Below are 227,973 nucleotides of genomic sequence, written 5' to 3'. Positions count from 1 at the left end.
AGCTGGCCGAGATTCGGTTGGCGGAGGATCCGGCGGTCCTCACCGATCCGATCAGCGAGCGTCCAACGGAGTTGACCTCGCATCTCGGTGGACGGTTCGCTGAGCTCAAAGTGCTTGCCGCGCACATCGATAGCGCGACCTTCGATCCGGCGCGAACGCATGACCTTCCCGGCTTGCGTCAGGACATGGCCGATCTGATGGCGCATCTCGGTCTGCGCGAGGATGCGGTCCCCGAAGCGATAGCGGCTCGTTCGCCGCACCCGGATCCTTCGGATCCATGGGGTTTGCTGGCCGCACATGATCCGGCCCTGGCGCACCGGCTCGCGCTGGGGTTCGGTGCCGACGGGCTGTTGTCGGAACGCCCGGTGTTCAACCGCGACCTGACAGCACCGGCCTTCGAGGAAGCCAGTGCCGCGCATCTGGATCGGATGGCGGGCGCGCTCACCGGCGATTTCGCTCCCGATGTCGTTCGGGCCGAATCCATGGCGTTGCAAGGTCGGATGCGAGAAGAGCTGGCGCGCCGAGTCTTCGATCCGATCTTCACCGATCCGGGTGCGGGCGAGGCCCGCCGCACGGTGCGGACCGGGCAACTGCTGCGCGCACTCGATCCGATCAACGAGGCGATCAACCGTCCGGGGCTGCACGGTGTGGAGCGGGCCGAGGCCGTGCATCGTGCCATCGATAGATTCCGCGACGCGATGCCCGAGGAGTTCCGCAACGCCCTGGGCCCTGCGGGTTTCGAACGAATGCGGCGCGCGGCCGATAGCCTGGCGATCGGTGCGGACCATATCTCGGGAGTGCTGGACCACGGTCGCGGCGAGATGTCGGTGGGTACGGAGCGGATGTCGCTCGGCGACTTCCTGCACAGCATCGACCGGGCCAACCGTGGTGCCTCCGAACACGGTGTGAACCTCGAATACACGGTGGTCGTGCACAATCCGGTCGAGGGGCGGTCCGTGGTGGAGGTGCTGCCGCGTCCACAGCCACAGCATCGGTTGCCGTTGGAGCAGAACAGGTTCGGCGAGGACAATTATCGGATTCCGTTGCAGCCCAGGCCGACAGCGCCCGCTGCGCAGCTGGGTGGGCACACCATTGACGTCGGTGTCGGTCGCAGCGCGTTCGCGGTGGAGATGACACCTTCGGCGGATCGTGCCGGTGGTGGTTTGATCATCAAGACCGAGTTGGCCGCCGATTTCGCGGTGGCCGGTCAGCGACGTCGTAATCTCGGCATCCTGGACCCCGGTCCGCTGACCGAACCCGGCACGGTCACCGTCTTCGGCGATTTGCTGTTCCACGGCGATGCGCTAGGGGAAGGCGGCAACGGTGCGGTGGCGCGGATCTTCGTCAACAATGTCAGCGCGCATTTCGAGCCCGAGGTATACGACGCGCTCGCACAACGCCTTCCGGCGGCCCTGGCTCCGGGCGGTCGAATCGAGCTGCAGTGGGATATGAAGCCGGAGAAGGCCGTCGACCTCGGCGGCAGGCCCGGTGATCGCGGTCATATTCGCGGTGACCACCTGTGGGATGCGATTGCGCGGCTGCCCGAGGATGTGGCGAGCCGGTTCCGTGTGGTGGAGGTGCGGGAGTTCCCGCATCCCGGAAACGAGAACTACGACTACACGATCGACGCCGGCGCCAGTAACAAGCTGGATGCGAACAAGATGGCGCAGTTCGTGCCGCCGCGCCCCGATCACCGCATGGTGATCGCCTATGAGCCGCACCAGACCGCACCGGTCGAAAGCGAGCACGGCACCGCAGGCAATGTCGGCGAATTCCGCGGCGACGCCCGGCCCGAGGTCAGCCTGACTCGCGCGGCGCTGCTGGACGAGGTGGGTAGGAACGTCCAGCTCATCACGCCCGAGGGCATCTCGTGGAATCCGGAGCAAGAACACTTTGTGGTGCGGGGCAAGGAGATACATCTCGACGTGGCACCGCTGCCCGCCGGTGTCGTCGCCGAATTCCACACCCGGCCCGATAGTTCCTATCAGCTGCGGGTCTCCTCGGGAGCGCTCACCGAGGACGCGGCACGGGCGGTTGGGCACGAGCTGGCCGAGATCGAACTGGTGGAACGTCCGGAGGTCCTTACCGATCCGGTCAGCGAGCGTCCGACGGGGTTTACCTCGCATCTGGGCGGCCGCTTCGCCGAGTTGAAAGTGCTCGCCGCGCATATCGATCGGGCCACCTTTGATCCGGCTCGGGCCGATGAGCTGCCACGGCTGCGCCGAGATCTGGCGGATCTGCTGAACCATCTAGGCATGAGTGAGCGCCCACCCGCGGAAACCAGCCCCGGCGATCCCTGGACGTTGCTGCGCGGACACGATGACGTGCTCGCGCACCGGCTCGAGCTCGGTCTCGGTGCGGATGGATTGCTCTCGGAGCGTCCGCGGTTCGACCGAACCCTGACCGAGGCCGACTTCGACGCCGCCCGCGCCGCGCATCTGGATCGACTGGAGCAGCAGCTCACCGGCGCCCATGCGCCGGAGGTGGTGCGGGTGGAAGCGATGGCGCTGGACGGCCGGATGCGCGAGGAACAGGTGCGGCGGATCTTCGACCCGATCTTCGCCGACCCGGGCTCGGCCGAAATCCGCAGAACCGTGCCGACGGGCCAGCTGTTCAAGGCTCTGGATCCGGTCAACGCGCAGATCAATCGGCCGGGTGCGAGCGGCCCCGCCGTGCACCGGGCGATCGAGGAATTCCGCGCCGCCATGCCCGAGGCTTTCCGAGAGGCCATGGGCGATGGGGGATTCGACCGCATGCACCGGGCCGCCGATGGCCTGACCTCGGGGCCGGATCGGATCACCGGAGTCTTGGACCATGCCCGAGGTGCGGTGCTGGTCGGTGGTGATCGATTGTCGTTCAGCGAATTTCTGCAGGGCATCGACCGGGCCAATCGCGGTGCGGTCGAGGACAGCCTGAACCTGGAATATACGGTGGTCGTCCACGATCCGGTGGACGGTCACTCCGCCGTCGAGGTATTGCCGCGCCCGCGCCCGCACCATCGATTGCCGCTGTCGGAACTGGTGTTCGGCGCGGACAACCACACGATCACCGTGCAGCCGCGGCCGTCGCTGCCCGCAGCCGTGGCCGGTGCGCACACCATCGATGTCGGTGTCGGCCGCAGTGCCTTCGGGGTCGAGATGACACCGGTGGCCGATCGTTCCGGTGGCGGTCTGGTCATCAAGACCGAACTCGCAGATGACTTTGTTATCAAGGGCCAGCGTCGCCGCGACCTCGGCATCCTGGATCCGGGACCGTTGGCGACGCCCGGCACCGTGATGGTCTTCGGCGACATGCTCTTTCACGGTGACGCGCTGGGCGTTGGCGAAACCGGGGCCGTGGCGCGGATCTATATCAACAACGTCAGCGCCAAGCTCCAGCCGGACGACTATCGAGCGTTGGCCGCTCGGTTACCCGCGGTGCTGGCGCCCGGCGGCCGCATCGAGGTGCAGTGGGATATGAAGCCGGAGGCCGACGGCGGTGAGCCCGGAAATCGCAACCACATCCTCGGCAGCGACCTGTGGACGGCGATCAAGGACTTGCCCGGTGGCCAGGGTGCGCATTTCACGGTGGTGGAGAAAAAGGAGTGGCCGCATCCGGGGAACGATGACTACTACTACTCCATCGACGCGGGTTCCAAGAATCACGTGGACCGCCACAGCCTCGCCAAGTTCAACCCGCCGCAGCCAGACCATCGCATGGTGATCGTCTACGACCCGGCTGGCAGGGGATACGGTCGAGCAGACCCATCGGACACGGCAGGCATAGGTGTTGAGGTAAGGAGGCGGTGATGGGCGAGATCGCGGGAGCACGAGAACAGCTCGACGAGGCGGCGAAATGGCTGGGTACGCAGATCCGCACGCTGGCCCGGCACCTCACGCCCGGGCACGACCCGGATGTGTACCTGCCATCCGACCCGGTGATCGTCGACTGGCACGAACCGCTGAAGTACCAGTACCGGATGATCGGCCGGGTAGACCGGGCCGCCGAACACTACGACCCGACGGTGGTCACCAGGGCAGCGGAACTGCTCGGCGGTGCGGGCTGGGCCATCGACGTCGAGGTCGCGGAGTCGGCGACCGGCGGGCGGCTGACCACCGTTGTCGCGTCCCAGGACGGATACCGGCTGACGGTGCGCATCGAAGAGGGTTATGGCACCGTCGTGTACTCCGGTGAGACGCCGGCGATGGCCCTGTTCACGCCGGAACCATTCGTGCGCCCCGCCCCGGTGCTGACTCCGGAGACGGTGCGGCGCGGCTACCTGCTCTGCTACGAATGCGACGGCTTCGGGTGGTGCCCGGTCTGCGAGGGCCGCGGCTGGACCTTGGACGCCGACGGTCGGGAGCGGTGCGTGGAGTGTCTCGGAGCCAAGTACTGCCCGGTCTGCCGCGGTGCGGGGGAACTGGAGGCGCGGCGGCTGCAGGATTGGCAGCGCGACCAGTATCCCGAACTCCACGACCGGTCCTAGCCATATCGCCGAAACGAAAGGATAACCGTGCCAACGCTGTTACCGCTGGCCCGCACCAATGCCGAGGCGCACCTGTACCTCGAGCTGCAGCCGTGCCCGAACTGCGGTGAGCCGCGCTGCGAATTCCGCAGTTCGGTGGTCAGCCTGGACGGTGTGCTGGCCAGTCGCTACACCGGCGAATGTCCGCGCTGCGGCCGCGAGCGCAGCTACGAATTCCGGCTGCCCGAACAGATTCTGCTGCCGCCCGCGTCGACTGTCCGCTTCGGCGGTGACGAACCCTCCGAACTCATCGATCCCGGCATCTGGCTCTGGTACGCCGACGATCTGGGTCGGCGTGTCCCGACCGATGTCTCGGGATTCGATGCGGGGCAACGCAGGTCGGCCAAGCACACGGTGGCTACCGCACTGGCCGCGGTCGAGGAGGTGCTGAAGTTCATCCCGTCGGACGCGGACCAGGTGCCCGCCGACGCCTTCACCTCACCCGAGGGGCGATCGGTGCGCGCCCAGGAGCCGGGCCGATTCCAGCGCGAACGTCTAGAGGCCATTCGCGACTACTACGCCACGGAGTTCACCAGATGGTAGCTCGAAGTGAAGGCTGCCAAGTCTTTACGGTCCCTTAAGGAGTTCGCGCCTCGGAGCGCCACGTAAGCCGAAGCACGCGAGGATGATTCATGATGAGGACACCGACCGTTCACACCCGTCATGAAATGATCGGTGTCGTGCATGCGTGGATGAGGGGCGAGGCCACGGGGGCGAGCATCGCGCGTCGAGGCAGCGCCGAGCGGGACAGGAGTTGACCGATGGCACCAACTGATGACAAGCCCAACGCGTGGCAGCTCTCCGGGGACGACATCGGCAAGGATTCGCAGCACCTGACGGTGAAGCAGCAGAGTCTGCAGACGCTGGCGGGGTACGCCATCGATCTGTACGAGGTCTTCAACACCATCGAGGGTTGGACCCACTTTGTGGAGAATGTCGACGGGTTCGGAAATCTGCCGTCCGGCATCGCATTACAGGGCAAGTTCCAACGTGCGGGTCGCGATCTGAAGGATCGCGCCAAGAGCCACCAGACCATGCTCGAGGATCTGGCGCAGCAGTTCATCACCGCGGGCAAGCTGTACACCGCTGCCGAAGAGGCGAACACCTCCGGATTCGATCGGCTACGGAATGCGCGCTCCGCCCAGCGGCACGGCAGTTGGAGCCTGCCCGCCGCCGGAGCGACGAAGATCCCGGAATGGGGCGGGAAGACCGGACGAACCGATAAGTACGGTGGGCCACCCGCCGATCTGAAGGCTTATGCCAGCGAAAAAGACGGCCGCGACAAGACACCGGTTCGCGCGGAGCCGTCCAGCATCCTGGACTATCCGACCGCTTACAGCTGGCACCAATCCTTGATCGACGGCATGGGGAAAACCGCGGATGCGTCCGGTTACTGGCAGTCGATGGCGAACCAACTCGTGGCACCGGCCACGGAGCTCGGCAACCAGATGACCACGATGCAGACCTCCGGAAGTTGGAACAGCGACGCTGCGGTCAAGGCGGCAGGTGCGGTCCAGGCCTATGTGTCCGGCGTGCAGAACATGATCGACGGCATGCAGACGATCGCAGGAAATCTCTTGGACACCTCGGGTTGGCTGTGGGCGGCGCAGGCGAATACGCCCAATATTCCGCCGGATCAGGTCGGCACCCAGTACGGGCGGGAACAGGTCCAGCAGGCCAAGCGCATCTTCCGGGACTGGTACGTACCCGGTCTCGACGCATCCAGCAATGCGATTCCGCTGATGGTGCAGCCGGTGAGCCCGGTGGTACAGCCGGTAGCGCCGCCACCGCCGGAGAAGAAGCAGGATACCGGCGGCGGTGGTGGCGGCGGGGGTGGCACCGGTGGTGGTGGCACCGGTGGTGGCACCGGCGGTGGATCCTCGGCCGCTCAATCGCGGGCAGCCCAGCAGGCGCTCGCCGCGCAGCGCCAGGCAAGTGAACAGGCCCAGAAGACGGCTGCCGACCAGCAACGACAGCTCGAGGCGCAGCGCCAGCAGGCGCAGCAGGAGGCCGCGCAGCGCCAGGCCCAACAGGAACAGCAAGCCGCGCAACAGCGCGCTCAGCAAGCTGCGCAGCAGGCGGCCGATCAAGCGAAACAGGCTGCGGAGCAAGGTTTGCAGGGTGCCAAGCAAGCGATGGATCAGGCATCGCAGGCCGCCCAGCAAGCAGCCGCCTCGGCGGCCAAGGACATGCAGTCGGCCGGACTGGCCGGTCTGCCGTCCGGGCTGTCGTCGGCGTTGGGCAAGGATGCGCTCAAGGCGGGCGGCGGCGGTGCCGGCGGGGGCAGGGGCGGCGGTCTCGGTGGCGGTGCGGGCAGCGGTGCCGGCGCGAGTCTTTCACCCAACAGCCTGCAGAATTCGAAGCTGTTCCCGCGTGCGGTCGCCGATGCGGCCGGGGTCGCGGCGGCGAGCCGGGCCGGCCTTGCCACCGCGGGCCAGCCGGGCTCGCCCGGCGGTATGGGCCCCGCGGGTCACGGCGCCGGTCAAGGACAGGGCAAGGAGCACAAGCGCGCCTCCTACCTCGACTCGGTCGAGCACATCGAGGAGGCGCTCGGCGACGCGCCGGTCGTCGTCAAACCTGTTGTCGAGCAATGAGTCGCACCTGGAAATTCACCGACCTCGAATTCATCGTCCAGTGGGAGGCGCTGAAGCAGGACTATTTGCCGGAACCATTCGTGTACACCTGTCGTACCTGGGTGAACGAGGATTATGTCCAGGAAGAGCAGGATGCGCTGGCAGGACTGCGACGCTCCGGGGATCGGTCGTTCGATGATGTGCTCGACGTTCTCGCCTTCCCGGACCTGCGCATTATCGCCGAGGGCTACGACCCGGCGGATCCGTGGAACCGGGAGGTTCCGGTTCGGCTGCACGGTGTCCGTCGCGGTGACCGCGGCTATGTCTTCTCCGAGGTCTCCGGCGAAACATACTGGCATTCAGGTGGTTTCACGATCGTCGAATGCGATGCGGTCGATCTGGCCGGCGTGATCGTGCGAGCGCTGCCGAAGGTCGAGCCGGGGACTCGCGCCGCCGTGGTGCTGTCCACCCAGGATGAGGGCGACGGCCTGGACTACTCGCTCGGCCGGTCCGCGGTGCACGATTCCTTCGACGATTCGATCGCCGACCGCTCCGCGGAGTTCTTGGCGTTGCCGACATCCTGCACCGGGACGATCGATGTGATCCAGGGGCGTTCGCGCTTCGGACCGCGCGGGATCACTCGACATCGGCTGCAGTGGCGCGACATTCGCGATGACGGCCGCTATGCGATCGATGACCGGACACCTCCGGTCGCGAGGGGCATCGACGCGAAACACCTCACGGTGCTGATCAATACGCGGGTCGCGGAGGTGGTCCGTGCGATCAAGGACGAGCGGGTCTGACCCGCACCGGCTTCGGTGATTCGGAGGTACACCGTGAATGATCAGCAGCAGGAACCGGTCGAATGGACCGCGACCTCCCGCAGCGGCGCGATTTCGGTACGCACCACCGAACAGGGTCTGCCACTTGGCATTTCGATCGAGCCCGCCGAGTTGAAGCGGGATCCGCAGGGTTTGGCTGCGGAGGTGCTGCGGCTGTGCAAGCAGGCGGCGAACCGGGCCGGGATGGCGCGCAGGGCGGAGTTGGCGGCGGCCGGAGTGCCCGCGGATATGTTGGCGCTGACCGGTTTGCCGACCGCGGAAGACGTGGCGCGCCAAGAGTTCGCCGAGGAGCAGGAGTACGAGACCGAGCCCGACAGTTGGTTGCGCGAGGTGTAGTCCCTGTTGTGCGAGAGGAGCTTTCGACATGTACGAGACCATGGACGAACTGATGGCCAGCGTGCAGCGGCGGCTGTACCGGATTCGGGATCTGACCGACGATATCGCGGGTGTGCGCGGCCGGGAGAGCGCGCAGGACGGCTCCATCACCGTCGAGGTCGATGGCAACGGAGCGCTGCTGGATCTGCAGTTCTCCCAAGCTGTTTCGACGATGACGCCAGCCGAGTTCGAGTCGACCTTGGTGGCGACCGCGGCCGCCGCGGTGCGCCGCGCCTTCGAACGCCGTAGCGAACTGGTCACCACGTTCAACGAGGAAGTTGCCGACTAGACACCCGACGTTCATTCGGTCCCCGTAGAACTTTTGTCAAGAACCTTAAGTTTGTGCAAATTTGCTTTCGGGCCTTGCACTCTGATTGATAGGTTCTATGAGTTGGTCAATTGCATTACTGGATCGGGGAATACGATGAGCGATGTCGTAGCAACACCTGATGCGATTCGCGCGTACGGGGACGCGGCGGTAGCGATGGCAACCGGGGTGGCAACCGCAGGAGCGTTCGATCAGGTGGCAACCGTCGCGGCGGCCGCGCCGGTCTTCGGCTTGATCGGCCAGGACTTTCTGATGGCCTTCGCGTACGCGCAGGCCAATCACGTGAGTTCGGTGTTCGAATTGGCCGGCGTGCACGCGGGTACCGCGCTGACCGCACACCAGGGCGCCGCGGCGTACGAGGCCGCCGAAGCGGCATCCGGCACCGAATTCGGCGCTGCTGGCGTCTGATAATGAACGCGCCGCTAGAACCATCGATCGTCGACCTGCTGCGCGGCAGTGCCCTTGCGCCGCTGGTGGATCGCCCGGTCAACGACATTTTGAAGGATATGGGCCTCGGGCCACTGCCCGACCTGTCCGGCCTGCCACCGCTGCCCCAAATGCCACCGTTGCCGGTGCTCGATCTGGCCGCGCTGGCCCGGCCGCTCACCGATATGGCAAGCGGTTTCGGCACGGGAGCGCTCGGCGCGAGCGCGGGCGGTGGACCCGATCCGACCAAGGTGCTCTCCGATACCGCCCAGGCCGCGCAGACCGCGATCCAACTCGGCACCCAGGCACTGCAGACCGTGATGTCGCTGTGGCAGGGATTGGCCGCCATGCAGGCGGCGAACAAGGCCGGGCAGGCCGCGGACAACGGCGCGGAACTGGCCACCCAGAGCGCACAGGAGAAGGCGACGCTGGTCGGCGGCGCGACCTCGGTGGCAACCGGCGGTGCATTGCTCGCGGCCGTCATCGCCAAATACATGGCCACGGTCACCGCGGCCTCGCCGTGGCTGGCCACCGGTGGCGGCCAAGCGTTCATCGCGGCCGCGACGGTGGAGGCGATCACCGAGGGCGTCGCGGTGGTGACCAAGACGCGGATCGAAATGACCGCGCATTCGGCGAATATGACCGCGGCGGGCAAGAAGGTCAAGGTCACCAACGCCCCCAAGGGCGTCGACTCGATGCAGCAGGTGATGCAGATGCTCACCCCGCTGATGACCATGGCGCAGACCGGCGCGCAGACGCTCACCCAGGTGGCGACCCAGAGCGCGACACAGGCCCAGAAATTGCAGGCCGACACCATCGCGAAACAAGAGCAGGAACGCGAGGCCAAGGAGCGGGAAGAGGCCGAGCGCACCGGCGGTGGCGGCGGCGCGGGCGGTGGCGGTGGCGCCGGTGTCGGTGGTATCGGCGCGGCACCGATTTCCACGCCACTGAGTCCCTGGACCGGTCCGCGCACCGCCGGACTCAGCGGTGTCGCCGGTTTCGGTGCCTCCGGAAGTGGTTCCACCGCAGTCGAACCCGCCGCCGCGGTGCGCGGTGCGACGGGCGCTCCCGGCAGTCCCGGCATGATGCCCTACGGCGCGGCCGGTGCGGCCGGTGCGCGCGGGGCCGGGGATGCGGGCGGCGATATGCCGAGCTTCCTGGTCAACGCCGAACACGGCGAAGAGGTCGTCGGTCCGATCGAAGGGGTCTCGCTGCCGGTGGTCGGCGCGGCCGAACAAATTTCGGAGCCACCACCCGATAAGGAACTCACCCTCTAACGGTTCAGGAGGTTGCCATGGCAAGCGGCGGTACGGATTTCGATGGTGTGCTGTTCGATCCGGCGGCGGCCCGCGACGCAGCCGCCCGGCTGGACGGACTGGCGGCCCGTTTGGAGGCGGAGTTGCGAGAGGGCTCGCCCGCGCTGACGGTGCCGCCGGCCGGTGCCGACGAGGTGTCGGTGCGCGCGGCGCAGACGCTGAGCGATGTCGCGGACTCCTACGGCCAGAGCGCGGCCGCCGGAATCGTGGAACTGCGCAAGTTGGCCGCGACACTGCGCTCGCAGGCCACCCAATTCGGGCGCGCCGAGAACGACAGCGTCGGCGACTTCGGCATCCCCGGCGCGGCCTGAGACAACATCGAAAACGACACGGAGCAACAATGATCGAACCACCGCAGCCCGGTTTCACCGGTGTGGTCTGGGACGCGCGCGAGCCCGATCGGCTGGCACGTGAACTGTCCACCGGTCCCGGCGCGGTACCGATGGCCGAGGCCGGTGTCGCGTGGACCCGGTTGGCCGCCGGTTTCGGTACGGCGGTTGCCGAATACGACATGATCGTCGCGTCGATGCGCGGCGCGTGGCAGTCCAGCACGAGTGGTCCGGTGTTGGATCGGATCTCGATGCTGCGCGACTGGCTCGCCGATGCCGCGACGGCCGCTGGCAATAACGCCGTGCGCGCCGAAACCCAGGCCGCCGCCTATGAATTGGCCCGGCTGACCATGCCGCACAGCGCCGAGATCGCGGCCATCCAGGCCGTACAGCGCATGCTCGAATCGATCGGTGGCGCACTCGGTGCACCGATCAAGGCGGTGGCGGCCGATGCCGATACCGACGCCGATATGGCCAAGGCGGCCGCCTCGCGCGTGATGCAGACCTATGAGGCGGCCACCGAACCGCTTGCGGCACCGTGGAGTCAGCAGGAACCGCCGGTGATCGCAACCCCGGCGGCACTGGCGGCGGAGGAGGCGACCGCGACGGTATCCGCGGGGTCGGCCATGTCCGGCATGCCCGCAATGCCCGCGGTCACGCCCGGCATGTTCATGCCGGGCGGGGTCGGTGCCATCGCGGCATCCGCGAAACTGCAGCCCTATCGCGCACCGGTATTCACCGAAGCCCCCCAACCGGTGGAAGTGACGACACCGCAACCGGTTTCGACAGCCACCCCCGCGAGTTCCAGTGCACTGCCCATGGTTCCGGGTGCGATGGGGGCGGCCGGGTCGGGTGACGACGAGGAGTACGCACCGCGCGCGAGTGTGGTGACCGGCGACGCCATCGGCGCCGACCTCGGTATCGTCTCCGCCCCGGCCGTACTCGGCGCGCCGGAAGCGCCCGCCGCGGCGCCCGGTCGGACGGTCTCGGGAGGTGCCCAATGACCACCATGACCAACGACGGCCTGCTCATGGTCGCCGAACGGCTCGGTGTGCAAACCCTGCCGCTGGTGCTTTCGGTTGGGCCGCAACAGGATTCGTTCGATGAATGGGCCGAGGCGCAGCACCGCGCGCGGACCGAACTGGTCGGCGCCGGTGTACTCGATACCGAGGGCGATGTCGAACCCGAACTGGCCGAGGCCATGTTCACGCTGGCCCAGCCCGATCGAGAGCTGGTGGCCCGGATCTACCGCACCGCGCCCGACGCGACGCCGGCGGTGACCCGAATCTGCCTGGCGCGCCGCGGCGAACACCATGCCGTGGCAGTGCGCACCGGTGACGTCTTCGATGTGCGCAGCGTATGGGCGGACGGATCGGGCGGGGCGCTGATGCGGCCGCTACTCGACGCGCTCGGCCCCGCGACGCCCGCTGAGGTGGTCAATTTCAGTGCGCCGTCGAGCGAACTGAGCGAGCGGCTCGCGGCGGCGCTGACCTCTGCGGACTACGCGGACGCGGTCTACGCCCTCGGTGTCGCCGATCGTGACGCCACCGCCTATGGGCTGGCCTTCGCCGCCTGCCACAGCTTCGCCGAGATCGTGGCCTACGCCCATCTCGACGGCACCACCACCCGGCCGCCCGGTGCGGTCGCGGTCTATGACACCGGACGCGGTCGCATTGTGGCCGCGCCCGGTATTGCTGCGGATCAGCAGGTCTGGTCCACGGTGACACCGGGCACCGATCACCGTATCGCGCAAGCGATTTCGGCATTGATCGAATCTCTGCCCGGGGGAAGGTGGCTTCCGCAGTAAACCTTCCGGCGATGTCACCCGACATCGTTTCCGGGCATTGGAATCACTACAGGAGAGGGTGTCCACGATGAGTGGTGAAGGTGTACACGTAGACGAGGCGACCGCGAAGAAGGCCGAGGAGTTCATGGCCGCGGCGGTCGACAACATGCAGCGCACGCTGAAGAAGATCGACGACGAGGTCGCCGCGGCGACCCACTGGGAAGGCGATGCGAAGGCGGCGTTCGTCGCGGCCTCCACCAACTGGGCCCAGCACTCCCAGGAGCTGCACAAGAAGCTCAACGCCATCACCGAGCAGGTCGGTCACGGTACCCAGCAGTACATCCAGATGGAGCAGGCGAACCAAGAGGGGTTCCAGCACATCAGCCTGTAATCGACTGCGCCACAAGAACAATCAGTCTTCGAATCGGAGGAACTCATCATGTCGACGATGGCATACGCCAAGGGCCCGATGATGGCCCTGTTCAACGACCTGGTCACGCTGCACGGCGACCTGGTCAAGTACGGCAGCGATATGGAGGACGCGGGCGGCGTGCTCAAGGTGGCGTGGGAGGGCAACGTGGCCCACGCCAGCTTCAAGACGGTCTACGACGCCTGGCACAACGAGTACGGCGACACGCTCACCTCGCTCAACAATGTCGCCGCGGCCGTGGAGAACTCGCTGCAGCGCGCGCTGGGCACCGACGGCAAGATCGGTGACGGCTTCGGGGCCTGAGTCCACTCGATAGGGCCGTAGCGATCGCTTGTGGGTCGCTCGAAAGGTCAGCTATCCGGCCGGTCCGCCAGCGCTGCGCTCGCGGACCGGCCGGATTCGGTTCGGGTCACCGTGGGTGCGGGGTTACCGCGCCGCGGTGAGGGATTCGCCGATGTAGCGCATTTCGTCGGGGGTGGTGACCATATTGACCGTCGCACTCGCCGTCGAGGTTCGTACCGTGATCAGGTTGGGAGCCGAAATATCCTGTACCAGAACGATATCGGCATCGAACTGGCCATCGGGCTGCTCGGGCGCCCGGACGTGCACGATGGTCGCGCCACCGGTCAACGCGGTCGGTGCGATGCCGTCGAACACCACGACGGTCGCGCTGGGCATGGGTCTGCCGCCCGGCTGCGGTGGCACGCTGTGCTGTCCCGCACCGGCGAACCGCGGTGCGAGCGAAAGCGAATGCGGTGCACCGACATTCGCGACCATGGACTGCCAGGCCTCGGGCCGGTCGGTGTGCACGATGGTGTGTGCGCCGAGGGCGATCGCGCGCAGGATCACCTGCTGAGCCAGATCCAGCCGTCCGATGACCTCGAGATGCCGGGTGCCGTCACCGATCAGCGGCACCGCGATGCCCTGACCGGCATTGTCGGCGCCGATCAGCTGACCGCATCCGGCGGTCGGTACCGCGATACCGTCGAGCGCGGCGAGTGGGCCGCGGTAGTCGCCCCCGCTATCGCCGTCGCGGCGGGCGGTGCGGGCGGGCAGGCTGTCCAGCAGGGCGCGGAACTGTTCACCCGGCAGGGTGCGCAGTCCGGGCACCGGCGGCTCGCCCGGTTCGGCAACGGTATCGAAGCGGACCAGCGCACCCAGTGTGATCGGCGGGGAGGTGGACTCGCGCCCATCGCCGGGTCGGCGCGCACCGGGCCGCAGGCGCACGGTCACCGTGGTGGTCAGGCTCGGGGTGGCCCAGATATCGGCGAAGCCGCGCGATCCGATGAGCTCCGGGCCGATCTCGTAGCTGGTGAGGTGAATGCCCTCGTGCACCAGCGACTTCGGGGTTTCGGCGAAGGCGTCCAAGGCGATGCCGCGGGTGAGTTGGCGCACCGCGCTGTTCATTTCGGTGGCGGTCAGCACCGATACCGAGATATCGCGGGCGGCCAGTCGATTGGCCACCCGGCGGGTCGCGATGATCGCGGTGCGCAGCGCGCCGGCGCCGCCACCGCCGCGATTGCCGACGGCATCGGCGTTGGCGAGCGGATCCAGCCGCAGCACCAGCCAGACCGTGCGATGCGCGATGGCGGGCAGCGGGCCGAGGATGCGGTCGTAGAGCTGGGCCACCGCGCCGCCGCCCGCGGTCCGCGCGCCGGTGCTGATCACATCGATGGAGGCCAGGCTGATATCGAATTGACTGAGGCAGCGCCCGATTTCGGTGAGCGCAAGCACCTGGTCGGTGGACAGCGAGCCGCGCCGCAGCAGGGTGAGCGCATCCGGCGGCGGGTCGATGCGCAGCATGGTGAGCAGCAGGTCGCCATCCCAGCGCACGCCGTAACTGCCGCCCTCGGGCAGCGGTACGTCGAAGGCGGCCTGGCCGGTATCGGCGGGGCCGGGCCGGGTGCGCCGCCACCGGAATGCGATGGCCCGCGCCAGCATTCCGGCGATATTGCGTGGCTCACGTCGCCGCACCGGTACCGCGCCGACAATGAGGACAATCGCGCCGACGGCAATGACGGCCGCGGTCGGCGCATGGCAGGCGGCGGTGATCCAGGCCGCGGTCGCGGCGAACAGTGCGAGCGGAATCATGAGTCGCAAAGGGATTTGGCGCAGCAGCCAGAATTCCGGATCACGCAGCGTTGTGTGCGTTGTGTTCACGGAGTTTTCGTTTCCGGTTTCTTTACGGTTCTTCGCTCCGGAGTCGGTATCGCGTTTGTTCACAGCCCCGTCCACGATTATCGGACCAGTATTGCGATAACACTACCGCGCTACGTGTTTGTTCGTTGGAGCAGTGGCGGTTTGCTGAATTGTCGCTGGATTGACATGGGCGCGCCGAACGATACTGTAAATATCCTGTTCCTTCCGTAGTCCGATGGAGACCATGTGCCTGCTCAGCTGACCACCAAGGCTCAGGTCAACGGCTACCGTTTTCTGCTGCGACGGCTCGATCACGCACTGGTTCGCCGCGATATCCGGATGCTGCACGATCCCATGCGATCTCAGCTGCGTTCGATGCTCGTCGGCGCGGTGTTCGGCCTGCTCGTGGTGGCCGGAGCGACCATCTTGGCGTTCCTGCGCCCACAGGGCGCGATCGGCGACGCGAATATCGTGATCGGCAAGGACAGCGGTGCCCTGTATGTGGTGGTGGCCGAATCCGAGGACAACAAGGACGATAAGCGCCTGCATCCGGTGCTCAACCTGGCCTCGGCCCGGCTGATCAGCGGGAGCAACGAATCACCCAAATCGGTGAAGGACGCCAAGCTTTCGTCGCTGCCGCGCGGTCCGTTGCTCGGCATTCCCGGCGCGCCCGCGGCACTGCCCGGTTCGCAGCAGGGCGGACGTTCGGACTGGTCGCTGTGCGAGACGGTGCAGCTCTCGGTCACCGGCAGCGCGGCCGCGGCCACCGGCGTCGAAACCACGATTTTCGCGGGCAAACCCCAACTGGACGAACGTGTTCGGGCGCTCGGCCCCTCGGACGCACTGCTGGTGCGGCGCAATGACAAGACCTATCTGATCTACGACGGCAAACGCGCGGAGGTCGACCCCGCCAACTCGGTGTTGACCCGTTCGCTGAATCTGGCCGGACTCAAGCCACGGCCCGTCGGCACCGGCATGCTCGATGCCGCGATCGCGGTTCCGCCGCTGGCCGTGCCGGATATTCCGCAGGCCGGACAGCCCGGTCCGGCAAAGCTTTCCGATGTGCCGGTCGGCGGTGTCATCGCCGTCGGCGGTATGGGCCGCAACGATCAGTCCCAGCTGTACCTGGTGCTCGCCGACGGCGTGCAGCCGATCACCGATTTCGCCGCACAGGTCGTTCGCACCGCGAATTCCCAGAGCATGCGCGAGATCAAGGTGGAGCCGCCGGATGTGCTGACGAATATGCCGGTGCTGCACCGACTCGCCCTCGACCACTTCCCGATGAACACCCCGAAGATCCTGTCCGCCGAGGATGCCCCGGTCACCTGTCTGAGCTGGGCGAAGGGACGCGCGTCCGGTGGCGATGCGAACGAAAGTCCCACCGACCGTGCGGTGGTCGGTCTGCTCGCGGGCAACCGCGTGCCGCTGTCCGGTTCGGCCGAGCCGGTGACCCTGGCAACCTCGGATGGGACCGGCGATCGGGTCGATTCCGCCTATATCGCACCGGCTTCGGGTGAGTTCGTGCAGGTAACCGGAACGGAACCGGGCAGTCTGCGCCGCGGCGGCCTGTTCTATGTGGCGGACAACGGAATCCGCTACGGCATCCCGGACGTCGCGACCGCGAAGGTGCTCGGCCTGAGCGATGAGCCCCGGCTGGCCCCCTGGTCGATCATCGGCCAACTGGTGCCGGGCCCGACGCTGTCCAAGAACGACGCGCTGGTCAAGCACGACATCCTGCCCGTCGGAAACTGATCGCGGCCCCGACATTGCAGGTCACGGCCGGAAATGCCGGGCCAGCTCCTAGACCCCGAGCGAGGCGAGCACACTGCCGAGGGCCGCCTGCATATCCGGCGCCTCGATCCGCATCAGCACCGTCTCGTCCACCGCGCTCAGATCCAGCGAATCGTCATTGGCCAGCCGGAACTCGCGTTCCTCCTCGGCGGATTCGATGATGTTGCGCACGAAGCGACCGTTGCCCGCGAGATCGATGCCACGGCGCGGCTGACCGCTCTGATCGACGCGCTCGGCCTCGTACAGCCGCCCGCACGCCTCGATCAGCAATTCCATTGCCCCGTCGGACAACTCCGAATCCCGCGAGCGCGCGATGAGGCTGCCGATCTGGCCGAGTTCGGTCGGGGTGTAGGACGGGAACTGCAGGCGTTTGGCGAATCGGGAGGCCAGACCGTCGTTCGCGGCGAGCAGCCGGTCGATCTCACCGTCATAGCCCGCGATGATCACCACCAGCCGGTCACGGTCGTTCTCCATGCGGGCCAGCAGGGTGTCCACCGCCTCGCGGCCGAAGGCGTCGCCGCCCTGTAGGCCGGTCTGGATCAGCGTGTACGCCTCGTCGATGAACAGCACACCGTCCATGGCGGTATCGATCAGCTTGTCGGTCTTGATGGCGGTGCCGCCGAGATTCTGGCTGACGAAGTCGACTCGCTTGGCCTCGACGACCTTATCGGTCTTGAGAAGTCCGACACCACAATAGATTTTGGCTACCACCCGGGCGATGGTGGTCTTACCGGTGCCGGGTGGTCCGGTGAACGCCAGGTGGTTGCCGCGGGCCATGCTCGCCATGCCCTTCTCGGCCCGGATCTTGGCCAGCTGTGCGGTCGCCTGCAGCTTCGCCACCTGCGTTTTCACCGATTCGAGGCCGATCTGCTTATCCAATTCGGCGCGCGCCTCGGCCAAGATCTTCTTCGCGCGGTCCTCGGCATCGGCGCTCTGCATCGCCTCGACCGAGGGCGCCGACGCCGGATCCCAGCGGTTGGTGCGCGCATCGATGGATTCCTTGCTGGTCACCGTGAGCCGGTAGGTGCGATCGCGCATCGCGGCGGTATTCGCGGCGAAATCCGGTGCCTGCGAATACACCTTCTCGAACAGGGCCTGCGCCTCGGCCTCCTTACCGGTCTCGCGCAGGCACAGGCCGCGGCAGAACATGGCGGTCGTGCGCGCCGCCGGGATCGGCCCCGCCTCGGCCTGCTCCATGCGCCGGATGGCCTCGCCGAACAGACCGAGCTGGGCGCAGGCCGAACCGACCATCACATGTGCGCCCGCCGCCAGATACGGATCGTCCCACTCGGCGGATCCGGTGAGTACGGCCATCACATCCGGCCAGCGCTGAGTGTTGAAATGCAGTACGCCACGGATATACGCGCAGATCCGATCGTCGATTTCGCGATCGGTATCGGAGAGCATCGCGGCGCGGTGCGTGGCGAGTTCGTCGAGCACGCGCTCGGCCTCGTCGTACTCCTGCTCCGAGATCAACTGTGCCGCTTGGGCCAGCCAGATCTCGGTATAGCTGGCCAGGGGATAGTCGATGTACAACCCGGCGAGGAAGCGTCCGGCCAGTGCCCGCTGTGGCAGTCCGAGCCGGCGCTGCTCGCGGTAAAGCGTTGTCGCACTGTTCTTGTGCAAGTTGTAGAGCACCTCGGTGGTGACCTCACCCGCCGCGGCCCGGCCCAGCCAGGCGTCGCACATGGTCGGATCCCACTCGGTGGCGCGCTGGAACGCCAGTTTCGCGTACTCGAGATCGCGAGCCGATTCCTGTCCGTCGATGGTCAGGCCCAGCGACAGGATTCCGGCGTCGAAGGCCCGTTGTGCTTGGCGGTTGCCGGTCATTGCTGTCAAACCCCGAAGTCTTGGTTGGAGCTATCTATTTTGGTACGCGATTGGCCGCGTTCATCTTCCGACCAGCTTAGCGATCGCGTCGGCTCGGCTCGTCCGATACATTATGTTTGCTACCGATAGGTTGCAAACATGTGTGACAACCAGATGCCACACAGGAGCGTTCGTGCGAGAGTGGAACCGAGAGTTGGTTCGACAAGTAGGGGACTGGGCGCAAGTGTTCGGATCGTTCGGTAAAGAGCTGGGGTCGGCGCGCAATTGACCGAGCCGATGAGTGGCGGCACTCGCGCCGCCGAACCAGAACTGTGCCGAGTCTCGGTGATCGGTGGAAATACCCAGCTCGATGTCGGGCTGCCGGCGACGGTGCCGATCGCCACATTTATCGGTGATCTGGTCGCCCTGATCGAATCCCGCAATCCCGATGTGGTGGAGAGCGACGACGGCGGCACCCCGCTGCATACCGAACACTGGACGCTGGCCCGCCTGGGCCGTGACGCCATCGCGCCGAGCCGCAGCCTCACCGAGGCCGAGGTGTACGACGGTGAGCTGCTGGTGCTGCGCTCGGTCACCGCGAAGGAATCGCCCGCGCTCTTCGACGATGTCATCGATGCCGTATCCCGGCTCACCGCGGCCGATTTCCGCGGCTGGTCGCCGAATGCGGCACGCTGGACCGGTCTGGTCGCCGCGGTATCGGCGGTGCTGCTCGCGGTGCTGCTGCTCGGCGCCGGGCGCGCGCACGGCGGTGGTCTCGCCGCGCCGTTCCTCGCGACCGGCGTCGCCATTGTCGCCGCGGTCGCCGCGGCGATCGCCGCGCGCAGGTACGCCGACCAATTGACCGCCACCTGGTTGTCGTTGTGCGCATTGCTGTTGTTCTTCGGTGGCGCAGCGCTTTTCGTGCCCGGCGAACTCGGCAGTCCACATCTGCTGCTCGGCTGCTCGGTCACGCTGGTGGCCGCGGCGGTGATCTACCGCGCCACCGCGACCGGTGCCGCGCTGGCATCGGCCGCGGTGACCGTCGCGCTCTTCGGCGGTATCGCCGCGCTGTGCCGGATGGTCTGGGACTTCGAATTGCCGAAGATCTCCGCCGCGATCCTGGTGGTGGCGATCACCTTGATCTCCGCGGTGCCGCGGCTGGCCGCGGTGCTGGCCCGGCTGCCGATTCCGCCGGTGCCGACCGCGGGCGGTGCGATCGATCCGGCCGATCACGAACCGCGCCCCACCATCGAGGGCATCGGCGCGATCGGCGCCACCGCGCTGCCCTCGGCGGCCGGCCTCGGTGAGCGCGCCAGGGCCGCCAATCAGTACCAGACCGGCATGCTCATCGCCTGTGCCATCGCCGCGGCGGTCGGTGCGCTCGGCGCCGCCGATCCGCTGGGATCCGCACGCTGGCAAGGGATTACCCTCGCGGTCATCGCCGCGGTGATCGTGAGTCTGCGCGGCCGCTCCTTCGCCGACCTGGTGCAGGCCGGCGCGCTGATCGCGGGCGGAGCCGTCATCGTCATCGGCCTGATCACCGGCCTGGCCCTCGGCGATTCGGATCTGCTGTTGTTGGCGGGTGTACTGCTGCTGGCCCTGGCCGCCGCGGTGGTGGTGTTCGGCGTGATCGGCCCGCACCTCGAGGTGACGCCGGTGACCCGGCGGGCCATGGAGATCATCGAATATCTGCTGATCGTCGCGGTGATCCCGCTGGTGCTGTGGATCATGGGCGTGTATTCGATGGCCAGAAACCTATGACGGCTCGGGCGAGCACGCCCGGCTGGCGGCGCAGGACCGGAATCACCTGCGCCGCCGCAGTTCTCGGCGCGGCGGTCCTCGGCTCATTCGCACCCGCTGGCGCGATCCCACCGCCGACGATCGATGCGGGTGCGCTCGGACCGGCACAGGCGCTCAGCGGGCGGCCCGCGCCCTTGGAGCCGACCGAGCAGAAGGTCGTCTGCGCCGAACTGTCGCTCATCGGTGGCGCCCCGGCGGAGCCGCCGCTGCCGCAGCGCGTGCTCGATCTGCCAGCGGCCTGGCAGTTCAGTCGCGGTGCCGGACAGAAGGTCGCGGTCATCGATACCGGTGTGAATCGGCATCCGCGCCTGCCCGCGCTACAGGCCGGTGGCGACTACGTCTCCGATTCCGACGGCACCGCCGACTGTGACGGTCACGGCACCCTGGTCGCTGGCATCATCGCCGCACGGCCGAGCCCCGATGACGCTTTCGTCGGCGTCGCACCCGATGCCGAGATCCTCAGCATCCGCCAGCTGAGCACGCACTATGAGCGCAAGGATCGGGCGGGCGGCGATCAGCCGCCCGATGCCATGGTGCGCTCCGGCTACGGCAGTGTGCTGGCGCTGGCCGCCGCGGTGGTCCGCGCCGTCGATATGGGCGCGACCGTCATCAATATCTCCGAAGTCTCGTGCAGCGCAGTGGGAACCGATACCGCCGACGTTCCGCTCGGCGCCGCGGTGAAGTACGCCTACGACCACAATGTGGTGGTGGTCGCGGCGGCGGGCAATGTGGAGAACGGCGGCGCGTGCGAGAAGCAGAACGATGGTTCGGGCTGGAACAGCGTGCAGACCATCGCGAGTCCGGCCTGGTTCCAGCCCTACGTGCTGACGGTCGCCTCCATCGATCCGAACGGCTCGCCCTCGGCACTGTCCCTGCACGGTCCGTGGGTCGGCGCGGCCGCCATCGGACGCAATATCGTCTCGCTCGACAATAAGCCGGGCGGCACCGGACTGGTCAATGGCGCGATCACCCAGGAGGGCACCGGATCCATTCAAGGCACCAGCTTCGCCGCACCCTATGTCGCCGGGCTGGCCGCACTGGTTCGGTCCCGATTCCCGGAGCTCACCGCCGGACAGGTGATCGAGCGGATCACCCGCACCGCGCACGCGCCCGGTCCGGGCCGCGACGATCGGGTCGGACACGGCCTGATCGATCCGCTGGCCGCGCTCACCGCGCAGCTGCCGGATAAGCCGATCGGCGTCGGCGCGGACACCCCACGTGTCATGGCGGCCCCGGTACATCCGGCCGGACCCGATCCACTGCCGCGTCGCGTCGCGGTCATCGGCTCGGTCACCTGCCTGATCGTGCTGGGACTCGGTGCGGCCCTGTCGATTCCGTTCCGGCGCTCGCGTGGCTCCGCCGACCTCGACTCCGAAACAGAGCTGTAGAGGACCCATGGTTACCGAAGGTTTCGTGCGCCGCCCCCGCATCGCCCCGCCGCGTGCGCCGGGCGGCGAGGTGGCATTGAATTCGCCGCCGGAGATCCAGCGGGCACTACCCGGACCGCTGATCATGAAGGTAATGCCGGTGATCATGGTGTTCGCCGTCGCCGGCATGATCGCGATGATGGTGATGATGGGTCGCAACCTGCTCGCCAACCCGTTCATGCTGATGTTCCCGATGATGATGCTCATGTCGATGGGCGGCATGATGCTCGGCATGCGGGGCAACGGCCCCAAGGGCGCCGGCGAGCTCAACGAGGAACGTAAGGACTACTTCCGATATCTGGACCAGATGCGCAAGGATGTCCGCCGCACCGGTACCAAGCAGCTGGAGTCGCTGTCCTGGAGTCATCCGGAACCGATCGATCTGCCGTCGGTGATCGGCACCCGCAGGATGTGGGAACGTCGCCCGAACGATCCGGACTTCGGACATGTGCGGGTCGGGGTCGGCAGCCACCGATTGGCGACGAAGCTGGCCCGCCCGGAGACCGGACCGCTGGAGGATCTGGAGCCGGTCTCCACCGTGGCGCTGCGCCGTTTCGTGCGTACCCATTCGGTGGTGCACCAGCTGCCGACCGCGGTATCGCTGCGCGCCTTCCCGGCCATCAATCTCGGTGGCGATACCGCGGCGGCCCGGATGCTCGCGCGCTCGATGCTGATGGAGCTCACCGCATTTCACGGACCCGACCACGTCGCGGTGGCCATCGTCTGCGCCGATCCCGACGGTCCGGCCTGGGCATGGGCGAAATGGCTGCCGCACCTGCAACATCCGATCGTCCGCGACGGCATGGGCTCGGCCAGGATGATGTACGGATCGCTGGCCGAACTAGAGACCGCACTCGCCTCGGAACTGCTCGAGCGCGGCCGGTTCATGCGCAATCCGCAACCGACACAGGGCCGGTTGCATCTGGTGGTCATCATCGATGACGGCTACGTCAACGGCACCGAGCGGTTGATCAGCGAATCCGGCCTGGACTCGGTCACCGTGCTCGATCTGACCGCCCCGGAGAACGGCCTCGCCGCCCGGCGCGGACTGCAACTGGTGGTCGGTGACGGTGAGGTGAGCGCGAAAAGTGCTGCGGGCACCGAGAAATTCGCCGCCACCGATGTGGTGAGTGCGGCCGAGGCCGAGGCCTTCGCCCGCAGCCTGGCCCGGTTCCGGATCGCGACGGCCGCACAGATCGTCAGCCTCGGTGACGACACCAGGACCGATCCCGGTTTGATGGCGCTGCTCAAGATTCCGGATGCCGCGCAGATCGAACCGTCGAAGGTGTGGCGTCCGCGCACCGCCCGCGAGCGGCTGCGCGTGCCGATCGGCGTCACCCCGGACGGCACCCCGGTCGAAATCGATATCAAGGAATCCGCCGAGAGCGGTATGGGTCCGCACGGATTGTGCATCGGCGCAACGGGTTCGGGTAAATCCGAATTCCTGCGCACGCTGGTGCTCTCGATGGTGACCACGCACTCACCGGACGCGCTGAACCTGGTGCTCGTCGACTTCAAGGGTGGCGCCACCTTCCTCGGCCTGGACTCCCTGCCGCACGTCGCCGCGGTCATCACCAACCTCGAGGAAGAACTCTCGATGGTGGACCGCATGAAGGACGCGCTGGCCGGTGAGATGAACCGCCGCCAGGAATTGCTGCGCGCCGCGGGCAATTTCGCCAATGTCACCGATTACGAGAAGGCGCGCGCGGCGGGTGTCGCACTGGACCCGTTGCCCGCACTGTTCGTCATCGTCGACGAGTTCTCCGAATTGCTCTCGCAGAAGCCGGATTTCGCGGATCTGTTCGTCATGATCGGGCGCCTCGGCCGCTCACTGCACGTGCACCTGCTGCTGGCCTCGCAGCGACTGGAGGAGAACAAGCTGCGCGGTCTCGACTCGCACCTGTCCTACCGGATCGGTCTGCGCACCTTCTCGGCCAACGAATCCCGCGCGGTGCTCGGCATCACCGATGCCTATCACCTGCCCGGCATCCCCGGCTCCGGCTATCTCAAGAGCGATGCCGATGATCCGCTGCGGTTCAACGCGACCTATGTGTCCGGCCCGTATGTCTCGCCGAGCGGTAGCAGGCAGGTGGACGGCCGGGTGGTCGGCGGTCAGTCGCCGACGGTGTTCACGGCCGCGCCGGTCGAGGTCAAGGAGCGACCGCAGCCGGTGCGCATGGAGCTGCCCGATCTGCCACCGCCGCCGGGAGCCGAGCCGGAGGAGGAACCGCAGAGCGGGGGCGTCCCCGAGACGCTGCTCGAGGTGGTCGTGAAACGCCTCACCGGACATGGCCGTCCGGCGCACGAGGTGTGGTTGCCGCCGCTGGACGAGTCGCCGACGGTGGATATGCTGCTGCCCGATCCGGATTGGCGTTCCCCGGTCAACCGGCACGGTCAGCTGTGGATGCCGATCGGCATCATCGATAAGCCCTACGAACAGCGCCGTGACGTGCTGACCATCCAATTGGCAGGTGCGCAGGGCAATGTCGCGGTCGTCGGCGGTCCGCAGTCCGGCAAGTCCACGGCCATCCGCACCATCGTCATGGCCGCAGCCGCGACCCACAGCCCCGAACAGGTGCAGTTCTACTGCCTCGATTTCGGTGGTGGCAGTCTCGCCGGTCTGTCCGGTCTGCCGCATGTCGGCTCGGTCGCCGGCCGTCTCGACGGCGATCGGGTGCGGCGTACCGTCGCCGAGCTGACCACCCTGATGCGCCAGCGCGAGGAGCGTTTCGCCGCACTCGGTATCGAGTCCATGGTCGAGTTCCGCCGCCGCAAGTACTCCCAGATGGAGGCCAGGCTCATCAACGGGACCCAGGCCGATCCGAACGATCCGCTGGCCGCGGACCAGTTCGGCGATGTCTTCCTGGTCATCGACGGCTGGCAGGCCATGCGCGAGGAGTTCGACGCGGTCGAACCGCAGATCACCGCCATTGCGGCACAGGGGCTCTCCTATGGCATCCACCTGATCATCGGCGCCGCCCGCTGGGGCGAGATCCGCCCCAATGTGAAGGACCAGATCGGCACCAGGGTGGAGCTGCGCCTCGGCGATCCGACGGACTCCGAAATGGGCAGGCGCACCGCGGCGCTGGTCCCGGTCGGCCGTCCAGGCCGCGGTCTGACCCCCGATGAACTGCATATGCTCATCGCGCTGCCCAGGCTGGATTCCGATTCCGATCCGCAGACCCTGGCCGAGGGCGCGGCCCAGGCCAGAGACCAGATGCAGCAGCTCTACCCCGGCCGACGGGCCCCCGAGGTGCGCATGCTGCCGCAGCAGATCGGCCGCGAGGAGGTCGTGGCGATCGCGCGCCGACACGAGGTCGAACTCGGGCCGACCAAGATCCTCGTCGGACTCGGCGAGAACGAATTGGACCCGTTCGTCCTGGATTTCGGCCAGGAACCACACTTCATGGCCTTCGCCGATGTGGAATGCGGCAAGACGACGCTGCTGCGCAATATCGCCATGGGCATTACCGAGAACGCGACCCCGGAGCAGGCGAAGATCATTCTCATCGACTACCGCCGCAGCCTGCTCGGCGTGGTCGATGAGGCCCATCTCGGCGGCTACTCCACCTCATCGCAGACCTGCGGCCCGATGGTCAACGAACTCGCCAGATATATGTCCAAGCGCATCCCCGGCTCCGATATCACCCCGCAGCAGCTGCGCGAACGCAGTTGGTGGACCGGACCGGAGATCTACCTGCTCGTCGACGATTACGACATGATCACCGCGGGCATCAATCCGCTGCTCCCGCTGCTGGAATACCTGCCGCAAGCTCGCGATATCGGTCTGCACGTGGTCGTCACCCGGCGCACCGGCGGGGTCTCGCGCGCGCTCTACGACAATGTGCTCGGCGGTATGAAGAACCTTTCCGTCGACGCGCTGATCATGAGCGGCCCCAAGGACGAGGGCAAGCTGATCGGCGATGTCCGCCCGATGAAACTGCCGCCCGGCCGCGGCATTCTGGTGTCGCGCAACCGAGGTCAGGAGATGGTGCAGATCGCCTATCTGCCGCCGCTGTGAGCCTCGAACCCGGGCAGCGGCTCCGGTATCCGCGTCAGCACGGGTGTCATCGGCTCGAATGTCCAGCTGTCGGAGCGGCGTTGGAACAGGGCCTGGGACGGGCCGGATGAGACCGGTCCCGCGATCCTGACCAGGTGGAAGCCTTCTCGGCGGTAGTAGTCGTGCAGATCGGTATTGGTGGTCCAGGCATCGAGCCGGACCCAGTGGCGCTGTTGCTCGCGCGCGAGCGATGCCGCGTGGGCCAGTAGTCGGTGGCCGATGCGCTGACCGGCGAAGCGCAGGTCGACGATCATGTAGTGCACGACCACCGCGTCGGCCAGTTCCCACGGTGACCAGAGCCCCGGGTCGGCTTGGTCGTTGACGGTGATCGTCCCGGCCGGTTCACCGTCCACCTCGGCGATCCAGGTTTCCCCCGCGTCCAGCGACCGGCCGACCGCACTGGCGAAGATCTCGATCGGCCGGCCGCGACTGGCCACGGTCCACTGATCGGAGCCACGGGCGGTCAGCCAGGCGGTGCGCTGAATCCGCAGGCGGCAGATCGAGCCGAGATCACTGAGGGATGCCCGGCGGATCACGGTAGTCATGACAACACCGTATTCATGGCGAAACGTTTTTCATGGCAAGGCGATACCCGGCCCGTAGGAGATGCCGAGGGTGTGTCGGATGAGGCCGATGCCCGCGTCGTCGCCCAATTCGTAGGCGAGCCGGTTGCGGGTCGCGATCGAGCGGTGCCGTGTGGCCCGGGTGATGCGCTCGTGGTTGGCGCCGATGCGCAGGTGATCCAGCAGGATGGTGCCGGTCGCGACGCCGAGCACGATCGCCTCTTCCGCGCTGGCCGGGCGGGCGACGAGCGTGTCGCGATGTGCGGTTTCGGCTTGTCCGCGGTCCGCGAGTCTGCGTGTCGTGCCCTCCGGAATATCGTGCGGCGAATCGATGCCGGTCGCCTCCGCCAAGTCCCGTGGATAGAAGCTCACCTCCCACGACCACGGCTCGTTATCGAGATACTGGACAACCGTCCTGGCCAATACCCAGGAGTCCTCCGGCACACCGAGCCAGTGCGCCACCTCCGGACTCGCCGGTTCCATCTTGGCGCTGAATTCCTTGGTCGGCTCGCGGCGTGCCGCGCGGGCGATCTCTTCGAAGATGTCATGGGGCGACTGCGGTCGATCCGGGCGAATATGGTCGGTGAGCACCGATTCCAGCACTTCCTGGTTTCGCACGATGGTGCCGCGGGAAGTGGCTGTGTAGACCAGATTCTCGGCGACGAGCACCTGAATGGCATTGCGCGCGGTGGTGATCGAAACCTGCATTTGATCGGCCAGCTCGGTATAGCTGGGCAACCGATCACCCGGATTCCACTTGCCTGCGCGGATCTCCTCACGGAGGAGGTCTGCGATCCGGTGATACGTCGGACCGTCCGCCATCTTGCTCCTCGGTCAGTCGTGCAGGTAACGAAGTGTACTCTTCGTGACTCCCTACGGCCGGGTAACGCTTGACAGGTGCCTTCAGAGGTTTATTGTAATGAACGTCCTGATCCAGCAGGTGTTGTGCGGCGATGACGGCGAGGCAACGTGGCAGGTTCGGATTCATCTACGGTTGTGATGGCTCTTCCCGGCACATCGCGGTGTGTCGATTCGACGGTGCAGTCCCTGACTCCCGGACTGCTGCCGACCTCGGATCTACTCGTTCGCGCGTGCCGCGGTCACCGAGTTGTCGGTGGCCCGCTCCTCTGGTTCGCCCGTGACCTCGCGGTGCTGCACGAGAGACGACTCGTCGGCCGCGGTGGTTCGGTGTCGACCGACCAGGCGACGATTCTCGAAATCGAGCGTCGCAGAGTCGAATTGGTCATGGCCATCGACGATTGGGTGGCGCGCAGTGTGCCGCAGCATCGGCTCGGCGCGACGCTACACACCGAAACCGTCGGCTCGGTCATCGACCGGATCGCGGAATCGTCGGTGCGCGCCCACCACGCGTTGATGACACTGGACGCCCACGACGACCAGTTGCACAGCGCGTGGCACCATCTCGCCGAATTGGCCGATGCCTATGACGATTTGGTGCGCGACATACTCGCGGGCCGGCGGCGACTCCCGGAGTGGTGACGACCCGGGTTGACGAGGGGCCGTGGCAGTTCCCGATGGACCGGCCACGGCCCCTTGCCGATTCGGTGTGCCGTGCATCGACAGCTCAGCGGCGTCGGGTGTGCGGGGACAGGCACCACCGCCCGCTCTCGGCCTGACGGACCAAGTCACCGTAGGCGATTGCCAGTTCGGCCAGTCGCGTCCATGCCACACGCATGTGTTCCCCGGACAGCTCCTCGGTCATCAGCAGGTGGAACGCGCGATCGGCGGTGGCCGCGATGCGATCGATGGTGTCGCCGAGTTTGGTGTCGAGGAGATCGGCGGATCGGCCCGGCAGGTGCTCGAACGCCCAGGCATTGATATTGGCGACCAGTTCGATTCGCAGACAGTCGATTACCGCGGTGGACTGCGGACGCTCGCGCCGGATGCGATGCAATCGGACCAGATCGCGCGACCACTGACACACATGTCCGCGCACCTGCTGACCGCTCATCGCGCACAGTAATTCGCCGGTGCTCGGCAGTGCGGCGCCCGCGGTCGTGTGGACCAGTGTCGGGCGGCTACGGAATATCGGGTTACCGCAGTGCGCGGGGGCGTTCACAGCGGTGCGGTGAGCTCGAGGTGGATACCGTCGGGATCGCTGAACGATAGGATCGCGATACCGAATGCCTCGAGCCGGATGATCTCCCCGTGTTCGATTCCGGCCTCGGACAACCGGGTTTCGGTACGCGTCAGATCGTCCACCGATGTCACGTTGAAGCTGAGATGGTCGAGTCCGACGCGCTCGGAGTCGAACCGGTCGGTAGGTGCGGCCACCGGACGCAGCCCGAAAAGCATTCCATTCGTCTGGAAGACGACGCCGCCGTAGAGCTGGGTGGGATCGGTGCGCACCTGCGGATCGTCGGGGCTGCCCGGTGATTCCGCGGCGATATGGAAGCCGAGCACATCCCGGTAGAACGCCTTGGACCGCTCGAGATCGGTCACGGTCAGGCGGACGTGGTGGATGCCGTAGGTTTCGACGAGCGTCATGGGAACTCCGCGGGGCAGGACGGATAAGTATTACGAGACTAGGGCGCTTGTTCCGCGGATCCGAGTGTCGGAAACGACATATTCAGTACTGTTTGCGACATGGATGTTGCGGTCTTCGTACAGGACGGCGTTGCCGATCTCGGACTCACCGCCGTGTTGGAGACCTTCGCCACCGCGAATGGGCTACGCGGTGAACTGGACACGGCGCCCGAACCCTGGCGGGTGCACATGGTGTCCGACGGCGGGCAGGTGCGCACGGCGCACGGTTTTCTCGCCCAGACGACACCGATGACCGAATTGCCCGATGACATCGGTCTGATGGTCGTGCCCGCCTCGCGCGTGCTGGATGCGGACGGGCTGATCGGACTGGTCTCCGCGTCCGCGAATCGGCCGGTGCTGCAACTGATGACGCGCGCCTACGAATCCGGCGCACACCTCGCCGCGGCATGCACCGGCACCTTCTACTTGGCCGAGGCGGGCGTGCTGGACGGTGCGGTGGCGACAACGAGCTGGTGGCTCGGACCGGCCTTTCGACGCCGATATCCGCGCATCGACCTGGACGAGAGCCGGATCCTGTGCCGCGCGGACCGGCTCACGACCGCGGCGGCCACACTGTCCCATATCGACCTCGCCCTGTCATTGATCGCCGCGCAGAGTCCGACTCTGGCCGAATTGACCTCCAGATACCTGGTGGTCGGCGATCGGCGCAATCAGCTCGACAGCGCGATCCCCGAGGTCGTCGCCCGCAACAACTCCCTGGTCGCCGCCTTCGAGCGCTGGGTTCGCGACCACATCGCCGAACAGTTCCTGATCGCCGACGCGGCACAGTGCCTCGGCGTCACCGAACGCACCCTGCAACGCGCCACCCAGGCCGAAATCGGCATGTCACCACGAGATTTCGTGCACGAGGTGCGGCTGGAACGAGCCACCAAACTACTGCGCACCACAACCCTGACCATCGAGGCGATCGCCGTCAAGGTCGGCTACCTGAACGCGGGCACCCTACGCGGCCTCTTCCGTCGCCGTCGCGGCCGATCCATCGCCGAGGTGCGCGCGTCTCGATTGTCCTGGTGAAGTGCACGCAGCAGGTCAGCCACCGTATCTGCGGTGGTCTATGGCGAATTCGTCGGCTACGGTCGCGGCGAGTTCGACGTAGGCGCGCTTGGTGGTTTTGTGCAGGCGGTGCAGATCGATTTCGGCGCCCTCGGACAGGTGCGAGTCGTACGGGATGATGTGCACGGCGCGGCAGCGTGACAGGAAGTATTCGCGCAGCTGCTGGATGCCGACATTCGGTGAACCCTCACGCGGCAGGTTGATCACCACGACCGCATTGCGGACCAAGTGGTCATGGCCGTGCAGGGACAGCCAGTCGAGCGTCGCCGCGGCACTGCGCGCGCCGTCGATCGCGGCCGAGGAGATCAGCACCAGCGAATGCGCCAGGTCGAGCACACCGCCCATGGCCGAATGCATCAGTCCGGTACCGCAGTCGGTCAGGATGATGTTGTAGAACCGCTGCAGGATGCGGGCGACCGCGCGGTACTCCTCGTCGTTGAATGCCTCCGATGCCGCCGGATCCCGTTCGCTGGCAAGCACTTCCAATCGGCTGGTGCCCTGCGAGGTATGTCTGCGCACATCCGAATAGCGCTGGATCGCGGGATCGAGCAGGAGATCACGCACGGTCGAGCGGGTCTGCAACGGCACCCGCTGCGACAGTGTGCCGAAGTCCGGATTGGCGTCGACCGCGATCACCCGGTCACCCCGGATGGAGGCGAAGATCGACCCGAGACCCATTGTCGTCGTGGTCTTTCCGACACCGCCCTTGAGTGAGAGCACCGCGATCCGATAGTCACCGCGCACCGGCTGCCTGATCCGCGCGACCAATTCCTGCAGCCGCAACTCCTCCGCGGACAACCCGGGATTGATCGCACCGCCCGAGACATGGTGCACGGCCTTGCGCCACCCACTATTCGGCGACTTCTTGGCCCGCCGCAACGGCACATCATCGAGCGAGGGCTGCGGTCCATGCGGATGCTGCGCGCCCTGCTGATATGGCTGTGACATTCCGCCCGGCTGCCCATACCCCGGCACGGCAGGCGGCTGGCCGTATCCGGCCTGTTGCCCGCCAACAGGTGGTTGGCCGTATCCGGCCTGTCGACCTCCCGCGGGCGGCTGGCCGTATCCGGCGTGCGAATCCCCAGCAGGCGGCTGGCCGTAATCGGCGTGCGAATCCCCAGCGGGCGGCTGGCCGTATCCGGCGTGCGAATCCCCAGCAGGCGGCTGGCCGTAATCGGCGTGCGAATCCCCAATGGGCGGCTGACCGTAACCGGGCTGTGCGTCCCCGGCGGGTGATTGGCGATAGCCGTCCTGCGGATTCCCAACGGGCGCTTGCTGTCCCATCGGCGATGGCGCATAACCCCGACCCTGCTGCCATTGGTCGGCAGGCGGCTCACCGGTCGGCGACTGCTGCCCCAACCCACCACGGGCCGCCGGATGCTGCCACTGCTCGCCCTCGGGCGCCCGCCCGATCGATGGCTGCGCATACCCGGGCCCACCCTGCCAGGGCGCGCCCCCCGGCGGTTGTTGCCCCATCGGCTGCTGATACCCGGTCCCATTGCGCCACGGATCATTCGGCTGATCGCCGCCCGGCGCGTGCTGACCCGGCTGAACAAATCCGGCCGCATCGCCATGCTGTGCATCCGCACCTACCGCGGATTGCCTCGCATCGACGGCATCGCGACCTTGTTCGCCGGACCCATACGGACCCAACGGTTCGCCCGGCCCATCGGTCGGATGCCCGGCATCATCGGCCTCGGCTCCGCCCGCGGCACCAGCATCGATCTCCGACGGCAATCGATGACGCCCACCAGCGGCCATCGATCCACCCGCGGTCCCGGGCACGGGGTGCGCGGCCCAACCAGGCGCGGCCAACCCGCGATCCCGCTTCGCCTGCCCCGAATCCAGCTGTGCGGCAGCGCCATGCGGCCCGGCGACATCGGTCCCAGATCCCTGTGCCCCCGTCCGCCCGAATTCATCGGCCTGCGATCCCGCCGATCCAGGGCCGAGATGTGTGGCCCGATCCGGCCCCGCCGATCCGCGATCCCATTGCTCCGGTACGCCACCGATGCCAGGCGCCCCGTGGAAATCGGTCGCCTGCGGTGTGAACGGCGGCTGGGTGAACTCGCCGCCGGGTCCCTGTGGTGCCGAGGCGGGTCCGTGAAGGTCGCTGCCGGGTGCCTGCGGTATGGCAGGCGGGCGGGTGAAGTCGCCGCTGGGTGCGTGTGGTGTGGACGCGGGTCCGTGGAAGTCGCTGCCGGGTGCCTGCGGTATGGCAGGCGGGCGGGTGAAGTCGCTGCCGGGTGCGTGTGGTGTGGACGCGGGTCCGTGGAAGTCGCTGCCGGGTGCCTGCGGTATCGAAGGCGGGCGGGTGAAGTCGCTGCCGGGTGCGTGTGGTGTGGACGCGGGTCCGTGGAAGTCGTCGCCGGGTGCCTGCGGTATGGCAGGCGGGCGGGTGAAGTCGCTGCCGGGTGCGTGCGGTGCGGAGGCCGGGTTGCGGAAGTCGGTGGTGCGTGTCTGTCCGGTGATCGGGGCCGAATCGCGGGCGCGATCACCCGGTGTCGGTCCGTACTCCGAGGAGGCGGGAGCCGGGGTCGTGGATCGACCTGTGCGCCGGGTCGGATCGACGGTCGCTGGATCGAATATCGGTGTCGCACCATGCGCTTGCGCGCTATCGTCCGTCGCGGCCGACGCCTCAGCAGCGGTGCCATTCGCGGCATGCTCCATGCCGGTGACCTGCGGCAGGTCCGGACGCCCTACTCGGTCTGCCGCATTTGCCGTCCCCTCGGACGCCGAGCCGATACCTGCTGCAGCAGATCCGGTCGACGAATCCGCGTCCGTACTCTGCTGCGCATCGAATTCCCCTGGCGGCGGCGGCAGTTCGGGCCGCTGCCCGACCCGCGCAGCCGCCTGCTCGGGAGCGGACCGGCCCTCCGTCGGCCGCTGCGGCGCGAGCCACGGCGGCGGCTCATCGCCACCACGCGACACCGGCGCATCAGATTCGTCGTGCCGCGACGGCGAGCCATCCGATGGATGCGAGCCCGCCGGGTGCGCTTCGTCATGCCGCGACGGCGGACCGTCTATGTGCCGGTCGGCCGCTGGGCGCGGGTCATCGAGTCGCGATGGCGGGCCGTCGGTTCCGCGCGCAGCGGGCGAATGCGGCTCTGCGAGTCGCGCTGGCGGAGCGAGCCGGTCACTGTCCGAATGCTGTTCGGCAGTAGGCATCGACTCCGATTGCGCAGGAGCCGCCGAGGTCCGCGATCCCATACCGACGGCTTCGTCCCCCGGCTGCTCGGTGCGCGGGGTCTCGAGCCACGGCGGAGGCCCATCGACATCCTCGGTCGCCGACATCGCAGGCTCACCAGTCGTTGGCACACCGGAGCGTTCGCCGGTTGTCGGCATACCGGGGCGCTGGCCCGTTGTCGGCGTCGCGGGGTGTTCACCGGTCGTCGGGAAGCCCGGGTGTTCGCCGGTGGGCCGCATTGCAGGGCGTTCGTCGGTCGTCGGGTGTTCGCCGGTTGTTGGCATGCCGGGGTGCCCGCCGGTTGTTGGCGTGCCGGGGTGTTCGCCCGTTGTCGGCACGCCGGGATGCCCGCCCGTTGTCGGCGGTGCGGGGTGTTCACCGGTCGTCGGGAAGCCCGGGTGTTCGCCGGTTGTCGGCATGCCGGGGTGTTCGCCAGTTGTTGGCACGCCCGGGTGTTCGCCGGTTGTCGGCATGCCGGGGTGTTCGCCAGTTGTTGGCACGCCCGGGTGTTCGCCGGTTGTTGGCACGCTGGGGTGTTCGCCCGTTGTTGGCGTCGCGGGGTGTTCACCAGTCGTCGGGAAGCCCAGGTGTTCACCGGTGGGCCGCATTGCAGGGCGTTCGCCGGTCGTCGGGTGTTCGCCGGTTGTCGGCATACCGGGGTGTTCGCCTGTTGTCGGTGTCGCGGGGTGTTCACCGGTCGTCGGGAAGCCCGGGTGTTCGCCGGTGGGCCGCATTGCAGGGCGTTCGCCGGTCGTCGGGTGTTCGCCGGTTGTTGGCGTGCCGGGGTGTTCGACGGTTGTTGGCGTGCCGGGGTGCTCGCTGATAGACGGTGTGCTGGGGCCGTCGCCGGTGGTCGGTTCCCCAGGGTGTGCACCGGTCGGTGCAGACGGGATGGCAGGCGAATGTGGTTGCGCGGGGGCCTGATTCGGTGATGGCGGCAGGTCGGGGCGCGGCGACTGGTAGCGGACCGTCGCCTCGACGGACGCGGGCGGCTCGGTGGCAGCAGTCGATTGGCCAGCGCCCGGCTGCTGGGCAGCCTCAGATGGTTGGGCGGGCGGTTGTGCTGCGCCCGACTGTTGGGGCGCGCCTGGGTGATCCGGCGCGCCTGGGTGCTGCCAGCTACCTCGGTGCTGGGTAGCGCCTGGGTGATCCGGCGCGCCTGGCTGCTGGGTAGATCCGAGTTGTTGGGCAGCGGGCGGCTGTGCAGCACCCGGCTGTTGGGTGACACCTGGGTGCTGCGAGGCACCTGAGTGTTGGGCGGCGCCAGGCTGTTCGGGGCCGCCTGGCTGTTGGGTCGCGCCCGGCTGATGGGTGGCCGCGGGATGCTGCGGGGTTACCAGCGGTTGGGAAAGGGATGTCGGGGGCCTGCCGCTGCCGAGGGGATCGAAGCCAGCGGAGGGTTGGCGCGGGTTGCGGGTCGGCAGTGGGTGGCCGCTTTGCCATGCGTTGGCCGGGTGCGACGAACCGTGCGCAGGGGCATCCGGATGTGCCAGTGGACCGGAGTCGTGACGCGAATCGGGCTGTGGTGGGCGCGGTTCGCCGAACTCGGGGCCGTGCGCCGCAGGGCCACCGTGCGGCTCGGCTCCGTGCAAGCCGCCCGGTCCTCGCTGCTGCTCGGGCCCACGGTGGGCGTCGGGTCCGAGATAGGCATCCGATCCGCGCTGTTGCTCAGGTCCCCGATAGGCCTGCGGTCCACGGAAGGCGTCCGGTCCGCTGTGCTGGTCGGGTCCTCGGAAGGTTTCGGGTCCGCTGTTTTGGTCTGGTCCTCGGAAGGTTTCGGGTCCGCTGTTTTGGTCGGGTCCTCGGAAGGTTTCGGGTCCGCTGTTTTGGTCGGGTCCTCGGAAGGTTTCGGGTCCGCTGTGCTGGTCGGGTCCTCGGAAGGTTTCGGGTCCGCTGTGCTGGTCGGGTCCTCGGAAGGTTTCGGGTCCGCTGTTTTGGTCGGGTCCTCGGAAGGTTTCGGGTCCGCTGTTTTGGTCGGGTCCTCGGAAGGTTTCGGGTCCGCTGTGCTGGTCGGGTCCTCGGAAGGTTTCGGGTCCGCTGTGCTGGTCGGGTCCTCGGAAGGTTTCGGGTCCGCTGTGCTGGTCGGGTCCTCGGAAGGTTTCGGGTCCGCTGTGCTGGTCGGGTCCTCGGAAGGTTTCGGGTCCGCTGTGCTGGTCGGGTCCTCGGAAGGTTTCGGGTCCGCTGTGCTGGTCGGGTCCCCGGAAGGCGTCGGGTCCGTTCTGCTGCTCAGGTCCGCGGAAGCCGTCCGGCCCGCGCTGCGCATTCGGCGCGCTGTGCAATTCGAAACCCGGCCCGGCCAACTCACGTGGCGACGGACTGCGGCGCTGCGGGTCGGGCTGATCCTCGGACTGTTCGTCCTTACCCTTGCGCCGACCGAAGCGGCGCTTGTCCCGGCGCCCCGCCTCGGGCCGCTCGGTCTCGGGAGCGCGCTTGGAACGCCCACGCCGAGAGGGCGCTTCGTCGATGAGGTCGTCGTGTGGCAGGTTCTGAACGGGCGCTTCGTAGCCGCCGGTGACATCACTTTCGGAGAGCCACGGAGGCAGCATGGGGAGGCCGTCATTATTACGGCTCACACGTCCCCCTTTGGATCTGCTCGACCTATACCTGGGCTGTGGTCAGTTTACGCGACGACTCTCGCCCATCATGGGTGGGGAGTCGGCCGAATGGCCGGTTTCTGAACACCCCATCGGCGGGTTCCGTTGGCCCCCTGCGCACCTCGTCGGCAACGCGTCGCGAAATAATTGCGAAGTAAAAGTAGCTACGCGACACCCCACTTGTCCGGTGTATTGCGGCACAAGAGTTTCGCGGTGGCGGCCGCGCTGACCTACCACGCCAGCACACATCTCGGCTAACCAGCCGATTCACAGTTCGCCATCCCGTCGCGAACCCGCCGCCGCTTCCCCACCGTGCACGTCGACTTCGAGCGGCGCTACCGCGATCGCGGCTGATGGAACGCGCCGCGCACAAATCCGGTGATCGCCCCGGCGGGCCTGTGCGCAGTCCTCGGCCTGAGCTTCGCCACCAGCGTCCTTACTCATCTCGACGATCTCCGGCGGCCTCTGCTCCTCTCGCGAGCAACGTCATCGCCGACGCAATGCATACCTGTGTGCCGGAGCAGTCTTGACCTATTACCCGCGGAACTTCCCAACTACACAGTCCTGTTCGGATCTACCTTGCGCTGTTCGGGGATAGTCCGCGCGGGTTGTTGCGGAGTTCGGATTATCGAATCTGGGGTGTGCGGGAGAATGCCGTTCGTGCCTGAGCTCCGGGTGGGTGTCCTCGTTTCGCACAACGGTTCCAACCTGCATGAGGTGCACATGGCCGCTCTGGAGCCGGGTGCTCGATTCGAGGTTGTGGCTGTGATCAGTAACAACAGCGGTTCGCGCGGGTTGGCCTACGCGAAGGAGAACCGAATCCCGACGCGGCACCTGTCGGGGCGCACGCATCCCGATCCCGATGAGCTCGACGAGGCCATCAGGGCGACGCTGGAGCAGGAGTCGGTGGACCTGGTGGGGACTGCTGGCCACATGAGGAAGCGCGGGGCCGCGCACGCGTGGGCAGTTTGCGTCTCGGATCATCAATGTCCACCCGGCCCTATTGCCGCGCCACGGCGGTAGCGGCAGGTTCGGTGCGCACGTCCACTGCTCGGTGCTGGCTGCTGGTGACAGGGTGAGCGGAGCGTCGATTCATCTGGTCGACGGCGAATACGACACCGGTGAGGTCATTGCGCAGTTGGAGGTCCCGGTGTTGCCCGGAGACACCGTCGAGGTGCTGAGTCGTCGGGTGCTCGAGGCGGAGCACCGGCTTTTGCCGATGGTTGTGCAGCAGATCGCTACTGGGCAGCGGCCCCAGCCGAACATTGGATGCGAGTACGCTGGCCGGAGTCCGCAGTCCGACGGCGGATAGGGGAGGGCGGTTCGTCGTCGCGCTGTGCACGATCGGTTGCTGTTCCGCATCGATGACGAGGGCGCGGACGGACAGCTCCGATGTGTCCGCACCGCCGTGCTGGTCACCCGATTACGCAGGCGGCGACCCGATGATCCGCGCCGGCCGACACGCGCAAGCTGCGGATAATAGGCGGTCCAGACCGCGTTGACCAGGGCGAATTGGTCTGCCCGCGAATAAACCGGTAAGCTTGGTCGGCGGTGCACCTACGCGCCGACTGTCTGCATGCCGCCGGTCCGGTCAACTGACCGGTTACATGCAAACAGATACAAGGCAATCAAACCAGGTTTGAGCGTAAACCGGGATCGCGGAGGACATGGCGAAGAAGGACGGGGCCATCGAGGTCGAGGGTCGAGTTGTCGAGCCGCTGCCCAATGCGATGTTCCGGATCGAGCTCGAGAACGGGCACAAGGTTCTCGCGCACATCAGCGGGAAGATGCGGCAGCACTACATTCGCATCCTCCCCGAGGACCGTGTGGTCGTCGAGCTCTCGCCCTACGACCTGTCGCGCGGCCGCATCGTTTACCGCTACAAGTGATCGCGTGCGGTCCTCGGCTGGCGAGGACGGCGTGACCATCGAGCCGCCAGGCTCACCACAAGGCTTCCCCAGTCTTCCGACTGGGGAAAAACTGTGTTCACACCTGTGTGAACCGAACAAGATTGGACGGACGTGAAGGTTCAGCCGAGCGTCAAGAAGATCTGCGAGAAGTGCAAGGTGATCCGCCGTCACGGTCGGGTCATGGTGATCTGCGAGAACCTGCGCCACAAGCAGCGCCAGGGCTGATTTTCGCCGCACCAGCCGGGCACCGATCACTGATCGGCTTGGCCAACTGAAAGAAGAACTCCCAGCTCCAGCCGCACACTGCGGAATTCGGGCCGCACGGTTCCTCGGAATCGCAGAGCCCGAGGTGTGCGAGCCAACCACCGGTACGGAGGCCGGTGCCCCAGCAGACGAGGGGACGGACAGGGAGCAGACCTCCGCAACGATTAAGGAACCTGCCACATGGCACGTCTCATGGGCGTTGATCTTCCGCGCGAAAAGCGCATGGAGATCGCGCTGACCTACATCTACGGCATCGGCCGTACCCGCGCCAAGGAGATCCTCGACGCGACGGGCGTCAGCCCCGACCTGCGCTCGAAGGATCTCAGCGACGAGCAGGTCACGCAGCTGCGTGACTACATCGAGGGTTCGGCCCTCAAGGTCGAGGGTGACCTGCGCCGCGAGGTGCAGGCCGACATTCGGCGCAAGATCGAGATCGGCTGCTACCAGGGTCTGCGCCACCGTCGTGGCCTGCCCGTGCGTGGCCAGCGCACCAAGACCAACGCGCGCACCCGCAAGGGCCCGAAGCGCACCGTCGCCGGCAAGAAGAAGTAGGGGATAAAGGATGCCTCCGAAGAGTCGGGCCTCCGGCCCCAAGAAGACCCAGAAGTCGCGTCGTCGGGAAAAGAAGAACGTCCCGCACGGCCACGCGCACATCAAGAGCACGTTCAACAACACCATCGTGTCGATCACCGACCCGTCCGGCAACGTCATCTCGTGGGCGTCCTCGGGCCACGTCGGCTTCAAGGGTTCGCGCAAGTCGACCCCGTTCGCCGCGCAGCTCGCCGCCGAGAACGCGGCCCGCAAGGCGCAGGAGAACGGCGTCAAGAAGGTCGACGTGTTCGTCAAGGGCCCGGGTTCGGGCCGCGAGACCGCGATCCGTTCGCTGCAGGCCGCTGGCCTGGAAGTCGGCACGATCTCCGATGTCACCCCGCAGCCGCACAACGGCTGCCGTCCGCCCAAGCGGCGTCGCGTCTAGCGGGAAAGGAATAACGAAAAATGGCTCGTTACACAGGCCCTATCACCCGCAAGTCGCGTCGTCTGCGGGTCGACCTCGTCGGAGGCGACCAGGCGTTCGAGCGTCGTCCGTACCCGCCCGGCCAGCACGGCCGCGCGCGGATCAAGGAGAGCGAGTACCTGCTCCAGCTGCAGGAGAAGCAGAAGGCGCGTTTCTCCTACGGCGTCATGGAGAAGCAGTTCCGCCGGTACTACGAAGAGGCCAACCGCCTCAAGGGCAAGACCGGTGACAACCTGCTCCGTCTGCTCGAGACCCGGCTCGACAACGTCGTGTACCGCGCCGGTCTGGCGCGCACCCGTCGGCAGGCTCGCCAGCTGGTCAGCCACGGCCACTTCCTGGTGAACAACCGGGCCGTGAACGTCCCCAGCTTCCAGGTGACCCAGTACGACATCATCGATGTCAAGGAGAAGTCGCTCGGCACGCTGCCGTTCCAGGTCGCGCGGGAGACCGTCGGCGACCGCCCGGTTCCGGGCTGGCTGCAGGTGCTCCCCGGTCGTCTGCGGATCCTGGTGCACCAGCTCCCGGAGCGCGCTCAGATCGATGTACCGCTGCAGGAACAGCTGATCGTCGAGTACTACTCGAAGTAACAGCTTTCGTGCTGGTGGGTGACCGCCTGAACCAGGTGGTCACCCACAACCCCCAAAACGTGGGCATCAAATAGTGGGTGCCCGTACAGGAGGATGATCCTAATGCTGATTTCACAGCGTCCGACGCTGACCGAAGAGGTCGTCGCCGAGAACCGTTCGAAGTTCACCATCGAACCGCTCGAGCCGGGCTTTGGTTACACCCTCGGCAACTCGCTGCGGCGTACCCTGCTGTCCTCGATCCCGGGGGCCGCGGTCACGAGCATCCGTATCGACGGCGTCCTGCACGAGTTCACCACCGTTCCCGGTGTGAAGGAGGATGTCACCGACATCATCCTGAACCTCAAGGGTCTGGTCGTGTCCTCGGAGGAGGACGAGCCGGTCACGATGTACGTGCGCAAGCAGGGCCCGGGCACCGTCACCGCCGGTGACATCGTGCCGCCCGCCGGAGTCGTCGTGCACAACCCGGATATGCACATCGCCACCCTGAACGACAAGGGCAAGCTGGAGATCGAGCTCGTCGTCGAGCGCGGTCGCGGTTACGTCCCGGCGGTGCAGAACAAGGCGTCCGGCGCGGAAATCGGCCGGATCCCGGTGGATTCGATCTACTCGCCGGTGCTCAAGGTGACCTACAAGGTCGAGGCCACCCGTGTCGAGCAGCGCACCGACTTCGACCGTCTGATCCTGGACGTGGAGACCAAGAACTCCATCAGCGCCAGGGACGCGCTCGCCTCGGCGGGTAAGACCCTGGTCGAGCTCTTCGGCCTGGCCCGTGAGCTCAACGTCGAAGCCGAAGGCATCGAGATCGGCCCGTCCCCGGCCGAGGCGGATCACATCGCCTCGTTCGGCCTGCCGATCGAGGATCTGGACCTCACCGTCCGGTCCTACAACTGCCTCAAGCGCGAGGGTGTGCACACGGTCGGCGAGCTGGTCGCCCGCACCGAGTCGGACCTGCTGGACATCCGCAACTTCGGCCAGAAGTCCATCGACGAGGTCAAGGTCAAGCTGCACGCGCTCGGCCTCTCGCTCAAGGACAGCCCGGCGTCGTTCGATCCTTCGTCCGTGGTGGGTTATGACGCGAGCACCGGAACGTGGAGCGACAGCGGCACGTTCAGTGACACCGATGGCGGCGAGCAGGACTACGCCGAGACCGAACAGCTCTAGGCCGTCGGGGTAGGCACCCCGGCTCGGCCTCACACAAGGAGAACAAACAATGCCCAAGCCCAAGAAGGGTGCCCGCTTCGGCGGGTCGGCGTCGCACCAGAAGGCGATCTTCGCCAATCTGGCCACGGCGCTCTTCGAGCACGGTCGTATCACGACCACCGAGGCCAAGGCCAAGGCGCTGCGCCCCTACGCCGAGAAGCTGGTCACCAAGGCGAAGGGCGGCACCCTGGCCGACCGTCGCGAGGTGCTCAAGGTGATCCGGAACAAGGACGTCGTCCACGAGCTCTTCGCCTCGATCGGGCCGTCGTTCGAGGGCCGCGAGGGTGGCTACACCCGCATCACCAAGACGCTGCCCCGCAAGGGTGACAACGCGCCGATGGCGGTCATCGAGCTGGTCCGGGAGAAGACCGTGACCAACGAGGCCGACCGCGCTCGCCGCGTTGCCGCGTCCAAGAAGGCCGAGGCGCCCGTCGCCGAGACCGTTGTCGAGGACAAGGCCGACGAGGCCGTCGCCGAGACCGCCGAGGCCGAGGCCCCGGCTGCCGAAGAGGCCGCTGAGGACAAGAAGGACGCCTGACGTTCGCTCGCAAGTCCGGAATGAGCCCGCCGCCCCCCAGTGGGTCGGCGGGCTCATTCGCATCCGTCCGAGATCACCGCGCTGGCATCGGGAATGGTTCCGGCCGGAGCGCCACCGGCGTTCGTATCGATTAGGAGATCGCCTGTGAGCGAGGAGGATTCGGTGGATTCGACCGTGTCGCACGAGCCTGCACCTGTGGCTTCGCCGGACGCGGCGGCCGATGCGCGGCCGGAGTCCGATGCCGGCTCGGTCCGGGTGCGGCTCGATATCAGTTACGACGGTACCGATTTCCTCGGCTGGGCGCGCCAGCCCGGTCTGCGCACCGTGCAGGGCGTGCTCGAGGAAGCGCTGAGCAAGGTGTTGCGCGAGCCGATCCAATTGACCGTCGCGGGCCGCACCGATGCCGGGGTGCACGCCGAGGGCCAGGTCGCGCATTTCGATACCGGCGCCGAACCCGATGCGGCCAAGCTGCTCCATCGCATGGCGCGATTTCTTCCGAAAGATGTGCGGATCACCGACATTCGCCTCGCCCCACCCGAATTCGACGCACGTTTCTCGGCGATCCGCCGCCACTATGCGTACCGGCTGACCACGGCACCCTATGGGGCCGAACCACTGCAAGCCCGCAGCGTCGTCGCCTGCCGCCACGACGTGGATCTGGAAGCCATGCGCGCGGCCTCGCAAAAGTTATTGGGCCTGCACAATTTCGCCGCCTTCTGCCGCCGCCGCGATGGTGCGACCACCGTTCGCGAACTCCAGCGCTTCGACTGGGAGCGCGACGGTGACCTGCTCACCGCCCACGTCAGCGCGGATGCTTTCTGCTGGTCCATGGTGCGCAGCCTGGTCGGCGCGGTGCTCGCGGTGGGGGAGGGCCGCCGCACTCCCGACTGGGTCGGCGGTTTGTTGAACGAGACCGAACGCTCCAGCTCGGTGACCGTGGCCCCCGCACATGGCCTCAGCCTCATCGGCGTCGACTATCCAGACGATTCCGACTTGGCCGCCCGCAACGCCCAAACCCGCGAAATGCGTTCGGTGCCAACCGTGGACGACGCCTGCTGCGGCGGCTGAACCCCATCTGGTCCCCGCCCAGATCAACTCGGGTCGCCGCGGCGGCGATCCAGTGCGGCCGTGATCAGGGCTCGCGCCTGGTCACCCACCAGCGCTTGCCTCGCGAGCACTTCGAACGCTCGGCCATAGATCGCGATCTCTCGCGGCTGCGCGATGGTCAACTCGGCGGATACACCCTCGACCAAAACCATTCGGTCGTCGTACATTACGAAGTTCGTCGACGGGGCCGGACAATACGCGTTCAACGGGACGACGCCGAAGGCCACGCGAGGCAACCCCATTGCCGCCAGTAGCCGGTCGAGTTGGCCGATCATTACGCTGTCATTGGCTGCATCGGTCAGCAGCGCTTGTTCACCGATGAGAATGTGGAAGCGGTGGTCACCTTTGTATAGAACTTGTTGACGTTCAAGCCTCTTGGCGACGCCGAGATCCAAATCATCGGGTATCCGATAGAAGTCGATAGCCTGCCGCAGAATTTCCTCGGCGTATTCCGCGGTTTGCAGCAGACCTGGGATGACGTATGGCTGGTAGACGCGGGTAATCCTGGTTCGCCCGGCAAGCTTCACCAAGGCGTCCTGCCCGCGCTTTGTTCCAGTGCTGAGGACGCGTCGCCACTCTACATAGGCACTGTCGATATGGCGAAGGGTGGCCAAGAGGTCGGGAAGTTGATCGGTCGCGTCGAGATGTTCGCAGTAGACCCGAATGTCGGCTTCGGACGGTGGACGCCTACCGTATTCGAGCTTGGATATCTTGGACTCGTGCCAGCTCGCCAGCTCTGCGAGTTTGCGCCCGGAAACCCCGGCGGCGCGGCGCATCTCCCTGAGCCGCTGGCCGAGCGCTTCCCTCGCCTCCTGGATGCTGCTGGTCACTGCTGGTGAATGGATACCTGGTCGACGTAGTCGGCGTATGGCGTTGCCAGATCCCAGAGACGGCTCTTCACGTCGCGGCAGTAAGCAGCGATGTGCGGATCGCTGGTCAGTGCCATGCCCACAGCCTTCCCGTCGTCGTCGACCAGGTTATATGCCACGAGTTCACCGTCGAACAGCCACCAATCATCAGGCGGTACAGCACCGGCGAGGTGGCGTGGTAGGTATCGGATATCCTCGCCGGCGGCGACGTTGTGCGCGGCTACGACCATGCCCCAACGCTGATAGTCCGTGTGTGGCACGGTCACTACCCGGACGCGGCTGAGCACGACACCTCGACCGGTGATTTCCCGCGCTTCGACGTCCCAGTCGTGGAACCAGGCGTAGTCGTCGGGCTCATTGTCGAGAAAACGCCGAAACGGACCGGATTCCATCGGGACCGCGTAATCATCCCTGACTTCGAGATGGAACGCCTCCTGCCGACATTCACGAAAGAGGTTGTCCCGCTGCTCGTCTCGAAGCATCAGCACCGTAGAGTGTCCTCTCTGTCCGAGGCACTTCGATCGCCGTCTCGTCGCTTTCCAGGTCCAGCTGATCGAGAGTCTCCGTATCGGTGATCGGTCGACCTGTGAGTGCGAAGGTCCCGCGCCCGGTGTCGGTGAGCGTGGCCCCGATCAACGTATCGCGCTCGGTGAAACCGAGCAGCAGGTGCGGGATTTCAACCGTGTCGGACCGATTGGTCTGCCAACCCGCGACGACGTAGCTGCCCTGATCGGTGGCGTACAGCGTCGGGCAGTCCTTCACTTGCGAGCCGCCCTTGCCGAGAAAGGTCAGATGCATAGCTTGCCCCCCCTTATGTTGCGATCTGCGCTGGTGGCCCCGCGCTGGCTCAATCCTCCCGCACTGTGCCGAGTTCCAATGCGAAATGGCCGAATATGGCCAAGTTTGGGCAAGTTCATGGAGCCTCACCGCGGTGGACTCCTACCGTCCAGGTAGGCGCTTAGGACCGGTGCAGCCGTCCTGGTCCCGAGCCGCTGACCATCGACGACGGAGGGTGAGATGGCGCTTACTGAACCGCAGGCAAAAGTGTTGGCCGCGTTGGCGAAACTAGAACCGAGCCGAGCGCTGACCGTTCGCGAACTATCCAGTTATGCGGGTCGTGGGGAAGCGGCCACGCGCGTGGCGTTGCGGGATCTGGTGGAGTCCGGACTCGCCCATGGTTCCCGCACGGTCCCGGTCGGGTGGCGGATCACCGATCGAGGGCGGTCGCTGCTCGATGCGCGGCAATATCGTGAATTGCTGGCGCGCGACGGTGCTGTCGCCACGAACATGAACGGGGCGGGCCGGTGAGGGCAACACCAACCGCGATCGGTTACCTGCGCAAGGACATCTCAGGCGTCTCCCAAGACTGGGATGAGATTCAAGTGCGCCGTGAGGCGCTGTTATCCATATTGGAGGTGCGATGACTCCGAAGTGATTGTGTCGCAGCATGATCGCTGTAGCTGAGGGCAGTCTGATCCGGGAGACGCCGGGGAGGATGGGAGCAGCCCTGACAACGCCGGGAGGTGTCAGCACTGCCGAATGGTGCCGGTCCGGCAAGCGTGGGACAAAGGTGGACGCAAGGAACCAGTGTGTTAAGCCCCTCAAGCGTCCCGTCAGCTCGAAACTCGGTGGATCTGGGCTGAATTGCGGTGCGCACCGTCGCTGGCGAATCGTTTGCGGCGGGAACTCCTGTGGCCGGCGTTTGGGTGTCGGCAGGGAGGTCACGGTGAAGGTCTGCGGCGTAGCCGTGACGATGCCGCAGGGGCATAGCTGGCCACCTCCTGTCCCGAATGGATAGCAGTGAACACGGGAACCACCCCGTTACGCCCGTGAACGGTCACGGCCAGTGATCGGTTACGGGCAGGCTCGTCGTCGGCAGAGGGAGCGTGGGTGGGGCGGAGGGGTCGTAGTAGTCCGAGGCCGGGAAAGCCGGTCACATGGCGAAGGACCCCAGTGGATGTCGCGGTGAGGAGCCGTAATGGACGGAGGCACTTGTGAATACGGGTGAGTCGTGGCCGGACTTCGACGAAGCCTGGTCTCGGGTACGTCGGATGCAGTCCAAGCTGCACTGGTGGTCGACCCGTGAGGCGGGTCGGCTGTTCGATGACCTGCACAACCTTGTGTATGACCCTGCGTTTCTGGTGCATGCCTGGGAAAGGGTTCACGGCAACAAGGGTGGACGAACAGCGGGTGTCGACGGGGTAGTTCCCCGCTCGATCCCGAAGGAGTCGATCGTATTGCTGTCGCAGCTGCGGACCTCGCTGAAGGAACGGACATTTCATCCGAACCTGGTGCGGGAGAAGCTGATCCCGAAACCGGGCAGTCCCACCAAGAAGCGCAGGCTGGGGATACCGACAACAGCGGACCGGATAGTACAGGCGTCGCTGAAGTTGGTGCTCGAGCCGATCTTCGAAGCCGATTTCCAGCCCAGCTCCTACGGGTTCCGGCCGAGAAGACGTGCTCAGGACGCGATCGCCGAGATTCACATGCTCGGCACCCATGGCTATCAGTGGGTGTTCGAGGCCGATATCGAGGCATGCTTCGACCGGATCGACCACACCGCTCTAGTGGATCGAATGCGTCACCGGATCGCGGACAAACGCGTTGTGGCCCTGGTCAAGTCTTTCCTCAAAGCGGGAATCCTGTCCGAGGACGGAATCGACCGGGACCCCCAGATGGGAACACCGCAGGGCGGGATCCTCTCGCCGCTGCTGGCCAATATCGCACTCTCGGTCCTCGACGACCACTTTCAACATAAGTGGGACGCCGCTGGCGGTGGAGTGCGATATCCAGAATCGCGGCGGGCGGCCCTGCGCAGGAAAGGATTCGCGACATACCGTCTCGTCCGTTACGCCGACTTATGCCGACGTCGGCATAAGTCGGCTTATGGGGACCGGTGGGTTATGCCGACCGTGGCGTGAGGGTGCTGGATAGGCGAGGTGGTGGGGCTGGTTGGTCGGCATAACCCGGCCCTTGTGATCGGGTCAGAGGTTGTCGAGGAATTCGAGCAGGGTGTCGGTGGCGTGGTAGCGGCCGGGGCTGGTGTTGGGTGGTGTGAGGCGGGCGAGGGCTTTCTCCTTGATGGTCATGTCGGCGTGCAGGTAGGTGTGGGTGGATCCGGGGTCTTCGTGGCCGAGCCAAAGCGCGATGACTGAGGTGTCGACCCCGGCGTGCAGCAGCGCCATGGCCGCGGAATGTCGCAGGGTGTGCGGGGTGACGGTCTTGCTGGTCAGGCTTGGGCAGCGGGCTGTGGCGCGGCGGGTGTGTTTGGTGACCAGCTTGGCTACTGCATCTCGCGAAAGCGGTCGGCCCTCGCGGGTGGTGAACAGCGGATCGGTGGGTGCGCCGTGGTGGTCGGCGAGCCAATCGTGCAGGGCGGCGATGGTGTGGCGGGTCAGCGGGGTGGCGCGGTCCTTGCGGCCTTTGCCATGGCAGCGGACATGAGCACCGTGGTTGAGGTGAATGTCGTTGCGTGTCAACCCGATCAGTTCGGAAACGCGTAGCCCGGTCTGGCAGGCCAGCACCAGCAAGGCGTGATCGCGGCGCCCGAGCGAGGTGTTGCGGTCGGGTGCGGCGATCAGGGCGTCGATCTCGTCGGTGGTGAGGTAGCAGAGGATGGGCCGGTCACGACGTTTGGGTGGGATGGCCAGCACTCGGGCGATGTCGGCGGCGTGTTCGGGCGCGTGCAAGGCGGCGTAACGGAATAGCGACCGGATCGCGGCCAGCCGTGTGTTGCGGGTCGCGGTGCTGTTGGACCGCTCCGTTTCGAGATGGGTCAGGAAAGCGGTGACCAGCGTGGCATCGAGCTGGCCCAGGTCCAGGCCGCTGGGTGCGGTTGCTGTTGCGCGGGAAGCGAATTGCAGCAACAGCCGCCATGCGTCGCGGTAGGCGGCGATGGTGTTTGGTCCGGCGCGGCGCTGCCGCAGGAGTTTGTCGGTGAAAAATGCTTGCAGGATCGGAGCCAGCGCGGTCATCACCGTTCATCCCCAACGGTTTCCAGGCGTTGCGCGGCCAGGGTGAGTAGTTCGGGTATCTGCTGCTGATACCAATAGGTCGATTTCGGGTCGACGTGGCCGAGCCAGGTCGACAGGATCGGCAACCGTGCTTGAACGTCGCCGCCGGCGCGGTAGAAACCGATCATCGTGGCGACGGTGAACGTGTGTCTCAGGTCGTGCAGCCGGGGCCGTCGCCCTCCGGGTGGCGCCGTGATGCCGGCTGCGTCGATCAGGCCGGTGAAGGTGCTGGGGATATTGTCGGCATCCAGGCGAGTGCCACGGGTGGACACGAAAAAGCAGGGGCCGGACCGGTTCGGGCACCACCGCTCGCGCTGCTGTCGGTAGTCCCGCAAAGCAATGACGGTGGAGTCGTGCAGGAACAGGCGCCGGGACTTGCCGAACTTGGAATCCAGGATCACCAATGCCGCTCGATCGAGGTCGACGTGTTCGTCGTCGAGGCGGCAGGCTTCGCGTTTGCGCATGCCGGTCACCGCGAGCAGGCCGATCAGTGTCTGCCAGGTCGCCGCGCGCAGCGGTGGCCGCAACTGCCCGGCGGCGTCGATGAGGGCTGCGATCTCAGCGGGTGAATACAGATACGGTGCAATCCGGCATTTGTGGTGCGGCAGAGCATCTTCGGGTGGGACCTCGCTGTCTGGGTCGAGGGTCTGGTAGTGGCGGGCGAAGATCCGCACCGTCATCAACCGGCGTGCCAGGTAGGCGTCGTGGCAGCTGCCGCTGCCGGTCGTGGTCGCCCATTCCAGCGCCAGCTCGCTGGTGATGCGATCACTTCCGGCCGACTCGCAGTAGCCGATGAACGACATCAATTGCACCGCTTGAGTTGTCAGCTTGAACCCCAGCGCCCGTCGCATGGCTAGATAGTCCTCGGCGGCTCGGCGCAACACGCTCATGACCGCACCTGGATCGGCCAGGGCTGCGCCAGCGGGCGCAGCGCATTCTCGTCGACCTTCGCGTAAATCGCCGTGGACAGGTCACTTCGGTGCCGCAGAACCTGCCCGACTTCCGGCAGCGACGCTCCCGCCCGGAGCATGTCGCTGGCCAGCGAATGACGCAGACGGTGCGCACCCACCCGCGCCATGCCCGCGTGCGCGCAGGCACGACCCATGATCGCCCGCACCGCCGCCGCGTTCAACGGCCGATAGGGTCTGCGGATCGTGCAAAACACCGTCGCCACCGCGCAGGCCGGTCGGCCGTCGGTCAGATACGCCACGATCGCCTCACCGACATCGACCGGCAAAGGCAGCCGGTCGATCCGGTTGCCCTTGCCACGGATGGTGACTTCTCCACTGCGCCAGTCGATATCGTCCAACTCCAAACCGGCGGCCTCGACCCCACGCAACCCCAACCGGGCCAGCATCGTCAAGATTGCGCGATCGCGTCGGCCCACCACCGTCGCCCGGTCACATCCGTCCAGCAACCGCGCCACCACCGGCGCGTCCAGACCGCGCGGCAGCGACGCCAACCGCCAGCCCGCCACCCCCGGAACCGCGCCCACCAGCGGCGCCGGGATCCGTCCGGACACGTGCAGGAACCGCAGCAGAGCGCGCAGCGAGGTCACCATCGCCTTCGCCGACCAGGTGTTGCAGTCGCGGCAATAATCGACCATAAATGTGGTGATCCGACCCGAATCCAGCTGCCGCACAGCAGCATCCACTGGCCCAGGCAAACCGGCCAGGAACTTACCCGCCTGAGTCCCATAACAACGGACCGACTCCCGCGACAGCCCCCGGTCCACCGCCAGCCACGAACGGAACTCCGCTACCAGCACATCCACCGACATCTCGGCACCCATGTGATCTCTCCCGTCTCGAGTGGTTGTCCTCCTCCAACCACTCGAAACCCGCCACCATCACGATCACAAGGCCCAGATTATGCCGACCAACCAGCCCCACCACCTCGCCTATCCAGCACCCTCACGCCACGGTCGGCATAACCCACCGGTCCCCATAAGCCGACGACTTCGTGGTCCTGATAAACGGGACAGAGCACCACGCCCACGAGATCAGGACCGAGGTCGCCGAGCTACTACGGCCGATGGGATTATCGCTGTCACCGGAGAAAACCCGTGTCGTGCACATGGATTCGGGGTTCGACTTCCTTGGCTGGCGCATCCAGCGCCGGAAGAAGGCGGGCACGAACCGCACGATGATCTACACATACCCCTCGAAGAAGTCGCTGCACTCGATCGTCGGGAAGGTCAGATTCATCACCCGCAGGCAAGGGTCACCCTACAAGACGCTCGAGGCGCTCCTCCAACACCTGAACACTGTCGTTCGGGGCTGGTGTCTCTATTTCCGACACGGGGTCTCCAAAGCCACCTTCAGCTACCTGGCCTACTACACGTGGTGGGCCGTGGCCCGATGGCTCAAGAAACGACACCCGCGCCTGGGTTGGCGAAAGATCAAACGCCGGTTCCTCACCGAGAAACCGGATCAACGCCCAGAAGAGAATGGGACCGTGCTCTATAACCCCAGCGATATCGCCATCGAGCGATACCGATACCGGGGCAACACGATTCCGACACCGTGGAGTGCCCGCGCCGAGCAACTCGAACAAGCAGCCACACCAGCATGATGTCCATGGAGAGCCGGATGCGGGGAAACTCGCACGTCCGGTTCGGAGGGCGGTCCTGGGAAACGGACCCGAGGCAACCCGGGCACCGCGCCCAGGGCCGACCCTACATACGCAGACGCGCAAGGCGACTCGGCTACGACCTCGCCAAGACCGTGACATTCGACGCCAAGGTCGATGACCCTGTCGGCCGCTTGGCGAACATTGTTCGGACGCTTGATGTGGAGGCGGTGGTCGCACCGAGCCTGTCGCACTTCGGCGACACGGTTCCGCATGTGCTCCTGCGGGTATCCGAGTTGAACACGGTGAACCCCGAGGCCACCTACACCCGACTGGATGAGGTGTTGCACGCCGAAGGGGCGTGATCCCGCGCGTAGCGACGACGCTCGAAGGGAGGTGACGACATGGTGGATGTATTGGGTCCTGGGCCGGACGGTGCGGCATGCGACAACTGGAACCAAGCCCTGAACTGCGACGACGACGGCCAGGACGACTGATAAGCATGCGCCGTGACACTCTGGTTCACGAAATGTGTTCGGTGCCAGAGGCTACCGAGGTGGTTCCGGCTGGGCGCGTAATGTGGCGCTCCCGCACCGCGATTCGGCGGGCGCACTGCGGTGCGGAAGCATGACCACCCGATCAGCCGGCCGAACCCGCCTCGATCGTCCGCGGTTGGCTGGCACCGGAGATTTCGATGCGGCGCGGCTTGGCCTTCTCGGCGATCGGAAGCGTCACCGAGAGCACGCCGTTGTTATAGGTCGCGCTGATGTTGTCGGCATCGACATTGTCGCCGAGGCTGAGTTGGCGCATATACGTACCGGCGAAGCGCTCGGACGCAATCCATTGGACGCCTTCTTCACTGGGCAGGCTGCGCTGCGCGCGCAGGGTGAGGGTGCCATTGTCGACGCTCACATCCACCGAGCCGGGGTCGACGCCGGGCAGGTCGGCATTGAGTACGTAATGGTCGCCTGCCTTGAACAGATCCATCGGCATGAATCGCGGCGCACGAGATGTCCCGACGGATTCGCCGAGCAGTTGGCGGGCGACGGTGTCGATGTCATGGAATGGATCGAACCGGAGCACAGCAATCACCTCCATTTCACTAGCGGCGACGCCTGCCACGGCGGCAAGCGCCGGAAGCTGTGCACTACCCAAGTTAGCACTCTCAAATGGAGAGTGCTAACAGGTTAACGGCGATTATTCTCCCTGCGTGGCGTGCGGACGTCGCGTCGGAATAGGAACGGCCGCAGGTTGGTTGGCTCGGGGCATGACTATCGAAGGTCTCGGACGGTTCGGTATTTGGCGCGGTTATCTGGGGTTCACCCCGCAGGACGCGCGTGAGCTGGAGGAGCTCGGCTACGGCACGCTGTGGCTCGGTTCGTCCCCGCCCGCGGAGCTGCCGGAGATCGAGTCGCTGCTCGACGCGACCGAGTCGATCACCGTGGCGACCAGCATCGTGAACATCTGGACGGCGCCCGCGAAGCAGGTCGCGGAGTCGTTCCACCGCATCGATGCGCGGTTCCCCGGGCGGTTCCTGCTCGGCCTGGGCGCGGGTCATCCCGAGCACACCGGCGAGTACCGCAAGCCCTATGACGCGCTGGTCGAATATTTCGACGAGTTGGATGCCGCCGGCGTGCCCAAGGAGCGTCGCGCACTGGCGGCGCTGGGTCCGCGGGTGCTGAAGCTGGCGGCGGACCGGACCGCTGGCGCGCTGCCCTACCTGGTCACCACCGAGCACACCGCACGCGCTCGCGCCGTGCTCGGCCCGGATGCGCTGCTGGCGACCGAACACAAGGTGGTCCTGGACGAGGATCCAGTGCGGGCCCGCGCCACCGCCCGCCCACGCGTCGAGTTCTATCTCGACCTGCAGAACTACGTCGCCAACCTGCGCAGGCTCGGCTTCACCGACGAGGACGTGACCAAGCCGGGCAGCGACCGCCTGTACGACGGTCTGGTGGCACACGGCGGCCCCGAGGCAGTGGTCGACCAGCTCACCGCGCATCTGACCGCGGGCGCCGATCACGTCGTGATCCAAGTCCTCGACAACGAGCCCGCCGTGCTGCGCACGCTGGCTCCATTGCTGGCGAAGCATTCCTGAGACCCAGGGGGCGATCGGCCTAAGTTACTGGCCGATCGCCCTAAGGGAACGTTAGAAACCGGCTCCTCCGGTTACGTGCGCGCTGTGACTGCGCACACACTGGTCTCCGACCGACGCAAGGCCGCGTCGAAGAAGGAGATCTTGTGACTACGACACAGCCCGTGGGCGAGCGCCGAGTGGTCGCCAACGTATTGCGCGGTTCCATCGGCAATCTGGTCGAGTGGTACGACTGGTATGTCTACGCCGCGTTCAGCGTGTACTTCGCGAAATCGTTCTTCCCGAAGGGTGATTCCACCGCGCAATTGCTGTCCACCGCAGCGGTTTTCGCGGTCGGCTTCCTCATGCGGCCACTCGGCGGCTGGGCACTCGGACGCTACGCGGACAAGTTCGGACGTCGCTCGGCGCTGACGCTGTCGGTGACCGTGATGGCCGCGGGTTCGCTGCTGATCGCCGTGACGCCCGGATACCAGACGATCGGGATCGCGGCACCGGTGCTGCTGTTGCTCGCCCGCCTGGTGCAGGGCCTTTCGGTCGGCGGCGAATACGCGACGAGCGCAACGTATCTGTCCGAGGTGGCCTCCACAGGTAAGCGCGGGTTCTACTCCAGCTTCCAGTACGTCACGCTGGTCGCCGGTCAGCTGGTCGCGCTCGGCGTGCAGATCATCCTGCAGCAGTTCCTGAACAACGCCCAGATGAACAACTGGGGCTGGCGCATTCCGTTCGTCATCGGTGCGGCGGCCGCGCTCATCGTGATGTGGCTGCGGCGCAGCATGGACGAATCCGAGCACTTCGAGGCCGAGGTCGAGGCCGAGCGGGTGCCGCAGCAGGAACTCGCGGCTCAGCAGCCCGCGCGCGGTTCGCTGCGGATGCTGTTGCAGTACCCCAGGGAGTGCCTGCTGGTGATCGGTCTGACGCTCGGCGGCACCGTGGCGTTCTACACCTACACCACGTACATGCAGAAGTTCATGATCAATACCGCCGGCATCTCCAAGTCGACCGTCTCGTGGATCAACTTCATCGCGCTGCTGGTGTTCGTGGTGCTGCAGCCGCTGGCCGGAGCGCTCTCCGACCGCATCGGGCGGCGCAAGCTGCTGATCTTCTTCGGCATTGCCGGCACATTGCTGACCGTGCCGATCATGACCGTGCTCGCGCACACCAAGAATCCGATCGCGGCGTGGGCGCTGATGATGGGCGCGCTGGTCATCATCACCGGCTACACCTCGATCAACGCGATCGTGAAGGCCGAACTGTTCCCGACCAAGATCCGCGCGCTCGGCGTCGGCCTGCCCTACGCGCTGACCGTCGCGATCTTCGGCGGCACCGCGGAGACCATCGCGCTGTCGCTGAAGCAGGCCCATCACGAATCGCTGTACTTCTGGTACGTCGCCGGGTGCATCGGAATCTCGCTGCTCACCTACTGGTTCATGCGGGAGACCTCGAGCGGGTCCGCCATCGATGCCGATGCCGCCGCCGATATCTCGCTGACCAAAACGGATGCGCCGGCCGCCGAGCCCGACCGTGACCTCGCAACCGTGCGACCCTGATCGCCCATCCGCACACGCCGATCATCCGCTGTGGGAGGATCGGCGTGTGCGGCTTGCGGTGGTCGAAGATGATGACGGCGTCGGCGACGCGCTGGTCGAAGCCCTCAACGCCCGCGGTTATCAGGCCGAACGCAAGCGCCGCGGCGCGGATCTGCTCACCGCCCACCGCGGGTACGACGCGGTCATCCTGGACCTCGGACTGCCCGACGGCGATGGTCTGCAGGTGCTGCGCCAATTGCGTGAGGTGAGTTCGGTGCCGGTGCTGATCCTGACCGCGCGCAGCGATGAACGCTCGATTGTGCGCGGGCTGCGCGGCGGTGCCGACGACTATCTGGTGAAGCCACCGCGGATCGCGGAATTGATGGCCCGGCTGGAGAATGTCGTGCGGCGCGCGGCCGCCGGATCGCAACCGGAGCGGGCCGAGGTGGTCACCGGGGATGTGCGGGTCGACCTCGCGGCCCGGGTGGTCGAGGTCGCCGGTCGGCCGATCGCATTGACCCAGAAGGAATTCGAGTTGGTCGAGGCGTTGGTGGAGCGGCCCGGTGCCGCCGTCAGCCGCCAGCAACTGATGGATCGGATCTGGGGCGATGCGTTCGTCGCGGTATCGCGTTCGCTGGACGTGCACATGACCGGACTGCGTGCGAAATTGGACCGACCTGGGCTGATCACCACCATTCGCGGCTACGGTTACCGCTGGGGTCAGTGATCACATCGACCCGCGAGTTCAGGTAAGAGAAGCGGAGCCAGTATGCGCAGACGATTACTCGTCGCGCTGACGGTATTCGCGGCGATCGCGGTATTCGCCTTCGCGGTACCGCTGTCGCTGACCTTCGCGACCAGCCGCACTCAGGAATTCGTGGCCGATCGCTCCGGCGATGCCGACCGGTTCGCCGCCCTCGCCGATGCTGCCGTCGCAGAGGGAGATAGTCGGGCCCTGGCCGATGAGGTCGGCCGCTATCACGATCTGTATGCGGAAAATGTGCTGGTCGTCGATGCCCGCGGCGCCCGGACGGTGAATGCGGGGGTGGATGTGGCCTCGGCTCCGGTGGTTGCCGCGGTCGCCGCCGCCCGCCGCAACCAGCGGCCGCAGCCGGTGAACCGACTGACACCGTGGAGTGGGCCGACGGTGCTGATCGCTCGGCCCGTCGGCACCGGGGTGCAGGTCAACGGTGCGGTGGTGATCGAGGCCTCCACCGCGCGTGCCCGCCGCGATATCGCCCGTGCGTGGGCGGTGATCACGGTCGGGGCGGTGCTGATGATGGTGGTGTTCACGATGCTGGCGCTGAGCCTGGGTCGCTGGGTGCTGCGCCCGCTGGCGGCGCTGTCACAGGCAGTCGCCGAATTGACCGCGACCCTGCCCAAGCCGCGCGCCCAGGCCGCCGCGCACGTGTCCATCGCCCGGCATCACGGCGGGCCGCCGGAGATGCGCGCGGTCGCGGAATCCTTCGATGCCATGGCGCTCGCCGTCGCCGATTCGGCGGATGCGCAACGTCAGCTGGTCGCCGATACCGCACATGCCATGCGAAATCCGCTTGCCGCCTTGACGATTCGTCTCGATTCCCTGGAGCATGCGATCCCGCAGAGCGCGGTGGCGACCTTCCGCAGTGCGGGTGCCGAGGTCGAGCGGCTGACCGCGCTGCTCGACGGCCTGCTGAGTTTGGCGGTCGCCGAGACGCCCGCCGCCTTCGAGGCAGCGCGTACCTCGACCGGTACGGAAAACCACTGCGACGCGGTACAGGTGGTCGCGGACCGGGTCGACGCCTGGTACTCCGCATACGAGAACGCCGGACAGGAATTGTGTGCGGCACCCATGGTGCGAGAGGCCGATACCGCGGTCTCCGCCGATGTCCTCGCCCAGATTCTCGATGTGCCGCTGAGCAATTCGTGCAGCTACGCCGGATCCGGCGCGCAGACCGTCATGGTGGTCGATGCCGAGCCGGGCTGGGTGACGGTGACCGTGCGCGACGATGGCGCCGGTGTCGAACCCGTGGAGATCGACAAACTGACCACCCGCTTCTTCCGTGGCTCCGGCGCCGCCTCCCGCGGTTCCGGTCTTGGCCTCCCGATTGCCGCGGCACTGGCCCAGGCGCGCGGCGGCACGCTGAGCGTGCGGCCGGTCGAACCGCGCGGACTCGCCATCGAAATCCGCCTGCCGCAGGCGGTGCGGGCGTGATCACGCGGCGGACGTTCTTGGCGCTGACCGCCGCCGGTATCGCGGCCGGTGCCGTCGGGTGCGGCGGGGACGTGGCAACGGTGCGGCTGGCCTCCGGTGAGGTCGGCGGCTTCTATCACGCGTTCGCGCGGCTGCTCGCGGCCGTCGCCGCGGAGGCGGGGACGGTGCGGATCGAGCCGGTGACGACAACCGGATCGCAGGAGAATCTGGCGCTGCTGACCAGTGGACGGGTGGATGCCGCACTGGCACTCGCCGATTCGGTACAGGGTGAGCGTGAGCCGGTCGTGGCGCTGGGCCGGGTGTACGAGAACTATCTGCAACTGGCCGTGCGGTCCGAAGGCGCGATCCAGCGGGTCACCGATCTGCGGGGCACCCGGATCAACCTCGGCGCCGCGGGATCCGGCGCCGCGGTCACCGGGGAGCGGCTGCTGTGGGCCGCGGGCGTGAATCCCGGTGCGGACGTGGACATTTCGCATCGACCGTTACGCGATGCGGTGGCGGGCGTGGAATCCGGTGAGCTGGATGCGTTGCTGTGGGCCGGTGGCGTCCCCACCGATGCGCTCGACGTACCGGAACGGCTGCGGCTCATCGAACTCGGTGAGCTGGCGGCGCCGATGCGGGAACGGTTCGGGCATCTGTACGACCTGGTCGAGATCCCCGCCGACGCCTATGACGGCGGCGCGGCGATCCGGACGATCGGTGTCGCGAATCTGCTGCTCGCCGCCCCGACCATGTCGGACGCCGCGGCCGGGGCGATCGTCGAACTGCTGGTCTCCCGGGCGGATGGGCTGGTACCGGCCGAGGCGGCGGGCACCCAGTTCCTGGATACCCGCTCACTCATCGGAACCGATTCCGTTCCTTTGCATCCGGGTGCGGCCGCGGTCTACCGACGACGGCACGGCTGAACACCGGTCAGGAACGGACCAGGCGCGCGATGGCGTCGGTGGCCTCTTTGATCTTGGCGTCGGCCTCCGGGCCGCCGGTGACCGCCGCGTCCACCACACAGTGGCTGATGTGGTCCTCCAGCAGACCCATGGCCACGGCCTGCAGTGCCTTTGTCATCGCGGAGACCTGGGTGAGGATGTCGATGCAGTACTTCTCCTCCTCGACCATGCGCTGCAGGCCGCGGGCCTGGCCCTCGATCCGGCGCAGGCGCTTGAGGTAGTCGTCTTTGGCGGTGATGTAGCCGTGCGAGGCATGGTCGTGCGCGGCGTGGTCGTGGGTGGTCGTGCCTTCGGCCGCGGTGTCCCGGCCCGGCGCGGGCGTGGTGTCATTGTGCGACGGGGTGGGTGTCACCGACTGTCTCCTCGCTGCTCGCCGGATCTCCGGCCGGACCTGGATTAATACCCCCCTAGGGTACAGTGCGGTGGGGGAATTGTCAGGTCGGTGTGCGCTCGGTCGGGTCGGTCGGTGACGTCCGGGTCCGGGAAGGCTGGTGCGCAGGCGATCATGGACGAAGGTCCAGTTAGTCGGATATGGACCCGTCTGGTCTAGCGACGAGGTCTGGCGAGAGAATCGGTGCATGAGTTTGGATGTTCGGCCCGCGCTCGCCGTGATCGGCGGTAGTGGCTTCTACGATTTCTTCGATAGCGAGGCGACCACCGTCGAGGTCGATACGCCCTACGGCAAGCCGAGCGCGCCCATCGCGGTCGGCGAGGTGGAGGGTCGTCCGGTGGCCTTCCTGCCCCGGCACGGCAAGCAGCACGAATTCGCGCCGCACACGCTGCCGTACCGGGCCAATATGTGGGCGCTGCGCTCGATCGGGGTGCGGCGGATCTTCGCGCCGTGCGCGGTCGGCAGCCTGCGCGCGGACTGGGGGCCGGGCACCGTCGCGGTGCCGGATCAGCTGGTCGACCGGACCTCCGGCCGCCCGCAGACCTACTTCGACGGCGGTGGTGTGCACGTCTCCTTCGCCGACCCGTATTGCGACGAACTGCGTTCCGCGGCAACGAAATCCGCGACCGATGCGCTGCCGATGAAACCCACGGGGACCATGGTCGTGGTGCAGGGGCCGCGGTTCTCCACCCGGGCCGAGAGCCGCTGGTTCGCCGCGCAGGGCTGGGAACTGGTCAATATGACCGGGCATCCCGAGGCGGTGCTCGCCCGTGAACTCGAAATGTGCTATGCCGCAGTCGCTTTGGTTACCGACCTGGATGCAGGTCTGGAGGAGGGCGACGGTGTACACGCGGTCGACGTCTTCGCCGAATTCAAGAAGAACCTCGGCCCGTTCAAGGAGCTGATCCGGCGTTCGGTTTCGGCGGTCACCGGAACCGACACCTGCGAGCGCTGCCGTGTCCACGCGGGAGTGTCGCTGCCGTTCGAACTACCGTGAGCATTGGTACCAGCTGTACCGAGTGACCGACAGGTACGGAAATACCCTTGGACAGATTGGGTTCGGAATCGAACGTGGGGTGTGGATGCGATGAGAGTGCTGGTCACCGGGGCAGCCGGGTTCATCGGGGCGCGGTTGCGGCGGGCGTTGGCCGCGGCCGGGCACGAGGTGGTCGGGATCGATGTGCTGTACGAAGCGGTGCACGGGCCGGATGCGCAAGTGCCGGAAGGGGTTTCGCGGGTTGATGTACGCGATGCCGATGCGCTGGAACCATTGCTGCGCGGTATCGATACGGTATGTCATCTCGCGGCGGTCACCTCCGCGCCCGAATCGGCGGTGTTCGCCGCGCACAATGATCTGGGCACCGCGGTACTGCTCGATGTGATGGGGCGGGCGAAGGTTCGCCACCTGGTGCTGGCCTCGTCCACTGTGGTGTACGGCGAGGGGCGCTATCGCGGAATGAACAGCGGGCCGTTCTATCCGGGGCTGCGGCGGCGGGCCGATCTGGATCGCGGCATGTTCGACCACCTGTCCCCGCGCACCGGGGAACTGCTCACCTGGGAGCCGGTCACCGAGGATGCGCCGCTGCGCCCGCGCGGGTTCTACGGGGCGAGCAAGATGGCGCAGGAAAACTATGCGCTCGCTTGGGGTTTGGCGACCGGTGCCGCCGTTACGGCGCTTCGGTACCACGGCGGCTACGGCGCGGGCACACATGCGGGGTTCATCGGAAAGTTCCTTGCCGCACTCGATCAGGGACGTCCGCCACTGGTGGACGAGGACGGCGGACAGGTCCGCGACGTCGTACACGTAGACGACATCGTGACCGCGACCGTAGCCGCCGTCGACCGCCGCCTCCCCGGCTTCGTGCCCTTGAACATCGCCTCCGGCCACCCGATCACCATGTGGGAGATCGCCTCGATCATGGCCAGGTCCCGCGGCGGCCCCGACCCGGTGGTAACCGGCCGCTACCTCCTGGCCGATGCCCGCCACATCGCCGCCGACCCCGAACGAGCCAGGCGCGCACTGGGTTTCACCGCCCAAATCCCACCCACTCAAGGCCTGGCCGACCTCGCCGCCCCCGCAGTGGAAACCACCACACCCCGCCCGGAATCCGCACCGCTCCATGTGCGGGTCACCCCGAACCCGCCTGGGCCACAACGTCCCGAGCCACATCCCGCCGCCCCGATCACGAAGGCCGCGGACCCGCACCCGAACCCACCCGCCCCGAACGCCAATGCTGCGGTCCCGCGCCCGAATGCGCCTGCATCGATCGCGAATGTCGTGGAGTCGCGCCGAAACGTGCCGCTCCCGAACCCGGAGGTCGCTGAGCCGCGCCCGAGTGCGCCTGCCGCGAACGCGAGCGTTGCGGTCCCGCGCCCGAATGCGCCTGCATCGATCGCGAATGTCGTGGAGTCGGGCCGAAACGTGCCGATCCCGAACCCGGACGTCGCTGAGCCGCACCCGAGTGCGCCCGTCACGACCGCGAGCGTTGCGGTCCCGCGCCCGAATGCGCCTGCACTGGATGTGAACGCCGTCGTCCCGCGCTCGAGCGAGCCCGCCCCGAACGTGAAAACCGCTGCGCCCAATCCGGAGTCAGCGACACCCGAGCCGCCTCACCGAACATGAACGCTGTCGCCCCACCTCCGGAACAGGCTGCCCCGAGACCGGAGACTGCCACGCCGACGCCGCAGGCGGGTGAGTCGGCGCTCCCTGGTCGAACGCCCGCAGTGAAGCCGGAGGCCACAGCGTCCTAGGCGGCGGGAATCCAGTGCAACGGCGCCGAGTGGTCCGTGGGTGTCGCACGCGGTGGGGCGGTGTTGCGGGCAGTCGATGTCAGAGGGCTGGCAGCGCCCGGGTGGCGTTGCCAGTCGGGGGCAATGCCACCGGAGGCATTGATTTGGTGGTGATCAGTCTGGAGTTCGCGGCCTGGGGCGGATCGTTCTCTATGGAGTGCGGTTGTGATCAGGCGTGCCCGGGATTTTCCACGATTTCCAGTTGCACCAGGACGAACTCGGGGGAGCCAGGGGCGCTGCTGGGGAGGGGGGAGATTTCGAGGTCGGCGATGATCCAGTCGTTGGTTTCGCTCGCCAGGCGGACGTTGCGGAGTTGTTCGTGGGGTGCGCCGGAGAGCATTGTGTTGCGGGCGGCGATGATTCGGGCCCGGTCCGCCGGATGTGGAACGGTGCGTTCGTCGGTGCTCGCCCAGCGCATTGCGGGGACGGGTTCGGTGACCCAGCGGATCAGTCGGATCTGGGCGGTGTCCATGATCGCGAGGTAGCGGTTGGGTTGGGCGCGGCGCAGCATGTCGAGGGCGATCGCCTCGAAGGACTTTCGTTGTGGCGCAACGCTGTCGGTAACGTCGACGGCCAACCCGAGCCAGCGGTGCCGGTCCGCGACGGTATCCGCATTGCGGGCCGCCACCAGTAGTGAACGTGGGCCGACCTTCGACCGCACGGTGGCCGTGCCGAGCCAGCGGGAATCCGGTTCGGATCGCGCGACGGTGGCGACGAGATCCAGTGCGCCGTCGAATCGTTCGACCATCTCGAAGGATTCGGCGCCCACCCAACGGGTGCGGTCGATATCGAAATGCGGCCCGAGGCCTTGTGGCAGCGCGTCCATGCTGCGGGTGCGCGCATCGACCAAGAGCGGCGCGACCCCCGGCCGCGGCGGCGGATCACCAGGGCCGACCCACACATGGATCGCGTGGACCCGCTCATCCGGCCCGAGGATCGGCACGGCCCGCAGACGCCGCCCCGACCACGCCTGCCGAGACAGCGGCAGCACCTGATCCACCACCGATCCGCTCGCATGCGCGGCGACGACCAGCGGCTGCAGCCGCGCGGGCACCGCCCGGTGAAAGGACTTCCATTGGCGCGGCGCCGTCCCGACCGCGAGCACCGACCAGCCCTCGGCGCGCCCGAGCGTTTCGATCAGCAGCCAGCGCTCAGTGATCACTTCGTCCCCCTCCCGCCCTCGAACTTACGACACCGTCACCGCCGATAGCCAATGCATATCGTGCCCGATCAGATGGAAGCCAAAACGTAAGCGGTCCCTTATGTTTGCCAGCCGCCTCATTCGTCGGTGCTACCAGTCGTCAGCTGTGCCGGTCGATTCGGCAGTGCAACACGGGTGCCGGTCGATTCGGCAGTGCAACACGGGTGCCGGTCGATTCGGCAGTGCAACACGGGTGCCGGTCGATTCGGCAGTGCAACACGGGTGCCGGTCGCGCCGGAATCGAAGCCGCCCGACTCACCCCCGCCTGATGCCGAGTTCACCGCCGGGCAGGAAATCTCGCGGTGCGCAATATCGTTGGCGTGCACGGGATCGGCTGGGCTTCGACTCGAAGTCAGCCCGCGCGCCTGCGCGACATCTTCAGGCAAGTACTGGCATGCCCTGCCGGTTTCCGGAGGTTGGGTGGTGGTTCGGCTACTGTGCCGGGGTTGTGAAGGCGTCGGCATGGGCGCGTGCCCACTGTTCGAAGGTGCGTGGTTCCCGGCCGGTTACCTCTCGCACGGTGGGATATATCTGGGATTCGTCCAGTGTGCCGTCGACGAAGAAGCTCCAGAATGCGTCGACGTATTTCTGCGGCATGGTCGCTTCGAGTTCGGCGCGCGTCTGCTCGTTGGTCAAACCCTCGCAGACCAGCGGCCGGTCGAGCACCTCGGCGAGTACCGCGACCTGGTCGGCGGGCACCAAGGCTCGGGCACCGGTCAGCTCCAGGATCCGGCCCGCGAGTTCGCCCCCGGTCAGGGCGAGCGCCGCGACGGCGGCGATATCGGCGGGATCGATGGCAGCGACAGGGACGTCGGGGAACTGGGCGCGGATCACCTCACCCTGTGCCAGCTGGGGCAACCAACGCAGCGCATTCGACATGAACGAGCGTGGGCGCAGGAACGTCCAGGTCAGACCGGATTCGCGCACATCGCGCTCGGCTTGCGTCATATACGCGGAGACTGCATTGTGCATATCCTCCAGCGCCGCCGAACCACCCGAGAGCAGGACAATGTGCTGTACGCCCGCCTTTTTCGCGCGAGCGAGCAGATCGGGGGTGTCCGCGTAACCCGGCAGCAGGAACATTCTGGTGACCCCGTCCAGCGCCTCGGTCAGGCTCTCCGGCCGATTCAGATCGCCCGTCACCGCCTCGACACCGGTGGGCAGCTGCGCGCGAGCGGGTTCGCGGACCAGCGCGCGCACGGCAGTGCCGGAATTGCTCAGCGCCGCAACCAGTTCCGTGCCGATATTGCCCGTTGCGCCGGTTACCAGGATCATGTTCGCTCCTCCAGTGTCGCACTGCGTTCGGTCGACGAATCGCTCGTCCCATCATGCGAAATCGCCGCAGCGGCGTCTCCCCATCCCAGGTAAACCTGGCGTAACGGTCGGCCGGTGTCGCCCCAATCGAGATCGCGGTGCCCGCTTCGACCGTACCGGCGGTGCGTGGCGTTAGGCTCGCGCAGTGGAAACTCCGCTACGGCTAGAGGTCATCGTGGCCAGCACGCGCCCGGAGCGATTCGCTCCGGTGGTCGCCGACTGGTTTTTGCGCACGGTCCGGGCGAGTCCCGAATTCGATACCGGCGTCATCGATCTCATGACCACCCCGCTGCCGACGGATCTGGTCGCAAACGCAGAGGTGGCGGCCTACCGTCAGCGCTTGGCTGCCGCCGACGCCTTCGTCGCGATCACCTCCGAGTACAACCACGGCTATCCGGCTTCCCTGAAGACCGCCTTCGACAACGCGAAACACGAATGGCGCGCCAAGCCCATCGGATTCGTCTCCTACGGTGGCCTCTCCGGCGGCCTGCGCGCCGTCGAACAACTGCGCCAGGTGGTCGCTGAAATCCACATGGTCTCTATCCGCGAAACCGTCAGCTTCCACCAGGCCAAGAAGCAATTCGACAGCGCAGGCAACACCCAGGACGGCGCCGCCATCGACGCCGCCGACCGTCTCATCCGTCAACTCGCCTGGTGGGCAAGAACTCTCCGCGAAGCCCGCACCACCAACCCCTACCCGGGCTGACACCGCACACCCCTTTGCGCTGTCATAGCGAAGTCCTGGTCTAGGGCGAAAGACCCGAGCTGACCTATCCATCGCCTATCTGGGTGTCCGCCACACGCTTCGAACCCAAAAGTCGCAGTTCGAATCGAGCCATCGCGCCGAAATCGCGGGGACACGCTTACCTGCTCGGACCCCTGTGCTCGAGCTGCCTACCGCTGCTGTTGCGCAACCGAGGGGGCTACTGCGGGCTGCCTGCCATTGCGCGGCGGCCGCGCGGGTGGCCGATGTAGGTGGCCTCGCGTGGAATGGAGACGAGCGTCAGGTCGACCTGGGCAGTGCCCGTTCGCAGTACGACGTGGTTGCCGATGGCGCCGGGCTGGTGGATCGACAGGTCCGGGCGGGTGGCGGGCCAGCCCATCGGGTCGCCGGTTACGTAGATCGTCGTGACACCGGCGTGCGGCGCGGGAGCCAGCACACCATCGACCACGGTCGCGGTGAATCCGGCATCGGACTGATGCGTTTCGACCGCGAGCTGCAGCCGTTCGGGATTCCCGATGGTGGTCACCAGGTTCTCCCAGGCGTGCGCCCGATCGGTGCGGATCAGGATGCGCTCGCCGACCGCCAGCGCGCGGAACACCAACTGCTGAGCCAGATACAGCTCACCGGCCAGGTAGACCGTCGAGATGCCGGTACCGACGATGCGGACCGCGACACCCTGCCCCTCATCATCGGAGCCGATGAGCTGACCGCAGCCCGAGGACGGCAGGTGCAGCGCGCTGATGACGTCGATCGGGTACTCGGTCACCGGAACGGCATCGTCGAGATCCGGAACGGCCAGCGGCAGATGCGCGAGCAGCCCGTCGCGGTGTCGCCCGTTCATCGAGATCAGACCCTTGAGCTTGGTGCGCTCCGGCAGCTCCCGTGCGGTCAACCGCCAGGCCGCGCCGATGCTCACCGATTCGGCCGAACTACCGGGACGCAGCCGCACCGCGACGGTGGTGCCGCGCGACGGCGCGACCCACAGTTGCGAGAGCAGATCCGAGCCGAGCCGCTTCGGATCCACGGCGCTGCCGATATTCACGCTGTTGCCGATCTCGGCGTAGCGCCAGCGGTGGGTGAGCGTGCGCGGATCGAAACCCTGCGTGATCTGCAGGACCGCCTTGCGGATCTCCGGTGCGGTCAGGATGCGGGCACTGCAGTCGGCATCCTCGAGGGTGCGCATAATGCGTTGCGTCGCAATGGTTACCGCGCGCGAGGCACCCTCGGCGCCACCACCGCGCCGGGCCGCGGCCTCCGGGCAGGCGATCGCATCGAAACTGATCGCGAGCCAGACATTGCGGTGCGCGGTGGCGGGCAGCGGGCCGAGCAGCGACTCGTAGATCTTGCCCGCTGGCGTGCCGGAGCGGCTGCGGTGGCCGTGGCTGATGATGTCGATGCCGCTGAGCAGAATGTCGTGCTGGTTCAGGCATTTGGCCAATTCCGGCAGCGGCAGCAGGTGCGAGGCGTGCACGGTGGTGCGGGCGATCCGGGTCAGTCCGCCCTTGGGGGCCAGCACCTCGACCACCGTGACGACCCGGGTGCCGTCCCAGTACAGCCCGAGCGAGCGCCCGTCGGGGCCGCGGAAGTCGACGGTGTCACCGATCTGGTAATCGCCGTGGGTCAGGTAGCGCCACCAGGTGGCGATCCAATCCAGGATGGTGCGTTTCGCGATCGGGATCATCGGCAGCCCTCCCACGACCACCGCGACGCCCAACGCGGGCCAGCCGCCCAGTCCGGCGAACAAGGCGAGCAATCCGGCCGCGAGTCCGATCACCTGCGCGATCAGCAGGTTCCGCAGCGAGATGCGCCCGAGCAGCGGGCGTGGTCCCGCCCCGGCTTGTTCGGCCATCGTCATCCCCCAAGTACCCGGTATCGGCCGTTTAGCATCGGCCGAGCTGAACAATAGTCCTCGGGAACTGTACTGTGTTCGGCGAACACGAGCATTGTTCGGGGAGGGAAACATGCCTTCAAAACCCACTACACGCTGGCAGGTGAGCGGTTACCGCTTCCTGGTCCGCCGGATGGAACACGCACTGGTCCGTCGGGACGTGCGAATGTTGCACGATCCGATGCGCTCTCAGTCCCGCGCCTACGCGGCCGGACTCATCATGGCGATCGTGGTCCTGGCCGGCTGCGGCGTGCTCGCCCTGCTGCGTCCGCAGGACAAGATCGGCAGCAATAAGATCCTGATCGGCAAGGAATCCGGTGCCGTCTACGTGGTGATCAACGATGTGGTGCATCCGACGCTGAACCTCGCATCGGCCCGGCTGGCCGCGGGTTCGCCGGAAAAGGCCGTCATCGTCAAGGAATCCGAGATCGGCAAGAAGGCGCGCGGACAGCTGATCGGCATCCCCGGCGCACCCTCCTCGCTGCGCTTCGACAAGGACGGCAAGGGCCGGACCTGGACCGTGTGCGACCAGCTGAAGGTGGATGGCAGCAGGGATCTCACCACCTCGGTGCTCGCCGGGAGTCTCTCGCTCGGCGAGAAGGCTTCGGTCATGGGTAGGGATCGGGCGCTGCTGGTGCAGGGCAAGGACTCGGCGTATCTGGTCTACGAGGGCAAGCGCGCCCGCGTCGACCTCAAGGAGCGCGCCGTCACCGACGCGTTGAAGATCACCGGCGCTACCGCCCGGCCGATCGGCGAGGGGCTGCTCAATACGATTCCCGAAGTGCTGCCGATCATTCCGCCCAAGATCGATAATCCTGGCGGCTCGGTGACCTACTCGATCGGCAACCACCGGATCGGTGACGTCGTGCACGTGCCCGCGCAGCCCAATACGGAATACGTTGTGCTGCAAGACGGTTTGCAGCAGATCTCGCCGGTGGCCGCCGAGATCATCCGCAACCGGAACCGCTCGACGTCCGGCAACGATGTAGTCGATCAGATCGACAAGACCTACGCGGCAGTGTCGAACGCACTGCCGGTCGACACGTATCCGCAGGCTGTGCCGTCCATCGTCGACTACAAGGACCAGCCGATCAGCTGCCTGTCCTGGAAACCGCTGGCCGCTGCCGCGGACAACAAGGACGGCGGCAATCGCGCCGAACTGACCGTGCTCACCGGTGTGGCCCTGCCGATTCCGGATAAAGCCAAAGTCGTACCGTTGGCTCAAGCGGACGGTACCGGCCCCAACGCCGACTCGGTCTACATCCCGCCGGGCACCGGCGCCTTCGTCCAGACCACCGGTATCGAACCCGACAGCCGCCGCAAGGACAGCAAGTTCTACATCGCCGACACCGGTGTCCGCTACGGCATCAAGGACTCCGATGCGGAAAAGGCGCTCGGCATGGATTCGGATTCGGGCACCAAGGCTGAACCTGCACCGTGGCCGATCGTCGGCCTCCTTGCGGCCGGTCCGAGCCTGTCCCGCGCGGACGCCATGGTCGCCCACGACGGCGTCTCCGCGGACCCTTCACCGTCGAAATCACCTGTCGCCTCGGCGAATTGAGTGATTGGTTCGCGCCACCTCGCGCCCCCGCGCCGCGGCAATCGCCTGTCGCCTCGATCAGCTCTCGAGGATCAAGTGCTGGCCCATGAGCCGTCGTCGGCCTGCTCACCTCTGGTCCGCGCCTCAGCCGCCAAGGCGCGGTGGTCGCTCACGACGGCGTCGCCCTGGATGCATTGCTCGCGAAAGACCTTGTGAGAAGCCAGGATTGAATAATTGCAGGCATGTTCCGGTAGTGTCCAAGTCTGCCGAGAAGGAATTCTTTCCCGCAGACAAGAAGGGGGATTCACGTGGTGAAGCCTTCCGCGGACAAGGAGATGATTCATATGATGAAGCGCACCGCGTATGGCCTTGCGATCAGTGCCCTGGTCACCGGCGCATTAGCTATGTCTGCACCGTTGGCGCAAGCGGACGACGTCAATGCCGGTTATCTGTGTGATGAACCGGGGGCAGAGGCCGATGCCATTGTCACTGTCAACGATGGTGGCCAGGTCAAGGATAAGAAGGCACGGCTCGTCTGTGACCCGCTCAACGACCACGAGTACGTATGGAAGATCCTGCGTTTCTACGAGTGAATTCCTGTTCACGCGATCAGGCAGCGAGGCGTGCCGACTGGCTGAGCATCATCACGACGACTGCCTATGTGAGGTCGGTTGACCGGCTTGCTGGCGCAGAGATCGACTTGATCAGTCGGTCTCTGCGATGAGCGGTCACTATCTTCGACGCACCCTGTCCGTGTTCGGCTCCACAAAATCTCTGCGGACGCCATGGTCGCCCACGACGGCGCCTCCGCGGACCCGTCACCCTCGAAATCACCTGTCGCCTCGGCGAATTGAGTTATTCCTCGGACATCGAAGACGCGCGCAACTCGGCGACTTCGCTTCGTAGCGCGCGGATTTCGTCGACCAGCACCGCGATCTCCCCTTCGGTGCGGTCGGCGGTCACCTCTACGGACTTCAGCTGGTCCATCACCCAGCTGGTCGTGGTGCCGATGGCGAAGCTGATCAGGCCGATGCCGAGCGTCATCAGGATCAGTGCGATCATGCGGCCCTGCACGGTTACCGGATACACGTCGCCGTAGCCGACCGTGGTCACCGACACCATGGACCACCACAGCGCGTCGCCGAAGTTGTGGATCTTGCTGTCGGGTGCGCCGTATTCGGCATCGAAGAACGCCAGACTGCACAGCACCAGCGTGAGTGCCGAACTGGTGCCGACGAATATCGCGAGGCGAGCGCGCGTCACCCGATTGCGGTTGAGTTGGTCGAGCACCAACAGTGCCGCCCGCAGCAGCCGCACCGGACGGAACGGCGGCAACAGCACAATCAACAGCTCCAGCGGATGCGTACGCACGAATCGCCAGCGATCGGTGGACAGCCAGGTCCGGATGACGAAGTCCGCGACGAATGCCGCCCAGATCATGAAGTCGACCCGCTCGAGCCAGGCATCGAGTCGCGGTGACGCTCCGGTATCGAGCACATGCCAGGCGTAGACACCGATGAAGAGCACCGCGAGCACCAGCATCGGGATGCCGGTCGTGCGTTCCCAGGCTTGTCTACGGCTCGGTTGTCCGCCGTCATGTTGTACTGCGTGCATGGGAACTACCTGTATCGATCGGGTGCGACACCCTATGTACCGCCGTTTGCCACGACGACGCTACATATCGTCGGACTTGACGCCGAACCGGCGCCGGATCGGGAACGAGGCGAGGTAGCCGAGAACCAGAGCGGTGCCGATGATCCCGGTACCGATCAGCGCGACATTGCGGGCCCGGTTGTCCGCCGGCGGTGCCGGTGCGGGCACCGCGAGCTGGGTGCTTTTGGCCGGGCTCGGCCGTTTGGGCGGCAGCGGCGTGCTGCTCACCTCATCGGTCAGCGCCGCGACCGGATCGACCGCGCCATAGCCGATGTAGGGACTCCACCCCTCCGCGGGCGCGTGTGCGGTGGCCTGCATCCGCTTGACCACATCCAGCGCGCTCAGCTCCGGAAAACGGGCACGCACGAGCGCGACCACACCGGACACCAGCGGCGTCGCGAAGCTGGTGCCGCTCATCGCCTGTTGCTGCCCTTGCTGATTCACCGTGCCGGTGGCGGTGCCGGTCCCGCGCGGGTCGAGCGAGACCATATTCTCGCCCGGCGCGGCCACACTCACCCACGGGCCGGGCACGGTGAACTTCGACGGTGCGCCATTGGCATCGATCGAGCCGACGGAGAGCACGTAGTCGTCCCAGCGCGCCGGGCTCACATTGATCTTGACATTGCTCCACGGATCGGCGGACGGATGCAGCGGATCGATGATCTGCTGTTCGGTCTTGCAGGATCCGTCCTGGTTACCGGCGGCGACGACCACGACCACGTTCTTCTCCAGCGTCGCGTATCGCACTGCCGCACCGATGGATCCGTCGACGTCATTGGACGAGCCGCACCACACCTCGGAGATATTGATGACGCTGACATTCGCATCGGCCGCGCGCCGGATCGCCGAGGCCATGGTGGCCAGATTGCCATAGCCCTCGGGCAGGTCGTCGGGATTGCGCTCCCTGGACCGGCCCTCCTTCTGATACATCTTGCTGGTCTGACGGATCGTCATGATGCGGGCTTCCGGCGCGACACCGGAGAACCCCTGACCGTCGATCTTCGAAGCGGCGATCAGACCCGCGACGAAAGTGCCGTGCCCGTCGCAATCCTCGGTGCCATCGCCCGAATTCGCCACGAAGTCGCCACCGGCGATCAGACCGGGCAATCGGGGATGGCGTGCCACGCCGGTGTCGATGACCGCGATGGTCTGGCCCTCGCCCTTGGAGAACCGCCACGCGCTGTCCAGATCGAGTGAGCGCTGCGCGGTCGGGATCGTCGCGCCCTCACCGCCGGATACGGTGTTCGAACAATCGGAATTCGCTGGCCGCTCGGTCTTTTCGGGCGGCGCCGCCGGATCACCGGCGGGCAGCAGACCCGGGTTCACCGTGGGCGGGTGATCGGCGGACGCGGTACCGGCGCCGAGCCCCAGGGACGCGCTCATGCCCAACGCCGCGACCGCAGCCGCGACGCGCAGATGCCGGTTCACAGCCCGCGAACGAGTGAGTAGAGCGAGGCCACCCAGAACACCAGCGGCAGTACGGCGGCCACGAACGCGTACTCCAGCAGTTCCACGCCACGGCGCATCGGCGGTGTCGCGGACTGGTTCGGAATGATGATGCCGAGAATCAGCGCGGCGACCAGCACGACCATCGCCGCACCGAAGACGGCCAGCGGCTGCTCCATACCGATGGCAACGCCGACCATCATGATCAGCACGATCGATGCGCCGCCCGCGATCAGCACCACGGCCTGCTCCGCGCCCGCATAGGTTCGACTGCGGAACATCAGCACCACCGCGGTCACCAGTGCCAACGCGATACCGGGCCAAAACGGATCGCCCGCACCGGGATCGGTGCCCGCGAGCGCGCCCGCCACCGAGACCAGCGTGGTCGCCGCGACAAGTCCGGCCAGGTACATCCGTGCCCGCTCCGACTTCACCCGCAGCGCGTCCATGGTCGGCAGCGCACGGTGATCGTCCGGATCGTCCTCGGTCGGATCGATCGGGGTGCCGGGGGAGGGCACCGGCGGCAACGGCAGGCTTGCCAGCAGCATCGAAACCCGCGGTGCGAGTGAGAGACCCGCGAGGCCGAGCGCGGCGACGGCCGCGCCGATGGCCTTCTCCGGCTGGTCGGTCAGCACGCCGACCAACCCGGATGGTACGGCGTACACCGCGAGCGTGGCGGCGCCGATGAACAGCGCGAGCCCGACTCCGGTGACCCGCCACGCGAGAATCGCTGTCGCACCGACCAATACCGATCCGAGCAGCAGATGCGCCCAGCCGTAATCGTCTGGCACATAGAGCATTCCGGCGGTGAACGCGGCGGGCAGCGCACAGCCGCCGAGCACCAACGCGGTCGAGGTATCGCCGTACATCCTGCTGAGCACCATGCCCGCGACCACGAGCAGAATCGCCACGGTCAGCGCGAGCGAACCGCTTACCCAGCCCGGCAGCGCATCTTTGGACAGCAGCAGTCCGAGGCAGCCCACGATCATGGTGAGCGCGGCGAGCACCGAACCGGTGATCCGCGCGACCTTCGGTGTCCAACTGCGGTAGTGATCGGCATCGGCGATCGCGACGTTGTACATGATGTCGTCGAACAGCGGCGTCGGCGCGGTGTGCGAAGCGCTTTCCAGCATCAGCAATTCGCCATCGCGCACGCCGTGCTCGCCGAGGCTCAGCGAATTGGAGAAGGGCGGATGGCCGATTCGGGCCAGCACCCATTCCGCGGGCTCGAAGCGCTCGCCCTCATTGTCGAAATCATTGGTTCGGCTGTGTTGAGCGACCATATCGACGACACTCGGAATCACCAGCGCCACCGGCACATCGACCGGAATCGCCATATCCACTTGCGTGTGCTTCGCAAGAATCGTGACCCGGGCAAGGTCGGGTGCACGGACGATGCCGCGCGAGGATTCTTCGTCGATGTGGTCAAGTCGCGCGTGCGTCAAGCTTCCCCCAACTCGGTCTCTACCTCGTATTTCCGCGTCCCGTGAGCGAGGGGGCCAAGCTTGCGAACCCACCGTTCGGGCAGCAGAATGCTGGTCGAACTGTACGACATGTCAGCTGTGCCCTCTACACTGAGGCCGAAAAAGTGCAGCTTGCGAAGAGGGGGATCTCGTTCGATGAGTACCGTCCGGTTCCAGCGGCGTGCGCGTCGCGAGATGCCGCGCACGCCCGGTGGTGAGGTCACGCTGCAGCCGCCGCCCGAAATCCCACGGGTGACACCGGGCAGCCTGGTATCGAAGCTGATGCCGGTCGTGATGGTGGTCGGCATGGTCGGCATGATGGCGCTGCTGTTCACCCAGGGCGGCAGCATCTCGTCGAATCCGATGAGCATGATGTTCCCGATGATGATGGTCGTCTCCATGGTCGGCATGTTCGCCGGTCAGGGCGGCGGCAAGGGACAGAAGGCGGCCGAGGCGAACGAGGACCGCAAGGACTACCTGCGCTATCTCGACCAGGTCCGCAAGGATGTCGACCAGACCGCCGCCCAGCAGCGCGCCTCGGTCGAGTGGAGTCACCCTGAGCCGGCGCTGATCTGGATGTTGGCGGGGACTTCGCGCATGTGGGAACGCCGCGCCGGGGACAAGGACTTCTGCCACGCCCGCATCGGCATCGGCGGGCAGCGACTCGCCACCCGTCTGGTCGCGCCGGAGACCGGCCCGGTCGAGGAATTGGAGCCGATCGCCGCGGTCTCGCTACGCCGTTTCGTGCGCGCGCATTCGACGGTGCCCGATCTGCCGACCGCGATCGCGGTCAAGGGCTTCGCGACCATCGCCCTGGACGGCGACCGCGCCGAGGCCCGCGATATGACCCGCGCAATGCTGTTGCAGCTGTGCATGTTCCAGGCGCCGGACCAGGTCTTGATCGCCATCGTCTGCGGCCCGGACACCGCCCGCGAATGGGAGTGGACCAAGTGGCTGCCGCACACCCAGCATCCGGACGCGCAGGACGGCATCGGCACCCAGCGCATGTTCTACGGCTCGATCCGGGAGGCCACCGCCGGCCTGCATCCGTTGCTGGCCAACCGCGTTCGCTACTCCCGCAACCAGCCCGCCAACGCGAATCTGGTGCATATCGTCATTGTCGTCGATGGCGGCCTGCTGGAAGCCGAAGAAGACCAACTTCGCGAATCCGGCTACGAGGGCGTCACCATCATCGACTTGTGTGGTTACGCACCGCGTTTGGCCGTCTCGCGCGGTATCAAGATGGTCGTCGAGAACGGTGAATGCGTCGGCCGCGGCGCCACCGGCAACCAGGAGCGTTTCGCGCTCATCGACCGGATCAGCCCGCAGCAGGCCCAGCAGGTCGCGCGCCGGCTCGCCCCGTATCGCGCCGCGACCCAGCGCAGCAGCGATGTCGAACACGATGACGCCGAAGTGATCTCGACCTGGACCCAGCTGATGAAGCTCGGCGATATCGGTACCTTCAATCCCGAACACGCCTGGCGTCCGCGCTACGGCCGCGAGCGGCTGCGCGTGCCCTTCGGTGTCGGCGCGGACGGTGCGCCGATCGAACTCGATATCAAGGAAGCCGCCGAGAGCGGTATGGGTCCGCACGGATTGTGCATCGGCGCAACCGGTTCCGGTAAGTCGGAGTTCCTCCGCACCCTGGTGCTCAGCCTCTTGGCCACGCACTCACCGGACCAGTTGAACCTGGTGCTCGTCGACTTCAAGGGTGGTGCGACCTTCCTCGGTCTGGACGGTGTCCCGCACGTCGCGGCCGTCATCACCAACCTCGAAGAGGAAGCCGACCTCGTCGACCGTATGCGTGACGCGCTGGCCGGTGAAATGAACCGCCGCCAGGAAGTGCTGCGCCAGGCGGGCAATTTCGCCAACGTCTCCGAATACGAGAAGGCCCGCGCCGCCGGTGCCGACCTCGACCCGCTGCCCGCACTGTTCGTGGTGCTCGACGAGTTCTCCGAATTGCTCACCCAGCACCCGGATTTCGCCGAACTGTTCGTCATGATCGGCCGCCTCGGCCGGTCGCTGCACGTGCACCTGCTGCTGGCCTCGCAGCGCCTCGAGGAAGGCAAGCTGAAGGGCCTGGAGAGCCATCTCTCCTACCGCATCGGCCTGAAGACCTTCTCCGCCAATGAATCCCGCCAAGTTCTCGGTGTTCCCGACGCCTACAACCTGCCCGGCATCCCGGGCGGTGGCTATCTCAAGTCCGACTCGGGTGAGATCCAGCGATTTCAGGCCGCCTATGTCTCCGGCCCCTACGTCGGCGGCGGCTCCCAGCGCGAGGTCACCCAGGCCGGTGTCGCGGGCGGCGAAATCGACATCAAGGCACGCCCTTTCACCGCAACCCACGTCGACTTCCGCGCCATCGACCGCATCCCGCTGCCGTCGGCGCCGTCGCACGATCCGGAGCCGAAGTCCGAAGACGGCGAACAGATCTCCAACCTCAATATGCTGGCCTCCCGCATCAGCGGCCACGGCCGCCCGGCCCACGAGATCTGGCTCCCGCCCCTGGACGAGGCGCCCACCCTCGACCAGCTCATCCCGCGCAGCGTGCTCACCGGCGAATACTCCGCCGTCGCCACCCTGCGCGCGCCCATGGGCATTGTCGACCGCCCCTACGACCAGCGCCGCGACCCCTTTGTCGTCGACCTGTCGGGTTCCCGAGGCAATGTCGCCGTGGTCGGTGGCCCGCAGTCGGGTAAGTCGACCGCCCTGCGCACCATGATCATGGCGCTTTCCCTCACCCACACCGCAGAGCAGGTGCAGTTCTACTGCCTCGATTTCGGTGGCGGCACCCTGTCCAGCCTGGAGGGACTGCCGCATGTGGGTTCGGTGGCGAGCCGCTTGGACGAGGACAAGGTCCGCCGCACCATCGCCGAAATGACCACCATCGTCCGCCAGCGCGAGGCCCGGTTCCGCCAACTCGGCATCGAATCGATGACCGAATTCCGCCGCCTGCGCGCCATGGACCCGGCCAGCAGCCCCGGCGCCGCTGGCGCACACGAGGATCCGTTCGGCGACGTCTTCCTGGTGATCGACGGCTTCGGCTCCATCCGCCAGGACTTCGACCCGCTCGAACAGCCGATCATGAACCTTGCGGTACAGGGCCTTTCCTATGGCGTGCACGTCGTCATCGCCCTCAACCGCTGGGCCGAGGCCCGCCCTGCTCTGAAAGACCAGATCGGCACCCGCATCGAACTGCGCCTCGGCGACCCCATGGACTCCGATCTCGGCCGCAAGTTCGCAGCCCTTGTGCCCCAGGGGCGCCCGGGTCGCGGCATGACGCCGGAATGCCTGCACATGCTGACCGGTCTACCCCGCATCGACGGCAGCTCGGTTCAGGAAAACCTCGGCCAAGCCGTCGCGGACGCGGTCACAACCATCGCCCGCCTGACCCCGGGCCGCCCCGCTCCCGCCGCCAGGATGCTGCCGGAGATGTTGCCGCGCGAACAGTTGCTGCAGCTCGCGGGCAATTGGCCGTCGCAGGTGCAGCCCGGAGTCAAATGCATGCGTATTCCACTCGGTATCAACGAATCCGAGCTGGCTCCGGTGTATCTCGATTTCAATGAGAGTCCGCACTTCCTCGTCATCGGCGATACCGAGAGCGGTAAGACGACGCTCCTGCGATCGATCATCGAGGGCATCGCGGCATCGAATACTCCCAACGAAGCTCGCTTCATCCTGGGTGACTACCGGCGCTCAATGCTGGGGCTCGTGCCGGACGGATACCTCGCCGGATACGGTTCTACCGCACCACAGTTCACCCAGAACATGAACGATCTTGCGGCGTACGTTACCCAGCGGACGCCGGGCCCGGACGTGACCCCGCAGCAGTTGCGGGACCGCTCCTGGTGGAGCGGCCCGGAACTGTATGTCATCGTCGATGACTACGACTTGGTCGCGTCGTCTTCGGGGAATCCGGTGTCGGCTCTAGTGGAGCACCTGCCGCACGCTCGTGATCTGGGCTTCCATGTGATCATCGCTCGGCGATCCGGCGGTGCGAGCCGCGCGATGTACGAGGCGACGATCGCACGAATGAAGGACCTCGGATCGGCAGGTCTGATCATGAGCTGCAATAGGGATGAAGGTGTACTGATGGGCAGTACCCGTCCGGGCCCGAAGCCGCCCGGCCGTGGCACCTATGTCACGCGAAACACCGAAGGCCTTATCCAACTGGCGTGGATGCCTCCGGCGGTGTGATGCCAAGCGTCGATCTGGTTGTTATGGACACCCGTATCTGGGCGCGGGGCCCGGCCACGCATTGGGATATGCCGGCCTCGGTAGTTCTGGGCAGCAACGGGGATCTCGTTGTCGGAGAGCCCCTTACACCACCGACACAGGTGAGTTCCGCGGTCCAGTACGTCGACGCGGACCGGATAGCCCTGCTGCCGTGTGTTCCGGCCATCGGCGAGGCGATGACCGCGGTGATCGGCACGGTGCTACGGAACCTCGGTGTCGCGATTCCGTGCGAACAGGTCACCGTCGTGTGCCCGACCGAATGGGGCGGGCGACGACGCGCGGTCATCGATGATGCCGTGCGTCGCTTCGCCACCGATATCGTGTTCGAGGACATGGCAATACGCGCCGTGGTCGCTGATGCGGGCGCCGCGCGCAGCAGGCGCACGGTCGTGTTGGAGATCGGGCCGCTCTCAACTACCGCGACCGCCGTCGTGCGGACCCAGCAGGGCATTCATATCGAATCATGTGAACATGAACCAAATCTCGCGATATCCGATATCGCGCCGGAAACTCGTGGGTTCGATGAGCTGTCCGCGCTCTTCGAGCGTCTGCTCGCTGGTCAGCCCGCCGATATGGTTCAGGCGGTGGGTGTTTCGGATCCGGCGAAACTAGACCTCATCAGGTCGGTGGCACAGCAGTTCTGCGGACCGAGCGTAGAGCTGCGTGCGATCGCCGGAGCTGATCTGGTACGTGGACCGCGACCGGAGCCGGAATACCAACCCGAGATCACGCCATTGCCGACGACGGAATGGATGCAGCCGCTGCGGCAGCGGGCCGCGGCCATGCGGCCGCCCGGTCGCAATACCAAAATGTATGTGCTGGTTGCCGTTGCCGCGGTCGCGGTGGTTGCCGCAGCTGCCGTCGGTGCCGTGTTCGCGTTCGATGGCTCGGAAGACAAACCTACCGCCTCCGCAACGAGCACATCTGTGGCCGCGGGCCCGGCGCCTCCGTCGACCGGCGCACGGCTAGCGCCGACGACTACACCGAAGTCCGCATCGGAAACCGTTGGGCGCGTGAGCTTTCAGATGCCGGCCGGATGGCGATTCGCACAGGCACCTGACCCGAGCAAGTCGCGGGTCGATCTCGTCCCCTCGGACGGAACTCGGATGCGCATCACCCTGATCCAGACTCCGGTCGCCGCGGGCACCGGATACGAGCAGGTCGCGGCGAATCTCGACGCTCAGATGAAGCAGCGTCCGAGCGGTTCGGTCAGCGAGCTGAAGCGCGACGTCGTATTCGGCGGCAAATCGGGTCTGGCCTACACCGAACAGCCCGGCGATGGCTCAACCGTGAACTGGCATGTGTTGGTGGAGCACCGACTTCAGGTCAGTACGGGATGCCAGTACATCGGCGGCTGGGACTCGATCGCGCCGACCTGCGAGCAGTTCGCGGCATCCATACAGACGACGCCGTAAATCCTTCTCCCAGTAGGACAACGTGATACGGCCTGACCTGTTGTTCCGGTGTTCCGCACAAAAATTCGTGCCCCCGGCAATCTGCCGAGGGCACGAATGGTCTGTATCGAAGCTCAGAAAAGACCTGCGAGCGCCTTGTCGGTACCTTGCAGTTCGGAGTTGCCGGTGCTCACGAGCTGGCCCGCGCCCTTAAGTGTCACGTTCAATTGTTCTGCGTGCTGGTTCCACATACTTTGCAGCTGGCGGAATGCCTCGGAGGCCTCGCCATCCTCCCAGTTATCCTGCACGAACTTCAAGACCTCGCTCTTGAAGTCGTCGAGCATGGTCATGATGCCCTGGGCCTGGTTCTGGATGTCCGCGGCACCGGCTTCGACGGCAGAGAAGTCAGCGGAAATTTTGTTGACGGCGTTTGTCGCCATGTCAGCTCCTTAAAGTCCTGATCGCAACTACTGATTACAGCGGAGGAAGGTCGAGGCTCGAGGCGTGCGACTGCACGGTCTGCTGGAATGCTTGGTCTTGCGCGCTGAACTTTCCACTGGAATTCACCAGGTTCTCCACCGTCTGAAGGAGCTTGTCGTTCAGCTTATCGGCCTGGTAGTAGTAGCGCTCCATGAACGAGTCGAAGGCTCCGCGAGCCTCGCCGCTCCATGTAGCGGTGACGGCATCCTCATGCGCCTTGACCCGCTGGATCTCCTGAACCAGCCGGGAGTGCTTGTCTTCGCATTGGTGCGCGAAGGTCTTGAGCGCTGCCGCATCTACGCTTGCCTTTGGTGCCACTGTGGCTCCCTTCGGTTCCGGCCGACGATCCCAGTCAGCCTCTTCATCTGATTGGACGCGAGTGAGGATGGATCGGTTCCATCAATCTCGGAGAAAGTTCGGTCGATCAGAGGAACGGCCCAGACTTGCCGACGGGATCCCTTTGGGCTGGACCCCAGCAATCCCCTTATCGCGATCCGCCATGCCTGCGCCCCCTCGCTCCGCATACTCACTATCGCCGACGAGTGAGCCCCCCGGCGTGTGCCCACGGTACCGTACCTCGAGATGCGACGCTACCCTCTGCCACAGGTGGGAGTCAGGACACGAACAATCGGCGAGATCCCGTGTCAGGTACCAGAGTTCGGCACAGTCACGACGTGGCCGCCGTCCCGGTCTACTTCGTCACGATCTTGGCGATAGTGGGGACCATCTTGTCCGCAAGCACGTTGGGTGACTGGTCGGTCCACACCTGGAAGGCCTGAACAGCCGACGGATCGTCTACGACCACGATTTTGGCTTGGGTGTTCAACAATCCGCTCGGAAGACCAGCCAAGCCGCCGTTTCCGGCTTTGCTATCCGCTCTGAGCACGATGATGACGTCGCTGTCGATGTCCAAGGAATAAGTATTGACAGAAAGCGGACGCGGAGACTTCTCATCACCGACGGCCTTGGATTTCGGGCTGTATCTAAAACCGATGTCTTGCAGAAACTTCGACTGAGTGCTCGGAGTCAGTGTCACGGACAGTGTTGCGTTGCCGAAGTTGAACGCAGTAACAGATTTGCCATCGAATTCCGGATGGGCCTTGCGCACCTCGGCCAGTCGGTCGCTGCCTCCAGCGTCGGTGGAATCCGACTGATTGGCAAAGATGAACGTTCCAGCCGCTACGGCGGCCGCGACGACGAAGGTGATCACGGCCGGCACCAGGAAACGGCGGACGCTGGAGCGGCGGGCGCCACTGTTCCGTAGGGTCGCGACCAGGCTTTGGTCAGTGTCTTCGCGCCGATGTGACTCGGTTGGGTAGGTCGAACGGTGGGCTGCTGGCTGTGGCGAGAACGGTGCTGTGGTCGGGTGCGCCGTCAGAGGGTTCCTCGGATCAGTCGCGTGGGCCGGTCCGGGCGCCATGAACTGAGCAGTGCCGTACAGCGCGGCCTCGGCATCCTGTGTGAACTCCCGACACGTGCTGTATCGGTGAGCGGGATCTTTGGCCATGACCCTTTCGATCACGGCATCGAGTGCGGCGGGAAGCCCCGGGCGAACCGCGCTCAACTTGGGCGGCGGCTCATGGAGGTGCCCCATCATGACAACCGCGGGCATGGTTGATGGATACGGGTTATGCCCTGTCAGCAGTTTGAAGAACGAGCAGCCGAGGCTGTAGATGTCTGCGCGATGATCCAAACTGGTGCCGACCAACTGTTCTGGCGGTGCATAGGCAACCGTGGCCATGAAATTGCCTGTTGCGGTAAGGTCTTGGCCGTCCTCGGCTGACTTCGCGACGCCGAAGTCGGTTAGCAGAACGCGTTCCTCGTCGCCCGCCTCGGCGGCGGACAGGAGAAAGTTGGCCGGCTTGACGTCTCGGTGCAAGAGCCCGCGTCGATGTGCGTAGTCGAGCCCTTTGCCTACCTCTGACACGATGCGTAGTGCCCGTTGCGGGGTCATGACCGCAGGGCCCTTCCTGGCTTCGTCGGCCGCGTCGACTCCGTCGACGTACTGCATGGCGATCCACAGTTGGCCGTCCTCCTCGCCGCGGTTGTACACCGCGACGATGTTCGGATGGTCCAGTCCGGCAGCGAGGTTGGCTTCCCGCTCGAATCGCGCCCGGAACTCATCGTCAGTAGAGAGATCGGCACTGAGGACCTTCAGTGCGTCACGACGTGGGAGGATTGGATTTTGAGCTAGATAGACGGTTCCCATCCCGCCGCTGCCGAGAATCTGCAGCACCCGGTACCCGCCAACGATTGCACCGGGCCGCAACGCCATTCGGTCCTCCCTCAATGATTCGAATGCCCGGACACACGAGCCGTCCGGAGAAATCTAGCAAGCCGTGGCCAGGTGTTCGACTCGCATCAGCCGCGGAATGTCGAGGCCCAACAGAGTCGACCGTCGTCTCCATCAACGTCCGCTCGCCAGTAGTTTGTACTGCGCCGCTGTTCGCTGGTGTAGATCCTGGATGTTGCGCCCGGTCACCTTTGCGACGTACCGATCGAACGCGATCCAACACACCGGTGGGTAATCGGACGCGTAGGAGATGCCGGGCTTGGCGTTGTAGCAATGCGCAGCGGGAAGGTGAGGCGGGCTGTCGACCTTCGCGTAGTTGTCCTCGTCGACAACCGGCGCTTCCAGGGCGGCAATCAGCCGGGAGGTGCTCGGTGTGTCGCGTGTGCGGTAGATGGTGGTGGCCGATACTGCGATGTTGTCGAGTCCCGCGTCGTTGAAAGCGGCCATAGCCACGTTCGGATGCCTGTCGAAGTGCAGTGCCGCGTGCTTGGGAAAGATCGATGAGGGGTCGGATCCTCCGGGCTTGTTGTCCTTGTCGAAAGGCAGCGTGCGGCTGAGCAGCCCGTCAACGTCGAGCGGCAGCGACTTGATCTGGTCGGGCGGTGTGGGGGAGTAGCCCTTGAGCATCTCGATCTGCTTGTCAAATGCCCGCTTCACCAGGTCAGCTTGTTCAGCCGGGGTGAACGGGATGCTGATGGGGTCATCGACCCGCACGTAAAGAAGCATGTCACCATGGGCGAGCCACGACGCCAGCCATGGTGAACCGTATGCAACCTTTGCGATGTAGGTAGTGCGGGCCTCCGGATATTCCGAGATGCGGAAACTCTCCCCGGCGGTCCGGTCGGCCAACGCTTGCATCGCGGTTCTGGCTCGATCCGCGCTGGAAAAGCGGATTATGTCCATTTCGATCTCACGCCCAGCGCCTGATTGTTCCCGGCGCTGACCGAAGCTGTACCAGCCCGCTACGAGTCCGGGGGCGATTGCGTTGAACTCGCCAGACTCCAATTTGGTGCCAGTGAAGTAAGGAGAGCTCTGCGGGGTGAGCGTTCGACTGATGAACTTGTGATAGTCGAAGATGAATCGGTTGTCAATGTCCATGACGAGAGGAGTTGCTTCGCCGATTCGAATTGCTTCACGGATCGCGCTCGTGTCGTCGGTCCTGGTGCTGTCGATATCCCTCGGAGTGGTTGGATAGTTACCCGAATCCAGTTTCGATATGTCGATTGCCGCATCGCTATGGTTGGAATCGTCGCCTCCGCACGAACTTGCGGACAACGCGAATATCAATGCAAAGGCAGTGGCGCATAAGCGAAGGCTTCGCCGCATGATTCGATCACTCACTCTTCACTAGAATTGAGTACTGCCCGGCTGTCCGTTCCTCGAGAGGTCGATCAACCCTTGCCAGGTCGGGGAATTTGGATACAACGACGGCAACGTAGCGGTCGTAGACGATCGCGCAAAAGCTACTGTACAGTCGATTCAGGTCGGTCACGTCGAGCCGTATGCACCGTGCATCGCTGAGACCCGGAGGCGGGTCAAGTACAGTATCGTTCTTGCCGGGTTTGGTTAATGCGGTTTGCAGTCGAATCGCGCCGGCGAGGTCCCGGGCTCGATAGACAGTGCTGGCCCGCCGGCCGATCAGATCCACGCCGCCTTCTTCGAAGGCCTTCCGGACCTCGATCGGATTTCGCTCGAAATGGAGTATCCCGGAGGGTTCGAACGAGCCGAAATCTTCCTCGTACAGGCTCAGGAATGGATCAGAGTAGTCTGTCGCTCTTGGTGCCGCTCGCCGCATGACGCCATCGGGGTCCAGAGGCAGATCCAGCAGGTCGTCGAGTGGAACAGGCTTCTGCCGATCGAGTTGGGCTATCTGAAGTTCTATCGCCTTTTTTATTGTTCCGGCGACCTTGTCCCTGTCCGGTTCCGGTAGCCCCGCGCTGATCACGATGAGATACGGACCGTGTGGTTGGAATGCAGTCGCGCCACGGTCGTCGGCGGACGTCGCCCGTGCATCGGCGTGACCATCGATCGGAAAGGTATGACGCTCGCTCTGTTCAGTGGTTATTCTCATGAAATCGTCTGCCGCATTCTTGCTGTCAGTTTCTGACGCGAATCGCAGAATCGATACGATCAGCTTCTTGGTGCTGCGTAAACTGCCGTTTGTTCGCGACACGTATGCACCGGCGATGAGATTATTATTTTCGGCGACGGGCGCGTATACTGCGGGCAGTGCGCCATCCAGGGTCATGGTGTGTGGGTCAGCAATTAGCCTGACAAATCCGACTTGCGTCAGCTCGCTATCCACATCGAAGGGATGCACAAGGTAGTTGAGCATCCGGCGTGCTTCGACGAACCGGATCGACTGCGCCGTGTTGGCGCCGTATTTTAGTTTGAACGGTGAGGGTGCGGTGGCTGCTGCCCCGGTTCTAAGAGAGGATAAATCGACGGGCGCTAAGCCTGGCAGTGGTTTACCGTCGATCGAGCTGGCGCAACTGGTGCCCGCAATCAGCGCAACAGTCAGGATGGCCATAGCGGACAATCGTTTCTTCATGGATCGTCCTCATCGCGCTGTCAGGAGAGCGTACTGGGCAGAGATCTTTTGATGAAGATCCTGGAGCTGCTTCGCGGCCGCTTGCGCGACATATCGATCGACCTGAAAGGCGCAGAGGTTCATTGTTACGAGCTCTTTGTCCAGAGACTGTGTCGTCTGCGCGTAGCACTCGATGTTCTGGCCGAGTCCGGGTGGTGTCTCGACTTGCTTTTCGCCAGGCCGTAGGTGTGTCGACGGCTGCCACTCCCGCCAGAGGGCTTCGGAGCCCTTCTGGGATCTGCTTCGAAATACGACGGCGTCGCCGAAGGAGACCAGATCGACTTCAGTGCGTTCGAGTTCTGGCAGCATGTCCTGTCCTGGACTTAACAGCAGCGTCAGTGATCCCCGTCCGGTATAGATGCCGTCCGGCTCGGCACGTATCGGCTTCTCCGGATTGCTGGGAAGGGTGCGACCGAGCAGGCCTTGCGGGTCGAGGGGAATGCGTTGGAGTTCTGCCGCCGGGGTCGGCTGGAACTTGTCCAGCAGCGGGAGTTGTACGTCGAGCATCTTTTGGACCTGCGTTGTCAGCGCCGGAAGGTCGGGCGCCGAGGTGTCGTCGACGACCTTCATGAAGATGACGTATCGGTCGTGGACGGTCCACGAACCGATGGATGAGACGCTCGGCCGCCAATGCGCCGTCGTGCTCGGGTAGTTGGGGATCGGGACCTGCTCATTGCCGTTGTTGTAGGTGAAGTCGTCGTGTTCGAGCGTCGGGCCAACGGTCTTGGCGGTCTGAGCGTCAGGGAACATAAAGACCGCGAGGTTCAGCGTGCGCTGTTTGTGATCCGGGTTGTCGGCCGTCGCCCAAGCATTGACCCATCCCGCAACGAGGTCTTTGGCGACATCATCGAAGGTGTCATTGATTATCAGCGGGCCCAGGGTCTTCCTGTTGAGCACAATATGTGGCCGGTTAACCCATGCGTCTTCGACGTATGCCTGATCCGCTTCGTACGGCAACGCCACATAGTCGGCCAGCCGCTGCGCCTCGCGTGCCCGGGCCTGCTTATCGCTCTTGGCGTTGCCGATCTCGCGTGGCTTCGTCTGGTAGTTCCCGACATTCAGCTGCGAAACATCGGTCCCGACGCGCCCGGGATTGCCGGTCACCTCGGAGCCGCAACCGCCAGCCGCCGCCAGAATGCCTACCGTCGCAAGGGCATACGCGGTTCGAAACCGAATTGATCTCACGGCGAGCTTCATCGCCGTCCCCCCTTCGTACGCATACTTGTCGCGGATACTACTTGACGCGCGCTTGGTCTACCGGGCCCAGCAGTGCACCTACTTACCGAAGGCCAGCAGTCTGTATTGGGCCGCGAGCTTTTGGTCGAGATCCTGGCGCTGGTTGGCGGTGATGGCGGCTACGTAGCGGTCATACGGTAGGTAGCAGATGAATTCGACGAGGTTGCGGGATTTGGTCGCGTCGTTGACGAGCTTCTTCGAGCATTTGGCGGTGGGGAGGCCGGGTGGGCTGTCGGTGGGTTCGAAGAGGCCGGTGAGTTGGTCGAGGAAGCTTGCGGTGAGTCTGCTTGCGGCGGCGGGGTCGGCGGTGCGGTAGATCGAGGAGTCGCTGTGGGCGATCAGGTCGACCTTGGCGTCGTCGAATGCGCGCTTGCTGATATCGGGGCGTTCCTCGAGGTGCAGGGCGGCGTGGGGTGTGTAGGCGCCGGTGATGTCGGCGTAACCCTCGGCGGGCTGGTTCGCCAGCGTTCGGGCGACCAAGCCGTCGATATCGGCGGGTTCCTGCGCGACCTTGTCCGATGGTGTCGGGGTGTAGCCCTTCAGCAGTTCGAATTGCTTGTCGAGCAGCTTCTTGGTGAAGTCGATCAGCGGGGCCGGATCCGGTGGGGTCGCGAGGCCGTTGCCGACGTAGGTGTAGAGCAGGTAGTCGTCGCGCGCGATCCAGGTATGGACGGCATCATATTGGCTCAGTGCGGATTTGGCGTTCGGATAGCCGGGAATCGAGAGCGGCCCTTTGCGGGGGTAGGTGTCGTTCTTCTCGTCGGAGAACACGTCCATGGCGGTCTTCGCCTGCGCATTGTCAGAGAATCGAAGCAGGGTCAGGTCGATGTTCTGCCCGAGCGAATTGTTCTTCCTGCGGTGCCCCGACGTGGTCCAGCCCGCGACAAGACCGGGGGCCGCGGCGGCGAAGTCGTCGACGGATCCGCCCAGCCAGCCATTTCGCGGCGGATTCTGCGGGGTGAACGGATGCAGGTAGAACGGGCGCTGGTTGTAGACCAGGCGACTGTCCAGATCCATCATCAGCGGCACGAATTCGGCCAGCCGGATGGACTCCTGTACCGCACCGGTTTCCGCCGTTCGCTGCTTGTCGATATCGCGCGGTGTCGTCGGATAATTTCCGGGCGCCAGCTTCGACACATCCACCGCGGGGGCGGGTTCGTCTGACCCGCCGCAGGCGGTGGTCATCGCGAGTGCGGCCGCAATTGCGAGGCAGAGCAGGCTATTTCGGTATCGACAGTTCATCGGTGCGCTCACTGGGTCTTGGCCAGGATCGAATACTGTGCGGCGGTCGCCTGGTAAAGCACCGGGTCGAATATCCCGAGACCCTGTCCCTGGGAACCGAGCACCGCGACGTAGCGGTCGTACACGAGGATGCACAGATATTTGCTGTTGAAGATCGGCTCCGATTCGTCCAGCTTCAGACAGCGCGCGTCGGGCAGACCCGGTGGGCTGTCGATCGCCTCGTCATCGGTGCCCAAGTGCGCCAACGCGTTCTGGAGCCGAAATGATGCCGCTAGGTCACGGGTGCGGTAAATGATCGACTGGTGCTGTGCGACGAGATCGGTACCGGCTTCTTGCAGCGTCCGCTTCAGATCGGGGCCGTCGCGCTCGAAGTGCAATTGCCCGATGCCGTCATAGATACCGACGTAGTTGTCCCGCGAGTACTCCCGTGTCTCCTTGGTCGGCGGCAGTGTGCGCCGCATGATGCCGTCGGGGTTCAGCGGCAGGTCGAGGATATCGTCCACCGGTGTCGGGACCAGGCTGTCCAGCTTGGGAATTTGCAAGTCCAGCATTTTCTTGAATTGCGTCCCAAGGGCTTTCGAGTCGGATTCCGGCATGGTGATCATGCTGAGCAGTACGAACGGACCACGTGCGAGGAAGACGTACCCCTTCTTATCGTTGTCCGAGGAGGCCCGGATATCCGGATAGCCGTCGATCGCCACCGGGTGCCGCCCTGGTTTGAATTCATCGGTCGCCCGGTCGAATTCGGCGGCCGCGGTGCGTGCCGCGGCGTCGGAGGGGAAGCGAAGTAGCGCGATGGCCAGATTCTTGATGCTGCGCAGGCTGTCGTTGGACCGCTGCGTGTACACCCCGGCGATGAAGTTGTTGCGCTCGACGACCGGCAGGTACTGACCGGGCAGTACACCGACCAAACCGTCGTCGAAGATCGAGGACGTCGCCTCCACCAGCCGGGTGTCGACGAGGTGGCCGATATCGCTGTCGACGTCATAGGGCAGCACCAAATAGCCCAGCATGCGCCGGGATTCGATGCGGAAGACGTCGTCCTTCTCGAAACCGTCGACGGTGTAGTCGCGCGGTGCGGACGGGTAGGGGCCGATAGTGAGGCCCTTCGGATCCACCGCGGTCATGCCGGGTGCGGCGTGACCGGAAACCTCGGTGGCACAGCCAGCGACACCGCCGACGACGAACATCGCCACCGTCGCGGCGATCGCTGCTGTTCGAAGTTTCGATGTCGCGGCGAATCTCACGTCCCACCCGTCCCGTTCGCTTTCCTCCGGGCGGATACTACTTCACCTGGGCCTCGAGCACCGGGACCAGCTTCTCCAGCAGGACCGCCTCCGAACCCGTTGTCCAGTCGCGGATGGCGCGCACGGTTTGCGGGTCGTCGATGGCGATGACGATGGCGGTGGAGTCGAGCAGTGCGCCGGGGAGTCCGCGCAGACCGCCGGAGCCGGAACCGGCGTCGCTGCGAATGGCCAGCACATAGCCGGATTGGATCTTGCCGAAAACGCTGTACTTGTTGCTGTCGGCGACCGGGCGCAGTGTCGGTTCGTCGCCGGTCCTGGTGAAGGTCGGGTTGTAGGTGAAGCCGAGGTCTTGGAGGAAGGCGGTCGGGTTGGACGGGGTGAGGAAGACCGCGTCCTGATTGTCGGTGATATCGACCATGGTCAGCCGCTTGCCCAGAAACTGCGGATGCTGTTTGCGGACTTCGTCTTTGGACAGTGCCGCGGTCGCCGTCGCGGGCGTCCGCTGATCGCCGGATTCGGCCCGGACACCGATCCCGACCGCGAGCGCGATCGTCACGACGGCCGCCGCGGCAATGGCGATCCAGCGGCCGCGGGGCGCGGTGACCTGTTCAGTAGGTGGTGCGGGCTGCGGCGGTGCGGGTGTGAAGACCTGGATGGGGTAGGTGGGTGAGGTATTCGTGCGGGCGGGGGCGTGGCCGGATTTCAACGCATCGGTTGCGGCGTCGGTGAATTCGCGACAGGTGCCGAACCGGTCCGCCGGATTCTTGGCCATGGCGATGGCGAGCACATCGTCGATGGCGGGCGGCAGGCCCGGTCGCGTATCGGTCGCGCGCGGCGGGGGCTGTTGCAGATGGCCCATCATCGTCACGGTCGGCTGATCGGACGGGAACGGATTCCGGCCGGTGAGCAGCTTATAGAACGAGCAGGCGAGGCTGTAGATATCCGAGCGCGGATCGAGGTGGTGGCCGGATAGCTGTTCGGGGGAGGCGTAGGCGATGGTGGCGACGAAGGTGCCGGCCTGGGTGAGTTCGCTTGCGTCGTCGGCGGATTTGGCGACACCGAAGTCGGCGAGCAGGACCCGCTCCTCATCGCTGTCATCGGTGGTGAGCAGGAAGTTCGCCGGTTTGATATCGCGGTGCAGCAACCCTTTGCGGTGCGCGTAGTCCAGGCCCTTGCCGACGTCGGTGATGATCCGCAGCGCGCGCAGCGGATGCATACCGTGCGGGTCGCGGGCGACTTCGGCGGCCGCGTCGATGCCGGGCACGTACTGCATGGCGATCCACAGCTGACCGTATTCCTCGCCGCGGTTGTAGACCGCGACGATATTCGGATGGTCGAGCCCCGCGGCGACATTGGCCTCGCGTTCGAACCGGGTCCGGAACTCGTGGTCGGCCGTGTGCTGGGCGCCGAGCACCTTGATGGCGTCCTTGCGCGGCAGGCTGGGGTGCCGAGCCAGGTAGACCGTCCCCATACCGCCCGCGCCGATCTGCTTTTCGATGCGGTAGCCGCCGATGATGGTGCCGGGGCTCAGTGCCATGGCTGATCTCCTCTAACGGTTGTTCGCGAACAACGCGTACTGCGCGGCGGCCTGCTGCTGGGCGTCGCCGAGTTGATTCGCGCTGACGAAACCCACGTATCGGTGATAGGCGACGATGCAGGTGAATCGCTTGCCCTTGGTCGCGGATTCCTGGTTTTCCACACAGGCCGAGTCGGGCAGGTCGGGCGGTGCGGCGGCATCGCGGGCGACCGCTGTCATGGTGACTCGATCCCGCACGATGGCGCGTGCGGCGGCGTCATCGGCCAGCTGGATCACCGGGGTGCGTCCGAGCGCGGCGAACCGACCGATATTCCGCGCACCGAAGCGGGTATCGGCGAGTTCGCGGTCCTTGGCGAAATGCAGCATGCCGTGACCGCCGCTGACGAATCCGTCGTCATCGTCATATCCCGGTTTCAGCTGCTTGCCATCGGGATCGAGCACGTGGTCGAGCAGCCGATCCGGATCCCATGGCAGGTCGATCGTCTGGGCCGCGGTCAGCGCGGGCAGCTGGTCGAGCTGGGCGAGTTGCAGGTCGTAGGCCCGGTCGGCGAGTGCGGTGAGCGCGTTCAGGTCGGTTTCGGGTGTGCTGACCAGGAAGGCGACCACATAGGATCCGTGCGCGAGGACGGTTCGCAGCACCGGTGCGTCCGGACGCCAATGTGATTGCGCCGCAGGATGTTTCGGTAACGGGACGCGCTGATTGCTATCTTTGAAGGTCGCGAAGTCGGCCTCGTGGAACTCCGCCGCGGCGGTGCTGGCCCGATCCGCGTCGGGGAACTGCATGACCATGGTCGCTGCGTACCTGGATTTCGCCGGGGCGGGGACCGGCCAGCCCGGGAAGGCCAGAAAGGTCGATGCGTTATCGGATCCCTGCGATTCGAAACCGAACATCATCTTGTTGCGCTTGATGATCTGCTCCACCGCGGACCAGTCGCCGAGTTCGTCGGGTCGGCCGGGAATGGTGCCCGAGTGCAGGCCGTACTTCATGCTCTTGTCGATCTCATATGCGGAGACGACATGGTCGGACAGTCGCATGGCGGCGACCTTGCCCATCTCGTAGAAGTTCGGGACGTAGGCGTCATCGTGTGCGTTGCGCGGTTCGGTCGGGTATTTGCCGACATTGAGCTTGCGAACGTCGATTTCGGCGGGCAGCGCGGTCGGCGATACGGTCGTCCCGCACGCCCCGAGCAATACGGCGAGTGCGAGTGCGGCCGTGACCGCGAGGTAGCCGCGCAGTTTGCGAATCGTACTCATTTGGCGTTCACCAGCAATGCGTATTGGGCCGAGATCCGCTGCTGCACATCATTGAGCTGGTCGGACCAGGTGTACCCGGTGTAGCGGTCATAGGCCACCGCGCAGTAGAAGCGGATCGCCGACTTGTCCCGACCGAGGTACTCCTGGCACCGGGCTTGCGGCAGATTCTTCGGCGCGGGCGCGGATCGGAACTTGCGGCTGGGCCCGACGAGCTCATCGCGCAACTGTTGGGCCGCAGCGGCATCGGCCGTGCGATACACCTCGGCGCTGTCGACGGCGAACCGGTCCACGCCGGCCCGCTGGAATTTCGGAACTTCCTGCGCTGGTGCGGAACTGAAGTGCTCGGCGCCGCGAGCGCGGTAGGCGCCCGGCGGATTCAGATTGAAATCCGCGTCGAGTCGGGGCAGGGTGCGCCCCAGCATGCCGTCCAGGTCGAGCTGGGCGCTCATGAGCTGGGCCGGCGGTGTCGGGACGAATTCGCTGAGCGCCGGAACCATCTTGTCCAGGCTCTGGGTCACGAGGGTGACGAGCGCGGGCAGGTCCTGTTCGTCGAGGAAGATCTTGCGGTAGTCGTAGACCCAGCTGTAGACGACCAGCTTGCCGGTGGCGAAGAACGATCCGATGGACTGCTGGATGGGTCGCCAATGTGCCTTGGCGGCAGGATATTTCGGGATAGCGACCGGCTGATTCGCGGCGGCGGCCGCCTCGAAATCGGAGCGCTCCAACGCGACCGCCGCGTCCGTGGCATGCTGCTCGTCCGGGAACTCCATGATCACATTCATCAGATCGGTGCCGCGATTGTCCTGCGCCGACGAACCGAAGCTCACGAAGCCGGTAATGAAATCCGGTGCCACCGTGTCGAATTCGTCGAGTTTGATGGCCCAGTGCAGATCCGAGGTCTTCGGATCGAAGAAGATCTTCGAGCTGAAGTGCGGCGCGTACTCGAAGCGCGGATCGATCTCGCGCGGGGTGGGCACGAAATTCGCCAGCCGTTCGGCCTCGACGATCCGAGCCTGGTCGTAGTTCTTGGCCGCGCCGTAGTCATGCGGTTTGGTCGGGTAGTTGCCGACCTCGAGTGTGTTCGGATCGACCGCGGTGTCCGCGGTCGTGGTCGCCGCACTCTCGGATCCACATCCGCCGATCACCAAACCGACGGCGATCAGTGCGCAGGCAGCGCGAACAGAATTCGTTCTCATGGTGCAGCGGTCTTCCCCCCGGTAGCAGTCTGACCGAATGCTACAACGGGGGACCCGCCGAGGCGTACCGCTGGGTCTGCGGACTCAGAGGCTGTTGGCGAACAGCGCGTACTGCGCGGTCACCTTCTGCCGCACATCCGGTTCCTTATCGCTGGTGACCACACCGACATACCGCTTGTACCCGACGTAGCAGCGGTACTTGTACTGCCGCTCGGGATCGCCTTTGCTGTTGAGCTGCAAGCACTTCGCGCCCGGCACATCCTTGGGTGCGTCGATGGGTTCGAAGGTGTCGCGCACCTCGGTCATCAGGCCATCGATGAACTTCTGCCCGGCCGGATAGTCGCGGACGCGGGTGACCGAGCCGTTGTCGACAATGGCGAATTTCTCGACCCCGACCTCGTCCACCAGTTGCTGGGTCTTGGTCTCGTCCTCGGCCGATTGGACGAAGTAGCTGGGTCCGTAGACCGCGAAATTATCGGCATTCGGGGTGTGGCCGCGTCGGTCGGCGACCACGACGCGGGCGAGCATGTTCTCCGGATCGACCTTCAGGCTGTTGAACTGGTCCTTCGGTGTGGCCTGGAATTTGTCCAGCGCGGGCACCTGAGCGTCGAGTGTCTTCTCGACCCAGCTCAGCAGGTCCGCACCGTCCGCGCGGGGCCGCCCGACGAACAGCGAGATGACGAATTCCTTGTGCGCCATAAAAGTTCCGATATTGGGAATGCCAGGGCGCCAATGGATATAGGCATCCGGGTATTTGCTCGACGGCAGTTTGCGGTTATCGGGGGAGATATTGATATCGGCGTCTTCGAGTTCGCGGGCCGCGATTTTCGCGGTGGCCTCGTCCGGGAACCGGAAGACAACATTGGTGACCGCGGTGGTGTCGGTCGAGGGGCGGGTCTGCCCGGCGGGATCGGGCTTATCCGATCCGCTGGTGGCGTATCCGGTGAGGTAGTTGCGGTTCACCAGCACCGGTTTCGACGCGGAGGCGACATGCTCGACGGCATCGTCGATGCTGCTGAGTACCTTGCCTTCGCGGCCGTAGGTGAGCGACGGGTCGATCTTCGTCGTCGCGACAACGGCTTCCGACATCCGCATACCCTCGAGCAGCGCCCCGTGCGAGCCAGCGTCCTGGTTGTATCGGTGCCGATCGACCGGATACGTGCCGACCTCGAGTTTGCGTACGTCCTGTTCCGCCGCCAGCGGCGTCCCCTGGACGCCGCTGCATCCGGCCAGCACCCCGGCCAGCGCGATACAAGCTACGGCAAACGCGATTCGCGAAGTCCTGACCATGGCAGACCCCTTTGTTCCTCCCGTTGTGCATCTGAAGTTACCGGACGGACGCCGGGCAGGGGGGCCTATGAGGGGTGGGTTGCAATACCCTTGGGTGTGTGGTGACAACCCTGCGATGCCTATCCATAGGAGGCCGATACCGTTGAAGGATCGGCAGGTTGAGGTTGTCGCCGGGAATCACGCCGTCGCCCGGATCGCGGGTGCGGTGGTGCTCGTCGCGCATCGTGGGCATTCTCGACCGACGTCGGAGGCAACCGCCGTCATCGCAGTGGAATCACTGGCCGAACTCGTCCGCGAGGCCGCCGATCAGCATCCCGACGGCCCTGGCGCATTGGTCGCGCGCGCGGCAACTCGCTGGCTCATGAAATATGCCGAACAGATCAGTCCCGGCGCACCGATCGATTTCGGCATTCTGTCCGCGGCCGAGACCGGCGGCGTGGCGATCTTCCTGCACGGCGCGATCACGGCGGTGCTGGCCGGTGACGGGACGCTCGAGCGCTACCGGGGCAGCGACGCCGCCTTCACGGTCGACCGGGTCGCGACGGTGCCCGCGCGGGCGGTCGCGTTATTCGTCGACGACCCCAAGGGCCGCATTCCCGAACTGCCCGCCGAACGCGGAATCGGCTGGCTGGTGGAGGGAATCGCGCAGGCGGGCGGTGCGATCGTCTGGTCCGACGCGGTGCGCGGCAGGTCCACATCGGTGCCGTCCGAGGCCGCCCATCGCCCACCGCCGCCAACCGCGCGCATCGATTCCGGTCCGACCCAACGGCCGCACCCCGAACCGCAGCTGACCGAGACCAGAGCCTCGACCGCGATGCTCGATTCGGTCCAGGACCAGCAACCGGTCGACCCGCATCACGCGCCGACCCAAACGGGCGGCACCAACCCGGCCCCGCGCCCGGATCCGGATCTACAGCGCCGACTGGAGGCCACCGCCAAGGCCACCGCGCTCACGGTCAAGGTGATGGGATTCAAGTGCGCGCGAGCCCATCCCAGCGATCCGCGCTCGGCCTTCTGCACGGTCTGCGGGATGCCGGTGGATCAGACGCAGCAGCTGATCGAGGTGGTGCGGCCGCCGCTGGGCATGCTGGTCCTCGACGACGGCATGACCTACATGCTGGCCGCGGACGCGGTCCTCGGTCGCGATCCGGAGCATTCCGAACAGGCGCGTCGCGGCATGGTGCCGTTGAAGGTCGAGGACTCCTCGGGCGGCATGTCCCGCGCGCACGCCGAGGTGCTGCTGGTGAATTGGGATGTGTCCCTGGTGGATCGGGGATCGACCAACGGCACCCGCACCCGGCTGCCCGGCTACCGCGACTGGATCCGCCTGGCACCGCATCAGCCGATGGTGCTGGTGCCGGGCACCGAAGTGATGATCGGCAACCGGGTGCTGCGCTACGAACCCGCCGCCCCGCCGCCGTTCGGCTAGGAATACCGCGACGTGCAGGTGTGCGCGCCATTGAGCACCCCGGCGCGGAACGCGTCCACTCGGGAGAACCCACTCGGTACCGTCTTACCCTCGACATCGCTCGCGGCCAGCCCATCGGCCAGCAGTCCGGAGACCGCCTCATCGAGATCGCCTGCGGCCAAGACGATATCGCCCTGCGCCTGGGTCCGCCCCGGCTGCGCGAGCTTGCCGGTGACCACACCCGACAGACAGGCCGCGCGCAGTCCGGCCTTGGCGCCGACGAGATCCTGGCCGCTGCTCTGCTGCACCGCGAGGGTATAGCGCGAGATGAAGACGATATAGCCGTTGTAGTCGCCGGTCACCTTGATCGGCAACGGATCCTTGTCGTCGGCGTTCGAGGTGCCGCGCTGGGCGAGCGCGGGCACATCGGTCGCGATGGTGTTCTTGGCGGGACAGTAGGAAACCGGCGGTGTCGCGACGCCGTTCCTGCAGTCGATCTTCGCGCCGGAATAGTCATAGGTCGGCTCCGGCTTCAGCGGCAGGATCGCGGCGAGGGCCTTGCTGAGTTCGATCAGACTGTCCTTATCGATCGGATTCTCACCGCGGCCCGGATCGTCCTTGAAGCTCTGCGGCAAATTGCCACGGCGGCGGGCGATCTCGTTCATATCAATGGCCTTGCAGGCCTTCGGGCCGTCGGTGAAGCCGATCTGCACGGCCGTGACCCGCTCGAACGCCGAACCGTGCACGCTCTCGGGATCGTCGGGATTGGAATCGCGAATCGCGACCGTCGCGGCCAGCACCGAGTTCAGGCCGTCGGAGGTGTTGATGGTGAAGTGCTTCGATTTGCCTTCGGCCACATGGCGAATGAACGCACCCGAGAAACAGTCCGCCTGCTGTTCCTTGACGATCACCGGATCCTTGGTCTGCACGATTTTGGCCAGCGTCTGGATGGCGTGCCCGTATTCATGGGCGAGCACCATGATCACCGCCATCTTGCCGAAGGTGTCCTCGATGGTCGGCAGCAGCACCGAGCGGTCCCAGCCGATGGAGTTGTCCAATCGGCAGTAGGCGGCGTTCACCAGGTGATAGGTGGACTCCTTGCAGAATTCGAGCGCCTGACTGCGCGGCGCCTTCGCGCTCCAGGAGATCAGCTTGTCGACCGGCTTGAACTCACCATCGAAGTCCTTGCTGTATTCGGCGCGCCAATAGGTCTGAATATCCTCGATCGCGTTGAGCGCCAGCGCATCCACCTCACCGCTGTCGCCGTTGATCGCGGTGAGCGAGGTATCGGGGACGTTGGGGCGCGGGCCACTCGGGCCGCTCGTGGTGGGTAGTCCGGCGACCTTGAACGGATCGTCGTAGACCGAAACCGCACGACCGCTCACCTCACGAGTACAGCCCGCCAACATTGCGATTACGCATAGCACTGCGGTAAGGACTGCGGTCGCTCGGAGTTTCGGCAAGGCTCCCCCTAGTCGGCCGGTAGCGCGTTCATAACGGTCTCCGGATCGGGGTAGAAGGCGCATCGGGGGCACCGCCGAAGTCCGGGTGATGGAATAGTATCCGCTGCATGTCTTCACCGGGGGCGCAGACCATCACCGTGCGCCATGATGGAACCGAACGGGTCTTCGATTCGAATCAACAGGTCACGATGGGGCGCGCACCGGAAGTGATGCTCTTCGTGGACAGCCCGCTGGTCTCGCGAGTGCACGCGACGCTCGCCTGGCAGGGGAACAGCTGGGTACTCACCGATAATGGCAGCACCAATGGCGTTTTCGTGGATGCGCGCCGGTTGAGTCAACCGGTTGCGATCACCCGGCCCACGCAGGTGCGGCTCGGGGATGCGATCAGTGGTCCGCTGCTGCATCTGCTGCCCGCGGCGGCGTCGTCGCGGCCGCGGTCTCCGATGGCCCAGCCGCCTGCCCAGCCGCCCGCCGCACAGCAGCGGTCGTCGGTGCCGCCGGGGTATCAGCATCCGCGACGCACACCACAGGCACAGCAGCGTCCGGAACAGCAAGCCGCACAGCAACAACCCGCACATCCGCCTTCGCAGCCGCAGGCCCAACAGCAGCACCCACAGCCACCCTCGCAGCCGCAACCTCAGCAGGCACCGCCTGTCCAATCGCAGCAGCCGAACGTCAATATGACCTTCAAGGCCGATACCTCGATGCTGCCGCCGGTCCGCTCGCGCCCGTCCACCGCGCCGATCGCCAGGGCCGACCGGCTGCCGCCGGGCGGGCTCAATATCGGTCGTACCTCCGATAATCAGATCGTCGTCAACGATCCGCTGGCCTCGCGCAAGCACGCCCGCCTGGTCGCGGACTCCGAGGGGCTGACCATCGAGGACCTCGGTTCGGCCAACGGCACCTTCGTCAACGGCCATCGCGAGCAGCGCACGGTGCTGCGCGAGCGCGACATCATCACCATCGGCAATATCGACTTCGTCGTCCAGCAGGGCACTTTGGTGCTTCGGCAGAAGCCGGTCGCCGAACAGGGCCTGCACGTGCACGGCGTCGGCTTCACGGTCGAGGGCAATAAGCAGTTGCTCATCGATGTCAATATGCAGGCGGGGCGGGGCACACTGACCGCACTCATCGGTCCGTCGGGCGCGGGCAAGTCGACGCTGTCGAAATTGATCGCGGGCACCACCCATCCCTCCGGCGGTGTGGTCACCTTCGAGGGCCGCAATCTGCACGCCGAATACGAAGCGCTGCGCTCCCGCATCGGCATGGTGCCGCAGGACGATGTGCTGCACCGCCAACTGACCGTGCGCCAGGCCCTCGGCTATGCCGCCGAACTGCGGCTGCCGCCGGACAACTCGAAGGCCGACCGCCAGCAGGTGATCGACGGTGTGCTGAAGGAACTTTCGCTCACCGAACATGCCGACACCAGGGTCGACCGGCTCTCCGGCGGTCAGCGCAAGCGCGCGTCGGTGGCGCTGGAACTGCTCACCGGTCCGTCGCTGCTGATCCTGGACGAACCGACCTCGGGCCTGGACCCGGCGCTGGATCGTCAGGTCATGGTGATGCTGCGCGAGCTGGCCGATGCCGGACGCACGGTCATCGTCGTCACCCACTCGGTGGCCTGCCTCGACATGTGCGATCAGGTGCTGCTGCTCGCCCCCGGCGGCAAGACGGCCTTCTGTGGACATCCGGCCAGCGTCGGCGCGGCCATGGGCACCAGCGATTGGGCGGAGATCTTCGGCCGGGTGGCCGCGAATCCGGATCAGGCGTTCGCCGCGTACCGGTCCAGGCAGGCGTTCGCGCCACCGCCGCCACCGCCCACGCCGCCGCGGCAGGGTTCGGCGGGCAGTCCGCCGCAATCCGGGCGCGCCAAGCAGTTCTCCACCTTGGCGCGGCGGCAGGTGCGATTGATCTTCGCGGATCGCGGTTATCTCGCGTTCCTGGTGATTCTGCCGTTCATTCTCGGTGCGCTGTCGCTGGTGGTGCCGGGCAGTAACGGTTTCCAGTCGGGTCCGCTGGAGCAGGTGCAGAGCGGCAACGAGACACTTTTCGTGCCCTCCGGCGGGGGCGAGACCCAGCAGCTGCTGGTCGTGTTGATTCTCGGCGCCTGCTTCATGGGATCCACGCTCACCGTGCGCGACCTGGTCGGTGAGCGCACCATCTTCTATCGCGAGCGCGCGGTCGGACTGCTGCCATCGGCCTATCTGCTCGCCAAGATCGCCGTGTTCAGCATTACCGCGTTCCTGCAGTCCGCGGTGCTGGTCGGGATCACGCTGGTCGGCAAGAAGCCGCCGCTGCAGGGTTCGGTGATCTCGAACGGACCGGCCGAGCTGTATCTCGACATCGCCCTGACCGCGGTCTGCTGTGTGGTCTTCGGCCTGCTGCTGTCCAGTCTGGCGAAGTCGAACGAGCAGGTGATGCCGATGCTCGTGGTGATGATCATGGTCCAGCTGGTGATGGCCGGCGGCCTGATCCCGGTGACCAACCGGGTCGTGCTGGAGCAGGTCTCGTGGCTGTTCCCATCGCGCTGGGGCTACGCGGCCGGGGCGTCGACGGTGGACATTCGGACGTTGTTCGCCAGCGCGCAACCGGACGCGTTGTGGAAGCACGAGGCGAGCATCTGGTACCTCGATACCGCCCTGCTCGTGGCGATCACCGCGGTGCTCGCCATCATCACCTGGCGTCGCCTGCGGTTGCGAAAGTCGACGGCGTGAGCAGCCGGTCGTCCGAGGTCTACCCGGATGCGGTGAGCATGTCGGTCGCGCAGCAGGCACACTTATGCCTGTGACGGTGCGAGTTGGGGCAGTACATCTCGGGTGGGATGTGGTGTCCGTTGCCGCAGGCGGCGGTGGGACACCGATCCGCCCGGTACAGGTAGAAGGAACATATACGCCGCCCGCATATTTGCTGGCGGATTCGTCGGGTCGGCTGCATACCGCCGGTGTGGAGCGGCAGCGGCCGGATCTGGGTATGGCGATCGCCGACGTGCGCGACATCCTCGGACATCCGCAGATCGTGGTGGCCGGTGCGACGTGGCCCGCCGAACTGGTGTTCCGGGCTCGCATGTACAACCCGCTCGCGGCCATCGGCAAATATCTGCGCGGCAAACCGGATCTGGTGGCCCTGCCGTTCCCGGACGGCTGGCCCGACGCCAAGGTCGATGTGTACGTCGATCTGGTCGAACGGCTCGATGTGACGGTGGAGCCGCTGCCGGAGAGTGTCGCGCTGTCCGGATATGTGCGCGCGCTCGGTCTGGTGCGCTCGCCGGACGAGCGCAATCCGCACGGCATCGGCGCGACCGGGGTGTACTCCGACGGGCGGACCATGCTGGTGGTCGCGGTGCACGGCGACGATGAGCAGCCGACCGAATCGGTCGATGTGCCGGTGACCGCCGAGGCCATGCGCGATGCGCGTTCGGCCGACAATGTGGTGATCGAGGTGATGGCAGCGGCCCGTTCCATCGGCGCGGACACCTCGACGGTGCTGCTTTCGGGCAATGTCTGCTTCAACGACGCACTGCGGCTGGCCTTCCAGAACCACCTGGGACACCGGTTGCACGTGGCCGATCACCCGATGCACGCGCTGGTGCTCGGCGCCTCACATCTGTTGGTGACCGATAACGAGAACGGAGAGCCCGAGTCGGCGGGGCGGCATGCCGAGCCGCCGCCGGTGTCGCGGGAGCGGCAGGTGGAGTCGGCGCAGCAGGCCGAATCCGCCCAGCAGCAGGCGCTTGCGGCGCAGCGGCAGGCCGAGGCCGCGCAGGCGTTGTCGGCGCAGCGGCAGGCGGAGGTATTGCCGGGACGGCCGGATCTGCCGTCGCGGCCGGAGCAGGTGCCGGGTCGTCCGGAACCGAGACCCGGGCATCCAGAGCCAGCGCAACCGCATGCGCCCGTGGTTCAGTACGGGCCCGGGTATCCGACCGTGCCGCCCGCCGAACCCACGGGTGAGGAGCCGACCACGAGGGTCGGCCGGGAATCCCTACCGCCGAATCTCGCCGAGTTGGGTAGTCGATTCACCCGGCCGCCCGGGCAGTACCCCGATGAGCAGCGGCCCACCGCGATGGGGCGTCCGCAGGCACCCGCACCCCAGAGCCCCCCGGCGCCTCCGCTCGGACCGCGCGGTCCGTACCAACCGCCGCAACCTCCTGCTGCCGAGGGCCAGTGGGGCGAGCGGCCAGCCGAATCGGACGACGACAAGCCGCGCAAGGGCAAGCGGTGGGGCAAGTTGTTCGGCGCCCCAGCGGTGGCCGGTGCCGCCGCCTTGGCCGCCATGGGCATGCCGTCCGGCGGCGACCGGGTCGAACTGGCCGCCTCGATCGCGGGCGTGACGCCGGTCTCCTGTCCGTTGACCCCGTATGTCACCAATGAGCAGCGTGCGGGCATCGCCGCGGCGCGCGGATCCGACCCGGGCATGGTCCTGGTACTGGAAGAGTCGGGCTACGACGCGGCCGGAGCGGAGTGCGCGCAGCCGAGTATCGACGTCCCCCGCTATGTCGTGCCCGGTCCGCCCGGCGCCATCGATCACGGTCCGCCGATCGAGATCTGACCGGTTTCATACCGCTCGGGCATGGCTGGTATCGTTGCCCGTTGGCGTGTGAAAGGGTATGTCGAGCCCCGGGTCTCCACCGGCCGCCGGGAACTCGCTCGACCGCACGTCGTGGCTGGCAACACCGACTACAGACAGGGAACCACTGTGCCTACGTACAGCCCCAAGGCGGGTGACGTGACCCGGAAGTGGTACGTCATCGACGCCACTGACGTAGTGCTCGGCCGTCTCGCCGTCCAGGCAGCGAATCTGCTGCGCGGCAAGACCAAGCCGACCTACGCGCCGAACTTCGATGGTGGCGACTTCGTCATCATCATCAACGCCGACAAGGTTGCCATCTCCGGCAACAAGAAGTCGGACAAGCTGATCCACCACCACAGCGGACACCCGGGCGGCCTCAAGTCGCGCACTGTCGGTCAGGTGTTGGAGTCGCGCCCCGATCGTCTCGTGGAGAAGGCCGTCAAGGGCATGATCCCGAAGAACAAGCTCGGCAACGCCATCGCGGGCAAGCTGAAGGTCTACGCGGGCCCGACGCATCCGCACGCCGCCCAGCAGCCCATTCCGTTCGAGATCAAGCAGGTGGCCCAGTGACCGCTCCTGAGGAATTCAACGAGGACTACGCCGACGACGCGGCCGTCGAGGACGCCAACGTCGAGGTCGTCGAGGAGGAGTACGGCTACGAGGCCGAGCCCACCACCTACGCCCCGATCGTGATCGACCGCCCGGTGCAGACCGTCGGTCGCCGCAAGGAGGCCGTTGTTCGCGTGCGCCTGCTGCCGGGTACCGGCAACTTCGTGCTGAACGGCCGCACCATCGAGGACTACTTCCCGAACAAGGTGCACCAGCAGCTGGTCAAGTCCCCGCTGGTGACCGTCGAGCGGACCGAGTCCTTCGACATCCACGCGCGTCTCGTCGGCGGCGGCCCCTCGGGCCAGGCCGGTGCGCTGCGTCTGGCCATCGCCCGTGCGCTCATCGAGGTCACCCCGGATGACCGTCCCGCCCTGAAGCGGGCCGGATTCCTCACCCGTGACCCGCGTGCCACCGAGCGTAAGAAGTACGGCCTCAAGAAGGCCCGCAAGGCGCCTCAGTACTCGAAGCGCTGATTTTGGCTGCGTCGGCCGCTGTCTTCCGTCACCCTGGAGGTGTTGGAGACGGTACGGTCGGCGGGGCACCTGCACGAGAGCAGGCTCCCAGTATCGCTGGGCGCCTGCTCTCGTGCTGTATGAACTCGAGGCATTCGCGGGGCACTTCCCGGTCGTACAGACCGCTGCCCTCGGGCACGCCGCGGATCCACCGATGATGGGCGAGGGTATGGGACGTTTGTTCGGCACCGACGGAGTCCGCGGGCTTGCCAACGGATCACTGAGTCCGGAACTGGCGCTACAGGTTTCCGGAGCGGCGGCGCAGATCCTGAGCCGCGGCAAGAAGCGCGCGCTCGCCGTGGTCGGTCGCGATCCGCGCGCCAGCGGCGAAATGCTCGAGGCCGCGGTGACCGCCGGTCTGACCGCCGCGGGTGTGAATGTGCTTTCGGTAGGGGTGCTTCCGACGCCCGCTGTCGCGTATCTGACCGGTCTGTACGACGCCTGCCTCGGCGTCATGATTTCGGCCTCACACAATCCCATGCCGGACAACGGGATCAAGATCTTCGCGGCGGGCGGGCACAAACTCGATGACGCGATCGAGGACCGGATCGAGGCGCTGATCGCCGAGGGCGCGCCACTGCGTCCGGTCGGCGCCGCCATCGGTCGGGTGGTGAACGCATCCGGTGCCCGCGACCACGGGCTGGTCATACCCGATCAGTACAGCGTGGCCGGGACGCACGAGCGCTACGTCGAACATCTGGTCGAGGCGACCGGGCAGGATCTGGCCGGGCTGACCGTCGTGGTCGACTGCGCGCACGGCGCGGCCGCCGAGGTCGGTCCCGCCGCGTACCGCGAGGCCGGAGCCACGGTGTTCGCGATCAATGCCGAGCCGGACGGCCTGAACATCAATGACGGCTGTGGCTCGACCCATCTCGACCAGATCCAGTGCGCGGTGCGTGAGCACGGCGCGGATCTGGGCATCGCACACGACGGCGACGCCGACCGCACCCTGGCCGTGGACGCCAATGGCGCGATCGTCGACGGCGATGCGATCCTGGCCATCCTCGCGCTGGCCATGCACGAAACCGGCTCGCTCGCCCAGAACACCTTGGTCGCCACCGTCATGAGCAATCTCGGCCTGCACATCGCGATGCGGGAGGCCGGAATCACCTTGCGCACCACCGCCGTCGGCGACCGCTACGTACTCGAGGAACTGCGCCGCGGCGGTTACAACCTGGGCGGCGAACAATCCGGCCATGTGGTGTTCCCCGACTACGGCACCACCGGCGACGGCATCCTCACCGGACTCAAACTGATGGCCCGCATGGCACAAACCCGCCGCACACTGGCCGATCTGGCATCGGTGCTCCAGACCGTCCCCCAGGTCCTGGTGAACGTCCCGGTCACCGACAAGGCCGCGGTCGCCGCCGCCCCCGAAATCCAGGAGGCGGTCCAGGAAGCCGAACGAGCCCTCGGCGACTCCGGCCGAATCCTGTTGCGCCCCAGCGGAACCGAACAACTGGTCCGAGTAATGGTCGAGGCCACCGACCCGGTCCAGGCCCAACAGTTGGCCGACGACCTGGCCAAGCGCGTCGCCGCGGTGTAGGGCCGCGCCTTCAGCGCCTGCGCACCCTGTGCGAGAGCTTCGGTACCCGGATGTGAAGCTGCCACGACGTGCGGACCGGAATCTCGCCGTTGTCGGGCGATCCCGATGCGGCGAGTTGTCCACAGGGAACCGGTTATCCACAGACTTTCTGTTTGCGCTGGTCGGTGCCGCGAGGTCGAGGCGCTGTTCGCCGATAGTTGGCACATGCGACCAGGCCTGGAAGAAGTGCGTGACAAGCAATTCGGCGTATTCACCTCATGGCAGGTGCTATGCGAGTACACCCGCGCGGAGCTGCGCGCCCTCCTCGACCACGGCGAATGGGTCCGGGTCTTCCGGGGCGTCTTCCGTGAGGCCACTACCGCACCCTCGGCCCAATTGCGCGTAGAGGCAGCCCGGCTATCGATGGGCGTGCCCACCCTCGCCGCCGCCTACAACACCGCCGCCGAACTCCACGGCTTCGCGGTACAACACAACCATCCCACCCACGTCCTTGCTCAACAGGATTCCCGCATCGGCCGCCTCATCGTTCACCGCGACCATGTGGACAAAGACGAACTCGAACTGATCCAGGGCACCGTCACGACCAACGCGGTCCGAACCGCGATCGACGTAGCACGAACCGCCAGCCGACCGGATGCCCTGGCGACCTTGAACGCCGCTCTGCGCCGGGGTGTCCCGCGTGCCGCGTTGACCCTCGAACTCCAACGTCACCACAGACGCCGCGGCCACACCCAAGCCGCCGAACTCTTGGAGCTTGCCCGAGCACGTCCCCCAGGTCACCTTCCGCACCCGCCCGCACTGCCCCAACGCAGGTCTCCCAGTTCTGTCAGGGTGGCTGGCATGGGGTGATGAATGCCCGAAAGATTCCGTCCTCGGATCGGTTCGAGCACCGATGGCTGGTACGGGGCGACTCAGCTTTCGGTGAGGTGGCCGTTTTTCATGTGCCAGCGGCGGGTTGCGGTGATCGAGTCGAGCATTCGGCGGTCGTGGGTTACCAGAAGCATGGTGCCTTCGAAGGATTCGATGGCCTGCTCGAGTTGTTCGATGGCGGGTAGGTCGAGGTGATTGGTCGGCTCGTCGAGCACGAGCAGGTTGACGCCGCGGGCTTGTAGGAGGGCGAGGGCGGCGCGGGTGCGTTCGCCAGGGGACAGGGTTTCGCAGGGACGCAGGACATGTGGGCCGCGCAGGCCGAATTTGGCCAGGAGGGTGCGGACGTCGGCGTCGGACCAGTCGGGCATTTCGGCGCTGAAAGTGTCCGCGAGGGCGGAACTTCCGCGGAACAGGCCGCGCGCCTGGTCGACCTCGCCGATTTCGACGCCGGAGCCGAGTACGGCAGTTCCATTGTCCGGCTGGATCTTTGCGAGCAGCAGCGCGAGCAGCGTCGATTTTCCCGAGCCATTGGCGCCGGTAAGCACGATGCGGTCGGCCCAATCGACCTGCGTGGTGATCGGGCCGAGGGTGAACTCCCCTCGAGTGAGCGTGGCATTGGACAAGGTGGCGACCACCGAGCCGCTGCGCGGGGCGGCGGCGATACTCATGCGCAGCTCCCACTCCTTGCGGGGCTCGTCGACCACCTCCAGGCGTTCGATGCGCCGTTGGGTCTGGCGCGCCTTCGCGGCCTGCTTCTCGGTGGATTCCGCACGCATCTTGCGACCAGCTTTATCGGAGTCGACCTTCTTGGGGTCGCGCGCCTTTCGGCGGGCATTGCGAACGCCGTGCTCGAGCCAGTTGCGCTGCATCTGGGCGCGGGCCTCGAGCCCGGCCTTGGTATCGGCGTACTCCTCATAGGCCTCGCGGGCATGCTCGCGCGCGATCTCGCGCTCCATCAGGTACGACTCATAGCCACCGTCGTAGATCCCCACCTGCTGTTGTGCGAGATCGAGTTCGACGATGCGATTTACCGTGCGCGCCAGGAACTCTCGGTCATGACTGATCACCATCAGCGGTACCCGAACGCCGGTCACGAACTGTTCGAGCCGGGCGAGACCGTCGAGATCCAGGTCATTGGTCGGCTCGTCGAGCAACAGAATGTCGAAGCGGGACAACAGCACCGATGCGAGTCCGGCCCGTGCCGCCTGGCCGCCGGAGAGTCCGATCATCGGGGTATCGAGGCCGTTCGGAAGGCCTTCGGTGAGACCGAGATCCGCCGCGACCTCCTGGGCCCGCTGGTCCAGATCGGCGCCGCCGAGCGCGAGCCAGCGTTCGAGGGCCGGGGAATATTCGTCCTCGCCGCCGTCTGCCAAACGCTCCGCCGCGGCATCCATGGTCCGCTGCGCTTCGGCGACACCCGTACGGCGGCCGAGGAATTCGAGCACCGTCTCCCCGGGGACCCGCTCGGGCTCCTGTGCCAGGTAGCCGACGGTGGCGTCGGGTGGTGACAACGTGATGCTGCCGGTGGGCGTGGATCGGTTCGCGAGCATACGCAGCAGCGTCGACTTGCCCGCGCCGTTCATGCCGACCAGGCCGATCACATCACCCGCGGCGAGGGTGAAGTCGAGGTCGTCGAACAGGGGTCGTTCGCCGTGGCCCGCGGACAGACCGCGGGCGTGCAGAGTGGTGCTCACCCGCACGAGTCTGCCGTGCTCGGCCGGCGCGTTCGCATCGGGCCGGGTCAACGTGGACTCGGGGTCGCACCCTGAGTTCCGACCTGCGGAAATCAGGGTCGGGATAGGTCATGCGACCGATGTCCGGCGCGGTTTTCCTCGGCAGAGTTGATGTCGTACCGAACATCACCAGAGAGGGAACTCATGACCGCCCCCGCCCCCACCCGCCGCCTGACCCGCTCCAACAACGACAAGTGGATCGCCGGTGTCTGCGGTGGCATCGCCGAATACTTCGGCTGGAACGCCAACGTGGTTCGCCTGCTCTTCGTCCTGTCCTGTCTGCTCCCCGGCCCGCAGTTCATCGTGTATCTGGTGCTGTGGCTGATCATTCCGAAGAAGTGATCGTCCCCAACAAATAGGGCAGGCGCTGCGCCCGGGACTCGCGGATGACACTATGGACCGGTACCCACCGATCGACCGCCGTGTCACCGACGCGAGTCCCGACCAGGAGGAGTCATGATCACCTCAGGTGAATTCCCGGGCATGGATCTACCCGGCATCGACGCATCCTCCTCCCTGGACGGCCTCGGCGAAGTCGAACTGCACCACCCCACTCAGGACATCGACGGCGACGGCACCCTCGACACCGTCACCACCACCGGCCCCGAGGCCATGCAGGTGTGGACCGACTGGGACCACGACGGCATCGCCGACCAGGTGACCGTGGTGGAGAAGGACGGCGACTACTCCGCATGGGAGTTCCACCGGCATCCCGATGGATCGTCGGAGTGGGTGCGGACCGATAAGGGCAGAATCGGCAACTAGCCGCTGATCCGGTCAGCCGCTGATCCGGTCCGCACATCGAACTGCTTGCAGCACCGGGATCGCTACGTTCCCAGTGCTGCAATCCGTGTACTCAACCTGGCCGTGACTTGTCGCCGTGCTATGTCTCGACGACACTGCGGACCCCTAATTACACTGTCCGACAACGGCCCCCACATCTCAGACCCTTCGTGGGTACCGTCGGCCGCAGGCTGCACTGATCCGCGCGACAGACGTGCGGATCAGTGGAACCTGCGGATCTGATCGATGCGATGAGATCAGCTCGCTGGGTTGATGGTCGGTTGTAGCCGATAGACCCACCCAGTAGATTTCTGCCGATACGACCTGGGCAATCAATCCGATGGAACCGAACCCGACTCGGGCGCGTCCATAGAGATATGGCAGCACCCTGTTGTGGCATTGGATCGCAGCTGGGGTGGGGACGACCGCGAAGTAGTTGGGATGGAGGGTTCTCGTGGCCAGTGGGCAGGTAACGGTAGATCCAACCGCGCTGCAGAAGCTCGGCAACAACCTGAAGACCTCGGCGGCCAATGTCGGCGGCAAGACCGCCGACGTTAAGGGCTGGAAGTTCGGTTCTGCCCAAGCGGGCAGAGACTACGCGGCCGAGGGCAAGAAGGTTGGCGACGCCCTGGGCCGTATCGGGACTTGGCTCGGGAACTGGCAGACGGCAGTCGATAAAATGGGGACCCAAGCCAGTACGAGTGCGAATACCTATGCGACCGTCGATGATGCAAATGTCAAGAAAATTACAGCGGCGGGGGTGAATCTGTGATGCTGGAATTTCGTGAAATTGCCCGACAGATTGATGTATTCGGAATGTGCGGGGTGAGCTGATGGCCGACAATGCGTCGTCCGCGTACACCGCCCCGGCGGGAGCAACCGTCAAGGAGATGCTGGACGGGGGCGCTTCCGGGCTGCAGTATTTCGAACACTATCTGCCGAGATATGTGAAGGTATTTGCGTATTTCGGATACGGTAAGCGTGAGCTGTGCGGTGATGACGAGTACACGAAGCTGTGTGCGAAATATGATACCGAGCGGGATATGGACCTCGGGCAGCTCGACAGTATTTCCACTACTGTCGAGAAGATCGTCAGTTCGCTCAGTGAGGAGCTGAATACGCAGCGTAGGCAGCGGTCGGCGCTGTCCACGGTGTGGCAGGGGCAGGCGGGAGACGCGGCCCTGAACATGCTGGACGCCCAGGTCAAGAGGGCTGAGACCGATTATGATCACGCCACCGGAATCTCGTTGACGCTGAAGTCGACCACTGCTGGCCTGCGAAGTATCGTCAAGGCAAAGGCGGAAACCGTCGATAAATACTGGAACAGCTCGCAGCCGGATATTCCGGACGGGAACGGTCTCAGTAGGAAAGAAATTGATTCGCTGATCGAATACGGTAATTTTCAGCCTAATTCAAAGATCGGCGAGGATGCCAAGAAGTGGTTGAGGGAGACCTTTGTTCCGCATGTCGAAGGAACTGTGACCAAATTCGAGGAGCTGTGCAAGAGTACCGAGGATAATATTCGCAGACTGTACGGCGACCTCGAGAAGTCGCTGAACACACTGGACATCGGGGCGTACCCGATGCCAGCGGATACTACGGTGAAGCCCACCACCAACGATCCGGGGCCCAGTCCGTCGGCGCCTAGCAGCTCGCCGAGCAACCCCGGCAGCTCACCGAGCAACCCCGGCAGCTCGCCCAGCAACCCCGGCAGCTCGCCGAGTAGCAATCCCGGAAGCACGCCGAGCACTAGTACGACGCCGGCAACAACGGCGAGCAGTCTCCTGTCCGGGCTCTCATCCCTGACCTCGGCAGCGTCGCAGTTGACGTCGCTGGGTGAATCCGTCGGTCAAGGACTCACATCGCTGGGTACCTCGATCAAGGACGGGGTCGACAACGCGGTGAAAGAGATCGAGAAGGTCTTCGATGCGAACAAGACCGAGGACAAAGATGGCGACGGCAAGCCGGACAGCACCGTCAAAGCCGAGTTCGACCTGGCTGGTAAGCACCTGAAGCTCGAGATCGGCGCCGATGGTCAGCCGAAATTCGTAATGACCGATGCGGATGGCAAGACCCATGAGTATGGGGTGAAGCTGGATGACAAGGGGAATCTGACAGTTTCGACCGACGAACCCAAGGGAGCCGACGACAAGTCCACATCGGGCGACAAGTCCGCGTCGGAGTCGACACCGGAGAAGTCGAGTGGCGAATCTCCCGCGGCCGAAGGGACTCCCTCAGGACAGTCGGGGACTGTTCCCGGGGTCCCGTCATCGGGCAAGCGCGAGGAGGATGGCGAGCATTATCCGGAACCGATGCCGAGCGGCACCCAACCCGGCGAGACTGCTGATAGTGGCGCCAAACTCGCCGAGGCAGGGCCGTTGTGAGCATGCCGGCAATCAATCGGGAGGGGTGACACCGTGGACTATGCCTACGAAATCGACTGTGTCGTAGAGGAACACCTGCGCGGGGTCCGGCGGCTTCAGCAAGAATACGAGGATATGCGGCAGGGCCTCAGTGGACACGGCGGAGCCGAGGTACTCGCCGCAGTTGAGCAAGCTCGAGCGGAGTACGCGGAACAGGAGCGTCTCGCGGCGGAGGAGAAGGAGCGGCTCGAGGTCGAGGCGCGGGCGGAGCAAGAGCGCATGGCCACGGAGGCTCGCGAGCAGCGGGAGGCGATTGCGCGGTCGATCGCGGCTCGGAAGGCGCAGGATGTTGTGATGCCGATCGATGACGAGGGTGATGAGGAGTCGGAGTACTACCGTCGCAAAAGTTGGTTGATCTGAGGGCGGGCGACCGTCTGTGGTTTAGCCGAAGGCGTGATGCTGCAATAGGTTTGGGTGCGTACCGGGCGGGGCTACCAGCGGTCTTCTTCCGCTTCTCGGAGGCGTTGGGTTATTTGGTCGATCCAGGTGGTGAAGTGGGTGGTCAGGGCGGCGGGGGTGGTGGGGCGGACGGTTATGTGGGGGCCGCGGAGTTCGGTGTAGCGGCCGTCATCGGCTATGTCGTGCCATTGGACGGTGGTGAGGGGGGTGGTGAGTTTGTTGACGGAGCCGGTGTGCAGAAGGGCGGAGCCGCCGCCGTCGGCCGGGCGGTTCAGCAGGCGTTGGTAGCGCTCGCGGGGAGAGTTGCGGGTGACGCTTTCGAGTTGGCCGTTGGGGCGGCCGTAGATGTCGTCGGGGTGGAAGGTGGCAGGTGGGTGGGTGCCGGGGGTGCAGGGTGGGAGGGAACTGGTCAGCTGGGCGGGGAGGTGGTCCACGGGGAACAGGCGGCAGCGGATGGGGCCATTGGTATCGCCGAAGGTGGCTTGGGCCAGTGACATTGCGTAGTGGTCGGTGCGTGCGCCGACCATGCGGTAGACGCGGACGCCGCCGTTGTGGTTCTTGTGTTGGGTTGTGCCGCCGAAGATCTGGATGCGGACCGTCGAGGTGGACAATGTGTGCAGTGCGAGCTCGATCTCTTCGAGTTCGTCGGGGGAGTAGCGCTCGCGCATGGTGACGCGGTGGGCGTCGAAGTCGTCGCGGTAGGCGAAGCGGCTGGTGAAGCGGAGTGGATTGGGAAAGCGGTCGTTCGCGGGGCTGAACCACAGTGCGGCGAAATCGTCGGGCTCCCACGTCCATTCAGCCATCTAGAGGTTCCAATCGATAGTGCGGTGTGACCGCCGGACGAGGTGCGTCCGGTCGGAAATGTATTCCGGCTACTGCCAGTAGGTTTGTCGGCGATGCGGAGGAGTCCGCTGGCGCTACCGAGTTGAGCCGAAGTAGCTGCGGCCCGGTGGCTGCCCCGAGCTGAGTCGACGAGGTGGCTGTGCCGACATTGCGGGGGAGTGTCGCGCACAGCCGGAGCGGATATCAGCGCGATCAGGGGCGTACGGGCGGAGGCGATTCGGGGTTTCCACCGATCACACCACCTTCGACGGTCCTTGCTATTTCGCCGAGCAGTTCCTCGGTATTGGCGGCATTGATGAGGTAGTCCGGTGTCTGGTGGGTGCTGTCCTCATCGGATTTGCCCCGGCCGGCCCCGGCGCCCATACCGCCCATTCCCATTCCGCTACGTCCGGTCGTCGCGGTGGATGTAGTGGCCGCGGCCACAGCGGGATTGGTCGTAGTCGTGCCCGGGGCGCCGGATACAGTGCGGCCAGGGCTCGGCGACGTCGAGGTGGAACTGCCCGGGAAGCCCGGCGAGCCCGTGGTGGTCGGAGTCGAGCTCGGGGTTGTTGTGGTGCTGGGCGTCGTTGTGGTCGGGGTAGTAGGTGTCGTTGTTGTGGGTGTGGTCGACGTCGTGCTGCTCGGGTCGGTCGAGCTAGTGGTGGTATCGGTCGGGTTGGTGTCCGTGGACGACGGGTCTTCGGTGGTCTTGCCGTCATCGGTCTTCTCGGGACTGTCGCCGCCCGGGGTGGACGGACCGCCGGTCGTGCCGGGGCCCCCTGTGCCGCCGGGGCCGGACGAACCCGGCTCGTTCCCACCGGATTTGGTCGGTCCGGAGATATCGAGTGGATTGGTCGGGTCGAGTGCGGTGGGCAGCACGGGGACTCGGCTGTCGAATTCGGCGAATTTGTTCACGTAGTTCGTGAGCATGGCATTGCGGGCGCCGGCGGTCGCCTCGTTCTTGGTGGTCTCTTCCTCGTGGGCGCGGGGCGGCCAGACATTCGCGGTCCAAGAGTGGTGATTGGCTTCCGGAATTCCGTTGGCGACCGCACGGACTCCCTCGGCAGCGGACTGCATGTCGTTGGACATCTGCGTGATCAGCGGAGTCAGTTTGTGGGCGTCGGTGACGTAGCGGTTGATCGCGTCCTTGGCCTTGTCGGCGGCCGAACCTTCCCATGCCTCGGCGATCGAGCCCTGGACGGAACGGGCGAAAGTCTCTAGGCCCTGGTCCCATTGGGTTGCCACGTTGGAGTACGTCATGGCTGCGTCGTGGGATGGTTTGGGATCCAGCGGCTTGAACGCTTCTTCGATTTCGGTGCGTTCCCAGTGCAGTACGTTCTCCCCGTGCGGGGGAATTTTGGCGGGTTCATTGCCTGACAACGGATCGCCCTTTCCTACAGACCTGGCCAGGAGAAGATTTTGGGCGTTGCCGGAGCCTGTTGCGGCAAGTTCGCCTCCAGGTCCTTGTAGCGCGCCGCCTGGTCGGTGTCGACGCCGGTGATGCGTTCGCGGACCGTGCGGAACAGGGTTTGGAAGTCTTCGATGACCTTGTAATGCGACTCCATCACCGCGTAGACGCTGTTGTCAGAGTTGTCCCCCGCGCCCTTGGACTTCATCTGCCAACGGCTGACCATTGTCTTCGCAGAGATCAGGTCCCGGTCTCCCTGCTTGGGGAAATGTTCACCGAGATCCCACTTTTCCTGTCCAGAGATGCGAGTCATAGTCGTCTGGATGTCCTGGATCTGCAGTTTGAAGTACTCGCAGTCACGGTCGATGTAGACGAACCTCTCGAGGTCCATCCGAATCGTGAGTCGACCCTCGCGGGCCTCGGTGATCAGGTTTGCCAGCGGGCTCGATATGCTCTTGTCGTCGTTTGCCATGTCCCCTCCCAATATTCGGTTAGTGAGTCAATGGTCAGGCAGTAGCAGGCAGGCTAGGAACAACCTTTTCCGCCAGACCGCGGGCGAGCACGCAAGAGTCGATGCTGCCCGTGTCGCGGCGCGACGGCGGGTTGTTCAGATTGAAGTCCAGGCTGCCGCCTTTCATCTCGACGTTCAGTGTGCAGGCCTCTTTGATGGAGGGGCCGTCGAACTGGCGCGTCGAGATCGCTCGTCTCCCATTGATTGTGAACTCGGTGGCCTCGGGGAAGTTTCGGCTCCGGACGAGGTCGACGGTGAGATTCGTGGTGCGAATGCTGACTCCATACCCATTCGACCGCACCCATTGACAGCCGACCCAGCGAACTCCTCCGCTCGAGCTGTCATCAACGGGGTGCTTGTTTTGCAGCTTCTCTGAGTCCAGTACGTCTTGCAGAACGTCCTTGCACGGGTCATAGCTGTTCGGCACGTTGGCAGCCAACGACGGCCCCGCACTAGTAGTCGACGCCACAGGCTTCGCATCCCCACTAGTCGAAGACCCACACCCCGCCAACACAACAACACCAACCGCGAACGCGGAAGCAACCACGAGCTTCCCCCTGCTGACCATCTGGTCCTCCCGGTCGCCGGATGTCGATGACATCGAACAGGGCCGGACCGGCTCCCCGCCCCCTATTCAGCTGGATCGACCGTACCGAGCGGTTAACCGGGGTGCAAGCGCCCCCAAGGCATGTTCCCGCCGCTCGTCCGCGGTCGACAAATGCCGTCGCCCAACCCGGGGAACCGAGCGAACAACTCCGAAACCCACACGGCCCGTTGACGGCCCGCGTCCCACGACCTACCGTTAAAACGGAATCGGATTCCGTTTTGTCGCCTCCTGACGGAATAGGCACCCATGACCACCCACTGGCCCCTCCCACGCATCCTCATCGGCGCCGCCCTCTTCAACACTCTCCTCGCCGACCTGGTCACTCCCGATATCGCCGACCTGTACCTGCGCAACCCCGCTTGGCCCCCGCACGCCAAATTCCATGACGCCCAATACATCGGCATGGGCGTACTGATCGGCGCGATCGGCCTGGTCGTCCTGTGGCAGCGCACCGGACATCTCCGTAACCAGTTCTTCCTGGCCGCCGCACCGGATCGGTCACTTGGCTGGCCATGCTCGGCTCTTCCCAGGCACCGCCGCGCAGGATCCCGAGCACACGGCCGATGCGACCAAGGTCATCGGCGTGGATCCGCAGCTGGTCATCGCCTTGCTGATGCTCATCGTGTTGGCGATCGCGATCGTGGTCGAACGCACCCGCGCACCGATCCCGGTCTAACCTACGACCGGCCAGCAGACAGGGAGATCGATGACCGACCCGAACACCCGTAAGCTCCGCACCGATGCCGCTCGCAACCGCGACCACGTGCTCGCAACCGCGACGGCGCTGTTCACCGAACGCGGTGACGAGGTGCAGATGGCCGATGTGGCGCGCGCCGCCGGGGTCGGGGTCGGCACCGTCTACCGCCATTTCCCGACGCGCCGCGCCTTGATCGAGGCGGCCGCGGAACAGCGCTTCGCCGGAATTCTCGAGTATGTGCGCCGCACCTGCCTCCCGAATCCGGATACCAGGCAGGCGCTGTCGGGTTTTCTCGGCCATGTCGCCGAAGTGCACGAGCAGGGGCGTGTGCTGTCGGGCACTATCGAGTCGGTGCTCGGTGACACCGAACCGCGCGGCACGGTGCGCGACGATCTGGCCGAACTCGGTGCGGAGCTGCTGGCCAGAGGTAGGGCCGACGGCAGCATTCGCGCGGACGCCACCGTCGCCGACCTCTACATGCTCGTCGGCGCGGTGGCCGCGATCAGCCGCGACGGGTTCGGCGATTGGCGGCGGTTCATCGAACTCGCGCTCGATGGACTACGCCCGTGACCGAGCGCGCCAGTGTGCTATCTGCGCAATAGCTGCGCGATTTGCAGGACCGAGAGCTTCGGCTTCTCCTGCTCGGGCGGCGCTTCCGGATCGACCAGCGTGGTGTGCGGGATGAGCGTCTCCGGATCGGAGAATGCCGCATACGTCTTGTCGCGCAACAGTTTGTGCAGCAGATAGCCGGTCAAGATGGCCCGTGTGGTCCGCGTGGTCTTGGCTTCATGCTTTCCGGCACCCAATGCCACAAGCGCCCGGCGCCCCTCGACAATGCCGTTGTGCGAGGCCCCGTCGATCTCCCGCAACACCACCGGTCCGGCCCAAGCGGCGGCCAATGGGATCGCATTCGAGCTGACCGATTCGATATCGGTGGACCCCGCCAACATCAACGCGGGCGTATCGATATCGGGCGCGATGGTCTCGGCGGAGGGTGCGGTGGGCGCCGGGTAGAGGGCGGCGACCGCGGCGACGCGGCGTTGTCCGGCGGCGATGACCGCCGCACCTGCGCCCATCCCGTGTCCGGCCAAGGCCAGGCGTTCCGGATGCACGCTGATCGCACCGTCCCCCAACCGGACGCTGGTGCAGATATCCAGGGTGGTGAGCAGATCGGTGGCCAGCCCGAGATGTGACGGAATCGGCCCGCGTTCGGTATCGGGGGCCGCGACCACAAAACCCCAGGACGCTAGGTGTTCGAGGGTGGTGCGATAGTTGGCGGTGCCGGTCAGCCAGCCGTGGCCGAACGCGACCGCGGGCAGGCTCAGCCCGGACTCCGGGGTGAACACCACGCCGGGCTGACCGGCGATGGCGAGATTGCCGCGCAGCACGCGGTGGGGCCCCCGGCTGGTCAGGGTGCTCAGAAGTGATTTCACAGACGCCGACACGACGTGAACGTTATCCGATAAGTACTCTGGTGAGCCATGTGCGGAATCGTGGGGTACGTCGGGTACCGGGACGCCCTCGGCGTTGTCGTTGACGCTTTGCGCCGCATGGAATATCGAGGGTACGACTCCGCGGGCGTCGCGATCCTGGATGGCGCGGGCGTGTTGGCGGTGGAACGCAAGGCGGGCAAACTGGCCAATCTCGAGGCCGAACTCGCCGATATCGGAACCGGCCACTTCGCCGGCACCACCGGTATGGGACATACCCGCTGGGCCACCCACGGCGCGCCGACCGACCGCAACGCCCATCCGCACCGCGACACCACCGACAAGGTGGCCGTGGTGCACAACGGCATCATCGAGAACTTCGCCCCGTTGCGCCGGGAGCTCGAGGACGCCGGGGTGGAGCTGGGCAGCGATACCGATACCGAGGTCGCCGTGCACCTGGTGGCGCGGGCGTATGCCGAGGGCCCGACCGCCGGTGATTTCGCCGCGAGCGCGCTGGCCGTGCTGCGTCGGCTCGAAGGCGCTTTCACGCTGGTCTTCGCCCATGCCGACCACCCGGACGTCATTGTCGCCGCGCGTCGCTCGACACCGCTGGTCGTCGGAGTCGGCAAGGGCGAGATGTTCATCGCCTCCGATGTCACCGCATTCATCGAGCACACCCGCGAGGCCGTCGAACTCGGCCAGGACCAGGCCGTGGTGATCACCGCCGACAGCTACACCGTCACCGATTTCGCGGGCACCGACGCACTGGCGCGGACCCGCCCATTCACCATCGATTGGGATCTGGCCGCCGCCGAGAAGGGCGGCCACGACTTCTTCATGCTGAAGGAGATCGAGGAGCAGCCAGCCGGTGTCGCCGACACGCTGATCGGACACTTCACCCACGATGCGGCCGGTGGCCGGATCGTGCTGGACGAGCAGCGCCTCGCCGATCAGGAACTGCGCGACTTCGACAAGGTGTTCGTCGTCGCCTGCGGCAGCTCGTATCACGCCGGACTGCTGGCCAAGTACGCGATCGAGCACTGGACGCGACTGCCCGTCGAGGTGGAGCTCGCCAGCGAATTCCGTTACCGCGATCCGGTGTTGGACCGTTCGACGCTGGTGGTGGCCATCTCGCAGTCGGGCGAGACCGCCGACACACTCGAGGCGGTGCGGCACGCGAAGGAACAGAAGGCGCGCGTGCTGGCCATCTGCAATACCAATGGCGCACAGATTCCGCGCGAGTCCGATGCGGTGCTCTACACCAGGACCGGACCGGAGATCGGGGTCGCGTCCACCAAGGCCTTCCTCGCGCAGGTGGCGGCGAACTATCTGGTCGGACTGGCCTTGGCTCAGGCCCGCGGCACCAAGTATCCGGACGAGGTGGCGCGCGAATTCGCCGAACTCGAGGCGATGCCGCAGTTGGTGCAGCAGGTGTTGGAGACCGCGCCGCAGGTGCGTGCCATCGCCCGCGAACTGGCGCACGTGCCGACGGTGCTGTTCTTGGGTCGCCACGTCGGCTACCCGGTGGCCTTGGAGGGTGCGCTCAAGCTCAAGGAGCTGGCCTACATGCACGCCGAGGGGTTCGCGGCCGGTGAGCTCAAGCACGGTCCGATCGCGCTGATCGAGCAGGGGCTGCCGGTCATCGTGGTCATGCCCTCGCCCAAGGGACGCGCGGTGCTGCACTCCAAGCTGCTCAGCAATATCCGGGAGATCCAGGCCCGCGGCGCCCGCACCATTGTGATCGCCGAGGAGGGCGATGACACGGTGCGTCCGTTCGCCGACGACCTCATCGAAATCCCTTCGGCGCCAACGCTGTTCCAGCCGCTGCTGTCCACCGTGCCGCTGCAGATCTTCGCGGCCGAAGTGGCGCAGGCTCGCGGCTATGACATCGATAAGCCACGCAACCTGGCCAAGTCCGTAACGGTCGAATAGCGGTTCGCTGCTGAGCACTGGCCTCTGGCGGGCCACGCCCCAGCCAGAGCTCACCCGAAGCGGTTGCGGCCGCCGAATCGCGACCTCGAACGACGCGGCTGACCGACATTCGCGACCGCACTGCGTGATTCGACCTGGACCGGGCGCGCCGCACGGCCGAATCCGGCTCGCCGCCAGCCGGTTCGGGGTGCTCAGGAGTGTGCGGCAACCAGCGGTTCGGTGGTCTCGCTCGCCCGTTCGGCGGTCCGGCGCTCCAGGATGCCGGACAGCACCGCGAGTCCGAGGGCGCTGACGACCAGGCCGACGCCGACCCAGTTCGGTGCGGTGTACCCGTACCCCGCGGCGATCACCACACCACCGAGCCACGCGGAAACCGCATTGCCGAGGTTGAATGCGCCGATATTCAGTGCCGAGGCCAGCGTGGGTGCCGATCCCGCCTGGTCGAGGACGCGCTTCTGCAGCGGTGGGACGGTCGCGAAGCCCAGTGCGCCGATCAGTACGACGGTGATCGCGGCCGCGATTTTGTGGTGCGCCGTCAGCGTGAACAGTGCGAGCACCAGCGCGAGACCGCCGAGTGTCGCGTAGAGCAGCGGCATCAGATGCCGGTCGGCGAATTTTCCGCCGATCAGATTGCCGAGGAAGAATCCGATGCCGAACAGGACGAGCAGCCAGGTGACCGAACTTTCCGCATAGCCGGTGACCTCGGTCATCATCGGCGCGAGGTAGGTGATCGCGGCGAAGACGCCGCCGAAGCCCAGCACCGTCATCGCCATGGCCAGCAGCACCTGCGGGTTGGCGAGTACGGCGAGTTCGTGACGCAGGCGGGCGTCGTGCGGTGCGGGCTGGTCGGGGACCAGTGCGGCGACGCCGAACAGCCCGGCCGCGCCGACCAGTGCGACGAGCCCGAAGGTGAGCCGCCATCCGAACTGCTGGCCGAGCAGGGTGCCGAGCGGCACACCGACAATGGTCGCGACGGTGAGTCCGGTGAACATCATGGCGATCGCACCGGCCTTGCGGTCCGGGCGCACCAGATTTCCGGCGACCACCGAGCCGATGCCGAAGAAGGCGCCGTGGGCCAGCGAGGCGACGATGCGCCCGGTCAGCATGAGGCCGAAAGTCGGTGCGAGCGCGGACAATATGTTGCCCGCGATCAACAGCAGCAGGCTCATCAGCAGCATGCGCTTGCGCGATACCCGGGTACCGAGTCCGGTCATGATCGGTGCCCCGACCAGTACACCGAGCGCGTACCCGGTGACCAGCAGACCCGCGGTGGGGATCGACACCGTGTAGGTGTCGGCGATGTCGGGGAGCAGTCCGACGACGACGAATTCGGTGGTGCCGATTCCGAAGGCCCCGAGCGTCAGGGCGAGTAGTGCGAGCGGCATGAGCATGAGCCTCCACGTGATGTTGCGCCTGAGCTTTACAGGCGACAACAATAATTGCAGACGCTTTATAATTGCAAGCGCGGGCTATTGCGGCGGTCATCTATCCTGGAGGGGACGAGCCCCGACGCAGAAGGAATGCCATGACCGCGGATGCCGCCCCGACGGGCCTGGCCGATGGTTGGTACGCGCTGTCGCTGCTGCACGATCGGATCGAGGCGAATATCGAACGCGCCCTGCAATCCGGTCACGACCTGAGCGTGCGGGAGTACTCACTGCTCGTCGTGCTCAGTCGCCAGCACGACGGACCCGGCGGGCATCTACGCATGAACCAGGTCGCCGAAGCCGTGGTGCTGAGTCAGAGCGCGACGACCAGGCTGGTCACCCGCCTCGAAGACCGCGGCCTACTGCAGCGTTATCTCTGCCCGGACGATCGCCGCGGCATCTACACCGATGTCACCCCCGCGGGCCTGGAACTACTGGCCCGAGCGCGCCCCACCCACGACGAGGCCCTCTCGAGCGCCCTCGGCCAAGCCGCCGCCGACCCCGAATTGGCCCCCTTGGTCGCGGCCGTTGAGGCGATGAACTCCAATGCGGCGCGTGGTGTGCGAGTCCGGCACGCTCAGCCGGTCGGGCGACGCGACCTGACGGTGCCGTCGCTCCCGGCCGGGCCGCCGCGATCCCGAATTGGCTACTGGTCGCAGCCATAGGCAATGAACTCCAAGACGGCGGGCGGCGTGGAATCCCGCACGCTCAGCCGGTGGCTACTCCACGGTGACGGTGCCGCGCATCTGGGGATGGAGCGAGCACAGGTAGCGGTAGGTGCCGGGCGCGATGAAGGTGTAGCTCCATTGGCCCCGGTCGAAGATCGGGCTGTTGATGCCCATCGCCTTATCGCCGATGCCCTGCACGGTGTGCGGCACGCTGTCCTTGAACTTCCAGGTCACGGTTTCGCCGACCTTGACGGTGACGTCGGCGGGGGAGAACTTCATATCGGCGACGTCGACGGTGACGGCGGCGGTTTTCGTATCGCCGGATTTGGCGGTGGGTGCCTGGCCGCTCGACTGCGCCGCGGTGGTCGGGGCGGGTGATCTTGTTTCACTGGAGCCGCAGCCTGATAGCAATAGCGTCGTCGCCAGGACGAACCCGGCTGCGACCTGGGTGGACATCGCACGGCGCACCATCGGCATGACGGCCAAGCGTAGTCTGCTGACCGTGCGGGTCTGCGCGGCGCCATGGCGGTGCCGGTTGGACCGCGACGGCGCTGCCCCGCACCAGCGCCAATCGCAATGCCCGATCGATGCAGTGGAGGCGAGCGTTCATGTCCAGCCAGCGGGGCTATTTCACCGTCGATGAAGTGCGCGCGGCCGAGGCCGAGCTGTTCACCCGTGTCCCCGAGGGCATGCCGATGCATCGGGCGGCCTATGGATTGGCCACGGTGGTCGCGGGCGAGTTGCGTGCGCGAACCGGCGGCATCGCGGGCCGGTCGGTGCTGCTGCTCGTCGGCTCGGGCGATAACGGCGGTGACGTGCTCTGGGCGGGATCAATGCTGCGCCGCCGCGGTGTCGCCGTGACCGCGATACTGCTGAATCCGGAACGTGCCCACTCGAAAGGCCTTGCCGCACTGCGCAAGGCGGGCGGCCGGATCCGAACCGCATCAAACGTGTCGCCTTCGGGTGACGCTGCGGGATCGAGCAGCGGCGCGGCACTCCTGGACGAAACGGGTTCGGACGCACCCGATCTGGTGATCGATGGCATCGTGGGCATCTCCGGTCGTGGGCCACTGCGCCCGAAGGCCGCGGAACTCATTGCCGCTCTGCATGTTCCGATCATCGCGGCGGACCTGCCCAGCGGAGTGGATCCGGATACCGGCGCGGTCACCGGCCCCGCCGTTCGCGCCGATGTCACTGTCACATTCGGCGCTCATAAGCCGGTGCATGCCCTGGCCGCGCCCTATTGTGGACGAATCGAGCTGGTGCCCATCGGTTTACGACTGCCGGAACCGAATCTCGCGGCCTTGGAGCCAGCGCAGATCGGTGCGGGATGGCCGACCCCGGGCCCAACCGACGATAAGTACACCCAGGGGGTGACCGGTATCTGCGCTGGCAGTGCCACCTACCCCGGAGCCGCGGTGCTGTGCACCGGCGCCGCCGTCGCGGCCACCTCGGGCATGGTCCGCTATGCCGGAACCGGTGCGGCCGAGGTAGTAGACCACCTCCCCGAAGTCATTGCCGCCCCGACCATCTCGTCCACCGGCCGAGTCCAGTCCTGGGTTTTCGGTCCCGGTGCTGGCACCGATGCCGACGCTAGCAAACGGCTCGCCGAAATCCTGTCCACCGACCTTCCCGTCGTCGTCGACGCCGACGGCCTCACCCTGCTCGCCGCCGATCCCGACCTGGTCCTCGGCCGCACTGCCCCCACCGTCCTGACCCCGCACGCCGGTGAATTCGCCCGCCTGACCGGACACGAGGTCGGCCAGGACCGGGTATCCGCCGTGCGCGACCTCGCCGAATCCTGGCAACTCACCGTCCTGCTCAAAGGCCGCGCAACCCTGGTCGCCACCCCGGGCCGCCCGGTGCTCGTCAACGAGGCGGGCGGCTCCTGGGCCGCCACGGCGGGTGCGGGCGACGTCCTGTCCGGCATTATCGGCGCCCTCCTCGCCGCGGGCCGCGATCCGGCCTGGTCCGCGGCCGCCGCCGCGCGTGTCCACGCCCTGGCCGCCAACCTCGCCGCCCACGAAAACCACCCATCAGCCGCCCCCACCTCGGCGACGCCCCTGCTCGACCACCTCCGTCCCGCCATCCGCATCCTGCGTGCCCTCGCGGCCGGGTGACCCGGGGGTGTGCCGGCGGTGACCGACGCGCTCGCGCGAGCGTAATGGCGAATGGCAGGATCAATAGCCGTGGATGCGCAAGTGGAGACGGTTGTCGATCTTGATGCCATTGCCCACAACGTGCGGATTCTGCGGGAATACGCCGGAGATGCGGCGGTGATGGCGGTGGTCAAGGCCGACGGCTACAACCACGGCGCTGTCGAGGTCGGCCGGGCCGCACTGGCGGCCGGGGCCGTTGAACTCGGGGTCACCACGGTCGCCGAGGCGGTGCAATTGCGCCAGGCGGGCATTACCGCGCCGATTCTGTGTTGGCTCAATAATTCCGATGCCGACTTCGGTGCCGCGATCGAACACGATATCGAGATCGGCGTCTCATCCCTGGCCCATCTGCGGGCCGTAGAGGCGGCGGCACGCGGCACCGGCCGGACCGCCATCGTCTCGCTCAAGGTCGACACCGGCCTCAATCGCAATGGTGTCGCGACGCTCGAGTACCCGACGGTGCTCGCGGAGCTGCGTGCCCTGGTGGACGAGCAGGTGGTGCGGTTGCGCGCGATCTTCTCCCATCTCGCACACGCCGACGAGCCGGAACACCCCTACCTCGACATCCAGCGCGACCGGTTCGTCGATGCCATCGCCACCGCCAAGGAATACGGTCTCGAACCGGAGCTGGTCCACCTCGCCAACTCGGCCGCCACCCTGACCCGCCCGGATCTCGCCTTCGATATGGTCCGCCCCGGCATCGCGATGTACGGCCTCACCCCGATACCCGAACTCGGCGACTTCGGTCTGCGGCCCGCGATGACCTTCCAGGCCCGCGTCGCATTGGTGAAGCCGGTCGCCGCCGGAGAAGGCGTCTCCTACGGCCACCAGTGGGTCGCACCGCACGACACCACGGTCGCCCTCATTCCGGCCGGATACGCCGACGGCGTGTTCCGCCCATTGAGCAACCGATTCTCGGTGTGGCTCGGCGGTGCGTTGCATCCCAGTGTCGGTCGCGTCTGCATGGACCAATTCGTCGTCGACCTGGGCGATAACGCGGCAGGCATCGCCGAGGGCGACACCGCGATCCTGTTCGGCGCGGACCGACCGCGGGCCCAGGACTGGGCGGATCTGCTCGGCACCATCCACTATGAGGTCGTGTGCGCACCACACGGCCGAGTGGTTCGGCGCCATATAGGAGGGGGTATCGGATGAGAAACCGCACCGTTGTCGGTGGACTGGCCACCGCCGGTGTGGTCGGCGCGCTGGCGGGCGCACACACCTTGCGGCGCATCGGCGCCCAGGTGCTCTGGCCCGCCCGGGTCGACGAATACCGCGACGAGAACTTCGATCTGTTCGGCGCGGACCGCTCCGGCGCGGTGCTCACCGAAGACGGTGTGCGCCTGGCCACCAGGGAATGCGGTCCGCCCAACGCCCCGGTCACCGTGATCTTCGTCCACGGCTTCTGCAACACCATGGAGACCTTCCACTTCCAGCGCCGCGATCTGGAAAAGCATTGGGGCCCAGGGGTTCGCCTGGTCTTCTTCGATCTGCGCGGCCACGGCCGCTCCGGCACACCGACCACTAGGAGCTGTACCGTCGCCCAGCTCGGCCGCGATCTGGCGGCCGTCATCGAGGCGACCGCGCCGACCGGTCCGGTGGCCTTGGTCGGTCATTCGCTCGGCGGTATGGCGGTGCTGGCCGCGGCCGCGCAGTTCCCGGAGTTGTTCGCGGCGCGGGTGATCGGAATCGGTCTGCTCTCGACCGCGGCGGCCGAGGTCACCTCGGCGGGCATTACCCAGCTCTTGCGCAACCCCGCGATCGACGGCTTCCGTTTGGCCGTGCACACCGCGCCCACCCTGGTGCAGGCCGGGCGCAGCACTGTTCGGCACGTGATCACGCCGATACTGCATGTCAGCTCGTATCACGGGCCGGTGAGTCCCACTCTGTCGCGCTTCTCCACGCTGATGATCGATCGCACGCCCGTCGAAACGATCGTGAAATTCCTCAGGACCTTCGAACTGCACGACGAATCGGCGGCGCTGCCCACGCTCGCGCATCTGCCGGTGCTGGTGCTCGGCGGTGCGCACGATGTAGTCATCCCGTTCCGCAATTCGCGGGCGCTGGCGCGCGAATTGCCCAATAGCGAACTCGTCCGCCTCGATGCCGCCGCGCATATGGCGCACCTGCAATTCCCGGATATCGTCAATGCCGCGCTCGACCGGCTACTGGTGCGCGCCGGTGTCATCGAGCACCCCCCATCAACCTCGGAGGTCGCCGGTGGCTGAACGGCAGCAGCGGATCCTGCCCACCGTCGCCGATACCGAGGCCTTCGGGCGCGAACTCGCCGCCGGACTCGTCGCGGGTGACCTGGTGGTGCTCGACGGACCCCTCGGCGCGGGCAAGACCGCGCTGACTCGCGGCATCGCCGAGGGACTCGGCGTGCAGGGCCGGGTCAGCTCACCGACATTCATCATCGCCCGCCAGCACCGCGCCGGAGCGCGCGTCGGCGCCGAGCCGGTGCCGTTGGTGCATGTGGACGCCTATCGACTCGGCGGTGACCTGGACGAGTTGGACGCGCTGGACCTCGACACCGATCTGCATCAGGCGGTCGTGGTGGTGGAGTGGGGCAAGGGTGTTGTGGAACACCTCGCCGAGCGGCATCTGTACGTGTTGCTCTCGCGCGAGCCGAATTCCGATGTCCGCACCGCGATCTGGGAATGGGTCGGATAGTCCGCGATCGTCGCTGATCGTCGCGGTGGTGTAGCCACCGAGTAGCTCCGCACCGCGCGCAGGTACCACCCGGTATCGTTGGGTCAATCATGCTTGTACTAGCCGTCGACACCGCGACACCCGCCGTTACCGCGGGATTGGTGGAACTGGAGCAGGCCGCATCCGGCACCGGTGCCCCGGCGCGAGTGCGCATCGTCGCCTCGCGCATCCGAGTCGACGCCCGCGCCCATGCCGAGGTGCTCACCCCACAAATCCTCGAATGCCTCTCGGAGGCAGGCCGTTCCAGGGCCGATATCGATGCCGTCGTGGTCGGCATCGGGCCCGGTCCGTTCACCGGACTCCGGGTCGGCATGGCGACCGCCGCCGCCTTCGGTGACGCGCTCGGCCTGCCGGTCTACGGGGTCTGCAGCCTCGACGCGATCGCCTCCGACGCCGTGCTCGAACCCACGATGGTGCCGGACATCACAGCCGAGAGCGAGCTCCTGGTGGTCACCGACGCGCGCCGCCGCGAGGTGTACTGGGCGCGCTACCGTGACGGACGTCGCATCGAAGGTCCGGATGTGAACAAGCCCGGTGATCTGGATCCCGTGCACGCCAGCATGATCGCCGGATCCGCCTCGCACGTCGACCTGTTCGACCTGCCCGTGCTTCCGGCCGAGACGCCATCGCCCGCCGGGCTGGTGCGCGTCGCGGCCGCCGAACTACTGGCGCGCACCGTCCCGGAACCGTTGGTTCCGCTGTACCTGCGCAGGCCGGACGCGGTGGAACGCAGTTACCGCACGCTCGATCGGACGGGGGCGTGACGGCCGTGGAGCCCGGTAGATCCGTGATTCGCATCGAGCCCATGAACGGCGCGGATATCGAACGCTGCGTCGAACTCGAACAGCTGCTGTTCCCGGAAGACGATCCATGGCAGGCGGTGTCCTTCCGCTCCGAACTGGCCGGGCGGCACAACCGCTATATCGTCGCCCGCGACGACACCGGGCGGATGGTCGGCTATGCGGGCATCGCACTGCTCGGCGATGCCGAACACCCCGAGGCCGAGGTGCACACCATCGGCGTCGATCCCGGCTACCACCGCGCCGGCATCGGCACCATGCTGCTGGAGGCGCTGCTCGCCGAGGCGGGCAAGCGCGGCGGACCGGTCTTCCTCGAGGTGCGTACCGACAATGCCCCCGCCATAGCGATGTACGCCAAACACGGCTTCCACATCATCGGCCTGCGCAAGAACTACTACCACCCGAGCGGCGCCGACGCCTACACCATGCGCAGGCCCGAGCTGACCGCCGCGAACCAGGCCTGGGGCCCGCAGCCGAGCGAAACGGCACAACCGAACGAGGTGCTCTCGTGATCGTCATGGGTATCGAAAGTTCCTGCGACGAAACCGGAGTCGGCATCGTGCGCCGCCACGCCGACGGAACCTGCGAGCTGCTCGCCGACGAGGTCGCCTCCAGCGTCGAACAGCACGCCCGCTTCGGCGGTGTGGTGCCGGAGATCGCCTCGCGCGCACACCTCGAGGCCATCGTGCCCGCGATGCGCCGGGCGCTGGCGGCAGCGGGCATCAGCCAGCCCGACGCGCTCGCGGTGACCATCGGTCCCGGACTGGCCGGTGCGCTGCTGGTCGGTGTCGCGGCCGCGAAAGCCTATGCGGCAGCGTGGGATGTGCCGTTCTACGCCCTGAACCACCTCGGCGGACACGTCGCCGTCGACACCCTCGAGCACGGTCCGATGCCGCCGTGCGTCGCGCTGCTGGTCTCCGGCGGGCATACGCATCTGCTGCACGTCACCGATCTGTCCGAGCCGATCGTCGAACTGGGCAGCACCGTCGACGACGCCGCGGGCGAGGCCTTCGACAAGGTGGCCAGGCTGCTCGGCCTCGGCTTTCCGGGCGGGCCCGCGCTGGATGCCGCTGCCGCGCACGGCGATCCGAAGGCGATCGCCTTTCCGCGCGGTATGACCGGACCGCGCGATCCACGCTACGACTTCTCCTTCTCCGGTCTGAAGACCGCCGTCGCCCGCTATGTCGAGGCGGCCCAGCGCAATGGCTTCACCGCCGAGGAGCTGCCGATTCCGGATATCGCGGCGTCCTTCCAGGAATCGGTCGCCGATGTGCTCACCATGAAGGCGGTGCGCGCGGCCCAGGATGTCGGCGTCGACACCCTGGTGCTCGGCGGCGGCGCCACCGCCAATTCCCGAATCCGCTCCATGGCCGAAGAACGTTGTGCGGAGGCCGGATTGCGCCTGCGTGTCCCGAAGCCCCGCCTGTGCACCGACAACGGCGTAATGATCGCGGCCCTCGGTGCTCATGTGATCGCGGGCGGAGCAACTCCATCGCCCTTGACGGTCGCCACCGACCCCGGCCTCCCGGTCTCGGTCAGTCGAGTCGGCTGACTCCCAATAGGGTTCGGATCGCTAACGAAGGCGCGGCTGCCCAGCACAGCGCTCTCCGGTGACCGACACCGAGCGCGCACGCCGGTCAGTCGTGCGGCCCAACCTCCACCACAGCCCCGGACCGACTGGCGGACGACCCCGAATTCGGCTCGAGCGGGAGCGGAATTCGTGATTGCGCGGGTGCCGGCGTCGGACCGAGCGGCACCGTCGACGAGCCCTGGGCCGGACCGTATTCCCGCCCCGACGAGCCTGGCGCAGTCCGGTTACCGAACAGCGGACCGAGCAACTCTGGGAACGGTATCGGCGGCAGGTTCGGATCTGGACGGAGCGTTGGCGCGTTCGGGTTGGTGGTCGCGGCCGGTGTCGAGGCGGTCGAGATGGACGGTTGGCTCCGATCCGGGGTGAGCGAGGGGATATTGGCGCCGGAGGGCCGGTTGGTGCTCTCCCGGCTCGGGCCGGTGGTCGAGGTGCCCGCGCCGGTGGGCGGCACCGCCGACACCGGCGGCGTCGGTAGTTGCGCGCTGCTGGTGGTGCCCGCAGGGGAGATGTCGTCGTCGCCGGTCGGCGCGAATGTCTTTACGCCATAGCCGATGACCAGCCCGACCACCACGATCGCACCCGCCAGCGTGCCGACGACCTTGGTGAAGGTGCCGACGGGCGCGTCGGCCGCGCCGAGCGCGACCACCGGGAATACCGACGGCTGCACCGAATCCGCCACCAGCGCCGCGCCTTTGGCGATCACCGCCTCTGGATCGTCGACGGTGTGCACCGGCAAATTCAGCTCACGGGCGAGGGTGGAGATCACCGCGGGGATATTGGCGCCGCCGCCGATCACGATCACGGCCTGCGGGAACTTGGGCGAGCGCGCGAATGCCGCGGCGGCGAAGACAGCCATATCGCGCAGCAGATCCGAGATCAGTTCCTCGAAATCGGCCCGGGTCAGCTTCAGTGGCTGCCCGGCGACATGGTCGATGGTCACCGCGGGCGCGATCGACAGATGTTCCTTGGCGGCGCGACCGCGGTTGGTCAGCATGCCCCGATTGGGTCGGGTGCCGCGCCGAGCGTAGTGCAGATCGACGAGGTGGTGATAGATCAGCTCATCGATAGCGTTGCCGCTGATCGCGCCGGTGCGTTCGGTGCGCAGGATGTCGGCGTCGGCCTGTTCGGCGACGGTGATGCTGAGGCCGGTCGCACCGAGATCGACGATGGCGACGGTTTCGTAGCGGTCGACCAGTCCGGTGTGGCGCAGATACGTGAGCGCCGCGGTGCCTTCCGGAACCAGCCGCAGATCGCGCTGTTTGCCAGTGGCCGAACGGATTACCTGCGCCTGCTCCTTGCTGCGGTAGGCCACGGCGACGCTGGTCGGCGGGCGACCGGCGGCGGAGTCGACACCGATCGGTTTGCCGCCCGCGAAGCGCGCGCCGACCGGATGCGCGGGGAAGGCCACGTCGTAGGACAGCTGCGTGGTCGGTAGCTGGGTGGTCATCAGCTCGATCGAGGACGCGACGAGATCGCCGAGATCGGAGTGGGCCGCGTCCGCGGAGACCACCCGATAGTCGAAACTCTGCGCGCCATTGGACGCGGTCGCGACCAGCGCCGAGCACACGACCTCGTTACCGGCCGAGATGCCGAGGGATGTTCGCATGTCACCTCCCTTCGAGCGGATGGTCATGGTGTTGCCGACCATCTCGAATGGACAGCCGAAACGCTCGCGTGGATGGCGAACGATTCGGACGCGGGACCCGGCCGACCCGTTGTCCGGATGGGTCGCTGGGACGGCCATGGATCACGTGTGGTCTTGCCCTCTGGTGAAGCTTCTTTTGAGAAACGTTTGTACTGTGACGCTGGTTCGGATTGGTGCTGACGCTGACCTTGTTCTGGCGAAAAGGGGGTACTGCTGTGTGCTGCAGGGTATTTCGTGACGCTTGTTGCTCCCCCCACGACGCCGGTTCATGGCGAACACGGCAAGCGGAGCACGACCGTCGTCAATACTGTCACAATCCGTTATCCGAACGTTACAGATTTGACGAAGTCTTGGGAAGCCCTAGCCCCCTGGGCGTGGCGTGGTTTGCGCCACCGCGCGGCGCGGCTGACGACACGGCCGCGGTGTGGCCGATGACGCCGACTCGGCGCGGCCAACGGTTTGGCACAGTCCAACCTTGAGCGCTGGCACTCTCATGTATAGAGTGCTAGTCGGCACTGTGTGATGTGCGTGTGCCAGTTCGACTACTGAGCAGGGTCCCGGCACCCGCGACGACGGGGCTGATGCGCAGGGTCGAGTCCGGGTGGCCAGTGGTGACTGCTTGCGGGCCGCCCGAAACAACACCGATACCGATGGTCCGGGACAACAGTTCCGGACGACCGCAAATCCCCTGAAAGTGGAGGGCTCAACGTGGCGAGCGTGAACATCAAGCCGCTCGAGGACAAGATCCTCGTCCAGGCCAACGAGGCCGAGACGACGACGGCCTCCGGCCTGGTCATCCCCGACACGGCGAAGGAGAAGCCGCAGGAGGGCACCGTCATCGCCGTCGGCGAGGGGCGCGTCACCGACAAGGGTGACCGCATCCCGGTCGACGTCAAGGAAGGCGACGTCGTCATCTACAGCAAGTACGGCGGCACCGAGATCAAGTACCAGGGCGAGGAGTACCTCATCCTGTCGGCGCGCGACATCCTGGCCGTCGTCACCAAGTAGCCGATAAGGCACATGCGTTCCGCCCCGGTGTCTTTCGCGACCCGGGGCGGAGTGCGTTCGGCCAAGAACACACAGGAGCTGACAACACATGGCAAAGCAGATCGAGTTCGACGAGAAGGCTCGTCGTGCTCTCGAGCGCGGCGTCGACAAGCTCGCCGACGCGGTGAAGGTCACCCTCGGGCCGCGTGGTCGCCACGTCGTGCTCGCGAAGGCCTTCGGTGGCCCCACCGTCACCAATGACGGTGTCACCATCGCGCGCGATATCGACCTCGACGACCCCTTCGAGAACCTCGGCGCCCAGCTCGTCAAGAGCGTCGCCACCAAGACCAACGACGTCGCGGGTGACGGCACCACCACCGCCACCGTGCTGGCCCAGGCGCTGGTGCGCGCGGGCCTGAAGAACGTTGCCGCCGGCGCGAATCCGATCTCGGTCGGTTCGGGCATCGCCAAGGCCGCGGACCTGGTGTCCGAGGCGCTGCTGGCGCAGGCCACCCCGGTCTCCGGCGAACAGGCCATCGCACAGGTCGCCACCGTCTCCTCGCGCGATGAGGAGATCGGCGAGATGGTCGGCAAGGCGCTGACCACCGTCGGCAAGGACGGCGTTGTCACCGTCGAGGAGTCCTCGACGCTGCAGACCGAACTCGTCGTCACCGAGGGCGTGCAGTTCGACAAGGGCTACCTCTCGCCCTACTTCGTCACCGATGCCGACAGCCAGCAGGCCGTCCTCGAGGACGCCTACATCCTGCTGAACCGGGAGAAGATCAGCTCGCTGCCCGATCTGCTCCCGCTGCTGGAGAAGATCGCCGAATCCGGCAAGCCGGTGCTGATCGTCGCCGAGGACGTCGAGGGTGAGGCACTGTCCACCCTGGTCGTCAACTCGATCCGCAAGACCCTCAAGGCCGTCGCGGTGAAGGCCCCGTTCTTCGGTGACCGTCGCAAGGCGTTCCTCGACGATCTGGCCATCGTCACCGCGGGCACCGTGGTCAACCCGGATCTGGGTATCTCGCTGCGCGAGGCGGGCATCGAGGTGCTCGGCAAGGCGCGTCGCATCGTCGTCACCAAGGACGACACCACGATCATCGACGGTGCCGGCACCGCCGAGGACATCGCGGCCCGTGGCGTGCAGCTGCGTCGCGAGATCGAGGCGACCGACTCGGATTGGGATCGGGAGAAGCTCGAGGAGCGACTGGCCAAGCTGGCCGGTGGCGTCGCGGTGATCAAGGTCGGCGCGGCCACCGAGACCGCGCTCAAGGAGCGCAAGTACCGGGTCGAGGACGCGGTGAGCGCGGCCAAGGCCGCCGTCGACGAGGGCATCGTGCCCGGTGGTGGCACCGCCCTGGTGCAGGCTGCCGCCAAGCTCGTCGAACTGCGCGACTCGCTGTCCGGCGACGAGGCCGTCGGCGTCGAGGTGGTGCGCACCGCACTGCAGGCGCCGCTGTTCTGGATCGCCACCAATGCGGGTGTCGACGGCTCCGTGGTGGTCAGCAAGGTCACCGAAGGCAAGGAAGGCTTCAACGCCGCGACCCTCACCTACGGTGATCTGCTCACCGATGGTGTGGTGGACCCGGTGAAGGTGACCCGCTCCGCCGTCGTGAACGCGGCCTCGGTGGCTCGGATGATCCTCACCACCGAAAGCGCCGTGGTCGACAAGCCCGAGGAAGCAGAGCACGACCACAGCCACCACGGCCACGCGCACTGAGTTCACTGCTCAGCTGACGGCCGAATGGCAAAGGCCCTCGGGACATCCGTCCCGGGGGCCTTCGTTTGTGAACAATATGAACGCAACTACCGCACAACAAGTCGAAAAATATCAATCGCGGTAACCGATCTCGCCTCGAGGAGGCGTGACTCAGGATGCGACGGGCGGTTGTTCCGCGGCAATGGCGGCGAGCAACCGGCCGCGCAGGGCGGCGGGCGGCTGGGCCGCCGTCGCCACCGCGAGGGCGGAGAGAACTTCCTTGGTCTGCTGCACTTCGGTCATGAAGTCCGCGCGTAGCGCTGGGTCCTCACCGTCGAGCACTTCTTGTACCGCATTGTGGTCTTCGTCGTCGATCGATCCGAGCGCGACGGTGTGCGCGAGATCGATCTGGGCTTCGTTCATCTCACGTCACCCCCAAACTTTTCTTCAGTCGTGTCAATCCGTCCCGTATGCGGGACTTAACGGTCGGTAACCCTACGCCGAGGTAGGTTGCGACTTCGGCGTAAGTTCGCCCGCCGTAGTAGGCGAGCGATATGGCCTCCCGTTGGGTCTCTGTCAATGTCCCTAGACCATCCAGGACGGCTTGCTGCTCGAGTCGTCGCTCCACTTCTTCGGTGACCTCATCGAATTCATTGCCGAGAACCCTGATCCCGTAAGCGACTTCACGGAGGGTATGGGCCTGCTCGGTGCGGACCCGGTCGACGGCTCGTCGGTGAGCGAGGGTCATTAACCACGTCACCGCGGATCCTTTGGCCGCGTCGAAACTTGCCGCGGTCCGCCAGATCTGAAGAAAGACCTCCTGTGTGGTCTCCTCCGCGTATCCGGGGTCGTGCAGTACGCGTAGCACCAGACCGAAGACGCGCGCACACGTTCGGTCGTACAGCTCAGCGAATGCCTCCTGGTCGGACCGGCCGCAGCGTTCGAGAAGTGCGGCGAGCTCGATACTTTCGGCGGCGCGTGCCGTAACCGCAGAATCCACCCGGATGCCGGGTGGGATGGCTTCTCTTCGGAACGAGTCGCCCTCTGCGGCCGGCGGCCGCGTTGTCACAACGCTCCATTCTGTGTCATCGGTCACTACCGTAGCGGGTCGCTATGGCACCCGATTCGGTGGGGTGTCGGCAAACCGCCTGCTGCCTGGCAACTTTCTGGAAAACTTCGACACGCCAGGTGCTTCCGGGAAGGGACACGCCATGACGCGCCGATGATTATCGTGAAACGCCGGATGTGCAACCGACTTCAGCTTGTGGCCATCGCCGGTTGTTTGCTAGGCATTCGGCGCGCCGCGCCACGCGGATGGGAAGAAGTTCGTTTATACGGCCATACGACGGCGGTTGCGCCGCGCGTGCATCTCGCGCTCGGTTTCGGACATACCGCCCCAGATGCCGTAGGGCTCGCTGACTTTGAGGGCGTGGCTGCGGCACTGCATGAGCACCGGGCAGGCCCGGCAGATCTCCTTGGCGCGCATCTCGCGTGCGGTGCGGGCGCGACCGCGTTCACCGTCCGGGTGGAAAAACACCGCGGAGTCCTGGCCTCGGCAGGATCCTCGCATCTGCCAATCCCAGACGTCCGCGTTCGGTCCGGGGAGGTGGGTAGGCATGGGCATGGTGAACTCCTCGTGGTGCGAGCTCGTCAGCGTTGTCGAGCAGTTGTTCTGCAACAGTTGTGGCCACGGCGCTGCATCGGCGCGGCGTGCCCTGGGCTCGCCTATTGCGGTCGCTGCAATTTCGCGCGGCGCCGACGGTGGCGATGAGTTACGTTAGGTCCAGCCGCGAAATTCCGTCAATAGTTCGATGCAGCAGTTTTCTAAATCTTAAGCTGCGAAATTTAACCTCCGGGCTGTTTACTTTTAACACCTTTCCAGTAATACTGATCGGTTGACCAGCGGCCGGCATCTCTTGGCATGGCGCCAGTATTCCGCATTCCCGCAGGTGGGAACGGGTTCGAGGGTTGCGTCGCGATCGCCGGCCGGTCCACCCTAACGTGTGTCCGGTCACAGCGTCGATCGGCGGGTCCGACGTCTGCTCGATCGGAGATGGCGGAAACGGGGCGCTGAGGTTAATTGCGCGAAACGCATGTGAATTCCAGGCGCACGCGCTACGGGATTGCCAGGACACTTTTACTTGATCGAAACACGACATCGGCGACAGAAATGCTGAACGGTAGCCGGATGTACCCGGCTGGCGGCTTCTCTGCGCGCCGCCACACGTGGCGCGCAGGATAGAGTTCGGCCGTGCTCGCGCCAGCTTCCCCTATATATATCGGGTCCGCCATGCTTGCCGATGCGGCTTTCGGCACCTGCCCCGGACGTGCCGCTACCGAGTTGCCAGCTGCCGTGCGCCCCCTCGATACCTGGTATCGGGCGGTAATTCTGGGTGGCCAGGGGTGCTACGCCGCGGCGCGCGAGGAGTTGCGCTCGCTATCGGCCAGCACCGCCGATCCGGTATTGCTGTCACTCGCCGCGAGCACCGGGGGTTCACTGCTGCGCCAGCTCGGCTGGCACGCCCGCGCCGCGGCCTTCGACGGTCGCGCGGCCGCGCTGATCCTGCCGACCGGATCCGTCGATCGCGACGAATTCGCACCGAATCGCGTCGACGCGGTATGCGATGCGCTGACCGGCCTCGCGGCCGACGCGCTCGGCACCGGCCGTCTCGCACTGGCCACCCGGCTGCTCCGGCGCAGCCATGACGAGTTGACCCGTGCGGGGTCCTCGGCGGGCTGGCGAGCGCTGATCCGCTGGCATTGGGTCTGCGCGGAGACCGCACTCGCTTCCGGGGCCGCCGATACCGCGGCGCCGCACGCCGCGACGGCCCTCGCGCTCGCCGAGGACGGACCCTCGGTTCGGCACCGCGTGAAGTCCAGGCTTTTGGTCGCCGCGACCGCCGCCGCCTCCGGTGACGGCGAACGCGCGCGCGTGCTCGCCGATGAGGTCGCCGAACAGTGCCGCGAGCACGAATTGCTGCCATTGCGTTGGGCCAGTTCGATGTTGCGCGCGGGGGTCTGCACCGGGACTCGCGTGACTGCGGCCGAGGCCGACGCGCGACGGTCTGCCGAGACCATCGGCCGTCGTGGCGGGCACTTTCGTCCCATGAGTGATTCCCGACTCTGATCCCAGAGACCACCGTGTTGCCCGTATCCGCGGGTTGTATCGCTATTGTTAGATCCGTTCCGCCCCTTCGGCGGAAGCACTGTTCATCACCGACGGTGCCACTTGTAACGCCAGGAAATTCTCTGACGATGACGAACACGGGCGAAGAGTTGGACCTCGCCGTCGCTGCCGCTGCGCAGGGCGACAGATCCGCTTTAGCCCAGGTACTCGAAATGGTCCGCCCGTTGGTGGTGCGCTATTGCCGCGCGCGGATCGGCGCCGCGGAGCGTGGACAGCTCTCTGCGGACGACGTCGCGCAGGAGGTATGTCTGGCTGTGATGACAGCCTTGCCCCGGTATCAGGACCAGGGCAGGCCCTTCATGGCCTTTGTATACGGAATCGCTTCGCACAAGGTCGCCGATGCTCATCGCAATGCCGCCCGTAACAAGGCGGAGGCAATGGCCGAAGTACCAGATGTCATATCCACCGACCAAGGCCCGGAACAGCGAGCACTGGAATCCGAAACGAGCAGGCAGATGAACAGCCTGCTCGCGACGCTTCCAGAGAAGCATCGCGAGATTCTGATCCTGCGTTTGGTCATGGGTTTGTCAGCAGAAGAAACCGCAGTCGCCGTGGGCAGTACGGCGGGTGCGATACGCGTCGCTCAACACCGGGCGCTCGCGAAACTGAAGTCACAAGTGGCGAGGGCAGGTGAAATGTATGGCTAGGGATGGCGAGCGCGGTCGGGGCGACTGGAAGGCGCGACGTGGATCGCGAAACAGCGGTCCCTACGCCGGGAGCGATGACACCGGACCGGTGGACATCGCCGCGGTGCGCCGAGACGATGCGCTGATCGATGCCATTGCTAGCAACGGGCCGGTGCAAACCGACAGCGCGGAGGAGTATCAGCTCGCGGCGCTGCTGGCGGACTGGCGAGCGGAGCTGATTTCCCCACCGCTGCCGAGCGAACCGAATCTCGATGAGATCGTTGCCGCGGTCAACCAGGAGATCGGTGCCCGGCAGGTTCGTATCGGCGCGCAGTCCGGTGGGCGACTACGGCTTATTCGTCCGATCCTCGGAGCGGCGGCCGCGCTGGCTCTGGTCATCGGAGGTCTCTCGGCGTTTTCCTATGGCGCCGCCCCGGGTGATCCGCTGTGGCGGGTCAAGGAAGTCGTGTTCAGCGAACAGGCGCAGAGCACCGTGGTGCAACGCGCCGACAATGATCTGGCGAACGCGAAAGTGATGCTCGACCAGGGCAATCCGGATATGGCCAGGCAAAAGCTGGAGGGCGCCAAGGCAAATGCGGAGCTGATCGACGATCCGGTCAAGCGGGACAAGCGGATCAGTGAATTCGACGCGTTGCTCGCGCAGTTGAGCAAGGTCGCCCCGGAGATCGCGAGGTCGCTCGCGCCGAGCACGTCGACGACGACGCCGAGTTCGGTGACCGATGGCAGCACCATCACCGCACCGACCACCAGGCCGTCCGGCGATGGTGGGTCGACCTCCGCGGGGGTGCCGCCGGTCGATACGAAGGCGCCTACAACGACGGAGCCGACGGTGGCGGGTACACCGAATACACCGGGTAAACCCACTGTGCCGACGACGCCGGTGACGACCGAACCGCCGCAGCAGCAGCCGCAGCAGCCGAGTCAGACGCACGCGCCCCAGGGACCGCCGTCCACCGTCGTGGGAACCCAGCCCCCGCCGGTCCAGCCGACGGCGGACACCGGCGTGCCGGTACAGCCGCCGACCCATCAGCAGCCGTCGACCGGTGGTGGCAACACCTTTGTGATTCCCAGTGGTTTGCCTGGTCTGCCCGGGTTGCCCGGATCGGTACCCGCCGCATAATCGGAGTTGGTGCTCCACAAGCGCTTTGGCTTCTAGAGAAGCGCTGAACCCGCAGCCACGCTGGGGCGTACGCATATTCGGACGCCCGAGCGTGTGCGTGGCTCGATATCCGAATTGCCGTGCATGAAACGATTGCCGACCGACGGTCGGCTTTTTGTGTGTCAGCTATTTCACATCGCGCCCGCGCGTCACCGCGCGTGGTACTCGGGGTGCGATATCAGCTGTCGAACCCGTCGAACCCATCGCCGTGGAAGGCCTCGTTCATCGAGGCATCGGCGTATCCCCGGCAGTAGTCCCAGGTGACGTACGCCTCCGGCATCGGATCGTAGGCGGGCTCGTGCGGGCGCACCGTGCCGTCGACCAGCAGCTGAAGCAGGTTGGCGCGCAGCATGTCCCAGTCGTGGTAGTGGTCCTGTCTGCAGTCCTCGCAGCTGACCACAAGTCCTCGGATGCCACGGTGCGCTAGTAGTGCCTCATACACCGCAAGGTCGGCGAGATCCTCCTCGACCGCAAGGCGCTCGTGGGGATCCAGCGGCTCGCCGGGCTCGATTGCGTCGAGTGCGGCGGACGGGTCGGAGGGGTCTCCGGCGAACGGATCCGGCGGCAAGCCAGGTGGTAGATGGTCACGCACACCCCCACGGTACGCAGAACAGGGTGCTCTTCGCCAGCTATGTGGCGCGCCAGTTTCGGCGATGGGCTCAGTTCATCGGTGTGTTTGCGGGGCAGATACCATGGTTTGCAGGCCCGGCCGGTACCCGACATCGCTGGCGGAGCCGCCACCGTCCATTCCATCAGTCCACGACGCCGGTCATCCGGCGTTCGTTGCTTTCGACGTCCAGGAGGGGTCGATCCGAATGAGTAATCCCGTATCGGGCGAACGAATCGCGGTCCGCCCTCCTACGGGTGGTGACGATCCGAACAAGATCGCCATGCTCGGCCTTACGTTCGACGATGTGCTGTTGCTACCGGCCGCTTCGGATCTCATCCCCAGCTCGGTGGAGACCTCCAGCCAGCTGACCCGCGAGATTCGGCTGCGCACCCCGCTGTGCAGTTCCGCGATGGATACCGTGACCGAGGCGCGGATGGCCATCTCCATGGCGCGCGCCGGCGGCATGGGTGTGCTGCACCGCAACCTGGCCGTCGCCGATCAGGCCGCGCAGGTCGAGACGGTGAAGCGGTCCGAGGCGGGCATGGTCACCGATCCGGTGACCTGTCGTCCCACCGACACCCTGGCCGAGGTCGACGCCATGTGTGCGCGCTTCCGCATCTCCGGTCTGCCGGTGGTGGACGAGACCGGCGCGCTTGTGGGCATTATCACCAACCGTGATATGCGCTTCGAGGTGGATCAGAACCGCCGGGTCGCCGATGTGATGACCAAGGCGCCGCTGATCACCGCGCAGGAGGGCGTCACCGCCGAGGCCGCGCTCGGCCTGCTGCGCCGCCACAAGATCGAGAAGCTGCCGATCGTCGACGGCGACGGCCGCCTGCGCGGACTCATCACCGTCAAGGACTTCGTCAAGACCGATCAGTATCCGAACGCCACCAAGGACCGCGACGGCCGCCTGCTCGTCGGCGCCGCGATCGGCGTCGGCGAGGACTCCTGGTCGCGCGCGATGACTCTGGCCGACGCCGGGGTGGACGTGCTCATCGTCGATACCGCGCACGGCCACCAGGCCGGTGTGCTGCAGATGGTGACCAAGGTCAAGGCCGAGGTCGGCGATCGCATCCAGATCGTCGGGGGCAATGTGGCCACCAGGGCCGGTGCGGCCGCGCTGGTCGAGGCGGGCGCGGATGCGGTGAAGGTCGGTGTCGGGCCCGGCTCCATCTGCACCACCCGCGTGGTCGCCGGTGTCGGCGCGCCGCAGATCACCGCGATCCTCGAGGCCGTGGCCGCGTGCAAGCCGCACGGTGTTCCGGTGATCGCCGACGGTGGCATCCAGTTCTCCGGTGATATCGCCAAGGCCATCGCGGCGGGCGCGTCCACGGTAATGCTCGGCTCGCTGCTGGCCGGTACCGCCGAATCGCCGGGTGAGCTGATCCTGGTGGGCGGCAAGCAGTTCAAGAGCTACCGCGGCATGGGTTCGCTCGGTGCCATGCAGGGCAGGGGCCAGGCCAAGTCCTACTCCAAGGACCGCTACTTCCAGGATGACGTGCTCGCCGAGGACAAGCTGGTGCCCGAGGGCATCGAGGGCCGGGTGCCGTTCCGCGGACCGGTCAACCAGGTGATCCACCAGCTCGTCGGCGGGTTGCGGGCGGCCATGGGCTACACCGGGTCGCAGTCCATCGCCGATCTGCAGGAGGCGCAGTTCGTGCAGATCACGGCGGCGGGGCTCAAGGAGAGCCACCCGCACGACATCACCATGACCGTCGAGGCGCCCAACTACACTGGTCGCGGCTAGCCTGCTCGACAGTGGTGTACGGGACCGTCCGGTCCGTGCATGATTGAGCTTGTTCGCAGGTCGTCGTGGTCCAGAGCCGCGACGGTCGGGCGAAGCGAGTGGTCGGGGATTACGAGTCCCGATGGCCAGGTCCCCGCTCTGTCGACCACGACGGAGCGAGTCCTACGAGCGATCCGTTCGCGGCCCGCCTCGCGTGAGTCGTCGAAACGTGTGCACACAGGTGCCAGTCTCGACGGCTCGGACGCGAGACATCAGGGGCCGTGAACACGCCGCGCCAGCGCGGCCAAAATAAAGGAGAAGACGCGTGCGCGACATGGTCGAGATCGGCATGGGCCGGACCGCCCGGCGTACCTATGAACTGGACGACGTCGATATCGTCCCGTCGCGGCGGACCCGTTCGTCGAAGCAGGTATCGCTGGCGTGGCAGCTGGACGCCTACCGGTTCGAGATCCCGTTCCTGGCGCACCCGACCGACGCGCTGGTCTCGCCGGAGTTCGCCATCGAACTCGGCAGGCTCGGCGGACTCGGTGTCATCAACGGTGAGGGGCTGTGGGCCCGGCACGCCGATGTCGCCGCGAGGATCGATCAGCTGCTCGAGCTCGTCGCCAAGGGCGGGTACGAGCGTGCCGTCGGGCTGCTGCAGGAGCTGCACGCCGCGCCGATGCAGCCGGATCTGCTGGCCGCCGCGGTCGCGCAGGTGCGCGCCGCCGGTGTCACGGTTGCGGTGCGGGTCAGCCCGCAGAACGCACGTGCGCTGACCCCCGCGCTGGTGCAGGCCGGTATCGACCTGCTGGTGGTGCACGGCACCATCATCTCCGCCGAACATGTCGGCGACGGTGAGCCGTTGAACCTCAAGACCTTCATCGCCGAACTCGACGTGCCGGTGGTCGCCGGTGGTGTCAGCGATCACAAGACCGCGCTGCATCTGATGCGCACCGGGGCCGCGGGCGTGATCGTCGGCTACGGCTCCTACCCGGGTGCCACCACTACCGGCGAGGTGCTCGGCATCGGGGTTCCGATGGCGACCGCGATCGCCGACGCCGCCGCCGCGCGCCGCGACTACCTGGACGAGACCGGTGGACGCTATGTGCACGTGATCGCCGACGGTGATATCGCGACCTCGGGCCAGCTGGCCAAGGCCATTGCCTGTGGCGCCGATGCGGCCATGCTCGGCGTGCCGTTGGCCCTAGCCGCCGAGGCGCCCGGTCGCGGCTGGTACTGGCCGTCCTCGGCCGCGCATCCGTCGGTGCCGCGCGGTTCGCTGCTGCACGTGGAGGATCCGTGGGATCTGGGCGGCGAACTGTCCGGTGATACCGGCGAAACCGTGCGCCCGAGTCTGGAGCGGGTACTGTTCGGGCCCTCCGACGATCCGTTCGGCTCGCTGAATCTCGTTGGCGGCCTCCGCCGTTCGATGGCCAAGGCGGGCTACTCCGACCTCAAGGAATTCCAGCGGGTCGGGCTGAGCGTGCGCGCCTGACCACACAGTTTTCGCGCAGCACGGTATTCGGTGAGCTGCGCCGACGCTGGCGCGGCGTTCAGCGGACGCGGGTCGGCGCGGTGTGTTCGCGCAGGAACTGCCGGATGACGGCGTTGACGGGTTCGGGGTGCGTCATCGTGACGGCGAGGCGTGCGCCCGCGATCTCGACGTAGGTGGATACGGTCAGCCCCTTGGCCAGTTGTTCGGCGCGGTCGCGGGCGATGCCGCTGTCGGTGGCGTGAATCACCAAGGCGGGGCAGGTGATTTCGGATAAGCGGTCCAACACCGAATCGCGGCCGAGCAGACAGCCCGCGGCGACTTCGATGCCGCGGCGGTCGCGGACCAGCCAGCGTTTGGTCCAGATCGAGCGGTACCACTCGTCATCGCCGATCAGCCAGTACGCGAGTTGTTCGACGGCCTCCTGCCGGGAGCCGTCGTCGTACCACTCGTCCAGGAATTTCTGGGTCGCGGTGGACTGTTCGGGTGTCGGGCCGTGCGCCTCGGTGCTGATCAAGATCAGCGCGGAGACCCGCTCGGGTGCGATGAGCGCGGTGCGCAGCGCGGTGAACCCCCCTTGCGCGGTACCGCCGAACACCGCGCGTTCGACGCCGAGATGGTCCAGCACGGTGAGGGCATCGCGCGCGGCGGTCCAGTAGGTGAACGGCAGCCCCGAGTCCCTGGTGCGGCCATGTCCACGCGCATCCCAGGACACGATCCGGAATTCCGGTGCGAGCGCGGCCATCTGGGACGCGAACATCGTTCGGTCCATGAAGAATTCGTGTGCTAGTAAGACCACCGGACCGTCGCCGCCGCTGTCCTCGTAATGGATGTCGGCGTCTATCGCACGGGCGAAGGGCACGGCATGAGGATAACCAGCGGTGCGGGGGTGCGCGGGGCGATTCAGCCCCTCACTAAACTGGGTGCGTGGCAGAAACCCAGAGACCGGTCCTCGTCGTCGACTTCGGCGCACAGTACGCCCAGCTGATCGCCCGGCGGGTCCGTGAATCGAGTGTGTTCTCGGAGGTGATCCCGCACACCACCACGGTGGATGAGATCGCCGAGAAACAGCCGCTCGCGGTGATTCTGTCCGGCGGACCGTCCAGTGTGTACGCCGAGGGCGCGCCGCAATTGGATGCGCGGCTGTTCGATCTGGGCATTCCGGTATTCGGCATCTGCTACGGATTCCAGGCCATGGCGCAGGCGCTCGGCGGCACTGTCGCGCACACCGGCACCCGCGAATACGGCCGCACCGAGCTCAGCATCGACGGCGGTGTGCTGCACGGCGGCCTGCCGACCAAACAGCCGGTGTGGATGAGCCACGGCGACGCGGTCACCGACGCGCCCGAAGGCTTCGAGGTCACCGGTACCAGCGCGGGTGCGCCGGTCGCCGCGTTCGAGGACCGGGCCCGCAAGCTGGCCGGTGTGCAGTACCACCCCGAGGTGCTGCACTCGCCGCACGGCCAGCAGGTGCTCAGCCGCTTCCTGCACGACCTCGCCGGAATCCCGGCCACCTGGACCCCGGCCAATATCGCCGATTCGCTGATCGCCGCGGTGCGCGAGCAGGTCGGCGACGGTCATGCGATCTGCGGGCTGTCGGGCGGTGTGGACAGCGCGGTCGCCGCCGCGCTGGTGCAGCGTGCCATCGGTGACCGGCTGACCTGCGTGTTCGTCGATCACGGCCTATTGCGCGCCGGGGAGCGCGAGCAGGTGCAGCAGGACTTCGTCGCCGCGACCGGCGCCAAACTGGTGACCGTCGACGCGGTGGACAAATTCCTCGGTGAGCTGAAGGGCGTCACCGATCCGGAGGAGAAGCGCAAGATCATCGGGCGGGAGTTCATCCGGTCGTTCGAGGATGCGGTCTCCGAGGTCGTCGCCGCCGATGGCGAGGTATCGGATTCCGGTCCGGCCGTCGAGTTCCTCGTGCAGGGCACCCTGTACCCGGATGTCGTCGAGTCCGGCGGCGGCTCGGGCACCGCGAATATCAAGAGCCACCACAATGTCGGCGGTCTGCCCGACGATCTGGAGTTCGAACTCGTCGAGCCGCTGCGGCTGCTGTTCAAGGACGAGGTGCGCGCGGTCGGCCGCGAACTCGGGCTGCCCGAGGAAATCGTTGCCCGCCAGCCGTTCCCGGGCCCCGGCCTGGCCATCCGCATTGTCGGCGAGGTCACTGCGGACCGGCTGGACACGCTGCGGCAGGCCGATGCCATCGCGCGCGAGGAGTTGACCGCCGCCGGTCTGGACCGCCAGATCTGGCAGTGCCCGGTGGTGTTGCTCGCGGATGTCCGCAGTGTCGGCGTACAGGGTGACGGCCGCACCTACGGTCACCCGATCGTGCTGCGCCCGGTCTCCAGCGAGGACGCCATGACCGCGGACTGGACCCGTCTGCCCTATGACGTGCTCGAGCGGATCTCCACCCGCATCACCAATGAGGTGGCGGAGGTCAACCGAGTGGTCCTCGACGTGACGAGCAAGCCGCCGGGCACCATCGAATGGGAGTGATCCGCGATCGGGGCTGATCGAGGCGGTTTCGGGAGTACCGTCAGCCGGGAAGACCAGTTCTCAGGGGGTCCGGATGGCAGCGAAGAAGCCGCTCTGCACAGTCAACGCGGTCGTCGAGGCCCCGTGCGGGGTGGTGGCCGCGCTGCTCACCGCGGTCAGTGCGGGTCCGGTCGGTTCGGACAATGCCTTCTTCCTCGCCGACGGTCCGGATCCCGCGATTCGGTTGCGCGGTGGCCCGAGCGAATTCCGGGCCGCGATCGCGGGTGATCGCACTGGGATTCGGGTCGAGGTGGATCGGGCGCAGGCCATGCTCGCGGTGGAGGGGCAGTGGTGGTTTCGCGCCGAATGCCGAGTGTTGCCGCATCCGAAGGGATCTCGGATGATCCAGCAGGTGTTCAATGTCGCCACCACCGGGCGGTGGATGGTGCCGATGATCGCGCGCGGTGTCGAAGGGAAGCAGCGGCAGAGTATGCAGCGATTGCTGGATCGGATCAGTGAACATCTCGGCTGCTCGGCCTATTTGGAGTAGGGGTGTCGTCGGTGGCGCGCCGTGCCGCGCTATTCGGCGTGGTCGGTCCGAGTCGGCTGGATGTGCCGCCGAGAACGAATTGCCCGAGTAGTAGACCGCCGCCGAGGTAGCTGCGGTTCGGTGTCAGTGGCATGAACCGGCCCAGTGGAATTCCCACGTGGTCGGTCGGTTGGTCGTCGATGTCGAACTGTTCCATGGGCATTGGCGTTCTCCTGCGCCGGAAAGACAATGGCCCGTCGTGGCGGCGGGCCATTGGTGTCGGTTCATTCGGTTGTCGATCAGTGCGGTTTGCGTGGGGAGATGACCAGCAGGATGCCGACCACGATGGCGGCGATCACGACGACCCAGCCGAGCGAGACGACGCCGCTGGCGGTCGTGGTCGGGCCGGTGAAGGCCCAGATGCTGACGCCGAGGGCGAGCAGGCCGACGATCAGCAGCGAGACCGACGGTCCACGCTTGGTTGCGTTGTTATCGGTTGGGTCAGCCACGGTGCACCTCCGCATTGCCGGTCCGGACATGGACTTTCAGGTCCAGCATCGGTGTGCCGTCGGCGTGCGGGCCGGTGATCCCGGTGGGGCAGTGGACATCTCCCAGATTGACGGTGCAGTCGGTGCGCACCGCCATCCCCTCGGGCAGCAGGATCTTGGCATCGCCGAGCTGGACCGCGACCTCGACGGTCCGGTTCTCGGTCAGCTTCAGTGACCGCAGATCCAAAACGCCGGTCCCCACGGTCAACTCGTACCTCGGGGCCAGGTCGGTCATCGAGGTCGGCGTCCAGGTGCGATCTCCGATGGTGGCGCTGTCGAATTCGATCGGGCCGATCATCGAGGCCAGCACCACGAATCCGGCGAGCGGCGCGGTCAGTACCAGTAGGCCGTAACCGCGGCGCAGGAACGCGCCGACCACCAGACCGAGGCCGATCACCCCCAGCGCCACCGCGCCGATGCGCCCGGGTGTCATCCAGTCCTCGCCCGAGGCGGCCAGTGCGCCCGCACCCGCGGCGGCCAGAATGGCCAGGCCGAGCACCACCGCGGTCAGTCGGGAGCGGGGGCGCTTGGGCGGGGGTGCGACGACGGTGGTGGTCGGGGTGGGTTCGGGGAGGTCCCAGGCGAGTGGGGCGACGCCGAGCGGGTCCCAGGAGGGTGGGGTTACGGCGGTCGGTGTCGGTTTCGCGAGGGCCGCGACCGGGGGTCGGGATGCGCTTGTGCCGGAGCCGGATTCGGATTTCGACGAGCCGCCGCTGGTACTCGCGGTGGGGGTGTCGGTGTTGTTCGCGTTCGGCGTGGCGGCAGCCTTATCGAGAGACGGGCTGCCTGGCACATTGGATGTCGTGCCCGGTGTTGTGGCGGCGGCGGTGCCGATCGGTGTCGCGCCGTTGTCGGGCTGGGTGGTCTCGATGCCGCCTCGGGAAATGGCTTCCGCGTCGCCCTTATCGAGTAGCACCGTGTCCTTACTCAGCGGCACCGTCTCGGCACCAGCTGGCGGAGCGCCCGCATCGGTCGGCGTGCTGCCTTTTTCGATCAGTTCGGTTTCGGCGTCGTCTTTATCGGCGTCGTGCAAGAGGGCCGTGTCCGGATCTGCCGGCTGCGTCGGTGCCTCCTGGACCGGATTGTCCGGAACGTAGGCGTCCGGCAACTTCGTGTACGGGGTGTACATGCTGGTCGGCGGGACATCGGGCGAGTAGAAATCGCCGGACACCGTGCGCTGCGGAAATACGGCACCGGGATAGCCGGTCGCGGTGAGACCGCCATCGAAGGCGCCGAGCGCACTGGTGCCGGGCGGCGGCTGCGGATTGCGCATATGCAGCATCCACCAGCCGGCCAGCATCAGTGCCATGCTGATCAGGCCCGAGCCCGCGAGTCCGACGCCGACCGGTCCCATGGTGCTGACCGCGATGGCGAGCGCCACGATCAAGACAATGGTCTTGGTCTGCGACTGCGAGCTGTGTCCCTTGCCGAGCAGCGATTCGGCCGCGGACGACTGATCACCCGCCTCGCTCAGCAGCAGCCAGGCGAGCAGGTACAACACGATGCCCGCACCGCCGAAGATAGTCGACACCACCAGCGCGACCCGGATGAGCACCGGATCGATGCTGTACCGCTGCCCGAATCCGGCCGCGACGCCGGCGATCGGACCTTGCCGCGGCAACCGGACGGGCCGCGTCTGCCACATCTGGTGAAGCTGATCGCCGAAGGTCGTTTTCGTCATATTTCCCATGGTGGTGCTGACCAGCACTTCGGCGCATCGGGGGGAACCCTGAGAAAAACTCTGATCTCTTTGGACCAAGCGGTCTGTTGTTCAGTCGCAAGGTGGACGGTAGGGAAGTTGGGGGAGGTAGCGCTGCCACAGTTCGGGAGTCATGAGCGTCGCGGTAGCCCGGCAGATGCGATCGATGGCGTGCTGCTCGTCCAGATCCCACAGTCGACGTGCGCCGTCGCTGCTCGAGGCGGACAGATAGTTGCCCTGTGGATGGAACTGGATGAACCAGACGTTGGTGCCGGGCGGAGCGATGGAACCGGACAGAAGGCGGGGATGACGGCGATCGGTGAAATCCCACAACCGCACCGAACCATCGTTTCCGCTGGTGGCCATCGTCCGGCCGTCGGGGCTGAAGGAGGTCGAGATGATCGCCAGATTATGTGCCGTGACCCGATCACCGATCGGTTCGGGCGATGCCGGGTTACCGATGTCCCAGACCTGGAAGGTTTCGTTGGCCACAGTGACGGCGGTGCGGCCGTCGGGGTGCATGATCACGTCGAGCATCAGCGACGAGCGCTGCGGCGGGGAGGTACCTACCCGGACAGGGTGGTCCGGGTTCGAGATATCCCACAGAGCCAGCCTGGTTCGCAGGGTCATCGCTGGTGAACTCGGTTCGGACAGCGTCGCTTCGATGATCGCGAGGGTGGGCCCGGTCGGATTGAATCCGATGGCTTGGACCTGCGCGGGAGCCACGGATGTCGGTGTTCCCAGTGGCACTGGGCGGGAGCGGTCCGCAATGTTCGCGAGTTGGAAGGTCTCGACCTTGGGATCCAGAGTCCGCGCCGCCAGGGTCCAGTCGCGGTTGAAGCTCAGGCGCGACCATTGCGACGACGCGGCCTGCCAGTCGCCCGATATCCGAATGTGCTTCGGGTCGGAGAGGTCGATATGGACCAGCGGCCCCATCGCACCGTCCCGCGCTATCAGGGACTTTCCATCAGGGCTCAAGGCCTGGATCGATGAACCCGGCTTCGTCCTGAGTTCCCCCATCCGGACCGGTTCCCGGGGGTTGCCGGTATCCCATACGACGAATGTGCCGTCGCTGGAATCGCTCACCATTCGGGTGCCGGTGGCATCGAATATCGGACTCCTGCCCCAATCGGTGTGTCCATTCAGTACCGCAGGAGCCAGAGTCCACAGCCGCACGATTCCCTCGGTGCCACCGACGGCCAGCATCTTTCCGTCCGAGCTGAATGCCAGCCCCGTCGGTTCACCAGTACACCGGGTGGGAATTCTCGCGTCGTTGAGGCAGTGGGACGGAATCGCCGACAGCGGGGCACCCAGCGGGGTCGGCTGCGCGGGATCGGCGACATTCCATAGTTTTGCGCCGGTGGCACCGCCGGTCGCCAGTGTATGGCCGTCCGGGCTGAAGGCGAGCAGGGGGACGGGCTGCTGAACCACGTTATCCATCAGTGGATTTCCGAGTGGGCGCGGGTGAGCGGGATTGTCGACAGCCCATAACTGGGTCACGCTGACATAGGTGTGCCGTACGGTCAGGCGTGGACCGGCCAGAGCGAATGCGGTGTTATCGGGGCTGAACCGGATTGCTTCGACATCGTGGGCTACCTCGAATGGTGTTCCAGCGCGGGTGATCTCCCCCGCATCCGGGACGGACCACAATTCGACCGTCGCGGTACTGCGGTCCCAGTCACTGGTCGCGACCGCCAGTAGTCGCCCATTGCCGCCGAACGCGAACGCGGACAGGTCCCGATTGTGCGGTGCGGGGATGAAGCGCCCCTGGATCGGTTCGGCCGGATTGCCGACATCCCACAGGGTGATGCCTCTGTCGCGCATGGACCCGACTGCAAGCGTCCGCCCGTTCGGACTGAAGGACACCAGATAACCGGTGTCGCTGGTGGTCGTCGGCGGTGATCCGAACAGCCGGGGATGCGCCGGATCACGGACATCCCACAGCTGCGGCCGCGCCGAAGTGCCGGTGGTCGCGAGCACCGTGCCATCGGGGTTGAACGCCATGGACATCGCCCCGGAAGGGGATTCGCGTAAGGGCTCGCCCAGCAGGCGGGGATGTCGCGGATCGGCGACATCCCAGAGGCGGATGGTGTTGTCGTTGCTCGCTGAGGCCAGCACCCGGCCATCCGGTCGGTAGGCGATGGTCCTTATGCCCTCCTCATGTGCAACGAATGGGATTGCGAGGGGGACGTTCTGGGTCGCGAGCAACCGGGCCCGCACCTCGGGATCGCCCGGCCTGAGTTGTTCGGCAACGAGATATAGCTGCGCGGACACCGATGGATCGATTTGCTGTAGCCGATCCGCCTCTGCCAGTACGGATCCGAAGTTCTTGTCGTTGCGTTGCTGTTCAGTGAGCTCGACCTGTGCGTAGGCGACCGTGCCGAGTACCAGTAGGCCGACGCCGAGCATGGCGAGGACTACCCGGGTCGCAGACGACCGTCTGCGGGTATGCGCTCGCGCTGCTCGGGAACGATCGAGGAAGGCGCGGATCTGGCCGCCGACCAGAGGGGGATCGATATGACCGAGAGCGGTCTCGAGCCGGGTGCCCCGATAGAGCAGTGAGGGATCCTGTCCGGTCGAATCCCATTCCGCGGCATCGGCTTCCAGCCGCTGGCGGACCAGGTAGCCGACGCGGTCTTCATCGATCCAGGTGTGCAGGCGCGGCCACGCATCCAGCACGATCTCGTGGGTCAGGTACACCGAGCCGGAGTCGAGGGTGATGAGGCGCGTACGAGCCAGCAGTTCCAGTGCGGCCGTGGCGGATACCGGGTCGGTGGTGCGTTGCAGCAGGTTCGGGCGGGCGGCGATGCGCCGGGTATCACGCGAATCATTGGCCACGGCAACGAGTCCGAGCAGGACATCCTTCGCGCAGGACTGCTGGGTGTCGGACAGTTCGCTCCATGCCTGTTCGGCGGTGGCGGCGATGGAGCCGACGACACCGCCCGCCTTGCGATATCCGGCGACGGTGAGTTTGCGGCCTTCGCGGTGCTGCCAGGTGGCGGCCATGACGTGGGAGAGCAGCGGGAGCGCGCCCGGATCGTAGCTCTGGCGGTTCTCGTGATCGCCGACTCCGCAGAGTTCGGTGATCACCAGTTCCTCCAGGCCGGACTCCAGTTCGAGCCCGGCGCGGTTGGCCGGTCCGGTGAGCGCCTGCGCGAGTTCCTCCAGCCGCATGGGGCCGAGCAGATAGCTGCGGTGTTCGAGGGCGCGCTGCAGGATCGGATAGTCCAGGCACTGGGCGTAGAAATCGGCGCGCAGGGCGATGATGACGGTAATGGCATCATCGGCCCGAGTCGCGCAGCGGTCCAGAACATTCAGAAAGGCATCGCGCTCGCGTTCATCCGGACAGGCGGTGAAAAGCTCCTCGAACTGGTCCACGATCAGCAGGCGCCGCTGGTCGGTGCTCCACTGATCGAGTGCCGCGAACACCTCGTCCGCGGACGGATTTGCCATCGAGTTGTCCGCGTGAAAAGCGTTCGCCAGCGCCGAAAGTGGTGTCGTCCCCGGCGTCATGGCCGCGGTCGACCAGTTGTCGGCGGTGACGGTGGGAATGAGTCCCGCCGCCAGCAGCGACGACTTGCCCGCACCCGATGCGCCGATCAGTACGACAACGCCGCCCGCGTAGGAGGCGGCGCCCTGGACCAAATCGGCGAGTTCGGCAGTGGACCGGGTTCTGCCGAAGAAGATGTCTCGGTGCTGTTTGCGATACGAGGTGAGCCCTAGGTAAGGGCAGGCGGCATCGTCCTCGTCATCCGGTGTCCAGGTGATGGCGGCCTGCCAGAGCCGCTGCCATTCCCGGACTTCCAGCAAGCGCCGAGCGGTCTGCGGCTCGGCCTTCCTGGCCAGGTCGACCAGGGTGAGCACCACCGGAAGTAGCGATTCGAACCGGGCCGGAACATTGCGCCCCGCCTTCCAATCACTGATCCGCTGCACCGAAGCACTCGCGGCAGCCCGCGTACCTTGCGCTGCCCGCATCCGCGCTTCGGCCGCAGCCGCCACTCGCCGCAACGTCGGATTCCCCGCAGCCACAAAGAGATCGGCAAACCGTTGCGCGAAAACGGCACGTGGTGATCGGATTTCCCCCCGGTCTTCGGCGGTGTCCCCGGTCACCACGTGCGCCCGGCAAAATTCTTGGGCGACACAGACATAGGGTCAATTTACCGGTTCGGGGGTCTGGTACGGATCGAGCGGCGATGCGATATCGCATCGCCGCTCGAGGCTTGCCGGGTTTACAGGAAGATTCGGTCTCCTGTCACCGCGTCGGCGGCGGTGACGTCGGGCGATACTCCCGTCAGGGTCACGTAGGACTGGATGGTGAGTGGTCCGCCGCAGTTCTTCACGATCAGGTGGTAGTCGTGGCTGACCAGGTAGCCGGTGCCGCCGTGAGCCAGGTCCTTCGTGCCCACTTCGATCGGCTGGATCTCGCCGGGCGCGATCGACATGTCGAGGCTGATCCCGGCGTAGATCTTCGGGCCGATGCTGGCATCGAAGTTCGGTGACATCGAGTCTTCGCCGCCGCTGACACCGATGCTGAACCCGGCGTCGAAGCCGATTCCGGCCTGGATGCCGATGGTGAGATCGACATTCACGGCGCAGGCGACGAGGTAGCCCACCTTCATGGTGCCTGTCGCATTCGTGGGAATCGTGCCGTAGAAGGTGTTGTCCAGGAACACCTCCCGGTTGGTCGGCATGCCGTTGAGCGTACATTGCGGAATTGCTCGTCCATGTGGCCGACGGTCATCTCGAATCCCGCTGGGCCCGAATAGTTCTTCTCATGCGGTGCCATCCCCTGGGCATTGGCGAATGGCGCACTCGTCAAGGCGACTCCGACCAAGGTGGCGGCGGTGACCAGTACCGACTTGATATTCATGGTTTCCTCCCCGAGTGCTCCGACCCCTGCGGAGCGAGTGCTGCCGTCTCCGGCTGCGGTGTTGAATGGGACGTTTTCCGGCCCGAAAGAAACGTATGGTGCGCGGCTGTGAGCTGCCTAAGACATTGATCGGTGTTCGAGCTGAAAAGCACTGGTAGACCTGCCTGGCGGCAGTTATCCGGTCCGGCGGTGCACGGATCCGCGACGGATCCGTCGGTTATCCGCTCAGGGCGTCGCAAGATGCCTGAGCTCGATATAAGAACGGCAGTTCAGCGTGACTTTCTTGTCCGGACCGGACAGGACTCGGCGGTCCGCGCATGATCACCACGTCTGAGAACGCCGTAGCGTTGCGGTGATATCGGACAAACGGGAGAAATAAGTGTCACGCACCAGGTTCGCCGTAAGCGTTTGCGTTGCTACGGCATTGGCGGGTACCGCCTTCACCAGCGCGCCAGCATCCGCTGATGTGCTGCCCAACCTGACCGGCCCCGCGGTTCCCGCGATCGCCGACCTCAACGGCGACGGCTACACCGACGTCGTGTTCAGCGATTTCGTGCTCGGGTTCGGAGTGTCGGTTTTTCTGGGAAGACCCGGCGGAGGCTTCCAGCCCGCCGTCCGCTACGCCACCGGCGGCCAAGCGGACTACGTCGCCATCGCGGACTTCGATCACGACGGCAAACTCGATATGGCCGTCACCAACTTCACCACGAGCGACGTCTCCATACTGATGGGCAACGGCGACGGCACTTTCGCCGAGGCCGTCAACTATCCGACGGACCTGGCCCCCGGGGCGGTCGTCGTCGGCGATTTCGACCACGACGGCAACCCCGACTTGGCCACCTCCAACCAGGCCCCGTCATGGTCGGTGCTCCTGGGCAAGGGCGATGGCACCTTCCGCGCGGCATACACCCTCTCCAGCAACCTGGGCGTCGGCTCCGGGTCCGCCGACGTCGCGGACTTCGATGGGGATGGCAACCTCGACCTGCTGCGCGGCAACTACGTCAACAGCACCATCCAGATCTACCGCGGCCACGGTGACGGCACCTTCGCCGCCCCGACCACGTTCAGCGAGGGTGCCCAGACCGCCTGGTACGGCATGGCGCGTGACATCAACGCCGACGGCAAGCCCGACATCCTCTTCTCCAACCTGGTCGCAGGCACCGTATCCACGCTGTTCAACAATGGTGACGGCACCTTCGGCGCGCTCCGGGCATATCAAACCGGCGGTCTGCTCCCGCAGTGCTTCGACCTCGCCGACCTCAACGGCGACGGCCTGCTCGACATGGTGGTCGCCAACGGCGGCACCTCCAGCATCAGCGTGCTGCTCGGGACCGGCAACGGCACCTTCGGCCCGCCGCGCACCTACCCCTCCGGCGGGCTCGTTCCCCTGTCCACCCCGATTCTCGCCGACTTCAACGACGACGGGAAGATCGACGCGGTCATCGGCAACACCGGCACGGGGAACATCACCCTGCGCTACGGCAATGGCGATGGCACTTTCGGTCCCACCATCGACTATTCGGCCTGATCGACCGCCACGGGTTCCCGTCACCGATAGATCAGGGTGATTCCTGATGGTCGGTGTCGGTGGGCCGTGCCAGTATCGAAGACATGTACCCGTCCACGCCCGCGTTCGATGCTGCCCGAGGGGACGACCCCCGCAGTGCCGCGTGGGGCGCTGGGCCGGGTTCGGGCGTCGCGTCCGGGTATGCCCCGGGGCCCGGGCGCGGCTTCGGCCCTGCGCCGGTGCTGTTGTACACCGAGCCGCCGTATCCCAGGATGGTGCGGCGCTCGGGTGGCCGGATCGTCGGCGGTGTGGCCGGTGGTATCGCCGATCACCTCGGGCTCGACGTCTTCAAGGTGCGGATAGCGTTCGTCTTGCTGTCCGCGCTGGCGGGGGCGGGGATCGTCGCCTACGGGATGCTGTGGATCTTCACCCCGGGCGGCCACGATGCGGTGAAGCCGACCGGTCGGGAGCGCCGTCAGGCGATCGGGCTGGCCCTGCTCGGCATCGGGCTCGCGGTCGGGGTGTCGTGGTTGCTGAGCGGAACCGCGGCGAAGGTGATCGTGCCGATCGTCGTGGTCGCGGTCGGTGCGGCGCTGGTGTGGCGCGAGTACGACACCGATGGCCCGCGATCGCTACTCGGGCTGCCCGCGCGCCCCTCGGTGGTGACCTGGTCGCGCATCGTCGCCGGTATCACGATGATCGTGCTCGGGCTCGGTGTGGTGGTGCTGGCCAGGATCGATCTGAGCTCACTCGGTTCCGCGCTGCTCGCGGTGGCGGTCACCTTGATCGGCGCCGGTCTGTTGACGGTGCCGCTGTGGCTGCGCATGATGCGGGCGCTCAACGCCGAGCGCTCCGCCCGCATCCGCAATGAGGAACGTGAGGAAATCGCGTCGCACCTGCATGATTCGGTGCTGCAGACGCTGGCGCTGATCCAGCGTCAGGCCGACGATCCGCAAGAGGTGGTCCGGCTGGCGCGCAGTCAGGAACGGGAACTGCGCCGCTGGCTCTTCGAGGATTCCGGTCCGGCACAGTCGAGCCTGGCCGCCGCGCTGCGCACGATCGCGGGCGAAGTGGAGGACCAGCACGGGGTGAAGGTGACCCCGGTGACCGTCGGCGATGTGACGATGGACGCTGACGACAGCGGATCCGGTCTGCCGAAGGAGCATTTCACCGCATTGCTCGGCGCGAGCCGGGAGGCGCTGGTGAATGCCGCCAAACACGCGGGCGTCCCGGAGATCGATCTGTTCGCCGAGGCGGAACCGCATCAGGTGAGCGTCTTCGTGCGCGATCGCGGGGCCGGATTCGATATCGCGGCCGTGCCGCAGGATCGGCAGGGCGTCGCGAAATCCATCCGCGCCAGGATCGAGCGGCGCGGCGGTTCGGTGGAAATTCTTTCCACGCCGGGCCGGGGCACCGAGGTCCGGATCATCATGCCGCGCACCGATTCCGGTGATCAGGATCGGACCGACGAGACGCCGGCGTCGGTCGGCGACGAACAGCGTGACGGGGTACGACAGACGGTTCGCAACGGTCGATGATCGCGGCCGTCGAACGGCGCTGCGTGCGGACGGCGTTCGGCCGCGGCGCGGGTTCCCGGATCTGTCGTGAACAGATGCTGTCGCATCGATGGAACTCCGGACCGGCGCGATTCGGATATCCGGGTGCTGCCGCGGCGACTCCGGTCCGATTGGCGGGCAGCGCATTCGAGGCAGCGCATTCGGTCGCTGTGATGGCGCGGGGTGTGGATAGTGACCCGGATGACGACAGATGCGAGGGCAGTTGTGGTACCGATGAAGTGCGGGCGGCCTGCGGGCGGTTCGTGCGTCAGGGTGGTCGATCCACCGAGGATGAGGAGAAGTAGGTGGCCGTGCGGGTCTTTCTCGTCGATGATCACGCCGTATTCCGCTCGGGTGTGCGGGCGGAGCTGAGCCGGGAAACCGATATGGAGGTGGTCGGGGAGGCCGGTGGCGTGGCCGAGGCGGTCGCCGGGATCAATGCGGCGCGGCCGGATGTGGTGCTGCTCGATGTGCACATGCCCGACGGTGGTGGGGTCGCGGTGCTGTCCGGTATCGATGACGGTCCGGTGTGCTTGGCACTGAGCGTCTCCGACGCCGCCGAGGATGTGATCGCGGTGATCCGGGCGGGCGCGCGCGGCTATGTCACCAAGACCATCTCGGGATCCGAACTGGCCGATGGCATTCGGCGGGTCGCCGGTGGCGATGCGGTATTCAGCCCGCGCCTGGCCGGATTCGTGCTGGACTCGTTCACCGGAAAGTCACCGGTGCCGGAGCCGCCGCTGGATCCCGAACTGGACTCGCTCACCCCGCGCGAACTGGAGGTGCTGCGCCTGCTCGCCCGCGGCTACACCTACCGGGAAATCGCCGAGAACCTCTACATCTCGGTGAAAACCGTGGAGACCCACGCCTCCAACGTCCTGCGCAAAACCCAGCAGTCCAACCGCAACGCCCTGACTCGCTGGGCCCACCGCCGCCGCATCGACTGAACCATTCCGCAGTCCAGCCTCTCGGACAAGCGATCACCATGCGTCACGCAGGTCGAGTGCACCCCCACACCAGCGCATTCTCGACCGCGTGGATGGTGTGGGGGTGGGTTAGATCAGGGCGATGATGACGGCGATCAGGAGGACTAGGCCGATCAGGAGGCCGATGGCGATGGCTAGGGGGGCGTTGCTCGGTTCTTTTGGTTTGGGGCGTTGAGGGGTGGGGGGTGGGGTGTTGCGGTGGGGGCGGGGGAGGGGGGTCGAGTGGGGGCTGCGCAGGCCTGAGGCTGAATTGCGGGCGGCCCAGGCTGGGATGGTTCCGTCTTCGGTGCGTACGGGGGCGCCGAGGATGTAGGGGCCGGTGCCGGGACCGAATGCGGCGGTGAGGATTTCGTCGCGCGCCTCGGCCATTGTCGGCCTGCGCTGCGGTGCCGGTTCCATCATGTGCAGCAGTGCGTTGGTGAGCATGCCGCTGCGGCTGGGCGGGATGATCTGGGCCATGGCCGCGCGATGGACCACGGCGTCGGTGTCATCGTCCATACCGAACGGCGGTTGCCCCTCGATCGCGGTGTACAGCGTCGCGCCGAGGGAGAACACATCGCTCGCCGTGGTCGGCTGCGCGCCGCGCGCCACCTCGGGGGGTAGGTAGGCGGGGGTGCCGGTGATCACGCCGTCCGGTTCATCGGAATTATCGGTCGCACCGCGGGAGATGCCGAAGTCGCTGAGCTTGGCCATGCCGACGCCGGGTCCGCGGTCGGCGACGAGGATATTGCCCGGTTTGATATCGCGGTGCACGATGCCCGCGGCGTGCGCGGCCGCCAACGCGTCGGCGACCTGCGCCCCGATCTGTGCGACCTCGATCGGCGACAGGGTGTCCACCAGCGCCAATGCCCTTGCGACACTGCGTGATGGCAGATGCTCCATCACCAGCCACGGCTCGCCCGCCTCCAGCACCACGTCGTACACCGCGATGGCGTGCTCATGCGAGAGCTTGGCCGCGACCCGGCCCTCGTGCATGATCCGATTGCGGATCTCGGTGGCCTCGGCCTCGGGGAGTCCGGCGGTGGAGAGCACCTGCTTGATCGCGACATCCCGGTTGAGCAGGCGATCGTGTGCGAGCCAGACCGCACCCATGCCACCGCCACCCAGCTTCGACTGCAGACGGTAGCGGCCGGCAACCAGATAATCGGGGCCGACTATGGGACGAGCGCGTTCGGTCACGGGTGCAGGGTATCGGAAAATGGGATTAACTGGCCTGATTCGAGACCGACACCCTATTGCGCCAGTAGCCGATCCGGGTGCATGCCGTCCACCATGCCGATGAAGGGCGGGTGGATGCTGTAGCCGAGCATGCGCCGGATTTCCGGCGATACCGCGCGCACCGTATCGCGACTCGTCGAGAGGGTGAACGCCTCCTGTGTGCGCAACCACGGCTCGCAGTACTGCGCGGTGGCGGCCAGTCGTGCGCGCGCCGAGCGGTTCGCGCCGCCGCCGTGCCAGAGGGTGCCGAGGAAGAAGACGCACGAGCCGGCGGGCATGATGCCGGGCACGCGCACGTCGTCCTGCTGCGGTGTCCGACCGTCCGGCCAGCGGTGACTGCCCGGGATCAGCACGGTCGCGCCGTTCTCGGCGCTGAATTCATCGATCGCCCAGATGGTGGCCGCCGACAATGCCTTTCGCGGTCGCGGCACCGGGTAGAAGCCGTCGTCGGGATGCAGGAGTTGGGCATTCTCGCCGGGGGCGATATTGATGATCTGCAACTGTGACAGCAGATAATTGGGCAGTAGGAGTCGATCCAGCAGCGCGAGTACGCGGGGATGGTCGACCAGCCGATCGACCGTGCGCGTCTTGCCGAGCACGCTGTAGAGCCGCTGAGTGCTGTGTCCCTCGAACGCATTTCGCCCGTTCGGGCCCAGGAGTGGCAGCAGTTCGGTCCGCAGGGCGGCACACTGCGCCGGGTCGAGCAGTCCCTCGAGGATGACGTAGCCGTCACGGTCGAGGGCGGCGAGATCGGCGTCCACCTGTGCGGCGGGAACTTCGCGCGGCGCGTGCACCGCGCGATGGGTGCGGGACAGGTCACCGGCCAGATCCTCGAGTCGTCCGACCTCGGGCTGGATATTTTTCATCGTTGTTCTTCCCTTCCCGCGCCGGTTGCTCCGGCCACGAATTCCCACACTTGATCGGCGACGACGGCGCGGTCCGGTCGCGGGCTGCGAGTGAGCGCCACCGCCACGGCCATATGCACGCCGCCGAGGACGGCCGCGACGAGCAACTCGGGGTCGCGATCCGCGGGCACCGCGCCTTGGCGCTGGCCCTGAGCCATATTTCGGATGCCGACCTCGATCGCCTGCTGTAGTCGCTGGCGTTCCACACCCGCTGCTTCGGCATCGCCGAAGCGGCCGAGTGCGACGGGGGCGAGCGGATCGTCATAGAGGAAGTTCACCCAGGCCACGACGCGCGCGTGTTCGCGTTCGCGCCAATCCTTTCCGGCGAACTCCGCATAGGTGACGGTCTCGCCGAGGCGGTCGTAGAAGTCGGTGATGACGGCGGTGAGCAGGCCGCTGCGTGAGCCGAAGTATCGGTAGGGCAGCCCGACACTGACTCCGGCGCGGCGGGCGACGGCCGCAACCTCGAGTTCCCCGGTTTCGCTCAGCTCCGCATGCGCCGCCTCCAGCAGTCGTCTGCGTGCGGTCGCCCCGCGTCGGGACAATCCTTGCTCGCTCATGACTCCGCCTCGCTGGTGCTCGGCTCCGTCATGACCGACATGTCGGCTGTGTCGATGTTCGCTCGCTCATATCTTGATAGTAAGTTGAGTTCAACTCAAAAACAACGGCAGCGTTGCGAAGTAGTCGGGGTCGGTGCGCGGACTTGACGGAATTCGGGGGTGGGTTTCTACTGAGCGAGTATCGAACGTATATTCGATACTGATCGATAGCTGGATCGGTGCTGACTCCTTGAGCGTGAGGGTTCGCTCCATGTGCTTCGCCTCGGGTCCATCGTGGAAGTAGGTGGTTGTGATGGGTTCGGATGAGGATTCAGGGGCGGGGAGACGGCGGGACGGGATGCCGCCGCGGGATAGACCGACGCTGGATGAGCTGCGCCGACGGATGGCGGCGATACCCGGACGCGGGGAAGCGGCGGCCGAGCGGATGTCTCGTGCCGTCGAAATGCGCCGGGAAGCACTGGCCGTGCCGCCCGCCCTAGCCGAGCTGTTGCCCGATGGCGGTCTGGTCAAGGGCTCGGTCGTGGCCTACTCGGGTGCGAACTCACTGCTGGTCGGGCTGCTGGCCGCGGTGACCGAGGGCGGCGGACATGCCGCGGTGGTCGGGATGCCCCGGCTCGGGCTGCTGGCCGCGGTCGAGATGGGCGCGCAGCTGCAACGCCTCGCCGTCGTCGCCGATCCCGGCCCGGATCCGGTGGAGGTGGCCGCGGTATTGCTCGACGGTCTCGATCTGGTGGTGCTCGGTCTCGGCGGCGCAGCCGTTGCCCCGTCGCGCACCCGCGTCATTGCCGCCCGCGCCCGCAGCAAGGGCGCCACCCTGGTGGTCACCGACGGTGGCTGGCCCAATCCGTCGCTGCGCCTGGACACCCGCGTCGCCGGATACGGCGGCCTCGGCGCTGGTCGCGGTCGGCTCCGCTCGGTGCGCCTGGAGGTCGCGGTCCGCGGCAAGGCGGGCCCGCCGTGCCACGGTCGAATCGAACTGCGACCCAATGCGAGTCGCGTGGAGTGGGTGTCGCTGGAAACGGTCGCATCGGTGCCCGAGGAAACGGTCGAGGCGCGCGGTGCGGCCTCATGAAGAGGTGACATCCGATGCGTGCGGTGCGGCACCGTGATTCGGATGGATGCGCGATGTCGATCGGCATCGGCGGGGTGCTCGCGGGAGTGGGGCGGTGATTCAGCCGAGTCGAGTGCGCGGTGGTGCGCGGGTGCTGGCGCTGTGGTGTCAGGACTGGGGGGCGGTTACGGCGGCGGCGGTGGCGCAGGTACCCGCGACGCGACCGGTGGCGGTGCTGTTCGGCAATAAGGTGGTGGAGTGTTCGGCCATTGCCAGGGCCGAGGGGGTGCGGTGCGGGCTGACCAGGCGGGAGGCGCAGTCGCGGTGTCCGAATGTGTATGTCGCGCAGGCGGATCCGGATCGGGATGCACGGCTGTTCGAGCCGGTGGTCGCGGCCATCGATGCGACGGTGCCGGGAGTGGAGGTGCTGCGTCCGGGGCTGCTCGTGCTCGGTGCGCGGGGTGCGGCCCGGTATTTCGGGTCCGAAGAGGCGGCGGCCGAGCGGCTCGTCGACGCGGCGGCCGCGGTGGGGGTGGAGGCGCAGATCGGCATTGCCGATGAGTTGTCGACGGCGGTGATCGCGGCGCGGTTCGCCGCGATCGTGCCGACCGGCGCGGGTGCGCGGTTCCTGGCGCCGCTGTCGGTGCGTGAACTCGCGCTCGAACCAAGCCTGGCCGCACCGGAGCGCATGGATCTGGTGGATCTGTTGCGCCGCTTGGGGTTGCGGCGGATCGGTGATTTCGCGGCGCTGACCTCGACCGAGGTCACCTCGCGCTTCGGTGCGGATGCCGTGTTGGCGCACCGCTGCGCCAGGGCCGTGCCGGAGCGCCCGCCGTCTGCGCGCCGTCCGCCGCCGGATCTGGCGGTGCAGTACCGCTGTGATCCGCCGATCGATCGGGTCGATGCCGCCGCCTTCGCCGGCCGCATGCTCGCCACTCAACTGCACGAGGCGCTCTCGCGTGCCTCGATGGCCTGCACTCGGTTGTCGGTATCGGCGGAGACCGAGGCGGGTGAACAGCTTTCGCGCATCTGGCGGTGCGCGGAACCGCTGACCCCGGAGGGCACCGCGGATCGGGTGCGCTGGCAGCTGGACGGCTGGCTCACCCGCCGCGACCGCCCCACCGCACCGATCACCCTGCTGCGCCTGGAACCCGTCGAAGTCGTTGCGGCGGGGGCACTTCAGCTCGGCCTGTGGGGCGGTGTCGGCGAGGAGGACGAGCGGGCCCGCCGCGCCCTGATCCGGGTGCAAGGCCTGCTCGGCGGCGAGGCGGTCCGGGTCGGTGTGCTCAGCGGCGGGCGTGGACCTGTCGAACGCATCACCATGGTCGCGCTCGGCGACGAGCCGGTTCCGGCCGCCGACCCGGCCCTGCCCTGGCCCGGCCGCCTGCCCCGCCCCGCGCCCACGGTGATCCTGGTGAACCGCCCTGTGGTGTATCTGGAGGCCGCCGACGGAGCCCCGGTGCAGGTCACCGACCGCGGCCTGTTCACCGCCGACCCGGCCCTGCTGCGCTGGGGCAGCAAACAATGGCGACTCGCGGGCTGGGCGGGTCCATGGCCGGTGGACGAACACTGGTGGACGCCGGAATCCGATGCCCTCTCCGCCGGAATCGCCGCCCGCATCCAGGCGCAGCTCGCCGGTGAACCGGCCGATGTCCGCGTGCTACTGCTCATCTATAACGACCAGACCTGGCGTGCGGAGGGACTCTACGACTGACGGCGCGCAGATGCGGTGCGCAGCTGGCTGTTACAGATGGCACTGTGTACGGCTGGCTTCGGTTCAGCACAGAAACCAGTAGGTCGCCACCCCGGCCCGACCGCCGATCGGGTGCAGGGTCGGTCGGCTGACAGCCTGTTACGGGCGCGACCACACCAGCGCCAGCGTGAACGGATGTCCGCGCAGCTCGGCCCATTTCGGCTTGGCCGCGATCCACGCGTCATCCACCAGCGCCTCGGCCATCTCGGTGAGCACCCACCCGGCCGCCGATGCCGCCGATATCTGCTCGCTGATCAAGTGCAGATGTGTACTGATCGCCACCGGTTCACCCGCCTCGGGCGTGTAGTGCGTCGGCATACCGGTCACCATCATGAATTGCGGGTGATAGCTGACCGTGACGCAGATGCCGCCCGGCGCGGTCAGCCGCCCGGCCTCGGCGTAGTAGGGCGCGAGGTCGTCCAGGTGCTCATCGATCAGCGAGGAGATCACCAAATCGTATGCGCCACCGGTCAATCCGGTATCGCGTACATCCGCCTCGGTGAGCGTGGTGTGCACCCCGCGCTCGCGGGCCCGTGCGAGCATCCCCGCACTCACGTCGACGCCATCGATCCGCCGAATTCCCCGCTCCCGTAACCAAGCTCCGGTGCGCCCGGTCCCGCAGCCGAGATCGGCGGCGCGCCGCACCCCGCTCCAGTCCGGGTGTCGCAGCCGATCCAGCAGTGCGAGATCCATCTCGTCCATGACGGTCTGCTCATACGTCGGCGCCCACCCGTCATATCCCGCGGCGATATCAACGGTGCGATAGTTGCGGCGATCGAAGTCCGCGAAGGAGGGCATGTCCGCAGTATCACCGCGCTGCCCGGCATCCACCAGACAATTTCCGGCACTACACCCGCGAGGTGGCTTCGCACGCCGGCAATGGGTGCCCGGACTATGGCCGCCCTGGCGACCACCACGGAGCGAGTCTTACAAGCGCCGTTCGCAGCCTGTCTCGCGTCCGTGCCGAGGCGTGGCCATAGAACTCAGCCGAGTCGTCGAGGCGCATGCGCCGCAGGCGCGAGTCTCGGTTGCTGGGCACGCATACGTCCGGCGCCGAACTTCCCGCTCAGGTGACTCCCACGGAGCGAGTCTTACGAGCGACCCGTTCGCGGCCCGTCTCGCGTCCGAGTCGTCGAAGCGCATGCGACGAAGTCGCGAGTCTCGACGGCTCGGACGCGAGACCAAGGGGGCCGCGAACACGCCGCGCCGAAGGCGCGGCAAATCCAACACAGTAACCTCGGAAATCGTGGATCTCACGGTGACCCGGGCTGCGTTCGACGGCGTGCAGATCGCCTATCGGGATTCCGCGGTCGGCGCTGGCACGCCGGTCGTGTTGGTACACGGCATGGGCGGGGACGGGCATACCTGGGATCGGTTCGCGCACACATTGGTGCGGTCCGGGCGGCGGGTTATCGTTCCTGATCTGCGCGGACACGGGCGTAGCGCGCATACCGAGTCGTATCTGTTCGCCGAATTCGGCGCCGACGTGCTGAACCTGTGTGAGCGGCTCGGATTGGATTCGGTGGATCTGGTCGGGCATTCGCTGGGTGGTTACGCGGTCTCCTGCGTCGCGCAGGAGCGGCCCGAGCTGGTGCGTCGGCTGGTCATCGAGGAGTGTCCGATGCCACTGCGTACGGGCGACGAAGAGGTGAAGCTGACCCGTCGCTTCCCGACGATTCCGGAACTCTGGCACGCCACCACCAGCCTGATCCGGCATCCGCGCGCGGTGCTGGCCTTCGATCGCTCGATGACGCGGACCGCGCTCGAGCAGTTCCGCAAACCGAATCCGGAGTGGTGGGATCGGCTCTCCGATATCACCGCGCCCACCCTGGTGCTGCGCGGCGGCCCCGGCGGCATGGTCGATCCGGAAAAGCTGGCGATCCTGCGCACCACCGTCCCGAACTGCGCGGTGGCCGCCTTCAGCTGCGGTCACAGCATTCACCGCGACCGCTACCGCGAATTCGAGGCCACCGTGCTGCCATTCCTCGCCGTGAACTGAGCCACCCCGCCCCTCCGACTCCGCCGCGCCGGCAATCGACGTGGATTTCGCCGTGCGTGCCGCGGTCTCGGGGCGGCGGATTCTAGAGTGAAGCGGTGTCCGCGCTAGACCGTCCGGTTCCGTTCTTCGCCGACGAGCAGTCGTTCCGCGATCGGCTCGTCGACAACCACACCTCGGTGGGCGGGGTCTGGCCGCGCTCGGCCAAGAAGGGCTCCGGAAGCGACTTGCTCAACCATGCGGGCGCGCTGCGGCAGGCGCTGTGTCTCGGCTGGATCGATGGGCAGGCGCGCGGCGAGAATGCGGAGTTCTGGCAGGTCGGTTTCACCCCGCGACGTCAGCGCAGCCCGTGGTCGCTGCGCGATATCGGGCTGGTAGGCGAGTTGAAACCCGAGACCAGGGCGCGGCGCATCGAGAAGTTCGTACAGCGCTTCGCCGACGGACAGACGCTGGGCTGATGACCGGATTCGAAGGAATGCTCTGTTCGGCGGCGGCCGCGGTCGATGTGCCCCTGCCCGGCACGGCAACTCGGGTGACGGGGTGGTTGTGCGTCGAGCAGCCGGGTGCGTGGGGCCGGGATGTGATCGGTGACGAGGTGCTCGGCCCGGAGATCACCGCCGAACTCGCTGCCCGCACGTCCGCGGCGAAGGTTCGTCCGACGCTGATCCGGCGACCCGGCCGCAGCGAATTCACTGGCACCCGAACGGTTTTGCTCGCCAGTTCGCGTGCGCAGGGCTCTTGGTGTGAACGCTTCGAGATCACCGACCTGAAGCAGCTGCTCGAGCTGGACCTGCAACTGTTGAACGGACCGTCGCCGGGAATCGGTGCGCCCGTGCGTGATCCGTTGATCCTGGTCTGCGCGCACGGGAAACGCGATCAATGCTGTGCGCTGTTCGGCCGTCCGATCGCCGCGAATCTGGCCGCGGACTATCCGGACCAGGTCTGGGAGTGCTCGCACACCGGCGGTCATCGCTTTGCTCCGGCCATGGTGCTGCTGCCCTCCGGTCTGACCTATGGCCGCGTCGATACCGCGGCCGCCATCGCGGCGGTCGAGGCCGCGCGCCGCGGCACGGTCTCGCTGGCCGGTCTGCGCGGTCGCAGCGGGCATGGGCCGGTCGAGCAGGTCGCCGAAATCGCGGTACGCGAACAGGTTTCGGCGGGCATCGATGATCTCACCGTCGGACTCGAAACCGACTCCGCCGCAACCGATCCCACCATCACCGGAGTTGCGGTGGTAACCCATCGCGACGGTCGCCGCTGGCGGGTGACTGTTCGTGCCGTCGGATTACCTCCGCGCCAGGCCAGTTGCGGTGCCGCTCCGAAACCGGTCACCGCGGTCGTCGCCGACCGGATCCAGCCCTTGCCCACAGACTGACCGCACGGTCGACACCCAGTGCACATCGGCCGACCCGTGCGGGTGTGTGAACGACCCGGGCGCGCCAGGACATGCCTGCCAGTCCCGGAAGCTGCCGCTCCGGCTGAGGACGACGAACGGGACATGGCCGCAGCGGTCTTCGAAACCACCGCGCCATATCCCGTTCGCGGCGACCTTTATCGCCCCCTGCGGGATGAAGGTCGCGAGATCACCAGTGGGTGCCGGGGACCCAGCGGGCGGCGCGGCGCAGTGCGGTGCCGGTAACACGGCGGGCCGTCGACTGGTGGCGCGGTTCCCGCCGGGCCGGGGATTGTGCGGGTTCGTCGTCCGCGGCATCCACCTGCTCGCCCTTGGCGGCGGGTGAATCGGGCAGGGCGCGGTAGTAGCGATGCATGATGCGGTCGCGAATCTTCGGGGTGAGCAGCGCGCCGTATTCGGCAAAGGTGCCCAGCGGTACGTCGATGCGCTTGGGACGTTCGGTCAGCGCGCGCACAATGGTGGCCGCCGCCCATTCGGGCGATTCCGACGGTCCCTGATCACCGCTCGGCGCGATCATCGGGGTGCGCACCAGCGGCATGTGGATGGTGGTGAAGGTGACGCCGTCGGCCATGGTTTCGACCGCGGCGACCTCGGTGAACTTATCCAGCGCCGCCTTGCTCGCGAGATAGGCGGCGAAGCGCGGGGTGGCCACCTGTACGCCCGCACTGCTGATATTGACGATGTGGCCGAACTTGCGCTCGCGCATCTGCGGCAGCAGCGCCAGTGTCAATCGCAGTGCGCCGAAGTAATTGACCGCCATGGTGCGTTCGAAATCGTGCAGCCGATCGGTGGAGCGGTGGATGGCGCGGCGGATGGAGCGGCCCGCATTGTTCACCAGCATGTCGACGTGGCCGTGTTCGTCCAGGATGGTCTTGACGGTGTGGTCGACGGAATCGGAATCGGTAACGTCGCATTGGTATCCGTAGGCGGTGCCGCCCTCGGCCCGGATCTCCTCGACCACGGCCGTGAGTTCGTCGGCGCGCCGGGCGAGCAGGAAGACGATGGCGCCCTTATCCGCGACGGCCAGTGCGGCGGCCCGGCCGATGCCGGAGGACGCGCCGGTGATGAGCACATGCCGCCCCGTGAGGTCGCGGTTGCGGCGGTTGTGCCGGATCTGCCCGCGCGGGTCGGCGTCGTCAGCGGAAGCTCGGGTCATCGCTGCTCCTTTGCAGGTCGAGTTAGCATGAACTTACTCTGAAGTAAGTTTACCTGCCAAGTGTGGTTCGTCACCTCGAGCGTTCGAATCGGGGGCGCGCCGAGGTGTTCGAACCGGCCTCGAATCTATCGAACATATGTGCGATACTCTGCGCATGGCGGACGATCGGATGGCGGAAATCTTTGCCGCGGTGCGGCTCTCCGGCAGTGATCCGGAGGCGGCGCGGCGAATGCTGGAGGGACTGTGGGACGAGCTCGGCGACGGTGGAGATCCGTTGCAGCGCTGTGTGATTGCGCATCACCTTGCCGATCTGCAGAATACGGCCGAAGATGCGCTGCGCTGGGATCAGCGCGCGCTGGCCGCGGTATTCGGCCCCGGCGTTCCGCTCGATGAGGGGCTACGCGGATTCCTGCCCTCGCTCTATCTGAACCTCGCCGACAGTCACCGTCGCGTAGGTGACTTCGACGTGGCCTATATGCAGCTGACCATCGCGCGCGGCCATCTCGATGTCCTCGCCAATGACGCCTATGGCGCCGTGATCCGCTCGAGTCTGGACAAGGTCGAGGTCGCGCTGGCCGAGAAGTCGACGGAGCCGCTCCCGGCCGCCTGATTCGGCGGGTACCCGCACCTCCTTTGCGGTTCGAATGTATGTTCGAATATATGAGGAGGTGATGTGTCATGGGTTGGGGCAACGGCCCGCCGACCTGGGCGGAGATGGAGCGGGTGCTGTCCGGGCGACCCGGCCGGACAAATCCGGACGCGATGTATCCGGGCGACGGCGGCGACAGTCCGGCGTGGTCGCGCAAGCGCGGGGCGTATCGGGCCGAGCCGGTCGAACCAACCGGTGCACCGGTGGTGCCGTATGCGGAGTTGCACGCGCACTCCGCGTACAGCTTCCTGGATGGCGCGAGTCAGCCGGAGGAGTTGGTGGAGGAGGCGGTGCGGCTCGGTCTGGAGGCGATCGCGCTCACCGACCATGACGGCTTCTACGGGACCGTGCGCTTCGCCGAGGCGGCCAGGGAATTCGGGATGCCGACGGTCTTCGGATCCGAGTTGTCGCTCGGAACGCAGGATGCGAAGGGAAGTCGGGAATCCGCGCGGCAACGTCGGGCCGAGCGGGGTTCGACCGGAATCGCCGAATCGCTCGACGATGCGGAAGGTGTGGTGCGACAAGGGAACTCGGCCGATTCGCGCCGCCATGCCGATCCCCCCGATTCGGTGCCGCGCACCGGCTCGCCGGACCCCGCCGGTCCGCATCTGCTGGTGCTCGCCCGCGGCCAAGAGGGCTACCGCCGCCTGTCTCGCGAGATCGCGGCGGCGCATATGGCCGCGGGCGAGAAGGGCATCCTGCGCTACGACCTGGACGCGCTCACCGCGGCGGCGGACGGGCACTGGCACATCTTGACCGGATGCCGCAAAGGCCATGTGCGCCAAGCCCTCGACGATGATCTGCGGGCGGGGGATACCGAGCTCGCGCGGGCGGAGGCCGCGCTGCGCGATCTGACCGAGCGCTTCGGCGGCGACCGGGTGAGCGTAGAACTCACCCACCACGGCATCCCCGAGGACGACGAACGCAACGCCCTCCTGATCGCACTCGCCGACCGCCTCGGTCTACCCGTATTGGCCACCACCGGAGCGCATTTCGCCGCGCCCGCGCAGCGCCGCCGCGCCATGGCGCTCGCGGCCATCCGGGCGCGCCGGAGTCTCGACGATATCGCGGGCTGGCTGGCGCCGACCGGTGGTGCGCATCTGCGCTCCGGTGCGGAGATGACGCAGCTGTTCGCCGCCTGTCCGCAGGCGGTGGCGAATGCGGTGACGCTGGCCCGCGAATGCGCCTTCGATCTGAAGCTGATCGCGCCGAAGCTGCCGCCGTTCGACGTGCCCGATGGCCACGATGAGGCGTCGTGGCTGCGTGAACTCACCCTCGCGGGCGCCGCCCGACGCTACGGGCCGCCGGCGGGAAATCCCAAGGCGTATCGGCAGCTCGAGCACGAACTCGCGATCATCAATCGGATGAAGTTTCCGGGCTACTTCCTGGTGGTGCACGATATCGTCAGCTTCTGCAAGGACAATGACATCCTGTGCCAGGGCCGGGGTTCGGCGGCCAATTCGGCCGTCTGTTACGCGATCGGCATTACCAATGTCGACCCGGTCGCCGCCGACCTGCTGTTCGAACGATTTCTCGCCCCGGAGCGCGACGGCCCACCCGATATCGACGTCGATATCGAATCCGATCGCCGCGAAGAAGCGATCCAGCACGTCTACACCAGGTACGGCCGGGAATATGCCGCTCAGGTGGCGAATGTGATCACCTATCGCGGTAAGTCCGCGGTCCGCGATGCCGCACGCGCACTGGGCTTTTCGCCTGGGCAGCAGGATGCCTGGAGCAAGCAGGTGAGTCGCTGGACGGGAGTCGGTACCGAGACCGGCACCGATATTCCCGCCGAAGTGCTGGAGCTGGCCACCGAGATCGAAGGTCTGCCGAGGCATCTCGGCATCCACTCCGGTGGCATGGTGATCTGTGACCGGCCCATCGCCGATGTCTGCCCGGTCGAATGGGCGCGCATGCCCGGTCGCAGCGTGCTGCAGTGGGATAAAGACGATTGCGCCGCAATAGATCTGGTGAAGTTCGACCTGCTCGGCCTCGGCATGCTCTCCGCGCTGCACTACATGATCGATATGGTGCGCGAGCACAAGGGCGAAACGGTTGAGCTGCACAAGCTGGACCTGAAGGAAGCCGCCGTCTACGACATGCTTGCGCGCGCCGATTCGGTGGGGGTGTTCCAGGTGGAGTCGCGGGCGCAGATGGCCACACTGCCCCGGCTGAAGCCGCGGAAGTTCTACGACCTGGTGGTGGAGGTGGCGCTGATCCGCCCCGGACCGATCCAGGGCGGTTCGGTGCACCCCTACATCCGGCGCCGCAATGGCCGCGAGAAGGTGCGCTATGACCATCCGGCGCTGGAGAATTCGCTGGAACGCACCCTCGGCGTCCCGCTGTTCCAGGAGCAGCTCATGCAGATGGCCATCGATGTCGCCGGTTTCACCGCCGCCGAGGCCGATCAGCTGCGCCGTGCCATGGGTTCCAAACGCTCCCCGGAACGCATGGAGCGCCTCAAGGGCAGGCTGTACCAAGGCATGCGCGATCTGCACGGCATTACCGGCGATGTCGCCGACCGCATCTACGAGAAGCTCTATGCCTTCGCTAATTTCGGCTTCCCGGAAAGCCATTCGCAGAGCTTCGCCTCGATCGTGTTCTACTCGGCATGGTTCAAACTGCACCATCCGGCGGCCTTCTGCGCCGGCCTGCTGCGCGCCCAGCCGATGGGTTTCTACTCCCCGCAGTCGTTGGTCGCCGACGCCCGCAGACACGGAGTTCTGGTGCACGGCCCCGATATCAACGCCAGCCGCGCCGAACCCACCCTCGAAAACCACGGTGCGGAGGTGCGTCTCGGTCTCGCGACGATCCGTCATATCGGCACCGATCTCGCCGAACGCATTGTCGCCGCCCGCTCGCAGGGCCCGTACGCCTCGTTCCTCGACCTGACCGGACGGGTGGAACTCACCGTTGCCCAAGCCGAATCCCTGGCCACCGCAGGCGCTTTGGGCTGTCTGGGCATCACCCGCCGCGAGGCGCTGTGGGCCGCGGGCGCCGCGGCGGGCGAGCGCCCCGACCGCCTTCCCGGCACCGGCGCCGCCACCACCGCACCGGCCCTGCCCGGTATGAGCGAACTCGAATTGGCCGCCGCCGACGTCTGGGCCACCGGCGTCTCTCCGGGCAGCTATCCCACCGAATTCCTACGCCCCCAACTGGATGCGCTCGGCGTCATCCCGGCCGCCGGACTGCTCGATGTGCCCGACGGCTCGCGCGTCCTGGTCGGCGGCGCCGTCACGCACCGCCAACGCCCCGCCACCGCCGCCGGTGTCACCTTCCTCAATCTCGAGGACGAAACCGGCATGGTGAACGTCGTCTGCTCGGTCGGCCTCTGGACCCGCTACCGCCGCCTGGCCCAGAGCGCCACCGCCCTGCTCATTCGCGGCCGGGTCCAGAACGCCGAGGGCGCGGTCAGCGTCGTCGCCGAACATCTGCAGCGCATGGATCTCCGTGTCGACTCCAAGTCGCGCGACTTCCGTTGAGGCTCAGAACATTCCGTTCGCATTGACGGCCTGCTCCGGGACCGGCTGGATGACATCCCAGTGCTCGACCAGTTTGCCATCGTCGAGGCGGAAGATATCCATGATCGCCAGCCCGCGCTCGCCGGGTTCGCGCATGCCGTGCACGTGGGCGACCACGTAATCACCCTCTGCCACAATGCGTTGCACTTCGACGCGAAGTTTCGGAAAGCCTTCTTTCAGGCCGGTCAGCCGGGCGAGCAATCCCTCGAATCCATCGGCGATTTCCGGATTGTGCTGGGTGTAGCGCGTGCCGAAGAACTCCCTGGTGGCCGCGAAGTCCTTGGCATTGAAGGCGGCTTCGTAGAACGCGAGGACGGTTCGCTTGTTCGATTCGAGCTTCGGATCATTGGAAGTGCTGGTCATGGACGTATCTCCGACTCTTTTCGAGCGACCTGTGAGCAGTCGCCACGGTAACCGAACAGCTGTAGCGCTACAACTGTAGCGCTACGTATGTCCGGCTACAATCCTTGGATGCCGTCCGATACGACGACCCGGCGCGGTCGCAACCCGCGCGGCCACGGCGGCCGACTCCGTGCGGAGATCGTCGACGCCGCGATTCGGCTGCTCGATGAACTCGGCGATGATCAGGCCCTGTCCATGCGCGCTGTCACCCGCGAAATCGGCAGTGCCGCAACGTCGGTGTACCTGCACTTCGCCGATCGAGACGCGCTGGTGCTGGCCGCGCTGGAGCGCTATCACGCCGACCTGGTGCGCGCGATCGATGAGGCGGCGGCGGCAGTCGACGATCCCGTCGAACAACTGCGCGCCCGCATCCGCGTGCTCGGCGACTGGGCTCACCGGCATCCGGGCATGTACAAGGTGCTGCATGAGAGCACCCTCAATCAGCGCGCGGACATGCCGTTCAAGCGGGAACTGACCGAAGGCACCGCCGCGGCGATCCGGCGCTGCATGGATGCCGGTCTCGCGCCCGCCGACGATCCGGTATCGGTCATGCTCGACCTGCGCGCCGCGGTGCACGGCGCGGTGTCGATGCGGCTCAATGAACCCGGCCGGACCTGGCCGCCGCTCGCCGATCAGATCGAACGATTCCTCGTCAAACTGGTCGGTATCGCTCCGACCTCGGGGAACGGCCCGCGACAAGCTTCGTGACCGAATTCACCACAGCGGCTAACCTGCGTCCATGCGGAAGCTTGCTGTGCTGGTGATCGGCCTGCTGGGTGTGACGTTGCTGGTCGGGTGTGGTGATGACAAGGGCGATGACAGCGCCGGTTCCGGGCGGTCGAGCATGGCGACCGTCGCGCCGATGGCGCCGCCGCCGAGCCTGCGCGAGGGATCCCCGGCGAAGAGCGATACCGGCGCGAACACCGTCGAGACGCGCAAGGAGGTCATTACCGGCAGCGTCGATATCACCGCGGGGGATCCGCTCGAGGCGGCAGGTCAGGTGACCGATCGGGTGCGCGAGGTCGGCGGTCGGGTCGACAGCCGCACCGAACAGCCGGGCACCGGCGACACCGATCCGGAGGCCACGCTCACCGTTCGGGTGCCCGCGGATAAGACGGACAAATTCATCGACGGCCTCAGTGGGGTCGGCCGGGTCACCCGGATGAGCACCAACCGCGATGACGTCACCCTGCAGTGGCAGGACCTCGACGCCAGGATCAAGGCGCTGCAGGCCTCGGTCGACCGGCTGCGCGCGCTCATCGTCGGGGCGACCAACACCGCGGATCTCATTGCCGCCGAACAGGCGCTGTCGAGTCGTCAGGGGGAACTCGACAGCCTCACCGCGCAGAAGCGCCATCTCGACGATCAGGTCGCGCTGTCCACGCTCACCATCGAAATCACCACCGAGGACAAGAAATCCGACGAGGGTCCGTCCAATTTCTGGGATGGCATCGTCTCCGGCTGGCACTCGCTGGTGGATTGGCTGAAGGACGCGGTTGTGTTCACCGGGAAGGCGATTCCGTGGCTCGGGTTCGTCGTGGTGATCGGCGCGGTGGTGTGGGGTGTGCTGCGGGGCGTGCGGCGTGCGCGCAACGGCAGGGCCGTGAGTCCGGAAGAATCCACCGGGGGGTCCGATACGTCCGCGGCGCTGGTCGGTGCTGGCGCAACGGTAGCGGAGGGTGCTGACGCCGGTGCGAGTGCCGGGATCGGTGCGGGCGCTGATACGGCGAAAGGTGCTGATACGGCGAAGGGCACTGGGACGGCGAAAGGTGCTGATACGGCGAAGGGGGCTGGCACGGCGAAAGGTGCTGGCACGGCGAAAGGTGCTGACACAGTGAAAGGTGCTGACACAGTGAAAGGTGCTGACACAGTGAAAGGTGCTGACACAGTGAAAGGTGCTGGCACGGCGAAAGGTGCTGGCACAGTGAAAGGTGCTGGCACGGCGAAAGGTGCTGGCACGGCGAAAGGTGCTGGCACGGCGAAAGGTGCTGGCACGGCGAAAGGTGCTGGCACGGCGAAAGGTGCTGACACAGTGAAAGGTACTGGCACAGTGGAAGACGCTGGCACGGCGAAAGGTACTGGCACAGTGGAAGACGCTGGCACGGTGATAGGCACTGGGACGGCGAAAGGCGCTGGGACGATGGGAGATACAGGTGCCGACGGTGGTCAGGGCGACGATCAAACCGAACAGCCGTAAGGGCCCGCTCGTCGAAACCCTCGATGACGGCACCCTGCAGCTGTACGTCCGCGCCCCCGCCGTGGAAGGCAAGGCGAACAAGGCCGCCATCGAACTCCTGGCCGACCACTACGGCGTCCCCAAATCCGCCGTCCGCCTCGCCGCGGGCGCGACCTCGCGCTTCAAGCGCTTCGAGGTCGACGTCTGAAACCCGCTCCAGCGCAAGCGTTATACCGCGCCCGGAAAGCCGGACTGGCGCCAAGCCTCGTACACGGTGACGGCCGCGGCATTGGAGAGGTTCATCGAGCGGCGGCCGGGCAGCATCGGAATGCGCAGCCGGTCGGTGATGTGCGGATCGTCGAGCACTTCCGCGGGCAACCCCGTCGGTTCGGTGCCGAACAGCAGCACATCACCCTCGCGATAGGCCACATCCGTATACCGCCTGCTCGCCTGTGTCGTGAACGCGAACACCCGCTCGGGCCGTACCGCATCCCATGCCGCAGCGAGATTCTTGTGCACCGTCACCGAAGCCAGATCGTGGTAATCCAATCCCGCCCGCCGCAACTTCGCCTCCGAAAGATCGAACCCCAATGGCTCGATCAGATGCAGCTCACACCCTGTTCCGGCGACCAGGCGAATCGCATTGCCGGTATTGCCCGGGATGACTGGCTCGTGAAACATCAGACGGAACACCCGTGCAGTCAACCAGGTCGGCCGGGCTGGCCGGGAATGGCGTGGCCTACTTAGCCGGGCGCTCCGGCAGTGCACATGCGCCGCCTTCGGCCATGCCCGTCGGGCGGACGCCGAGGCCCTGGTTGTGGCGGGCGCGCTGGTTCTCCCAGGCGATGGTGGCCGCCAATTCGGCGAACTGCGCTTTCGACAGCTGGGTCAGCAATTGGGTGCGCAGGTCGTCGATGCCGACGGCGGGGGTGGCGGTCATGGCCTCGGCGAAGGAGATGACCAGCTTTTCCAGGTCGGTGTAGGCATCGCTGGTGCGGTAGCGCGGCAGGTCGACGAGTTTTTGTTCGGTGAGACCGCTCGATTGCGCCAGTGCCGAGCCGATATCCAGGCAGAACTCGCAGTTCACCAGCCCGGCGGTCTTCAGTTCGGCCAGCTCCTTGAGCCTGGGATCCAGTTGGTTGCTGAACAGCATGGCCGTCTCGTAGCCCACCGTGCCGAACAGGATCTGTGGGCGGCGGATGAGCCAGCCGAACAGGTCGGATCGGTTCCGTTTCGCCTGCCGAACCGCCCGCACATAGTGCCGAATCCGGGTCAGTGTTCGCATTGTCCGTACCCCCTTGTGCCGGATGGATCTCTTGATGTTGAAACTACGCCGTGTAGTAGTTGAGGGCAATGTCTGATTTTGCACGACGTCACTCGACACGAAACCTGTTGCGAGACAGTAGCCATGAACGGCCGTCCGGTGCGTCGATGCGCCGACGCATCGCACTGCTGCGAGCGGCCGCGGGGCGTCTGCAAGAATCGGGGCGTGACCGACGTGGACTCGACTGGCGCCGAGCGGCAGTCCGACAGGAGCAGCCCTGGTGAGCAGTTCCTGCGCTGCCACCTGCCGATGCTGGTTGTGACGGCGGTCATTCTGCTCGCGGTCGTCTTCGTGGCCTGGGACCGCTGGCGCCGTGGCGCGCTGTTCTTCGGCGGTGCGACGCTGCTGGCGGCCACATTCCGGTTGTGCCTGCCGACCGCGCGGGTCGGACTGCTCGCGGTGCGCAGCAAGCCTTTCGACGTCGCCGCGCTGAGCATCCTCGGCGCCGCCATCGTCTTCATTGCCGCCACCATCAACACCCTCGGCGTCAGCTGAGACGCAACGACTTTCGCCGGATCCGGCGGCGTCGCCGCGCTAGACGGTATGAAGGCCCACGGAGGTTCGGGGCCGGAGGCCTCGATTCTGCAAAACCGCGTGGGTTGCCGGGTGAAACTCACTTCGGTAGAGCCACATTTGCAGGTCAGGAGGGCCTCCGGTGAGTATCGAGCGTACGAGTGTCGGGCTGGATGTGCACGCGTTATCGGTGGTGGCGTGTGCCATCGATAACGAGACCGGGCAGCTGACCCGGCAGCGGTTGTGTCCGGATCCGGGGCAGATCCTGGCGTGGTTGGCTGGGCTGGCGGGGCCGGTCCGAGTGGTTTACGAAGCCGGGCCGACCGGCTTCGGTCTGTACCGGGCGTTGACCGCGGCCGGGATCGACACCATCGTGGCCGCACCGTCGAAACTGCAACGCCCGGCCGGGGACCGGATCAAAACCGACGCTCGTGACGCCCTGCATCTGGCGCGGCTATTGCGGCTGGGCGAGATCGTGGCGGTGGCGGTGCCGACCGTGGCCCAGGAAGCGGCTCGTGATCTGGTCCGTGCCCGCGAGGACGCGCGCGGTGATCTGATGCGGGCCCGGCATCGGTTGTCGAAACTGCTTCTGCGGCAAGGGATTGTGTATTCCGGTGGGTCTGCGTGGACCGGGACGCATGATCTGTGGTTGCGTGGGCAGCACTTCGACCAGCCTGCGTTGCAGACCGCGTTCGACACCGACTACGAGGCGATGACGCTGACCAAGACCCGCCGCGACCGGCTCGATGCCGCCATCACCGCGATGGCCGCCGCCAGCGACTACACCCCGATGGTGCGCCGGTTGGGGTGTCTGCGCGGGATCTCGACCCTGACCGGGTTCGCGCTGGCGGTGGAGATCGGGAACTGGGATCGGTTCACCGGCAAGACAATCGGTGCCTATCTGGGCTTGGTCCCCACTGAATATTCCTCCGGCGCCACCCGCACGCAAGGATCGATCACCAAGACCGGCAACACCCACGCCCGCCGACTACTGGTCGAGGCCGCCTGGCACCACCGCCGCTCCTACCGCAACCCGACCGCCACCATGGGCGCACGCTGGGCGCTGGCGCCGGCCGCGGCCCGCGTCCGCGGGCACGCCGGTAACCACCGACTGCACCATCGGTGGGAGCAGTTCACCGCCCACCACAAACGCCCCGTGATCGCCAACGTCGCCGTCGCCCGCGAACTCGCCGGCTGGTGCTGGTCACTGGCCGTCCTCGACGACGGCTGACGCCGTCTCCGAGACCGCGGCCGGGCGAGTCAATCCTCGAGTCGGCGTGCGGGACGATCCGCGACACAACTATGGGCAGCAACGCTTTCCGCGTCGCAACGCCCGACCCTAGACCAGCGGCACCGTCCCTATCGAACAGTCGTCCTGCGGTAACCAACCCGCGCATATCAGTCTGACCACGCCGTCGCCAACCACGACACGACCCGAGACAAACCCCGCCCGACCGCACACGAAAGCGGTCCCGGCAACCGACGTTACCGGGACCGCTTTCACCTGCCCCTTGACAGAACAGGCCTACATATCAGTTGTGGCAGGTATCCCTGTCGTTGTAGAGCATCAGCTGGGTGACCTTGGCATCGGCCGGCATATTCCGGTAGATGCCGAGGAAGCCGTAGTGTCCGGGGTGGTCGGGCACCACGGCGGAACTCCAGTTGTAGCCGATCTCGAGCGTCGGATACGCGGCGCGGACTTCGTCGACGGTGGAGCCGACACCGATGCCCTCGGGGGTGTGGGCCACAAGTTTGCCGGGCATGATCGCGACTATTTCGCCGTTATTGGTGAAGCCCTGCCAGCCCGCTCGTGCGGTATATCGGCCGCAGCCGGGCGGATCATTGGTGTCGGCGAAGGCGGCGATTTCCCCCGTGGCCTCGGCCTCGGCGCGGTTCATCCCGAGTCGCAGCTTGCCGAAGCCGAGCGGACCGAGGACGGTCGGCGCCGGGGCCGCCGTCGTCGACACCGCTACCGGGCCGGTCGCGGCGGGCACGTCCGAGCACGCCGTCGTACCGGTGAATACCGCGCCCAGCAGCGCGAACGTCATGACGGCACGATGAATACGCATGGTCTACCCCCAATTTCGTCCATGAACCGGAATGCCCGTCGACCCGACCGGGCGCGATATCGGCCCAGTCTGCCCATCGGCGACTCGCCCCGTCAAGGCGGCATCCGAAGGCCGAGGTGCAACCTATGCGTCACCGCCATTCCGCGATGTCCGCTGAGGCGCAACGACTTTCACCCGAGCACACCGGCTCGCGATGCCACCCGCCCGGGATAGCCCATCGTCGAACCGTTCTCGCCGTCGGGCGGCACGGCGACCGGGCCCGGAAGGCTCGCCCCTGCACCATGCCGCCGCCCCGGTGCGCTGTTCATGCGCGGAGCCAGGGTCGGTCCGCGAGCACGTCCGGGAATCCGAACGTCGCGACCAGTGCGGGATCCTCGAACGCGATCACCCGGGAGACACCGGCGGCGGTCGGTGCCAGCACCACGATGCCGTTGGCCCGGAGCGCGCCGTCCGCGTCCCGGTGATACACGACGGCGGCGGGTTGGCCGTTGGCGGTGCTGGGGATCATCCGCCAGTCGCCCGGCGTGCCCAGCACGTACGCGTCGAGCATGTGGATGCACATCGCCCGACCCGCCTGCCATTCACGGAATGGCGTCGCTTCCAGCGTGGCGTCCGTGCGCAGCACCTGCTCCAGCAGGCCGGCGTCGGAGCGCTCGAAGGCCGCGATGTAGCCGTCGAGTAGCGCGCGTGCCCGCTGGTCGGTCGGTTCGAGCAGTTCCTCGGGCCCCGGCTCCAGCTCATTGAGCCGAGCGCGGGCCCGCTGCAGACCGCTCTTGACCGCCGCGGTGGTGGTGTCGAGGATCTGCGCGGTCTCGGCCGCGGAGAACGCCAGCACCTCGCGCAGAATGAGGATCGCGCGCTGGCGGGCGGGCAGGTGCTGCAGGCTCGCGATGAGTGCCAGCCGCAGCGACTCGCGTGCGACCACCACGACCGCCGGATCGTCATCGGCCGGGGCGATCCACCCGTCCGGCAGCGGTTCCAGCCACGAGACCTCGCCCGGCGCAACGAGACTCGGCGGACGGTCGGGTCTATCGCAAGGACCTGTCAGCCCCGAGGGCAGCACCCGGATCCGCCGTGGCTCCAACGCCGTCAGACAGACATTGGTGGCGATCTTGTAGAGCCAGGACCGAATCGAGGCGCGACCCTCGAAACCGTCGTAGGACCGCCACGCCCGGAGATAGGTCTCCTGCACCAAATCCTCGGCGTCGTGCGCCGAGCCGACCAGGCGGTAACAGTGCGCCAACAGCTCCCGGCGGAACCGCTCGGTTTCGGCGGTGAACCGGTCTCGGTTCGGTGCCGTCGGCGCGTGCGACGTCATGCGGCGAGCCTAGGCCGCTCTGCGGTTCGACGTCGGGCCGTCCAGCACAGGTCCGCCGCCGGAACCGTCAACCGCGGGTACAGCTGCACCACCACCGACTGCTCGCTCACCATGGGCTGCTCCTTCTCACGACCGGTCCCGCTGGTCGGGACCGTCGCCCATTACGACCGCCGCGCCGCGGCAAAAGAATCGAACCCCAGGTCAGCCGGTATTCAGGCGGAGGCCGCCCCCGGTGACGTCACGGGGTCCCCGACGATCAGCGCCGGCAGAGCGCGGGGGTGGTCACGTGTCTTCGAGTTGAACGATCATGCCGCGAATCGTGGTGTATCGGGACAGATTCGTGATGGCGTCTTCGGCCGTTCTGTTGCCGGCCTCGGAGCCCAGCGCCGCGCCCAGCGATTCCATGTCATCCCAGTCGAGCATTGCCACCAGGTAGTAGGGCTCGCCGAGCACCGGCGTCGCATCGTGGCTGACCGTGTATCGCCGCAGGCCAGGAAGCTGCTCGGCCAGCGGAATATGAACTTCGCGATAGTGACGTTCGAACGCCTCGATATCCGATGGCCTGTCGTACATCACCAGGAATCGCGCCATTCGCTCGGTGGTCTGCGGGTTCTGCATCTCTGTGCTCACTTTCAGCTCGCGCAATGGCTGGAGTTTCAGGGCACCAGGGCCAGTTTGCCGACGGTGGCTCTGGCTTCCAGTTCCGCGAGCGCTTTCGGGCCGTCGGCCAGTTCGTACGCGGTCGGCCGGCCGGGGGTGAGCACGCCGGCGGCGATGAGCGCGGACAGCTCGCCCATGAGCTCACCGAAGATCTGCGGCGCCGCCTGGATCAGCACGCCGATATTGAGACCGATGATGTGAACCTGGTGCTTGTACACCAACTCCCAGTTGGTGATCGCGGCTTCGCCGCCCGCCACGCCGTAGACGACGACCCGGCCGGTGACCCGCTTGGCGGCGGCCAGGCTGGCGGCGAAGGTGTCCCCGCCCGCCGACTCCAACACCAGATCGGCACCGGCGCCGCCGGTCAGCCGCAGCACCTCGGCGGCGAGGTCGCCGCCGAGGGAGTCCAGGACGTGGTCGGCGCCCAGTGCCAGCACCGTCTCGTGCTTGCCCGGCGATGCGGTGGCGATGACCGTCGCGCCGTAGTGCTCGGCCATCCTGACCGCGGCCTGGCCGGTCGCGCCCGCCGCCGCGTGGATCAGCACGGTCTGCCCTGCGGCGATGCCGCCCAGCGGCCTGAGTGCGGCCAACGCGGTGGGCCAGTTCACGACCAGCCCCAGCGCCTGAGGTGCCGTCCAGCCCGCGGGCACCGGCACCGCCGCAGCCGCGGGCAGCACCATGTACTCGGCGAAAGCACCGTCGCCGACGCCGACGACGCGGGCTCCCGGTTGCGGGCCGGTCACCGCGTCGCCGACGGCGACGATCTCGCCGGCAGCCTCGAAACCCGCCAGATACGGCGGCCGCGGGCCGCCCAGGAACGTGCCGTAGGCCCTCGAGATGTCGGCGAAGTTGACGCCCGCGGCGTCGACCCGGATCAGGACCTCGCCCCGGCCGGGGACCGGCACCGGCGCGTCGGTGATCAGACGCATGTCCTGCGGACCGTTGCGGGAGGTCTGCCGCAGGGCGCGCATGGTGGCGGGGATGCTCATCGTGATCAGCCTTCCTTCTCGGTGCGTGATCGAGACCGGCCCGCCCAGCGGGCCGCTCCTTCCACCAGGTAGACCCCGGCCGCCGCCAAAAGGAATCGGCTACCCGACGCATCAGCGTCGAATGCGGACTCAGCTCGACGGATAGCGCTCGGTGAATACCGTGCGCTCGCGCGGGCGACGGCCCGGGTGCGGCGGGGTGGTATCGCTGTAGCCGACCGCGACCATGACCGCGATGGCGAGGTCGGGACGGTCATCGATGCCGATGGCCTTTTTGACCAGGTCCGGGTCCCAGCCGTTCATCGGCGCGGAGGACAGGCCGAGGCTGGTGGCGGCGAGCATGACGTAGGTCGCGGCGATCATCGCATTTTTCACGGCGTTCTCCCGGAGCAGTCCGCGCTCGCGCAGCGAGTGGAATTCGGCGCGTGCGGCGAACATTGCGGTGAACTCCGCATTCCATGCGCCATTGCGACCGGCCAGTTCGGCGATATCGGCGTTCTCGGCCGTCCAGGCCGCCGTCTCGGCGACGAAGACCAGCACCACCGGCGCCTCCAGCGGCTGCGGCTGGCCGAAGGCGGCGTTCGACAGTTCCCGGCGACCGGATGCGCTGGTCACCACCACGATCGAACGGTCCTGCATATTCCAGGCGGTGGGCGCCTCCACCGCCAGATCCAGCAGTTCGGTGAGCAGTTCGGGCGGCACCGGATCCGGGCGGTAGTGGCGGGTGGTGCGGCGAGTGCGGATCGCGGCGGGAACCGAAAGTGTCTGTGCGTTCATGATTCTTACTATTGGAGAGTGGCGCACTATTGGGAAGACAGCACTTAATAGTGCGCTACACTCCAGAAGGTGCGTACGGTGATCGAGGCCAGTGGGCTGCCTGCCGATGTCTACTCGGCGAAATGCCCCACCCGACAGGTACTGGACCATGTCGCGGGCAAATGGACCGTGCTGATCGTGGACGCCCTCGCCGAGGGCACCATGCGCTACACCGATCTGCACCGCCGCATCGAGGGCATCTCCCAGAAAATGCTCACCCAAACGCTGCGGCAACTCGAGACCGACGGATTCGTCACGCGCACAGTGCATCCCACGGTGCCGCCCCGCGTCGACTACGACCTCACCGACCTCGGCCACAGCCTGCGCACTCCGATCGCCGCGCTGCGCGATTGGATCGAGGTCAATATCAATCGCATCGAGGCGGCTCGCCGCCGTGCTGTGGGCTGATCGCCGGAATGCGGATTCGCTGGCCGCGCAGCGTATCTCGTAGCTACGACCCCGGCCGCACAGCGGGCCTGCGGCGGTCGACACCACCGTTGTCGCCGCCCGAGCTGCGGCATGCCGGACCGGACGATGCGGTCAGAACATCGAAAGGGATGACTTCGCTGCGACGAACTCGGCAGCGAATTCATCACGCGTACAGGCCATCTCGGCGGGCCAGCCGGTTCGATTATCCCTGAACGCAATTCGGGGCGGCGTCAGCTCGCCTCGGCGACCGCACGCCGTTCGCGCCCGCCGTACAACTGCCGCGCCTCGCTCGGCGTCACTGTCTCCGGTCGCGTCGGCGGTTCGCCCTTCAGATGCTGTTCCAGAATCTGCCCCGCCATCGGCGCGATATACGGCGCGGCGACGATCAGCCCGAACGAGTTGAACGCCGTCGTGCCCCACACGATGATCTTGGCGGCCGGGCGCACAGCTAGATCCACGATTCCCGGCCGATCGAAGCGGCCGAGCCTGCGCATCCACTTCGGCAGCGTGGCAACCGAAGCCAGCGACAGCAACCGACTGCCGAGGGCATAGCTGATCCCGGCGCCATTGCGCGGGGAGGTCCACAGCAGGTGATGCATGCCCTCCTCGGCACGCTCGGAGGTGCACAGGCGCGGGCGGACCTTCGCGAAGTACGCGCGCACTTCCTCGCGGGATCGCGGCACCTCCTCCGGCTTGCAGGTCTGCAGTTCGGCGGCGATCGCGCACTCCTGCCAGTAGCGCGCCTCCTCTTCGGCGCTGAGCGGCCCGGGCCCGAAGACCTCGTAGGCCTTGAGTACCGAATGCCAGCCGGTGATGTGGATCCACAGCTGGGTTTCCGGGCTGTTCGCGCTGTAGCGCTGACCGCTGATCGGTTCGATGCCGGTCATCGGCGCGTGCACCTGCATCAGGTGTTGCGCGGCCTGGATGGCGGTGCGGCCGTCGGCGATCGCGACGAGCAGGAAGTAGGCGAAGGTGTGGTCGAGGCGGCTGCGCGGATCGGTGTAGATGCCCTGCGAGTCGGCGACGGCCGCGGTGAGGAATGGATCGAAATGCTCGAGGACCACAGCGCGCTGGAAGCCGATTACGGCGGTCGGTGCGGTCCAGATCTTCCAACTGGGCGAATCCGGGCCGAAGAATCCGTAGTCGTCCCGGCGAAGTGTGGTCGGATCGAAGGCCATCTGCTGCTCCTTTGCCTGCTCGCCTCCCTGAGCGGCGAATACAACGCAACCGTAGCAATTGCGGGCAGGCAATACAACGCCCCCGTAGCATTTATCCGCAGATGGATTCCGAATCCGCGGCAGGTGCTGACAGGATGGATGCGGATGGAGGTGAGCCGACAGTGACCAAATCGCGTTCCGCGCCGAAGCCGGCCGCACCGGACCGGCCGCGACGGCGATACGCGCCCCGCCTGCCGCCCGACGAGCGTCGCGCCCAACTGCTCGACGCCGCCTACACGGTGCTGAGCCGAATGGAACTGCACGAACTGAGCATGGAGGCGGTCGCGCACGAGGCGGGTGTCGGAAAACCGGTGCTGTACACCGTGTTCAAGACGCGCGCCGAACTCGTTGCGGCGCTATTGGAACGCGAACGCGAGCGCGGCCTGGAGCAGGTGGCCGCGACGCTGCCGACCGATCTGCTCGGCGCGGATCCCGTCGTGGTCGCTTCCGCGACGGTTGCGGCGTTTGTCGGTGTCGCACTGGAGAATCCGACGCGCTGGCGGCTGATCCTCGCCGGACCGGGCACTGCCCCCGACGAATACCGTGCGGCACTTATCGATTCGCGCACCGGCGTCTTCGATCAGGCCGAGTCGCTGGTCCGCATGGGTATGGCGGTCGATTCGCGCTGGGCGGGAATGGATTCCGGACTGCTCACCAACTCGCTGTTGAGCGTCGCGGAAATGCTCGGCAGACTCGCGGTCAGCGCACCGCAGGAATACCCGCGCGAGCGGCTCGAAGGCTTCGTCCACTCCATCGTGCGGTTGCTCGTCGGCGCGCCCGACGTGGGCGCGCTGCGAGCTGAATAATGTTGCGGTTCAACTCGATCAGGTTTCCCAACTCGGAAGACATGAGTGAGCCGATGGGAATGGCATGATCTCGATCATGACCAATCGACGACTTCCCGTACTCGCGCTGACCGCGCTTCCTGCCATGGCGATCGCGTTCGGCTCGGGCGCCACCGCTACCGCGAGCGGGCTGGAGCCCCCGGTGATGGAAGAGGTCTTCGCGCTGACGGGAACCGTCTCGGCGAAGTTCCACAACCCGAACGACCGTGGCGTGTGCTGGGTCTACAACGCCGATACCGGCGAAATCTTCGGCGGCAACAATCCCACCTCCTTCGCCGTCGCGGACGGCAAGATGGTCCAGACCTCCCTGGGCAACGGCAACCTCCCCTCGGGCCAGGTACACGTCCGCGGCGCCTGCGCCTTCGACCGCCCAACCGGCAACCACGACTACGCCTCCACCACCGACATCATCACCGTCGATGTAACCGGCAAGCCGAGCACCGGCAGCTTCGGCTGACCCACCCGAACGCCGACTAGCGCCTCGTGTCGACCGCAACAGTCGTACCCGGGGCGCCGTTCGACGCCGGGACAATCACCGCGCCGAAAGTGGCAAGCCACTAAACTCGCAACTATGACCGCAGCGCACGACTACGAGGACCTGCATCGCTTGGTCGATCGGCTAACGCCGGACCAAGCGCGTGCGTTACGTGCCGTCGCGTTGCAGTTGGTCGTCACCGATGCACCCGAACCTCGACCAGTTGCAGAGTCGGCAGCTGAGCGACATCGGCATCTTTCGTTCGCCGGTGTAATGCACGCAGAGCCCGATCTCGCTGCGAGGTCGGAGGAACTGCTGCGTGAGGAACGTGGTAGACAACCGAAGTGATCGTCTGTGACACAGGCCCGCTCGTTGCTGTGCTCAATAAGAACGACGCGGATCACCGCCGCTGCCTGGATCTCCTTGAAACCCATCCGGGCCGCTACTCGTGCCGAGTCCGGTGCTCGCGGAAGTCTGCTACTTCTTGGAAACCCGTGTGGGTCCCCAGGCTGAGGCGATATTCCTGGAATCGATTGCCAACCAAGAAATCGAGCTCGTCGAGCTTACCCGGGCTGATCTGAGCCGAATGGCCGAGCTGGTTCGAAAGTACTCCGACTTCCCACTGGGAGCTGTTGACGCCGCTGTGCTTGCCGTCGCCGAACGGCTCGAGGTCGCCGAAGTGGCGACGCTGGATCTACGACACTTCAGCGCCGTACGGACGCGTCACCCTTCGCCTCTTCGTCTGTTGCCCAGCTAACCGACTCGCGGCGAGAGTTCAGTCGGTGCGGCTGATTCGGGCCAGGCGCATGGTTTCGGTCAGGAGTTTCGAGACCGCGGCCGCTTCGGTGAGGAAGCCGTCGTGTCCGTCGCGGGAATGCACGATTTCCAGACCTTCGCAGCCGGGGAGGCCATCGGCCAATTCCTGCTGGGTTCGCAGTGGGTACAGGCGATCGGAATCGACGCCGCCGACCACGCACGGGACCGGGGTGGCGGCCAGGGCGGCCGATACGCCGCCGCGGCCGCGGCCGATATCGTGGCGGTTCATCGCCTCGGAGAGCAGTACATAGGTGGCGGGATCGAAACGGCTACAGAGCTTTTGGGCCTGGTGGTCCAGATAGCTCTGCACCGCGTAGCGGCCGCCGTTCCACGGATCCTCATCGCCCTGCGCGTGGTTCTCGAAGCGGTGATCGAGTTCGCCCTCGGTCCGGTAGGTCAGGTGCGCGATGCGCCGGGCGATGCCCATACCGGCCATGGGGGCGCGGTCGGTGTCATGGTAATCGCCGCCCTGCCAGTCCGGATCGGCCTTGATGGCGGCGATTTGCGTTGTCTGCGTGCCGATCTGGTCGGCGGTGGCGCGCGCGCCGACGGCCAGCACCAGTGCGGATCCGACCCGATCAGGAGCGCCGACCATCCACTCCAGCACGCGCATGCCGCCCATCGAACCGCCGACCACGGCGGCAAGGCGCTCGATGCCGAGCAAATCGAGCAGCGCCGCTTCCGCGGTCACCTGATCGCGGATGGAGATCTCCGGAAACCTTGCGCCCCAGGGCTTTCCGTCCGGTGCCAGCGATGACGGGCCGGTGCTGCCCTTGCAGCCGCCGAGCACATTCGTCGCGATGACGCACCATTCGTCGGTATCCACCGGCTCACCGGGCCCGACCATGCCGTCCCACCAGCCGGGCAGCGGGTGGATATCGTCGGGCACCCCGACGACGTGCGAGTCACCGGTCAGCGCGTGCTCGACCAGCACCACATTGTCCAGCGTGGTGGAGAGCTCGCCCCAGCGCTGCACGGCCAGATGAACGTCCGGGATGACCGCGCCGTTCTCCAGCCGCACATCCCCGATGGCGATGATGCCGAGCCGCCCGTCCGGCGGTGGCAGGGCCACCGCGGACGAGCGGACGGTACTCGGGTCGGCACTCACAGTCACGTCGTAGCCGCCGCGAAACCGGCTCGCAGATCGGCCAGGATGTCATCGATTCCCTCGATGCCCACGGCGAGTCGGACCAGGCCCGGGGTGACGCCGGAGGCCAGTTGCTCAGCGGGCGTCAACTGCGAGTGTGTCGTCGACGCCGGGTGGATTACGAGAGAACGCACATCCCCGATGTTAGCTACATGGCTGTGCAGGGCTAACGCGTCCACGAACTTCTTGCCCGCATCGACGCCGCCGCGCAGTTCGAACGCGACGATCGCGCCCGCGCCCTTCGGCGCCAGTTCGGCGGCGCGTCGATGCCACGGCGAGGACGGCAGGCCCGCGTAGAACACCGATTCCACGGCCGGATGCGTGCTCAGGAATTCGGCGACCGCCTGCGCGTTGGCGACGTGACGCTCCAGCCGCAGGCTCAGCGTTTCGATGCCCTGACTGATCAGGAACGCGTTGAACGGCGATATCGCCGCGCCGAGGTCGCGCAGCAGCTGCACCCGCGCCTTGAGCGCGTAGGCCGGAGCGCCGAGATCGGCGAAGACCGCGCCGTGGTAGCTCGGGTCCGGGGTGGTGAAACCGGGGAAGCGGGATTCGCCCTGCGCGTCGCGCACGGTCCAGTCGAAGGTGCCGCCGTCGACGATCACCCCGGCCACCGCCGAACCGTGCCCGCCCAGGTATTTGGTGGCCGAATGCACGACGATGTCCGCGCCGTGGGCCAGCGGCTGGATCAGGTACGGGGTCGCGACCGTATTGTCGACGATCAGCGGCAGGCCCGCCGCATGCGCGATCGCGGAAATGCCGCGGATATCGAAGATCGCGCTGCTCGGGTTGGCGATGGTCTCGCCGTAGAAGGCCTTGGTATTCGGCCGGATCGCCGCGCGCCACTGCTCGAGATCGTCCGGGTCCTCGACGAAGGACACCTCGATGCCGAGCTTGGGCAGCGAGTAGTGGAACAGGTTGTAGGTACCGCCGTAGAGGTGCGGGCTGGAGACGATGTGATCGCCAGCGGCGGCGAGATTGAGGATCGCGTAGGTCTCCGCGGCCTGACCGGAGGCCAGCAACAGCGCGGCCACACCGCCCTCCAGGGCGGCGACGCGCTGCTCGACCACGTCCTGGGTCGGGTTCATGATCCGGGTGTAGATATTGCCCGGCTCGGCCAGCCCGAACAGTGCGGCCGCGTGATCGGTGTCACGGAAGGCGTATGAAGTGGTCTGGTAGATCGGGAGTGCGCGTGCGCCGGTGATCTCGTCGGGCGTCTGGCCCGCGTGGATCTGCTTGGTTTCGAAGGACCACTGCGCCGGATCGATTCCGGCGGAATCGATATCGGTCGCGGACGCGTTGGGGTCACTCATGTCTTGCTCCAAAGGGGTTGTTCGCCAGCAGGTTTCAACGGGATGCGGGTGACGGACAACAACACATGGCGGGAACCTCCTGAAGTGCGCGCTTGCTCTCGGCTTTCGAGAGCCCGGTCATCACCCGGAGCACCCCACCGCAGCTGGAGGGTTGCCGTCCAGCAAGCCGGGGCTTCGCGCTGGCACTCATGACCTGACCGACATGGTAACCGGAGTGCGGGCGGCGGCCGAAATCCGTTACCGGTTTTCCGCCGCGGCGGCGTCGGTGCGGCCGGTGCACACCCGCATGAACTCGTCGAATGAGGTGGTGAACGCATTGCGGGCGTCGGCAGCGGCGGCCGAGGTGTCGGCCTCGTCGAAGATCGAGTTCGAACATTCCATGCTGAGATGACCGATCAGCTGCCAGGCGCCGACGACCAGGCGCACCGGCAGCGCATCGGGCTGGGTGCCGAGTCGGTCGGCGATCACTTCGGCGATCGCGACGTTCTTATCGTCGGCGAGTTCCATGCTCTGCGCGCTGACCGTCGGACTGCTGCGCAGGATCCGCTGCATCTGCTGGAAGCGTCGGAACGAGATGGGGCCATCGATGCTTTCCGCGGCGTGGTCGACGACATGCAGGAATGCCTCGCGCAGCGACAGCAGTTCATTGCCGGTGACCGGAAGTCCGCGCAGGCATTCGGCGATGGCGAGGCCGAAGTCCTTGACCGGCCCGAGGACGATGTCCTCTTTGCTGTCGAAGTACCGGTTGATGGTGCGCGGTGACACGTCTGCGCCGTTCGCGATCTGCTCGACCGTCGTCGCGTCGAATCCCTGTGCGTCGCAAAGGTCCAACGCGACTTCGATGATGCGCAGCCTGGTCTGCTGCTTCTTGCGTTCGCGCAATCCCACGCTCGCGCCGGCGCTGGACGAACCGGGCCCTGGGTTTGCTGTGGCGCGCACAGCGTCGTCGGCTGTGGCGCTCGCGCCGATCGGCGTCGATGACTCGAGCATGTCCCCATGTTATCGCAATCGGGACATTTTGTGTCTTTAACGGCCAAATGTCGTAGTGCGACATTTTTCTCTTGACGACAAATGTCCGTCGATGACAGGATGACTGCAGTACTTCGGACGGCTAGGAGAAGACAGTGAGCGAGACCGCGACAGTGGTGGAAGTTCCGGAAAGACAGGCCAGCTCGACGCGCTGGCTGGCGCTGGGGGTGATTGCATTGGCCCAGCTCATGGTGGTTCTCGACGCCACCATCGTGACCATCTCGCTGCCCTTCGCGCAGCAGGATCTCGATATCAGTGACGGCAACAGGCAGTGGATGCTCACCGCCTACACGCTGATCTTCGGCGGTCTGCTGCTGCTCGGCGGACGGCTGGCCGACTACATGGGGCGGCGGCGAGTCTTCATCGTCGGCCTGGTCGGCTTCGCCGGGGCATCCGCGGTGGCCGGTCTGGCGCAGAACGGTGCCGAGCTGTTTGCCGGGCGTGCGCTGCAGGGCGCGTTCGCGGCGTTGCTCGCGCCGGCGGCGCTGTCATTGCTCTCGGTGACCTTCACCGAGGCGAAGGAGCGCGCGACCGCATTCGGCGTGTTCGCCGGAATCTCCGCGGGTGGTGCGGCGCTCGGCCTGATCGCCGGTGGTGCGCTGACCGAGTACGCCTCGTGGCGGTGGTGCCTGCTGGTGAACACCCCGATCGCGCTGCTCGCGCTGCTCGGCGCGCTGGCGTTCGTGGTGCGGGATGTGCCGACACCGCGCACCGGCGGCTATGACGTGCCGGGTGCGGTCACCGTGACGCTCGGTCTGATCGCCATCGTGTACGGATTCAGCCGCGCCGCCGAGGACGGCTGGCTGGCCGGGAGCACCCTCGGACTGCTCGTCGTCGGTATCGCCTTGCTGATCGCCTTCGTCGTCATCGAGCGCCGCTCGACGAATCCGCTGCTGCCGCTGCATATTCCGGGTGAGATCAACCGCGGCGGCGCCTTCCTCGCCGCATTGCTGATCCCGATCGCCATGTTCGCGATGTTCCTGTTCCTGAGCTACTACTTCCAGATCACCCTCGGCTACTCGTCGCTGAAGGCCGGCTTCGCCTTCCTGCCGTTCCCGGCGGGCATCGCGATCTCCGCCGGTGTCACCAGCGCGCTGCTGCCGAAGCTCGGCCCGCGTCCGCTGATGGTGGCGGGCGCCGTGCTCGGTGTCCTCGGGCTGGTGTGGCTGGCGCAGCTGAGCTTCGGCGACAGCTACGCGGCCAGCGTGCTGCCCGCGCAGGTGCTGATCGCGCTCGGCATGGGCCCGCTGTTCGTCGGCATGCAGACCGTCGCGCTGCATCAGGTCGAGGAGGAGGACTCGGGTGTGGCCAGTGCCCTGCTGAACGCGGCCCAGCAGGTCGGCGGTGCGGTCGGTACCGCGCTGCTCACCACGATCTCGGTGCAGACGGCCAAGACCTTCGCGCAGAACAACCCGATGGTCGACAACCTGATGGCCCGCGCCTCGATCCACAGCTACGACGTCGCGTTCTATGTCGGCGCGGGATTCTTCCTCGCCGCAATTCCGGTGATCGCGTTGATGATTCGGGACAAGCCGGAAAACCTGATCGAGGGATCCGAGGAGGGTGCGCGGATTCCGGTCGCGGTCTGATCATGAAATAGCTGGTCCGGGTGTCCTTCGGGATACCCGGACATTGCTATTTCGCGGTGGCGCACGTCACTGCCGACCTACTTGTCGGTAACCGTTTCGAGCGTCTTCACATGGGGGGCTGCCCGCGCGGTGAGGTCAATGGCAGCAGTACGCTTGTCTTGTTTGCACCACACGTCTCGTGGACAACGCGGGACATATACGTTGTCTGTTGGAACAGCTAGGGTCCGCTCACAAGCGTGTTCGCCTGGCCGTGCAATGAGGGCACCATCCTAGGAGGACACGAAGATCCATGTCCAAGATCAAGGTTGAAGGCACCGTCGTAGAACTCGACGGCGACGAGATGACCCGGATCATCTGGCAGTTCATCAAGGACAAGCTGATCCACCCGTATCTCGATGTGAACCTGGAGTACTACGACCTCGGCATCGAGTATCGGGACAAGACCGACGACCAGGTCACCATCGACGCCGCGAACGCCATCAAAGAGCACGGCGTCGGTGTCAAATGTGCCACCATCACCCCCGATGAGGCCCGGGTCGAGGAATTCGGCCTGAAGAAGATGTGGCGCTCGCCCAACGGCACCATCCGCAATATTCTCGGCGGCACCATTTTCCGCGCGCCGATCATCATCTCGAATGTGCCGCGTCTGGTTCCCGGTTGGACCAAGCCGATCATCATCGGCCGTCACGCGTTCGGTGACCAGTACCGCGCCACCGACTTCAAGGTCTTCGAGGGCGGCACGGTCACCCTCACCTTCACCCCGGACGACGGCAGCGAGCCGATCGTGCACGAGGTCGTGAAGATGCCCGAGGACGGCGGCGTCATCATGGGCATGTACAACTTCAAGAAGTCCATCGAGGATTTCGCGCGCGCGTCGTTCAACTACGGCCTGCAGCAGAACTACCCGGTGTACATGTCGACGAAGAACACCATCCTCAAGGCCTACGACGGCATGTTCAAGGACACCTTCCAGGAAGTCTTCGAGGCCGAGTTCAAGACCCAGTTCGACGCCGCGGGCCTCACCTACGAGCACCGCCTGATCGACGATATGGTCGCCTCCTCCATGAAGTGGGAGGGCGGCTACGTCTGGGCCTGCAAGAACTACGACGGCGACGTGCAGTCCGACACCGTGGCCCAGGGCTTCGGCTCGCTCGGCCTGATGACCTCGGTGCTGCTGACCCCGGACGGCAGGACCTGTGAGGCCGAGGCCGCGCACGGCACCGTCACCCGGCACTACCGCCAGCACCAGCAGGGCAAGCCGACCTCGACCAACCCGATCGCGTCGATCTTCGCCTGGACCCGTGGCCTCGAGCACCGCGGCAAGCTGGACAACACCCCCGAGGTGATCGGCTTCGCGCAGACCCTCGAGGACGTCGTCATCAAGACCGTCGAGGGCGGCCAGATGACCAAGGACCTCGCGCTGCTCGTCGGCGGCGACCAGGGCTACCTGACCACCGAGGAGTTCCTCGGTGCGCTCGACGCCAACCTGGCCCGCGCCCTGCGCTGACGGTTGACCGTCGATCCGGTCGCGCGCACCGCGCCGACCGGCCGAACCGAATAACCCGGCGCTGGGCAAGAGCCAGCGCCGGGCGCGACATACGGGCACCCGCACCACACCGGTGGTACGGGTGCCCGCACTGTTTCCGCGACCCGCGTGTGCGGCCGGACTTCACCTTCCTGGGCTCAGCAACCGGTGGGTTGCCGTCGGGCTGCCCGGTGTGCGCGGTATGGCAGTCGTTCGTCCGAATTCTCGATGCTGACGTGGGGAAACTCACGTCTACCCGGGAAGCGACCGGAGTCGCCCGACGGTTACATCAATACGTGACCGGTTCCGTTGCCACCCAGACCCCAGCACTCGCCGAGGCCGAACGGACGGACTGGCATATTCCCGCGATGCTGGCGCTGGCCCTCGGCGGATTCGGAATCGGCACAACCGAATTCGTCACGATGGGTTTGCTGCCCGATATTGCCAGCGCCATGAACGTATCCGAGCCGACCGCGGGACATGCGGTATCGGCCTATGCGCTCGGCGTGGTCATCGGAGCGCCGGTGATCGCCGCGCTGGCCGCGCGGGTACCGCGCAAACGTCTGCTCATCGCGCTGATGGTGGCGTTCAGCATCGGAAATGCGGCGACCGTCGGCGCGCCCTCCTTCGCAACCCTCGTCATCGCCCGATTCGTCTCCGGACTGCCGCACGGCGCGTATTTCGGTGTCGCCTCGCTGGCCGCCGCCACATTGGCTCCGGTCGGGCAGCGCGCAAAGGCGGTTGCTGCGGTTATGCTGGGTTTGAGCGCCGCCAATGTCGTCGGCGTTCCCAGCGCCACCTGGCTGGGCCAGCATCTCGGCTGGCGCGACGCCTTCGTGGTGGTCGCGGTGATCGGAATCGTCACGGTCGCCGCCCTCATTCGGTTCGTTCCCGAACTGCACGGCATCCGGATCACCAACCCGATGACCGAACTCGGCGCACTCCGCCGCCCGCAAGTACTGCTGACCCTGCTGGTCGGTGCCATCGGCTTCGGCGGCATGTTCGCCGTCTACACCTACATCACCACCACGCTGACCGATGTCGCGGGCATGCGGCTCGGTCTGGTTCCATTCGTGCTCATGCTCTTCGGCCTGGGCATGGTCGCGGGCAATATCGTCGGCGGCATCCTCGCCGACCGCGGCGTCGACCGGGCGATCTACCTCTCGATGATCGCCATGGTGGTCATTCTCGCGGGGTTCGTTGCCGCCGCGCACAATCCGTACACCGCGGGCATCGGCGCCTTCCTCATCGGTGCCTCGGGTGCGGCGCTGGCGCCAGCTCTGCAGACCCGGCTGATGGATGTCGCCGCCGACGCGCAGACGCTCGCGGCGGCGCTCAATCACGCCGCCCTCAATATCGCCAATGCCGCGGGCGCGTGGCTGGGCGGACTCGTCATCGCGGCGGGTCTCGGCTATACCGCTCCGGCCACCGTCGGCGCGGGTCTGGCCGTCCTCGGTGTTGTGTTGTTCACCCTCACGGTCTGGGCCGCGCGGCGAACGTAGTCGTCAGGTGCTCGGTTGCAGCGCGACGACCGGGATCACCCGACTGGTCTTGGTCTCGTATTCGGCGAAGCCCGGCATGACAGCCACCATCGCGGCGTAGAGCCGATCGCGTTCCGGGCCCCCGGTGATCGGCGGTCGCCTCGATGGTTTCGGTGCCGATTTCCAGCCTGACCTTCGGATTCGCCAGCAGATTGTGGTACCAGTCCGGGTGGCCGGGTGCGCCGGCCTTGGACGCGATGATCACCAGACGGTCGCCGTCGCGGATATAGGCCGTCGGATTGGTCCGCGGCAGCCCGGTTTTCGCGCCGGTGGTAGTGAGCAGCAACAGGTCCTTGCCTTCGAACGGGCCGCCGACCTTGCCGCTATTGCTCCGGAACTCCTCGATGATGTTCTTGTTCCAGTCGGTCATATGCGCTCCTCGATCGAGATCGGGTTACCAGGTCATCCTCGCGGATGACGATGCTGTCCGGGGCAATGTCGACAGCCCGATGTCGATTTCCCCGGTGCCCGGAGCGGCTGGGGCTCAGTTCTGCACGAGGCAGCCCATATCGCGGATCACCCGGGCGAATGCGCGGATCTGCTCGGTTTCGGAGTCGCTGCGCCAGACCGGTGCCCACCGAACAAGGTGGGAATCGGTGATGGGCAGATAGGAGATGCCGGGTCGGTTGTAGTAGCGGGCGATGTGGCTCATGCAGCTGGTGAAGACGTCGCTGGTGCTGGCGGTGGCCAGGATGTCCTCGAGCGTCGAGATCGGCGCGACACGGTGGATGGGGCGGCCCGAGGGCGTGTAGAAGGGGCTGACGGCGTCCTCCCAGTAATCGGGCAGTGGTGCGTTGGGTTCCAGCACGCCGCGGTCGCCGAATACCTCCAGCGATACCCACTTTTCGCCAGCCAGTTCGTGGCGGTCGGGCATCATCGCCACCATCGGCTCCGTGGCGATGATCGGCCCGACGGTCAGGCCGGGTTCTTCGACGGGCAGCCAGGCGATGACGACGTCGGCTTCGTCGCGACTCAGCGGGCCGAACTGGTCGCCGAACTCGCTACTGCGGATCTGCAGCTCCCAGTCCGGGTGTGCGCGGCGGAAGGCGTCCCAGAACGGCTGATAGTCATAGGGGTTGTAGCCGATCATGGCGACGCGCAGTACGCCGGAGATGCCCTGTGCGGTGCGCCGGGCATGTTCGATCGCCCGGACCAGGCCCCGATAGTTCGGGAGCAGTTCGACGAGAAGTTGGCGGCCGAGCGGGGTGAGCTGGACGTTGCGCGGATTGGAGCGGTCCACCAAGCGACCGCCGATGCGGCGTTCCTGACTCTTGATGGATTGACTCACTCGCGCCTGGGAAAGGTGCAGTCGTTGGGCGGTCCTGCCGAAGTGCAGCTCCTCGGCCAACATGAGGAAGATCTCGATATCTCGCAGCTCCATCGAGACCTTCCGATCGAATGTTCAGCGTGCGATCTGAACGTTACGTTGTCGTCAGTGCTCGCGCAGCGGGGCGCCGCTGTGCTTCGCGCCTGCGATCATGCCGATCAGCACTGCCTCCTGGTCGCCGTCGTTGCGCCAGGCGTGCACCACACCATTGAGGACGAGCCAGTCCCCGGGCGCCAACCGAATCTCGGCATCCTCGAGCACGCATACCGACTCGCCCGTGAGCTGCATCAGGCAGTCCATCGATGCGGTCGCGTGGAACCCGGTGAAATCCGGTGCCGCGCCGTAGGTTTCGGGCGGGTTCGGATCGTCGACAACAGCCACCGAGGTAGAGATCTGTGCCATGGCGGCGGCCGCGGCTTGGACCGGATCCGAGGAGTCGGCCCAATTATCCGGGTCGAAGCGTGGTGGGAAACTCAGCCGGATGACATGGAAACCCCCGGGGAGGGGAATGAGTGGACCCGCGAATTCGGGCCTGGCACCCGCATCGGGGAAGCTGGGCGGTGCGTCGGCCGCCCAGATCGAGTCCGGACCGTGACCGCTCGACGCGAACTCCGCATCGCTGACGACGACGGCCTTGCCGTTCGTATCGTGGCCGGTGACCACGCGTCGAAAACCCATATCTCAGATGACTTTACGGAAGAAATCGCGGATATCCGCGAGCAGCAGGTCGGGCACCTCGTAGGCGGCCCAGTGCCCGCCCTGGTCGTATTCGTGCCATTGCACAATGTTGGCGTGATCGCGCTCGGCGAACTTGCGCGGCGGCTTGAAGTCGTGGCCGAAACAGGCGAGCCCTATCGGCGTTGTAGTCGGGGTCGAATATTCATTCTCGAAGTAGAACCGGCACGCGGGCGCCGAGGTGTTGGTGAACCAATAGATCGCGACATTGGTCAGGATCTCGTCCCGGGTCATGGAATCGGTCAGCAACTGCGCGCTCCAGGCGAGTTGGCCGACCGGCGAATCGGAGCGAGCGTGGCCGGGGGACTGCGGCCGGGCCTGCTGGGTGAAGTCCGTGCCGGAGTACTCCCGGAATTTCCGGCCGAATTGGATGAGCATCAGCTCCTGGTCGGTGAGTCCGTCCAACTCGCCCGGCTCGCCCTTCGGGAAGGAGAAGATCTGATCGACGTGCACGCCGACCACGTTCTCCGGTGCGAGCCTACCCATTTCGGGTGCGACGGTGGCGCCGCTGTCATTGCCGTGCACACCGTAGCGGTCATAGCCGAGCTGGATCATCAGCTCATTGAAGACCGCCGCGATCCGTACCGGATGCCAGCCCGCTGTGCGCGTCGGCCCGGAGAACGCGAAGCCCGGATAGGACGGGATCACCACGTGGAAGGCGTCTGCCGGATCACCGCGATGAGCGCGCGGATCGGTCAATTCGCCTACCAGGCCGAGGAATTCGGTGAACGTGGTCGGCCACCCATGGGCGAGCAGTAGCGGCATCGCATCCGGCTCCGGCGACCTGACGTGCACGAAATGAATCTTCTGCCCATCGATTTCGGTGGTGAACTGTGCAAAGGAGTTGAGTCGCTGCTCTTGTGCGCGCCAATCGAACATGTCGCGCCAGTATTCGAGCAGCGGACCGACATACGACAGCGGCACTCCGTATTCCGAATCGGGCCGTACCGGTATGCCGACGTCCCCGCGGCCCGCGCTTGCCATGGCGGGCAGTTCCGAGATGAGCCGGGTGCGCAGCAGGCGCAGGGCGAGGTCGTCGAGAGCGGCCTGCGGTATGTCGATGCGGAAGGGCTTGATCTCGGACAATTCGGCTCCAACGGGTCGTTCCATATGCCGCTTCAGCCTGTAGCAGCGACAATGCGGGAACAACGCCGTTTTCGAGCCGGTCCGATCACTTCTACTTATCGAACGGCGCTGATGCTCAACAGGCGGTCGACCAGGATGTCGACGTACTCGTCGGTGAGCGGGCCGGTTCCGAAAAGGGTGCGGGTGTACATGGGGGCCAGGATGATGTCGACGACTTGCAGTACGTCGGGGGCGTTTTCGCCGCGGGCGGTGGCCCGGTCGAGCATGCGCTGGATCTGTTCGACTCGCTCGGCCAGGAACTGATCACGGGTTCGTTCGCCTGCCTCACCGGTATCGATGAGCGCGAGGATGCTGCGCAGCAGCGCGAGTCCATTGGGGCCGTTCACATCTCGGGCCGCCTGCGCGGCGTAGGCGCGCAGGTCGCCGACCAGGTCACCGGTATCCGGCATGGCCGATTCGGTGGTGAGCCGCTCGACCGTGACCTCCATGGCCAGTGCCTCCAGATTGCCCCAGCGGCGGTAGATGCTGGTGTCGGCCACACCCGCGCGGGCCGCGACTTCGGCGACGGTGAAATTCCCGTAGCCGCGTTCGGCGACGAGTTCGGTAACCGCCTGGTGCACCGCCGCCCGCACGCGGGCGCTGCGACCGCCCGGGCGTCGGGTGCGTGACTGTTCCGCCATGTTCATATCTTAACGCAGTTCGCGCTTGCGTTTGTTGCGGGTTCGACGCTACGCTGCCATTAACGCCGTTACGAACTGCGTTTAGGAGCGGTGATGAGTCCGGCCAGCTCCGTGACCGCGGCTCGACGACATGCATCTGAACCGAACCCTTGTGGCCGTCAAGACTTCTGGAGTACCGCATGAACACCGTGATCGCCCGCATCGACCGTGCCATCGACATGACGGCCGCCATCGTCAAAGGCATTCCCGCTGAACACATGAACGCGCAGACGCCCTGCGTGGAGTGGGATGTGCACGAGTTGCTCAACCACCTGGTGGGCGGGATGAACATCTTCGCCGCGCAACTGCGCGGTGTGGAACCGGATCGTGGGCATCACGACGACTGGCTCGGCGTCGATCCGCGCGCCGCCTATGCCGATGCGGCCGTAATCGACAGTGCGGCATGGCATCTCCCCGATGCGCTGGAGCGCGAGATCCGTCTCGGATTCGGCAGTGTGCCGGGTCCGATGGCGGCGGTCATACACCTGACCGAAGTGCTCGTGCACGGCGTCGATCTCGCGGTCGCCACCGGACAGGAGCGACTGTTGGATGAGGAGCTCTGCGCGGACATGCTCGCGACCATGCGCGACATGGGCACGGACAACTTCCGCGCGCCCGGGATGTTCGGCCCCGAGCTGCCGATGCCCGAGGACGCCCCCGCGCATCGCAGGCTGTGCGCCTACCTCGGCCGAGCCTGCTGATATCCAATGAACATACAGATCTGTATGTAAGTGTAGAATCGCCGGAATGACCAGGCCCGCAGCGTCCAAACAGCGCCGTACGCAGGAGCAGCGTAGCAGCGAGATGCGGACGCGGCTGCTCGACGCGACCATCGACTGTCTGGTCGAGTACGGCTATGGGGGAACGACGACGCCCCGGGTCGCCGAGCGGGCCGGGGTCACCCGTGGGGCGCAGGTGCATCACTTCGGCTCCAAGACCGATCTGGTGGTGGCGGCGATCAGCCATCTGGCGCAGCTGCGGGCCGAGACCGCGATGCGGGAGATGCCCAAGGTTCAGGCCGGGGATGATCCGGTCGGAATGGCCCTGGAATTTCTCTGGGAGCTGCATCAGGGGCCGCTGTTCATCGCGACGGTCGAGCTGTGGGTGGCGGGCCGGACCGATCCGGTGCTCGCCTCGGCCATGGAGAAGGTCGAGCCGTTCGTCAATAACGCGGTGCTGATGGCGGTCGCCCGCTTCGTGCCGGATGAGATGCGACGCAAGGAGACTCGCGATTTCATCTACACTGCGATGGACGCGCTGCGCGGCATTCTGGTCTCCAACTTCATTGATCCGGATACCGCGCGGGCGCACCGGCGGTGGCGGCGCGCCTCGGCGCATCTGCGGCAGGTCGCGGCGGCAGCGCTCGCCGCGCAATCGCTGGTGGATCGGACATCGGTCGAATAGATCGCTGCCGTTGTCGCTGCGTCGCGGGTAGTGCCGGCCTGGTCTGCGCGCAGCACTCAGCCCTACCGCTTGCGCACGTTCTTCGGCGTGCGCGGCGGCATGGATGCGGAATAGCTGTTGATACCCACCCCGTGGTGTGACGCGCATCACAGTAGTTGGGGTTGGATCCAGTGGTCCAAACATCTTGCGATGCCTGTTACCAGCGACTATTGGCTGTACATACACATTCAGCTGTATGTGCTGCCGTAGCTGCAATTACCTGCCTACTTGCCGACATCGTGATGCGAGCCAAGTGTCCGTCTTGCGCAGTTACATACAGCTTTGTATGTTTGTTAACAGTCCGGTCCCGCTGGATCGGCCACTGTCGTCCGTTGCTGGTGCGGGCGGCCCTACCCAAGGGAGTTCGATGACGAACAAGGTCTACGTCGTCGGCGTCGGCATGACGAAGTTCGAGAAGCCGGGCCGCCGCAAGAACGAAGATGGCAGTGCGTGGGACTACCCGGATATGGCGCGGGAATCGGGCACCAAGGCGCTCGCCGATGCCGGCATCGACTATCGCGAGGTCGAACAGGCCTACGTCGGGTACGTGTACGGCGAATCCACTTCCGGCCAGCGCGCGGTCTACGAACTCGGTATGACCGGTATTCCGGTGGTCAATGTCAACAACAACTGCTCGACCGGATCTACCGCGCTCTTCCTTGCGGCACAGGCGATTCGGGGCGGACTGGCCGATTGCACGCTGGCGCTCGGCTTCGAGAAGATGCAACCGGGTTCGCTGGGCTCCACCTGGGACGACCGCGAGCAGCCGATGGCCAAGCACATCATGGCGCTGGCCGAGATCTCCGAGGTGCTGTTCCCGGTGGCGCCGTGGATGTTCGGTGCCGCCGGTCGCGAGCACATGAAGCAATACGGCACCACCGCTGAGCATTTCGCGAAGATCGGCTACAAGAACCACAAGCATTCGGTGAACAACCCGTATTCGCAGTTCCAGGACGAGTATTCGCTCGATGACATCCTGGGCTCGCGGATGATCTACGACCCGCTCACCAAGCTGCAGTGTTCGCCGACCTCGGACGGTTCCGGCGCGGTAATCCTCGCCGGCGAGGATTTCGTGAACTCGCACGACCTCGCGGCGCAGGCGGTCGAGATCGTCGGCCAGGCGATGACCACCGATTTCGCCTCCACCTTCGACAACACCGCAAAGAACATCATCGGCTATGACATGAATGTCCGAGCCGCGCGCAAGGTTTACGAGCAGGCCGGGCTCGGTGCGCAGGACTTCCAGGTCATCGAACTGCACGACTGCTTCTCCGCCAACGAACTGCTGCTCTATGAGGCCCTCGGGCTCTGCGGCGAGGGTGAGGCCGGAAAGCTCATCGACGACAACCAGACCACCTACGGCGGCAAGTGGGTCGTCAACCCCTCCGGCGGCCTGATCTCCAAGGGACATCCGCTGGGTGCGACGGGTTTGGCGCAGTGCTCCGAACTCACCTGGCAGCTGCGCGGCACCGCGGACAAGCGGCAGGTCGACAACGTCACCGCCGCCCTACAGCACAACATCGGCCTCGGCGGCGCCGCGGTCGTCACGGCCTACCAGCGGGCCGACCGCTGATCTGACCGGCGAAAGCCGTCGCACAGCACCGACATTCACTCGACGAGGAGTCAACTCATGGGCCATATCGAAGCCACCAAGGATGTCAACGCCACCCCCGATGCCCTTTGGGCGGTCGTCTCCGACCCGCAGACCTGGGACAAGTGGTTCACCATCCACGAGCGGTTCATGGAGGAGCCGCCCGCCACCTTGGCCGAGGGGGCCAAGCTGGTCGCGAAGATCGTCATGCTCGGGATGGCGAACAAGCTGGAATGGACCGTCGTAGCGGTCGAGCAGCCCAGCAAGCTCACCCTCGGCGGCACCGGAATGGCCGGGGTGAAGACCGAATTCACCTTCGATATCCAGCCCAAGGGCGATGGCAGCACCATCCTGGTCTCCGGCGACTTCGAAGGTGCGCTGATCAAGGGCGCACTCGGCAAGGCGGTCGAGAAGGACGGCCTGAAGCAGCTGGACAGGTCCCTCGAGCAGCTCGACGCGCTGGCTTCGGCCTGACCCGGACGGAGCGGGTGATGACAGCGCAGGCCGAAGCGGCGCGGCCGGTGGAATTCGACGACAGCGGGCTCGAAACCTGGTGTGATGAAGAATGTTTCGAGGTCACTCAGGAACAAATCGCCGACTACGCCGCCGCCACCAATGATCCGATCGAGGCGCATCTGGCGGGCAAGGTGGCCGCGCCGGTCTTCGGCGTCGTCCCGGTCTTCGAGGCCATGATGATGCCGGTGATCGATGTCGCGCCGATGGACATCTTCGGCCGAGTCGTGCACGGGGAGCAGGATTTCCACTTCCACCGCGCGATCCGGCCCGGGGACCGGCTGGTGTCGCGGGCCAAGGCGATCGGCTACGCCAGCCGTTCGAACGGCAGCACCATCACCATCCTCATCGAATGCCGCACCGAGGCCGGGGAGTTGGTCAATGAGCAGTATCTGACCGCCTTCTTCCGCAATATCGACGCCGGTAAGACGGTCGGTATCGCTGCTCCGGCGCACAAGTTCGACGAGAGCCTGCGGGCGCAGGATCCGGTCGCGGTGGTGCCACAGCACGTCGATCTGGACCAGACCTATCGCTATTCACCGGCCTCCGGCGATCCGGTGCCGCTGCACCTCGACGAGCAGGTGGCCAAGGACGCGGGTCTGCCCGGGATCATCGCGCACGGTCTGTGCACCATGGCCTTCGCATCGTGGGCGGTACTCACCGAGGTGGCCGGTTCGGATGTCAACCGGCTGAAGCGATTTGCCGTTCGCTTCGCCAAGATGGTCTTCCCCGGCGACGACCTGGAGACCCGGATCTGGAAGGTCGGTTCCGCCGACGGCGTCACCACCTATGCCTTCGAGACCGTTCGCGGGACGGATGTCGTTCTCAGCGACGGTCTCGCCGAAGTCGCCGACTGATCACCGAACACGTTAGGAGCCGTACAGATGGGTGCACTTGAAGGAAGGGTCGCCGTCATCACCGGCGCGGGCCGTGGCATCGGGCGTGAGCACGCCCTGCTGTTCGCTCGCGAGGGTGCGGCGGTCGTCGTGAACGACCTCGGCGGCAGCAATGCCGGTGAGGGGTCCGATGTCGGTCCGGCCCAGGAGGTCGTGAACGAGATCATCGCGGCGGGTGGCAAGGCGGTGGCCAACACCGACGATATCGCGACCTGGGATGGCGCAGGCAGTCTTGTCGCGCAGGCGATTTCGGAGCTGGGTGGCCTCGATATCGTGGTCAATAACGCTGGCATTCTGCGCGACGCGTTCATAGCAGGCATGGACGAGGCGCAGTGGGATGCGGTGATCGCGGTGCACCTCAAGGGCCATGCCGCGGTGCTGCACCACGCCGCCGCGTACTGGAAGGGCCAGAGCAAGGCGGGCAACCAGCCGAATGCCGCGGTGATCAATACCGCGTCCGCCTCCGGAACGACCATCCCGAACGCGGGTCAGGCCAACTACGGTGCGGCCAAGGCCGCAATCGCCGCGCTGACCCTGGTCGCGGCCGATGAACTCGCGCGCTACGGTGTCCGGGTCAATGCCATCGCGCCGATCGCACGCACCCGGCTCACGCTGGCCACACCCGGCATGGGCGAGATCATGGCCGCCGAGGCGGCGGCGATCGAGGAGGGCGATTTCGACGCGTTCAGCCCGGCCAATATCGCCCCATTGGTCGCCTATCTGGCGACCGACAAATGCCCGCTCACCGGCAAGGTTTTCGCAGTGCAGGGCGGTGCCATCTCCGAGTTGGCAGGCTGGCACGACGTGAAGACGATCGAGACCGAGGGCCCCTGGCTCATCGACGATATCGCCGCTCGGCTGCCTTGATCTCGCGCGAACGTTAGGAGAACCACGATGTTCGAATGGTCCGAGACCGACGAGATGATCCGCGAGGCGGTGCACACCTTCATCGATAAGGAGGTGCGGCCGCACCTCGACGCCCTGGAGAGCGGCGAGTTGACGCCGTATCCGATCATCCGGAAGTTGTTCAGCGACTTCGGGATCGATGCGATGGGCGGTGAGGCGGTCCAACGCCTGCTGGCGAAGGAGCGCAAGAAGGCCGAGGCGCTCGCGGCGGGGGAGGCGTTGCCGGCGAAGTCCGAGAAGTCTTCCGGTGGTAGCCCGTTCGCGGGTCAGGAATCGCTGATGGCGGTGCTCATCGGGGAACTGTCCGGTGTGTGCATGGGGCTGGTCACCGCGATGGGCGTCAGCATCGGTCTCGGGGCCACCACCATTCTCTCGCGCGGCACGCTCGCGCAGAAGCAACGTTGGCTCGCCGATATCGTCACCATGAAAAAGGTTGCGTCGTGGGCGATTACCGAACCCGATTCGGGGTCGGACGCGTTCGGCGGTATGAAGACCTATGTCAAGCGCGACGGCGAGGACTACATCCTCAACGGCCAGAAGACCTTCATCACCAACGGTCCGTATGCCGATGTCATGATCGTCTACGCCAAACTCGACGAGGGCGACGCAGCATCTTCTGGTCGCTCCGCAGGCTCGGCTCCCGTCGATAAGCGCGAGCGCAAGGTGCTCACCTTCGTCCTCGACAAAGACATGGAGGGTCTCACCCAGGGCAAGCCGTTCAAGAAGATGGGCCTGCACGCCTCGCCGACCGGTGAATTGTTCTTCGACAATGTGCGATTGGGTCGGGACCGGCTGCTCGGCGAGACCGAGGAGCACAAGGGCGGCGACGGCCGCGAGAGTGCCCGCTCGAGCTTCACCGCCGAACGCGTCGGCGTCGCCTTCATGGCGCTGGGCATCATCAACGAATGTCACCGGCTCTGTGTGGAATACGCCAAGAGCCGCAAGCTGTGGGGCCAGGAGATCGGCCGCTTCCAACTGGTCCAGCTCAAGCTGGCGAAGATGGAGATCGCCCGCATCAACGTGCAGAACATGGTCTTCAATACCCTCGAGCGCGGCAAGGCGGGCAAGCCGCCGACCCTCGCCGAGGCCTCGGCCATGAAGCTCTACGCCTCCGAGGCCGCCACCGACGTAGCCATGGACGCGGTGCAACTCTTCGGCGGCAACGGCTATATGACCGAATACCGCGTGGAACAGCTCGCCCGCGACGCCAAGTCCCTGATGATCTACGCGGGGAGCAATGAAATCCAGGTCACCCACATAGCGAAGGGCCTGCTCGCCCAGTAGCGCTGTCCGGCGATTTGCCTCATCGCCCCACTCGTGCGATCACATGCGTGGGGCGACGAATCCGCCTGTGCCGTAGGTTAGTTTGCCCTTGCGATAGGCGACTCGATCGAAAATGCATACGCCGAGAGCCTGATCCCCGTCGCCGCCAGCTGTGCCCTCCACGCCCTCCTGCCGACAGCGAATTCGTCGTCCTGCCTGGTATCGGCCACTGCCCGCGACTGGATGTTCCCGAAGATCCTCCGCGAGTTCCTGAATCGGGTCAACGACCGCGAGAACCGGGACATCTCCGGAGGGCCTTGGTGAAGTCGGCCAGTGCTACCGATCTTGCGACACGATCTCGCACACCAGCCGGTCGAGCTGTGTCAGGCGCGTCATCAGCAGTCGATTCTCTCGGTCGATCTGGTGGATCCGGGCAATCAGCTGCATGGTTCGCGCGTGGAGCTGGCCCAGTTGCGGTTCGAATTGCGCTCTGCGTTTGCGCGATACACCCGCCCGCTGGTCGAGTGCGTCGCCCTGCATCCTGATTCGGCTCGTGCGATCGCGCAGACCGTCAATGCGGTCCGCCAGCCGAGTCAAACCGGCCTTCAACTGCTGCGCATCCGTGTTGACTTTTGCCTGCCGAGAACCCGGCTGCTCAGCCGCCATTCCGTGCTGACGGCGGGTGGCGATGACGATGGCCAGTTGCCTGCCTGTCCTCTTCTCCAGCTGACGCAGGTGTCGACCAGCAGTACGCACCGTACGGTTGGCGGCCTTGGCGGCACTGTCGGTCGCGTGGGTCAGCTCGTACAGGCTGTTGACATCGCCCCGGAGCTGGCTGATCGCGTGCTTGACTTCTTGGCTCCCCATGGCGCGCGAGGGTAGTCGGCCGGACGCCCGCAGGTCATGCGGTTGCAGTGATCTGTCGACAACTCGCTGACCAGGGGTTGCTCGATGTGTCAGACCGCGCGCAAGTGGGTGCGGCTGGCGTAGATGTGTTCGGCTATCAGGGTGGCTATGCGGTCGGGGGCCTCGAGCATCGGGACGTGGCCGACGCCATGGACGAGGATGCGGTCGGCGGAGTCGGGGAGTTCTTGGAGGAAGCGGCGCGCGTAGGCGCGGTTCGGGATGATGCGGTCGTATTCGGCCATCAGGAGACGGACGGGGGTGGGCAGGTTCGAGAGTTCCTCGAGTGCCGGGGCACGCATGCTGCCGAGGATCATCGGCAGCATGGCGTCGCAGTGCAGGGCCGCGGTGATCATGGCGGCGACGTCACGTCGGGAGACGGCCGCGACGTTCTTGCTCAGCGCGAGCAGCGCGAGGCGTTGGGCGATCGGGTTGTCGATCGCGAATCCGCCCAGGCGCTTACCGATTTCGATGATCGGCACCAGGGCCAGGAACTTCGCGCCGACGCGCAATTGCGCAAGCGATGGCGACTGCCAACCGCCCGCCGGCGCGATCGCGGTCAGCGTGCGGGCTCGCCCGCGCCGAGCCAATTCGAAGCCGACCAAGCCACCGAGCGAATTGCCAGCGATATGGCAGGTGCGCCAACCGAGTTCGTCGAGTTGATCCTCGATCCGGTCGGCGAGGGCATGGAAATCGATGGACCAGCCGTCGATCGGTTCGCCGCCCCAGTGGCCGGCGAAGGCCGGGGCGAAGACCTCGCAATGCGAGGAAAGCCGCAGCGCGACCTGTTCCCAGCAATGCGGCGAGAGCATGAACCCGTGCAGGAGAAGGACCGGATCACCGGATCCGAGATGCAGCGCCTTGATCGGCGCGCGACGGGCGGAGGAGTTGGTGGTGCCTGACATCATTGTCATCACCCCTCTCTGGACGGCGATGTCCGGGGGAGTTCGTCTGACCAGCATTGTACGGTCGTGAGGTGCCGACAATCATCTCCACGATCAATGTGAACGGCGTCCGGGCGGCGACGGGGAAGACGGGGAAGGGGATGCTCGAGTGGCTGGCGGCCACCGAGGCCGACATCATCTGCCTGCAGGAGACCCGGGCAACCGATGAGCAGACGCGCGCCGCGCTCGCTCCGGCGCTGGATTCCGGTTGGCATCTGACGCATGCGGAGCCCGGGTCGAAGGGGCGCGCCGGGGTCGGCATTCTGTCCCGTCGCGAACCGCGTTCGGCGCGCATCGGCATCGGAAGCTGGCAGGACGGTATCTGGCATGCCAGCGCCGAATTCGCCGGGAGCGGGCGCTACGTCGAGGCCGAATTCGACGAGCTGACCGTGGCCAGCGTGTATGTGCACACCGGCGAGGCGGATACGCCGATGCAGGATGAGAAGTATCGGTTCCTGGACGCGATCGGCGCGCATATGAGGGCGCAGACCAGCGATTTCGTGATCTGCGGCGATTGGAATGTCGCGCACACCGAACTCGATATCAAGAACTGGAAGGGCAACCTGAAGAACTCCGGCTTCCTGCCCGATGAGCGGGCCTGGATCGATGACATGCTCGCCGCCGGATATGTGGACGTGGTCCGCGGCCTGCACCCGGGTGTCCCCGGTCCGTACAGCTGGTGGTCCTATCGTGGTCGCGCCTACGACAACGACGCGGGCTGGCGCATCGACACGGTTTACACAACCGAGCGCATCGCATCCTTCGCTGAGTCGGCAGTGGTGGAGCGTGCAGCGACGTATGCAGAGCGCTGGTCGGATCACGCCCCGGTGACCGTGATGTTCAGTGAGCTGCCTGGTTTCGCCGGTAATCGACCCTCCTGTGAACCTGCTGAGTTCGCTACTCAGCTTGCCTAGTGCCACAAGGTTTTTCGTGGGCTGACACAGGTATCCCCTTCGGACACGAGAAGACCCCCAGAGGGCCGCAGAACATACCCCAATCCGATTGCGGGTTACCTAAGTAGGTAGACGGGCTTACTCGTCCGGGGTGTACTCGGCGTACTGTCCCGACTTAGGGAAGGTGACTACCGCCAACTCTGTTGCGGCTTTGACCAGTGCGTCTATGGCCCGGTGGTCTGGACCGAGGTACGGGTTCACTTCCTCTGCAATCTTCTGCAACCGATCACGGAGCGCCACCGAAAGCTCTCGAGGCAGCGTTCCGGGAAACTCCGGCGGGTTATCGGGATCTATCGGGTACTCGATCGGTTCGGGTGTAGACACAACTCTGGCTCCTTCAGAATCGGGGGTGACACTGCGAGGTCGGTACCTCCAGGGTGCCGGATGCGTTGGTGTAGGTGAACTGGTGCCCCTGAATCTTCCCCCGTATGCCGACGCTGACGCGCCATCTCCCGGCGTAGCACGCGGCAGACACCGTGTAGGAGTGTCCACCGGCCCGGTACGGCGGTGGAATGGTCGAATCGGGACGGGCGGAGGCAGAAACCCACCTACCACCCTCTTGATAGTCCAGCGACAACGTAACTATGTGTTCGTCCGGCGGGACATCGCAGGCGGCAATGCCATCCCCCGTGATCTGGGGCGGTAGCACTGTCGGCACGCTGCGCGTGAACTCGAAATCGCAACTGAGGGCAGCGCGGGCCGTGCCGGTGCCGACCGTAGCGGCTGGACTCATGCCGATCAGCACGGCCGCAGAGATAAGCCCTAGTCGCGCAATATTGGTCTTCAAAGGGAACCCCCCGATTTTGATGGATTCAAATTATTCAGTCCGGACTTAACTCGCTCTAGAAGATCGGGCGTCGGAGGTTCCCACTCGTCAAAGCTGGAGAGTAGAAACAGGCCCAATCTCGCACCCGGATCACGTTCCGGAAGATCGTCGTCAGTCATCTACATACCGCCTTGCTGACGCGTATCTTCGCGTTCGATCCGTTCCCGGATCGCTTGTACAGACTTCTCTTTCGGTATCCGCTGAGGCCAGAACACCACCATCGCGAACACGCCAAGCGGGATGCAGACCGCCACGACCAAGCCGATATGCCAGTCGAGCATCAGGAAACCTCTGGTTCGATCGGGTGGGGAGTCGTTTGCTCGGTCCGGGGGTTCGGCCCGAACAACTCCAGGTACACCGAACCGCCTTCGTCGCCGTTGTCGTAGACCTCCAACAACCCGCCTGGGAACACGAACAGTCGTGTGCGCCTGTCCATCTCGACTCCTGTAGTCCGGTGTTGGTAGGCACCCCGTGACCGGTTGACGTCACATGCCACGGGGGCCAGCTCCGACGCTAGGAAATGTCCGCCTACTGCGACCACACCTATGCTTAACTATGCCCAAATTGGCCTAGTCCGAGGTAAACCATGCCTCACGAGAGGGAGGATTGAGACGCGCAAGCATAGTTGCGCGTAGAACCAGACAGGAGACTCATCATGTGGTTGAAATTCCTTGGTAAGGGTGGTTCGGGTGACGGCGAGTGCCCCACGTTGTTCGCGACGGATACGGGTACCTACGTTGTGGTGGGCTGGAAGACGGAGACACCGGGGACGGTGGAGATACCGCACCTTCTGACCGGGTTCGCTGAGCCGGACACCTTCATCGGGGCCACCATGACGGACACGGGCCGGGGAACCTTCCTGGTGTCCGGTCGGCCGATCACTGACCGTGAGACGTTGGATCAGATGAGCATGGAACCTCACGAGACCGCCGTCGAAGTACCGAAGGCAGAGAGGACCTATTACGGTGTTACTGCGGCAGCCTAGTCCGTGGGCGGAACTCTTCCGGGAGGCCCAACGGGAAGCATTCCACCTGGAAGTGAGAGACACTTACTCCGTGCCTAGCGAGTCCGAACCGCTGCGCCGGTTTCTGAGCGGTGAACCACCTGCGCCGGAATTCGGCAAACGGCCGTGGACGGAGTTGGTCCAGGAAACCGTTAGCCGTGGGGTGAGGGTTACGCGGGTGCGAGTGGTCACTGTGCCGCACAGCGATTATCAGCGCTGGCTGTTTTCCATAACGGCCAGCAATGTAGAGGCTGGCGAAGATATTCGCTATCTGCCCCGCCATCTTGCCGGGGAAGTTCCTTCGGATGACTGGTGGCTGTTCGATGACACAAAGGTGGGTTTCAATCTAGTAGATAATGACGGTAAGCCCGCTGGAGCGGCAATAACCATCGACCCTGGTATTGCAGCGTATTGTCGGAGCGTGAAAGAAAAGCTCTGGCAATCTGCGGTTCCGTTCAACGAATACGCCCGGTGAACTCTGACCGGTGACTAATTCTGTACAGCAAGCGCGCGAAGCTCTCGGGGAACGTCTCCGGGGGCTTCGCCAGTCTGCCGGACTTAGTGGTAGCGAGCTTGCCCGTAGGGCAGGGTGGCATCAAACCAGGGTGCCGAAAATCGAATACGGTAAGACAAAGCCATCGGTTGTTGACATACAGGTCTGGTGCTCCCTTACCGGAGCTGAAAGCGAGATACCGGACCTAATCGCAACACTCCAGAACATAGAAGCCGCATACCGCGAGTGGCGGCGCACGCTTAGCGGCGGAACTAAGCAAAAGCAGCACGAGATTTTACGCTTGATGCAACAGTCCAAGGTGATGCGGGTATATCAACCGACGCTGATACCTGGACTCCTTCAAACCGCTGAATACGCTGCGGCGATTCTGCGAAGGTCCATCAAGTTTCATGGAATACCAGACGATTTGGATGAAGGTGTTGCCAAACGTTTAGATCGTCAGCAGATTCTATATCTGGGTGACCGGCGGTTTCATATCCTGATGGGTGAGCAAGCGCTATACAACAAAGTAGGTGGTCCCTCGGTTATGGTCGGACAACTGGATAGGTTGCTCGCGGCAATGGGATTGCCCCGCGTCAACTTCGGAATCGTTCCTTTAAGCGCAGAACTGCCGATGCAGTTGACAAATTTCGTCATGTTCGATGAACGCCGCGTAACTGTCGAGGCGATTACTGCAGAGTTGACGATTACTCAACCGCGAGAGATCAAGGTTTATCACCGGACGTTCGATATTCTTGCCGGTCAATCCGTGACCGGTGAGAAGGCGCGAGAGTTGATCCGCCGGGCGCTTGAAGCCCGGCACGGGGACGGCGATTAGAAGCCTCTGCGGCCACGCTGAGCCATCAAATCATTCCAGGTGGACAATTCCAGGTGGCGTCACCTATTCCTCGCCACAGCAATAATAGGCCCATTTCTGATTGCGGACTTCCAAAACCCGTACACGAGACGGGACCCGCATAACGAGCCGATCCGGAGGCGGGGGCGAGGGTATGCCCCCTGGGGATCGCCGGAGGCCGCCCCGACTCCCCGGGCGGGACGAGGCCGTGCATAGGCCCGTCGTGAACGGTCTGTCACTTACTGCCACGTCAGCAGTCGCGCCGGACGGGTGGCTCGTATTTCCCTGTCCTCCAGGGCAGGAGACTCAAGTACTCTCAAGCGCCTGGCGCAGGCTGCACTAGGGAGGAGCGCGCACAGTGGCTGTAGGACGTGATAGAGAGGGACGTGACCCTGGCAGTGGGCGATCCAGTCACCCTGGTAGACGGGATTGCCAACCGGGGCAACGTCGGTTCGAGGTCCCACGGCGTAGTCGCCGGATTTGGGAGGGTCAACGTCCAGGTCCGCATCAGCGACAGCTGGCAAAAGGATCTGATCGGCAAGGTTTTCCCCGTGCCTGGCAAGCATCTTGAGTATGGGCACTTCGGGTATGTGAGGGCCTCAGACGGCATCGCTGCCACCATCACAGAATTCACAGCCCGGCATGAAGTTGCCATCGAGCGAGATGCCGATGCCATGGTGCGGAGCTTGATCATCGCGTCGCGAGGGCTTTCGATCATTACGCGGGAACAGGCCGAGCAGATACTAGCTCTCTGGCGTCGAACGGCATCACCCAGTCAGGCGCAGTCGAGTAGCTCGTGACCGTCTCCGGCAGCGGCAGTCAGCGCGACCTTCCGGCACCCGCACCCCCCACCTCCGGTCGTGTGCGCGAGTGGCCCGTATCTGGGAGGGTGGGCCGCCAGGCCCAGGGGGAGGGCCGCACCCCCACGTTGCAGCCACTTGCCGACAACGCACCCAAGCTCATCGGTAGGGAAGTTCTGGGGCGCTATCGCCCTTCGTCTGACTCGACGGAGGTTCAGGACGTTGCCGTCTGAAGAGTGCCGCCAAGGCGTGAATAATCTCAGCCCGCCTCTCGGGCGGTGCATCCCGAAGGGCGACGATACTAACGATGACCAGCGCTAAGGCGAACGAGCCACTTCCAGACGCGGCCGTAATCGCAAGTGCGACGCTGATATCCATCTATGCCCGACCTTCCTAGGCCGAGAGGGCAGCAGACCCTAGCTCGACCAGTAGTACTGGTTGAACCAAGGTCCAGACCCCGACTTGGCAGGACTTTGATCGGTGGTACAGCAACATTCCGTAGCAGGCGGACCGCGCTCGCTGGCAACAGTCGGTGGGCTCAATCCCACGATGCTCTGCGACTACGCGGCTCGCGGGTCGATACTACGCGGTGAGGCTTCCGGGCGCGCTGAGCCAGTCGCCAGTCTCATAAACGATAATGATTCGCGACAGTGCTGGGACTGCGGCGCAGTGCCGATGAACCGCACGTCGAAGACGGTCCATGCCCGCGGCCGATACGGCGCGGTGACGTTCGGGAATGCGGTGGAGTGCTGATGAATTTGACGTCCAAGCGGGTTCGCTCACTCGCGGTGCTCGGTGTTGCGGTGCTGGCGCTGGTGATCGCGGTGCTCGCGGCGCGCGGGGGTATGGACAGCAAACCGACCGTCGCCTCGGTCGCTTCGACCGCGCGCAGCACCAGCGCGGTGGTCCCGGTGCGCGGACCGGACACGGCCACCGCGCCCGCCGCGACCCGAGCCCCCGGTGTACCGGAGCGCGCCTACGCGACCCTGGTCGAGATCGATGCGGGCCGCTGGCCCGATTCGGCCAACGCCCCGGGCACCAAGGGTGGCGACACCTGGATGAACCGCGCGGGCACACTGCCCGCCAAGGATTCGGCAGGCAAACCCATCAGCTATCAGGAATGGGATGTGAACCCCAAGCAGCGCAACCGTTCTCGCGACGCCGAGCGCATCGTCACCGGCAGCGACGGTTCCGCCTGGTACACCGGTGACCACTACGAAACCTTCACGAGGATGCGCTGATGACAGTCTCGTTATCGCAGTTCCTTGCCCGCCCCGAGACCGGTCGGTCGCCGAACGCGGTGCCCTCGGCGCCCACGCCGGTACTCGGTGCCCTCCCGGTCGACGCGACGACATTCAGCGGCGTGCGCTACGACGCACCCTCCGGCTACGTGGTGCGTGAACTGCGCGGTCGCAAGATGCGCACCACCGCAGGCGTTTTCGACGAATTCGCCGCCGCTTTCCAGTTCCCGTATTACTTCGGCGCGAATAAGGACGCCTTCGACGAGTGTCTGCGCGACCTGGATGATTTCGTCGGCTCCGCTACCGGATACGTTGCCGTGATCCGCGATTCGGCCGAACTGCTCATCGACGAACTGGAGGAGCGCGACTGGTTCACCGAGACAATGCGCGATGCCGCCGACTATTGGTCCAACCAGGACCTGGCCTTCCGCGTTGTCCTGCAAGGCGAACCGGCCGACCCGCAGATCGTCCGGCTGCGCCCGTAGGGCCGGATGACCGCTCTCGGCGAACTCGCAATTCGATTCGGCGCTGGCTCAGGTGAGGCGGCGGGCCAGGTCCTCGCCGAGCAGGACGAACACATCGGTGGTGTGCTCGATCAGTTCGTCGCGGGTGAGTGGCAGGTCGTCCTGTAGCCAGGCGGTCAGGGTTTGGACCAGTCCGCCGACGAGGTAGGTGGCACGAAAGTCGATGGTGGGATCCGGGTCCGGATCGGTGATGCCGTAGAAGTCGATGCCCTCGGCCGCGACGAGTCGGGCGAATACCCGCACGGTCTGGTTCGTGCGCGCACGCAGTTCCGGCGTCGCCATGCCAGCGACCAGCGCGACATGCGCCTTGCGCGGATCGTCGGTGAGCAGATGAATGCCCGCCGAGATCGCCGCATGCGCTTTGGCTCGGGTGTCCGCCGGTGCGGTCTGCAAAGCGCCGACGATCGTCGCGGCCATTTCCTCGGCGATCCTGTCGATGAGCGCGGCCAGCACCGCGTCCCGGCTGTCGAAGCTTTCGTAGTAGTACCGCTCGTTGAGTCCGGCCTGCGCGCACAGTCCGGAGACGGTGAGCTTGGCGATGCCCTGGGTGCCGATGATCTCCAGCGCGGCATCCAGCAGCGTCGTGCGCCGCTGGGCGCGGCGCTCCTCGGCGGAGACGCCGCCGTAGGTCCGCTTCGCTGGGCTGCCCGTCGCCTTACCGCCCTCCCCGGCGGAGTCGCCACGTGATGCCGATCTGCTCGTCGACCGACCGCTGCCTACTGTGGAGTCGCCGCGCGATCCTGACCTACCGGTCGCCCGGTCGCCATCCCTCGCGGATTCGCTGCGCGATGTTGACCTACCTGTCGGCCGATCGCTCGTGGATTCGCTACGTGATGCTCGCGCACCGGTTGCTCGACCACCACCCCCTGTGGAATCGCTTCGCGATGCTGGCCCACCGGCTGCTCGACCACCATCCCCCGTGGAATCGCTGCGCGATGCTGGCCCACCCGTCGCCCGACCACCACCCCCCACCGAATCGCTGCGCGATGCTGTCATATTGCGATTCTGGCACGGGTGCGGTTGCGGCAGATCGGATCACGGTCCGACGCGGCGCTGGATGCGGCCGGATCCGATCCGAGCACAATCTGGCATAGGCTATTGCCAGATCATCGATTCTGGGAGATTCTATTGCCAGATGCTGTGAATCCCGGCGTGCGCCGGGATGGCGGGCAGTCCGGGCGCTGATGCCCGTTGCGGCCGACGGCACGCACTCGATGAGGAGGCAGCGATGTCCGAGCCCGGCTATTTCGCGGACAATTCGATGGTCCGACGGGTCATGGGCAAGCGCGCGGTGGGTCTCACCTACGGTCAGCGCGCCCTGGTCGTCGGTGCCGTGCATCCGCTGCTGTATGTCGGAACAGCGGAGAACACCGAGCATCGGACGACGCCTTACACGCGACTCGCGTTGACCGGCAAGCTCTTCGAAGCCGTCTTCCTCGGCAGCAAGGACGAGGCCGATCGGGCGCTGGCCTTCACCACCAAGAAGCATGCGAAGGTCGTCGGCGCACTGCCCGAGGACGCGGGTGCGCATCATCCGGCGGGCACCGGCTACTCCGCGCTCGACCCGCACCTGATGTACATGACCATGGCCTTCACCTTCGACTCCGCCGAGGTGATGCACGATCTGCTGGTCCGCCCACTGACCGATGGTGAACGCGAAGGCCTGTACCAGGACTACGTCCGCTGGGCCGAACTGTTCGGCATGCCGCGCGAGGCCGCGCCCGGCAGCTACCGGCTGTTCCGCACATCCTTCGACGATTACCTGGCCTCGGACGAGCTGTTCCTCACCGATGAGGCCCGGCTGGTCGGCGCATATCTGGCCGGTCAGCGCGTGCCCTATCCGCAGCGCGGGCCGCTGCGCCAAGTCGTCGGCGCGTTCTACCTGCTGGTGCAGGGCAGCCTGCCGCCGCGGATCCGCGATATGTACGGGATGCGGTGGGGACTTCCCGAACAGCTCGCCTTCCGCGCACTGGCCCAGGGCGTGCGCACCGCGCATATCGCCCCGCCGCTGCTGCCGCCGGTATTGCGCGGCACGCTGGCCGGTCCCAGTGCGCCCGTCTACAGATTGCTGTCCGAGCGCGAACACGAACTGCTCAGCACCGGTCGCCCGAGCATGCCGGGTGTAGACCCGCGTAACTGGGCGTCGCGAAATTCCGCATGACCGGGCGGTAGCGACCCGCGAACACCGCCGATCTGGCCCGTGGTGTGAGCGATGGGCTCGGAGGCGGTGGCGGAGTGTGACCGTGGAGGGACTGGCGAACACCGCCGATCTGGCCCGTGGTGTGAGCGACGGGCCCGGAGGCGGTAGCGGAGTGTAACTGTGGAGGGACCCGCGAACACCGCCGATATGACACAGCATGCGAAGATCGGGATATGTCCAGTCCTGCTCAGACGACCCCGGCCGCTGATCGCAAACAGCGGGTGCTGTCCGGGATCCAGCCCACCAGCTCGTCCTTCCATCTCGGCAACTACCTTGGGGCGCTGCAGTACTGGGTGACCATGCAGGACGATTACGAGACGCTGTACTTCATCCCGGATATGCACGCGATCACCGTGCCCCAGGATCCGAAGGAACTGCGCGCGCGCACCAAGGCGGCGGCCGCGCAGCTGCTCGCGCTCGGCATCGACCCCAAGCGCTCCACGCTCTTCGTGCAGAGCCAGGTGCCCGAGCACGCCGAGCTGACCTGGGTGCTCAGCTGCATCACCGGATTCGGCGAGGCCAGCCGGATGACCCAGTTCAAGGACAAGTCGGTCAAACAGGGCGCGGAGAACGCCAGCGTCGGACTGTTCACCTATCCGGTGCTGATGGCCGCGGACATCCTGCTCTATCGCCCGCATCAGGTGCCCGTTGGTGAGGATCAGCGCCAGCATCTGGAGCTGACCCGAAATCTGGCCCAGCGCTTCAACACTCGGTTCAAGAAGACGTTCGTGGTGCCGGAGGCGCATATCGTCAAGGGCACCGCGAAGATCTACGACCTGCAGGACCCGACCTCGAAGATGAGCAAGTCGGCCTCCACCGACGCCGGTCTGATCAACCTGCTCGACGATCCGAAGATCACCGCCAAGAAGATTCGCTCCGCGGTCACCGATACCGAGCGCGAGATCCGGTATGACCCGGAAACCAAGCCGGGCGTCAGCAATCTGCTGGTGATCCTCGGTTCGCTCAGCGGCACCCCGATCGTCACGCTCGAACGCGACTACGCGGGTAAGGGCTACGGCGATCTGAAGTCCGACGTCGCCGACGCGCTGGTGGAATTCGTCACGCCGCTGCAGGCGAAGGTGGAAGAGTACCTGGCGGATCAGGGTGAACTCGACCGCATTCTGATCGCCGGTGCCGAGCGGGCGCGCGAGATCGCTGGCAACACGCTGGCACAGGTTTACGACCGGGTGGGGTTTTTGGCTCGCTAGCCGGGGAATACCGGTATCGACCGCTTTGCGGATCAACACCGCGGTCTCTGTTGAAGGGGCGTGACAGGTGCAGGTGATCGACAACGTCAAGGCTTCGGTAGAACAACGGATCCAGTCGCGGCCGTGGCTCGATCATCTGGTTCGGGCAGGCGAGCGGTATCAGCGGCAACGCGGAGACTACTACGCGGCCGGTATCACGTATTTCACGGTGCTATCGCTGTTTCCGCTCTTGATGGTCGCCTTCGCGGTCGCGGGATTCGTGCTGTCCGGTCATCCGGGCGCGTTCACCGATCTGCAGAACAAGATCGTGGAGAACATTCCGGGATCGCTCGGTACGCAGATCAACGATCTGATCGAAAAGGCGGTGCGCTCGCGCGGCACCGTGGGCACACTGGGTCTGCTGGTCGGTGTCTACACCGGGCTCGGCTGGATGGCGAATCTGCGGGCGGCGCTGACCGAACAGTGGGAACAGAAGAGCGCCGAACACAATTGGTTGTTCAACAAGCTCTCCGACCTCGGTGCGCTGATCGGTCTCGGGCTGGCCTTCGTGGTCTCGATCAGCCTGTCCGCGCTGGCGTCGAGCACCCTCAGCGCGCGCGTGCTGATCACATTCCACCTGGAGAATCTGCCGGGGGCGCGGCTGATGCTGGTGCTCATCTCGATGCTGCTCGGCTTCCTCGCCTCCTGGGCGGTGCTCGCCTGGATGATCGCGCGTCTGCCCAGGGAACCGGTCACTGTCCGTAGTGCCGCACGGGCGGCGGCGCTGGCCGCGGTGGTCTTCGAAATCTTCAAATACGTCGCGTCGTTCTACCTGCAGACGGTCCTGACCAGTCCCGCCGGTGCAACATTCGGCTCGATCATCGGCCTGATGGTGTTCATCTACATCACCTACCGCATCATCCTGTTCGCAACCGCCTGGGCCGCAACAGCATCGGAAAACGAGCCCGAACCCGAAATAGCCCCACCCGCTGCCGCCGTGATCAAGCCCCGCATGAGCGCCCCGGGCCTCTCCATGGGCACCGGCGCCGCCTACTTCGGAGCGGGTGCCCTTGCAGCGCTAGTACTTTCGGGGCTGCGCCGCCGCTGAACCGGAGTGGCTGTCGAAGCCCTCGACAGCCGGAACAGAACGTCTCCGGTCCGAGTGGTCACAATCAGTGTCGGGTTCGCTCCCCGGGCGCGCGACGCGGCCCGCCTGCATTGCGTCTACCCTACTTTGGAAACTCTTCGATTTGGATGCTCCAATAGGTGTCGCTTTCCGTTGTTCCCACTGCCGTTCGCTCCACGGCTTTCACCTCAGACTCTGGTGTTGCGCCCCGATAAGCCGCGTACCGTGGGTTGCGGTCACTGTATGCGTACACGACTTTGCCATTATTGACGAATACTTGTATGAGAGAGTCGGACATAAAAGGGAGACCCCACCAGTCCAATCCCTTCGTCCCGAGACTATCGTTGAGGCTTTCTTCTGTGGCGGACGAAAAGCTGTACATTCGGTCCCACGAACCCACCGGAATCCCGGACTCGGTAATGAGGTCCCCGAGTCGAGCTGTGCCGTGAGAGTTCCGAACACGTTCGAATACTTCCGCCAGAGCTGGACTCTCCTGTTCGACGATGACTTTTTCGTCGGAGGACGACAGGTCGCACCCGGCGGGCAGGAGCAGGATTGCCGCCAGCCCGAGCACCGAGAGCAGACGCGCGGGGGTCAGATTACTCCGCATGAATTCCTAACTGAGCTAGATCATTTATGGTGAAAGTCATTTCTCTGCCACAGGGGCGCCCGGCAAGCGGCTGTCCGGCTGGGCGTCGAAGGCTGCCGAGTTCACGGCCTCGCCGATCTTCACTTGGTTGGTCCAGTTCAGATTCATATTCTTGTCGATCAGTACTGTGTCGCCTCGCAAGACAGCCTCTTTGACGACATCGCTCAAGTCGCTCCCAAAGGGGCTGTACCCATTTTTTGTCGGATTCTCGACGGCAATCTTGCGTCCGACCTCGTTGTTGTACAGGTCCATCGCCTCGCGCACCGAGCGGTTGTCGTCTCGCATCTCGTGCTTCGACGTGTATTCCTTGGTCCAATCCTCGCCGAATTCACGGGTCAACAGGGCATTCCAGTAGGCATGGCGGAACGCGTCGGTGTGGTTGTCCTGGTTATTCATAACAGGCTTGCCGTCCTTATCGAACACAGGGTTGCCTGCGGAATCCAGCATCTGTACCGGAGGAAAGACCTTTTCGGCTTCCTCCTGCGCTTTCTCAGAAATCTGTTTGAATTGCCACTGGTCCCAAAGGCTCAAGTTGTTCAGCATTTCCGCCTCCGCAGCGGTGACCTGCTTGGGCTCGATGTCGATCGTTCCCAGGGACCACTTCTTCCACTGCGCAACCTTGTCGGCGTCCGGCCACATCACGTAGCGCTTGTCGCCGTCATCGACTTGGTATGAGGTCAGGATGGTTTCGAGGTCACTACCCAGCGGCACCGGAACATCAGCGAACACCTTCTCGATCGCTTCCCGGGCAGCCCCCGCGGCATCGCCGGCCTCCCGGAGGCACTTCTTGATCTTGTCCTCGTACTGGTTGGCGATACGCGTCACCACCATCCTGGCGATCATCGGACTGCCGAAGTCGTTTTCCTGCGCAATCCATGCGAGGACATCTTCGGAGAAGCTGACCGTGCCGTCCTCAGCGACAGTGAACCGCGCGTCCTCGGCATCTTGAATCGCGTTGACCGCAGCGGATTTGGCGAAACTGAGCGAGGCGATGATCTGTGACGTGGATTGCTGAGCTTTGTCGAAGGCCGAAACCACCTTCGACAACGATGATTTAGCTTCGTCACCCTTCCATCGCATCGAGTCTCCGGCGCCTCCGCGCCAGAAACCCGGGGAATCCGCGAGCTGCTGGGAGACGACGGTGCGCTGCTCGGTGATCGTCTGTGCGCCTTGGCCCCATTCCCCAGCTTGGGAGGTCAACGCATCGAAGGTCCAGCTGCGGATTTGAGTCTTCGTCGGCGGTACCCAGCTCATCGCGGACCGGACTCCAGCGATTCGGACAACTCGGCGATTCGTTGCGCCTGCTCTTGTTGCTGCCTGTTGTACTCCGCGATGCAGATCCCCGCCGAGTCGTTGATCTCCTTCAGCTGGACGTTGACACCGCGGACGCTGAGCTCAGCCCGTGCACCGGCCTTCATGAAGGCGTGCCCGAGGCCGGAGCCGGGCAGCGCATCCTGGATAGCCCACATGAAACTCTTCGCCTTCACGGCAGCAAGTGCGTCATGCGCTGTGTTCAACACGGCAACCATACCCTCGAGCGCAGCCTGATCCACATACAGATCGGACACTCGCGACCCCCTCACCACGAAGCTTGCCCCACGAAATGTGTTGCTACGATAGCACGGTCGTACCAGCCACGATGGGGAGCGTGCAGTGCAGTTGTACCCGAACAACGGTGATATCGACCCGATCACCAATCAGATGGATGCCGTGCAACGCGCCCTGATGACCGACCGGTCCACCGCATCGCGCTACGGGGTTGCGGTCGATGTGCTCGCGGACGGAACGCTCCGAGCAGTTCGAATCGACGAGAGCGTCACACCTTTCGGAGCCGCACTGGGCAACCTGATCACCGAGCTCGTGCACGAGGCCTTGGACCAGGCTCGGGGGAACGTACGTGAGCGTCTCGCCGAACTCAGCGCAGACCCGCGCATGGCAGCGGCGGTCGAGACCCTCGGGCTGGCCGCGGAACGCCCGTACCCGGTTCCATCCGAGCCTACGGCGCGGCGCGAACCGTCCGACGATGAGCTCACCGAAGAAGAATTGATCGAGCAGAACCAGCGGCGCAACCAGTCGTACTGGTAGGAGCTCGAGCCACCTCTGAACGCCTGCGGCGCAGGATGATTCGGACTACCTGCAGACGGTCCTCACCAGTCCCGCCGGTGCAACGTTCGGCTCGATCATCGGCCTGATGGTATTCACCTGCGCCGCAGGCTACTCGGTGTGAGTGTCCGGCCGCCTGCGGCCGGACCCGGCCTGAACCCGCAGGATCGAAACCAATCGAGACTGCCGTCGGGGGCATCGACGGTGCTTTCTTCCTCCCGTGCTTACCGGCTGGAGAGGGTGGTGAGAGGTGGGTTTTCGATGGTGCGCACCTGCTGGATGTTCAAACGTGAAGCGATGGTGAGGATTTGGATGGTTGCCGCGCCGCCGCCACTGATGTCGGCGAACTGGATCGCGTCGGGGTAGCCCTTCTGGTTCTCGAGGGACCATACCCATCGGACAGCGCGGCCGATGGCATCGCGCCAGGGGGCCAGCGCCGCCGCATCCACGATGCGCAGGCCGCTGTCGCCGATGGCCGCGGTTCGACCAGTCGCACGGTGTCATCGTCTTCGTGGACTAGCATGGACCATCGGCCGTGCTCGAATTCGAGGTCGATCCGTAGGATGTCGCGGGGCAGATCCGCGTCGAAATGGTAAGTGGCGGTACGAAGCTGGCTACCCTGTACATTGATCGCCGATCCTACGTTGGGAAGGAAGGCGACCTCGAGGGCAGTTCTCGGCCGCGCCGCTGTGCCTACTCTTCAACCACTTCGCGTCCGAGAGATTCGCGATGAGGTGCCCCCTCGAGATCAGTGGTCGAACTCTCCGCGAGTCGCCGCGGCGGTGAAGGCCGACCATTCGGCTGGGGTGAACACGAGCGCGGGGCTGGATGGGTTCTTCGAATCGCGAACGCCGACATGGTTGTTCGGGAGGAACGCGACCTCGACGCAGTTCTCGGCTCCGCCGCTGTGCCTACTCTTGAACCACTCGGCACCGGCCAGATCGCTGTTCACGCATACTCCTTCGCCATCTGCCTGAGCAGAGCCCGGCTGGTAGCGGCGTCCATCGCGCTTCGCCGAAGACTCTCGTATGTGTGATCGTATCGCTGAACCGTGGCTGATTTTGCAAGATACAAGCCACCCGTGAAATTTTCTGTGTAGACCACCGGCGGCTCGATTGCCTGCCCATCTCTATCTGTGCCGAACTCCAGGATGACGAACGGACCAACCGCGACTCCAACGGGGAACCCAGCGTTGAACGGAAGGATCTGCAAATTCACGTTGGGGCGGGTGCTCATGTCAGCGAGATACCTCATCTGGGTCGCCATGACATTCGACCCGCCAACCATGCCCCGGAGGACCGACTCTCGAAGGATTACGTCGAGCGATGCCGGAAGGTACTTGCGGGTGCTTCTGGCTTGCCTTCGCATTCGCAACCCCACCCTGCGTGCATGCTCCTCGGCGTCGTCGTCAGGGTAGACCGACCGGATGAGCACGCTCGCGTACGCTGGCGTCTGCAATAACCCTGGTACGAGTTCGGGCTCGTAGGTCGTCAGGCGCTGTGCCGATGCCTCCAGACCGACATAGAAATCGAAGTTCCTCGGCAGCAGGTCGGCGTACTCATACCACCAACCCAGCTCGTTGCCTTGTACCGCAAGCGCTTTCATTGCCGCAGTGTGATCGGCATCGAACTCGTAGATCTTGCACAGCGCCTCGATGTCGATCTCGCGCAGTTCGGCCACCTGACCTTTCTCCATGCGGTGGAGCGTGCTGCCACTGCGCTGGATCAGCTTGGCCGCCTCGTGGAGTGCGAGCCCGCGTTCCTGCCGCCCGTTGCGCAGATACTTCCCCAACTGACGCCGTGCCAGGGTCGATCCGTCCTCCGACATGCCTGCCTCCCTTCAGGTTTCACTGTTCGCATCAGGAGACCACGCCGCTATCCCGGCTGGTGGCAGCACCGCGGATTTCCATGCGATCAGAACATAACCCCAGGAAAAGTTGCATCTGGTGGCATATTCGTGGGTCCAGATCAAGACCGGCGCATCCCGATCCGTTAGTACATGCGACCTCCCACAAGCCTGTGTAGCGGCATACGGCTGGAGGAATGCTCGGGCAGAACGCGGCTACGAGGTCGAACGCAGTCGAATGGTGGTCGCCCACACCGCATTCGACCGCGACATCACTACGCTCGGCGAGCAGTCGGGATGGGTAGCGCCGCTATCGGTGGCGATTGACGCGGCGGGCGCCCAGTAACAGGGCGAGCACCAGGATCGCACCGCCGACCAGCAATAGCGTGCGGGTGCCCGCGTGGTTGTCGGGCTCATCGGCGGGCTGCGCCTCGTAGTCGGTGTCCCCCGGAGGTGGGGAGGCAAGTCCCACAGTGCCTTTGTCGGGTGTGGTCTTGGCTTCGGGGAGTTTGCCGACGGTGGCGTTCTTGGGGAGGGCGAAGCCGTAGTCGAGGAGGCGGGCGGCCTGCTCCCATGGACGCAGCGGCTTCACATCGGCTTTCAGCAGCGTCACCACCAACCTGCGGCCGTCGCGTTGAGCGGCGGCGACGAAGGTCTGCCTGGCGTCGTCGGTGAAGCCCGTCTTACCGCCGATCGCGCCGTCGTAGTCGTAGAGCAGATGGTTGTCGTTGGCTATGGGGAAGCCCGGGCGGTCTTTGTCGTCAGGGATTTTCGGGTCCTTGGGGAAGCCGGGGAAGTCGACCTGTTCGGTGTGGATGAGTTCGGCGAACAGCGGAATGGTCATCGCCTCGCGGAACAGCACCGACAGGTCGTAGGCCGAGGTGCTCATACCGGGACCGTCGAGTCCGGACGGGCTGGCGGTGCGAGTGTCCAAGGCGTACAACGACTTCGCCAGCTCGTTCATCTTCTGCACGGCGGCGGCGTCACCACCGAGTTGGGTGGCGATGGCGTGCGCGGCGTCATTGCCCGAGGCCATGATCAGCGCCTGCATGAGTTGGCGGTTGGTGTAGCGGCCGCCGGGGCCGATGCCGACCCGGGTGCCGTCGGCGTTCGCGTCCTCCTGGGTCCCGGTGATCGTCTTGTCCAGATCGAGGGTCCGCAGCGCGACGGTCGCGAGCAGCACCTTGATCGTGCTGGCCGGCCGGTAACGCCCGTGCGGATCCTTGGCGGCGAGCACCTCACCGGTATCGAGATCCGAGACCTGCCAGGCCGTCGCCGAAATATCCGGCGGCACCGCCGGCGCGCCGCGGGGGATGACAATGCCGCATTCGCCCAGGCGCGAACCCCCGACCGGCGGAATCGGCACGGCCAGCGGTGTCGGCGTTGGTTGACCCGGTTCCGGCACCTCGGATTCGTCGATCGGATTGGGCGGCTTCGTCTTCTGCGGGCAGCTATCGGTGTTCGGGGTGGCGAACGGCGTTGTCGTGGCGGCCGACGGCGTCGCCTGTGACGGCGTCGCGGCAGCGCCCCAGGTCACTGCGGCAACGGCCAGCACGGTACCGAGGCAGAGCGCGGTGAGGCGGCGAATATCCCGGATTCTCATCGGCGCAGCGCCCACGGAACCGCGATTCGGCCTGGCGAAGAGGCGGGGGTCCCGGATCGTCATCGGCTCAGAGCCTACTGGGTGTGGTGGACCGATGCCGGGCTGGCGCGGTCGTCCCCGTGCGGCGTGTTCCAGGTATTGACAGATACTAGTAAATGAGAGCTACTATCAAATAGTTGTTACTATCATTTTTAGGAGGGGCTATGACGACAGACTCGACTCGCCGCTGGCTGGCGCTGGGGGCGCTGGCCGTGGCCATGCTGACCATCGGCCTGGATATGACCGTGCTGACGGTCGCGCTGCCCACCCTGGCCATCGACCTGAACGCGAACACCGGCGCGCTGCAGTGGTTCAGTACCGCCTACACGCTGGCGCTCGCGGCCGTGATGGTGCCGGCCGGCGCACTCGGCGACCGCTATGGGCGCAAGAAGCTGCTGCTCGGCGCGCTGGTGCTGTTCGGAGCGGCCTCGCTGGCCTGTGCCTTTGCCGTCAGCGCCGGTCAGCTCATCGCGGCGCGGGTGGTGCTCGGCGTCGCGGCGGCGATCATGATGCCGCTATCGATGGCGGTGCTGCCGGTGCTGTTCCCGGACCCGGACGACCGCGCCAAGGCCATGAACATCTGGATCACCTCGACCGCGCTCGGGCTGCCGCTCGGGCCGATTCTCGGCGGCTGGCTGATCGACAACTTCTGGTGGGGTTCGGTATTCCTGATCAATGTCCCGATGGTGGTGATCGGCGCGGCGGCCGTCGCGGCGCTGGTTCCGGAATCACGCAACCCGCAGCAGCGTCCGCTGGATCTGCCGGGTACCGCGCTGTCGATCCTCGGAATGCTCGGTGTCACTTACGGATTCATCCGGCTCGGCGATAAGGGCTGGGGCAATGGCCTGGGCTGGGCCGCACTGCTCGGCGGCGCGGCAGCAGTCGCGGTATTCATCGCGTGGCAGCGGCGCGCCAGCTTCCCGCTGGTCGATCTCGGCCTGTTCCGCAGCCCGGGCTTCCGTTGGGGTGCGGCGTTCACGGTGATCATCACCTTCGGCATGTTCGGCCTGTTCTTCACCGTGCCGCAGTACTACCAGGCGGTCCTGGGCGTCGACGCACTCGGCAGCGGGTTGCGGCTGCTGCCGATGATCGGCGGGCTGCTGATCGGTTCGCGGCTGGGGGACCGGCTGCGGCCGAAACTGGGACCGGCGCTCATGGTGGCCGCGGGCCTGGCAGTGCTGGCGCTCGCCCTCGGCTTGGGTGCGCTGACCGAGCCGGGAACGTCGTACTGGTTCGTCGCCGTCTGGGTCGCGTTGACCGGGGCGGGGATGGGCCTGGCGCTGCCGGTCGGCATGGCGGTCGCGATGGACGATCTCGAGGTGGCCCGCGCGGGGGTCGGCTCGGCACTGCTGCAGGCGATGCGGCAGGCGGCGGGCACCATCGCGGTGGCGCTGCTCGGCACCGTTTTGGCTACCGTGTACCGCGGCGATCTCGGTGCGTTGAATGTCGACCCGGTCGGCGACAGTGTGAATGCCGGTGTGGCGGTGGCGAAGTCGACCGGAAATGTCGCCATGTTGGAGCAGGTGCAGTCGGCCTTCGTCAGCGGGATGAGCGCGATGCTGTGGGTATGCGCGGCCATCTGCGCCGTGGCGGTACCGCTCGCGCTGCGGGTGCTGCCACGGCGGGCCGCGGCCGAGAAGGAAAGCGCGCAGGCGATACCGGCGGCACTGGTCGGGGTCGATGGGCCAGAATCGACACATGTCGGTTGAATTGCCCGCGGATGGGACGGCCGCGCAGGGCCTGCGCGAGCGGAAGAAGGAACGGACCCGCCGGACGATTCGCGTAGAAGCGTTCCGGCTGTTCCGTGAGCAGGGATACAGCGAGACCACCATCGAGCAGATCGCCGCGGCGGCCGAGGTATCACCGAGCACCTTCTTCCGCTATTTCCCGACCAAGGAACAGCTGGTACTCGCCGACGATCTCGATCCGTTGATGATCGACGAGCTGCGGGCGCAGCCGCGCGACATCACACCGCTGGCCGCCTTCCGCAATGCGGTGAGCGGGGTGTTCGCGAAGCTGCCAGCGGCCGAGCTGGCATTCGAGCAGGAGCGTCAGGCGCTGCTCTACCACGTGCCGGAGCTGCGCGCGGCCATCGGATTGGAAATGCAACGCGGTATCGACCTGATGGCGAGCCTGCTCGCCGAGCATGTGGGTCGGGATCCGGACGATTTCGAGGTGCGGGTGACAGCGGGCGCCGTCGCGGGCATAGCGCTCGCCGTTTCGCCGCTCGCCCCGCTCAATGCCGAGAACCTCGGTCGGGCACTGGATTTTCTGGAGGCTGGGCTACCGCTCGGCAAGCAATAGCCTGCCGAGCGATGCGAGAACTTCAGGCGGACTTGGTGACCGGGCACCCGTGCGCCAGCGGGCCGAGCAGCTTGTTGTTGTCGTAGAAGTGCTCGAGTTCCAGGATGCGCAGGTCGTCGCTGACCCTGGCGATGGTCACGCCGAACATCTCGATCAACTCACCGGTCGGCTGGTGGCCCTTGTACTCGCCGTCATAGCGACCCCAGTGCCGCCAGCGGAAGGTGACCGCGGGCGGCCCGGCCAGCACCTCGAGCACCTCCCAGAAGAAGCCGTTCGGGAATGCGGTGTGGAAGATGTGGTGCGAGGACTCGAAGGTCTCCTGCTCGACCTCGTAGAACGGATTGTCGCCGATCAGGATGTTGTAGCTGCCGATGCTGGCGAACTCCTCGGCGTCCTGCCACGGTCCGCCGTTGACCCGGCCGCGGTAGTGCTCGGCCACCAGCGAGACCCAGGTCGCCGGATCCTTCTTGTGCGAGACCTCCATCTCGAAGACCCGCACCAGATCCTCGACAATGGCCTCGAGCGAGCCGGCCTCGTGTTTTGTGGTGCGCTCGCGCGGCACGATTTCGTTGGTCAGGTGGTAATCGGGTGGGTTGCCCCGCCAATCCTCGGCGGGCGTTGCGGCCACCACCGCGTCCCGGCCCTGCAGCCATAGCGGCGTCTCGGGTGTGGAATCCGTTGTATCAACTGTCATCTCGGCTCTCGCCCCTTCAAAGGAGATCGGACGCGAGGCAGGCTAACAGTCGCTCGGTCTGTTGTCGCGGCGTGTCTCGGGGCGTGAGATTTTTCCAAACTCTAATGTCTACCAGCAACATTCGAGTTTAAACGATGATGTGTCACATTGCCCATGTCGCGCACCACGCGATGCGGCGAATCGTCGTCCATGGTGGCGAAGAAGCCGCCGATCACATCCTCGATCTCCGAGATCGACTGTGCGCAATACAGGATCGGCTGATAGTGCGTGATGTCGTAGACCGCGGTGCCCATGGCCGCGACGTCGATCGGGCGCAGCTCGGCGTGCCGGAACTCCTCGATCTCGCCGTAGGAGGAGAGCAATCCCGCGCCGTAGCACCGGATTTCGTCCTTCTCTCGAACCACGCCGAATTCCATCGAGAACCAGAAGACATCGGCGAGGAACTTCAGCGCCGTCTCGGTGGTCAATCGGGCCACCGCCGCGCCCACGGTCTCGTAGATGGCGGCGAAGCGCGGACTGGCGATCTGGTTGGCGTGCCCGATGATCTCGTGGATGGCATCGGGTTCCGGGGTGTACAGCGGGGCGGAGTGGTGGCGAATGTACTGGGTGGAGTGGAAGACCCGGTCGGCGAAGGAGCCGAAGAATTCGCGCAGCGGCACCAGGCCCGCGGCCGGGACATAGCGGAATCCGGTCAGCGGAAGCAGTGCCGCGGAGACCTCGTCCAGCTGCGGAATGTGATCGGTCGGCAGCGCGAGCCGGGCCGCGGCCGCGAGCACCTCGGCGGAGGCGTACTTCTGATGTTTGCGCGCGAGCTCGGCCGACACGATGCGCCACACCTGCTGTTCCTCATCGGTGTAGGCGATATGCGGCAGCGGCTTACCCGGTGCGTAATCCAGTGCCAGCGCGGCGATCGCATTGCGGCGCGTCCGGTAGTCCGGATCGTGTACGCCGGGGTGCTCGTCGCTCAGGTGCACCACGACATCGCCGTCGCCGGACCGGGTGACCGGCGAGTACAGCTGAGCTTCGTTGAACATACCTCGATGCAAGCACCGCCGAGTCGGTGCGACAACAAAAGCCCGCCCAGGTGGTCAAACTGCCTAGCTGGGCGGGCTTCTTCGCGTGATTACCGGCAGCGTACCGGGCCTTGCGGCGGCGAGCTGATCAGTGGTGGCCGTGCCATTGTCGACGATCTCCATGACCGTGATCGACTCGGTGTCGGCGGCCAGCGCGGTGTTGCTCCAGCCGAGCGCGGTGCCGATCACCACGGACGAGGATTTCGCCGAAGGCTCAGCCGGTGAGGCAGTGCAGGGTGGCCTACGCCGCCATAGGCACATCCGGGCTTCGACGTTGTATCCGATTTGCCGCACATGAGCGGGCGGCATAAAGCAATATGGCGAATGTACGAAGGAGGGCGCATGAAATCCGTGCGGATCGATCTCGACCAGAAACTGCTCGCCGCCGCTGCCGCCATCATGGGCACGTCGACGAGCAGCGCCACCATCAACGAGGCGCTGCGCCGAATCGTTGTGCACGAGCGGCAACTTCACCATCTGGAGCGTTTGGCCTCCGGTGTGCTGTGTGCCCTGCCGGGCCCGGAGGTGATCACGGCAGACAGCTGACCGGTCGGTTTACTGAACCGGGCAGCGCAGCCCATCCCGAGGCGGGGTCAGCTCGATCAGGTACTTCAGCACCGGTTCGTCGACGCACTTGACGCCGTCGAGGAACGAACCGTGTTGGACGCCTTCATAAGTGACCAGGACCGCGCCCAACGCCCTGGCGAGATTCGTCGCGCCCGAATAGGGCGTAACCGGATCACCGGTGGAAGAGACGACCACCACCTTCGGCAGCCCGATCACAGTGGGAACGTGCGGGCGGCTGGTCGGGGGCACCGGCCAGAATGCGCAGGCGTCGAGGGGAACCCACCCGCTCGGGTGGCCGCTGTCGAAGGCGGGGGCGGCGGCGCGGACGCGGCGGTCGAGTTGCAGTGCGCTGTCTCGATCGGTGATCCGCTCATCATCGAGGCAGCGCACCGCGGTCTTGTAGCCGGTATCGATCGCCTCGGGCGCGAGATAGCCGTCGGCCAGGGTGAGCAGGATGTCGCCGTTGCCCTTGGTCAGTTCGGTCAGGCCGCGGGTCAGCACGGGCCAGGCCTTCGAGGTGTACATCGTCGAGATCACCGCGGTCGAGGCGTCGGAGTAGTCGAGGCCGCGGCCGTCGCTGGTGCTGGCGGGCCGGTCGGTCAACGGACGCAGCAGTGCGGCCATGCGCTCGGACGCCCTGGTCGGATCGGTGCCGATCGGGCAGCCCGGCGCCTTGACGCAGTCCGCGGCATAGGCGTCGAACGCATGCTGCAGGCCCGTGTAGACGATGACCGGATCGGCGATATTGGTGGCGGGATCGGCCGCGCCGTCGAGAACCATGGCCCGGACCCGGTCCGGGAACAGCTCAGCATAGGTCGAGCCGAGCCGGGTGCCGTAGGAGACGCCGAAGTAGGTCAGCTTCTCCTCGCCGAGCACCGCTCGGATGATGTCGAGATCGGCGGCGGATTCGCGGGTTCCGACATGTGAAAGCAGCTCCAATCCGGTGCGCTGCACGCATTTGGCCGCCAGATTCATACTGTCGTGTTCGGCATGCGACATCCAGAAGGGCAGGTATTCGGCGCTGTGACCGGCACGTTCGGCCGCCGATTCCTCAGGGGTGTCGCAGACCAGCTTCGGTGTCGACGCGCCGAGCCCGCGCAGATCGATGCCGATCACATCGAAGCGTTCGGCCAGCGGTGTCTGCGCGAGTTCGGCGGGCATCGTCAGGCCGATACCGCCCGGACCGCCCGGATTGGTCAGGATCGATGCCACCTTCGCCCCGCGTGCCCGCAATCGTGAGATCGCGACGCGCGCCGTTGTGCCATCGGGCGCGGCGTAATCGATGGGTACCGCGACCCGAGCGCATTCGAGTCCGGCCGAGGTGAGATCCGCACCGCCGTCGAAGCTTTCGCACGAGCCCCACACCGGTGTTTGGCGGTAGTACTTGTCCAGACCCGGAGTGTTCTCGAGCTGCGGGCTCTGCACCGTCTCGGGCTGCGCGCCGCAGGCGGCCGCTAGTACGAGTGCAGCGGCGAGCCAAGCCTGTTGTCCGATTCGCGGTGCACTCCGATTGCGCCAGTTCAGCATTCGATCCCCATCGTCGGAACTGCTCGCCTCAGTCTGCCCGACCCGGTGACGGTGCGCAGGCCATGGTCGCGATCGCATCCGGACCACGGCCGACCTGTCGGTGGCGGCTGGCATGATGCGGTAATCGCACCGCATTCGAGGGGGATTGATGTCGGTACCCATCGCCAAGCTGCCATTCGGTCAACGGCCGCGGGAGCGGCTGCTCACCCTCGGCCCGCACGCGCTCAGCGATAGCGAGTTGCTCGCCGTACTGCTGCGCGAAGGGCGGCGCGGGGAGAGCGTGCTGGATATGGCGGCCGAACTGCTCGCCGAGCACGGCGGTATCGCCGGTCTGGCGGCCGCGCGGCCCGAGGAGCTATCGCGGCGGGCGGGCGTCGGGGTGGCCAAGGCCGCGGCGATCATCGCCGCCTTCCATCTCGGCAGTAGAGCGCGCGACCGCCCGGACACCGCACCGCGCCTGGACGGGGCCGCCGATATCGTCCGGGTCGCGCTGCCGCTGTTCACCGGCGCCCGCGTGGAACGGCTCCTGGTACTGGTGTGTGATGCCCAGAATCGATTGCGGCACAAGGTATTCGTCGCCGAAGGCGCGATCGATCGGGTCGCCGTCCCGGTCCGCGAAATCCTGAACACCGTGCTGCGCCACGACGGCCGATCCTTCGCCGTCGTCCACAACCACCCCTCCGGCGACCCGGCCCCCAGCTTCGACGACCGCCGCGCGACCACCCTGCTCATGGAATCCGCTCGCACCGTCGGCCTGCGCTTCCTGGACCACGTGGTGATCGCGGGCGCGGGGTGGGCCAGCGCCGCCCCACTGACCAGATCCAGCGAATGACGCGGCCGCGGAAACGACGAAGGCCGCCTTCATCTTTCGATGAAGACGGCCTTCGGTGTGGCCTTGGTCAGCGGGCGAAGAGCAGAGCCCGCTTGACTTCCTGGATGGCCTTGGTGACCTCGATGCCGCGGGGGCAGGCCTCGGTGCAGTTGAAGGTGGTGCGGCAGCGCCAGACGCCTTCGACATCGTTGAGGATGTCGAGGCGTTCGCGGGCGCCTTCGTCACGGCTGTCGAAGATGAAGCGGTGTGCGTTCACGATCGCGGCCGGGCCGAAGTAGCTGCCGTCGCTCCAGTACACGGGGCAGGAGGTGGTGCAGCAGGCACACAGGATGCACTTGGTGGTGTCGTCGAAGCGGGCGCGGTCGGCCTGGCTCTGGATGCGCTCCCGGGTCGGCTCGTTACCCGAGGTGATCAGATAGGGCTTCACGGCACGGAACGCGTCGAAGAACGGCTCCATGTTGACCACGAGGTCCTTCTCCACGGGCAGGCCGCGGATGGGCTCGACGGTGACGGTGAGGGTCTTGCCGCCCTTGGGCAGCATGTCCTTCATCAGCACCTTGCAGGCCAGCCGATTGACACCGTTGATCCGCATGGCATCCGAACCACAGACACCGTGTGCGCAGGAGCGGCGGAAGGTGAGCGTGCCGTCCAGGTAGGACTTGATGTAGATGAGCACGTTCAGGAACCGGTCGGTCGGTAGCACCGGCACCTGGAAGGTCTCCCAGTGCGCGCCCTTGTCGTCCTCCGGGTTGAACCGGGCGATCTTGACATCGACCATGACCGAGCCCTCGGGAACCGGTGCGGCCTTCTGCGGGGGTGTTTCGAGTACGGCAGTCATCAGTACTTACGCTCCATCGGCTCGTAGCGGGTCTGCACCACCGGCTTGAAGTCGAGGCGGATATCGGAGATGAGTTCCGCGCCCTCCTTGTAGGCCATCGTGTGCCGCATGAAGTTCACGTCGTCGCGGTCCGGGTAGTCCTCGCGGGCGTGGCCGCCGCGCGATTCCTTGCGGTTGAGCGCGCCGACCACGGTGACCTCGGCCAGCTCCAGCAGGAAGCCGAGCTCGACGGCCTCGAGCAGGTCGCTGTTGTAGCGCTTGCCCTTGTCCTGCACCGTGATTCGGGTGTAGCGGTCCTTGAGCGCGTGGATATCGGTGAGCGCCTGCTTGAGGGTGTCCTCGGTGCGGAACACGGCGGCGTTCATATCCATCGTGTACTGCAGCTCGGTGCGGATATCGGCGACGCGCTCGTTGCCGTGATCCGACAGCAGCATGGCCAGCCAGTCCTGCACCATCTGCGCCGGGCTTTCCGGCATGTCTACGAACTCGGTGCGCAGGGCATGTTCGGCGGCGGCGATACCGGAGCGGCGGCCGAAGACATTGATGTCCAGCAGCGAGTTGGTGCCCAGACGGTTGGAGCCGTGCACCGACACGCACGCGCACTCACCGGCGGCGTACAGGCCGGGCACCACATCGGTGTTGTTGCGCAACACCTCACCGCGGATCCGGGTCGGAATGCCACCCATCACGTAGTGACAGGTCGGCATGACCGGCACCAGTTCCTTCACCGGGTCGACGCCCAGGTAGGTGCGCGCGAATTCGGTGATGTCGGGCAGCTTCTCCTCGAGCACGTCCTCGCCGAGGTGGGTCACGTCGATGTAGACGTAGTCCTTGTTCGGTCCGGCGCCGCGGCCCTCCAGCACCTCGAGCACCATCGAGCGGGCGACGATGTCACGCGGCGCGAGGTCCTTGATGGTGGGGGCGTAGCGCTCCATGAAACGCTCGCCGCTGGCGTTGCGCAGGATGCCGCCCTCACCGCGGACCGCCTCCGAGATCAGAATGCCGAGACCGGCAAGACCTGTCGGGTGGAACTGGTGGAACTCCATGTCCTCCAGCGGCAGACCCTTGCGGAACACGATCGCCATGCCGTCGCCGGTCAGCGTGTGCGCGTTCGAGGTGGTCTTGTACATCCGGCCGGAACCGCCGGTGGCGAAGATGATCGACTTCGCGTGGAAGACGTGCAGTTCGCCGGTGGCCAGCTCGTAGGCGACCACACCGGTCGCGACCGGACCGCGGTCGGTCTCGGACATGACCAGGTCGAGCACATAGAACTCGTTGAAGAACTCCACGTCGTGCTTGACGCAGTTCTGGTAGAGCGTCTGCAGGATCATGTGGCCGGTGCGGTCGGCGGCATAGCACGCGCGGCGAACCGGGGCCTTGCCGTGATCGCGGGTGTGGCCGCCGAAGCGCCGCTGGTCGATCTTGCCCTCGGGCGTGCGGTTGAACGGCAGACCCATCTTCTCCAGGTCCATCACCGCATCGATGGCCTCCTTGGCCATGATCTCCGCGGCGTCCTGGTCGACCAGGTAGTCACCACCTTTGACCGTGTCGAAGGTGTGCCATTCCCAGTTGTCCTCTTCGACATTGGCCAGCGCGGCGCACATGCCACCCTGCGCCGCACCGGTGTGGCTGCGGGTCGGGTAGAGCTTCGTCAGAACGGCGGTGCGGGCCCGGGGACCGGCCTCGATCGCCGCGCGCATACCGGCGCCACCGGCACCGACGATGACGACGTCGTAGCGGTGCTCCTGAATCCGGGATTCACTCATCGAGTTCGCCTGTTCCTAACTGATGTTGGGGTCGAAGGTGAAGATGACGTAGGTGCCGACGCCCACGATCAGGACCATCGAGATGGCCAGCAGGGTGTTGAGCCAGAACCGGGTCGAGTCCTTGCGCGAGTAGTCCGCGATCACGGTGCGCAGGCCGTTGCCGCCGTGCAGCTGGGCCAGCCAGAGCATGGTCAGGTCCCAGAACTGCCAGAACGGGCTGGACCAGCGGCCCGCGACGAAGGCGAAGTTCAGGCGCTTCACGCCGCCGTCGAGCAGCAGCATGATCGTCATGTGGCCCAGGACCAGCACGATCAGCAGCAGGCCGGAGAAGCGCATGAACAGCCACGCGTACTTCTCGAAGTTGTTGCTGGAGCGGGCACGCGGCGAGCGGGGCAGATCCAGGCTCGCGGGCCGGTCATAAGACTTGCCGAGAACAGGTGCGCTCATTTTCAGTGCTCCGTGAACAGGTAGAAGAACTGGCGACCGACGGCCGGAACCACCAGCAGGAACCAGATGGCGAGAACCACCCAGAGCATCGTCTTCTGGTACTTCGGGCCCTTGCCCCAGAAGTCGACCAGGATCACGCGTACGCCGTTGAGCGCGTGGAACAGCACGCAGACGACAAGACCCATCTCCA

At 66.0% G+C, this 227,973-nt stretch carries 217 protein-coding genes, 3 pseudogenes and 1 riboswitch (2 of these 221 only partly in view); of the genes and pseudogenes, 124 read left to right on the top strand and 96 right to left on the bottom strand.

Going from position 1 to position 227,973, the window contains the following annotated elements:
* The 14 genes from ACQP0C_RS37115 to ACQP0C_RS37050 form a co-directional block, all read left to right on the top strand.
* Positions 1-3,788: the 3' end of a hypothetical protein gene (locus tag ACQP0C_RS37115; protein WP_433727782.1), read on the top strand. The gene continues 5,992 nt to the left of window position 1, outside the view; the window shows 3,788 of its 9,780 coding nt (coding positions 5,993-9,780); the start codon falls outside the window, past its left edge; its stop codon occupies positions 3,786-3,788.
* Positions 3,788-4,465 carry a hypothetical protein gene (locus ACQP0C_RS37110; RefSeq protein WP_433727780.1) on the top strand — a complete coding sequence of 226 codons (678 nt, stop codon included), beginning with the start codon at positions 3,788-3,790 and terminating at the stop codon, positions 4,463-4,465. Before ACQP0C_RS37115 ends, ACQP0C_RS37110 begins: the two co-directional genes overlap by 1 nt.
* A 27-nt stretch (positions 4,466-4,492) precedes the next feature.
* Complete coding sequence (locus ACQP0C_RS37105) at positions 4,493-5,047, top strand: hypothetical protein (RefSeq protein WP_433727778.1); 555 nt, start codon at positions 4,493-4,495, stop codon at positions 5,045-5,047.
* A gap of 218 nt (positions 5,048-5,265) precedes the next feature.
* Entirely contained in the window at positions 5,266-7,098 is a 1,833-nt protein-coding gene (locus ACQP0C_RS37100) for a hypothetical protein (RefSeq protein ID WP_433727776.1), read from the top strand.
* Positions 7,095-7,880: an ESX secretion-associated protein EspG gene (locus tag ACQP0C_RS37095; RefSeq protein WP_433727774.1), complete on the top strand. Its 786-nt coding sequence runs from the start codon at positions 7,095-7,097 to the stop codon at positions 7,878-7,880. The genes ACQP0C_RS37100 and ACQP0C_RS37095 overlap by 4 nt, the downstream gene beginning before the upstream one ends.
* A gap of 33 nt (positions 7,881-7,913) precedes the next feature.
* Entirely contained in the window at positions 7,914-8,255 is a 342-nt protein-coding gene (locus ACQP0C_RS37090) for a hypothetical protein (RefSeq protein ID WP_433727772.1), read from the top strand.
* 28 nt (positions 8,256-8,283) lie between these two features.
* Entirely contained in the window at positions 8,284-8,583 is a 300-nt protein-coding gene (locus ACQP0C_RS37085; protein ID WP_433727769.1) for a YbaB/EbfC family nucleoid-associated protein, read from the top strand.
* Positions 8,584-8,718: 135 nt separating this feature from the next.
* Positions 8,719-9,030 carry a type VII secretion target gene (locus tag ACQP0C_RS37080; RefSeq protein ID WP_433680941.1) on the top strand — a complete coding sequence of 104 codons (312 nt, stop codon included), beginning with the start codon at positions 8,719-8,721 and terminating at the stop codon, positions 9,028-9,030.
* 2 nt (positions 9,031-9,032) lie between these two features.
* On the top strand, positions 9,033-10,325 hold the full coding sequence (locus ACQP0C_RS37075; protein WP_433727767.1) for a hypothetical protein: 1,293 nt from the start codon (positions 9,033-9,035) through the stop codon (positions 10,323-10,325).
* A gap of 17 nt (positions 10,326-10,342) precedes the next feature.
* Complete coding sequence (locus ACQP0C_RS37070; RefSeq protein WP_433727765.1) at positions 10,343-10,675, top strand: PE family protein; 333 nt, start codon at positions 10,343-10,345, stop codon at positions 10,673-10,675.
* Between the two features lie 29 nt (positions 10,676-10,704).
* Entirely contained in the window at positions 10,705-11,697 is a 993-nt protein-coding gene (locus tag ACQP0C_RS37065) for a PPE domain-containing protein (protein ID WP_433727763.1), read from the top strand.
* A complete protein-coding gene (locus ACQP0C_RS37060; protein WP_433727760.1) occupies positions 11,694-12,500 on the top strand; it encodes an ESX secretion-associated protein EspG in 807 nt (268 codons plus the stop codon). Before ACQP0C_RS37065 ends, ACQP0C_RS37060 begins: the two co-directional genes overlap by 4 nt.
* A 67-nt stretch (positions 12,501-12,567) precedes the next feature.
* Positions 12,568-12,870, top strand: a complete 303-nt coding sequence (locus tag ACQP0C_RS37055) for a WXG100 family type VII secretion target (protein WP_433727757.1) — start codon at positions 12,568-12,570, stop codon at positions 12,868-12,870.
* Positions 12,871-12,918: 48 nt separating this feature from the next.
* Positions 12,919-13,212, top strand: a complete 294-nt coding sequence (locus tag ACQP0C_RS37050; RefSeq protein ID WP_433680935.1) for a hypothetical protein — start codon at positions 12,919-12,921, stop codon at positions 13,210-13,212.
* Between the two features lie 123 nt (positions 13,213-13,335).
* Here the strand turns inward: ACQP0C_RS37050 and eccE (ACQP0C_RS37045) are convergent, their stop codons facing one another.
* On the bottom strand, positions 13,336-15,069 hold the full coding sequence (gene eccE, locus ACQP0C_RS37045) for a type VII secretion protein EccE (RefSeq protein ID WP_433727755.1): 1,734 nt from the start codon (positions 15,067-15,069) through the stop codon (positions 13,336-13,338).
* Between the two features lie 225 nt (positions 15,070-15,294).
* Here eccE (ACQP0C_RS37045) and eccB (ACQP0C_RS37040) point away from each other — a divergent pair, with 225 nt between their 5' ends.
* Positions 15,295-16,800 (top strand): type VII secretion protein EccB, encoded by a 1,506-nt coding sequence (eccB, locus tag ACQP0C_RS37040; protein ID WP_433727753.1) that lies wholly within the window; start codon positions 15,295-15,297, stop codon positions 16,798-16,800.
* Between the two features lie 48 nt (positions 16,801-16,848).
* On the opposite strand, the gene eccA is transcribed toward eccB (ACQP0C_RS37040), so the two are convergent.
* Entirely contained in the window at positions 16,849-18,669 is a 1,821-nt protein-coding gene (gene eccA, locus ACQP0C_RS37035; protein WP_433734761.1) for a type VII secretion AAA-ATPase EccA, read from the bottom strand.
* A 276-nt stretch (positions 18,670-18,945) separates the two neighbouring features.
* Between eccA and eccD (ACQP0C_RS37030) the strand changes: the two genes are divergently transcribed.
* From eccD (ACQP0C_RS37030) to eccCa (ACQP0C_RS37020), 3 genes are read left to right on the top strand one after another with little or no spacing between them, the layout of a single operon-like run.
* Positions 18,946-20,409, top strand: a complete 1,464-nt coding sequence (eccD, locus tag ACQP0C_RS37030; protein WP_433727750.1) for a type VII secretion integral membrane protein EccD — start codon at positions 18,946-18,948, stop codon at positions 20,407-20,409.
* The gene (gene mycP, locus ACQP0C_RS37025) at positions 20,406-21,836 is read left to right on the top strand and encodes a type VII secretion-associated serine protease mycosin (protein WP_433727748.1); all 1,431 of its coding nucleotides are present in this window, start codon (positions 20,406-20,408) and stop codon (positions 21,834-21,836) included. The genes eccD (ACQP0C_RS37030) and mycP (ACQP0C_RS37025) overlap by 4 nt, the downstream gene beginning before the upstream one ends.
* Before the next feature lie 7 nt (positions 21,837-21,843).
* Positions 21,844-25,896 (top strand): type VII secretion protein EccCa, encoded by a 4,053-nt coding sequence (gene eccCa, locus ACQP0C_RS37020; protein WP_433727745.1) that lies wholly within the window; start codon positions 21,844-21,846, stop codon positions 25,894-25,896.
* On the opposite strand, the gene ACQP0C_RS37015 is transcribed toward eccCa (ACQP0C_RS37020), so the two are convergent.
* Together ACQP0C_RS37015 and ACQP0C_RS37010 are read right to left on the bottom strand one after the other, a co-directional pair.
* Positions 25,878-26,480, bottom strand: coding sequence for a GNAT family N-acetyltransferase (locus ACQP0C_RS37015; RefSeq protein WP_433727743.1), 603 nt, complete (start codon positions 26,478-26,480; stop codon positions 25,878-25,880). The two genes, eccCa (ACQP0C_RS37020) and ACQP0C_RS37015, sit on opposite strands and share 19 nt — an antisense overlap.
* A gap of 30 nt (positions 26,481-26,510) precedes the next feature.
* Positions 26,511-27,320 (bottom strand): GntR family transcriptional regulator, encoded by an 810-nt coding sequence (locus ACQP0C_RS37010; protein WP_433727740.1) that lies wholly within the window; start codon positions 27,318-27,320, stop codon positions 26,511-26,513.
* 216 nt (positions 27,321-27,536) lie between these two features.
* On the opposite strand from ACQP0C_RS37010, the gene ACQP0C_RS37005 reads away from it, so the two are divergent.
* Positions 27,537-27,998, top strand: a complete 462-nt coding sequence (locus ACQP0C_RS37005) for a DUF4254 domain-containing protein (RefSeq protein ID WP_355183731.1) — start codon at positions 27,537-27,539, stop codon at positions 27,996-27,998.
* Between the two features lie 85 nt (positions 27,999-28,083).
* On the opposite strand, the gene ACQP0C_RS37000 is transcribed toward ACQP0C_RS37005, so the two are convergent.
* Positions 28,084-28,578 carry a DUF4254 domain-containing protein gene (locus ACQP0C_RS37000; protein WP_433727738.1) on the bottom strand — a complete coding sequence of 165 codons (495 nt, stop codon included), beginning with the start codon at positions 28,576-28,578 and terminating at the stop codon, positions 28,084-28,086.
* Positions 28,575-29,006, bottom strand: coding sequence for a VOC family protein (locus tag ACQP0C_RS36995; RefSeq protein WP_433727736.1), 432 nt, complete (start codon positions 29,004-29,006; stop codon positions 28,575-28,577). The genes ACQP0C_RS37000 and ACQP0C_RS36995 overlap by 4 nt, the downstream gene beginning before the upstream one ends.
* 99 nt (positions 29,007-29,105) lie before the next feature.
* Between ACQP0C_RS36995 and ACQP0C_RS36990 the strand changes: the two genes are divergently transcribed.
* The gene (locus ACQP0C_RS36990) at positions 29,106-30,080 is read left to right on the top strand and encodes a GlxA family transcriptional regulator (RefSeq protein ID WP_433727734.1); all 975 of its coding nucleotides are present in this window, start codon (positions 29,106-29,108) and stop codon (positions 30,078-30,080) included.
* Positions 30,081-30,095: 15 nt separating this feature from the next.
* Here ACQP0C_RS36990 and ACQP0C_RS36985 read toward each other — a convergent pair whose 3' ends face one another.
* The gene (locus ACQP0C_RS36985) at positions 30,096-31,403 is read right to left on the bottom strand and encodes an AAA family ATPase (RefSeq protein WP_433734760.1); all 1,308 of its coding nucleotides are present in this window, start codon (positions 31,401-31,403) and stop codon (positions 30,096-30,098) included.
* Between the two features lie 2,946 nt (positions 31,404-34,349).
* Here ACQP0C_RS36985 and ACQP0C_RS36980 point away from each other — a divergent pair.
* The 11 genes from ACQP0C_RS36980 to truA all read left to right on the top strand — a co-directional run bounded on the left by ACQP0C_RS36980 (position 34,350) and on the right by truA (position 42,479).
* Positions 34,350-34,553 carry a hypothetical protein gene (locus ACQP0C_RS36980; protein ID WP_433727731.1) on the top strand — a complete coding sequence of 68 codons (204 nt, stop codon included), beginning with the start codon at positions 34,350-34,352 and terminating at the stop codon, positions 34,551-34,553.
* A gap of 1,995 nt (positions 34,554-36,548) precedes the next feature.
* Positions 36,549-36,920: a formyltransferase family protein gene (locus ACQP0C_RS36975; RefSeq protein ID WP_433727729.1), complete on the top strand. Its 372-nt coding sequence runs from the start codon at positions 36,549-36,551 to the stop codon at positions 36,918-36,920.
* A complete protein-coding gene (locus ACQP0C_RS36970; RefSeq protein WP_433727727.1) occupies positions 36,901-37,209 on the top strand; it encodes a formyltransferase family protein in 309 nt (102 codons plus the stop codon). The genes ACQP0C_RS36975 and ACQP0C_RS36970 overlap by 20 nt, the downstream gene beginning before the upstream one ends.
* 355 nt (positions 37,210-37,564) lie before the next feature.
* A complete protein-coding gene (gene infA, locus ACQP0C_RS36965; protein ID WP_003418601.1) occupies positions 37,565-37,786 on the top strand; it encodes a translation initiation factor IF-1 in 222 nt (73 codons plus the stop codon).
* Positions 37,787-37,918: 132 nt separating this feature from the next.
* On the top strand, positions 37,919-38,032 hold the full coding sequence (gene rpmJ, locus ACQP0C_RS36960; RefSeq protein ID WP_040686659.1) for a 50S ribosomal protein L36: 114 nt from the start codon (positions 37,919-37,921) through the stop codon (positions 38,030-38,032).
* A gap of 219 nt (positions 38,033-38,251) precedes the next feature.
* Entirely contained in the window at positions 38,252-38,623 is a 372-nt protein-coding gene (gene rpsM / locus ACQP0C_RS36955; RefSeq protein ID WP_355185512.1) for a 30S ribosomal protein S13, read from the top strand.
* 10 nt (positions 38,624-38,633) lie between these two features.
* On the top strand, positions 38,634-39,047 hold the full coding sequence (gene rpsK, locus ACQP0C_RS36950) for a 30S ribosomal protein S11 (protein WP_014349147.1): 414 nt from the start codon (positions 38,634-38,636) through the stop codon (positions 39,045-39,047).
* A gap of 20 nt (positions 39,048-39,067) precedes the next feature.
* Entirely contained in the window at positions 39,068-39,673 is a 606-nt protein-coding gene (rpsD, locus tag ACQP0C_RS36945; RefSeq protein WP_063039138.1) for a 30S ribosomal protein S4, read from the top strand.
* A 102-nt stretch (positions 39,674-39,775) separates the two neighbouring features.
* A complete protein-coding gene (locus ACQP0C_RS36940) occupies positions 39,776-40,834 on the top strand; it encodes a DNA-directed RNA polymerase subunit alpha (protein WP_067785162.1) in 1,059 nt (352 codons plus the stop codon).
* 49 nt (positions 40,835-40,883) lie between these two features.
* Entirely contained in the window at positions 40,884-41,411 is a 528-nt protein-coding gene (gene rplQ / locus ACQP0C_RS36935) for a 50S ribosomal protein L17 (protein ID WP_433727725.1), read from the top strand.
* 195 nt (positions 41,412-41,606) lie between these two features.
* Complete coding sequence (gene truA, locus ACQP0C_RS36930; protein WP_433734759.1) at positions 41,607-42,479, top strand: tRNA pseudouridine(38-40) synthase TruA; 873 nt, start codon at positions 41,607-41,609, stop codon at positions 42,477-42,479.
* Positions 42,480-42,502: 23 nt separating this feature from the next.
* On the opposite strand, the gene ACQP0C_RS36925 is transcribed toward truA, so the two are convergent.
* From ACQP0C_RS36925 to ACQP0C_RS36915, 3 genes are read right to left on the bottom strand one after another with little or no spacing between them, the layout of a single operon-like run.
* On the bottom strand, positions 42,503-43,348 hold the full coding sequence (locus ACQP0C_RS36925) for a helix-turn-helix domain-containing protein (protein ID WP_433727723.1): 846 nt from the start codon (positions 43,346-43,348) through the stop codon (positions 42,503-42,505).
* On the bottom strand, positions 43,345-43,869 hold the full coding sequence (locus ACQP0C_RS36920) for a DUF6879 family protein (RefSeq protein ID WP_433727721.1): 525 nt from the start codon (positions 43,867-43,869) through the stop codon (positions 43,345-43,347). The genes ACQP0C_RS36925 and ACQP0C_RS36920 overlap by 4 nt, the downstream gene beginning before the upstream one ends.
* Positions 43,832-44,185, bottom strand: a complete 354-nt coding sequence (locus tag ACQP0C_RS36915; RefSeq protein ID WP_433727719.1) for a hypothetical protein — start codon at positions 44,183-44,185, stop codon at positions 43,832-43,834. The genes ACQP0C_RS36920 and ACQP0C_RS36915 overlap by 38 nt, the downstream gene beginning before the upstream one ends.
* Positions 44,186-44,404: 219 nt before the next feature.
* On the opposite strand from ACQP0C_RS36915, the gene ACQP0C_RS36910 reads away from it, so the two are divergent.
* Together ACQP0C_RS36910 and ACQP0C_RS36905 are read left to right on the top strand one after the other, a co-directional pair.
* Entirely contained in the window at positions 44,405-44,695 is a 291-nt protein-coding gene (locus tag ACQP0C_RS36910; RefSeq protein ID WP_433727717.1) for a hypothetical protein, read from the top strand.
* A 686-nt stretch (positions 44,696-45,381) separates the two neighbouring features.
* Positions 45,382-46,308, top strand: coding sequence for a reverse transcriptase domain-containing protein (locus ACQP0C_RS36905; protein WP_433725846.1), 927 nt, complete (start codon positions 45,382-45,384; stop codon positions 46,306-46,308).
* A gap of 63 nt (positions 46,309-46,371) precedes the next feature.
* On the opposite strand, the gene ACQP0C_RS36900 is transcribed toward ACQP0C_RS36905, so the two are convergent.
* From ACQP0C_RS36900 to ACQP0C_RS36890, 3 genes are read right to left on the bottom strand one after another with little or no spacing between them, the layout of a single operon-like run.
* Complete coding sequence (locus ACQP0C_RS36900; RefSeq protein WP_433722439.1) at positions 46,372-47,361, bottom strand: tyrosine-type recombinase/integrase; 990 nt, start codon at positions 47,359-47,361, stop codon at positions 46,372-46,374.
* Positions 47,361-48,290: a tyrosine-type recombinase/integrase gene (locus tag ACQP0C_RS36895; RefSeq protein WP_433722437.1), complete on the bottom strand. Its 930-nt coding sequence runs from the start codon at positions 48,288-48,290 to the stop codon at positions 47,361-47,363. Before ACQP0C_RS36895 ends, ACQP0C_RS36900 begins: the two co-directional genes overlap by 1 nt.
* Entirely contained in the window at positions 48,287-49,192 is a 906-nt protein-coding gene (locus ACQP0C_RS36890; RefSeq protein WP_433722436.1) for a site-specific integrase, read from the bottom strand. The genes ACQP0C_RS36895 and ACQP0C_RS36890 overlap by 4 nt, the downstream gene beginning before the upstream one ends.
* 170 nt (positions 49,193-49,362) lie before the next feature.
* Here ACQP0C_RS36890 and ACQP0C_RS36885 point away from each other — a divergent pair, with 170 nt between their 5' ends.
* Complete coding sequence (locus ACQP0C_RS36885; RefSeq protein WP_433725845.1) at positions 49,363-49,974, top strand: group II intron maturase-specific domain-containing protein; 612 nt, start codon at positions 49,363-49,365, stop codon at positions 49,972-49,974.
* Positions 49,975-49,991: 17 nt separating this feature from the next.
* A complete protein-coding gene (locus ACQP0C_RS36880) occupies positions 49,992-50,336 on the top strand; it encodes a hypothetical protein (RefSeq protein WP_433727715.1) in 345 nt (114 codons plus the stop codon).
* 274 nt (positions 50,337-50,610) lie between these two features.
* Here ACQP0C_RS36880 and ACQP0C_RS36875 read toward each other — a convergent pair whose 3' ends face one another.
* Positions 50,611-51,054, bottom strand: a complete 444-nt coding sequence (locus ACQP0C_RS36875) for an Hsp20/alpha crystallin family protein (protein WP_433727713.1) — start codon at positions 51,052-51,054, stop codon at positions 50,611-50,613.
* A gap of 184 nt (positions 51,055-51,238) precedes the next feature.
* Here ACQP0C_RS36875 and ACQP0C_RS36870 point away from each other — a divergent pair, with 184 nt between their 5' ends.
* The 5 genes from ACQP0C_RS36870 (at position 51,239) to ACQP0C_RS36850 (ending at position 56,691) form a co-directional block, all read left to right on the top strand.
* Positions 51,239-52,069: an LLM class F420-dependent oxidoreductase gene (locus ACQP0C_RS36870; protein ID WP_433727711.1), complete on the top strand. Its 831-nt coding sequence runs from the start codon at positions 51,239-51,241 to the stop codon at positions 52,067-52,069.
* Positions 52,070-52,212: 143 nt separating this feature from the next.
* Complete coding sequence (locus ACQP0C_RS36865; protein ID WP_433727708.1) at positions 52,213-53,613, top strand: MFS transporter; 1,401 nt, start codon at positions 52,213-52,215, stop codon at positions 53,611-53,613.
* 46 nt (positions 53,614-53,659) lie between these two features.
* Positions 53,660-54,319 carry a response regulator transcription factor gene (locus tag ACQP0C_RS36860; protein WP_433195470.1) on the top strand — a complete coding sequence of 220 codons (660 nt, stop codon included), beginning with the start codon at positions 53,660-53,662 and terminating at the stop codon, positions 54,317-54,319.
* A gap of 42 nt (positions 54,320-54,361) precedes the next feature.
* A complete protein-coding gene (locus ACQP0C_RS36855) occupies positions 54,362-55,786 on the top strand; it encodes a sensor histidine kinase (protein WP_433727706.1) in 1,425 nt (474 codons plus the stop codon).
* Complete coding sequence (locus ACQP0C_RS36850; RefSeq protein ID WP_433727704.1) at positions 55,783-56,691, top strand: TAXI family TRAP transporter solute-binding subunit; 909 nt, start codon at positions 55,783-55,785, stop codon at positions 56,689-56,691. Before ACQP0C_RS36855 ends, ACQP0C_RS36850 begins: the two co-directional genes overlap by 4 nt.
* A gap of 7 nt (positions 56,692-56,698) precedes the next feature.
* On the opposite strand, the gene ACQP0C_RS36845 is transcribed toward ACQP0C_RS36850, so the two are convergent.
* Positions 56,699-56,968, bottom strand: coding sequence for a metal-sensitive transcriptional regulator (locus ACQP0C_RS36845; RefSeq protein WP_433685898.1), 270 nt, complete (start codon positions 56,966-56,968; stop codon positions 56,699-56,701).
* A gap of 340 nt (positions 56,969-57,308) precedes the next feature.
* On the opposite strand from ACQP0C_RS36845, the gene ACQP0C_RS36840 reads away from it, so the two are divergent.
* Both ACQP0C_RS36840 and ACQP0C_RS36835 read left to right on the top strand, forming a co-directional pair.
* Positions 57,309-58,118, top strand: a complete 810-nt coding sequence (locus ACQP0C_RS36840; protein WP_433727702.1) for an S-methyl-5'-thioadenosine phosphorylase — start codon at positions 57,309-57,311, stop codon at positions 58,116-58,118.
* A 90-nt stretch (positions 58,119-58,208) separates the two neighbouring features.
* Positions 58,209-59,192 (top strand): annotated as a pseudogene (locus tag ACQP0C_RS36835) (NAD-dependent epimerase/dehydratase family protein); the annotation flags it as partial.
* Between the two features lie 888 nt (positions 59,193-60,080).
* Here ACQP0C_RS36835 and ACQP0C_RS36830 read toward each other — a convergent pair.
* Positions 60,081-61,073, bottom strand: a complete 993-nt coding sequence (locus ACQP0C_RS36830; protein WP_433727700.1) for a GAF domain-containing protein — start codon at positions 61,071-61,073, stop codon at positions 60,081-60,083.
* A gap of 471 nt (positions 61,074-61,544) precedes the next feature.
* Entirely contained in the window at positions 61,545-62,387 is an 843-nt protein-coding gene (locus ACQP0C_RS36825) for an NAD(P)H-binding protein (protein ID WP_433727698.1), read from the bottom strand.
* Between the two features lie 184 nt (positions 62,388-62,571).
* Between ACQP0C_RS36825 and ACQP0C_RS36820 the strand changes: the two genes are divergently transcribed.
* Positions 62,572-63,132 (top strand): NADPH-dependent FMN reductase, encoded by a 561-nt coding sequence (locus ACQP0C_RS36820; protein WP_433727696.1) that lies wholly within the window; start codon positions 62,572-62,574, stop codon positions 63,130-63,132.
* Between the two features lie 217 nt (positions 63,133-63,349).
* Here ACQP0C_RS36820 and eccE (ACQP0C_RS36815) read toward each other — a convergent pair whose 3' ends face one another.
* On the bottom strand, positions 63,350-64,999 hold the full coding sequence (gene eccE, locus ACQP0C_RS36815; protein WP_433727694.1) for a type VII secretion protein EccE: 1,650 nt from the start codon (positions 64,997-64,999) through the stop codon (positions 63,350-63,352).
* Between the two features lie 112 nt (positions 65,000-65,111).
* Between eccE (ACQP0C_RS36815) and eccB (ACQP0C_RS36810) the strand changes: the two genes are divergently transcribed.
* Together eccB (ACQP0C_RS36810) and ACQP0C_RS36805 are read left to right on the top strand one after the other, a co-directional pair.
* Complete coding sequence (gene eccB / locus ACQP0C_RS36810; RefSeq protein WP_433727692.1) at positions 65,112-66,599, top strand: type VII secretion protein EccB; 1,488 nt, start codon at positions 65,112-65,114, stop codon at positions 66,597-66,599.
* A gap of 323 nt (positions 66,600-66,922) precedes the next feature.
* A complete protein-coding gene (locus ACQP0C_RS36805; protein WP_433727690.1) occupies positions 66,923-67,171 on the top strand; it encodes a hypothetical protein in 249 nt (82 codons plus the stop codon).
* A 262-nt stretch (positions 67,172-67,433) separates the two neighbouring features.
* Here ACQP0C_RS36805 and ACQP0C_RS36800 read toward each other — a convergent pair whose 3' ends face one another.
* From ACQP0C_RS36800 to eccD (ACQP0C_RS36790), 3 genes are read right to left on the bottom strand one after another with little or no spacing between them, the layout of a single operon-like run.
* The gene (locus tag ACQP0C_RS36800) at positions 67,434-68,192 is read right to left on the bottom strand and encodes a potassium channel family protein (protein WP_433727688.1); all 759 of its coding nucleotides are present in this window, start codon (positions 68,190-68,192) and stop codon (positions 67,434-67,436) included.
* Positions 68,193-68,252: 60 nt separating this feature from the next.
* Entirely contained in the window at positions 68,253-69,614 is a 1,362-nt protein-coding gene (gene mycP, locus ACQP0C_RS36795) for a type VII secretion-associated serine protease mycosin (protein ID WP_433727686.1), read from the bottom strand.
* A 41-nt stretch (positions 69,615-69,655) separates the two neighbouring features.
* On the bottom strand, positions 69,656-71,122 hold the full coding sequence (gene eccD, locus ACQP0C_RS36790) for a type VII secretion integral membrane protein EccD (RefSeq protein ID WP_433727684.1): 1,467 nt from the start codon (positions 71,120-71,122) through the stop codon (positions 69,656-69,658).
* A gap of 174 nt (positions 71,123-71,296) precedes the next feature.
* Between eccD (ACQP0C_RS36790) and eccCa (ACQP0C_RS36785) the strand changes: the two genes are divergently transcribed.
* Positions 71,297-75,337 carry a type VII secretion protein EccCa gene (gene eccCa / locus ACQP0C_RS36785; RefSeq protein ID WP_433727682.1) on the top strand — a complete coding sequence of 1,347 codons (4,041 nt, stop codon included), beginning with the start codon at positions 71,297-71,299 and terminating at the stop codon, positions 75,335-75,337.
* 140 nt (positions 75,338-75,477) lie between these two features.
* Positions 75,478-76,791: a type VII secretion-associated protein gene (locus ACQP0C_RS36780; RefSeq protein WP_433727680.1), complete on the top strand. Its 1,314-nt coding sequence runs from the start codon at positions 75,478-75,480 to the stop codon at positions 76,789-76,791.
* Positions 76,792-76,904: 113 nt separating this feature from the next.
* Here the strand turns inward: ACQP0C_RS36780 and ACQP0C_RS36775 are convergent, their stop codons facing one another.
* The 12 genes from ACQP0C_RS36775 to ACQP0C_RS36720 form a co-directional block, all read right to left on the bottom strand.
* On the bottom strand, positions 76,905-77,210 hold the full coding sequence (locus ACQP0C_RS36775) for a WXG100 family type VII secretion target (protein ID WP_433727678.1): 306 nt from the start codon (positions 77,208-77,210) through the stop codon (positions 76,905-76,907).
* Between the two features lie 34 nt (positions 77,211-77,244).
* Positions 77,245-77,568, bottom strand: a complete 324-nt coding sequence (locus ACQP0C_RS36770) for a WXG100 family type VII secretion target (RefSeq protein ID WP_433727676.1) — start codon at positions 77,566-77,568, stop codon at positions 77,245-77,247.
* 373 nt (positions 77,569-77,941) lie between these two features.
* Positions 77,942-79,525 carry a serine/threonine-protein kinase gene (locus ACQP0C_RS36765; protein WP_433727674.1) on the bottom strand — a complete coding sequence of 528 codons (1,584 nt, stop codon included), beginning with the start codon at positions 79,523-79,525 and terminating at the stop codon, positions 77,942-77,944.
* Between the two features lie 132 nt (positions 79,526-79,657).
* Positions 79,658-80,884 (bottom strand): DUF7373 family lipoprotein, encoded by a 1,227-nt coding sequence (locus ACQP0C_RS36760; protein ID WP_433727672.1) that lies wholly within the window; start codon positions 80,882-80,884, stop codon positions 79,658-79,660.
* Positions 80,877-82,073 (bottom strand): DUF7373 family lipoprotein, encoded by a 1,197-nt coding sequence (locus tag ACQP0C_RS36755; protein WP_433727670.1) that lies wholly within the window; start codon positions 82,071-82,073, stop codon positions 80,877-80,879. Before ACQP0C_RS36755 ends, ACQP0C_RS36760 begins: the two co-directional genes overlap by 8 nt.
* 30 nt (positions 82,074-82,103) lie before the next feature.
* A complete protein-coding gene (locus ACQP0C_RS36750; protein ID WP_433727668.1) occupies positions 82,104-83,330 on the bottom strand; it encodes a DUF7373 family lipoprotein in 1,227 nt (408 codons plus the stop codon).
* Positions 83,331-83,408: 78 nt separating this feature from the next.
* The gene (locus ACQP0C_RS36745) at positions 83,409-84,506 is read right to left on the bottom strand and encodes a DUF7373 family lipoprotein (protein ID WP_433727665.1); all 1,098 of its coding nucleotides are present in this window, start codon (positions 84,504-84,506) and stop codon (positions 83,409-83,411) included.
* A 113-nt stretch (positions 84,507-84,619) separates the two neighbouring features.
* Positions 84,620-85,858: a DUF7373 family lipoprotein gene (locus ACQP0C_RS36740; RefSeq protein ID WP_433727663.1), complete on the bottom strand. Its 1,239-nt coding sequence runs from the start codon at positions 85,856-85,858 to the stop codon at positions 84,620-84,622.
* 37 nt (positions 85,859-85,895) lie between these two features.
* Complete coding sequence (locus ACQP0C_RS36735; protein WP_433727661.1) at positions 85,896-87,395, bottom strand: serine/threonine-protein kinase; 1,500 nt, start codon at positions 87,393-87,395, stop codon at positions 85,896-85,898.
* Between the two features lie 12 nt (positions 87,396-87,407).
* Positions 87,408-88,649: a DUF7373 family lipoprotein gene (locus ACQP0C_RS36730; RefSeq protein WP_433727659.1), complete on the bottom strand. Its 1,242-nt coding sequence runs from the start codon at positions 88,647-88,649 to the stop codon at positions 87,408-87,410.
* The gene (locus tag ACQP0C_RS36725; protein ID WP_433727657.1) at positions 88,646-89,845 is read right to left on the bottom strand and encodes a DUF7373 family lipoprotein; all 1,200 of its coding nucleotides are present in this window, start codon (positions 89,843-89,845) and stop codon (positions 88,646-88,648) included. Before ACQP0C_RS36725 ends, ACQP0C_RS36730 begins: the two co-directional genes overlap by 4 nt.
* Positions 89,846-89,929: 84 nt before the next feature.
* The gene (locus ACQP0C_RS36720; RefSeq protein WP_433727655.1) at positions 89,930-91,135 is read right to left on the bottom strand and encodes a DUF7373 family lipoprotein; all 1,206 of its coding nucleotides are present in this window, start codon (positions 91,133-91,135) and stop codon (positions 89,930-89,932) included.
* 142 nt (positions 91,136-91,277) lie between these two features.
* On the opposite strand from ACQP0C_RS36720, the gene ACQP0C_RS36715 reads away from it, so the two are divergent.
* The gene (locus ACQP0C_RS36715) at positions 91,278-92,564 is read left to right on the top strand and encodes an FHA domain-containing protein (protein ID WP_433727653.1); all 1,287 of its coding nucleotides are present in this window, start codon (positions 91,278-91,280) and stop codon (positions 92,562-92,564) included.
* Here the strand turns inward: ACQP0C_RS36715 and ACQP0C_RS36710 are convergent.
* Positions 92,561-93,952, bottom strand: coding sequence for a metallopeptidase (locus ACQP0C_RS36710; RefSeq protein WP_433727650.1), 1,392 nt, complete (start codon positions 93,950-93,952; stop codon positions 92,561-92,563). The genes ACQP0C_RS36715 and ACQP0C_RS36710 overlap by 4 nt on opposite strands.
* 161 nt (positions 93,953-94,113) lie before the next feature.
* Between ACQP0C_RS36710 and ACQP0C_RS36705 the strand changes: the two genes are divergently transcribed.
* The 6 genes from ACQP0C_RS36705 (at position 94,114) to ACQP0C_RS36680 (ending at position 102,088) form a co-directional block, all read left to right on the top strand.
* Positions 94,114-96,720 (top strand): FHA domain-containing protein, encoded by a 2,607-nt coding sequence (locus tag ACQP0C_RS36705; protein WP_433727648.1) that lies wholly within the window; start codon positions 94,114-94,116, stop codon positions 96,718-96,720.
* 64 nt (positions 96,721-96,784) lie between these two features.
* Positions 96,785-98,551: a hypothetical protein gene (locus tag ACQP0C_RS36700; RefSeq protein ID WP_433727645.1), complete on the top strand. Its 1,767-nt coding sequence runs from the start codon at positions 96,785-96,787 to the stop codon at positions 98,549-98,551.
* Between the two features lie 147 nt (positions 98,552-98,698).
* Positions 98,699-99,142 carry a 50S ribosomal protein L13 gene (gene rplM / locus ACQP0C_RS36695; RefSeq protein WP_354951732.1) on the top strand — a complete coding sequence of 148 codons (444 nt, stop codon included), beginning with the start codon at positions 98,699-98,701 and terminating at the stop codon, positions 99,140-99,142.
* A complete protein-coding gene (gene rpsI / locus ACQP0C_RS36690) occupies positions 99,139-99,654 on the top strand; it encodes a 30S ribosomal protein S9 (protein ID WP_433727643.1) in 516 nt (171 codons plus the stop codon). The genes rplM and rpsI overlap by 4 nt, the downstream gene beginning before the upstream one ends.
* 208 nt (positions 99,655-99,862) lie before the next feature.
* Positions 99,863-101,239, top strand: a complete 1,377-nt coding sequence (gene glmM, locus ACQP0C_RS36685) for a phosphoglucosamine mutase (RefSeq protein ID WP_433734758.1) — start codon at positions 99,863-99,865, stop codon at positions 101,237-101,239.
* A 204-nt stretch (positions 101,240-101,443) separates the two neighbouring features.
* Positions 101,444-102,088 (top strand): hypothetical protein, encoded by a 645-nt coding sequence (locus ACQP0C_RS36680; RefSeq protein WP_433727641.1) that lies wholly within the window; start codon positions 101,444-101,446, stop codon positions 102,086-102,088.
* A 62-nt stretch (positions 102,089-102,150) separates the two neighbouring features.
* On the opposite strand, the gene ACQP0C_RS36675 is transcribed toward ACQP0C_RS36680, so the two are convergent.
* A complete protein-coding gene (locus ACQP0C_RS36675) occupies positions 102,151-103,803 on the bottom strand; it encodes an ABC-F family ATP-binding cassette domain-containing protein (RefSeq protein ID WP_433727639.1) in 1,653 nt (550 codons plus the stop codon).
* A 183-nt stretch (positions 103,804-103,986) separates the two neighbouring features.
* Here ACQP0C_RS36675 and ACQP0C_RS36670 point away from each other — a divergent pair, with 183 nt between their 5' ends.
* From ACQP0C_RS36670 to ACQP0C_RS36650, 5 genes are all read left to right on the top strand, one after another.
* Complete coding sequence (locus tag ACQP0C_RS36670) at positions 103,987-104,184, top strand: PspC domain-containing protein (RefSeq protein ID WP_433195412.1); 198 nt, start codon at positions 103,987-103,989, stop codon at positions 104,182-104,184.
* A gap of 114 nt (positions 104,185-104,298) precedes the next feature.
* Positions 104,299-104,607, top strand: a complete 309-nt coding sequence (locus ACQP0C_RS36665; RefSeq protein WP_433727637.1) for a DUF6802 family protein — start codon at positions 104,299-104,301, stop codon at positions 104,605-104,607.
* A 472-nt stretch (positions 104,608-105,079) separates the two neighbouring features.
* Positions 105,080-105,397: a hypothetical protein gene (locus ACQP0C_RS36660; RefSeq protein ID WP_433727634.1), complete on the top strand. Its 318-nt coding sequence runs from the start codon at positions 105,080-105,082 to the stop codon at positions 105,395-105,397.
* Positions 105,398-105,458: 61 nt separating this feature from the next.
* A complete protein-coding gene (locus ACQP0C_RS36655; RefSeq protein ID WP_433727632.1) occupies positions 105,459-107,009 on the top strand; it encodes a WXG100 family type VII secretion target in 1,551 nt (516 codons plus the stop codon).
* Between the two features lie 33 nt (positions 107,010-107,042).
* The gene (locus ACQP0C_RS36650; RefSeq protein ID WP_433727630.1) at positions 107,043-107,408 is read left to right on the top strand and encodes a hypothetical protein; all 366 of its coding nucleotides are present in this window, start codon (positions 107,043-107,045) and stop codon (positions 107,406-107,408) included.
* 71 nt (positions 107,409-107,479) lie between these two features.
* Here ACQP0C_RS36650 and ACQP0C_RS36645 read toward each other — a convergent pair whose 3' ends face one another.
* The 5 genes from ACQP0C_RS36645 to ACQP0C_RS36625 form a co-directional block, all read right to left on the bottom strand.
* The gene (locus ACQP0C_RS36645) at positions 107,480-108,250 is read right to left on the bottom strand and encodes an ESX secretion-associated protein EspG (protein WP_433727628.1); all 771 of its coding nucleotides are present in this window, start codon (positions 108,248-108,250) and stop codon (positions 107,480-107,482) included.
* 232 nt (positions 108,251-108,482) lie between these two features.
* Complete coding sequence (locus ACQP0C_RS36640; RefSeq protein WP_433727626.1) at positions 108,483-109,649, bottom strand: WXG100 family type VII secretion target; 1,167 nt, start codon at positions 109,647-109,649, stop codon at positions 108,483-108,485.
* A gap of 14 nt (positions 109,650-109,663) precedes the next feature.
* Positions 109,664-110,149, bottom strand: a complete 486-nt coding sequence (locus ACQP0C_RS36635) for a hypothetical protein (protein ID WP_433727624.1) — start codon at positions 110,147-110,149, stop codon at positions 109,664-109,666.
* Between the two features lie 34 nt (positions 110,150-110,183).
* Positions 110,184-110,756, bottom strand: coding sequence for a DUF3558 domain-containing protein (locus ACQP0C_RS36630; RefSeq protein ID WP_433727621.1), 573 nt, complete (start codon positions 110,754-110,756; stop codon positions 110,184-110,186).
* A 234-nt stretch (positions 110,757-110,990) separates the two neighbouring features.
* Positions 110,991-111,254 (bottom strand): hypothetical protein, encoded by a 264-nt coding sequence (locus ACQP0C_RS36625; protein ID WP_433734836.1) that lies wholly within the window; start codon positions 111,252-111,254, stop codon positions 110,991-110,993.
* On the opposite strand from ACQP0C_RS36625, the gene ACQP0C_RS36620 reads away from it, so the two are divergent.
* Complete coding sequence (locus tag ACQP0C_RS36620; protein WP_433734757.1) at positions 111,135-111,524, top strand: hypothetical protein; 390 nt, start codon at positions 111,135-111,137, stop codon at positions 111,522-111,524. The two genes, ACQP0C_RS36625 and ACQP0C_RS36620, sit on opposite strands and share 120 nt — an antisense overlap.
* A complete protein-coding gene (locus tag ACQP0C_RS36615) occupies positions 111,502-112,062 on the top strand; it encodes a TetR/AcrR family transcriptional regulator (protein WP_433727619.1) in 561 nt (186 codons plus the stop codon). Before ACQP0C_RS36620 ends, ACQP0C_RS36615 begins: the two co-directional genes overlap by 23 nt.
* Positions 112,063-112,079: 17 nt before the next feature.
* On the opposite strand, the gene ACQP0C_RS36610 is transcribed toward ACQP0C_RS36615, so the two are convergent.
* Positions 112,080-112,937, bottom strand: coding sequence for a dienelactone hydrolase family protein (locus ACQP0C_RS36610; protein WP_433727616.1), 858 nt, complete (start codon positions 112,935-112,937; stop codon positions 112,080-112,082).
* 36 nt (positions 112,938-112,973) lie between these two features.
* Between ACQP0C_RS36610 and glmS the strand changes: the two genes are divergently transcribed.
* Complete coding sequence (glmS, locus tag ACQP0C_RS36605) at positions 112,974-114,854, top strand: glutamine--fructose-6-phosphate transaminase (isomerizing) (RefSeq protein WP_433727613.1); 1,881 nt, start codon at positions 112,974-112,976, stop codon at positions 114,852-114,854.
* A gap of 191 nt (positions 114,855-115,045) precedes the next feature.
* Here the strand turns inward: glmS and ACQP0C_RS36600 are convergent, their stop codons facing one another.
* Positions 115,046-116,239 (bottom strand): MFS transporter, encoded by a 1,194-nt coding sequence (locus tag ACQP0C_RS36600; RefSeq protein ID WP_433727611.1) that lies wholly within the window; start codon positions 116,237-116,239, stop codon positions 115,046-115,048.
* A 140-nt stretch (positions 116,240-116,379) separates the two neighbouring features.
* Here ACQP0C_RS36600 and ACQP0C_RS36595 point away from each other — a divergent pair.
* Positions 116,380-116,829, top strand: a pseudogene (locus tag ACQP0C_RS36595) (MarR family winged helix-turn-helix transcriptional regulator); the annotation flags it as partial.
* Positions 116,830-117,000: 171 nt separating this feature from the next.
* On the opposite strand, the gene ACQP0C_RS36590 reads toward ACQP0C_RS36595, so the two are convergent.
* Positions 117,001-117,426: a cupredoxin domain-containing protein gene (locus ACQP0C_RS36590; RefSeq protein WP_433727609.1), complete on the bottom strand. Its 426-nt coding sequence runs from the start codon at positions 117,424-117,426 to the stop codon at positions 117,001-117,003.
* Between the two features lie 131 nt (positions 117,427-117,557).
* Between ACQP0C_RS36590 and ACQP0C_RS36585 the strand changes: the two genes are divergently transcribed.
* The 7 genes from ACQP0C_RS36585 to tsaD all read left to right on the top strand — a co-directional run bounded on the left by ACQP0C_RS36585 (position 117,558) and on the right by tsaD (position 124,172).
* On the top strand, positions 117,558-119,069 hold the full coding sequence (locus tag ACQP0C_RS36585) for an NAD(P)H-hydrate dehydratase (RefSeq protein ID WP_433727607.1): 1,512 nt from the start codon (positions 117,558-117,560) through the stop codon (positions 119,067-119,069).
* Between the two features lie 51 nt (positions 119,070-119,120).
* Positions 119,121-120,263, top strand: coding sequence for an alanine racemase (gene alr, locus ACQP0C_RS36580; RefSeq protein ID WP_433727605.1), 1,143 nt, complete (start codon positions 119,121-119,123; stop codon positions 120,261-120,263).
* Positions 120,260-121,336, top strand: a complete 1,077-nt coding sequence (locus ACQP0C_RS36575; protein ID WP_433727603.1) for an alpha/beta fold hydrolase — start codon at positions 120,260-120,262, stop codon at positions 121,334-121,336. Before alr ends, ACQP0C_RS36575 begins: the two co-directional genes overlap by 4 nt.
* Complete coding sequence (tsaE, locus tag ACQP0C_RS36570; RefSeq protein WP_355185416.1) at positions 121,329-121,781, top strand: tRNA (adenosine(37)-N6)-threonylcarbamoyltransferase complex ATPase subunit type 1 TsaE; 453 nt, start codon at positions 121,329-121,331, stop codon at positions 121,779-121,781. Before ACQP0C_RS36575 ends, tsaE begins: the two co-directional genes overlap by 8 nt.
* An 89-nt stretch (positions 121,782-121,870) precedes the next feature.
* A complete protein-coding gene (gene tsaB / locus ACQP0C_RS36565; RefSeq protein ID WP_433727599.1) occupies positions 121,871-122,584 on the top strand; it encodes a tRNA (adenosine(37)-N6)-threonylcarbamoyltransferase complex dimerization subunit type 1 TsaB in 714 nt (237 codons plus the stop codon).
* A gap of 41 nt (positions 122,585-122,625) precedes the next feature.
* Positions 122,626-123,132 carry a ribosomal protein S18-alanine N-acetyltransferase gene (rimI, locus tag ACQP0C_RS36560; RefSeq protein ID WP_433734756.1) on the top strand — a complete coding sequence of 169 codons (507 nt, stop codon included), beginning with the start codon at positions 122,626-122,628 and terminating at the stop codon, positions 123,130-123,132.
* The gene (gene tsaD, locus ACQP0C_RS36555; RefSeq protein WP_433727597.1) at positions 123,129-124,172 is read left to right on the top strand and encodes a tRNA (adenosine(37)-N6)-threonylcarbamoyltransferase complex transferase subunit TsaD; all 1,044 of its coding nucleotides are present in this window, start codon (positions 123,129-123,131) and stop codon (positions 124,170-124,172) included. The genes rimI and tsaD overlap by 4 nt, the downstream gene beginning before the upstream one ends.
* 85 nt (positions 124,173-124,257) lie before the next feature.
* On the opposite strand, the gene ACQP0C_RS36550 is transcribed toward tsaD, so the two are convergent.
* A complete protein-coding gene (locus ACQP0C_RS36550) occupies positions 124,258-125,817 on the bottom strand; it encodes an Hsp70 family protein (RefSeq protein WP_433727594.1) in 1,560 nt (519 codons plus the stop codon).
* A gap of 747 nt (positions 125,818-126,564) precedes the next feature.
* Between ACQP0C_RS36550 and groES the strand changes: the two genes are divergently transcribed.
* A complete protein-coding gene (gene groES / locus ACQP0C_RS36545) occupies positions 126,565-126,864 on the top strand; it encodes a co-chaperone GroES (RefSeq protein WP_040686722.1) in 300 nt (99 codons plus the stop codon).
* An 88-nt stretch (positions 126,865-126,952) separates the two neighbouring features.
* Positions 126,953-128,563 (top strand): chaperonin GroEL, encoded by a 1,611-nt coding sequence (gene groL, locus ACQP0C_RS36540; protein WP_433727592.1) that lies wholly within the window; start codon positions 126,953-126,955, stop codon positions 128,561-128,563.
* A gap of 150 nt (positions 128,564-128,713) precedes the next feature.
* On the opposite strand, the gene ACQP0C_RS36535 is transcribed toward groL, so the two are convergent.
* The 3 genes from ACQP0C_RS36535 to ACQP0C_RS36525 form a co-directional block, all read right to left on the bottom strand.
* A complete protein-coding gene (locus tag ACQP0C_RS36535) occupies positions 128,714-128,965 on the bottom strand; it encodes an RskA family anti-sigma factor (RefSeq protein ID WP_433727590.1) in 252 nt (83 codons plus the stop codon).
* Between the two features lies 1 nt (position 128,966).
* Positions 128,967-129,542 carry a sigma-70 family RNA polymerase sigma factor gene (locus ACQP0C_RS36530; protein WP_433734755.1) on the bottom strand — a complete coding sequence of 192 codons (576 nt, stop codon included), beginning with the start codon at positions 129,540-129,542 and terminating at the stop codon, positions 128,967-128,969.
* Positions 129,543-129,872: 330 nt separating this feature from the next.
* Positions 129,873-130,166, bottom strand: a complete 294-nt coding sequence (locus ACQP0C_RS36525) for a WhiB family transcriptional regulator (RefSeq protein ID WP_014981828.1) — start codon at positions 130,164-130,166, stop codon at positions 129,873-129,875.
* 627 nt (positions 130,167-130,793) lie between these two features.
* On the opposite strand from ACQP0C_RS36525, the gene ACQP0C_RS36520 reads away from it, so the two are divergent.
* The 3 genes from ACQP0C_RS36520 (at position 130,794) to ACQP0C_RS36510 (ending at position 133,496) form a co-directional block, all read left to right on the top strand.
* A complete protein-coding gene (locus ACQP0C_RS36520) occupies positions 130,794-131,669 on the top strand; it encodes a hypothetical protein (RefSeq protein ID WP_433727587.1) in 876 nt (291 codons plus the stop codon).
* A gap of 128 nt (positions 131,670-131,797) precedes the next feature.
* Positions 131,798-132,376, top strand: a complete 579-nt coding sequence (locus ACQP0C_RS36515) for a sigma-70 family RNA polymerase sigma factor (RefSeq protein ID WP_354951867.1) — start codon at positions 131,798-131,800, stop codon at positions 132,374-132,376.
* On the top strand, positions 132,369-133,496 hold the full coding sequence (locus tag ACQP0C_RS36510) for an anti-sigma-D factor RsdA (RefSeq protein ID WP_433727585.1): 1,128 nt from the start codon (positions 132,369-132,371) through the stop codon (positions 133,494-133,496). Before ACQP0C_RS36515 ends, ACQP0C_RS36510 begins: the two co-directional genes overlap by 8 nt.
* Before the next feature lie 217 nt (positions 133,497-133,713).
* Here the strand turns inward: ACQP0C_RS36510 and ACQP0C_RS36505 are convergent, their stop codons facing one another.
* Positions 133,714-134,127, bottom strand: coding sequence for a DUF5319 domain-containing protein (locus ACQP0C_RS36505; protein WP_040686729.1), 414 nt, complete (start codon positions 134,125-134,127; stop codon positions 133,714-133,716).
* Between the two features lie 223 nt (positions 134,128-134,350).
* Between ACQP0C_RS36505 and guaB the strand changes: the two genes are divergently transcribed.
* Entirely contained in the window at positions 134,351-135,895 is a 1,545-nt protein-coding gene (guaB, locus tag ACQP0C_RS36500; protein WP_433727583.1) for an IMP dehydrogenase, read from the top strand.
* A gap of 304 nt (positions 135,896-136,199) precedes the next feature.
* Positions 136,200-137,372 (top strand): GuaB3 family IMP dehydrogenase-related protein, encoded by a 1,173-nt coding sequence (locus ACQP0C_RS36495; protein WP_433727581.1) that lies wholly within the window; start codon positions 136,200-136,202, stop codon positions 137,370-137,372.
* A gap of 58 nt (positions 137,373-137,430) precedes the next feature.
* Here the strand turns inward: ACQP0C_RS36495 and ACQP0C_RS36490 are convergent, their stop codons facing one another.
* The gene (locus tag ACQP0C_RS36490; protein WP_433727579.1) at positions 137,431-138,231 is read right to left on the bottom strand and encodes an alpha/beta fold hydrolase; all 801 of its coding nucleotides are present in this window, start codon (positions 138,229-138,231) and stop codon (positions 137,431-137,433) included.
* 65 nt (positions 138,232-138,296) lie between these two features.
* Here ACQP0C_RS36490 and guaA point away from each other — a divergent pair, with 65 nt between their 5' ends.
* Both guaA and ACQP0C_RS36480 read left to right on the top strand, forming a co-directional pair.
* Entirely contained in the window at positions 138,297-139,871 is a 1,575-nt protein-coding gene (gene guaA / locus ACQP0C_RS36485) for a glutamine-hydrolyzing GMP synthase (RefSeq protein WP_433727577.1), read from the top strand.
* 73 nt (positions 139,872-139,944) lie between these two features.
* The gene (locus ACQP0C_RS36480; protein WP_433727574.1) at positions 139,945-140,400 is read left to right on the top strand and encodes a hypothetical protein; all 456 of its coding nucleotides are present in this window, start codon (positions 139,945-139,947) and stop codon (positions 140,398-140,400) included.
* Positions 140,401-140,678: 278 nt separating this feature from the next.
* Here ACQP0C_RS36480 and ACQP0C_RS36475 read toward each other — a convergent pair whose 3' ends face one another.
* The 4 genes from ACQP0C_RS36475 to ACQP0C_RS36460 form a co-directional block, all read right to left on the bottom strand.
* Complete coding sequence (locus ACQP0C_RS36475) at positions 140,679-140,888, bottom strand: hypothetical protein (protein ID WP_433727571.1); 210 nt, start codon at positions 140,886-140,888, stop codon at positions 140,679-140,681.
* Entirely contained in the window at positions 140,881-142,608 is a 1,728-nt protein-coding gene (locus ACQP0C_RS36470) for a PspC domain-containing protein (protein WP_433727569.1), read from the bottom strand. Before ACQP0C_RS36470 ends, ACQP0C_RS36475 begins: the two co-directional genes overlap by 8 nt.
* 90 nt (positions 142,609-142,698) lie before the next feature.
* The gene (locus ACQP0C_RS36465) at positions 142,699-146,559 is read right to left on the bottom strand and encodes an NACHT and WD repeat domain-containing protein (RefSeq protein ID WP_433727567.1); all 3,861 of its coding nucleotides are present in this window, start codon (positions 146,557-146,559) and stop codon (positions 142,699-142,701) included.
* A gap of 296 nt (positions 146,560-146,855) precedes the next feature.
* Entirely contained in the window at positions 146,856-147,341 is a 486-nt protein-coding gene (locus ACQP0C_RS36460; RefSeq protein WP_433734754.1) for an MspA family porin, read from the bottom strand.
* A 534-nt stretch (positions 147,342-147,875) separates the two neighbouring features.
* Between ACQP0C_RS36460 and ACQP0C_RS36455 the strand changes: the two genes are divergently transcribed.
* The 4 genes from ACQP0C_RS36455 to ACQP0C_RS36440 all read left to right on the top strand — a co-directional run bounded on the left by ACQP0C_RS36455 (position 147,876) and on the right by ACQP0C_RS36440 (position 151,506).
* Complete coding sequence (locus ACQP0C_RS36455) at positions 147,876-149,024, top strand: FG-GAP repeat domain-containing protein (RefSeq protein WP_433727565.1); 1,149 nt, start codon at positions 147,876-147,878, stop codon at positions 149,022-149,024.
* Positions 149,025-149,275: 251 nt separating this feature from the next.
* Positions 149,276-150,541 (top strand): ATP-binding protein, encoded by a 1,266-nt coding sequence (locus ACQP0C_RS36450; protein WP_433734753.1) that lies wholly within the window; start codon positions 149,276-149,278, stop codon positions 150,539-150,541.
* A 74-nt stretch (positions 150,542-150,615) separates the two neighbouring features.
* The gene (locus tag ACQP0C_RS36445) at positions 150,616-150,864 is read left to right on the top strand and encodes a hypothetical protein (protein ID WP_433727563.1); all 249 of its coding nucleotides are present in this window, start codon (positions 150,616-150,618) and stop codon (positions 150,862-150,864) included.
* 6 nt (positions 150,865-150,870) lie between these two features.
* The gene (locus tag ACQP0C_RS36440; RefSeq protein WP_354951859.1) at positions 150,871-151,506 is read left to right on the top strand and encodes a response regulator transcription factor; all 636 of its coding nucleotides are present in this window, start codon (positions 150,871-150,873) and stop codon (positions 151,504-151,506) included.
* A gap of 108 nt (positions 151,507-151,614) precedes the next feature.
* On the opposite strand, the gene ACQP0C_RS36435 is transcribed toward ACQP0C_RS36440, so the two are convergent.
* Genes ACQP0C_RS36435 through ACQP0C_RS36425 form a run of 3 tightly spaced genes read right to left on the bottom strand, consistent with a single transcriptional unit; the run spans position 151,615 to position 154,228 of the window.
* Entirely contained in the window at positions 151,615-152,724 is a 1,110-nt protein-coding gene (locus tag ACQP0C_RS36435) for a serine/threonine-protein kinase (RefSeq protein WP_433727561.1), read from the bottom strand.
* A gap of 53 nt (positions 152,725-152,777) precedes the next feature.
* Positions 152,778-153,629: a phytanoyl-CoA dioxygenase family protein gene (locus ACQP0C_RS36430; protein WP_433727559.1), complete on the bottom strand. Its 852-nt coding sequence runs from the start codon at positions 153,627-153,629 to the stop codon at positions 152,778-152,780.
* The gene (locus ACQP0C_RS36425; protein WP_433727557.1) at positions 153,626-154,228 is read right to left on the bottom strand and encodes a TetR/AcrR family transcriptional regulator; all 603 of its coding nucleotides are present in this window, start codon (positions 154,226-154,228) and stop codon (positions 153,626-153,628) included. Before ACQP0C_RS36425 ends, ACQP0C_RS36430 begins: the two co-directional genes overlap by 4 nt.
* Before the next feature lie 292 nt (positions 154,229-154,520).
* Between ACQP0C_RS36425 and ACQP0C_RS36420 the strand changes: the two genes are divergently transcribed.
* Positions 154,521-155,300: a hypothetical protein gene (locus ACQP0C_RS36420; RefSeq protein ID WP_433727555.1), complete on the top strand. Its 780-nt coding sequence runs from the start codon at positions 154,521-154,523 to the stop codon at positions 155,298-155,300.
* A 94-nt stretch (positions 155,301-155,394) separates the two neighbouring features.
* Positions 155,395-156,993, top strand: a complete 1,599-nt coding sequence (locus tag ACQP0C_RS36415; RefSeq protein ID WP_433727553.1) for a DNA polymerase Y family protein — start codon at positions 155,395-155,397, stop codon at positions 156,991-156,993.
* Positions 156,994-157,131: 138 nt separating this feature from the next.
* On the opposite strand, the gene ACQP0C_RS36410 is transcribed toward ACQP0C_RS36415, so the two are convergent.
* Positions 157,132-157,830 (bottom strand): class I SAM-dependent DNA methyltransferase, encoded by a 699-nt coding sequence (locus tag ACQP0C_RS36410; protein WP_433727551.1) that lies wholly within the window; start codon positions 157,828-157,830, stop codon positions 157,132-157,134.
* Between the two features lie 448 nt (positions 157,831-158,278).
* Between ACQP0C_RS36410 and ACQP0C_RS36405 the strand changes: the two genes are divergently transcribed.
* The 3 genes from ACQP0C_RS36405 (at position 158,279) to ACQP0C_RS36395 (ending at position 160,403) form a co-directional block, all read left to right on the top strand.
* Positions 158,279-159,031: an alpha/beta fold hydrolase gene (locus tag ACQP0C_RS36405; RefSeq protein ID WP_433727549.1), complete on the top strand. Its 753-nt coding sequence runs from the start codon at positions 158,279-158,281 to the stop codon at positions 159,029-159,031.
* A 95-nt stretch (positions 159,032-159,126) separates the two neighbouring features.
* Positions 159,127-159,486, top strand: a complete 360-nt coding sequence (locus ACQP0C_RS36400) for a YdeI/OmpD-associated family protein (RefSeq protein ID WP_433727547.1) — start codon at positions 159,127-159,129, stop codon at positions 159,484-159,486.
* A complete protein-coding gene (locus tag ACQP0C_RS36395) occupies positions 159,486-160,403 on the top strand; it encodes a sucrase ferredoxin (protein WP_433727545.1) in 918 nt (305 codons plus the stop codon). The genes ACQP0C_RS36400 and ACQP0C_RS36395 overlap by 1 nt, the downstream gene beginning before the upstream one ends.
* Before the next feature lie 208 nt (positions 160,404-160,611).
* Here the strand turns inward: ACQP0C_RS36395 and ACQP0C_RS36390 are convergent, their stop codons facing one another.
* Positions 160,612-161,598, bottom strand: a complete 987-nt coding sequence (locus tag ACQP0C_RS36390) for an SDR family NAD(P)-dependent oxidoreductase (protein WP_433727543.1) — start codon at positions 161,596-161,598, stop codon at positions 160,612-160,614.
* 154 nt (positions 161,599-161,752) lie between these two features.
* On the opposite strand from ACQP0C_RS36390, the gene ACQP0C_RS36385 reads away from it, so the two are divergent.
* Entirely contained in the window at positions 161,753-162,208 is a 456-nt protein-coding gene (locus ACQP0C_RS36385) for a hypothetical protein (protein WP_433727541.1), read from the top strand.
* A gap of 68 nt (positions 162,209-162,276) precedes the next feature.
* Entirely contained in the window at positions 162,277-165,732 is a 3,456-nt protein-coding gene (locus ACQP0C_RS36380; protein ID WP_433727539.1) for an error-prone DNA polymerase, read from the top strand.
* A gap of 3 nt (positions 165,733-165,735) precedes the next feature.
* Here ACQP0C_RS36380 and ACQP0C_RS36375 read toward each other — a convergent pair whose 3' ends face one another.
* Positions 165,736-166,134, bottom strand: coding sequence for a nuclear transport factor 2 family protein (locus tag ACQP0C_RS36375; protein WP_433727537.1), 399 nt, complete (start codon positions 166,132-166,134; stop codon positions 165,736-165,738).
* Between the two features lie 108 nt (positions 166,135-166,242).
* Between ACQP0C_RS36375 and ACQP0C_RS36370 the strand changes: the two genes are divergently transcribed.
* Genes ACQP0C_RS36370 through ACQP0C_RS36360 form a run of 3 tightly spaced genes read left to right on the top strand, consistent with a single transcriptional unit; the run spans position 166,243 to position 168,557 of the window.
* Entirely contained in the window at positions 166,243-166,881 is a 639-nt protein-coding gene (locus tag ACQP0C_RS36370) for a TetR/AcrR family transcriptional regulator (protein ID WP_433727535.1), read from the top strand.
* Between the two features lie 31 nt (positions 166,882-166,912).
* Positions 166,913-168,370 carry a DUF4349 domain-containing protein gene (locus tag ACQP0C_RS36365; protein WP_433727533.1) on the top strand — a complete coding sequence of 486 codons (1,458 nt, stop codon included), beginning with the start codon at positions 166,913-166,915 and terminating at the stop codon, positions 168,368-168,370.
* A complete protein-coding gene (locus ACQP0C_RS36360; RefSeq protein ID WP_433727531.1) occupies positions 168,327-168,557 on the top strand; it encodes a DUF167 domain-containing protein in 231 nt (76 codons plus the stop codon). Before ACQP0C_RS36365 ends, ACQP0C_RS36360 begins: the two co-directional genes overlap by 44 nt.
* Before the next feature lie 20 nt (positions 168,558-168,577).
* On the opposite strand, the gene ACQP0C_RS36355 is transcribed toward ACQP0C_RS36360, so the two are convergent.
* A complete protein-coding gene (locus ACQP0C_RS36355; protein ID WP_433727529.1) occupies positions 168,578-169,042 on the bottom strand; it encodes a tRNA (cytidine(34)-2'-O)-methyltransferase in 465 nt (154 codons plus the stop codon).
* Positions 169,043-169,088: 46 nt separating this feature from the next.
* Positions 169,089-169,634 (bottom strand): carboxymuconolactone decarboxylase family protein, encoded by a 546-nt coding sequence (locus tag ACQP0C_RS36350; RefSeq protein WP_433727527.1) that lies wholly within the window; start codon positions 169,632-169,634, stop codon positions 169,089-169,091.
* A gap of 288 nt (positions 169,635-169,922) precedes the next feature.
* Here ACQP0C_RS36350 and ACQP0C_RS36345 point away from each other — a divergent pair, with 288 nt between their 5' ends.
* Positions 169,923-170,168, top strand: coding sequence for a DUF3017 domain-containing protein (locus ACQP0C_RS36345; protein WP_354960176.1), 246 nt, complete (start codon positions 169,923-169,925; stop codon positions 170,166-170,168).
* Positions 170,169-170,328: 160 nt separating this feature from the next.
* A complete protein-coding gene (locus tag ACQP0C_RS36340; protein ID WP_433727525.1) occupies positions 170,329-171,417 on the top strand; it encodes an IS110 family transposase in 1,089 nt (362 codons plus the stop codon).
* A gap of 301 nt (positions 171,418-171,718) precedes the next feature.
* Here the strand turns inward: ACQP0C_RS36340 and ACQP0C_RS36335 are convergent, their stop codons facing one another.
* The 5 genes from ACQP0C_RS36335 to ACQP0C_RS36315 form a co-directional block, all read right to left on the bottom strand.
* Positions 171,719-172,234, bottom strand: coding sequence for a hypothetical protein (locus ACQP0C_RS36335; RefSeq protein ID WP_433727523.1), 516 nt, complete (start codon positions 172,232-172,234; stop codon positions 171,719-171,721).
* 325 nt (positions 172,235-172,559) lie between these two features.
* Positions 172,560-173,573 (bottom strand): sigma-70 family RNA polymerase sigma factor, encoded by a 1,014-nt coding sequence (locus tag ACQP0C_RS36330; protein ID WP_433727521.1) that lies wholly within the window; start codon positions 173,571-173,573, stop codon positions 172,560-172,562.
* 282 nt (positions 173,574-173,855) lie between these two features.
* Positions 173,856-174,203, bottom strand: coding sequence for an EthD family reductase (locus ACQP0C_RS36325; RefSeq protein WP_433727519.1), 348 nt, complete (start codon positions 174,201-174,203; stop codon positions 173,856-173,858).
* A 26-nt stretch (positions 174,204-174,229) separates the two neighbouring features.
* On the bottom strand, positions 174,230-175,222 hold the full coding sequence (locus ACQP0C_RS36320) for a zinc-binding dehydrogenase (RefSeq protein ID WP_433727517.1): 993 nt from the start codon (positions 175,220-175,222) through the stop codon (positions 174,230-174,232).
* 129 nt (positions 175,223-175,351) lie between these two features.
* Positions 175,352-175,996: a nitroreductase family protein gene (locus ACQP0C_RS36315; RefSeq protein ID WP_433727515.1), complete on the bottom strand. Its 645-nt coding sequence runs from the start codon at positions 175,994-175,996 to the stop codon at positions 175,352-175,354.
* A gap of 69 nt (positions 175,997-176,065) precedes the next feature.
* Here ACQP0C_RS36315 and ACQP0C_RS36310 point away from each other — a divergent pair, with 69 nt between their 5' ends.
* Positions 176,066-176,443: a winged helix-turn-helix transcriptional regulator gene (locus ACQP0C_RS36310; protein WP_433727513.1), complete on the top strand. Its 378-nt coding sequence runs from the start codon at positions 176,066-176,068 to the stop codon at positions 176,441-176,443.
* A gap of 251 nt (positions 176,444-176,694) precedes the next feature.
* On the opposite strand, the gene ACQP0C_RS36305 is transcribed toward ACQP0C_RS36310, so the two are convergent.
* Positions 176,695-177,642, bottom strand: a complete 948-nt coding sequence (locus ACQP0C_RS36305; RefSeq protein ID WP_433727511.1) for an oxygenase MpaB family protein — start codon at positions 177,640-177,642, stop codon at positions 176,695-176,697.
* Between the two features lie 161 nt (positions 177,643-177,803).
* Here ACQP0C_RS36305 and ACQP0C_RS36300 point away from each other — a divergent pair, with 161 nt between their 5' ends.
* The 3 genes from ACQP0C_RS36300 to ACQP0C_RS36290 all read left to right on the top strand — a co-directional run bounded on the left by ACQP0C_RS36300 (position 177,804) and on the right by ACQP0C_RS36290 (position 179,758).
* Entirely contained in the window at positions 177,804-178,487 is a 684-nt protein-coding gene (locus ACQP0C_RS36300) for a TetR/AcrR family transcriptional regulator (protein WP_433727509.1), read from the top strand.
* A 76-nt stretch (positions 178,488-178,563) separates the two neighbouring features.
* Positions 178,564-178,983: a hypothetical protein gene (locus tag ACQP0C_RS36295; protein WP_433727507.1), complete on the top strand. Its 420-nt coding sequence runs from the start codon at positions 178,564-178,566 to the stop codon at positions 178,981-178,983.
* A gap of 466 nt (positions 178,984-179,449) precedes the next feature.
* Positions 179,450-179,758: a type II toxin-antitoxin system VapC family toxin gene (locus tag ACQP0C_RS36290; RefSeq protein ID WP_433727505.1), complete on the top strand. Its 309-nt coding sequence runs from the start codon at positions 179,450-179,452 to the stop codon at positions 179,756-179,758.
* A gap of 18 nt (positions 179,759-179,776) precedes the next feature.
* On the opposite strand, the gene metX is transcribed toward ACQP0C_RS36290, so the two are convergent.
* The 3 genes from metX to ACQP0C_RS36275 form a co-directional block, all read right to left on the bottom strand.
* On the bottom strand, positions 179,777-180,931 hold the full coding sequence (metX, locus tag ACQP0C_RS36285) for a homoserine O-acetyltransferase MetX (RefSeq protein ID WP_433727503.1): 1,155 nt from the start codon (positions 180,929-180,931) through the stop codon (positions 179,777-179,779).
* Positions 180,928-182,277 (bottom strand): bifunctional o-acetylhomoserine/o-acetylserine sulfhydrylase, encoded by a 1,350-nt coding sequence (locus ACQP0C_RS36280; protein ID WP_433727501.1) that lies wholly within the window; start codon positions 182,275-182,277, stop codon positions 180,928-180,930. Before ACQP0C_RS36280 ends, metX begins: the two co-directional genes overlap by 4 nt.
* 83 nt (positions 182,278-182,360) lie before the next feature.
* A riboswitch (SAM riboswitch) is annotated at positions 182,361-182,471 on the bottom strand.
* A 43-nt stretch (positions 182,472-182,514) separates the two neighbouring features.
* Positions 182,515-183,267: a TetR family transcriptional regulator gene (locus ACQP0C_RS36275; protein ID WP_433727499.1), complete on the bottom strand. Its 753-nt coding sequence runs from the start codon at positions 183,265-183,267 to the stop codon at positions 182,515-182,517.
* Between the two features lie 134 nt (positions 183,268-183,401).
* Between ACQP0C_RS36275 and ACQP0C_RS36270 the strand changes: the two genes are divergently transcribed.
* The 3 genes from ACQP0C_RS36270 to ACQP0C_RS36260 all read left to right on the top strand — a co-directional run bounded on the left by ACQP0C_RS36270 (position 183,402) and on the right by ACQP0C_RS36260 (position 187,922).
* The gene (locus tag ACQP0C_RS36270) at positions 183,402-184,895 is read left to right on the top strand and encodes an MFS transporter (RefSeq protein WP_433727497.1); all 1,494 of its coding nucleotides are present in this window, start codon (positions 183,402-183,404) and stop codon (positions 184,893-184,895) included.
* A gap of 289 nt (positions 184,896-185,184) precedes the next feature.
* On the top strand, positions 185,185-186,402 hold the full coding sequence (locus ACQP0C_RS36265) for an NADP-dependent isocitrate dehydrogenase (RefSeq protein WP_433727495.1): 1,218 nt from the start codon (positions 185,185-185,187) through the stop codon (positions 186,400-186,402).
* A 386-nt stretch (positions 186,403-186,788) separates the two neighbouring features.
* Positions 186,789-187,922, top strand: coding sequence for an MFS transporter (locus ACQP0C_RS36260; protein ID WP_433734752.1), 1,134 nt, complete (start codon positions 186,789-186,791; stop codon positions 187,920-187,922).
* 3 nt (positions 187,923-187,925) lie between these two features.
* Here the strand turns inward: ACQP0C_RS36260 and ACQP0C_RS36255 are convergent.
* From ACQP0C_RS36255 to ACQP0C_RS36235, 5 genes and pseudogenes are all read right to left on the bottom strand, one after another.
* A pseudogene (locus ACQP0C_RS36255) lies at positions 187,926-188,331 on the bottom strand (nitroreductase family deazaflavin-dependent oxidoreductase).
* Positions 188,332-188,445: 114 nt separating this feature from the next.
* Positions 188,446-189,342: a LysR family transcriptional regulator gene (locus tag ACQP0C_RS36250; protein WP_433727493.1), complete on the bottom strand. Its 897-nt coding sequence runs from the start codon at positions 189,340-189,342 to the stop codon at positions 188,446-188,448.
* Positions 189,343-189,393: 51 nt separating this feature from the next.
* Positions 189,394-189,966 (bottom strand): hypothetical protein, encoded by a 573-nt coding sequence (locus ACQP0C_RS36245; RefSeq protein WP_433727491.1) that lies wholly within the window; start codon positions 189,964-189,966, stop codon positions 189,394-189,396.
* 3 nt (positions 189,967-189,969) lie between these two features.
* Complete coding sequence (locus tag ACQP0C_RS36240) at positions 189,970-191,133, bottom strand: epoxide hydrolase family protein (protein ID WP_433727489.1); 1,164 nt, start codon at positions 191,131-191,133, stop codon at positions 189,970-189,972.
* A gap of 71 nt (positions 191,134-191,204) precedes the next feature.
* Positions 191,205-191,789 carry a TetR/AcrR family transcriptional regulator gene (locus ACQP0C_RS36235; protein WP_433727487.1) on the bottom strand — a complete coding sequence of 195 codons (585 nt, stop codon included), beginning with the start codon at positions 191,787-191,789 and terminating at the stop codon, positions 191,205-191,207.
* Between the two features lie 179 nt (positions 191,790-191,968).
* On the opposite strand from ACQP0C_RS36235, the gene ACQP0C_RS36230 reads away from it, so the two are divergent.
* From ACQP0C_RS36230 to ACQP0C_RS36200, 7 genes are all read left to right on the top strand, one after another.
* Positions 191,969-192,529, top strand: a complete 561-nt coding sequence (locus ACQP0C_RS36230; RefSeq protein WP_433727485.1) for a TIGR03086 family metal-binding protein — start codon at positions 191,969-191,971, stop codon at positions 192,527-192,529.
* Between the two features lie 46 nt (positions 192,530-192,575).
* Entirely contained in the window at positions 192,576-193,232 is a 657-nt protein-coding gene (locus ACQP0C_RS36225) for a TetR/AcrR family transcriptional regulator (RefSeq protein ID WP_433727482.1), read from the top strand.
* Between the two features lie 406 nt (positions 193,233-193,638).
* A complete protein-coding gene (locus tag ACQP0C_RS36220) occupies positions 193,639-194,844 on the top strand; it encodes a lipid-transfer protein (protein ID WP_433727480.1) in 1,206 nt (401 codons plus the stop codon).
* A 57-nt stretch (positions 194,845-194,901) separates the two neighbouring features.
* A complete protein-coding gene (locus ACQP0C_RS36215; RefSeq protein ID WP_433680814.1) occupies positions 194,902-195,336 on the top strand; it encodes a type II toxin-antitoxin system Rv0910 family toxin in 435 nt (144 codons plus the stop codon).
* Between the two features lie 17 nt (positions 195,337-195,353).
* Positions 195,354-196,232 carry a MaoC/PaaZ C-terminal domain-containing protein gene (locus ACQP0C_RS36210; RefSeq protein WP_433727478.1) on the top strand — a complete coding sequence of 293 codons (879 nt, stop codon included), beginning with the start codon at positions 195,354-195,356 and terminating at the stop codon, positions 196,230-196,232.
* Between the two features lie 27 nt (positions 196,233-196,259).
* Entirely contained in the window at positions 196,260-197,138 is an 879-nt protein-coding gene (locus ACQP0C_RS36205; protein ID WP_433727476.1) for an SDR family oxidoreductase, read from the top strand.
* 27 nt (positions 197,139-197,165) lie between these two features.
* Positions 197,166-198,461 carry an acyl-CoA dehydrogenase family protein gene (locus ACQP0C_RS36200; protein WP_433727474.1) on the top strand — a complete coding sequence of 432 codons (1,296 nt, stop codon included), beginning with the start codon at positions 197,166-197,168 and terminating at the stop codon, positions 198,459-198,461.
* A gap of 315 nt (positions 198,462-198,776) precedes the next feature.
* On the opposite strand, the gene ACQP0C_RS36195 is transcribed toward ACQP0C_RS36200, so the two are convergent.
* The gene (locus ACQP0C_RS36195) at positions 198,777-199,307 is read right to left on the bottom strand and encodes a hypothetical protein (RefSeq protein ID WP_433727472.1); all 531 of its coding nucleotides are present in this window, start codon (positions 199,305-199,307) and stop codon (positions 198,777-198,779) included.
* 89 nt (positions 199,308-199,396) lie between these two features.
* Complete coding sequence (locus ACQP0C_RS36190) at positions 199,397-200,251, bottom strand: alpha/beta fold hydrolase (RefSeq protein ID WP_433727470.1); 855 nt, start codon at positions 200,249-200,251, stop codon at positions 199,397-199,399.
* Between the two features lie 68 nt (positions 200,252-200,319).
* Here ACQP0C_RS36190 and ACQP0C_RS36185 point away from each other — a divergent pair, with 68 nt between their 5' ends.
* The gene (locus ACQP0C_RS36185) at positions 200,320-201,201 is read left to right on the top strand and encodes an exodeoxyribonuclease III (RefSeq protein WP_433727468.1); all 882 of its coding nucleotides are present in this window, start codon (positions 200,320-200,322) and stop codon (positions 201,199-201,201) included.
* A gap of 117 nt (positions 201,202-201,318) precedes the next feature.
* Here ACQP0C_RS36185 and ACQP0C_RS36180 read toward each other — a convergent pair whose 3' ends face one another.
* The 3 genes from ACQP0C_RS36180 to ACQP0C_RS36170 form a co-directional block, all read right to left on the bottom strand.
* Positions 201,319-201,564 (bottom strand): hypothetical protein, encoded by a 246-nt coding sequence (locus tag ACQP0C_RS36180; RefSeq protein WP_397051226.1) that lies wholly within the window; start codon positions 201,562-201,564, stop codon positions 201,319-201,321.
* A 621-nt stretch (positions 201,565-202,185) separates the two neighbouring features.
* Positions 202,186-202,347, bottom strand: coding sequence for a hypothetical protein (locus ACQP0C_RS36175; protein WP_433727466.1), 162 nt, complete (start codon positions 202,345-202,347; stop codon positions 202,186-202,188).
* Positions 202,347-202,502 carry a hypothetical protein gene (locus tag ACQP0C_RS36170; protein WP_433727464.1) on the bottom strand — a complete coding sequence of 52 codons (156 nt, stop codon included), beginning with the start codon at positions 202,500-202,502 and terminating at the stop codon, positions 202,347-202,349. Before ACQP0C_RS36170 ends, ACQP0C_RS36175 begins: the two co-directional genes overlap by 1 nt.
* Positions 202,503-202,721: 219 nt before the next feature.
* Here ACQP0C_RS36170 and ACQP0C_RS36165 point away from each other — a divergent pair, with 219 nt between their 5' ends.
* The 6 genes from ACQP0C_RS36165 to ACQP0C_RS36140 all read left to right on the top strand — a co-directional run bounded on the left by ACQP0C_RS36165 (position 202,722) and on the right by ACQP0C_RS36140 (position 206,944).
* A complete protein-coding gene (locus ACQP0C_RS36165) occupies positions 202,722-203,051 on the top strand; it encodes a hypothetical protein (RefSeq protein ID WP_433727462.1) in 330 nt (109 codons plus the stop codon).
* Positions 203,032-203,544 carry a DUF6879 family protein gene (locus ACQP0C_RS36160; protein WP_433727460.1) on the top strand — a complete coding sequence of 171 codons (513 nt, stop codon included), beginning with the start codon at positions 203,032-203,034 and terminating at the stop codon, positions 203,542-203,544. Before ACQP0C_RS36165 ends, ACQP0C_RS36160 begins: the two co-directional genes overlap by 20 nt.
* Positions 203,545-203,554: 10 nt before the next feature.
* A complete protein-coding gene (locus ACQP0C_RS36155; RefSeq protein ID WP_433727458.1) occupies positions 203,555-204,400 on the top strand; it encodes a helix-turn-helix domain-containing protein in 846 nt (281 codons plus the stop codon).
* Positions 204,401-204,804: 404 nt separating this feature from the next.
* The gene (locus tag ACQP0C_RS36150) at positions 204,805-205,218 is read left to right on the top strand and encodes a hypothetical protein (protein WP_433727456.1); all 414 of its coding nucleotides are present in this window, start codon (positions 204,805-204,807) and stop codon (positions 205,216-205,218) included.
* A 752-nt stretch (positions 205,219-205,970) separates the two neighbouring features.
* Positions 205,971-206,459, top strand: coding sequence for a ribonuclease domain-containing protein (locus tag ACQP0C_RS36145; RefSeq protein WP_433727454.1), 489 nt, complete (start codon positions 205,971-205,973; stop codon positions 206,457-206,459).
* Positions 206,459-206,944, top strand: coding sequence for a barstar family protein (locus ACQP0C_RS36140; protein ID WP_433727452.1), 486 nt, complete (start codon positions 206,459-206,461; stop codon positions 206,942-206,944). Before ACQP0C_RS36145 ends, ACQP0C_RS36140 begins: the two co-directional genes overlap by 1 nt.
* 48 nt (positions 206,945-206,992) lie before the next feature.
* On the opposite strand, the gene ACQP0C_RS36135 is transcribed toward ACQP0C_RS36140, so the two are convergent.
* Positions 206,993-207,979, bottom strand: a complete 987-nt coding sequence (locus ACQP0C_RS36135; protein ID WP_433727450.1) for a TetR family transcriptional regulator — start codon at positions 207,977-207,979, stop codon at positions 206,993-206,995.
* 232 nt (positions 207,980-208,211) lie between these two features.
* Between ACQP0C_RS36135 and ACQP0C_RS36130 the strand changes: the two genes are divergently transcribed.
* From ACQP0C_RS36130 to yhjD, 3 genes are all read left to right on the top strand, one after another.
* Positions 208,212-209,144 carry an oxygenase MpaB family protein gene (locus ACQP0C_RS36130; RefSeq protein ID WP_433727448.1) on the top strand — a complete coding sequence of 311 codons (933 nt, stop codon included), beginning with the start codon at positions 208,212-208,214 and terminating at the stop codon, positions 209,142-209,144.
* Positions 209,145-209,356: 212 nt separating this feature from the next.
* Positions 209,357-210,391: a tryptophan--tRNA ligase gene (trpS, locus tag ACQP0C_RS36125; protein WP_433727446.1), complete on the top strand. Its 1,035-nt coding sequence runs from the start codon at positions 209,357-209,359 to the stop codon at positions 210,389-210,391.
* A 67-nt stretch (positions 210,392-210,458) separates the two neighbouring features.
* Positions 210,459-211,478, top strand: coding sequence for an inner membrane protein YhjD (yhjD, locus tag ACQP0C_RS36120; protein WP_433727444.1), 1,020 nt, complete (start codon positions 210,459-210,461; stop codon positions 211,476-211,478).
* Between the two features lie 121 nt (positions 211,479-211,599).
* On the opposite strand, the gene ACQP0C_RS36115 is transcribed toward yhjD, so the two are convergent.
* The 3 genes from ACQP0C_RS36115 to ACQP0C_RS36105 are packed head-to-tail and all read right to left on the bottom strand — an operon-like array spanning position 211,600 to position 213,662.
* Entirely contained in the window at positions 211,600-212,106 is a 507-nt protein-coding gene (locus ACQP0C_RS36115) for a hypothetical protein (RefSeq protein ID WP_433727442.1), read from the bottom strand.
* A gap of 36 nt (positions 212,107-212,142) precedes the next feature.
* Entirely contained in the window at positions 212,143-213,399 is a 1,257-nt protein-coding gene (locus tag ACQP0C_RS36110) for a DUF6973 domain-containing protein (RefSeq protein ID WP_433727440.1), read from the bottom strand.
* Complete coding sequence (locus ACQP0C_RS36105) at positions 213,396-213,662, bottom strand: hypothetical protein (protein ID WP_433727438.1); 267 nt, start codon at positions 213,660-213,662, stop codon at positions 213,396-213,398. Before ACQP0C_RS36105 ends, ACQP0C_RS36110 begins: the two co-directional genes overlap by 4 nt.
* 136 nt (positions 213,663-213,798) lie before the next feature.
* On the opposite strand from ACQP0C_RS36105, the gene ACQP0C_RS36100 reads away from it, so the two are divergent.
* Positions 213,799-214,230 carry a YbaB/EbfC family nucleoid-associated protein gene (locus ACQP0C_RS36100; protein ID WP_433727436.1) on the top strand — a complete coding sequence of 144 codons (432 nt, stop codon included), beginning with the start codon at positions 213,799-213,801 and terminating at the stop codon, positions 214,228-214,230.
* 242 nt (positions 214,231-214,472) lie between these two features.
* Here the strand turns inward: ACQP0C_RS36100 and ACQP0C_RS36095 are convergent, their stop codons facing one another.
* The 4 genes from ACQP0C_RS36095 to ACQP0C_RS36080 form a co-directional block, all read right to left on the bottom strand.
* Complete coding sequence (locus tag ACQP0C_RS36095; RefSeq protein WP_433727434.1) at positions 214,473-214,697, bottom strand: DUF6334 family protein; 225 nt, start codon at positions 214,695-214,697, stop codon at positions 214,473-214,475.
* Between the two features lie 299 nt (positions 214,698-214,996).
* On the bottom strand, positions 214,997-215,200 hold the full coding sequence (locus ACQP0C_RS36090; RefSeq protein WP_433727432.1) for a DUF397 domain-containing protein: 204 nt from the start codon (positions 215,198-215,200) through the stop codon (positions 214,997-214,999).
* Positions 215,197-216,075, bottom strand: a complete 879-nt coding sequence (locus ACQP0C_RS36085) for a helix-turn-helix domain-containing protein (RefSeq protein ID WP_433727430.1) — start codon at positions 216,073-216,075, stop codon at positions 215,197-215,199. The genes ACQP0C_RS36090 and ACQP0C_RS36085 overlap by 4 nt, the downstream gene beginning before the upstream one ends.
* Positions 216,076-216,403: 328 nt before the next feature.
* Positions 216,404-217,696: a serine hydrolase gene (locus ACQP0C_RS36080; protein ID WP_433727428.1), complete on the bottom strand. Its 1,293-nt coding sequence runs from the start codon at positions 217,694-217,696 to the stop codon at positions 216,404-216,406.
* Between the two features lie 203 nt (positions 217,697-217,899).
* Between ACQP0C_RS36080 and ACQP0C_RS36075 the strand changes: the two genes are divergently transcribed.
* Both ACQP0C_RS36075 and ACQP0C_RS36070 read left to right on the top strand, forming a co-directional pair.
* Positions 217,900-219,444, top strand: a complete 1,545-nt coding sequence (locus ACQP0C_RS36075) for an MFS transporter (RefSeq protein WP_433727426.1) — start codon at positions 217,900-217,902, stop codon at positions 219,442-219,444.
* Positions 219,434-220,039, top strand: coding sequence for a TetR family transcriptional regulator (locus tag ACQP0C_RS36070; RefSeq protein WP_433727424.1), 606 nt, complete (start codon positions 219,434-219,436; stop codon positions 220,037-220,039). The genes ACQP0C_RS36075 and ACQP0C_RS36070 overlap by 11 nt, the downstream gene beginning before the upstream one ends.
* 22 nt (positions 220,040-220,061) lie before the next feature.
* Here the strand turns inward: ACQP0C_RS36070 and ACQP0C_RS36065 are convergent, their stop codons facing one another.
* The 3 genes from ACQP0C_RS36065 to ACQP0C_RS36055 form a co-directional block, all read right to left on the bottom strand.
* Positions 220,062-220,733 carry an ester cyclase gene (locus tag ACQP0C_RS36065; RefSeq protein WP_433727422.1) on the bottom strand — a complete coding sequence of 224 codons (672 nt, stop codon included), beginning with the start codon at positions 220,731-220,733 and terminating at the stop codon, positions 220,062-220,064.
* A gap of 101 nt (positions 220,734-220,834) precedes the next feature.
* A complete protein-coding gene (locus ACQP0C_RS36060; protein ID WP_433727420.1) occupies positions 220,835-221,767 on the bottom strand; it encodes a phenylalanine 4-monooxygenase in 933 nt (310 codons plus the stop codon).
* Between the two features lie 63 nt (positions 221,768-221,830).
* Positions 221,831-221,995 carry a hypothetical protein gene (locus tag ACQP0C_RS36055; RefSeq protein WP_433727418.1) on the bottom strand — a complete coding sequence of 55 codons (165 nt, stop codon included), beginning with the start codon at positions 221,993-221,995 and terminating at the stop codon, positions 221,831-221,833.
* A 153-nt stretch (positions 221,996-222,148) separates the two neighbouring features.
* Between ACQP0C_RS36055 and ACQP0C_RS36050 the strand changes: the two genes are divergently transcribed.
* A complete protein-coding gene (locus ACQP0C_RS36050) occupies positions 222,149-222,352 on the top strand; it encodes a type II toxin-antitoxin system VapB family antitoxin (protein ID WP_354960944.1) in 204 nt (67 codons plus the stop codon).
* 9 nt (positions 222,353-222,361) lie between these two features.
* Here the strand turns inward: ACQP0C_RS36050 and ACQP0C_RS36045 are convergent, their stop codons facing one another.
* Positions 222,362-223,900, bottom strand: a complete 1,539-nt coding sequence (locus tag ACQP0C_RS36045) for an alpha/beta hydrolase (RefSeq protein ID WP_433727416.1) — start codon at positions 223,898-223,900, stop codon at positions 222,362-222,364.
* 148 nt (positions 223,901-224,048) lie between these two features.
* On the opposite strand from ACQP0C_RS36045, the gene ACQP0C_RS36040 reads away from it, so the two are divergent.
* Positions 224,049-224,732 (top strand): JAB domain-containing protein, encoded by a 684-nt coding sequence (locus ACQP0C_RS36040; protein WP_433727414.1) that lies wholly within the window; start codon positions 224,049-224,051, stop codon positions 224,730-224,732.
* 67 nt (positions 224,733-224,799) lie between these two features.
* Here the strand turns inward: ACQP0C_RS36040 and ACQP0C_RS36035 are convergent, their stop codons facing one another.
* The 4 genes in view from ACQP0C_RS36035 to sdhC are tightly spaced (at most 15 nt apart) and all read right to left on the bottom strand, a layout consistent with a single transcriptional unit that may run on beyond the window.
* Positions 224,800-225,570 (bottom strand): succinate dehydrogenase iron-sulfur subunit, encoded by a 771-nt coding sequence (locus ACQP0C_RS36035; RefSeq protein WP_433727412.1) that lies wholly within the window; start codon positions 225,568-225,570, stop codon positions 224,800-224,802.
* Positions 225,570-227,336, bottom strand: coding sequence for a succinate dehydrogenase flavoprotein subunit (sdhA, locus tag ACQP0C_RS36030; protein ID WP_433727410.1), 1,767 nt, complete (start codon positions 227,334-227,336; stop codon positions 225,570-225,572). Before sdhA ends, ACQP0C_RS36035 begins: the two co-directional genes overlap by 1 nt.
* A gap of 15 nt (positions 227,337-227,351) precedes the next feature.
* Positions 227,352-227,783 (bottom strand): succinate dehydrogenase hydrophobic membrane anchor subunit, encoded by a 432-nt coding sequence (locus ACQP0C_RS36025; RefSeq protein WP_433727408.1) that lies wholly within the window; start codon positions 227,781-227,783, stop codon positions 227,352-227,354.
* A 2-nt stretch (positions 227,784-227,785) separates the two neighbouring features.
* A protein-coding gene (gene sdhC / locus ACQP0C_RS36020) for a succinate dehydrogenase, cytochrome b556 subunit (protein ID WP_433727406.1) crosses the window boundary here: on the bottom strand, positions 227,786-227,973 show its end. 211 nt of this gene lie beyond the right edge of the window; the window shows 188 of its 399 coding nt (coding positions 212-399); the start codon falls outside the window, past its right edge; the stop codon is at positions 227,786-227,788.

The organism is Nocardia sp. CA-129566 (genome assembly GCF_050956075.1).
Classification (GTDB): Bacteria; Actinomycetota; Actinomycetes; order Mycobacteriales; family Mycobacteriaceae; genus Nocardia.
Note: the sequence above shows the minus strand (reverse complement) of the source record. Positions and strands in the feature narration are given on the sequence as shown.

Coding starts and splice junctions, on each gene's coding strand:
- ACQP0C_RS37110 (WP_433727780.1), top strand. CDS start 3,788: ATGGGCGAGATCGCGGGAGCACGAGAACAGCTCGACGAGGCGGCGAAA.
- ACQP0C_RS37100 (WP_433727776.1), top strand. CDS start 5,266: ATGGCACCAACTGATGACAAGCCCAACGCGTGGCAGCTCTCCGGGGAC.
- ACQP0C_RS37095 (WP_433727774.1), top strand. CDS start 7,095: ATGAGTCGCACCTGGAAATTCACCGACCTCGAATTCATCGTCCAGTGG.
- ACQP0C_RS37085 (WP_433727769.1), top strand. CDS start 8,284: ATGTACGAGACCATGGACGAACTGATGGCCAGCGTGCAGCGGCGGCTG.
- ACQP0C_RS37080 (WP_433680941.1), top strand. CDS start 8,719: ATGAGCGATGTCGTAGCAACACCTGATGCGATTCGCGCGTACGGGGAC.
- ACQP0C_RS37075 (WP_433727767.1), top strand. CDS start 9,033: ATGAACGCGCCGCTAGAACCATCGATCGTCGACCTGCTGCGCGGCAGT.
- ACQP0C_RS37070 (WP_433727765.1), top strand. CDS start 10,343: ATGGCAAGCGGCGGTACGGATTTCGATGGTGTGCTGTTCGATCCGGCG.
- ACQP0C_RS37065 (WP_433727763.1), top strand. CDS start 10,705: ATGATCGAACCACCGCAGCCCGGTTTCACCGGTGTGGTCTGGGACGCG.
- ACQP0C_RS37060 (WP_433727760.1), top strand. CDS start 11,694: ATGACCACCATGACCAACGACGGCCTGCTCATGGTCGCCGAACGGCTC.
- ACQP0C_RS37055 (WP_433727757.1), top strand. CDS start 12,568: ATGAGTGGTGAAGGTGTACACGTAGACGAGGCGACCGCGAAGAAGGCC.
- ACQP0C_RS37050 (WP_433680935.1), top strand. CDS start 12,919: ATGTCGACGATGGCATACGCCAAGGGCCCGATGATGGCCCTGTTCAAC.
- eccA (WP_433734761.1), bottom strand. CDS start 18,669: ATGACCGGCAACCGCCAAGCACAACGGGCCTTCGACGCCGGAATCCTG.
- eccD (WP_433727750.1), top strand. CDS start 18,946: ATGAGTGGCGGCACTCGCGCCGCCGAACCAGAACTGTGCCGAGTCTCG.
- mycP (WP_433727748.1), top strand. CDS start 20,406: ATGACGGCTCGGGCGAGCACGCCCGGCTGGCGGCGCAGGACCGGAATC.
- eccCa (WP_433727745.1), top strand. CDS start 21,844: ATGGTTACCGAAGGTTTCGTGCGCCGCCCCCGCATCGCCCCGCCGCGT.
- ACQP0C_RS37015 (WP_433727743.1), bottom strand. CDS start 26,480: ATGACTACCGTGATCCGCCGGGCATCCCTCAGTGATCTCGGCTCGATC.
- ACQP0C_RS37010 (WP_433727740.1), bottom strand. CDS start 27,320: ATGGCGGACGGTCCGACGTATCACCGGATCGCAGACCTCCTCCGTGAG.
- ACQP0C_RS36995 (WP_433727736.1), bottom strand. CDS start 29,006: ATGACGCTCGTCGAAACCTACGGCATCCACCACGTCCGCCTGACCGTG.
- ACQP0C_RS36990 (WP_433727734.1), top strand. CDS start 29,106: ATGGATGTTGCGGTCTTCGTACAGGACGGCGTTGCCGATCTCGGACTC.
- ACQP0C_RS36985 (WP_433734760.1), bottom strand. CDS start 31,403: ATGGGACAGCAAGCGCCCGTTGGGAATCCGCAGGACGGCTATCGCCAA.
- ACQP0C_RS36975 (WP_433727729.1), top strand. CDS start 36,549: ATGCCGTTCGTGCCTGAGCTCCGGGTGGGTGTCCTCGTTTCGCACAAC.
- infA (WP_003418601.1), top strand. CDS start 37,565: ATGGCGAAGAAGGACGGGGCCATCGAGGTCGAGGGTCGAGTTGTCGAG.
- rpsM (WP_355185512.1), top strand. CDS start 38,252: ATGGCACGTCTCATGGGCGTTGATCTTCCGCGCGAAAAGCGCATGGAG.
- rpsK (WP_014349147.1), top strand. CDS start 38,634: ATGCCTCCGAAGAGTCGGGCCTCCGGCCCCAAGAAGACCCAGAAGTCG.
- rpsD (WP_063039138.1), top strand. CDS start 39,068: ATGGCTCGTTACACAGGCCCTATCACCCGCAAGTCGCGTCGTCTGCGG.
- ACQP0C_RS36940 (WP_067785162.1), top strand. CDS start 39,776: ATGCTGATTTCACAGCGTCCGACGCTGACCGAAGAGGTCGTCGCCGAG.
- rplQ (WP_433727725.1), top strand. CDS start 40,884: ATGCCCAAGCCCAAGAAGGGTGCCCGCTTCGGCGGGTCGGCGTCGCAC.
- ACQP0C_RS36920 (WP_433727721.1), bottom strand. CDS start 43,869: ATGCTTCGAGACGAGCAGCGGGACAACCTCTTTCGTGAATGTCGGCAG.
- ACQP0C_RS36915 (WP_433727719.1), bottom strand. CDS start 44,185: ATGCATCTGACCTTTCTCGGCAAGGGCGGCTCGCAAGTGAAGGACTGC.
- ACQP0C_RS36910 (WP_433727717.1), top strand. CDS start 44,405: ATGGCGCTTACTGAACCGCAGGCAAAAGTGTTGGCCGCGTTGGCGAAA.
- ACQP0C_RS36900 (WP_433722439.1), bottom strand. CDS start 47,361: ATGACCGCGCTGGCTCCGATCCTGCAAGCATTTTTCACCGACAAACTC.
- ACQP0C_RS36895 (WP_433722437.1), bottom strand. CDS start 48,290: ATGAGCGTGTTGCGCCGAGCCGCCGAGGACTATCTAGCCATGCGACGG.
- ACQP0C_RS36890 (WP_433722436.1), bottom strand. CDS start 49,192: ATGGGTGCCGAGATGTCGGTGGATGTGCTGGTAGCGGAGTTCCGTTCG.
- ACQP0C_RS36880 (WP_433727715.1), top strand. CDS start 49,992: ATGCGGGGAAACTCGCACGTCCGGTTCGGAGGGCGGTCCTGGGAAACG.
- ACQP0C_RS36870 (WP_433727711.1), top strand. CDS start 51,239: ATGACTATCGAAGGTCTCGGACGGTTCGGTATTTGGCGCGGTTATCTG.
- ACQP0C_RS36855 (WP_433727706.1), top strand. CDS start 54,362: ATGCGCAGACGATTACTCGTCGCGCTGACGGTATTCGCGGCGATCGCG.
- ACQP0C_RS36840 (WP_433727702.1), top strand. CDS start 57,309: ATGAGTTTGGATGTTCGGCCCGCGCTCGCCGTGATCGGCGGTAGTGGC.
- ACQP0C_RS36825 (WP_433727698.1), bottom strand. CDS start 62,387: ATGATCCTGGTAACCGGCGCAACGGGCAATATCGGCACGGAACTGGTT.
- eccE (WP_433727694.1), bottom strand. CDS start 64,999: ATGGCCGAACAAGCCGGGGCGGGACCACGCCCGCTGCTCGGGCGCATC.
- eccB (WP_433727692.1), top strand. CDS start 65,112: ATGCCTTCAAAACCCACTACACGCTGGCAGGTGAGCGGTTACCGCTTC.
- ACQP0C_RS36805 (WP_433727690.1), top strand. CDS start 66,923: ATGATGAAGCGCACCGCGTATGGCCTTGCGATCAGTGCCCTGGTCACC.
- ACQP0C_RS36800 (WP_433727688.1), bottom strand. CDS start 68,192: ATGCACGCAGTACAACATGACGGCGGACAACCGAGCCGTAGACAAGCC.
- mycP (WP_433727686.1), bottom strand. CDS start 69,614: ATGAGCGCGTCCCTGGGGCTCGGCGCCGGTACCGCGTCCGCCGATCAC.
- eccCa (WP_433727682.1), top strand. CDS start 71,297: ATGAGTACCGTCCGGTTCCAGCGGCGTGCGCGTCGCGAGATGCCGCGC.
- ACQP0C_RS36775 (WP_433727678.1), bottom strand. CDS start 77,210: ATGGCGACAAACGCCGTCAACAAAATTTCCGCTGACTTCTCTGCCGTC.
- ACQP0C_RS36765 (WP_433727674.1), bottom strand. CDS start 79,525: ATGGCGTTGCGGCCCGGTGCAATCGTTGGCGGGTACCGGGTGCTGCAG.
- ACQP0C_RS36755 (WP_433727670.1), bottom strand. CDS start 82,073: ATGGCCATCCTGACTGTTGCGCTGATTGCGGGCACCAGTTGCGCCAGC.
- ACQP0C_RS36750 (WP_433727668.1), bottom strand. CDS start 83,330: ATGAAGCTCGCCGTGAGATCAATTCGGTTTCGAACCGCGTATGCCCTT.
- ACQP0C_RS36735 (WP_433727661.1), bottom strand. CDS start 87,395: ATGGCACTGAGCCCCGGCACCATCATCGGCGGCTACCGCATCGAAAAG.
- ACQP0C_RS36730 (WP_433727659.1), bottom strand. CDS start 88,649: ATGAGTACGATTCGCAAACTGCGCGGCTACCTCGCGGTCACGGCCGCA.
- ACQP0C_RS36725 (WP_433727657.1), bottom strand. CDS start 89,845: ATGAGAACGAATTCTGTTCGCGCTGCCTGCGCACTGATCGCCGTCGGT.
- ACQP0C_RS36720 (WP_433727655.1), bottom strand. CDS start 91,135: ATGGTCAGGACTTCGCGAATCGCGTTTGCCGTAGCTTGTATCGCGCTG.
- ACQP0C_RS36710 (WP_433727650.1), bottom strand. CDS start 93,952: ATGTTGGCGGGCTGTACTCGTGAGGTGAGCGGTCGTGCGGTTTCGGTC.
- ACQP0C_RS36705 (WP_433727648.1), top strand. CDS start 94,114: ATGTCTTCACCGGGGGCGCAGACCATCACCGTGCGCCATGATGGAACC.
- ACQP0C_RS36700 (WP_433727645.1), top strand. CDS start 96,785: ATGCCTGTGACGGTGCGAGTTGGGGCAGTACATCTCGGGTGGGATGTG.
- glmM (WP_433734758.1), top strand. CDS start 99,863: ATGGGACGTTTGTTCGGCACCGACGGAGTCCGCGGGCTTGCCAACGGA.
- ACQP0C_RS36680 (WP_433727641.1), top strand. CDS start 101,444: ATGCGACCAGGCCTGGAAGAAGTGCGTGACAAGCAATTCGGCGTATTC.
- ACQP0C_RS36670 (WP_433195412.1), top strand. CDS start 103,987: ATGACCGCCCCCGCCCCCACCCGCCGCCTGACCCGCTCCAACAACGAC.
- ACQP0C_RS36665 (WP_433727637.1), top strand. CDS start 104,299: ATGATCACCTCAGGTGAATTCCCGGGCATGGATCTACCCGGCATCGAC.
- ACQP0C_RS36655 (WP_433727632.1), top strand. CDS start 105,459: ATGGCCGACAATGCGTCGTCCGCGTACACCGCCCCGGCGGGAGCAACC.
- ACQP0C_RS36645 (WP_433727628.1), bottom strand. CDS start 108,250: ATGGCTGAATGGACGTGGGAGCCCGACGATTTCGCCGCACTGTGGTTC.
- ACQP0C_RS36635 (WP_433727624.1), bottom strand. CDS start 110,149: ATGGCAAACGACGACAAGAGCATATCGAGCCCGCTGGCAAACCTGATC.
- ACQP0C_RS36630 (WP_433727621.1), bottom strand. CDS start 110,756: ATGGTCAGCAGGGGGAAGCTCGTGGTTGCTTCCGCGTTCGCGGTTGGT.
- ACQP0C_RS36625 (WP_433734836.1), bottom strand. CDS start 111,254: ATGTCCGGTGCGCTGCCACAGGACGACCAGGCCGATCGCGCCGATCAG.
- ACQP0C_RS36615 (WP_433727619.1), top strand. CDS start 111,502: ATGACCGACCCGAACACCCGTAAGCTCCGCACCGATGCCGCTCGCAAC.
- glmS (WP_433727613.1), top strand. CDS start 112,974: ATGTGCGGAATCGTGGGGTACGTCGGGTACCGGGACGCCCTCGGCGTT.
- ACQP0C_RS36600 (WP_433727611.1), bottom strand. CDS start 116,239: ATGCCGCTCGCACTACTCGCCCTGACGCTCGGGGCCTTCGGAATCGGC.
- ACQP0C_RS36590 (WP_433727609.1), bottom strand. CDS start 117,426: ATGCCGATGGTGCGCCGTGCGATGTCCACCCAGGTCGCAGCCGGGTTC.
- ACQP0C_RS36585 (WP_433727607.1), top strand. CDS start 117,558: ATGTCCAGCCAGCGGGGCTATTTCACCGTCGATGAAGTGCGCGCGGCC.
- alr (WP_433727605.1), top strand. CDS start 119,121: ATGGCAGGATCAATAGCCGTGGATGCGCAAGTGGAGACGGTTGTCGAT.
- ACQP0C_RS36575 (WP_433727603.1), top strand. CDS start 120,260: ATGAGAAACCGCACCGTTGTCGGTGGACTGGCCACCGCCGGTGTGGTC.
- tsaB (WP_433727599.1), top strand. CDS start 121,871: ATGCTTGTACTAGCCGTCGACACCGCGACACCCGCCGTTACCGCGGGA.
- rimI (WP_433734756.1), top strand. CDS start 122,626: ATGAACGGCGCGGATATCGAACGCTGCGTCGAACTCGAACAGCTGCTG.
- ACQP0C_RS36550 (WP_433727594.1), bottom strand. CDS start 125,817: ATGCGAACATCCCTCGGCATCTCGGCCGGTAACGAGGTCGTGTGCTCG.
- groL (WP_433727592.1), top strand. CDS start 126,953: ATGGCAAAGCAGATCGAGTTCGACGAGAAGGCTCGTCGTGCTCTCGAG.
- ACQP0C_RS36535 (WP_433727590.1), bottom strand. CDS start 128,965: ATGAACGAAGCCCAGATCGATCTCGCGCACACCGTCGCGCTCGGATCG.
- ACQP0C_RS36525 (WP_014981828.1), bottom strand. CDS start 130,166: ATGCCCATGCCTACCCACCTCCCCGGACCGAACGCGGACGTCTGGGAT.
- ACQP0C_RS36515 (WP_354951867.1), top strand. CDS start 131,798: ATGACGAACACGGGCGAAGAGTTGGACCTCGCCGTCGCTGCCGCTGCG.
- ACQP0C_RS36510 (WP_433727585.1), top strand. CDS start 132,369: ATGGCTAGGGATGGCGAGCGCGGTCGGGGCGACTGGAAGGCGCGACGT.
- guaB (WP_433727583.1), top strand. CDS start 134,351: ATGAGTAATCCCGTATCGGGCGAACGAATCGCGGTCCGCCCTCCTACG.
- ACQP0C_RS36480 (WP_433727574.1), top strand. CDS start 139,945: ATGGCAGCGAAGAAGCCGCTCTGCACAGTCAACGCGGTCGTCGAGGCC.
- ACQP0C_RS36470 (WP_433727569.1), bottom strand. CDS start 142,608: ATGACGAAAACGACCTTCGGCGATCAGCTTCACCAGATGTGGCAGACG.
- ACQP0C_RS36450 (WP_433734753.1), top strand. CDS start 149,276: ATGGTGCGGCGCTCGGGTGGCCGGATCGTCGGCGGTGTGGCCGGTGGT.
- ACQP0C_RS36445 (WP_433727563.1), top strand. CDS start 150,616: ATGCTGTCGCATCGATGGAACTCCGGACCGGCGCGATTCGGATATCCG.
- ACQP0C_RS36430 (WP_433727559.1), bottom strand. CDS start 153,629: ATGAAAAATATCCAGCCCGAGGTCGGACGACTCGAGGATCTGGCCGGT.
- ACQP0C_RS36425 (WP_433727557.1), bottom strand. CDS start 154,228: ATGAGCGAGCAAGGATTGTCCCGACGCGGGGCGACCGCACGCAGACGA.
- ACQP0C_RS36420 (WP_433727555.1), top strand. CDS start 154,521: ATGGGTTCGGATGAGGATTCAGGGGCGGGGAGACGGCGGGACGGGATG.
- ACQP0C_RS36410 (WP_433727551.1), bottom strand. CDS start 157,830: ATGCCCTCCTTCGCGGACTTCGATCGCCGCAACTATCGCACCGTTGAT.
- ACQP0C_RS36395 (WP_433727545.1), top strand. CDS start 159,486: ATGACCGGATTCGAAGGAATGCTCTGTTCGGCGGCGGCCGCGGTCGAT.
- ACQP0C_RS36390 (WP_433727543.1), bottom strand. CDS start 161,598: ATGACCCGAGCTTCCGCTGACGACGCCGACCCGCGCGGGCAGATCCGG.
- ACQP0C_RS36385 (WP_433727541.1), top strand. CDS start 161,753: ATGGCGGACGATCGGATGGCGGAAATCTTTGCCGCGGTGCGGCTCTCC.
- ACQP0C_RS36380 (WP_433727539.1), top strand. CDS start 162,277: ATGGGTTGGGGCAACGGCCCGCCGACCTGGGCGGAGATGGAGCGGGTG.
- ACQP0C_RS36375 (WP_433727537.1), bottom strand. CDS start 166,134: ATGACCAGCACTTCCAATGATCCGAAGCTCGAATCGAACAAGCGAACC.
- ACQP0C_RS36370 (WP_433727535.1), top strand. CDS start 166,243: ATGCCGTCCGATACGACGACCCGGCGCGGTCGCAACCCGCGCGGCCAC.
- ACQP0C_RS36365 (WP_433727533.1), top strand. CDS start 166,913: ATGCGGAAGCTTGCTGTGCTGGTGATCGGCCTGCTGGGTGTGACGTTG.
- ACQP0C_RS36350 (WP_433727527.1), bottom strand. CDS start 169,634: ATGCGAACACTGACCCGGATTCGGCACTATGTGCGGGCGGTTCGGCAG.
- ACQP0C_RS36345 (WP_354960176.1), top strand. CDS start 169,923: ATGCTGGTTGTGACGGCGGTCATTCTGCTCGCGGTCGTCTTCGTGGCC.
- ACQP0C_RS36335 (WP_433727523.1), bottom strand. CDS start 172,234: ATGACGTTCGCGCTGCTGGGCGCGGTATTCACCGGTACGACGGCGTGC.
- ACQP0C_RS36330 (WP_433727521.1), bottom strand. CDS start 173,573: ATGACGTCGCACGCGCCGACGGCACCGAACCGAGACCGGTTCACCGCC.
- ACQP0C_RS36320 (WP_433727517.1), bottom strand. CDS start 175,222: ATGAGCATCCCCGCCACCATGCGCGCCCTGCGGCAGACCTCCCGCAAC.
- ACQP0C_RS36315 (WP_433727515.1), bottom strand. CDS start 175,996: ATGAACGCACAGACACTTTCGGTTCCCGCCGCGATCCGCACTCGCCGC.
- ACQP0C_RS36305 (WP_433727511.1), bottom strand. CDS start 177,642: ATGGCCTTCGATCCGACCACACTTCGCCGGGACGACTACGGATTCTTC.
- ACQP0C_RS36295 (WP_433727507.1), top strand. CDS start 178,564: ATGACCAATCGACGACTTCCCGTACTCGCGCTGACCGCGCTTCCTGCC.
- ACQP0C_RS36280 (WP_433727501.1), bottom strand. CDS start 182,277: ATGAGTGACCCCAACGCGTCCGCGACCGATATCGATTCCGCCGGAATC.
- ACQP0C_RS36275 (WP_433727499.1), bottom strand. CDS start 183,267: ATGCTCGAGTCATCGACGCCGATCGGCGCGAGCGCCACAGCCGACGAC.
- ACQP0C_RS36265 (WP_433727495.1), top strand. CDS start 185,185: ATGTCCAAGATCAAGGTTGAAGGCACCGTCGTAGAACTCGACGGCGAC.
- ACQP0C_RS36260 (WP_433734752.1), top strand. CDS start 186,789: ATGCTGGCGCTGGCCCTCGGCGGATTCGGAATCGGCACAACCGAATTC.
- ACQP0C_RS36250 (WP_433727493.1), bottom strand. CDS start 189,342: ATGGAGCTGCGAGATATCGAGATCTTCCTCATGTTGGCCGAGGAGCTG.
- ACQP0C_RS36245 (WP_433727491.1), bottom strand. CDS start 189,966: ATGGGTTTTCGACGCGTGGTCACCGGCCACGATACGAACGGCAAGGCC.
- ACQP0C_RS36240 (WP_433727489.1), bottom strand. CDS start 191,133: ATGGAACGACCCGTTGGAGCCGAATTGTCCGAGATCAAGCCCTTCCGC.
- ACQP0C_RS36235 (WP_433727487.1), bottom strand. CDS start 191,789: ATGGCGGAACAGTCACGCACCCGACGCCCGGGCGGTCGCAGCGCCCGC.
- ACQP0C_RS36230 (WP_433727485.1), top strand. CDS start 191,969: ATGAACACCGTGATCGCCCGCATCGACCGTGCCATCGACATGACGGCC.
- ACQP0C_RS36225 (WP_433727482.1), top strand. CDS start 192,576: ATGACCAGGCCCGCAGCGTCCAAACAGCGCCGTACGCAGGAGCAGCGT.
- ACQP0C_RS36220 (WP_433727480.1), top strand. CDS start 193,639: ATGACGAACAAGGTCTACGTCGTCGGCGTCGGCATGACGAAGTTCGAG.
- ACQP0C_RS36215 (WP_433680814.1), top strand. CDS start 194,902: ATGGGCCATATCGAAGCCACCAAGGATGTCAACGCCACCCCCGATGCC.
- ACQP0C_RS36210 (WP_433727478.1), top strand. CDS start 195,354: ATGACAGCGCAGGCCGAAGCGGCGCGGCCGGTGGAATTCGACGACAGC.
- ACQP0C_RS36205 (WP_433727476.1), top strand. CDS start 196,260: ATGGGTGCACTTGAAGGAAGGGTCGCCGTCATCACCGGCGCGGGCCGT.
- ACQP0C_RS36200 (WP_433727474.1), top strand. CDS start 197,166: ATGTTCGAATGGTCCGAGACCGACGAGATGATCCGCGAGGCGGTGCAC.
- ACQP0C_RS36195 (WP_433727472.1), bottom strand. CDS start 199,307: ATGGGGAGCCAAGAAGTCAAGCACGCGATCAGCCAGCTCCGGGGCGAT.
- ACQP0C_RS36190 (WP_433727470.1), bottom strand. CDS start 200,251: ATGATGTCAGGCACCACCAACTCCTCCGCCCGTCGCGCGCCGATCAAG.
- ACQP0C_RS36175 (WP_433727466.1), bottom strand. CDS start 202,347: ATGCTCGACTGGCATATCGGCTTGGTCGTGGCGGTCTGCATCCCGCTT.
- ACQP0C_RS36170 (WP_433727464.1), bottom strand. CDS start 202,502: ATGGACAGGCGCACACGACTGTTCGTGTTCCCAGGCGGGTTGTTGGAG.
- ACQP0C_RS36165 (WP_433727462.1), top strand. CDS start 202,722: ATGTGGTTGAAATTCCTTGGTAAGGGTGGTTCGGGTGACGGCGAGTGC.
- ACQP0C_RS36145 (WP_433727454.1), top strand. CDS start 205,971: ATGAATTTGACGTCCAAGCGGGTTCGCTCACTCGCGGTGCTCGGTGTT.
- ACQP0C_RS36140 (WP_433727452.1), top strand. CDS start 206,459: ATGACAGTCTCGTTATCGCAGTTCCTTGCCCGCCCCGAGACCGGTCGG.
- ACQP0C_RS36135 (WP_433727450.1), bottom strand. CDS start 207,979: ATGACAGCATCGCGCAGCGATTCGGTGGGGGGTGGTGGTCGGGCGACG.
- ACQP0C_RS36130 (WP_433727448.1), top strand. CDS start 208,212: ATGTCCGAGCCCGGCTATTTCGCGGACAATTCGATGGTCCGACGGGTC.
- trpS (WP_433727446.1), top strand. CDS start 209,357: ATGTCCAGTCCTGCTCAGACGACCCCGGCCGCTGATCGCAAACAGCGG.
- ACQP0C_RS36115 (WP_433727442.1), bottom strand. CDS start 212,106: ATGCGGAGTAATCTGACCCCCGCGCGTCTGCTCTCGGTGCTCGGGCTG.
- ACQP0C_RS36110 (WP_433727440.1), bottom strand. CDS start 213,399: ATGAGCTGGGTACCGCCGACGAAGACTCAAATCCGCAGCTGGACCTTC.
- ACQP0C_RS36085 (WP_433727430.1), bottom strand. CDS start 216,075: ATGTCGGAGGACGGATCGACCCTGGCACGGCGTCAGTTGGGGAAGTAT.
- ACQP0C_RS36080 (WP_433727428.1), bottom strand. CDS start 217,696: ATGAGAATCCGGGATATTCGCCGCCTCACCGCGCTCTGCCTCGGTACC.
- ACQP0C_RS36075 (WP_433727426.1), top strand. CDS start 217,900: ATGACGACAGACTCGACTCGCCGCTGGCTGGCGCTGGGGGCGCTGGCC.
- ACQP0C_RS36070 (WP_433727424.1), top strand. CDS start 219,434: ATGTCGGTTGAATTGCCCGCGGATGGGACGGCCGCGCAGGGCCTGCGC.
- ACQP0C_RS36065 (WP_433727422.1), bottom strand. CDS start 220,733: ATGACAGTTGATACAACGGATTCCACACCCGAGACGCCGCTATGGCTG.
- ACQP0C_RS36060 (WP_433727420.1), bottom strand. CDS start 221,767: ATGTTCAACGAAGCTCAGCTGTACTCGCCGGTCACCCGGTCCGGCGAC.
- ACQP0C_RS36050 (WP_354960944.1), top strand. CDS start 222,149: ATGAAATCCGTGCGGATCGATCTCGACCAGAAACTGCTCGCCGCCGCT.
- ACQP0C_RS36045 (WP_433727416.1), bottom strand. CDS start 223,900: ATGCTGAACTGGCGCAATCGGAGTGCACCGCGAATCGGACAACAGGCT.
- ACQP0C_RS36040 (WP_433727414.1), top strand. CDS start 224,049: ATGTCGGTACCCATCGCCAAGCTGCCATTCGGTCAACGGCCGCGGGAG.
- ACQP0C_RS36035 (WP_433727412.1), bottom strand. CDS start 225,570: ATGACTGCCGTACTCGAAACACCCCCGCAGAAGGCCGCACCGGTTCCC.
- sdhA (WP_433727410.1), bottom strand. CDS start 227,336: ATGAGTGAATCCCGGATTCAGGAGCACCGCTACGACGTCGTCATCGTC.
- ACQP0C_RS36025 (WP_433727408.1), bottom strand. CDS start 227,783: ATGAGCGCACCTGTTCTCGGCAAGTCTTATGACCGGCCCGCGAGCCTG.